Genomic DNA, 207,088 nt, shown 5'->3' with positions numbered 1-207,088 from the left:
TGCCGGGCGCGGGCCGCGCTGACGGCGCGCGCGGACGGGATGACCCTGCGCGACCTCATGGCGACGATGGCCGAGATGGGCCTGGCCCTGCGCGCCGCGCCCGTGGACGGCCCCGACCGACCACGGCCCGGCGCCCGACGCCGGGCCTCGACGGCACCTCCCCCAGTACGCCTTCGCCGTCGCGCACGAAAAGGGGCCAGACCAGGTCGTCGGCATGGAGGCGATCCTGGCGCACCAGCCCCCGCAGGGCGGCGGTGCGGCGCAGGCGGCGGGGACGCGACAGGGGCAGGGGGGCGGGGTGGTGGACGGCGGCCATGATGCACCTTTGCGACACTTGCCCGCCTGCGTGGCATGGACGCCCGTGTCCCGCAACCGCGCGCGCTTGCACGCCTGCGTCACGCTTGCCACACCCCCGGTCGGAGGGTCGGCGTGGACGCGTATTTCCTTGAAACCGCGATGGAGGTGATCGACCTCCGCTCGTTCTCGAACCTGTGGTTCTGGATCGCGCTGGGCACGGTCTGGTCGGCTGCGTCCTATCGCGCCGTCGGTGTGCCCGTGGACCTCCTGCGCCGCGCGCTGGATGGCGACGCGGTCGCTCTCCACGACACGGTCGTCCTGGCCGACGTCCACGCCCGCCGCATGATCCACATCGCCGACGCCTCGGGCCTGGCCCTGACCGCGATCGGGACCTTCGCGCTGACGGTGCTGCTGGTCCTGGCGCTGATCTACGGGGTCGAGTTCGCGCAGGCCGTGGCCCTCCTGGTCGTCCCCCTGGCGCTGGTCGGCGGACTGGCCTTGGCAACCGCCCGCCGCGTCGTCGTCACCCCGCCGGAAGACGTGGCGCCCCTGCTGATCCGCCACCGCCGCATCGTCCAGGCCCTGGGCTTCGTGTCCGTCTTCGCGACCTCCCTGTGGGGCATGTGGTCAAACCTGAACGCGAACGTCCTGGGCGTCTGACCGGGCGGACCGGCGGACACCGCCCCCCGATCGGAACGGTCGCATGTCACGCGACGTCGACCGGAGACGGTGCCTCTGCGTATGCACGGGGGGTGCACGGGGGGTGCCCCCCACCGCACGGGGCCCGTTGACACCCCACGCCACCCGGTTACGTCGCCGCCCATGCCGGACGATTCCTCCCTTTCCATCGCGCCTCTGCAGGCAGGCCACCTGCGGGCGGGCGGCGCCCCCGAAGGCTTCGACGCCGCCGTCCTCCTGCGCGAGTTGGAGCGTGGGCACCCGGTCGTCCACGTCGCCCGCGACGACAAGCGGTTGGAAGCGATGGCATCGGCCATCCGCTTCTTTTCCCCTGGAACCAACACGTTGCGCCTGCCGGCCTGGGACTGCCTGCCCTACGACCGGGTGTCGCCCGCCCCCGACATCAGCGCCGCGCGCATGGCCGCCCTGACCGCCCTGGCGCACGGCCTGTCGGGCCGACTGGTGGTGCTGACGACCCTGAACGCCTTGTCCCAGCGTATCCCCGCCCGAGCCACCCTGAAGGGCGCGGGCTTCGCCGCCCGGGTGGACGGGCGCATCGACGAGGACGCGCTGCGCAACTTCCTGGTCCGGATGGGTTTTTCCCAATCCCCCACCGTCACGGAACCCGGCGAATGGTCGCCCCGCGGAGGCATCATCGACATCTGGCCCCCCGGTCAGCCCCAACCCGTCCGCCTGGACCTGTTCGGCGACGTCCTGGACGGCCTGCGCCGGTTCGACCCCGCCACGCAGCGCACGGTCGAGACGCTGCAAGCCATCGAACTCGCGCCGGTATCCGAGGTCATACTCGATGGTCCGGCGATCACCCGCTTCCGACAGACCTATCGCGCGGAGTTCGGCGCCGCCGGCAGCGACGACCCCCTCTACGAAGCCGTCAGCGCGGGCCGCAAGGCGCAGGGCATGGAGCATTGGCTCTCGTTCTTCCACGAGAGGTTGGAAACGCTGGCCGACTATCTCCCCGACGCCGCCTTCGTCCTCGACGACGGCTCCATCGCCCGCCACGCGGAACGGTGGGACCGCATAAAGGACATGTACGACAATAGGTTGGACGCGATGAAGTCCCGCTCCCGCGTCGACGCGGTCTACAAGCCCGCCCCCCCGGGCGGCCTGTACCTGTCGCCTGACGCGCTGGCGCGGGCCCTGGACGGACGCCGGGTCCTGCACCTGTCCCCCTTCGCCGCTGCGCCCGGTCCGGGCGTCTTGGACTTCGGCGGCCGGGTCGGGCGGTCCTTCGCCCCCGAACGCCAGCGGTCCGACGTCAACCTGTTCGCCGAACTAGCCGACCACGTCGCCGACAAGCGCGACGGGGGCGGCGTCGTGATCGCCAGCTATTCGGCCGGCGCCCGCGAACGCCTGACCGGATTGCTGCAGGATCAGGACGTCCCCGGCCTGCGCGACGTCAGCCGCGCCGATCAAGTCGGCGCGGGCGAGCTGGGCTTGGCCGTATGGCCCCTGGACCGCGGGTTCGAAGGACCCTGGAACGGCACCCACCTTACCGTCGTGTCCGAGCAGGACGTGCTGGGCGAACGCCTGATCCGCACGAAGAAGAAGAAACGGCGGGCAGAGAACTTCCTGACGGAAGCGCAGGCCCTGTCGGTCGGCGACCTCGTGGTCCACGTCGATCACGGCGTCGGACGCTATCTGGGGTTGGAGACGATCACCGCCGCGGGCGCGCCCCACGAATGCATCGCGCTGGAATATGCGGGCGGCGACCGTCTGTTCCTGCCGGTCGAGAACATCGAGCTCCTGTCCCGCTACGGCCACGACGAAGGCCTGTTGGACAAGCTGGGCGGGGGTGCCTGGCAATCGCGCAAGGCCAAGCTGAAGGAACGCATCCGCCAGATCGCCGAACGGCTGATGCGGATCGCGGCCGAACGGGCGCTGCGCAAGGCCCCCATCCTCGAACCCCCCGCCGACATGTACGCCGCATTCGAGGCGCGCTTCCCCTACGAGGAGACGGACGACCAGCTCCAGGCGATCGAGGACGTGCGCGCGGACCTGGCATCGGGCAACCCGATGGACCGACTGGTCGTGGGCGACGTGGGCTTCGGCAAGACGGAAGTGGCGATGCGCGCCGCCTTCGTGGCCGCCGCCAGCGGCAAGCAGGTCGCGATGATCGCGCCCACGACGCTGCTGTCGCGCCAACACGCGGCGGGCTTCAAGGACCGCTTCCGGGGCTTCCCGCTGAACGTGCGCCAACTGTCCCGGTTCGTGTCGGCGAAGGCCGCCGCCGCGACGCGCGCGGGGATAGCGGATGGCACCGTGGACATCGCCATCGGCACCCACGCGCTGCTGGCGAAGAGCGTCAAGTTCCGCGACCTGGGCCTTCTGATCATCGACGAGGAACAGCGCTTCGGCGTGACCCACAAGGAACGCTTGAAGGAGCTGCGCTCCGACGTCCACGTCCTGACCCTGTCGGCCACGCCGATCCCCCGCACGCTGCAGATGTCGCTGACCGGCGTCCGCGACCTGTCCGTGATCGGCACGCCCCCCGTCGACCGCCTGTCGATCCGCACCTACGTGTCCGAGTTCGACGCCGTCACCATCCGCGAGGCCCTGCTGCGAGAGCATTTCCGCGGTGGGCAGTCCTTCGTCGTCGTGCCCAAGATCGCCGACCTGTCGGAGATGGAAGCCTTCCTGCGCGAGCAGGTCCCCGAAGTCACCTACGTCATCGCCCACGGGCAGCTGGCGGCGGGCGACCTGGACGAACGCATGAACGCCTTCTACGACGGCAAGTTCGACGTCCTGCTGTCCACCACGATCATCGAGTCGGGCATCGACATCCCCACCGCGAACACGATGGTCATCTGGCGGGCTGACATGTTCGGATTGGCGCAACTCTACCAGATCCGGGGCCGGGTGGGTCGCTCCAAAACGCGCGCCTATGCGTACCTCACCACGAAGCCGCGCGCAAAGCTGACGCCCGCCGCCGAGCGTCGTCTGAAGGCGCTGGGCAGCATCGACGCATTGGGGGCGGGCTTCAACATCGCCTCCCAAGATCTTGATATCCGTGGGGGCGGCAACATCATCGGCGAGGAACAGTCCGGCCAGATGAAGGAGGTCGGGTTCGAGCTTTACAACTCGATGCTGGAGGAGACGATCCAGAAACTGAAGGCCGGCGATGCGGGTCTGGCCGACGCGCTGTCCGACGAATGGTCGCCGCAGATCAGCCTCGACGTGCCCGTCCTGATCCCGGAGGATTACGTGGTCGACCTCGACGTCCGCCTGGGCCTCTACCGCCGCTTGTCGGGGCTGTCGACGAAGGTGGAGTTGGAAGGCTTCGCGGCCGAGCTGATCGACCGTTTCGGCCCCCTCCCGCGCGAGGTGAACGTCCTGCTGCGCGTCGTCCGCATCAAGGCGATGTGCAAGCGCGCCAACATCGAGAAGCTGAACGTCGGCGGAAAGGGGGCCACGATCGAGTTCCACGGCGGCACGTTCCCCAACCCCGCCGGGCTGGTCGACTACATCAAGGCCTGGAAGGGCGCGGCGCAGGTCAAGGGCGACAAGCTCGTGATCCGCGCGGACGCCACCGCCGAAGCCGATCGCATCAAGGGTGGCTTCGCCATCGCCAAGGACCTGGCCAAGGTGGCGGCAACCTAACGAGCGACTCTCGCCAAACGGTTGCAACGGTTTACCTCCCGATGACCTGAAGGGGACGGATCGCCATGTGGGCCACGATCGACGCGCGGGATGCGGTCTATACCATGGTGGGTCTGGGATTGATGGGCCTGACACTGCAGCCTGCGTTGGCGCGCTACCGAATCTTCAACCTGCCGCTCTTCTACGTCATCGCGGGGTTCGGCTTCACCGCCCTCGGCATCGCCCTGGTCAACCCGCTCGCCGGCGGGTTGCAGACGGCGGTGATCGAGCATGCGGCCGAGTTGATCGTCATCATCAGCCTGGCGGGGGCGGGGCTGGCCATCGACACTCCGATGTCGTGGCGCAACTGGAACCCGACCTGGCGGCTGCTGATGGTAGCCATGCCGCTGACCATCGTAGCCGTGGCCGTGCTGGGCCATTCCTGGCTGGGCATGGGCCTGCCCGCGGCCCTGCTGCTGGCCGCCGCCCTCGCGCCCACCGACCCCGTCCTGGCCCGCGACGTGCAGGTCGCCCCGCCCGGCCAGGACGAGGCGCCGAGCGAGTTGGCGCTGACGGCGGAGGCCGGGATGAACGACGGCCTGGCCTTTCCCTTCGTGTATCTCGCGATCCACGCCGCGACCTATGGGGTGGCGCAGGTGACGACGGGCGAGGCCTGGCTGTGGTCGTGGCTGTCCTTCGACCTGACATACCGCGTCGTGACGGGCGTGGTGATCGGCTACGCCGTGGGATGGGCGATCTCGTGGGTGATCTTCTCGCCCCTGGGGGATGGATCCAACGGGGCGTGGAACGCGGTGGTCGTGACGCTGGCCTCCACGTTGCTCAGCTATGGCATCACCGAGGGGGTGGATGGATACGGTTTCCTCGCGGTGTTCTTCGCGGCGCGGGCCGCTCGGACGCGGACCCGCGGCACCAACGACGAGGGCTACGAGAAGTTCGCGCACCACGGCGCCGAGCAGCTGGAGGCGATCCTCCTGGCGATCCTCCTGCTGTGGCTCGGCACCTTCGTCGGCATGGGGGCGCTGTCCGGCCTGCGGTGGGAGGAGGTCGCCTTCGCCCTCGCGCTGATCCTGCTGATCCGACCGCTGGCGGGCCTGGCGGCCATGCTGGGACACGAGTGCCGCCGGACCAGCCGCCAGAAGATCGCCTTTTTCGGGATCCGGGGCATGGGGTCGGTGTTCTACATCGCCTACGCGCAGAACCACGCGCAGTTCGGGGACATCGACGCGGTTTGGCGAGTCGCCACGGTCACGATCATCCTGTCCATCCTGATCCATGGCTATGCTGCGAACTATTGGCTGGGCGGCGACGATCAACTCGGCGAGGTCCACCCCCAGGGATCGCCCGAACGCGCCGAGTGAGGATCCGCACGATCCAGGTCGCGAACGTGCCGCAGGGGTGCTAGCCGCCGCGTCATGGCCGCCCCCGTCCTCACCACCCGCGCCTGGTTCGAACTGCTGCTCCTGTCGGCCATCTGGGGCGGCAGCTTCCTCGCGATCCGCACCGCGCTGGACGAAATCCCGTTCGTCACCTCCGTCGCGTGGCGGGTCGGCCTGGCGGCGCTGGTCCTTTGGGCGGTCGTGGTCGTCCGCAACCTGTCGGTGCCGCACGATCCGCGCGTATGGGGGGCGCTGTTGGTGATGGGGCTGCTGAACAACGTGCTGCCCTTCGGGCTGATGGCCTGGGGGCAGCTTTTCATCGAGACGGGGCTGACCTCGATCCTGAATGCGGCGACGGCCATCTTCGGGGTGCTCGTGGCGGCCCTGCTCCTGCCCGACGAACGGCTGACGCCCAAGCGCGCGGTCGGGGTGGCGCTGGGCTTCGCGGGCGTCGTGACCGCCATCGGGCCCGGCGCGTTGCTGGACGTCGACCCGCGGTCCTTGGCGCAGCTGGCGGTGCTGGCGGGCACGGTGAGCTATGCGTTCGCCGGGGTGTGGGCGCGCACCCGCCTGAGCGGCCTGTCCCCCGTCGTGTCGGCGGCGGGCATGCTGACCGGATCGTCCCTGGTCGCGATCCCCGCGGCGCTGTGGATCGATGGCGCGGTCTGGCCCCGCCAGCCGGACACCTGGGCGGCGGTCGCGTACTATGCCGTGATCGCCACGGCCTTCGCCTATCTGCTGTACTTCCGAATCCTGCGGGTGGCGGGGTCCGGCAACCTGATGCTGTGCACGCTGCTGGTGGCGCCGGTCGCCATCGTGCTGGGGGCGTGGGCACGCGACGAGGCGCTGGGCGCGAACGCCTTCGCGGGGTTTGCCCTGTTGGCCTTGGGCCTGATCGTGCTGGACGGCCGCGCCTGGGCGCGATTGACCGCCTGGGCCCGCCCGGCTAGCGGACGGGGATGATCTACGACGGCCCCCGCGCCTGGCGGCAGGCGAACTCGCGACGCGTGACGTTCTTCGGCATGTCGGGCCTGGGCAAGACCCATGTGTGCCGGATGCTGCGCGGGCAGGGGCCGTGGTTCCACTACTCAGTCGATTACCGGATCGGCACGGCCTATATGGGCGAGCACATCGCCGACGAGCTGAAGCGCGCGGCGATGACCGTTCCCTATCTGGCGAAGCTGCTACGGTCCGACAGCATCTGGATCGGCTCGAACATGACGTTCGAGAACCTGGAGCCTCTGTCCGCCTATCTGGGGCAGCCCGGCAATCCCGACCGGGGCGGCCTGCCCCTGGACGAGTACGAGCGCCGCCAGGAGCTGCACCGCCGGGCGGAGGTCAACGCGCTGATCGATACCCCGCACTTCATCGAGCGCGCGGTGGACCTGTATGGCTACGATCACTTCGCCTGCGACACCGGCGGCTCCACCTGCGAGGTTGTGGATCCCGACGACCCCCGGGACCCCGCCCTTCGCGCCCTGGCCGACAATACGCTTCTCGTGTGGATCGAAGGGGCGCCCGACCACACCCAGACCCTGATCGACCGCTTCGCGGCGGCGCCCAAGCCCATGTGCTACCGGCCGGAGTTCCTGATGGCGCAGTGGACGGCCTTCACCGCCGCCCATGGCGACGACGTCGTGCCCGACGACTTCGCGCGCCATGCCTATGCGGCAGCCATCGCGGAACGCCAGCCGCGCTATGCGGCCATCGCGCGCAACTGGGGCGTGACGGTTCCGGCGGCCGACGTGGCCCTCGCCCGGGATGCCACGGACGTGATCGCCATGGTCGAGGACGCCCTTGGCAGGCACGCCGCCGCCGCATAGGTCCGGACGCCGCCGCTATCGCCACCGCCATCGGACCCGTCCCCATGCCGATCACGCTGCCCCGCGACCTGCCCGCCTATCGCGTCCTGTCGGACGAGGGCGTGATGGTCATGGGCGTGGACGCCGCGACGCGCCAGGACATCCGCCCGCTGCGCATCGCGCTGTTGAACCTGATGCCGATGAAGATCGCGACGGAAACGCAGTTCGCCCGCCTGATCGGCGCCACGCCGCTCCAGATCGACTTGACGCTGGTGCGCATGACGGAGCACGTGTCGCGCCACACCGCGCCCGAGCACATGGAAGCGTTCTATCGCTCCTTCCAGGACGTGAAGGGTGAGCGCTTCGACGGCCTAATCGTCACCGGCGCCCCCATCGAACACCTTCCCTTCGCCGACGTGACGTACTGGGACGAGCTGACGGAGGTGATGGACTGGACGCAGACCAACGTTCATCGGACCTTCGGCGTCTGCTGGGGCGCGATGGCGATGGCCTGGCACTTCCACGGCGTGCCCAAGCACATGCTGCCGGCCAAGGCGTTCGGCTGCTACCGCGTCACGGTCGAACGTCCCGCGTCCCCCTATCTGCGGGGCTTCAGCGACGATTGCGTGATCCCGGTCTCCCGCTGGACCGAGACGCGCCGCGACGAGCTGGAGGACGCGGGCATGGAGGTGCTGCTGGCTTCCGACCGCACCGGTCCCTGCCTGGTGGAGGATGCGGCCCGGCGGTGCCTGCACATCTTCAACCACTTCGAGTACGACAGCGACACCCTGGCGCGCGAATACGCCCGCGACGTCGCCGAAGGGGCGCCGGTGGATCCCCCGCTGGGCTACTTTCCCGGCGACGACCCGGCGAAAGCGCCGCTGAACCGCTGGCGCAGCCATGCGCATCTGCTGTTCGGGAACTGGATCAACCAGATCTACCAGACGACGCCGTTCGACCTGGACCGGATCGGGCGGGTGCAGGAATGACGTCGCGTGCTAGGTTCCCGGCCAACCAGCGGAGGACGACCTCATGACCAAACCGTTCGACGGCGCCATCAGCCGCTATGCCGAGGAGGGAGCCCCGGAAGACGTCCGCGCGGCCGTGACCTCCGTCGGCAGGAGGGAGGTCGTGACCGACGGCTATCCCTACGACAAGTGGATGAAGAAGTCCGATTACGAGGATCAGCTCGACGCCCTGCAGATCGAATTGGTGAAGTGCCAGGACTGGATCGACCGGTCCGGCGCACGGGTCGCCGTCGTCTTCGAGGGACGCGATGCGGCCGGCAAGGGCAGCGCGATCCGGCGCCTGACGGCAAACCTGTCCTCCCGCAGGGCCAAGCACGTCGCCCTGTCCGCGCCGACCGAGACGGAAGCCGGGCAATGGTACTTCCAGCGCTACGTCGCGCATCTGCCCACCGCGGGGCAGATGACGATCTTCGATCGGTCCTGGTACAACCGCGCCGTGGTCGAGAAGGTGTTCGGCTTCTGCACCGACGCGGAACGGGATGCGTTCTTCGACCAGCTGCCGGCGTTCGAGAAGCTGATCACCGACGACGGCATCGTCTTGGTGAAGCTGTGGCTGAACGTCGGCCGGGTGGAGCAGTTGCGCCGCATGCTCGCGCGCGAGGGCGATCCACTGAAGCGGTGGAAGCTGTCGCGCATCGACGTGGACGGTTTGCCGAAGTGGGACGATTACACCGTTGCCATCGGCGAGACTCTCGACCGGGCCGACTTCGACTTCGCCCCCTGGACAGTGGTGCGGTCGGACGACAAGCGGCGCGCGCGCCTGAACGCCATCCGCAGCGTCCTGGTGCGCCTGCCCTACGACGGACGGGATGACGGCGCGCTGCGGATCGACGATGCGATCGCGGGTGGGACGGGGCTTTGGCTCGAAGGTGCCTAAGCGCGGCTACCATCATGGCAACCTGAAGCAGGCGTTGGTCGAGGCCGCCCTCGGGCTGATCGAGGCGAAGGGTCCGACCGGCTTCACCTTGTCGGAGGCCGCGCGGGAGGCGGGCGTGACGCCCCCCGCCGTGTATCGCCACTTCGAGGGACGCGAGGATCTGATCGTCGAATGCGCCGTGCAGGGTCATGGCATCTTCGCCGACCTGATGGAACATGCCTACCGCGACGGCCAGCCCTCCGCCCTGGCCGCGTTCGAGGCGACGGGCCGCGCCTATCTGGCCTTCGCCCGCCGCTTTCCCGGCCATTACATGGCGATGTTCGAATCGGGCCTGGCCCGCGGCCAGACACCGGAACTGTCGCGCGCGTCCAGCCGCTCCGCCGCCGTGCTGGACCGCGCCGCCGGTGCGCTGGCCGAACGCATACCCGCGGACCGCCGGCCCCCGCCGTCGATGTTCTCGGCCCACATCTGGGCGATGTCCCACGGCGTGGTGGAGCTGTTCGCGCGCAACCCCACCGGCGCCAACGTCCCCTTTCCGCCTGAGGATCTGCTGGAGGCCGGGATCGGCATATACCTCCGCGGGCTGGGGCTGGTCACCCCGGACGAGGTGGACGCGGCGGAATAGGGGGTCGGGACGTCCGGGCCACCGTTTGCACCCGCCGCACCCTGCGGCTACGCCTCCGCCCGGACATCACCGCATCACGGAGCCGCGCCATGACCACCCCCCTCCGCCTCGGGATCGCGGGGCTCGGCACCGTCGGCGCGGGCGTCGTGAAGATCGTGCAGGGGCAGGCGGACCTGCTGGAAGCCCGCTGCGGACGACCCATCCGGATCGCCGCCGTCGGTGCGCGCACCCGCAACCGCGACCGCGGCGTGGATCTGTCGCCCTATGGGTGGGAGGACGACCCCGTCGCACTGGCGAAACGGGACGACGTCGACGTCTATGTCGAACTGATGGGCGGGTCGGACGGGCCGGCCAAAGCGTCCGTCGAAGCCGCGCTCGCGGCGGGCAAGGCTGTGGTGACGGCGAACAAGGCCATGCTGGCCCTGCATGGTCAGGCCCTGGCAGAAGCCGCAGATGCCGCAGGCGTCCCCTTGCGGTTCGAGGCCGCGGTCGCGGGCGGCATCCCCTGCGTGAAGGCGTTGCTGGAAGGGTTGGCCGGCAACCGCGTGACCCGGGTGATGGGCGTGATGAACGGCACCTGCAACTATATCCTGACCCGGATGGAGGGGGCCGGCCTGCCCTATGACGACGTGTTCCGCGAGGCGTTGGACCTGGGCTACCTGGAGGCAGACCCGACGCTCGACGTGGGCGGGATCGACGCGGGCCACAAGCTGGCGATCCTGTCGGCCATCGCCTTCGGGCAGCGCGTCGACTTCGAGGGCGTCACCCTGCAGGGGATCGAGCGGGTCAGCATCGACGACATCCGCCGCGCGGGCGACATGGGGTATCGCATCAAGCTGCTGGGCGTCGCCCAGGCGGGAGCGAACGGGGTGGAGCAGTCGATGCGGCCGACCTTGGTTCCCGCCGACAGTCCATTGGGTCAGCTGGAGGGGGCGACCAACATGGTCGTCATCGAAGGCGACGCGGTGGGCCAGATCGTCCTGCGCGGCGCGGGCGCGGGCGAGGGGCCGACCGCGTCCGCCGTGATGGGCGACGTCTGCGACATCGCGCGAGGCTGCGCCGTCCCCGTCTTCGGCGTACCGGCCCAGACGTTGGCCCCCGCCAGACGCGCCGCCACCGCCAGCCCGCATGCCCATTACCTACGCCTGTCCCTACGCGACGAGCCGGGCGCCCTGGCGCGTGTCGCCACCATCCTGGGCGAGCACGGCATCAGCATCGACCGGATGCGCCAGTATGACCACGATGGGGGGGACGCGCCGGTCCTGATCGTCACCCACCCCTGCCGCCCCGCCGAACTCGACGCCGCGCTGGGCCGGATCGGCGACGTCCCCTTCGTTGCCGGAACGCCCGTCGCCCTGCAGATCCAGGGGGTCTGACTGCCATGCCCGAACGTCCGCCCAAGCCCCCCGTGATCCCCTACGTCCCCGCGCGGGACCGTTACGACCGGATGGTCTATCGCCGCTGCGGCCGGTCGGGGCTGAAGCTGCCCGCGATCGCGCTGGGGCTGTGGCACAATTTCGGCCACGACACGCCGCATGAGACCAAGCGCGATCTGTGCCGGGCCGCGTTCGACCACGGCATCACCCATTTCGACCTGGCCAACAACTACGGCCCGCCGCCCGGGTCGGCGGAGGAGGCGTTCGGCGAGGTCCTGCGCGCCGACTTCCGCGGGTATCGGGACGAACTGATCGTATCCTCCAAGGCGGGCTACGCGATGTGGCCCGGTCCCTATGGCGAATACGGCAGCCGCAAGTCGCTGATCGCCAGTTGCGACCAGTCGCTGAAGCGGATGGGCTTGGACTACGTCGACATATTCTACTCCCACCGCTTCGATCCCGACACGCCCCTGGAGGAAACGATGTCCGCGCTGGATCATATCGTCCGGTCCGGCCGGGCGCTCTATGCCGGGATCAGCAGCTACAATTCGGACCGCACCCGGCAGGCCGCCGCCATCCTGCGCGACCTGGGCACGCCCTGCCTGATCCATCAGCCGAGCTACAACCTGCTGAACCGCTGGGTCGAGGACGATGGCCTGCTGGACACCCTGGCCGACGAGGGGATCGGGTCCATCGCCTTCACGCCGCTGGCGCAGGGGATCCTGACGGGGCGCTACCTCGCCGGCGTCCCGGACGAGGGCCGCGTGACGCAGGGCAAATCGCTGGACCCCGGCATGGTGACGCCGCGGGTGGTCGAATCGCTGAACGCGCTGAACGACATCGCTGCCGCCCGTGGTCAGACCCTGGCACAGATGGCGCTGGCATGGGTCCTGCGCGGTGGTCGCGTGACGACCGCGCTGATCGGCGCGTCGAAGGTTTCCCAGATCGAGGACTGCGCGGGCGCGGTCGCGAATCTGGACTTTTCCGCGGACGAACTGGCGCGCATCGACGCGGTGTCCGGCGAAGCGGACCTGAACCTTTGGGCCAAGTCGTCCGAGACGGATTGATGTTCAGTCACGTCACCTTGGGAACCGACGATCTGGATCGGGCTCGAGCCTTCTACGACGCCGTCCTGGCCCGGTTGGGACTGGAACTCGCCCCGTCGGAGCCGGGCGCCTTCGCCGCCTGGAAGGGCGGGGACGGGGTAGCGCGCTTCTACGTCGTCCGCCCTCGGAACGGTGCCGCGGCGTCGGTCGGCAACGGCGTCACGGTCGCCTTCGAGGCGCCGGACCGTGCCGCGGTCGATGCCGGGCATGCGGCGGGCCTGTCGCAGGGCGGCTCGGACGAAGGCGCCCCCGGCCTGCGTCCGATCTATCACCCCGACTTCTACGGCGCCTATCTGCGCGATCCGGACGGCAACAAGATCGCCCTGGTCTGCCACGCGCCGCCGGCGGCGATTGCGCAACCATAGGGTTCCGCCAACGTCGCGCGCGGGGTAAGCCCCGACCGACATCCAAGGAGCCCGCATCCCATGGCCAAGACCGATTTCAACGACCGCATGCTGTCCCTGGGCTTGGCCCGCGTGTCGGAGGCCGCGTCGCTGGCCTCCGCCGCGTGGATCGGGCGGGGGGACGAGAAGGCCGCCGACCAAGCCGCGGTCAATGCCATGCGCGAGCAGCTCAACATGCTCGACATCCGCGGCACCGTCGTCATCGGCGAGGGCGAGCGGGACGAGGCGCCCATGCTCTACATCGGCGAGGAGGTCGGGTCGGGGCAGGGGCCGGAGGTCGACATCGCGCTCGACCCGCTCGAAGGCACGACCCTGACGGCCAAGGACATGCCCAACGCGCTGTGCGTCATCGCCATGGCGCCGCGTGGCACGCTGCTGCATGCGCCCGACGTTTACATGGACAAGCTTGCGATCGGCCCGGGCTACCGCGACGGCGTGGTCACGATGGACATGACGCCGGCCGAGCGGGTCAATGCGCTCGCCGCCGCGAAGGGGGCCAGCACGCACGACATCACGGTCTGCGTCCTGGAACGTCCCCGGCACGAGGATCTGATCGCGGAGCTGCGCACCACCGACTGCGCCATCCGCCTGATCACCGACGGCGACGTGGCCGGCGTGATCCACTGCGCGGAGGCCGAAAAGACGGGCATCGACATGTACATGGGGTCGGGTGGCGCACCTGAAGGGGTGCTGGCCGCCGCGGCGCTGAAGTGCATGGGCGGACAGATGTACGGCCGCCTGACCTTCCGCAACGACGACGAGCGCGGGCGCGCGAAGAAGGCAGGCATCACCAACCTCGACCGCGTCTATACCCGCGACGACATGGTGACGTCCGATGTGATCTTCGCGGCCACGGGCGTCACAGATGGGTCCATCCTCGACGGCATCAAGCGTGAGGTTGGATACCTGACGGCCGAAACCGTGCTGATGCGCTCCAAGACGGGCAGCGTCCGGCGCATGACGTATCGCAACCCGACCTGATCTTGACTCACTTGATAGGGCTCCCGAAGAAGATCAGGGTCCCGCCAGGTGCCCGCACGATCAGTTCGCGCTGACCGTAGGGCTGATCGCGTGGGCCATTGGCGACATCGTCGGCGCAGGAATTCAGGAATGGGCGCAGTGCGACATGCAATTGGTCCACGTCCGCAACGTCGACATAGACGATCGCCTGGGCCATCGCGGCCGTCGCAGTGGCCGACGAATCAGCCAGCAGCCGGATCGCGCCGCCATCACAGCGCAAGAAGGCGTAATCGGGGTCGCAGCCGCGGAACGTGCATTCGAAGCCGAGCCCTTCGAAGAACGCGATGCCCTCACCCAAGTCGGGGACCGTGACGAACGGCGTGATCTGGTGGACGTTTAGCATGGGAGCGTCTCCGGACTTGCGGGTGGTATGGGTGGCAACCTATATCGCCCTGCCGCGACGGGACAGTTAGGGGAGGGCGCCATGGCGGGCCACAGCAAATGGGCGAACATCCAGCATCGCAAGGGCCGCCAGGACAAGCTGCGGGCGAAGATCTTCAGCCGGTTGTCGAAGGAGATCACCGTCGCCGCCAAGATGGGCGATCCCGACCCGGACAAGAACCCACGCCTGCGCCTCGCCGTGAAGGAGGCCAAGTCCAACTCGATGCCCAAGGACAACATCGAGCGGGCCATCGCGAAGGCGTCCGGAGGCGACGCCGAGAACTACGACGAGATCCGCTACGAAGGCTACGGTCCCGGCGGCGTCGCGATCATCGTCGAGACGATGACCGACAACAAGAACCGCACCGCCAGCACCGTCCGCAGCACGTTCTCGAAGAACGGGGGCAACCTGGGTGAGACGGGCAGCGTCGGCTTTATGTTCGACCGCAAGGGACAGGTTGTCTATCCGGCAGACGTAGGCGACGAGGACACGGTGATGCTGGCTGCCATCGAGGCAGGCGCGGAGGACGTGGAATCCGACGACGGATCCCACGTGATCTGGTGCGCGGACAGCGATCTGAACGCCGTCAGCACCGCACTGGAAGCCGAATTGGGCGAAAGCGAAGCCACCAAGCTGGTCTGGCGCCCGACCACGACGACCGAATTGGACCTCGATGGCATGCAGGGCCTGATGCGCCTGATCGAGGCGTTGGAGGACGACGACGACGTCCAAGCCGTTACCGCCAACTTCGAAGCGTCCGACGAGGTGATGGCCCAACTGGGGGACGCCTGACGCACCGCGACCCAACGGCGGATGGAACCCCCCGTCCACCGGTCCCGTTGCCCAGGGTAACGGAAGGATGCGTCCATGGCGATCTATGACACGATGGACGGAACCGGGCGGCCGGACGATCCCGGCGCGGAGCGACCCACCTTCCTGCGCCTCCTGGCCACCTTGGCTTTGGGCGGCTGCGCGATCCTCGCCATCAGCATCCTGATCGCGGATTTCGCGGTGCCGAACCATGATTGGGTCGCGGACACGATCAGCGACCTGGGGGCGGGCAAGCGCGAATGGATCGTCGACATCGGCATCTATTCGTTCTCGGCGGCCTTGATCGCCTGCGCGGTGGGATCGGCGCACAGTCATCTGGGCGGCAAGGCCTGGTCGCTCGGCATCTTCGGTTTGATCCTCGCCGGGTTAATCGTGTTCCTGGTGGGCGCACGCAACGAATACGGTGACGCGGACAAGGACGGCGCGGTGATCCATGGGCAGTTGGTATGGGCCCTGGGCGTGCTGTTCGCGGTCGTCCCTTGGGCCATGTCCTATGGGGCGGGCACCGAGTCGAACGCCGCCAAGTGGGCCTGCCGCGTCGTGACGATCCTGTGGATCCCCGCCGCGCCCGCCTTCATGCTGATCGTGCCCGATGCGTGGGACGGTCTCTATGAACGCGGGCTGGGCCTGCTGATCTTCGCCTTCGTCGGCGCCATGGCCTACGTCCTGCTTAGTCGGGCCCGGGGGGTGGAGCGGATGCGGAACGGATGACGGCCCTCACGATGGTCTGACGACGACGTGAGGCAGGTGTGACCCCACGGGGCCCGACGGTTCGTTAACCGGTTCCTGCCGTCCGCGAGGGGCGGCGGATCAACAGGATGACGGACCATGAGATTGACCATTACCGCGGCCCTGATCGCCGCGACCACCCTTGCCGCGGGGGCGACCGATGCCCGCACCGTGCGCGTCGAGTTCACCAACGATCAGACGGCAGCCGGATTCTTCTTCACCCCGCTCTTCAGCGCGTTCCACGACGGGACCTTCGACAACTTCACCGTCGGGGAGGCTGCCGGCGCGGGCGTCGAGTTGATCGCGGAGGACGGCGTCAACGGCGCGAATGCCGGGCTGAACGTCACGCGCGGTCAGGCCGAGAACGTCCGCGACGCGGGCGGGCAAGCGATCACGACGGCGGCCCCAGGCGGGTTCGGGGGCGCGCCGGTGATCGACCCGGGCGAGTCGGTCGCGTTCGAAATCGAGCTGGACGCGGGCAACGACTGGTTCTCGTTCCTCACGATGGTGATCCCGTCGAACGACGTGTTCATCGGTAACGACGATTCGATGGCATACCGGCTGTACGACGCGACCGGAACCTTCGTCTTCGGAGACCCGATCCAGGTCTTCGCGTCGAACGCGTACGACGCCGGCACGGAACGCAACGGGACGCCGGACGCAACCAACGATGCGGCCTTCACGCCTGGCTTCCAGCCCCTCGCGGGCGACGGGGAAAACGGTGTCGTGACGGCCCTGCGGAACCTGTCCTTCCTCGACGGCTTCCCGCGTGTCGGTGGGCTGGGCCCGGTGACGGGACCGACGGACGGCGACGTCCTTCTAGCGACCATCAGCATCTCGGAGGTCCCGCCCATCCCGTTGCCGGCGGGCGCGCCGCTGCTGCTGGCGGGGCTCGGTACCCTCGCGGTGATGCGACGCAGGCGGGGCTGACCGCCGCAAAGGCGCAACCGCGCTTGCGCCCGTGAGGCGCGGGGGGTCAGGGTCCGGGCGATGGACCACGCCGCCCCGCGCCCCCTGGAAGGCATCGCCTGGATGGTCGCCACGGGGGTATGCTTCGTCGCGGTGACCGTGGTGGTCAAGTTCTCCGCCCAGGACCTGCCCGCCGCGCAGGCCGGGTTCCTTCGCTATCTGCTGGGGCTCGTCTTTCTGCTGCCCGTGGCGCGGACGCTTCTGTCGGCCCGGCTGGTGCGACGCGACTGGGTGCTGTTCGGGGCACGGGGCACGGTGCATGCGCTAGGGGTGGCATTATGGTTCTATGCCATGACGCGCCTTCCCATCGCCGAGGTGACGGCGATGAACTACCTGGCACCCGTCTACGTGACCCTGGGGGCGGCGCTGTTCCTGGGCGAGCGTCTGGCGCTGCGCCGAGTCCTCGCGATCGCGGCGGCCCTGCTGGGGGCCTTCGTGATCCTGCGCCCGGGCTTCCGCGAGGTATCCGCCGCGCACGGTGCCATGGTCCTGACGGCAATGTTCTTCGGGGCGTCCTACCTGTTGACGAAGCGGCTGTCGGACGACCACGGGGCGCCGATGATCGTGGCGATGCTGTCGATTACCGTCACGATCGCCCTGGCTCCGCTGGCCGCGCTCGATTGGGTGCGCCCGACCCCCGTCGATCTGGCTTGGATGTTCCTCGTCGCGGTCTTCGCCACGGCGGGTCACTACGCCATGGCACGCGCGTTCCGGGTCGCTCCGGTCATGGTCACGCAACCGGTGACGTTCCTGCAGCTAGTTTGGGCCGTCCTGCTGGGTTGGGCCATCTTCGCGGAGCCCCCGGACGTCTGGGTCGTCCTGGGCGGCGCGATCATCCTGTCCGCGGTCAGCTTCATCGCCTGGCGCGAAGCCGTGGCCAAACGACGGGCCGTCAGCCCGCCTCCACCCGATCCTTGAACCGTTCGAAAAAAGCGTCGGCCATCTTGGCGGCGAAGCTGTCGACCACCCGGCTCCCCAGTTGCGCGATCTTGCCGCCGACCTTCGCGTTCACCGCATAGGACAGTTCCGTGCCATCGGGCACGTCCGTCAGGACGACGTCGGCATGGCCCTTCGCGAAGCCCGCCACGCCCCCCTTGCCCGCGCCGGACAAGCGATAGCGTTCGAGCGGGATCGCGTCCTCCACCGTCACCTCGCCCTTGAACGTGGCCGAGACGGGGCCGACCTTCTGCTTCACGGTCGCCTGGAAGCCATCCTCAGCGGAACCGGTCAGGTCCGTGCAACCTGGGATGCAGTCACGCAGGACGTCGGGATCGTTCAGCGCCGCCCAAACGGTTTCACGCGGCGCGGCGATGGTGCGGTTGCCGGTCAGTTCCATGTCGTCCTCCCCCGTCGTCGACCGCGTCAGCCTGTCACGCCACGCCCCGCGCCGCCAGCGTCCGATTGCGCCGGATCGTCAGCGCGATGGCCACGACGCTGGCCGCGCCCGAAGTCAGCATCAGCGCCACCAGCGTGATCTCGCCACCGCCGTGTTCCAGCACCCAGCCCGCCAGGACGGACAGGGCCGCACCGCCGCCGATCATCATCGCGCCGCCCAGGCCGCTTGCCGTGCCCGCCAGATGGGGGCGCACCGACAGCATGCCCGCCGTGGCGTTCGGGATGACCATGCCGTTGCCCAGCCCCAGGAACGTCATGAACCCGAAGAACACCCAAGGCCCTTCCGCCCCCGCTAGAAGCATCATCATCAACGCGGCGAGACCCGACGCCTGCAACAGGGCGCCGGCCAGGACCATGCGGTCCACGCCGAACGTGGTCGAGAACCGCCCGGAGATCCCGTTGCCCGCGAAGTAGCCCAGCGCGGGGGCCCCGAAGAACAGACCCAACTCCGCCGCGGTCAGGCCATGGATCTGACGGCCCACGAAGGGCGCCCCACCGAGATAGGCGAAGAACGATCCAGACGCGAACGCGGCGGCCGCACAGTACCCCCAGAACCGCGGCGAGGTCAGCAACTCGGGATACTGCCGCGTCTGCGCGCGGAACGACCCGCCCGCCTGGGGCGCCGTCTCGCCCAGGTCCAGATAGGCCAGCGCCCACAGCGCGCCGCCCGCCCCCAAGAGCAGCCAGAAGTTCGACTGCCATCCGAAGGACGTCTCCAACGCCCCGCCGATGGCGGGCCCGACCATGGGTACGACCGACATTCCCATCGTGACGTAGCCCAGCATGCTGGCAGCCTTGTCCTGCGGGTACAGGTCGCGCACAACCGCACGCGACAGGACCATCGCCGTGACGATGGCCGCCTGCGCCAGCCGGAAGAACAGGAACGTCTCGACGTCGGGAGCCAGCAGGCAACCGACGGTCGCCACCATGAAGAGCGTGATCCCCCACAGGATCACGGGACGCCGGCCGTATCGGTCCGACAGGGGCCCAACGACCAATTGCAGGCAGGCGTTCATCGCGAGGTATCCGCCGACGGCCAGTTGTATCGTGGCATAGTCCGTGGCGAACCAGTCGGCCATCGCGGGCAGGCTGGGAAGGAAGACGTTCATGGCAAGCGTCGACACGCCCACCAGCGCCACCAGCGTCAAGATATGCGGCGGCGACCGCCGTGCGGTCGGGGTGTGGGATTGAACGGCCATGGGTGGCATCTACGCCGTGGCGACCGTCCGATCCAATGCCGCCGGCGCACAGGCGCTTGTGCATCGGCGGGTGACGCGCGTTCCGGCCGGGTGGCTGTCGTGGGTTTCGTCTGGCGCGGCGGGGCCCGCGCACGCTAGGGATGCGGCGACGCGACGGGGAGGGCACGTATGAAGGACGTCTTGGCTGAGCTGGAACGCCGCCGCGACCAGGCCCGCGGGGGCGGGGGCGAGCGCCGGGTGGGCGCGCAGCACGCGAAGGGTAAGCTGACCGCGCGCGAACGCATCGACCTGTTGCTGGACGCGGACAGCTTCGAGGAGTTCGACATGTTCGTGGCCCACCGCGCGGTGGACTTCGGCATGGCCGACGAGCGTCCCGCGGGCGATGGCGTCGTCACGGGCTGGGGCACGATCAACGGGCGGCTGGTCTATGTCTTCAGTCAGGACTTCACCGTCTTCGGCGGATCCCTGTCGGAAACGCACGCGCAGAAGATCTGCAAGATCCAGGACATGGCGCTGCAGAACGGCGCCCCCGTGATCGGGCTGAACGATTCCGGTGGCGCGCGCATCCAGGAAGGGGTCGCGTCGCTGGCGGGCTATGCGGAGGTGTTCCAGCGCAACGTGGACGCTTCCGGCGTCGTCCCGCAGATCAGCGTCATCATGGGTCCCTGCGCGGGGGGCGCGGTATATTCCCCCGCGATGACGGACTTCATCTTCATGGTGGACGGCACGTCCTACATGTTCGTGACCGGTCCCGACGTGGTGAAGACCGTTACCAACGAAGTCGTGACCGCGGAGGAACTGGGCGGTGCGGCTACGCATACCAGGCGATCGGGCGTAGCGGACGGGGCCTTCGCCAACGATGTCGAGGCCCTGGCCGAGATCCGCCGCCTGTTCGACTTCCTTCCCCTGAACAACCGCGACGGCGTGCCGACCCGACCCTTCTTCGATGATCCCGATCGGGTGGAGCCCGCGCTCGACACGCTGATCCCGGGCAACCCCAACCAGCCCTACGACATCAAGGAGCTGATCCGGCGTCTGGCGGACGAGGGGGACTTCTACGAGATCAAGCCAGACTTCGCCGGCAACATGGTGACGGGCTTCCTGCGCTTGGAAGGGCGGACGGTGGGCGTGGTCGCCAACCAACCCATGGTGCTGGCAGGTGTGCTGGACATCGACAGCAGCCGGAAGGGAGCGCGGTTCGTACGATTCTGCGACGCCTTCGACATCCCGATCCTGACGCTCGTCGACGTCCCCGGCTTCCTGCCTGGCACCGCGCAGGAATACGGCGGCGTCATCAGCCACGGGGCGAAACTGCTCTTCGCCTATGGCCAGGCGACGGTTCCCAAGGTGACGGTCATCACCCGCAAGGCGTATGGCGGGGCCTACGACGTGATGTCGTCCAAGCATCTGAAAGGCGATTTCAACTATGCTTGGGCCAGTGCCGAGATCGCCGTGATGGGGGCCAAGGGCGCAGTGGAAATCCTGTATCGCGGCGAAGCGGGCGACCCGGATAAGATCGCGGCACGGACCAGGGAATACGAGGACCGCTTCGCGAACCCGTTCGTCGCGGCCGAGAAGGGGTTCGTTGACGAGGTGATCCTGCCCCGCAACACCCGCAGGCGGGTGGCCCGGGCCTTCGCGTCCCTGCGCCGCAAGCGGCAGGATCGGCCCTGGCGCAAGCACGACACCATGCCGTTGTGACGGGCCCCGGCCGGATCTTCGCCCTGTGCTGCCTGCTGGCCGGACCGGCATCGGCGGAGACGCTGCCGTCTGGTCAGGCTGCGGTGCTTTGGCAGATCCTGTGGGAGCGGGGCGGTGGGGACATGCCCCAGGCCGTCCTGCGCTTCATCGCCCCCGGCGTCGCGGGGGTCGATCCGGACGATGTGCAGGCGGACCTGGCTTGGCTGTGCGACACCCACGGCGTTCCGGTGGCAGGCCTTCCCAACGCCCCGACCGGGGGTATCGTCGTCACCCTGATGGACCGCCCGGTTCCGCGCGGCACGACGGACCCTCAGGCCATCCAGTTCTTCGGGGCCTTCACGGTGGAGGAGGGGCGTTGCACGGAGGACGCGCTGTAAAGCGGCAAACCCGCCCTGGCGATGGATCGAGGCGGGGATTCGTGCTGATACGATCTGGAGGATCGCACAACTCGGAACCGTCGCGATTCGTGCAACTGGAGACTTCCATGCCCAAGATGCTCAAAGCCTTCGCCGTGCTCGGCGTCACCGTGATCCTGGCCGCCTGTGCGTCGGACAACGACGATGACATCGTCATCGTCGACCCGATCACGGTCGATCCGGTCACGACGAAGTTCTGATCGCTCCGGGACCGGCGGCGGCGATCGCACCGCCGGTCCCGCCATCCGACGGCGCCCGCATCCATGTTGAAGCATCGCGGCTTTCCCGGGCGACTGTCTGGAACCGACTTCCAGTTCACGATCCGACGCGCGAATCCCCGGGGCGTCACGCCCTTGAAGGCGCGGGAACGGCACCGCGACCGGAAACCCGCCGACCGGACGGCCGATGCGGCATTCCTTTCCGCCCTGTGGACCCATTTCGGCGACGCTCCATTCGCGCGGGGTAACCTCGATGCCGGACGCCTGTCGTGGCTGCTTGGCCGTGAGGTCGTGTTCGTCGAGGACGATCCCGACCCGGCCAGCTATGACACGCTTCTTCGTATCGATGCCGTGGCGGCGCGCCGTGGCTTCCCCGACCTGTTCGACGATGACACCACCGCGAGGGCGCCGGACTTGAGCTAGCCCGAATGCCCGAACCGATGTCTGGCACCTTTCCGCCGATCCGGCGCGGCAGGTGGCGGGGGCATGCCGAACCCGTGTCGTCCCCTCGATTTCTGCTGTGCGCACAGTCTGCGATGCGGCAGATCCGGGTCAGCCCCGACCTGTTGGTTGCGGCGATTGTGGAACCGTACCCCTTCCCCTGCCGGGCGGCGGGGCACCCCGTCGGGTGCTTCGTCGTCCGGTTTTTTATCGGGACGTCGAGGGCCCACCGAACGCGACGGCATCATCCGCGCTTGCCTTGGGCAATCGAATAGCCGACCCCTGTGGCATCCGGCGTGCCACCGCCGCCATTAGCAGAGGACATCGACATGACCCGCATCGCGTTCCTGGCCGTCGGCCTGATCCTTTCCCTATCGGCCTGCGTGACCGACAGCGACGTGCGTAACGGCGTCGGCGGCGCACTGGTCGGATGCGCGGTGGGCGAGGTCGTGGACGACGCCTGTGCGGAGGGTGCGGTGATCGGCGGAACCGGCGCGGTCGTTGCTGGCCGCACGCTGTAAGGCGCAAAGGCCGAAGCGAGGGCCGGGGCCGTATCGGGCCCCTGGACGACGGACCCGGCGCAAGACCGGGCGTGGGGGATGCGTATGTTCGGTAAGATACTGATCGCCAATCGGGGCGAGATCGCCTGCCGCGTCATCAAGACGGCGCGTCGCATGGGGATCGCCACCGTGGCGGTCTATTCGGATGCCGACGCGAACGCGCTGCACGTGTCCATGGCCGACGAGGCGGTGCATATCGGCCCGCCCCCGGCGGCCGAATCCTATATCGTCATCGATAAGGTGATGGATGCGATCCAGTCCACCGGCGCGCAGGCCGTGCATCCGGGCTACGGCTTCCTGTCCGAGAACCCCAAGTTCGCGCAGGCCTTGGAGGCCGAGGGCATCGCCTTCATCGGCCCGCCCGTGGGCGCCATCGAGGCCATGGGTGACAAGATCACGTCGAAGAAGATCGCGGCCGAGGCGGGCGTCAGCACCGTTCCCGGCCATATGGGTCTGATCGAGGATGCCGAGGAGGCGGTGAAGATCAGCCGCGAGATCGGCTATCCCGTCATGCTCAAGGCTTCCGCCGGCGGCGGCGGTAAGGGAATGCGGATCGCCTGGGACGACGACGACGCTCGCGAGGGGTTCCAGGCGTCGAAGAACGAGGCCAAGGCGTCCTTCGGCGATGACCGCATGTTCATCGAGAAATTCGTCACCCAGCCCCGCCATATCGAGATCCAGATCCTGTGCGACCGGCACGGCAACGGCATCTACCTGGGTGAGCGGGAATGCTCGATCCAGCGTCGCAATCAGAAGGTGGTGGAGGAGGCGCCGTCGCCTTTCCTCGACGAAGGCACGCGGAGGGCCATGGGCGAGCAGGCCGTGGCGTTGGCGAAGGCCGTGGGCTATGCCTCCGCCGGCACGGTCGAGTTCATCGTGGATGGCGACCGCAACTTCTACTTCCTCGAGATGAACACGCGGCTGCAGGTCGAACACCCCGTGACGGAGTTGATCACCGGCGTGGACCTGGTCGAGCAGATGATCCGAATCGCGAACGGCGAAACGCTGCCCTTGACGCAGGACGACGTGCGGCTGGACGGCTGGGCGATCGAATCGCGCCTGTACGCCGAGGATCCCTACCGCAACTTCTTGCCGTCGATCGGTCGGCTGACGCGGTATCGACCCCCGGCGGAAACGAATGCCTATGCCCCCGGCACGTTCGCCTCCGAGGCCGGTGACACCGTGATCCGCAACGACACCGGCGTGTTCGAGGGGGGCGAGATCAGCATGTTCTACGACCCCATGATCGCAAAGCTCTGCACCTGGGCGCCGACCCGCATCGCGGCGATCGACGCGATGTCGGATGCGCTCGACCGGTTCGAAGTGGAAGGCATCGGCCACAACCTGCCCTTCCTGTCCACGGTCATGGATCATCCGAAGTTCCGGTCGGGCGACATTACCACCGCCTTCATCGCGGATGAGTTTCCGAACGGCTTCGACGGGTCGGTCCTGCCGGTGGACGTCCTATCTCGTATCGCCGCCGCCGCCGCCGCCATGCACCGCGTGGCGGAGATCCGGCGCACCCGCGTATCCGGTCGGATGGACAATCACGAACGCGTGGTGGGCGACGATTGGGTCGTCGGCATCCGGGGCCATGACACGGAAGCTGAATTGGCTTGCCACATCGCCGCGGACCCGGGCGGGGCCACGGTCACGGTCGATGGCACCGCACATCGTGTGGAGAGCGGTTGGACCCCCGGCGACACGCTCGCGATCCTGTCCGTGGACGGATCAGACATCGCCATGAAGGTCGACAAGGTCACCCACGGGTTTCGCATCCGCCACCGGGGCGCGGACCTTTCGGTCCTGGTCCTCAGCCCGCGCCAAGCGGAACTGACGAAGCTGATGCCGGTGAAGGTCGAGGCCGACACGTCGAAGCTGCTGCTGTGCCCGATGCCGGGCTTGATGGTCCGCGTCGACGTGTCCGAGGGCGAAAGGGTCGAAGCCGGGCAGACGCTGGCCGTGATCGAGGCCATGAAGATGGAGAACGTCCTGCGCGCCGAACGCGCGGGCACCGTATCGAAGGTCAACGCGGCGCCGGGCGACAGCCTCGCCGTCGACGAGGTGATCCTGGAGTTCGAATGAGCACGATGGACGGCCTGCTCGACGCACGGGTGCTGCAAGCCCTAATCGCAGGCACGGTCGTAGCATTGGGGTGGGTATTCAACGGTCGACAGAACCGCCGTCAGGCGGAGAACCTAAGGGCCGAACGGCTGCGCGACGCGCATCGTGCCTTGTTCGCCGAGATCCGCAATGCCTGTTCCGACTTCTGGGCCAACGGGGAGGCGGACCAACTCGACGAGCAATTGCTGGCCAAGCTTGATGCCGATCCCGATTTCACTCCGTTCTTCCCACGGGAGGTCCATGACCGCGTCTTCCAGGCGCTGCTGCCGCAGATCGACATCCTGCCGCGTCAGACGATCGACGCGATAGTGGCGTTCTATGCCACGGTGGGGTCCATCGCCGCCTTGGTCGAGGATATGCGGGGCGAGCAGTTCGCGACCTTGGACGTCGAACGCCGGAAGGCCGTGTATCGCAGCTATCATGAGATGCGCAGGCGAGCCTTCGCGATCGGCCAGCGGGCGATGAAACTGATCGACGCCTATGCCGACGGGGGGCCGGACGCCGCGCGACGATTGCTCCAACGAATGAAGCAGCGCTGATACGGTCCGCCCACGCGGGCGGTCGTCAGTACCAGGGCTTCGGTCCGCTCCGACCCGGAAGGTCTGGAAACGGCGACAAGGGGACGTCGGGATCGCGTTCCATAGGGAGACACCTCCATATCCCCAAGATATGAAGGCGCAGGCCACATCAGACAAGGGCATAGCCATGCGAACGATGCCGATAGCGAGAACATAGCAAGAACGTTTGCGTAACGCAAGACCCAATCAGCCGCCTTCGCGCATCTCCCGTTGGCGGACCGGCATCTTGTCGATCGATCGGGAAAGCTCTCGGACCGTCCACGGCAGCGGCTTTCGCAGCTCGACCTCGCCATCCTTGCCCATCAGGACCAGCATGAAGGACCGCGGACGCAGGCGCAGGCGGATATCGGATCGGGCCAGAGGATCCGTATCGGTCAGGATCACCACGTCCCGCTCGATCAGGCGATCGCCGTCCTGCGCCAGTTCCTCCATCTGCTCGATGAAGGCGGGGTCGTTCGGCGAGTTGGCGAAGACGATCACGGGGCGGGCGGCATAGACGAACTCATCGAGGTTCACCTCCGCGGCGTCGAACACGGTGAGCGGCTCCGCCTGCCATCGGGCCAGGGGCGTCGTGTCGTGGCCGGCTGCCAAGGCCGCCATGACGGGCAGGGCGGCCATCGCCAGAACGGCAGTCAATCGTGTGCGCATGCGGGTCCTCGATGGTCTCGGAATGGATATAGGTCGCGGGTGGGGCTGCGCGAAGGGTCCGCGGCGACGTGCCTCCGGGTTAATCTGACGGCAACGATGCCGGTGCGATCGTGGCGGCGATGCAGATCATCCTGAACCTCGGCGCGCATTTGTGCATGGCGCCCGCCCTGCACCGGGCATTCGCCCGGGATCGTCCGGCCTTGCTCGCGGCGGGCGTCCACGTCTGGACCCATGCGCAGACCCGCGGGGGCACGCTCGATGGGGTGACAGGACCTCAGGGCATTCGCACCCTGCGCAGACTGCACAAGACCGCTCGCACCCGTGCCCGGGTCGCCCTGCGATGCGAGGCGGCGGCCCGCGCGGGCGCCCGCCGGCTGATCGTCTCGGACCCGGATCTCCTCGGACCCCTTTCGGAAGGGGCGGGGCAGGGGATCCTCTACGGTGCCGCGGGGGAGCGGCTGGACCGTCTGCGGCTGGCCATTCCCGATCCTGACGTCATCCACTTGGCGATCCGTCCGCTTCCCGATTGGTGGGAGGCGGCAGAAGATCGGCTCGCCGACCGCGCCATTCCCCGCAGCGGAATGCGCGGCCGCCCCGATCGGGGGTGGCGGCACCTGATCGGGGAAGTGTCACGGGCGTTTCCCGACGCCCGCATCGACGTCTGGACGCAGGGGGGCGACCCCCGATCGGCCGCGGCCGCGTTTCAGCGCATGACGGGGTTGGCCCCGTCGGCCGGGAGCGGTCTGGCGGGCGGGGTCGCCGAACCGCCATCGTCTGCCGACCGATTGCCCCCGACGCCGCCCTGGGCCACAAGGACATGGCACGGCATACTGGCCCGTGCCGACGCCGAGGATGCGGCCTGGCTGCATCACGGCGCGGGCGCGTTGATCACGTGCCGCGACCGCGCGGGCCGCATTTCGTCCGCGCCGCTGCAGGGGGATGAGCGGGATGGCAGACGGCGACCGGCATGATCCGAAGGCAGCTTGGCGCGTAATCGCGGAACGGGAATTGCGCGGCCGTTCTCCCGACGACCTGATCTGGCGAACGCTTGAGGGGATCGACGTCCGTCCCCTCTATACCGCGGACGACCTCGACGGATTGGACCATCTGGGCGGCATTCCAGGACAGGCCCCGTTCGTCCGCGGGCCCAAGGCCACGATGTACGCCGGCCGTCCCTGGACGATCCGGCAATATGCGGGCTTCTCCACGGCGGAGGAGTCGAACGCCTTCTACCGGCGGGCGCTGGCCGCCGGGCAGCAGGGCGTCTCTGTGGCCTTCGACCTGGCCACCCATCGCGGCTACGACAGCGATCACCCGCGCGTGGAGGGCGACGTCGGCAAGGCGGGCGTCGCCATCGACAGCGTGGAGGACATGAAGATCCTCTTCGACGGCATCCCGCTGGACCAAGTGTCGGTCTCGATGACCATGAACGGTGCGGTGATCCCGGTACTGGCCAGCTTCATCGTCGCGGGCGGAGAACAGGGCGCGGACCGGGCGGCCCTCTCGGGGACCATCCAGAACGACATCCTGAAAGAGTTCATGGTCCGCAACACCTACATCTATCCGCCCGAGCCCTCGATGCGGATCGTGGCGGACATCATCGAATACACGGCCGAACACATGCCGCGGTTCAACTCCATCTCTATCTCGGGCTACCACATGCAGGAGGCAGGGGCCGATCTGGTGCAGGAGCTGGCCTTCACGCTGGCCGACGGGCGGGAATACGTGCGCGCCGCGATCGCGCGGGGCATGGACGTGGACCGGTTCGCGGGGCGCCTGTCGTTCTTCTTCGCCATCGGGATGAACGTCTTCATGGAGGCCGCCAAGCTGCGCGCAGCCCGGCTGCTGTGGCACCGCATCATGGCGGAGTTCGAGCCGAGGGACCCGAAGTCGTCCATGCTGCGCACGCACTGCCAGACGTCCGGCGTCAGCCTGCAGGAGCAGGATCCCTACAACAACGTCGTCCGCACGGCCTACGAGGCCCTGGCTGCGGTGTTGGGCGGTACCCAGTCCCTGCACACCAACAGCTTCGACGAGGCGATCGCGCTGCCGACGGAGACGTCGAGCCGAATTGCGCGGAATACGCAGTTGATCCTGCAGCACGAGACCGGCGTGACGAACGTCGTGGATCCCCTGGCCGGCAGCTACTACGTCGAGTCCCTGACTGCCGAGCTGGCCGACAAGGCCTGGGCCCTGATCGAGGAGGTCGAGGCGATGGGCGGCATGACGCAGGCCGTCGCCAGCGGGATGCCCAAGCTGCGGATCGAGGAGTCGGCAGCCCGGCGACAGGCCGCCATCGACCGGGGCGAGGATGTCATCGTCGGCGTCAACAGGTACCGCCGCGAGGTGGAGGACGAACTCGACATCCTGTCCATCGACAACGAAGACGTCCGCCGTCGGCAAGTGGAACGGTTGAACCGCATCCGCGCCGAGCGGGACGATGCGGTCGTCGAGGCCGCGCTCGACGCGCTGACCGAAGGCGCGAAGGGGGACGGCAACCTGCTGGCGCTGGCCGTGGACGCCGCCCGCGCGCGCGCCAGCGTGGGGGAGATCAGCGATGCGATGGAAGCCGCGTTCGGCCGCCATCGGGCGGAGGTGAAGACCTTGGCGGGTGTGTACGGCAAGGCCTACGACGGGGACGACGGGTTCGCCGCGATCCAAGCGGACGTGGAGGCGTTCGCCGAGGAGGAGGGCCGCCGCCCCCGCATGATGGTCGTCAAGATGGGTCAGGACGGCCACGACCGTGGCGCCAAGGTCATCGCCACGGCCTTCGCGGATATCGGCTTCGACGTGGACGTCGGCCCCTTGTTCCAGACGCCCGAGGAAGCCGCGCAGGACGCCATCGACAACGACGTTCACGTCGTCGGCATATCCAGCCAGGCGGCGGGGCACCGGACGCTGGCGCCGAAGCTGATCGCGGCCTTGCGCGAAGCGGGTGCAGGCGAGATCCTGGTCGTCTGCGGCGGCGTCATCCCGGCACAGGATTATGCGTTCCTGAAGGAGGCCGGCGTTGCCGCCATCTTCGGACCAGGGACGAACATCCCCGATGCTGCGCGCGAAGTGCTGTCGCTGATCCGCGCCGCGTGGAACTGACCCCCCGTTGCGGCGTCGCCGTCGGCATAGCGAACGGGTCCGGGGCTTCCGCCCCCCTGCCGACCCTTCCGCCGACAGACCTCGTGTCGCGGGGGGTGGCTGTGGTCGGGGGCGCAGGGTAACAGCGCCCCGGTTCTGCCGGAGGGGACGATGCCGCAATTCCTGACGACCGATGCGCCCGACTTCTCCGCGCGCTTCGACGCCGTGCTGTCCGCGAAGCGGGAGGACGCACAGGACGTGAACGACGCGGTGGCCGACATCATCGCGTCCGTCCGCGCGGAAGGCGACGCCGCAGTGATCGCATTGACCGAACGGTTCGACCGCCAGTCCCTGACCCCCGACACACTGCGGGTCACCGATACGGAGATCGACGCCGCCGTGGCGGAGGTTCCCGATGCCGATCTGAACGCCCTGCGCCTCGCCGCCGATCGGATTCGGGCCTACCACGAACGGCAGCTACCCACGGACGCGGATTGGACGGACAACGAAGGCGTCAGGCTGGGATGGCGCTGGACGCCCGTGGACGCGGCCGGCCTCTACGTCCCTGGCGGGCTGGCCAGCTATCCGTCCTCCGTCCTCATGAATGCGGTCACGGCGCGCACGGCGGGGGTGCAACGGTTGGCGATGTGCGTGCCGACCCCGGGCGGCGTGCTGAACCCCCTCGTCCTCGCGGCGGCCCGACTGGCCGGCGTGGACGAGGTGTATCGCATCGGTGGTGCGCAGGCTGTGGCGGCGATGGCCTACGGCACCGACACGATCCCGCCCGTGGACGTCATCACCGGGCCCGGCAACGCCTATGTGGCGGCGGCCAAGCGGCAGGTCTTCGGGCGGGTAGGCATCGACATGATCGCGGGCCCGTCCGAGGTACTGATCATCGCAGACGGCGACAACGATCCGGACTGGCTGGCCTTGGACCTGATGGCGCAGGCCGAGCACGACGCGAGCGCGCAGAGCATCTTGATCACGGACGATTCCGCCCTGGGGGAAGCGGTCGCGCGGGCGGTCGAGGACCGGCTGAGGATCATGGAGCGGTCCGAGATAGCAGGCGCGTCCTGGCGGGACTTCGGGGCGATCGTCACCGTCCGGGACATGGACGAGGCCACGACGCTCGCGAACCGGATCGCGGCCGAGCACCTGGAACTGGCGGTCGCCGATCCGCGGGCACTGGCCGCCAGGATCCGCCATGCCGGCGCGATCTTCCTCGGTCGCTGGACGCCGGAGGCGGCCGGCGACTACGTGGCAGGCCCGAACCACGTCCTGCCGACCTCTCGATCGGCGCGGTTCAGCAGCGGCCTGTCCGTGATGGACTTCCTGAAGCGCACCACGCTGACGGAGATGACGCCCGACGCCCTGGCCGCTATCGGCCCGGCCGCCGTGACCCTTGCCCGGTCCGAAGGATTGGAGGCGCATGGACTGTCGGTGCAAAGCCGCCTGCGCGCGGTCAACCGTGCCGGGGGGTCGTGACGGGCGCCTCACCCGAGCGATATACGCGGCAGGGCACGGACATGGCGGTCCAGGATCATGAAGGCGCTTGACGAACACGCCCCCCATCGGATCTCGTTGCACAGGCTTTGGTACGAGTGGCCCATCGCGGCCACCCTCCTTGCCGGCATCGCGTTGGGCACGACGATCTATGGACTGACCACCCTCATGGGGTCGGGCGACGGCATCCTCGCCCCCTGGCGAGCCGGCTTGTTGACGTCGGCTGCGTTCCTGTTGCTGTCGGACTGTCATGCGTCCGCATCGCTCCTGTGGGCCCGCACGGGGCGCACGATGCACCGGGTGTTGGTCGCGTACACGAATGCGGTCTGGTGGTTCGTGGTGATGATCCTGGCTATGGGCGCGATGGGCGACTCGGTCCCGCCGTGGATCTGGTTGGGCGGCGCGATCCTCTTTGGCGTGATGATGTTCGCAACGGGTAAACCCCCCACCGGTGCCGCCCGCACCCGTCTCGACCGTCAGTTTCGGCCCGACGCGTCGGGTCGCTTCGCGATTTGGGCCGCGTTCGTCATGCCCCTGCTCGGGATCGGTCTGTTTCTATGGGATCGCACGGTCGATCCGAGGACAGGGTCGAATTGGATCGCCTTGGTCCTGCTGCCGTTCCTTGCACCGGTGCTGACGCCGGTGTCGGATAGGCTGGCGGTCCGATTGGCGGGTGCGGGCGCCCTGGTGCTGGCCATCGTCCTTTGATCCATTGCCCCCTGTGTGGGGCTGGGGCAGAGGTGACTCAATGAGCCGCATCACCTCCATCGAGATCGACGATACCGACCTGCCCGTCCCCACCCCCGAGATCGCGCAAGAACGCGCCGTCGCAGTCTTCGATCTGTTGGAGGATAACAGCTTTGCCATCCTGCGCGACGGGGCCCCCGCCGGTCCCTATGCATTGCATCTGGGAATCCGCGATCGGCGCCTCGCGATGGATTTGACCACGGAGGGTGGCACGCCCGCGGGCGAACTCCACCTGAGCCTCGGGCCGTTCCGACAGGTCGTGAAGGATTACTGGCAGATCTGCGAAGCCTATTTCGACGCTGTGAAGAAGCTCCCCCCCAGCCAGATCGAGGCGATCGACATGGCGCGACGCGGCATCCACAACGAGGGCGCTCGCATCCTGCAGGAGCGCCTGGAGGGAAAGGCGGCCGTCGATACCGACACGGCCCGCCGTCTGTTCACCTTGATCTGCGTCCTGCATTTCGGCGGATGAGCCATGCCCCCGACATGCCGCAGGCCGTGCTGTTCTGCTGCGACCACAACGCGGTTCGCTCGCCCATGGCCGAGGGGCTGATGAAGCAACTTCACGGGCACGCCGTCTATGTTCAATCGGCTGGCGTCATGAACGACCTCGAGATCGACGGCTTCGCCATCGCCGTTTGTGCCGAGGTCGGGGTGGAGCTGTCGCGCCATCGCACTAGGTCCTTCGAGGAGATGCGTGACTGGGGCGATGACCTGGAACAGTTCGACCTGATCGTCGCGTTATCCCCCGCAAGCCAGCGACAGGCGCAGGAAATGGCGCGTCACGCCCATATCGACGTGGAATACTGGCCGATCATGGATCCGACCGGCCTCGGCCACGGGCGGGAGGACAAGTTGGCCGCATATCGCCAATCGCGCGACCAGATCGCCAGCAGGCTGAGGGACCGGTTCCCAATATGACCCCTGACGACGACGCAGTCGCGCAACTGGCGCAAGCCTGGGCTTCCGGCGACGGAGATGGAGTGATCGACAGTGTCACCCCCGACGTGGTTCACAACGTCAGTCAAGGCCGCACGCAAGTCGGTGTCGAGCGGTTGGCCGACTACCTGCGCGATCTGGCCCGCACCCGCCGGGAGAGGTGGAAAGACGTGGTGATCTTGGATGGTCCTCCGGGCCGCCATGCGATCGAATTCACGATCTACGGATCCTACCTCCGATCGATACACGGCCTGCCGGTGGCCAACGGTCAGAGCTATGTCCTGCCGGCAGGGATGTTCCTTACGGCACGCGATGGCCTTGTCGGCCGCATCTCGATGTTTTGGAATCAGGCCGAGTGGCTACGACAGATCACCGGTGAGGTTCGGGTTACCCAGACCGATGGCGGGCGGTGACGCGCGGCCACTTGAAACCGCGTACGTTTCCGACCATATCGCCGCATCCATTGCCTGAGAACGGAGAGAACATGGCCAAGGAAGAGATGCTCGAATTCCCAGGCGTGGTGAAGGAGCTTTTGCCCAACGCGACGTTCCGGGTCGAGCTCGAGAATGGCCATGAGATCATCGCCCACACCGCGGGCAAGATGCGCAAGAACCGCATCCGCGTGCTGGCGGGCGACAAGGTCCAAGTCGAGATGACGCCCTACGACCTTTCCAAGGGACGGATCAATTACCGTTTCAAGTGACGTCGTGCCACGGCTGATCCTCGGGTCGGGCAGCCCGCGCCGCCTGGACCTGCTGGCGCAGATCGGCCTGACGCCCGATGCCGTTCGCCCCCCCGACATCGACGAGACGCCCGCGAAGGCCGAACTGCCGCGTCACTATTGCGCCCGGATCGCATCGGCCAAGTTGGACGCGGTCCGAGCGGATCCCGACGATGTGGTCCTGTGCGCGGACACGACCGTCGCCCTGGGGCGTCGCATCCTGGGCAAGGCGGCCGATGCGGCCGACGCGCGCGCGATGCTGCGGCGGCTATCGGGGCGCCGTCACAGGGTCCTGACCGCTGTGGGGGTGCGTCGCGGGGACCGGCGGTGGGACCGGTTGGTCATATCGAGCGTCAAGATGAAGGTCCTGTCCGACGCGGAGGTCGACGGCTACGTCGCGACGGGGGACTGGGAGGGCAAGGCGGGGGCCTACGGGATCCAGGGACCGGCGGGTGCCCTGGTGGCTTGGATGGAGGGGTCGTTCACCGGCGTGGTCGGCTTGCCCCTGCACGAGACGGCCAATCTGCTGCAGGCCGCGGGTCTGCCGGTGTGGCGGTGAAGGGCACGCTGATCGTCCTTGGACGGGTAGCGGACCGGCCCGCCGCGGCCCTGATCCGCGAGGGCGTGCTCGACGACCTGCTGATCGACGGACCCGATGCCGAGATCGGCCCCGGCGCGGTCTTCCGCGGCATCTGCGACCGGCCCGCCAAAGGGCAGGGCGGTGTGTTTCTGCGCTTGGGCGGGGGGCGCACCGGCTATCTCCGGGGGGTGAAGGGGATCGCGCCGGGCGATGCGCTTCTGGTCCAGGCGACCGGTTTTGCGGAGGATGGGAAGGCCGTTCCGCTGTCGGCACGCCCCCTGTTCAAGTCGCGCTTCTGCATCGTTACCCCAGGTGCGCCGGGTCTGAACGTCGCACGGTCCATCCGCGACGACGAACTGCGCGACGTGTTGCTGGAGGCCGCGCATGACGCCCTGCCGGCGGAGCGCGGGCAGGCTGGCCTGATCCTGCGGTCTGCCTGCGCGGCGGCCGATCACGAGGCGGTGTCGGACGACGTCGCGGCGACGTGGGACCTGGCCATGCGGGTGACGGGCGATGCCGGAGGCGAGCCCGAACTGCTGCTGGCGGCACCCGATGCGCACGAGCTGGCCTGGCGGGATTGGCCGGTCGCAGCCGACGTGTCCCACGACTGGGCGGTCGCCGTCGATCTGATCCCCGACGTCTTCGCGGCCCGTCAGTCCGTCGGTGGGGCGACCCTCTTCGTGGAACCCACCCGCGCGCTGGTCGCCGTGGACGTCAACACCGCCGACCTGGGCGCGGCGGGTGGGCTGAAGGCGAACATCGCAGCGGTGCGCGGGTTGCCGCGGTTGTTGCGGGTCCGGGGATTGGGGGGGCAGATCGTCATCGATCCCGCACCGATGCCCAAGAAGGATCGCCGCACGCTCGAATCCGCGTTGAAGGCGGCCTTCCGCACCGATCCCGTCGACACCACGTTCGTCGGTTGGACGCCCCTGGGCCACGTGGAGCTGACCCGCAAGCGGGAGCGTCGTCCCCTGGAGGAGCCGACATGACCTGTCCCATCTGCAATGCCGAAACCGCGAAGGCGTATCGCCCCTTCTGCTCGCGCCGGTGCGCCGACGTCGATCTGGGGCGCTGGATAACGGGCGGCTATGCCGTGCCGTCCACCGACCCCGCTGATGCGGAGGAAGCGGCGGACGCGCTGGAGCGCGAAACGGAACGGCCGGATCGACCGAACTGACGACGCGCCGTGGGTACGTGCGACCCGCTGTCGCCTAGCTCACGCTCCGCAACGCCGTGTCGTTCTCCGGACCGACCGCATTCGCGTCGATGAAATCCAGAACCAGCGGGCGGATGTTGTTGCGCCAGGAGCGGCCGGCGAAGATGCCGTAATGTCCGGCTTCGGGTTCCAGATGCGCGGCCTTCTTTTCGTCGGGAAGGCCCGTCAACAGACGCAGGGCGGCGACGCATTGCCCCGGTGCGCTGATGTCGTCCTGCCCGCCTTCGACCGTCTTGACCGCCACGGAGGTGATCTTGTCCAGGTCGACGGGGTGGCCGCCCACCGTGAAGCGGTTCCGCGCGACCTCCAGGCCCTTGAAGATCCGCTCGACGGTCGAAAGGTAGAACTCCGCCGGCATGTCCATGACGGCCAGATACTCGTCGTAGAACCGATTGTGCTTGTCGTGGTCGCTGGCGGAGCCGTCGGCGACGCGCAGGACTTGGTTCCACATCGCGGTGCCATGCGTTTCCGCGTTCATGGACATGAACGATGCGAGCTGCAGAAGACCCGGATACACCATGCGTCCGGCGCCCGCGTACTGAAAGCCGACCCGCTGGATCATCGACTGCTCCAACTGGCCCATGGTCACGCGGCGCCCGAAATCGGTCACCTCCGTCCGGGCGGCGTCGGGGTCCACGGGGCCACCGATCAGCGTCAGGCTGCGTGGCTGCGCGGCTTGGTCCTGTTCGGCCAGCAAGGCGGTCGCGGCCAACGCAAGGGGCGCGGGTTGGCACACCGCGACGACATGCAGGTCCGGCCCCAATCGGCGCATGAAGTCCGTTAGGTAAAGGGTATAATCCTCGACATCGAACTTGCCCTTGCTGACCGGAATGTCGCGCGCGTTGTGCCAGTCGGTCACCCAGACATCCGCGTCGGGCAGCAACGAGTTGACGGTCGACCGGCACAGGGTCGCGTAATGCCCCGACATCGGCGCGATCAGCAGGATGCGCCGCGCCATCGGCGCGCGTCCCGCGACGTCGAAGCGGATCAGGTCGCCGAAGGGACGGGACAGTTCGGACTGCACGGTAACCACGGCCTCCGTCCCATCGGAGCCAAGGATGGGGGGCAGGTTCCAGCCGGGCTTCACGACCATGCGCTGGAAGGTCCGCTCCGTCACTTCGCCCCAGGCGGCCATCAGTCGGAAAGCGGGATGGGGGGCCAGCGCGGTGGCGGGGTAGGATCCGAAGGTCCGCGCCGTCGCGCCGAGCCACGCATTCGTATTGCGCGCCGATTCCATCAGGTCGTAGGCCATCATGAAGCGCATCGGTTCGTCCTTTCCGTCGCGGGCGGGCCGCGGACTGTCATGCCGGTGGAGGCCAACGCGGAAACGTGCGCGCGTCCTTGCAGCGGAGCAAAAGACGGGGCACCCGCGTTGGTACCGATCCACGGCTCGTATGCAGTTGCAGCATAAACGGCGGAAGGCAAGGAATGACCGATACGGCGAAGGACGACGTGACCCCCGATGCGCAGGGCGCACACCCCCCGGAGGCCTTCGCCAGGCTGAACCGCAACCTCGCCCGGATGGACGAGTTGACCAAGCGTCTGGTCACCGCGCTGGCGCAGCGGCGGGGGGCGGACCATGCGTTGCAGGGGCCGGGGCCCGAGTTGTACGCGAAGGCGATGGCGGCGTATTGGGCCGAACTGGCCTCCAACCCCGCCAAGATCATCGAGAAGCAGGTCGGCTATTGGGGCCAGGCGCTGAAGCACGCGGTCGCGGCGCAGCAGGCGATGCTGCAGGGCGGGGCGGCGGACGACGATCTGCCGGGCGACAAGCGGTTCCGGGACCCGCTGTGGCGGGACCATCCGTGGTATTCGTACCTCCGACAGCAGTACCAGGTGGGCGCGCAGGCGATCCACGACACCGTGGTGGACCTGGACGGCTTGTCCGCCGCGGACCGGAAGCGGGTGGAGTTCTTCAGTCAGCAGATCCTCGACCTGTTCGCGCCGACGAACTTCTTAGCCACGAACCCGGAGGCCATGAAGCGCGCGGTCGAGACGGAGGGCGAGAGTTTGGTCAAGGGCTTGGAGAACCTCGTGCGCGACATCGAGGCGAACCATGGCGACTGGCTGGTGACCCTGTCCGACCCTGACGCGTTCACGCTGGGGGAGAACATCGCCACGACCCTGGGCAGCGTCGTGTTCCGCAACAGGATGTTCGAGTTGATTCAGTACGCGCCGGCGACGGACGAGGTCCACCGGACGCCCCTTCTGCTGTTCCCCCCTTGGATCAACAAGTTCTACATCCTGGACCTGAAGCCCCAGAACAGCCTGATCAAATGGATCGTCGACCAAGGCTATACGCTGTTCGTCGTATCCTGGGCCAACCCTGACGAGAGCTTCGCCGACGTGACCTTGGACGACTACGTCACAGAAGGGTATCTGGAGGCGATGCGCGTGGTGAAGGACGTCACGCGGGAGAAGCACGTCAACGCGATCGGTTATTGCATCGCGGGGACGACCTTGGCCGCGACGCTGGCACTGCTGGCGCGTCGGGGCGACGACACGGTCCGGTCGGCGACGTTCTTCACAACGATTACCGACTTCGCCGATCCGGGGGAACTGGGCGTCTTCCTCGACGACGACTTCGTGTCCGGCATCGAGCGGGAAAGCGCGCGGAAGGGATATCTGGACCGGTTCTTCATGGGGCGGACCTTCAGCTACCTCCGGTCCAACGACTTGGTATATGGACCGGCGATCAGGTCCTACATGCTGGGCGACGCCCCGCCGGCCTTCGACCTGCTGCACTGGAACGGCGACGGGACCAACCTGCCGGGCCCGATGGTCACGAAGTACCTGCGGGACCTGTGCATGGGCAATGACTTGGCCATGGATGGCTTGGACCTGGCGGGCGAGGCGGGGCTGACCTTGGACGAGGTGCGCGTGCCGCTGATGGCCATCGCGTGCGAGACGGATCACATCGCGCATTGGAAGGGGTCCTTTGCGGGGGTTGCGCGGATGGGGGCGGAGGACAAGACGTTCGTCTTATCCGAAAGCGGACACATCGCGGGCATCGTGAACCCGCCTTCGAAGAAGAAGTACGGGCACTACACCCGCGACGGAGCCGTGGAAGGCGAACCGGACGAGTGGCGGGCGGCGGCGGCCTTCACCGAAGGGTCGTGGTGGCCCCGCTGGGAAGGCTGGCTGCGGAAGCGGTCTGGGGCGAAGGTCGCGGCGCGGGTGCCCGGTTCGAAACGATATCCGATCCTCGACTCCGCACCGGGAACCTATGTCCGTCGGCCCGAAGGGGGCTGACTACCCTGACGAAACTGCCCAGCCCCTAACGACTGATCGACAATCGATTTTCGATGCTGCAGTGCAGAAAGTCCTTGCTATGCCGCAGCGCAGCATCTATGTGTTTCTCATCCGCAGATATGGCGGCCAGAACGCTCCGTGGCGAGCGTCCGGCATAGAACAGGAGATGACCGATGAACAAGACGCAGGATTTCACGAAGTACATGACTGACATGATGGGCATGATGCCGGTCGACACGGCCGCCATGTCCGAGGCGTTCAAGGCGCAAGCCGCCTTCGCCGAGAAGCTGGGCCAGATCGCCCTGCAGGGCGCCGAGCAGTCGGCCGAGATCAGCCATAAGTGGACGCGCGAGACGCTCGAGAAGATGGCCCCCGTCGCCACGGTCAAGGACGACGCCTCCGATTATGCCAAGGCGATGACCGACTTCGCGTCGGCCTATGCCGAAGTGTCGGCCGAGAACATGGCCGCCTTCGCCGAGGTCGCGAAGAAGGTCCAGATGGAGACGATGGACGTCATGATGGCGGCCGGCAAGGAAGCGCAGGAAGACGCCTCCGTCGCCGTCAAGCAGGCGACCGCCCAGGCCACGACGGCCACGAAGCGCGCCGCCGTTCCCGCGAAGTAACGGTCGCATCGCTGGAATCGGAAGTTCGGTATTACGGTTCACGAGTTATTCGGGGCGGGTCCATCGCGGGCCCGCCCTTCTTCGTTCCCGGGGCGGGGTCGATCGCCAACAATTGCCGTTCCTGCTCGGGCGACAGCCCACAGCTCAGGGGGACGTTCCTGCGCGCGCGGTCCCAGCTTAACAGGGCCTCCAGCGTCCGTTCGAGCGGGCGCAGGGCCAACCCCCCTGCCATCGCCTTCGTCGTGTCGACGTCCATGAAGCAGCGGAAGTCTGGATCCGGCGGGGACATCAGGGGCATGTCCGTCCATGGCTCCACCCCTGCCGCGGTGATGGCATCTGGCGCGAGCCAGTGGAATCCATGTCGATGACCGACCGTGTCCGCGACCGCGTGCAGCACGTCGGCGAGGGGGGTCGCGGGACCGGTCACGTTCCATGTTCCATTCCGCCCTTCCGCCGCCAGGCGCAGGGCGAAGTTGGCCACGTCCCGGACGTCGATCATTTGCGCGACGCCGGCTGTCGGGGCTGGCACCGGACCGCCCTCCACCGCGGCCCTGTCCAGGCGGCGCACCCACCACGTCAGGCGGTTCGTGTAATCGCCCACGCCCACCAGCAGCCCGACCCGCAGGATCGTCGCGCGATCCCCCAGCCTGTCCAGCGCAGCGATCTCGCAGGCGCGCTTGAGCGGGCCGTAGGACGCGCCATAGGCGAAGGCGGAGGCTCGTTCGCCCGCCGGGACGGCGGCGGCCAGCGCCAGATCGGCGTCGGTGGCCGCCGCGACGGCCTCGTCCTCCCGCCGGGGGGTGGCGAAGGTGCCGTAGGTCGATATCGAGGAGACCAGGACGTAGCGGGCCGGCGGGGCGGGCAGGGCGTCGAGCAGACGCTCCACCATGTCGGGCGCATAGGCACAGGTGTCGAACACCCAATCGAACGCTGCCCCCGACAGCGCGGATAGGTCCGCGTCCCGGTCGCCCCGAATCGCCCGCATCCCCGCCGGCAGGCCCTGCGGGTCGCGGCGGCGCGACAGCACGGTGGTGTCGTGACCCGCTTCCGCCAGGGCGGCGGCGATCGCGCCGCCCAGGAACCCCGTTCCACCCACCACCAGACATCGCATCGTTCTGGCCTCCCAGGTCGTTCGTCGACCACCTTGCGCCGATCCCGCACTGTCCACCAGCGCGGTTAAGCGTTGCGCGCGGGGCCATCCGGAGTATCGTTCCACGACCGACCGAAAGGGACGACCTTGGCCGACGACACCAAACCGTTGCTGATAAAACGTTACGCGAGCCGGCGCCTCTACAACACGGAGACCAGCGACTACGTGACGCTGGAGGACATCGCCGGGTTCATCCGGGCGGGACGCGAGGTGCAGATCGTGGACCTGAAGTCGGGGGACGACCTGACGCGGTCCTATCTGCTGCAGATCATCGCGGAGCACGAGAGCAAGGGGGAATCGGTCCTGCCTTTGGCGGTGCTGACCGACCTGGTGCGGTCTTATACCGGAACGGCTCAGTCCGTGGTCCCCGACTTCCTGGCCGCGTCGTTCGAGATGCTGCGGTCGGGTCAGTCGCAGATGATGGAGAACATGGCCGTGATGAATCCGATGACGCAGATGCCCGGGTTCCGGGCCATGCGCGAGCAGCAGGCGGCGTTCTTCAAGGCGATGACGGGCGGCATGGCGGGCGGGTGGCCGGGTGGACTGGCCCCCGACGACGCCCCCGCCCCCCCTGCGGTGCCGGAGAAGGACGCATCGGGCGAGGAGCTGGACGCCATCCGCAAGCAGTTGGCGGACATGCAAACGCTGCTCGCGAAGATGAACAAGTCGTAAACGCGCGCTACGTCACAGGACTCCGTTCGGTGGGATTCCGCGGTCTCGGCGCGGATGGTTCGGTCAGGCGGTCAATCCGTCGAACACCTGGTCGAGAGCGGCTTTCAGCTTCGTGAACATCTCGTCCATCTCCGCGTCGGTCATCACGAAGGTCGGGCAGAGCACGATCGCCTGACCCAGCGGACGGCAGATCAGGCCGTGGTCGGTACAGGTATTGGCGATGCGTTCGGACACGGACAGGTGCCCGTCCCATGGCGTCTTGGTCGCCTTGTCCTTCACGGCCTCTAGAGCGCCCATGAGGCCGACGCCGCGCCATTCGCCGATATGCGGATGATCGGCCAGATCCTTCAGCCCCTGTTGGAAGCGGGGCGTCAGCGCGCGGACCCGGTCGATCAGCGGGTCGGGGCCCGTCAGGATGACCTCCGCCGCCTTGAGGGCAACGGCACAGCCGACGGGGTGGCCGGACGCGGTGAAGCCGTGGGGGAACTCCTCGATCGCGTCGGTGGCGCGCTGGAGGCGGTCCGCCAACTCGTCACCCAGGATGACCGCACCCATCGGAAAATAGCCGGCCGTCATGGCCTTGGACGCCACGATGGCGTCGGGCACGAAGCCGTATTCCTCGCAGCCCCAAACGTTGCCGGTGCGGCCGAACCCGCAGATGACCTCGTCCGATACCACCGGGATGCCGTGCCGGCGCAGGACGGGCAGCATCGCGTCGAAGTAGCCGTCCACGGGCGGGATGACGCCGCCAGCGCCCATGACGGGTTCGGCGAAGAATCCCGCAATGGTGTCAACCCCTTCTAGGGCGATCATGGCTTCGAGTTCGTCCACGAGGCGGGCCAGGAAGTCGGCTTCGGATTCCCCGTCGCGGCCTTCGCGCCAGTAATGCGGACAGGTCAGATGCAGGAAGCCCGGCAAGGGGAGGCCGAAGACGGCGTTGTAGGGCTTGCCCGTCATCGACGCGCTGACCGCAGTGACGCCGTGATAGGCGTTCGTGCGGGTTATCACCTTGCGTTTGTTGGGATTTCCCTCGGCGGCGTGGAGCAACCACAGCATCTTGACCATCGTGTCGTTCGCCTCTGACCCGGAGTTCGTGTAGAACACGCGACCGTCGTCGTAGGGGGACAGGTCGACCAGGGTCTCGGATAGCTGCACGGTCGTGTCGGCCATGCGTCCGAAGAAGGCGTGGTAGCCCGGGAAGCGGGCGTACTGGTCCTGCGCGGCCTTGGTCAAACCGGGATGGTCGAAGCCCGCGACCATGTTCCAAAGCCCTGAATTCCCATCGAGATACCGATTTCCGTCCGTGTCGTAGACGTGGCTGCCCTGGCCGTGGGTCAGGACGATGGCGCCGCGGTCGCGGATGCTGGGCAGGTCGGTGAAGCCGAAGAAGCTGGTGCCCTTGGCACGGGCGTCCCAGGAGTTGGGCAGGGTCGTGTCTGGCATGATGGGGCCTCCGTTCGCGGTAGCGATAAGGCACTTTCCGACGGACGCAATGGGGTGAAAACCGGCGTACACCCCCCGTACACCCCCCGTGCACCCCCCGTACATACGAAATGGCTGACAGGGACCGCGCGTTGCGCCGGGGTTGCGTCGTGGCAGCGTTCCGTGCGGGGGGTGCGTCCGACGGATCCCGAGACGGCGATTGCCTCGTCGCGTGGCTCGTCGTGGGCCCGCACCAGGGTCTGCCAGTTCACGGACCGCTGGAGAACCTAACGCTCCAGCATCACCGTCACGGGGCCGTCGTTCGTCAGGGTCACGGCCATGTCGGCGCCGAAGCGGCCGGTTTCCACGGAGACGCCATGGTCCCGCAACGCGGCGACGAACCGGTCGTAGAGACGCTCGCCATCAGGCGGGCCCAGCGCGGCGGAGAAGCCGGGGCGGTTGCCGCGCGACGTGTCGGCGGCGAGGGTGAACTGGCTGACCACCAACGCACCGCCCCCGGTGTCGAGGAGCGACCGGTTCATGCGGTCGTCGTCGTCGCGGAAGACGCGCAGCCGGGCCACGCGCGCGGCGAGGTCGTCGGCGTTCCGCTGGACGTCGCCGCGCATCGCGCAGACCAACACCAGCAGTCCGGGCCCGGTGGCGCCGACCACCGCGCCACCGATGGCGACTTCCGCCGCCGTCACGCGCTGGACCAGCGCCCTCAAACGATCTCGGCCCGGGTGGGCGGGTTGGCGCCCGCGCGGGACACGGTGATCGCCGCGGCCCGCGCGCCGAGCTCCAGGGCCAGGCGCAGGACGTCGTCATCGGGGACGTCGCGGTGCAGGGCGCCCGCTTCGTGCAGGCCCGCGAGGAAGCCGCCGTTGAACGTGTCGCCCGCGCCGACGGTATCGACCACCGTGACCGCGACGGCGGGGACGTGGACCCGTCCGCGCGCCGTGTGCGCGGTGACGCCATCCGCGCCGTGCGTGGTGCAGACGACCGACGCGCCCCGGTCCAGGACGTCGGCAGCGGACAGGCCTAACCAGGCCGCGTCGTCGTCGGACATCTTCACCATCGCCGCGCGCGACATCAGCCGGTCGAGCCGTGCACGGTACGCCGCCTCGTCGGCCACGAAGCCCGCGCGGATGTTTGTGTCGAGGTAGAGCGGCAGGCCGGGGTTGGCATCGGCCAGCGCCTCGTAGGCGGTGGCGCAGGGTTCGACCGCCAGGCTGATGCAGCCGAGGAACAGCGCGGTCACGTCGTCCATCGGGGGCGCGTCCGCGATGTCCACGGTCCGGGCGGCCGTGTTCTCGTCGTAGAAGGCGTATTCGGCCTGGCCGTCGGTCAGCGTGACGAAGGCCAGGGTCGTGGGCCGGTCGGACCGGTGCGTGCGATCCGCGACCCCGTCCGCCGTGAGGGCCGCGTGCAGGCGCTGGCCGAAGAGGTCCGTGGACAGGCCCGTGAACATCGCCGTGGGCGCGCCCAAGCGCGCGCAGGCGCGCGCGGTGTTGAAGACGGACCCCCCGACCACGGGCAGGAAGGCCGACCCTTCGGGCGTGTCGCGGGGCAGCATGTCGATCAGGGCTTCGCCGGCGCAGAGGATCATGGGGGTCTCGGTCCGTGACTTCGATCGGCATGCGGGTGCCATCGGATCGCGTGCGTGGCAAGGGCGGGGCTGACCGGCACGTGATCGGCGCGGGTCTTCCACCGCGGCGTCCGGTCCCCATCTTCGAAGGGTCGTCATCAAGGAGCCCGCCCCATGCCGCAGACCCGCCGATCCGTCCTGTCCGGCGCCGCCGCAGCGTCCATCCTGCCGCTGTTGCCCGTCCGGGCACAGGGGGCGGGGTGGGACGCCGTGGCGGCGCGGGCGCGTGCCCTGGAGCAACTGCACGCGATGGTCGTCCTGCGGGACGGGGCCGAGGTCGTGGCGATGGCGCCGCGCGGACCGGGCCTGGATAGGATCGCCAACGTCAAGTCGGTGTCCAAGACGCTGCTGGCCCTGATGACGGGTGTCGCGATCGAGCGGGGGCATCTGCCGGGCCCCGACGCGCGGGTGCTGCCGCTGCTGGGGCGGCCGGCCACGGGGGACGCGCGCGACGACCTGACGGTGGGCCACCTGCTGTCGATGCAGACGGGCCTCGCGTCCACGTCGGGGCCGAACTACGGCGCGTGGGTCTCGTCGCGCGACTGGGTCGACTACGTGCTCGACGCGGACCCGGCGGGGCGGCCCGGCGGGCGGTTCATCTATTCCACGGGGGGGTGGCACGTGCTGGGCGCGGTGCTGGCGCGCGCCACGGGGCGGGACCTGCACGCGCTGGCGCGGGACTGGCTGGCCCGGCCCCTGGGGATCGAGATCCCGCGCTGGGACCGCGACCCGCAGGGCCTGTACCTGGGGGGCAACCAGATGGGACTGACGCCGCGCGGCCTGGTCCGCGTGGCCGAGATGGTCCGGCGGGGCGGGGTCTGGAACGGCACGGCGGTCGTGCCGAGGGACTGGATCGCGACGTCGTGGATCCGCCGCGCGCGGTCGCCCTGGTCGGGGGACGGATACGGGTACGGCTGGTTCCTGACCCGGCTGGCGGGGCGGGACGCGTATTACGGGCGCGGCTATGGCGGGCAGGTGATGGCGGTGGTCCCGGACCTCGCGCTGTCGCTGGCGATCACGTCGGACCCCAACCGGCCCGCGCGGTCGGACGGGCATTTCGGGGATCTGGCGCAACTGATGGACGATGCGGCGCGGGTGGCGGCGGGAACGGGGTAAGGGCGCCCCGATCGCATCGCGGATCGCGGGCGATGACATTCCGGTCGTTCTGCGCTACGTCCGGCACGAGTGATGGAGTCGGCATGGACAGAGAGACGCGCGAGTATCTGGAAGGCATGGAAGCCCGCATCGACAAGCAGTTCGAGCGGGTCGCGGCGCAGTTCCAGGAAATAACCGATTACGTCGATGGACGCTTCGCCAGAATCGACCGTCGGTTCGACGGTGTGGATCGTCGCCTGGATGCGTTGGTTCAGCGCAACGAGGATACCGAATCGAATCTGGACGCAGCCACGGAATTGTCCCGTGCGGGCGAGTTCGCCATCCGCCGGACGAGCGAGCTGGCGCGGCGCGTGGCTCGGGTCGAGGAAGCGATCGCGGAGTTGCGCAGCGGGGAGTAGGCTCCGGTCCCGGCGGGGCGTCCCGGCCCCGGTCTGATCGGCTTAGGTTACGGGAGGTTTCTGCGCGGGGCTGGGGCGACCGGCGTCAGTCGTCCAGCCAGGACGGTGCGTTCGCCGGACCGAGCCCGCCGACGTCGCGGACGACGATCCGGTCGCCCCCCGGCACCCCGAACCCGCCGCCCGCCCCGCCGATGTCGAACCCGCCCTGCGCGCCTGCGTAGAGGAACGCGGCGATGCCCGCCAGGATCAACGCGGCGATCACGGCGAAGGCGATCTTCCACGCGGAATAGGGGCGTTCGCCCTGGACCCGCCCCGTCTGGCCGTTGACGACGAAGCGGAAGGACCGCCCGCGATACTTGTAGGCCGCGATCCAGATCGGCAGCAGGATGTGCTTGAAGGTGACGTCCGACATGCGGGTCTGCATGCCGGTGATCTGCTGCTGGTCGCCGCCGATGTCCATGCGCACGTCGCGGGTGATGACCTCGCGCATCTTCTGCTTCGCCTCCTCCAACCCGTCGGAAAGCTCGACGCGATAGGCTTCGGCCCGGAAGCCCGCCAGGTATTGCGGCGCGTACGGGGTCAGGCCGGACAGGTCCCAGGGTTGCAGCGCGTCGGTGTGGGACTTGGGCAGGCTGGGCGAGGCCAGGATCAGCACGTCGTCGAAGAAGCGCCGCACGCGGCCCCGACGCGGGGTCCAGCGGATCTTGGGCACCTGCACCGTGACGGGCTTGCCGTCGCGGATCACGGTCTGCGTCACGAAGTAGGTGTCGCCGCGCATCCCCGTATAGGCCGTGTCGGTCTGGGCGTCAAAGGTCCAGAACGGGACGTACATCCCCTTCAGCCGCCCGCCATCGCGGACGTACTTCGTCAGGCCGTTGGGGGCGAACCACAGGCTGCCCAGCCACCGCTTCATCGCGTCCTTCGCCTGCGCCTGCTCCAACTGGAACGGCACCAGGCCCGCGGGCTTGATGTGGCGGTCGGTGCCGGTGTCTGTGACGACCAGCGTGGCGCAGAACGGGCATTCGGCGGCGTGGATGGCGGGATCGAACTCGAACCGGGCGCCGCAATTGGGGCAGTCGGCGACGCGCGTCTCCTCCTGCGGGGCGGTGCCGGCGTCCAGCCCCCGGGCGATGGCGATCTCGGCGATGGCGTCCGTGCGGGGGGTCAGCGGCTCCAGGTGGCCGCAATGGTCGCAGACGAGGCGGTCGTCGCCCGGATCGAAGCGCATGTCCCCGCCGCAGGTGTCGCAGGGGAAGCGATGTTCCTGCGTCGTCGGCACCTCCGGCGGGCGGGGGGCGTCGGGCGCGCGCGGGACGTCGGGGATGTTCGTCATAGCAGCCGATGTAGGGCGCGGGGCGCCATGATCCGCAAGGCGTTGTCGCGCAGGCGCAGGTGCCGCCAGATGTGGAACGAGGCGTGCCCCGCGGCGACGACGCCCAGGGCGTAGAACTCGACCGTATGGACGAAGCCGACCCAGTCGTTCGCCGTGGGAAGCCCCAGGGGCGGGGCGATGGGGACGACCGTTCCGGCGAAGAGCAAGCGCGAGGACGTCAGGCCGAGCAGGAACCCGGTCAGCGCGACGCCGAACAGCCCCCAGATCAGGGTCAGGTGCAGGGGACGGTGCACCCGCCGCGCCCAGCCCCGCAGCTTGGGCCCCGGGCGGGAGGCGAGGCCCCGCCACAGCAGGTCGCCCGTCCACACGAGCGCCATGGTGACGAAGATCAGGCCGAACACGGAATGCAGGTCGATCCAGAACCGCCCCCATCCCGCGACCATGGGGGGCGTGACGATCAGGAACCAGACGAAGAAGGGGACCATCGTCCAGTGAAGGACCTTCAGGTAGGTGCGGCGGGTGGGCAGGTATTGGCGCATCGGCGGGAGGCTACGACAGGAGGGGCGGGAGGGGAACCGAACGGGTCATGCGGCCAGGAGCCGTCCCAAGGCGCGGTCCGAGGATCCTGTCCGCGGAAGGTCCTTCGGTCGAGCCCGAAACCACCGTGTTTCGCAGGGTCCGCTACGCCCCCGGTGGCGGGGGCGGGGGCATGACGGTGAAGAGCTGGGCGAGCTCCTGGACGTCCTCCGCCTTCATCCAGCCGTCCTGGCCCTGCGTCCAGACGTAGGTTTCGCGGGTCACCTCGCCATCGGACACCATGCGGCCGAGGCGGGCCTTGCTGAACGGGCCCTTCGTCGCGCCGTTCTCGGCCACGTGCCAGACGTGTTCCACGGGCGGCGGCGGGGGCGCGACGGGGGCGGCCTGCGCCTGCGGACGCTGGCCCCAGGGACCGGCGGCCATCTGTCCGGCCATGCCCATGCCCATCCCCATGCCGATGCCCGCGCCCATCGTGCTGTTGGGGGTGCGGGCGGCGTCCTGCATCGCTTCGGCGGCGGCGAAATCGCGGTACTTGTTCAGGTCGCCCAGCACGCCCATCGAGGTGCGCTTGTCCAGCGCCTCCTCCACCGCGGGGGGGAGGGACACGTTCTCGAAGTACAGTTCGGGGACGGCGAGCCCGTATTCCGCGACGGTGGCTGTGATCTGCTCGGCCACGATGCGGCCCAATTCGTCGGTGTTGGCTGCCATGTCGAGGACCGGGATACGGCTGCCGGCCAGCGCGCGGCTGGCGGCCTGCACGATCAGGTTGCGGATCTGGAATTGGATCTCGTCCTGGCGGAAGTCGCCGTCGGTGCCCACGATCTCCTGCAGGAAGAGGGCGGGGTCGGCGACCTTGAGCGCATAGGTGCCGTAGGCGCGCAGGCGGACGGGGCCGAATTCGGGGTCGCGCAGGGTGACGGGGTTCTTGGTGCCCCATTTCAGGTCGGTGAAGCGGCGGGTCGCGACGTAGTAGATCTCCGACTTGAACGGGCTGCGGAACCCGTGGTCCCAATGCTGCAGCGTCGTCATGATCGGCATGTTGTTCGTTTCGAGCATATAGAGGCCCGGCATGAACACGTCGGCCAGCTGCCCCTCGTGGACGAACACGGCGGCCTGCCCTTCGCGCACGGTCAGCTTGGCGCCGTACTTGATCTCGTGCCCATGGCGTTCGAACCGGTGCACCAGCGTGTCGCGGCTGTCGTTCGTCCATTCGATGACGTCGATGAACTGGCCTTTGATGAAGTTCATGATGGGCATCGGCGTCTCTCGGTGGCTTGGTCGGCCTACGATAGGTGGTGCCTCGGGGGATCCGTGGCAACCCGCTTCGCGCGCGGCGCCGCGTTTCGGCGATCGGCGACCGTCGGTGCGACGGCGAAGGCGAGCAGGAGGAGCGAAGCGGTGAACTCGATCGTCTCCTCGATCACGAGACCGCGCCGGTAGCCGAACTCCAGTCCTGGGATCTTCAGGTCGATGACGATCGCCGCCGTCACGAGCGGGACCGATCCGACGAACAAGACGGCCCCGGGCGGGCGGGGCCGGCGCATGACGAGGACACAGCTCGTCAACAGAACGATGCAGCCGAAACCGACACCTGCCAGCAGGATGGAGGGATCGTCGTCCGTCGCGCGATCCAGGAGTCGACGCGCGACCTTGAACAGGTCGTGGACCGCATCGACGTGCACGTCCGCCACCCGGGGCGGGGTGAAGCCGAAGATGCGTTCCCCGAAGCTGACCTCGCTCAGGAACGCAAGCAGGCCTGCAGCTGTGGCCGCCGTGTACCAGAGGGTCCAGCGTCGTTCCCGGTACGCGCGTATCGAGACGACGATCGCTGCCAGCAGGAAGACGATCGCCCCTCCCATCTCGACGGGGCCATCTTCGCCGAAGAGAACCTCCACCCCCGCCGGAAAGACCAGCGGTGACAGGACGAGAACGGCGGAGACGGCGGCGACGATCGCGATGCACCTCGAGACGTATCGGTTGCCGAGCGTCCTCGAAATAGCCATCCGACGGGCGTATACGATCGACCGACCCGACGCAAATCACGCCGTGCGCGTCTGTTTCACACCGGCCCCTGTCCCACCAGTTCCGCGGCGATCCGACGGATCAGGGGGCGGGCTTCCTCCGCCGTCATGCCGGGGCGGAGGCGGGGGTCGTAGAGCATGCGCAGCAGGAGCTCGTCGTGGCGGGTCAGGAGCGCGAACTCGTCGTCGTCGTTGAAGATCGACGGGCGCGCGGCGGGGCTGTCGTTCGCGAGGCCCAGGCCCTGCGCCAGTTCCTCGTGGTAGCAGGCCAGCCGCATGAGGTCGGGATGCTCCGCCCGGATCAGCGCGATGGCCGAAACGTAGGCATCGGGGCGCCCGGCGGTGGAGGACGCATAGACCGCGCAATAGGTGGATGGCCCGAAGGACGTGATCTCGCGGACGATGTCGCGGCCGAGACCCGGTTCGACCCGCGCGATCTTGGGGCCGAGGGCACGCTGCTCGTCGATGGAGGCGACGAAGACGTGATAGTTGCCGCCGCCTTCGACCAGGGCGATGGGATGCCCGGTCGCACGGCGCAGGCGATCGAGATAGGCGCCCAGTCGTGCCGTGTCGGCACGGCGCATCACGGGGTCCACGGATGCCCCGAAGTGGAGCTGCACGCGCACGGGACCCTGCCAGCGGCGCAGGCTGGCGCGCGATTGCTGCGCGACGTAGCGCCCGCCGACCAGGGTGTATTCGCTGAAGAGGGCGACACGTTCGAAGTCGCGTGCGAGGCGGTCGGGGCCGAAGGGCGCGTCGGCGGGCTCGCGGTCCCGTCGCAGGAGGCCCTGTCGCAACAAGCGCGCTTCCGTGGTGCGGTAGAACGCGGCCAGGCGCACGCTTTCGGCGGACGGCGCCGCCAGGGGCGGCGGCGCGGGCCGTGCGACCACGGGGCGCGGTGGCGGCGGGTCCGACGGCGGCGGGGGCGCGACGACGGGTTGGCACGCCGCCACGCCCAGGGCGGCCAGGGCCAGGGCGGCGGCGCGGATCACGCGGGGGGGACCGACGTCGCGGCGTTGTCGCCCGTGCCGTCGCGACGGGCCCGCGCGGCGGCGAGCGTGTCACGAAGCTCCGCCTCCATCTTTTGGAGCTCGACTTCCGCGGCGGCGCGCTTGGCCTTGCCCTCGTCGGCGATCTGGAGGGATTCGTTGATCGTCGCGACCAGCTCGTCGTTCGCCTGGCGCACCGCCTCGATGTCGAAGACGCCGCGCTCCATCTCGGCGCGGATGACCTTGTTGGATTCGCGCAGATTCTTGGCATTGGAGGTCAGAAGCTCGTTGGTCAGGTCCGACGCCTCCTTCACGGCGTTCGCGGCCTCGCGTGAACGTTGGATCGTAACCGCCTGGGCCAACTGGGTTTCCCAAAGCGGCACGGTGTTGACCAGCGTGCTGTTGATCTTCGTGACCAGGGACTTGTCGTTCTCCTGCACCAGGCGGATGGAGGGCAGCGACTGCATGGTCACCTGGCGCGTCAGCTTCAGGTCATGGACGCGGCGTTCCAGGTCGTCGCGTGCCGCTCGCAAGTCGCGAAGCTCCTGCGACCGGATCATCTTGTCGTCCTCCGGCGCGGCCTCGACGTCCGCTTCCTTCGCGGGGATCGTCGTCGCGTCCAGTTCCGCCAGCTTGGCCTCGCCCGCGGCAATGTAGAGACCCAGCTCCCCATAGAAGGTCAGCGTCTTCTCGTAGAGCTTATCGAGCGACTTGATGTCCTTGAGGAGCGTATGCTCGTGGCGCAGCAACTCGTCGGTGATGCGGTCGATCTGCTCCTGCACGTCTTCGTAGCGAGACAGAAACTTGGCGAAGGGCGCGGTCCGGCCCATCAGCTTCTCCCACCAGGACAGCTTCCGGCGGGTGTCCAGCTCCGTGATGCTGAAGCCGCGGATCGTGGTGACGATATCGCGCAGGGAATCGCCCGCGGGGCCCACGTCCTTCGACTTCACGTCCTGCAGCATCGCCTGGCTGATCTGCTGCAGCTCAGCCTGCGCGGCCGATCCAAAGGCGATGATGGACTGGCTGTTCGACAGGTCGATCTCGTCCATGCGGCGGCGGATCGCGTCCTGCGTTTCCGGTTTCGCCTGCTGCAATGGTACGACGTCCGCCTCCGGGGCGGGGACCGGCAGTGGCGCGGCCACCCGGCTCAACTCGTCCGTCAGGGCCTTGGCCTGTGCGCGGGTCTGGTCTTCCATCTCAGGTCTCTCCCGTTGGCAGGCCGTCGCGTCGCAGACGGTCCCGCAGGACTTCGATCTCGACGTCCAACGCGGTCCGGTCGGAGATCAACAGCGTTTCGCGCTTCGATTCCATGCCGCGGCGCAGGTCGTCCACGAAGTCCAAGTAGTCCGCCTTCGCGGTGTCGTCGTTCGTCGCCGCGTGGAAGTCGGCGAACTTGACCGTCGCGTCGCGCGCGCCGTCCAAATAGACACCCAGGTACTTCCGCGCGGCGGTCAGGTCGCGGGGGTCGTCCTCCACAGTGCGAAACAACGATTCGACGGTCACGGCCAAGCGGTCCACCGCCGCGATGGCCTGCCGGTCGCGGGTGCGGGCAACCGCGTCGCGCATGGCGGCGAGCGTGCGCTCCGCATCCTCGATCGTGCGGGCCACGCGGTCCGACTGGAACCGGTCAATCCCTTCCATGCCCTTGTCGGACATCGGGTCTAGGCCGAAGGCCGCGAGGTGCAGCGCCGACGCGACGGCGCCGAACACCACGCCCGACGGGATGCCGGCCAGACCGTCGAGCGACATCAGCCCCGCGCCCGCACCCACCGTCAGGGCGCCGAAGATCTTGCGGGGTATCGCGGGGCGACGGGCGACCTTGCGCGCGGCCCAGGCAGCCTGCGCCTTCAGCCCCTCCCGCGTCAGCACGGCGCCTCCGAAGGCCAGGCCCGCGCCGCCCAGATGGGTGGCAAGCTCGGTGGCGCCCCCGCCCAGGAACGCGAAGGGCACGCCCAGGACGGCGGCGGCCATCAGCAGACTGACGCGCGCGCGGCCGGGCAGCGGCCCGCGCAGTTCGGGCGTCGGGGATGCGGATGCGCCGGTGCCGCGACCGGCCTGCGGGGAAAAGGCGCCGCCATAGCGTTGGGCCATCAGAACGGACCCCCGCCCAGGATGCCGGTCGCGGTCAGGCCGACCAGCACGGCCAGCGCGGCGAAGGCCACCTTCTGCAGACCCGTCATCGGCACGTCGTTCGCATCCCTTCCTCAGACCCATCCTAACCTAGGGATCGGGTGATGGTTGCACCAGTGCCGTGCGACAGGGCGAACGGGTCCAGCGGACCTGTGCGCGCCTTCGATCAGCGACGTTCGAACAGGTTGGCGTTGCCCTTCGCGTCCGCACCGCCGTCCTGCCGCAGATCGGCGTGGAGCGCGCGGCCCGCACGGACCCCGGGGCGTGCGGCCATGACGTCGAGCCACCGGGCAAGGTTCGGCTTGTCGTCGAGGGTCTGCCGCTGCCCTTCCCAGAGCGAGGCCCAGGGCCAGACCGAGAAGTCCGCTATGGTCGGCTCGTCCGTGGCGACGAAGGTGTGACGTTCCAGTTGACGGTCGAGCACGCCGTAGAGGCGCGCGACCTCCCCCCGATAGCGGTCCTTCGCGTAGGGGATGTCCTGGGGCGGGTCCATCGCGGGCGCGTACTTCAGGAAGTGGTGCGCTTGGCCTGCCATGGGACCGACGCCGCCCATCTGCCACATCAGCCACTGGTCCACGGCGATCCGCTCGCGTTCGGTGCGCCCGCCGAACGTGCCGGTCTTGCGCGCCAAGTATTGCAGGATCGCGCCGGATTCGAAGATCGCGATGGGGTGGCCGTCGGGGCCCTCGGGATCGACGATGGCCGGCATCCGTCCGTTTGGAGACAGCTTCAGGTATTCGGGCTTGCGCTGATCGCCTTCGCGGATGTTCACGAGGTGGACGTCGTAGGGCAGGCCCATCTCCTCCAGGGCGATGGAGACCTTCCAGCCGTTGGGCGTGGGCCAGAAGTGCAGGTCGATGGGGACGGTCATGGGCGGGCCTTTCGGATCGGTGCGTCGGAACGGTCGCGCAGCGCCCGCGCGCCCGCAAGCCCCGCCGCCTTGACCCATCGTCGCGCGACCGCTAGCGGATGGGCCGGAGGGGATTTGTCGTCCGGCTTGCGGCCCTCGTGAAACATACCGCTAAAGAGGTTCGGGGCCGCCACGCATGCGGCCCGGCCACTCCCGGAGATGTGAGAGCAGGCTTTAGGAGGCCGCGATGAAGGACACCCAGGATCCCCGCACCCTGTCGGCGCGCACCCGCGCCGTGCATGCCGGCACCCGCCGGTCGCAATACGGCGAGGTGTCGGAGGCGATGTTCCTGACGCAGGGCTTTGTGTACGACACCGCCGAGATCGCGGAGGCGCGGTTCCAGAAGGCGGGCCCGGACGAGTTCATCTATGCCCGCTACGGCAATCCGACGGTCGCGATGTTCGAGGATCGCATCGCGTCCCTGGAAGGTACGGAGGACGCGTTCGCCACCGCGAGCGGCATGGCCGCGGTCAACGGCGCGCTGACGTCCATGTTGCGAGCGGGGGACCACGTGGTGTCGGCCCGCGCGCTGTTCGGGTCGTGCCTGTACATCCTGGAGGACGTGCTGCCCCGCTATGGCGTGGCGGTGGACTTCGTGGACGGGACCGACCTGGACGCCTGGAACGGGGCCATCCGTCCCGACACGAAGGCGGTCTTCTTCGAGAGCGTCAGCAACCCGGCGCTGGAAGTGGTGGACGTCGCGGGCGTGGCCGACCTGGCCCACGCGGTGGGCGCCATGGTGATCGTGGACAACGTCTTCGCTACGCCGACCTTCAGCCAAGCGGTGGATCTGGGGGCGGACGTCGTCGTGTATTCGACGACGAAGCACGTGGACGGGCAGGGGCGCTGCCTGGGCGGCGTGATCTGCGGGACGCGCGACTTCGTGCGGGGCGTGGCGGAACCGTACCTGAAGCATACCGGCGGGGCGATGTCGCCGTTCAACGCCTGGGTCATGCTGAAGGGGCTGGAGCACATGGACCTGCGGGTGAACGCGCAGGCTGACACCGCCCTTCACCTGGCCCGATCGCTGGAAGGGCACCCCGCGCTGGCCCGCGTGATCCATCCCCACCTGCCGACGCACCCGCAATCGGCGCTGGCGCAGGCGCAGATGGCCAAGGGGGGCACGGTGCTGTCGCTGGACCTCCGGGGGGGCAAGGAGGCGGCGTTCCGGTTCCTGAACGCGCTGCGGATCGTGGTGATCTCGAACAACCTGGGCGATGCGAAGTCGATCGTCACCCATCCCGCCACCACGACGCATCAGCGCCTGTCCGACGAGACGAAGGCGATTCTGGGCATCACGCCGGGTCTGGTGCGCCTGTCCTGCGGGTTGGAGGATGCGGGCGACCTGCTGGCCGACGTCATGGGCGCGCTGGACGCTGCCGGCGCGGCGTGACCCCGGAGGCGGTCCCCGGCGGCGGTCGCGGATTGCCTCCCGGGGGCGGCCGGTCGCTTTCCGGCTTCTGATCGTGGCGCGTCCCCCCTATATTGCCGGCGACGCCGCGGAAGGGGCGGGGGTTCCCTCGTGTCGCGGCGCCGAACGGGAGGGACCCGAATGACCGTGCACGCTTCCGGCCTGGACCGTGACCCGACGCTCGCCGACGCCCAGGCGGCGATGGACGTCCTGCGCCGCTATCGCGCCCGGGCGGGCGCCGCGGCGGCGCCGGCGCCCGACCTCTATCCCGACCTGGCAGCGTCCTACGATGCGGGGCACGTGGCGGACGCGGCCTATCGCGCGACGCTGCCCGATCTGCAGAACGCCCCGGCGGCGACCATCCGGGGGACGGACCGGCGCATCCAGCACGTCGGCGTCGCGGGGTTCCGCACCCCCCTGACCCTGCCGTTGCGGGCGGGACCGCGCCCCGTGGACGCCCACGTCTCCGGCACCGTATCGCTGGAGGCCGGGACCAAGGGCATCAACATGAGCCGGATCCTGCGGACGTTCCAGGCCGGTCCCGGCATCCTGGACTTCGCTTCGGTGGAGGGGGTCCTTCGGGCCTATCTCGCCGATCTGGCGGCGGTGGATGCCCGCCTGCTGATCCGCTTCCAGGTGCCCCTGCCGGTGTCTGCGCTGCGGTCCGGCCTGACGGGCTGGCAGTACTACGACGCGGCGCTGGAGGTCGTGCGGGACGGGGGCGCGCGCCACCGCGTCCTGCACCTGGATTACGTGTACGCGTCGACATGCCCCTGTTCGCTGGAATTGTCGGAGCACGCGCGGCGCACCCGCGGTGTCCTGGCCACGCCGCATTCCCAGCGTTCGGTCGCCCGCCTGTCGCTGCAGGTGACGGGTGCCGTCGGGGTGGAGGACGTGATCGAGATGTGCCGCGCGCAGGTCCCCACCGAAACGCAGGTCATGGTCAAGCGCGAGGACGAGCAGGCCTTCGCCGAGCTCAACGCGGCCAACCCGATCTTCGTCGAGGACGCGGTGCGCCTGTTCGCGCAGGGGCTGGACGGGATGGAGGGGGTCGGCGACTTCCGCGTCGTCGCCAGCCACCAGGAAAGCCTGCACAGCCACGACGCGGTGTCGGTGCTGACGTCGGGCGCGCTGTTCGAGGCCCCGACGCTGGAGCCGGGGCTGTTCGGGACGCTGGTCCACGGGGGCTGATGGGCGACCCCGGGCGCGTGCCCGACCCCGTCGGCAGCCTTCGGCCGATCGCGTCGATCCCCTCGATCTTCGCCGGTTCTGCGTTGCCCGCCACGTGGCCGGGCGTGTCGCCGTCGCCGTCCGTCCGCCCCGCCGCGGCCCCCGGGGCCCCTCGTTAACCCCCGCTTAACCCCTTTTCTCTGGTCGGACGAATCGGCTTGCGCTAAGGTCGTCCCCGCAGCCCGGATCAACCGGGCGCGGGCAGTATGCAGGCGGACACATGACCGAGATCGCGCATGGCACGGTCGCGCCCCTCCCGGGCGAGGCCATCCTGTCGCGCTGGTGGCGCACGGTGGACAAGGTGACCCTCGGGTGCCTTCTGACGCTGTTCGCCGTCGGCATCCTCCTGGGCCTCGCGGCCTCGGTCCCCCTGGCCGAACGGAACGGCCTGCGGCCCTTCCACTACGTCGAGCGGCAACTGGTGTTCGGGGTGATGGCCTTTGCCGTCATGGCCGTGGCCAGCGCGATGTCGCCCACCGCGATCCGCCGGTTGGGCGTGTTGGGCTTCGTTGGCGCCTTCGTCGCGGTCGCGCTGTTGCCGGTGCTGGGAACGGATTTCGGCAAGGGGGCGGTTCGGTGGTACTCGCTGGGCTTCGCCTCGTTGCAACCGTCGGAGTTCCTGAAGCCCGTCTTCGTCATCCTGACCGCCTGGCTGATGGCCGCCAGCCACGCGCCGCACGGGCCGCCGGGCAAGACGATCTCGGCGGCCATCACGGTGGTCATCCTGGCGTTCCTGGCCCTGCAGCCCGATTTCGGGCAGGCGATGCTGACGCTGGTGGCGTGGTCGTCGATCTATTTCGTGGCGGGCGCGCCGATCGCGTTGCTGACGGGCGTGGTCGCCGCCGTGGTCCTGGTCGGGCTGTTCGCCTATCACAACTCAGAGCACTTCGCGCGACGCATCGACGGGTTCCTGAACCCGGAGATCGATCCAAGGACGCAGCTCGGCTATGCCACCGACGCCATCCGCGAGGGCGGCATCTTCGGGACCGGCGTGAACGAGGGGCAGGTGAAGTGGAACCTGCCCGACGCGCATACCGACTTCATCGTCGCCGTCGCGGCGGAGGAGTACGGTCTGGTCATGGTGCTGTTCATCACCGCGCTGTTCGCCACGGTGACCCTGCGCTGCCTGATGCGACTGACGCGGGAGCGGGACCTGTTCTGTCGGCTGGCCGGCACCGGGCTGACGGTTCTGTTCGCGGCGCAGGCCTTCGTGAACCTGGGCGTCGCCGTGCGCCTGCTGCCCGCGAAGGGCATGACGCTGCCCTTCGTCAGCTATGGCGGGTCGTCGCTGGTGGCGATGGGTGCGTTGACGGGGATGCTGCTGGCGTTCACCCGGACGCGGCCACAGAACGATATCGGCGATCACCTCCTGCGGGGGGCGCGGTGACGGCCCGGGGGCATCTGGTCATCGCGGCGGGCGGCACGGGGGGGCACATGTTCCCCGCTCAGTCCCTGGCGGAGGTCATGCTGGACCGGGGCTGGTCGGTCGCGCTGTCCACCGATGCCCGCGGCGCGCGCTATGCGGGCGGGTTCCCAGACGTCGTGCCGGTCGAGGTCGTGTCCTCGGCCACGCCGGCGCGCGGGGGCGCGGCGGGTCGGTTGGCGGCCCCTCTCCGCATCGGGGCGGGCGTGGCGGCTGCGTGGACGCGGTTCCGGCGGGATCGGCCCGGCGTGGTCGTGGGCTTCGGCGGATATCCCGCCATCCCCGCATTGAGCGCCGCGGCGGCGATGAAGCTGCCGCGTCTGATTCACGAACAGAACGGGGTCCTGGGTCGGGTGAACCAGCTGTTCGCGCGGCGCGTGCATGCGGTCGCCTGCGGCACCTGGCCGGCCGACCTGCCCGGCGGCGTCGAGGGCGTCCATACCGGCAACCCCGTCCGCGGCGCCGTCCTGGACCGTGCGGGCGCGCCGTACATCCCGCCCGGGGACTATCCGATGTCGGTGCTGGTGCTGGGCGGATCGCAGGGCGCGCGCATCCTGTCGGACGTCGTGCCCGCCGCCCTGGCCGCCCTGCCGGACGCGATGCGCACGCATCTGCGCGTGTCCCACCAGGCCCGATCCGAGGACGTGGACCGCGTAGTCGCGGCCTACGATGCGGCCGGGATCGCGGCCGACATCCAGACCTTCTTCGAGGACGTGCCCAACCGCATGGCCGACGCGCAACTGGTGATCGCCCGGTCGGGGGCCAGCACGGTGGCCGATATCGGCGTGATCGGGCGGCCTTCGATCCTGGTGCCGTTGGCATCCGCCATCCGGGACGAGCAGACGGCCAACGCCCGCGCGCTGGTCGATGCGGGTGCCGCGATCCTGCTGCCTGAAAGCAAGCTGACCCCGGACAGCCTGGCCCAGCAGGTCGAGTTGATCCTGTCGAACGAGCAGGGCGCGCAGCAGATGGCTCGCGCGGCCCTGTCGACCGCTATACCGGACGCCGCCGATCGGCTGGCGGACCTTGTGCAATCCATCGCCACCACCCATGGGAGAACGCCATGAACGCGACGAAGCTGCCCAACCAGACCGGACCGATCCACTTCGTGGGCATCGGCGGCATCGGCATGTCCGGCATCGCCGAGGTGCTGATGTCCCAGGGCTTCGTCGTGCAGGGATCGGATGCGAAGGCCAGCGACATTACCCGTCGGTTGGAGACGCTGGGTGCGCGGGTCTTCATCGGGCAACGCGCGCACAACCTGGAAGGGGCGGAGGTCGTCGTCATCTCGTCGGCGATCAAGCCGGGCAACCCGGAGCTGGACGCGGCGCGGGCCCGGGGCCTGCCGGTCGTGCGCCGGGCCGAGATGCTGGCCGAACTGATGCGATTGAAGTCGAACATCGCGGTCGCGGGCACGCACGGCAAGACGACCACCACGACGATGGTCGCGGCCCTGCTGGACGCGGCGGAGGAGGATCCCACCGTCGTGAACGGAGGCATCATCCACGCCTACGGCTCCAACGCCAGGCAGGGGCAGGGCGAGTGGATGGTGGTGGAGGCCGACGAGAGCGACGGCACCTTCAACCGGCTGCCCGCGACGATGGCGATCGTGACGAACATCGACCCGGAGCATATGGAGCATTGGGGCACGATCGAGCGGCTGCGCCAGGGCTTCACCGACTTCGTGTCGAACATTCCGTTCTACGGCGTGGCGATCTGCTGCACCGATCATCCGGAGGTACGCGCCCTCGTCGGCCGGATCACGGACCGCAAGGTCGTGACCTTCGGGTTCAACGCGCAGGCCGACATCCGTGCGCTGAACCTGCGCTACGAGGCCGGGGTCGCGCATTTCGACGTGGCCCTCCAGGCGGAGGATCAGATGATCGAAGGGTGCCGCCTGCCGATGCCGGGGGACCACAACGTCAGCAACGCGCTGGCCGCCGTCGCGGTGGCCCGCGAGCTCGGCGTGCCGAAGGACGTGATCCGCGACGGGCTGGCGTCGTTCGGGGGCGTGAACCGCCGCTTCACGAGGGTCGGCGACTGGCACGGCGTGCCGATCATCGACGATTACGGACACCACCCGGTCGAGATCGCGGCCGTGCTGCGGGCCGCACGTCAGGCCATCGGGGACGAGGGCCGCGTGATAGCGGTCCACCAACCCCACCGCTATTCCCGGTTGCACGACCTGTTCGACGACTTCTGCGGCTGCTTCACGGATGCCGACGTGGTGGGCATCGCCGACGTCTATGCGGCGGGCGAGGATGTGATCGAGGGGGCGACCCGCGACGACCTGGTCGCGGGTCTGATCCGTACGGGCCACCGCCACGCCCGCGCCGTGGTGGACGAAGCGGATTTGGAGCGTCTGGTCCGCGAGCAGGCCCGACCAGGTGACATCGTCGTCTGCCTGGGCGCAGGCACGATCAGCGCCTGGGCGCGCGCCCTGCCCGAACGGCTGAATGGCATGGCGGCGTGACCGCCTTGCTGGACATGCCCCCGGTTCGCGGAACGCTGACCCGCGACCGGCCGCTGGACGGGCTGACGTGGCTCCGCGTGGGCGGCCCGGCCGACTGGCTGTTCCAACCGGCAGACGAGGCGGACCTGGCCGCGTTCCTGCGGGATCTGCCTGCGGGCGTGGCGGTCTTTCCGATGGGCGTGGGGTCCAACCTGATCGTGCGCGACGGGGGCATCCGCGGCGTCGTCGTTCGTTTGGGACGGGCCTTCGCGTCCTATGCCCGCGACGGCCACACGGTCACCGCGGGTGCAGCGATGCTGGATGCGCATCTCGCGCGGAGGGCCGCCACCGACGGGCTTGACCTGACCTTCCTGCGGACCATCCCGGGCAGCATCGGGGGTGCGGTCGCCATGAACGCCGGATGCTATGGCACGTATGTCGCGGACCATCTGGTCGAGGTGCGTGCCGTGACGCGCGGGGGCGGCGTCGTGACGATCCCGGCGGGGGACCTGGCGCTGGCCTATCGCAGCAGCGGACTGGATCCCGAAACGTTGATCGTCGCGGCCACGTTCGACGCACCGGGCGGCGAACCGGCCGAACTGGCGGCGCGGATGGACGAGCAGCTCGCCCGCCGGGATGCGACGCAGCCGACGAAGGACCGCAGCGCCGGCAGCACGTTCCGCAACCCCGCGGGGTTCAGCAGCACGGGCCGGGCGGACGACGTCCACGACCTGAAGGCGTGGAAGGTGATCGACGATGCCGGCCTGCGGGGTCACGTGCGGGGCGGGGCGGTCATGTCGCCCAAGCACCCCAACTTCCTGGTCAACCGGGGCGGCGCGACCGCCGCGGACCTTGAGGAACTGGGCGAGGAGGTCCGCGAAAGGGTCTTCCGCCACAGCGGGATACGATTAGACTGGGAAGTGAAGCGGGTCGGAGAACCGGTGGGGCCCCGAACGTCCGGCGACGAGACCGGGCGGGGCTGAGGCGGTAACGGCGAGGGCGCGGCACAAGCGTCCCGCATAGGGCAGTGGGTACGGGCATGTCTGAGGGGCAACCCAAGCACGTCGTCGTCCTGATGGGCGGCCGATCGGCCGAGCGCGAGGTTTCGCTCTCGACAGGGCGTGGCTGCGCCGTGGCGCTGCGGGGCGAGGGGTTCGACGTGACGGAACTGGATGCCGGCGCCGATCTGCCCGCGCGCCTGATCGACCTGGCGCCCGACGTGGTCTTCAACGCGCTGCACGGGCCGTTCGGCGAGGACGGGCGCGTCCAGGGACTGATGGATTGGCTCGGGCTGCGCTATACCCATTCCGGGGTGTTGGCCTCCGCGCTGGCGATCGACAAGACGCGCACGAAGGACCTGTTCCGCGCGCAGGGGATACCGGTTCCAGATGGCGTCATCGTTCCGAAGGCACGGGCCGCCGCGTTGCACGTGATGCCCCCCCCCTATGTCGTGAAGCCCAACGACGAAGGGTCGTCCGTGGGCGTCTATATCGTGCCCCAGGGCGCAAACCGCCCGCCCGCCCTGGGCGACGACATGCCCGACACGGTCATGGTCGAAGCCTATGTTCCCGGGCGCGAGCTGACCTGCACGGTGCTGGGCGATGTGGCGCTGGCCGTGACCGAGATCGTGACGGACGGCTGGTACGACTACGACGCGAAGTACGCGCCGGGCGGATCGCGTCACGTGATCCCCGCCGCCATCCCCGATGAGGTTACACAGGCCTGCCGCGACCTCGCACGCCGCGCCCACGACGCGCTGGGCTGCCGTTCGCTCAGCCGGACCGATTTTCGCTGGGACGAGGGCGGGCAAGGGCTGCTGGTGCTGGAAACGAACACCCAGCCCGGCATGACGCCGACCTCGCTGACGCCCGAGGCCGCGGCCGAGGCGGGAATCCCGTTCGGGGCATTGTGCCGCAGATTGGTGGAGGATGCATGGATCCGGTGACACGCAGGGCCGACCCGGCCCCCTCGGTGCTGTCCTACAGATTGAATCGCCTGTGGCTGCGGCGCGGGATTCGCTTGGCCGTGCTGCGCGGGCTGCCCCTGGCGGCCGCGCTCGCCGCCGGTCTGGTCTGGGCGTCCGATCCCGACCGTCGCGCGGCTATGACACAGTCGGCGCAGACCGTCGCGGAGGCGATCCGCGGCCGTCCGGAGTTCGCCGTCACGCAATTGCGGGTGGAGGGGGCCGACGGATCGCTGCGGACTGCGATCGCGCAGGTCGCCGACCTGCGCTTCCCGGTCAGCCGTTTCGACCTGGACCTGCCGGCCCTGGTCGCGCGGTTGGAGGCGCTCGACCCGGTCCATTCGGCGGAGGCGATGCTCCGCACCGGCGGCGTTCTGTTGGTCCGCGTGGCGGAGCGCCGTGCCGTGGTCGCCCACCTCGAGGCGGGCACCGTCACGGCGCGTGATGCGACCGGTCATCGCGTCGCCACCCTGGACGACGTGGCGAAGGCGGGCGCGTTGCCGCTGATCGCGGGTCCGGGTGCGCAGGACGCGGTTGGCCAGGCGCTGGCGCTGACGCGCGCCGCTGCGCCGCTGGAGGATGACCTCGTGGGCCTCGTCCGGGTCGGCAAGCGGCGCTGGGACCTCGTGCTGTCGGACGACCGCCGCATCCTGCTGCCGGAGGCCGCGCCGGTCCAAGCCCTCGACCGAGCGCTGGCGATGCATGCGGCCAAGGACGTGCTATCGCGCGACGTGGCCGTGCTGGACATGCGGCTGCGCGGACGCCCCGTCCTTCGGCTGTCGGCGCGCGCTCTCGATGAGCTGCACCGCCTGCGCGCCGGCGGCCCCGAAACACAGATCGCGGAGACGACCCGATGAGCCGATTGTTCCAGGCCCAGCGCGCCATGCGCCGCAAGCGGCAGGCCGCCCTCGCCCGCGGGGTGGTGGCGATCCTCGACGTGGGGACGTTCAACACCACGTGCCTGGTCCTGCGGTTCGAGCAGAACACGCCGACGGGCGAGGGGGTGGGCCAGATGGCGGGCCAGTCCAACGTCCGAGTCATCGGCGCGGCCACCACGCAGGCCCGGGGCATGCGTTTGGGCGAGGTCGACACCATGCCGGAGGTCGAGCGCGCGATCCGCACCGTCGTCCAGGCTGCACAGAAAATGGCGGGCCTGCGCGTGGACCACGTCATCGCCAGCTTCTCCGGCGGCCGGCCCGAGAGCATCGCCCTGCAGGGCGAGGCGTCACTGCGCGACGGACCCTGCGACGTCCACGACGTCGCCCACGTCCTCGCCTCCATCGACACGCCCGACCTGGGCGAGGGGCGCGAGGCGATGCATGCCCAGCCCGTCAACTTCGGGATCGACCACCGGACGCAGCTGCGCGATCCCCGCGGTCAGACCGGCGAGGCGCTGTCCGCAGACCTGCATCTGCTGTCGGTCGATGCCCATGCGATCGAGAACCTGCTGACCTGCCTGCATCGCTGCGACCTCGAATGCGCGGGATTGGCCAGCGCGCCCTATGCCGCTGCCACGGCCGTGCTGGTGGAGGACGAGAAGGAACTGGGCGCTGCATGCATCGACATGGGCGCGGGCACCACGGGCGTCACGATCTTCGCGCGGCGGCACATGATCTATTCCTCGACCGTGCGGATGGGGGGCGACCACGTCACCGCCGACATCAGCCAGGGCTTGCGCGTGCCCCACGACGTGGCGGAGCGGATCAAGTGCCGCTTCGGCGGCGTCCATGCCACGGGGCAGGACGACCGCGAGCGCATCGCCCTGGAGGCCGAGACGGGCGATTGGCACCATGACCGCCGTTCGGTCACGCGGACCGAGCTGATCGGCATCGTCCGTCCGCGCCTGGAGGAGGTGCTGGAGGCTGCCCGCATCCGGCTGGACGAGGCCGGGTTCGACCACCTGCCGGGACAGCGCATCGTGCTGACGGGCGGGGCCAGCCACATCCCGGGCCTGGACGGGCTCGCCACGCGGATCCTGGGGAACCAAGTCCGCCTCGGCCGTCCGATGCGCGTGCAGGGCCTGCCCGAGATGGCGAAGGGGCCGTCCTTCGCGGCCTGCGTCGGCTTGTGCATGCACGCCGCGGCCCCCCAGGACGAGTTCTGGGACTTCGACGCCGTCGGTCCGCGCGACGCGGGCCGTCCCGTGAAGCGGGCGTTGCGCTGGTTCGCGGAGAATTGGTGACGATTTGATCGGATGGCGATCGCCCCTGGCAGGTCCCTGCCGATGGGGCGGCTACCATATGGTAGCCATTCTTTTGAGTGGGATGCGTGGCGAACTTGATGCGAGGACGTCAGTGCGACGGGGCCGGATCGTTAACCCTTTGGCAAGGCCTGCGACTTTCGTGCCGGAGTTGGCCGGTCCGATTCGTTTTTTCGCGTGACGGGCGGGAAACCATTCGTTAGGCCTGTACCCCAAGAACAACGCGCAAAGCGGTAACGGGCCTCAAGGCAGGGCCAAAGCACAGGTGGACGAGCAGATGACATTGAACCTGACGATGCCGGGCGGTGGGCCCGATAACGACCTGCGTCCGCGGATCACCGTGTTCGGTGTGGGCGGGGCGGGCGGCAACGCCGTCGACAACATGATCGAGAAGGATCTCGACGGGGTCGACTTCGTGGTCGCCAACACGGACGCGCAGGCTCTGACGCAGTCCAAGTCGCAGACCCGGGTGCAACTCGGCATGCGCGTCACCGAAGGGTTGGGCGCGGGCGCGCGTCCCTCCGTCGGGGCATCGGCCGCGGAGGAGACGATCGAGGAGATCGTCGACCGTCTGGCGGGTGCGCACATGTGCTTCATCACCGCCGGCATGGGCGGTGGCACCGGCACGGGCGCCGCGCCGATCATCGCGCAGGCCGCGCGTGAACTGGGCATCCTGACGGTAGGCGTCGTGACCAAGCCCTTCGCCTTCGAGGGATCGAAGCGCATGCGCCAGGCCGAGGAGGGCGTGGAGGCGCTGCAGAAGGTCGTCGACACCCTCATCATCATTCCGAACCAGAACCTGTTCCGGCTCGCCAACGAGAAGACTACCTTCACCGAAGCGTTCAGCATGGCCGACGACGTGCTGTACCAGGGCGTGAAGGGCGTCACCGACCTGATGGTCCGGCCCGGCATGATCAACCTCGACTTCGCCGACGTCCGTTCGGTGATGGACGAGATGGGCAAGGCCATGATGGGGACCGGCGAGGCATCCGGCGAGGATCGCGCCCAGGTCGCCGCCGAGAAGGCCATCGCCAATCCGCTGCTCGACGAGTTGTCGCTGAAGGGCGCGAAGGGCGTCCTGATCAACATCACCGGTGGCTATGACCTGACCCTGTTCGAGATGGACGAGGCAGCCAACGTCATCCGCGAGCAGGTGGACGAGGACGCGAACATCATCGTCGGCTCGACGCTGGATCCCGACATGGACGGCGCCATGCGCGTCTCGGTCGTCGCGACCGGCATCGACGCATCCGTCGCCGTGCAGGACACGCCCGCCCCGCGCCGTCGCCTGACGGAGGCCACCGCGCCCGCCGCGACCCAGCAGGCCGCCGCGGCCCGCGTGGCGCCCGAGGCCGTCCCCGCTCCCGTCGAGATGCCCGCCGCGGTGGACACGCAGGCCCCGGTCACGCCAATCGCGGAAGCGCGTCCCGACGCGCCCCAGTCCCCCGCCGAGCCGTCCTTCTTCGATGCCCGCGATGTCCACGCGGTGGAGGAGCAGTCCGCCGCCGACGCGTTCTTCGGTCGCGCTGCGCGCCGGCCGGCCGCGGACGACCTGCCGCCCCCGGCCTATGCGCCGGCAGCCCGGGCGCCCGCCCCGGCGCCGGAACCGATCCGGCCCAGCTTCGGTGCCCAGCGCGGCGGGGCCCAACCCTCGCCGGAAGTCATGGACCGCCTGCGTGCCGCCGTGCGCAAGAACGGCCCGGACGACGGAGGTCAGGCCGACCGTCCCGACAGCGCGCGGTTCGGCATCGGGTCGCTGATAAACCGCATGACCGGAACCCCCGAAGGTGCGGCCCCTGCACGGCACGAGCCGTCCGCGGCGCCCCGGGCCGCCGCCCCCGCCCCGGAGGAGGAGCGGATCGAGATCCCCGCGTTCCTGCGCCGCCAGGCCAACTGATCGAACGACACGCCGGGGTGCCCTGCCCCCCGGATCGCGGCGGCCCCCCGGGGCCGCCGCAATGCGTTTCCGGTAACACTTTCGACGCCCTCGTCGGGTGGGTTTCGCTGCGACCCGGGACGCAAACCCCTTCCGCCAATGGAGAAACTGGCTCCGCGTGATCGTCGGTCGTTCCTTTCCCGCCGATCGGTGGCGGGTCTGTTGCAGATCGTAACGGTGGTTGATTTGTCGGTCGCCCCCGCGGTCCGTATCTATCGTCCACGGAAGGGCGCGCAGAATGCCCACCGGATCGAGCGGTTAGGGGCATCCGATGCAGAAGACGATCAAGACGGCGATCCACCTCGGGGGCGTCGGCCTCCATTCCGGCGAGGCCGCGCGCCTGTCGATCCATCCGGCCGGCATCCACCACGGCATTTGGTTCCGCCGATCCGATGTGGACGGCAACAACATGATCCCCGCGCGCCACGATGCGGTCGAACTCTCGCCGTTGTGCACGCTGCTGGTGAACGAGGCGGGCGTTTCGGTGTCGACGGTCGAGCACCTGATGGCCGCGCTGTGCGGTTGCGGCATCACGAACGCCATCGTCGACGTCGACGGGCCGGAGGTTCCGATCCTGGACGGGTCGGCAGCGAAGTTCGTCCGTGCCATCCTGGATGCGGGCATCCGCAGGCAGGCTGCCCCCGTACATGCGATCGAGGTCCTGCGCCGCATCGCCGTCCGGCACGGCGATGCCTATGCCGAACTGACGCCGGCGGGCGAGTTGGAGATCGATTTCGACATCGCCTTCCCAGACGCGGCGATCGGACACCAGCACAAGACCCTGCGCCTGTCGAACGGCACCTTCGCGCGCGAACTGGCCGATAGCCGTACCTTCTGCCGTCAGTCGGACGTCGACGCGATGCGTGCGGCCGGCAAGGCGCTGGGCGGGTCGCTGGACAACGCGGTGGTGGTCGACGGTGATCGGGTCGTGAACCCCGGTGGTCTGCGCCACTCCGACGAGGCGGTGCGCCACAAGATGCTGGATGCCCTGGGGGATCTCGCCCTGGCCGGCGCCCCGATCCTTGGTCGCTATTCCGGGATCCGGGCGGGACATGCGATGACGAACCGCCTGCTGCATGCCTTGTTCGCCGACCCGCTCGGCTATCGTATCCGCACGCTGTCCGCGGCGGAGGCGCGGGTTCTTCCCGGCGCCGGGATCGAGCACGACCGCTTCGCGCACTTCTGACGCGCGGGTGACGCGTGCGCTTCACACCCGGTGGACCGCGGGTTATGGTCTGCGGCGACGGGCGGACAGCGCGGACGAGGGGTCGATGAACGAGAACTGGCTTCGATGGACGCGGGGCGCGGGTCTCGTGGCGATGGCAGTCGCGGCGGCGGCTTGCAGCCGGGACGAGGCCATCGACTTGGAGAACACCGCGCCTGAAGCTATCTATCAGCAGGCCGAGGCGGAACTGGCCAACAACGACCCTGACGATGCGGCGCTACTGTTCGCCGAGGTCGAACGGCTCTATCCCTATTCGGAATGGGCGAAGCGCGCGCTGATCATGCAGGCGTTCTCCTATCACCAAGATCGAGACTACGAGAACGCCCGTGGCGCCGCGCAGCGGTTCATCGACTTCTATCCGGGTGACGAGGATGCGGCCTATGCGCAGTACCTGCTTGCGCTGTCCTACTACGACCAGATCGATCAGGTGGGCCGTGACCAGGGCCTGACCTTCCAGGCTCTGCAATCGCTGCGAACGGTGATCGAACGGTATCCCGATACGGAATATTCGCGGTCGAGCATCCTGAAGTTCGATCTGGCCTTCGACCACCTGGCGGCGAAGGAGATGGAGATCGGGCGCTATTACCTGAAGCGCGGGCATCATTCCGCCGCGATCAACCGGTTCCGCGCGGTGGTGGAGGAGTTCCAGACCACCACGCACACGCCGGAGGCCCTGCTGCGGCTGGTCGAGGCGTATCTCGCCCTGGGGCTGACGCAGGAAGCGCAGACCGCGGGTGCGATCCTGGGATACAACTTCCAGGGCTCGCCCTTCTACGATGACGCCTTCGCGCAGCTGACGGGTCGTGGCCTCGCCCCGGAGGCGGCGGGACGGTCCTGGCTTCGCTCCGTCTATGATCGGACGATCCGCGGCCGCTGGCTCTGACGGCGATCGGCGCGACCGCGCCCCTCGCCAAGGGGCATGGGGCGGATTAACTGTTCCGTCATGCTCCGCAGCCTCGACATAAGCGACATGCTGATCATCGACCGCCTGTCGCTGGACCTCGGCGGCGGGCTGAACGTGCTGACCGGCGAGACGGGGGCGGGAAAGTCGATCCTGCTCGATTCGTTGGGTTTCGTGCTGGGCTGGCGGGGCCGGGCGGCCCTTGTCCGATCTGGCGCGGCGCAGGGGCAGGTCACCGCGACCTTCGATCTGCCCGACGGTCATCCCGCCCACGCCGTCTTGTCCGATGCGGGCATCGAGGCCGAAGATGGGGAGTTGCTGCTGCGGCGAGTGAACACCGCCGATGGACGCAAGACGGCTTGGGTGAACGGCACACGCGTATCCGGCGATACGTTGCGGGCCCTGTCCGACACGTTGCTGGAACTGCACGGTCAGCACGATGATCGTGGCCTCCTCGACCCGCGGGGCCATCGCGCGCTGTTGGACGCGTTCGTGGGCGCGGGGCCCGCGGCGGCGAAGGTCCGGGCGACGTGGCGGGCCGTGGCGGCGGCCCGGTCCGATCTGACACAGGCCCGCGAGGCGATCGAAGCCCTGCGTGCGGAGGAGGAGTACCTTCGGCACAACACCGCGGAATTGGAGGAACTGGATCCACAGCCGGGGGAGGATGCGACCCTGGATGCCGAGCGTCGTCGGATGCAGGGTGCGGAACGAGTCCGCCATGACGTGGCCCGTGCGTTGGAGGGTTTGGGGCCCTCCGGAGCCGAGGCCGCGATGACGGACGCCGCCCGGTGGCTGGAAGGCGCGCGCGATGGTGCGGGCGAGGTCCTGGATGCGCCGTTGGCCGCCCTGGACCGTGCGCTGGCCGAACTGTCGGAGGCCCAGGCCGGGGTGGAGGACGCGCTCGATGCGTTGGACTTCGACCCGTCGGAACTGGAACGGACGGAGGAACGGCTGTTCGCGCTGCGCGGCTTGGCCCGGAAGCATGGCGTCGTCCCCGACGACCTGTCCGCATTCGCCGTCGATCTACGGGACCGGCTGGACAAGCTGGACGGATCGGCGCGGGGATTGTCCGATCTCGAGGCCGCGCTGACCGCCGCGCAGGCCGACTACGACGTGGCGGCGGCCAAGCTGTCGGAGTTGCGACGCGAGGGGGCGGCACGGCTGGACGTCGCGATGGCAGGCGAGCTGGCCCCCCTGAAGATGGAACGCGCCGTCTTCACGACCCTGGTGGAGCCCGCCGATCCCGGCCCGGAAGGGACGGAAACGGTCACGTTCCAAGTCGCCACGAATCCGGGCGCGCCGTCGGGTCCGTTGTCGAAGATCGCGTCGGGGGGCGAGTTGTCGCGCTTCCTGCTAGCCCTGAAGGTTTGCCTGACGGGCGGGGACCGTGCGCGGACCCTGATCTTCGACGAGATCGACCGAGGCGTGGGCGGAGCCACGGCCGACGCGGTGGGGCGCCGCCTGAAGGCGCTGGCCGACGGAGGGCAGGTGCTTGTCGTCACCCACTCGCCGCAGGTCGCCGCCCTGGGGGCGCATCACTGGCGGGTCGAGAAGCGGGTGGAGGGTGAGATCACGCTGAGTCGCGTGGTGCCCGTCGCGCGACGCGACCGCATCGACGAGATCGCGCGCATGCTGTCGGGTGACAGCGTCACCGATGCCGCACGCGCCGCGGCGGAGGCGTTGCTGGACGCCGCTTGAGGGCGACGGGCCGGCCCCCTAGGCTTCCCCCGTGTCCGATGGCGTCCAACCCCGCACCGCACTGATTCCCGCCCGCCTGCGGGCGGCCTGGGACCTGGTGCGGGACCGTGGGCCGAACCAAGTCCAGTTTTGGTTGATCGCCTTGGGGATCGGCATCGCCAGCGGATATGTCGCCGTGGGGTTCATGACGGCCATCCGCACGCTTCAGACGTTCCTGTACGGGACGGAAGATCCCCGCAACCTGCACAGCTTCGCCGCCACCTTGCCTTGGTGGTGGATCCTTCTGTTGCCCGCCATCGGGGGCCTCGTCGTCGGGTTCGTCCTGAATCGTTTCACCCCCGATGGACGGGTTCGCGGCGTCGCAGAGGTGATCGAGGGGGCCGCGCTGCGGGAGGGGCGGGTCGAGCAGCGCGCGGGCCTCGCGTCCATCGCGGCATCGCTGATAACCCTGTCTTCGGGTGGTTCGTCCGGGCGGGAGGGGCCGGTCGTCCATATGACCGGTCTGATCGCGGGCTGGGTGTCGAACCGCATCAACGCCGATGGCGTGACGGGGCGCGAGATCCTGGGCTGCGCCGTTGCCGCCGCGGTGGCGGCCAGCTTTAACGCGCCCTTGGCCGGAGCGTTGTTCGCCCTGGAGGTGGTGCTTCGACATTTCGCGGTACACGCATTGGCCCCGATCACGATCGCCGCCGCCTCGGGGTCGGTCATCAGCCGGGTGCATTTCGGCGACGTGACCGAATTCACGCTGCCCGAACCGGGGGCGCTGGCCTTCTATGCCGAATTGCCGGCCTTCGTTCTGCTGGGCCTGACCTGCGGACTGGTCGCGGTGGCACTGATGCGGTCGATCTTCCTGGTGGAAGACGTGGCGACCGCGATGCAATCGCGGTTCGACATTCCCGCCGTGCTGCGACCCGCGCTGTCGGGCCTGCTCCTCGGGGGCATGGCGATCTGGTTTCCGCACATTATCGGGGTCGGGTACGAAACGACCTCCGATGCGCTGTCCGGGGATCTGCTGTGGCACGAGGCAATCGTCTTCGCCGTGCTGAAGGTCGCGGCCGTGTCGATCACGATGGGGGGGCGCATGGGTGGCGGCGTCTTCTCGCCCGCATTGATGGTGGGAGCGTTGACGGGGCTGGCCTTCGGCGGCGTGGCGACGGCCCTCCTGCCGGAGATCTCGGGTGCGGAGACGCTATACGCGCTGGCGGGGATGGGCGCCGTGGCCGCGGGCGTGCTCGGTGCGCCGATCTCAACGACGCTGATCGTGTTCGAGTTGACGGGGGACTGGCAGACCGGGCTGGCGGTGATGGTGACCGTGTCGATCGCATCTGCCCTCGCGTCGCGCTTGGTGGATCGATCGTTCTTCCTGACCCAGTTGGAGCGGCGCGGCGTGCATCTGGCTGCCGGACCGCAACGCTACCTGCTGTCGACGATTCGGGTGTCGTCGATCATGCGCGCGCCGGAACACCCGCGATCCCCCGCGGCGGACGCGATCCGCCGCGCCTTGAACGACGGGCGGTTCGTGGCACCGAGCGACACCCTGGAGAAGGCGATGCCGATGTTCGAGCAGGGCGGCGTCGAGTTCGTGACCGTCGCCCGTTTGAAGGACGAGGCCGCCCCGGAGATCGTCGGCGTCGTGCTTCACGTCGATGCCCTGCGCGTGTTCAGTCGTGCCCTTGCGGAAACGGCGGCAGAGGAACACGCCTGACGGAACCCGGCACATCCGCCGAGTGGTCGGACCCTTGGCGCTGGGCATGGCGTGTCCGGCTGATATCGCAGCACCCGCCTCGCGCTTCCAAGCCATCGCGCCTCGGAGTGTCGATCTCATGCCCGGCAGCGCGTGGTCGGTTGCCTTCCGCGGTCCGGCGAGCGCGAGCGGTATGGAACGCACCTAGCGGAACGGCACATCATTCGTTGAAGGCGTCCGATCGGTCCAACCACGCCCCCGGCTCCGTCCAGCCTCGTTCCACCGCATCCAGGCGAGCGGCGCGGGGTGGGTGCGTTTCGGACCCGCGAACGGCGAAGTCCCGCCAAAGCTCCTGTGCCTGGGGCAAGCGCGCGCCCATGCGTCGCAGGACTGCACCGGCGCGGGCATCCGCGAACAGTTCGGCGGCGTGGCCCCTGCGGACCGGCCCCCGGGTATCGCCCGCGACATGATGGCCGATCTCGTGCGCGACCACCGCGATCAACGGCCATCGGTCGCCTTCGGGGCGGGTCAGCATCCCCTGCACCCAGAGCGGGTTGAACCCGATCCACGCGGCGTCGTCCCGACGATAGGCGACGGCGTTCGTGACCCAGGTCTTCGCTTCCAATCGGACGGGTTCGTCCATCGGCATGACGGTCAGCACGGCATCGGCGACGGCGCGGACGTCCGCCTCGATCCGGGTCAACTCCCCCTGCGCGATCAATTGCGCCGAGGCGGCGGTGCCCGAACCCGCGACGAGGACGACCAGGATCAGCGCCCGCAGGCCCGTCACCCCGGTCGCGTCGCGTTCCGGACACCGGCCAGCGCAGCCTGCAGCGTGTCGCGGAGGGCGCGACGCTCCTCCGGTGTCAGGAACGCGCCGATCTCGACGGGGCGGGGCCCACCCTGCAGTGTGAGGTAGTCTTCCACTGGGCCGTCCTCGTGCGACATCTCCACCCGGACCCAGTAGGGATTGGCACGCCAATCCCGGATCCGACCGTCGGGGTCCCTCCGCGTCAGATGCGCCTCGCGCGGGGTCAGTTCGAACGTCTCCTCGATCGAACGGTCGCGCCAAGACCGCTTCAGTCCCAGCCACAACAGTCCCAACGTGCCGATCGCGAAGGGCAGGATCCCCCACAACGCCGCGGTGCCGATCAACCCCAGCAAGGGAATGCACAGCATCGCGAAGCTGACGCCGATCATGCCGACGAAGCCTTCCGGCGTCAGGCTGGAATGGGGCCAAAGACGGATGGTCAGACGGTCGTCCGTCCCGCCTGACGAAAAGGCCCCGGGCGATGCCGGGGCCTGGTCTGGTTCGATGATCCGAAAGGGCATCGGACCTATCGTCGGGCCCCGTCCACGGCCGCGCTAGCCGGGGCGTCCGCATGGGGATGCCTATCCCAGATCTCCTTGGTGGGGAGCTGCTCGAACGTGTGCTCGGGCGGCGGGTTCGGCAGGATCCATTCCAGCGTATCAGCGTGCTCGCCCCAATAGGCCGGCTCCGACACCTTGCGCCCGAACCACACGGTGTAGGCGACGATCCCGATGAAGAACAGGAACGAGGCGAAGGACAGGAACGCACCCCAGGACGATACGTAATGCCACAGCGCGAAGGCATCCGGATAGTCGATGTAGCGGCGCGGCATGCCCTGACGGCCCAGGAAGTGCTGGGGGAAGAAGGTCAGGTTTGCGCCAATAAAGAACACCCAGAAGTGCACCTTGCCGGCCCATTCGGGATACTGTCGCCCCGACATCTTGCCGATCCAATAGTAGATGCCCGCGAAGATGCCGAACACGGCGCCCAGCGACATCACGTAGTGGAAGTGCGCGACCACATAGTACGTGTCGTGATACGCCCGGTCGATGCCGGCCTGAGACAACACGATGCCGGTCACGCCGCCCAGGGTGAACAGGAAGATGAACCCCATGGCGAACAGCATGGGCGTCTTGAACTCGATCGAGCCGCCCCACATCGTCGCGATCCACGAGAAGATCTTCACCCCCGTCGGCACCGCGATGATCATGGTCGCCACCATGAAGTAGGCCTGCTGCGTCAGCGACATGCCCACAGTGTACATGTGGTGCGCCCAGACCACGAACCCCAGGCCGCCGATCGCGACCATGGCGTAGACCATCGGCAGGTAGCCGAAGATCGGCTTCTTGGAGAACGTGCTGACCACGTGGCTGATGATGCCGAAGGCGGGAAGGATGACGATGTAGACCTCCGGATGGCCGAAGAACCATAGGATGTGCTGGTACAGCACCGGGTCGCCGCCACCCGCCGGGTCGAAGAAGGTCGTCCCGAAGTTGCGGTCCGTCAGCAGCATGGTGATCGCGCCGGCCAGCACGGGCAGGGCCAGCAGGATCAGCCAGGCGGTCACGAAGATCGACCACGCGAACAACGGCACCTTGTGCAGCGTCATGCCCGGCGCACGCATGTTCAGGAACGTCGTGATGATGTTGATCGCGCCCAGGATCGACGACGCGCCCGACACGTGGACCGCGAAGATCGCGATGTCGGTCGAGAAGCCGGCCTCCGTCGTGGACAGGGGCGGATACAGGACCCAACCGATGCCCGACCCGTTCTGTCCGTTGCCGCCTGGCACGAACAACGACAGGACCGCGAGCGCGGTGCCGGCCGCGAACAGCCAGAAGGACAGATTGTTCAGCCGCGGGAACGCCATGTCCGGCGCGCCGATATGCAGCGGCATGAAGTAGTTGCCGAATCCGCCGAACAGCGCGGGGATGACGATGAAGAACATCATCGTGATGCCGTGACCCGTGATCAGCACGTTCCACAGATGGCCGTTGGGCGTACATTCCCCTGCGGCGGCAGCCGTCAGGCGCGCGCCTTCCATGCACATGTACTGCACGCCCGGATCCATCAATTCCAAGCGCATGTAGACGGTCATCGCGACGCTGATGAAGCCCGCGAACCCCGACACCAGCAGGTACAGGATCCCGATGTCCTTGTGGTTCGTGGACATGAACCACCGGGTGAAGAAGCCGGGCTTCTCATGATGGTCGTGGCCCGTGATGGCGGCGTCAGCCATGCGGTCGCTCCGTCGTGGTTGGTCTGGTGGCGGTGAGACGCAAACGCACCCCTCCCGGTTGCGGGGGTTCTAGCGGGGCCGCCCGGGCAGGGCAACGCGCGGCGGGCGGGAAAATCGTCGCAGTCAGAGGGTAGTGCGGCGCAGCGGCTCCAACGCGCGGGCCTCCGCCGGAATGCGCACGAGGGCGAGGAACGCTAGGTTCGCGACACCGAACACCACGGCGATCCAGGGCAATCCCAGGACCATGGGCGCGACCACCATCTCGGCACAGACGACGGCATAGTTGGGGTGGCGCATGAACCGGAACGGCCCCTGGCGCACGACCCCCGCGCCGGGGTTTGCGGGCACGATGATTCGTGTGGTCCAGCGCGGCCCGAGCGTCGCCAGGACCCAGATGCGCAAGCCCTGCAACACGACGAAGGCGGCCAGCCATCCCAGATGGATGGGCGCGTTCCAACCCCAGATGCCCATCGCCCCGATCCACGCCGTGTGGAGCGCCACGACCACGGGGTAGTGACCGGCCCCATGCTCGACCGCGCCCGTGGCCATCAGGCGCGCGGTGTTGCGCCTGGCGAGGAACAGTTCGCCCAACCGTTGCAGCACGAGGAACGCCAGGAATGCCGCCGCCGCCATCACGCCGCGAATTCCACGGGCGTGAACGCGGCGGAGAAGCCCGGACCGAGGGCGGTCGTCATGCAACGCCCCGTCACGCCCGTCCGACGGGCCGCGTCCAGCACGAACAGGACGGTGGGCGCGGACATGTTGCCATGGCGGCGCAGAACGTCGCGTTCCAGGTCCAGTGCCCCCTGTCCGAGTTCCAGGGCCGTCTCCAGCGCGGCGATCACCTTCGCGCCGCCGGGGTGACAGATCAAACGGTCGACATCGTCGCGCTTCCGCCCCATCGCGGCGAAGGCGGCATCGCGGGCGTCCGCCATGTGGCGGGCGGCGAAATCGGGGATCGACCGATCGAAGATGACGCCCAGCCCCTCGTCGTCGACGTCCCAACCCATGATGTCGAGCGTGTCGGACCACCGATGCTGCGCGCCGGGGGCGCAGGTCATCGCACCGTCGCCGGTGGTCAGGCAGGCCGCCGCCGCGCCGTCGCCGAACAGCACCGTCGCGATGATGTCGGCCTTCTGCAAGCGGTCGGTCCGGAACGAGGTCGTGCAGGCCTCCACCACGACCAGCAGGACCTTGCTCCCGGGCGCGCCGCGCGCCAACTGGGCCGCGATCGACAAGCCGGACGCACCGCCCGCGCAGCCCAGGCCGAAGACCGGCACGCGCAGGACGTCGGCACGCAGGCCCAACTCGTCGGCGGCCACCGCTTCGAGGGTGGGGGTGGCGATGCCCGTGGAGCTGACGGTCACGACGACGTCCACGTCCGATCCATGCCAGCCGGCCTCGTCCAGGGCCCGGGTCGCGGCGGCCCGGAACAGGGCCAGGCAGCCGTCGTGCCATGCCCGGTTGCGTTCGGCCCATCCTACGCTGCGATCGTTGAACCATTCGAACGGCACGACCGATTGCCGCCGTTCGATCCCGGCGGAAGCGAAGGTGGACAGCAAGCGCGCGAACTGCGGATAGCGAGGGCCCAATACCTCCTGCGCGCGGCGGCCGACGATGTCCTGCGGCAGGTCGTACGGCGCGGTCTGGGTGGAAAGGCCCCGGATGGCCACGGGTCGCTCCATGTCTGCCCCCCGGACGCTGGACGATGCGAGTGGATACGGCACATGGGCCGGCGGAGGGGCGGATCAAGCCGATCGGGGGGTATGCGACCGTTACGTCAGCCGGGGCGGAACGGGGATGTCCGCTTCAGGGCGGCATCCAGATCGTCCATCGTCACGGGCAGGCCCAGATCGACCAGCGACGTGACGCCGTGCCCCGTGATCCCGCAGGGGACGATGCCGTCGAAGTGGGACAGATCCGGTTCGACGTTAATCGAAAGGCCGTGAAAGCTGACCCAGCGGCGCAGGCGGATGCCGATGGCGGCGATCTTGTCCTCCCGCGGGGTGCCGTCGGGCAGGGGGGGCTTGTCGGGGCGGGTCACCCAGACGCCAACGCGACCGTCGCGCACGACCCCACGGACGCCGAACTCGGCCAGGGCGTCGATCACCCATCCCTCCAATGTCTGCACGAAGGCGCGGACGTCACGACCTCGGAGGCCAACGTCCAGCATCGCATAGACGACCCGCTGTCCCGGACCGTGATACGTGTACTGGCCTCCCCGGCGGGCCTGGTGGACCGGGAAGCGATCGGGGTCGCGCAGGTCCGCCACGTTCGCCGACGTGCCGGCGGTGTACATCGGCGGATGTTCCAACAGCCAGACGGCTTCACCGGCCGTGCCGTCCAGGATGCCCGCCACCCGCGCCTCCATCTCCGCCAGGGCGGTGGCATAGGCGACTGGCGCGGTCGACGTGATCCATTCCAGTGCCGCAATGGCGCGGGGGGCGGCGTTCATGGGGCTAGGCTTGGGCACCCAGGGCGCGGAAATCAAGACGTGACGCGGTGGTTCCTAGGACAGGTCTGGCCGTTGCCCGTAAGCCCTGTCCCCGTATGGGAGTAACGGATCCTCGGCACCCAGGTCGCTCGAACGCTCCGCCGCACCCATCGCGCTCCGGATCGCCCGCGGGTTGGGCCATAGATCGACGTTTCACCCTTGAGCAGGACCCGACCCCCGGATACAGGGAGCGGGCCTTCGGTTACGCGGTCGTGGCGGAATTGGTAGACGCGCAGCGTTGAGGTCGCTGTGGGGTAACACCCGTGGGGGTTCGAGTCCCCCCGACCGCACCAGGGTCCCTGCCATGCCCGAGATGGACGGCCGATCGGCCGTCATCGAAGCGTGTCATCCCGAACAGCACGCGGACCGTTTCGGGGCAGGGGCGTTCGCGGCCTTGCAGGTCGCGCGCAGCGGTTGCAGGTGCATCGTCCATCCATCGACATCACGCATGAGCGCGACCCCATATCGCATCACCCCCCGCGTACCATGTTCGACCACGAGGGGCGCTTCCGCCAGGGCCGGCATCCGGTCGACGGCTTCCGCCACGATGCCCGATAGCTTGGCGGCCGTCATGGGATCGCCGCCGCAGCCGTCGAGGATTTCGACCACCGCCTCCTCCCAATGGTGCAGGCCCCGACCGCAATCGAGGGAAGCATAGCGCGCCAGCTTGACCTCGGTCACGTGATAGCCTGCCCGCAAGGCGTGCCCGTCGACCACGATGCGGACCGGGAGGGCAGGTGCGCCAGTCAGGGCCGCGATCAATTCGACCGGGGTGATCATGTCGCGTCCTCCCGCACGAGTGACACGCCCCGGCAGCATTCCGCGGTCAGGTAGGCCAACGCACCCTTCAGTACGGCGAAATCGGCGCGATTGACCGTCGTCCTGCCATGACCCTCCTGCAGGACGAGCCCGGCCTCCGTCAGCTTGCGGAGGTGATGCGCGAGGGTCGACGGGGGCAGTCCGACATGCTGCGCGATGGCACCCACCGTCAGGCCGTCGCATCCGGCGCGGACCAGGAGGCGGAAGATGGAAAGGCGCGCTTCGTGCCCCAGGGCCGTCAAAGCGCGCGCGACGAGGGCTGGATCGAACATACACGACTAGAAGTCTAGTTTTGTCGTCGAGTCAATCGCCGTTGTCATGTCGGATGCGGGAGCCGTCGCCAGCCGGGGCGGTTCCGGGTCAGGTCGATCGTGCCGTGGCGATCGGGCACGAGGGACAGCGTGGCGTCGCGCAGCACCTCGATTCCCTCCTCGGCGTTCTTGGGAAGGGCGCCGCCGTCGAGGGGGCGGCCGAAGATCACGTGATAGGGCTGCACGTCCTTGTTCAACGTCTCGTGGAACAGGGTGATGTCGCGAAGGGTGGGGTGGAACGCGTCGAACGCGTAGAACATCGCCGAGTTGCGTGCGCGGATGTGGACCGGCACCACGGGCAGGGCGTTCTTGCGCGCGATCATCGCAGCGGACGCCATCCAGGGGCGTTCGTGCAGTCGCAGGCCGCGTCGCTTGGCCAAGCGGCCCGCGGGGAAGATCACGCCCAGCCGCCGCGCGTCGAGGGCCCGCCGCGTGGCCTGCATCGTTTCGCGAGTCTTGGATACGCTGCGGCGGTCCGCGCGCCATTCGACGGGGACCACGATGTCGGCGAACTGCGGCAGAACGCGCAGGATGTCGCTGTTGGCGTAGTAGAACGGATCCGGGCGCAGGCGGGTCAGGATATCGTGCAGGACGATCCCATCGGCGATGCCGGTCGGGTGGTTCGCCACGATCAGGGCGGGCCCCGACGCGGGAACGTGATCCAGCCCGTCGAAGGTCACGCGCCGTGCGATGCGCCGCGCAAGGTCAGCCATGATGGCGGGCACGTCCTGATCGACGTAATGGGTCCCGATCTCGACCGACCGTTCGTAGGCCAGCATGCGGCCCAGGACGATCCAGGCGGCGCGGGCGGTCAGGGTGGGCCGGAACAGCCAGGGCGCGCGTTCGGCGATCAGCGGGTCGAGTCGGTCGCGCATGTCGCCTTTCCATGGCTGCGCGGCACGATGCTGCTGCGGGGGCCGCCGGTGATGCATCTATGGGCAAGCAGCGAACGGTTCCACCGGAATCTGATCGGGGGCGCCCGTGCGCCATCGTCCGCGCGGGGTTCGCACCCGACACGGCGGGTGCTAGCTGCACGGCCAAAGGAGCCTGCCCGATGCGCGACGCCACCCCTGCCCAGACGAAGACCCATCTGAAGGACTACGCCACCGTCCCGGTCACGGTCACGCATGTCGATCTGGCCTTCCGCCTGGACCCGCAGGCCACCCGCGTCAGGGCCACCCTGACCTGCCGGCGGCAGGGTCCGGGGCCGATGGTGCTGGACGGGGAGGGGCTGCGCACGCTGTCGGTCGAACTGGACGGGATGCGCCTGCCGCACGACGACCTGATCGACGGCGATCGCATGACGATCGCGGATGCACCCGACGGTTTCGTCCTGCGCACGGAGGTCGAGATCGCGCCTGACCGCAACACCGCGCTGTCGGGCCTGTACATGTCGAACGGCATGTACTGCACCCAATGCGAAGCCGAGGGGTTCCGTCGCATCACCTGGATGCTGGACCGACCGGACGTGATGGCGACCTACGACGTGGCGATCGACGCGGATCTGCCGGTGCTGTTGTCCAACGGGGACGAGGGCGCACGGGGGCGGTGGCACGACCCGTGTCCCAAGCCGACCTATCTGTTCGCGCTGGTGGCGGGGAACCTGGTCGCCGCGTCCGACCGGTTCACGACGATGGAGGGGCGGGACGTCGCGCTGAACCTGTGGGTCCGTCCGGGGGACGATGGGCGGACGGCATACGCACTGGACGCCCTGAAGCGGAGCATGGCCTGGGACGAGCGGGTCTATGGGCGGGCCTACGACCTGTCGGTGTTTAACGTGGTCGCGGTGGACGACTTCAACATGGGCGCGATGGAGAACAAGGGGCTGAACGTCTTCAACAGCCGCTACGTCCTGGCCAGCCCGGACACGGCGACCGATGCGGATTACGCCAACATCGAACGGATCGTGGCGCACGAATACTTCCACAACTGGACGGGTAACCGGATCACCTGCCGGGACTGGTTCCAGCTGTGCCTGAAGGAGGGGCTGACGGTGTTCCGCGACCAGTCGTTCATGGCTGACATGCGTTCGGAGGCCGTGCAGCGGATCGGGGACGTCCTGGCGCTGCGGGCCCGGCAATTCCGAGAGGATGCGGGGCCGCTGGCGCACCCGGTGCGACCGGAATCGTTCATCGAGATCAACAACTTCTATACCGCCACCATCTACGAGAAGGGGGCGGAGCTGATCCGGATGCTGCGCTCGATCGTGGGGCCGGACGGGTACGACCTAGGCGTTCAGCTCTACTTCGAGCGGCACGACGGCACGGCGGCCACGATTGAGGATTGGCTGCACTGCTTCGAGGAGGCGTGCGCCACGGATCTGTCGCAGTTCAAGCTGTGGTATTCTCAGGCCGGGACGCCCACCGTCACGATCCGGCAGGACTGGGCGGACGGGGACTATACCCTGACGCTGCGCCAGCACGTGCCCGACACGCCAGGGCAGACCGGAAAATCTCCGATGCCGATCCCGTTGGCCTTCGGCCTGTTGGGAGCGGACGGCACCGAGATCGCGGCGACGCGCCTGCACGTTCTGGACGTGCCGGAGGCCGTGCTTCGGTTCCAGACCCCGGAGCGGCCAGTCCTGTCAATGCTGCGCGGCTTCAGTGCGCCCGTGCATCTGGACATCGACCTGACGGAAGGGGACCGACTGACTCTGCTGGCCCACGACACGGACCCTTTCGTCCGTTGGGAGGCCGGGCGGATGCTGGCGAAGGACCGCCTGATGCGCATGGTCCGCGACCGGACCGCGCCCGGTGCCGCTTGGCTGGACGCGGTGCATGCCCTGGCCACCGACGAGACCACCGATCCGGCGTTCCGTTCCTTGGCGTTGGGCCTGCCGTCGGAGGACGATCTGGCCGGATCGCTGCACGATGCGGGCGTGGTTCCGGATCCGGCGATCATTTACGCCGCGCGGGAGGATGCGCATGCCGCCCTGGCGCGACGGCTGGCGGACGACCTGCCGCGCCTGCGGGCGGGGGTGGCCACGCCCGGACCCTATGTCCCGGAGGCCGCGGATGCCGGGAAGCGCGCCCTGGCGGCGACCCTTCTGCGGTTGCAGACGCGCCTGGACGACGGGAACGCGGCACGCGGCGCGTACGCGGCGGCGGACAACATGACCGACCGGATGGCCGCCTTCGCGTGCCTGCTGGAGGCGGGCGACGACGACGTCGCGGCGGCGTTCGAGGAGGATTGGAAGCACGACCGTCTGGTCATGGACAAGTGGTTCGCCGCCCGCGTGTCCCATGCCCCACCCGCGCGGGCGGTCGACGTCGCGGACCTGCTGACGCGGCATCCCGACTTCGACCCGTCGAACCCGAACCGCTTCCGCGCGGTGATCGGGGGCCTGGTCGGGGGCAATCCCGCCGGCTTCCACGACGCTTCGGGGCGCGGATACGACTTCGTGGCGGACTGGCTGATCCAGATGGATCGGTCGAACCCCCAGACGGCCGCGCGCATGTCCGCCGCGTTCGAGACGTGGCGGCGGTACGACGCGGATCGCCAGGCGTTGATGCGCGCCGCGCTGGGGCGGATGCGGGATCGCGCCACGAGCCGCGACACGGCGGAGATGGTCGGACGGATGCTGGAATAGCGGCGTCGGCCCATGCTGCGGTGCGGCGAAGAGATCGTCGTTCGGGGTCGATCGGGGGGCTCCGTAAGCAGGAGTCTGACCGGGAGCGTCGTGGCACGCAAGTCGGGTTCCGGGCCATGGGAACAAGGACCGGGCGAGTGCTTCCCGAACGGGTCGGGCGTGGCGGGGCGTGCGAAAAGGGCGGGGCGGACGGGGTCTGCTGCGCGTCTGCCCTGCGTCTGCTCCGCGTCGGACACCGTCGCGGCGATGCGATCGCCGTCCGTGGGGGAGATAAGTGGTGCCCGGGGGCGGAATCGAACCACCGACACGCGGATTTTCAATCCGCTGCTCTACCCCTGAGCTACCCGGGCACGGGTTCGACGGGCCAACGCCCGTCCGGGGTGCGGGTGCATTAGGTCAGGTCGCCGACGGGTGCAAGGGTGGCGCGCGCATCGCGGCTGCGATCGACATGCAGCGTGTCCAGCCCGTGGAAGTGATAAACGTCGGCGTAGCTCGTGCGCGTGGAGATCGTCAGGTCGGGGCAGCGACGGACGAGAGCGTCCAGGCCCACACGGATCTCCATCCGCGCCAGGGCAGCGCCGAGGCAGAAGTGGATGCCGCCGCCGAACCCCAAATGCGCGGGCGCGTCGGGAAAGCGGTCGGGGCGAAGGGTCGCCGGATCGGGATAGACCGCGGGGTCGCGGTTCGCGGCGCCCAGCAGCAGGCCGACCTGATCGCCCCGCGCGAAGCGATGGCCGAAGACCTCCACGTCCTCGGTAGCGTAACGCGTGAACATGTGGAGGGGCGGGTCGATGCGCATTACCTCCTCGACCAGGGGGGCGTCGATCGGGCGTCCCAACAGCCCGGTGCGGTGCAGGGCCAGGGTCGCGTTGCCGAGCGTGTGGACGGTCGCCTCGTGCCCCGCGTTCAGCAGGAGGATGCAGGTCGCCACCGTTTCGGGCCTGGTCAGGACGCCGTCGGCTTCCACCTCCAGCAGGCGCGTCAGCAGATCGTCGGCGGGGGCCGTGCGCTTGGCCGCGATCACCCGCTCGAGATAGTCCGCGAACTCGGCCGCCGCCGCGGCGGCCCCGCGTTCCGCCTCCACCGTGCGGGCGGCCATGTACATGCGGACCATGTCGTTGGACCAGCGCAGGAGGTCGGGGCCGTCGTCCTCCGGCACGCCGAGCAGGCGGGCGATGACGCGGACGGGCAGGGGGCGGGCGAAGGCGTCGAGCAGGTCGAACGGACCGGACGGGAACGCGTCGATCAACGCGTCGGCCAGGGCGGCGATCTCGGGTTCCAGTCGCGCGATGCGGGCGGAGGTGAAGGCGCGGAGCACTTGGGCCCGCAGGCGGGTATGCGCGGGTGGTTCGAGTTGCAGCAGCGAGTGATCCTCGACCGACCAAAAGGCGCGCTGGTGGTCCGGCCGGTCGGGGGGGAACGGATCCTCGCGCCCGAAGCGCTTGTCGCGGAGCAGGGCGGCCACGGTCGCATGGCCCGCCGCAACGGGCATCCCGTAATCCGACCAGAACGCCAGATCCCCGGCCACCCGGAGGCGATCGTAGAAGGGATAGGGGTCCTGGACGAAGGCGGGATCGGTCGGGGACTGGTCGAAGGCCCGCACGGTCAGGCGGCGGCCAGCGCCCGGACGATGGGCAGGAAGTCGTCCGCCGTAAGGCTGGCGCCGCCCACGAGGGCGCCGTCCACGTTGGTCAACGCGAACAGTTCCGCCGCATTAGATGCTTTTACGGAGCCGCCGTACAGCAGCGCCATGTCGGCCCCGTCGGGGACGACGTCCACGATCCAGCCGCGCAGGGCGTCGTGGACCTCCGCCACCTGGTCGGGCGAGGCGACCTTTCCCGTGCCGATGGCCCAGACGGGTTCGTAGGCGATCACGGTGTTGCCCGCATGGGCCCCGTCGGGAAGCGAGCCGTTCAGCTGCGCTTCGAGGATGGCGAGGGTGTCGCCGGCCTCGCGCTGGTCGAGCGTTTCGCCGATGCACAGGATGGCGGTCAGCCCGGCATCGTGCGCCGCCCGGGCCTGTGCGGCGACGTCCGCGTCGGATTCGCCGTGGTCGGCGCGGCGCTCGGAATGGCCCACGATGCAATAGGACGCGCCGGCATCCGCCAGCATCGCGGCGGACAGGTCGCCCGTATGCGCCCCCTTCGCCGCCGGATGGCAGGTCTGGCCGCCGGTCGCCAGGCCGGACAGGTCCGACGCCACCGCCAGCAGCGTCGCGGGGGGGCACAGGACGGCGTGGACCCCGTCCGTCGCGCCGGCCGCGATGGCGCGCGCCTGTTCCAGATCGGCGCGCAAGCCGTTCATCTTCCAGTTCCCGGCGGCGATCTTGCGTGGCATGGCGTCCCTTCCCGTCGTTCGCGACGGGCTTAGCACATCACGACGGGGTGCCCAGGCTTTCGTCGAACTTGATCGACTCCCCGCAGCCGCAGGCGTCCACCACGTTCGGGTTGCGGAACTTGAACCCCGATTCGAGCAGCGACGTCTCGTAGTCGATCTGCGTGCCGAACAGGAACATCTGCGCCATGGGGGCGATCAGGACGCGCGCTTCGCCCACCTCCACGACCTCGTCGTGGGGCTGGGCTTCGGGGACGTAGTCCATGGTGTATTCCATTCCCGCGCAGCCGCCCTTCTTCACGCCCAGACGCAGGCCATAGGCATCCGACCGGCGCATCAGCCGAGTGATCTGCGCGGCGGCGGCGTCGGTGACGGTCACGGGGGGCTGGCCGGGTATGGCGAACATGGGCGCGCTCCTTCGGTTCCCTACCTAGGGTCGGGCGGCCTCGCGCTCAAGCGGCTTCGGCGGCGGCGGGATCGGGGAAGATGCGCGCGTCGCCGTCGCCCTCCATGTCCGCGAGGCGGCCGATCAGGCGCTCGCGCACCGCGCACGACACCGCCCAGGAGTTGTTCGGGTCCGTGCACGGCACGTAGAACCAGACGTCGATCCCGAACACGTCCTGCCCGGTCACGTCCATCTTGACCGAGTCGAAGTCACCGAAGAACTCGGCGTGATCTTCGTCCTCCGACACCTCCCGCGCGACGTCGACGAAGGCGTCGCGCACGGCGTCGAGGTCGATGGCGGGGCGCAGCTTGAACTTGAGGATGCGCAGCATGGACGGATCCTCGATCGACCAGTTCTCGAACGGCTCGGAGATGAACTCCTCCACCGGGACGATCAGCCGGGTGCTGTCCCAGTTGCGCAGCTGCACGTAGGTCATCTGGATGCGCTCCACGTAGCACAGCTCACCCTTGTACATGATCCGGTCGCCGACGCGGGCGGACTGGTTCATCGCGATCTGCAGGCTGGCGATGATGTTGCCCAGGACGCGGCGGGCGGCGAAGCCCAGGATGATGGTCAGCGCGCTGGCGGAGGCCAGGATCGACAGGCCCACGCCGCGGAACACGTCGGCCGTGGACAGCACGATGCCCGCGCCGATCAGGAACACGAGGATCGTCAGGATGCGCCGGGTCGCGTTGATCTTCGTGGCCGTCGAGCGCGCCTCCTGCTGCTCGGCCACGGTCAGGTCGATGTCGTCGCCCGGCGATACGAGGTTGTCGAGCACCGCGTCGAGAACGCCGATCACGACCATAAGCGTCGCGGTCACGTAGCCGATCGCGATCAGGGGCGACAGGACCGTGTCGATCTGGCCCGAGAAGACGAAGAGCTGCCGGGACACGACCGCGACCAGGGTGGTGACGGCGGCGATCACCGCGGGCCATTTCAACGCATGCGTGACGCCGCGCACCATGCCGTTGTCGGAGGACGTCCGGATCCAGGCGAACAGGCGGGCCGTGAACCAACCCAGCACCCCCGCGATGACCACCAGGAGCGGCAGGCCGATCCATTCCCACCACATCAGGCTGGCCGGCCCCTGCGCGAGCAGGATCGCGGGAAGCTTCGATTCGAACGCGGATGGCCCGTAGGCGCGGTACATGGCGGGGATGTCGGCCACCGTTTCGCGGGGGAAGACCCAGACGGGGTCCGCGTCCTCGCCCGGCTTGACGCGGTTCAGCCGGATCGCACCGGGCACGGGGTCGAGATCGAGCTCGCGGATGAGGAACGAGCGCCGCGGATCGCCCGCCGTCGCCTGCGATTGGCCGCCGAGGGGCTGGAGCCCGTCGGGGCGGTCGTTCAGGCTGGACCAGTCGAGGACGGCCTTCCGTTCTATCACCGAATGAAGCTGCGCGGCCAGGATCGGCCCTTCCCCCGCCTGCGCGGCGTCGTCGAGATCCGACAGGTCGAGCGCGTGGGCCGCATCGTCCCAGCGCCCTTCGTCCGCCGCAACGAGGAAGCTTTCCAGGGTGCTGCGCGGGGTGCGCAGGTCCATCGCGTCCGGGCGTTCGCCCAGGCCGCCGTTCAGCCCGTCGATGTCGAAGAACGGGTCCTGCGCCGTGGCGGGCAGGGCGACCATGGCGAGGAGGACGAAGACGAACGCGCGGATGTATCGGGTCATGTCGGCCCAACGTCAGATCGTCGCACCCCGTTCCCCCCCGGGGGGGGAACGGCCCGGTCCGCGTGATCGGCCTTACATGAAGCCCAGTTCCAGCCGTGCCTCGTCGGACATCATCTCCATCCCCCAGGGGGGGTCCCAGGTCAGATCGACGTCGACGGACTTGACGCCCGGCAGGGGTTCGACCGCGTCGGCGACCCAGCCCGGCATCTCGCCCGCGACCGGGCAGCCGGGGGCGGTCAGCGTCATGACGATGCCGACCTCGTTCTCAGGCGAGATGTCGATCGTGTAGATCAGGCCGAGGTCGTAGATGTTGACCGGGATCTCCGGGTCGAAGACCGAGCGGCAGGCATCGACCACCTGCTCGTGCAGCGGGTGGTCGGTGGTGGAGGGCCGGATCAGGGGCGCCCCTTCGAGCGGGGCGTCGGTGCCGTGGTCGTCCATGGGAGGGGGTTCCTTCGCGCCGGTATCCGACCGTGAAGGTAAGGATTGCGGCGGCGGCCGTCCAGGGCCGCCGCCGCGTCGCGATCAGAAGCGGTAGTTCAGATTGACGCCGACGGTGGTCGCGTCGCCGTCGATCTGCGTGTCGCCGAAGTCCTCGAACTCGTGGTACAGCACTTCCCCGCCGAGGGAGATGTTGTTCGTCACGAACCGCTCCACGCCCAGGCCTACGAAGTAGCCGTCCGCGTCGCCGATGTTGTCCGTGTCGGCCTTCGCGTAGCCGCCGGTCCCGTAGAGCAGCGTGCGGTCGAGGGCATAGCCCAGGCGCAGGCCCGCGCGCAGGACGCTGTCGATATCGGCGCCGGCATCGGTGCCGTCGCTCAGATCGAGGCCGATATCCGTGCCGTCGTACTGCAGCAGACCGCCGATCACCGTGTTGCCGATCTGGTAGTCGTAGCCGGCGCGCAGACCGAGGAAGCCGCCGTCGCCGTCGATCGAGGAGCTGTCATCGTCGTCGTCGTCGTCATCATCATCGTCGTCGTCGTCCGTGGCGCCGTCGTTGGCGTTGACGTCCAGATAGCCGCCCTGGAGGCCGATGTAGCCGCCGGTCCAGCTGAAGGCCGGCGCGGGCGCCAAGGGGGCCAGCACGGGCTGGACGACCACGGGCTCGACGTTCCCGGCGGTGGCGGTGCCGGCGACCAGCGCGGCAACGGGCAGGGCGATGAATGCAGTACGAAGCATGTTCGGTGTCCTTCTATATCACTCGCGGACGGAGCGTTCGGCCCCGTTCCGCCCCGACCTGTCGTTCCGTCCTCCGGGATGCAAGTGCCGGGACCGTCACGAACCGTTGCAGGCGGTAACCTTACCGGCACCTTCTTGCCGGTCCCGAATCCGTTCCCCGGTCCGGGGGACCGTTGCCAGCGCGGGGCGCAACCGATACCGCGCGGCCGTGACCGACCGTTTCGCCTTTACCCTCCATGCCACGGACGGTTCCGCCCGCACGGGCACGATCCGGACGACGCGGGGCGACATACGTACGCCGGCCTTCATGCCCGTCGGCACCGCCGCCACGGTCAAGGCGATGCTGCCGGAATCGGTGCGCGCCACGGGCGCGGACGTGCTTCTGGGCAACACCTATCACCTGATGCTGCGTCCCACGGCGGAACGCGTCGCCCGGCTGGGCGGGCTGCACCGGTTCATGAACTGGGACGGCCCGATCCTCACGGATTCGGGCGGGTTCCAGGTGATGTCCCTGGCAGGGCTGCGCAAGCTGACCGAGGAGGGCGTGACGTTCCGGTCCCACATCGACGGGGCCCGCCACCGCCTGACCCCGGAGCGCAGCATGGAGATCCAGAGGCTGCTGGGGTCGGACATCGTCATGGCGTTCGACGAATGCCCGTCGCTGCCCGCGGACCGCACGCGCATCGCGGACAGCATGCGGCTGTCGATGCGCTGGGCCCAGCGGTCGCGCGACGCGTTCGGCGACCGGCCTGGCCACGCCCTGTTCGGGATCCAGCAGGGCGGGTTGGAGCCGGACCTGCGCGCGGAATCGGCGGAAGCCCTCCGCGCGATCGGGTTCGACGGCTATGCCGTGGGCGGGCTCGCGGTGGGCGAGGGTCAGGAGGCGATGTTCGGATGCCTCGACCATGCCCCGGATCAGCTGCCGGTGGATCGGCCGCGCTATCTGATGGGGGTGGGCAAGCCGGACGACATCGTCGGCGCGGTCATGCGCGGCATCGACATGATGGACTGCGTCCTGCCTTCGCGGTCCGGCCGCACGGGGCAGGCGTTCACGCGCCACGGGGTCGTCAACATCCGCAACGCCCGGCACGCCGACGATCCGCGCCCGCTCGACGAGGCATGCGACTGTCCCGCCTGCCGCGGCTATTCGCGCGCCTATCTGCATCACGTCGTCCGCTCCCGGGAGATCGTGGGGTCCATGCTGATGACGTGGCACAACCTCCACTACTATCAGTGGATCATGGATGGGATGCGCGACGCGATCGCCGCGGGGACGTTCGCCGCCTGGGAGGCCGACTTCCACGCCACCCGCGCGGCGGGGGACATCGCGCCACTGTGAGCCGGCCCCGCGCGATCCCCCCCATTGCATGCGCCCGCGCGTCCGCACAGTATCGTCCCCGGCCATCCGGTCGCGTGCATTGATACGCAGGCGCGCCGTTCCCAGATGACGGTGAACGGAGGGTCCAAGACGCCGCCATAACGGGGCACAGGACCTTTGCGAAAGGGACGAGAGACATGACGAGCACCATTCACCCCGTTCTGCCGCTTCGCGACATCGTGGTCTTCCCGCACATGATCGTGCCCCTGTTCGTGGGGCGCGAGAAGTCGGTCCGCGCGCTCGAGGAGGTGATGCAGGACGACAAGCAGATCCTGTTGTCCAGCCAGATCGATCCGTCGGTCGACGAGCCGGACTCCGACGGCATCTACCGCATCGGAGTCGTAGCGAACGTCCTGCAGCTGCTGAAGCTGCCCGACGGCACCGTGAAGGTGCTGGTCGAGGGGCGCGGTCGCGTGAAGATCACCCGGTTCCTGGACAACGACACGTTCTTCGAGGCCGAGGCGTCCCCCCTGTCCGAGCAGACGGGCGACAAGGCGACCGTGGACGCGCTGATGCGATCGGTCGCGGAGGAGTTCGAGCGCTACGCCAAGGTGAAGAAGAACATCCCGGAGGAAGCGCTCGGCACCGTGTCCGAGGCGCAGGACCCGGCGAAGCTGGTCGACCTGGTGTCCGGGCATCTGGGCGTCGAGGTCGCGCAGAAGCAGGAACTGCTGGAGATGCTGACCATCTCGGAGCGGTTGGAGAAGGTCTATGGCCTGATGCAGGGGGAGATGTCCGTCCTGCAGGTCGAGAAGCGGATCAAGTCGCGCGTGAAGTCCCAGATGGAGCGCACGCAGCGCGAATATTATCTGAACGAGCAGATGAAGGCGATCCAGAAGGAGCTGGGCGACAACGAGGAGGGCCAGAACGAGGTCGCCGAGCTGGAGCAGCGGATCGAGGAGACGAAGCTGTCCAAGGAGGCCCGCGAAAAGGCCGAGGGCGAGCTGAAGAAGCTGAAGAACATGTCGCCCATGTCAGCCGAGGCGACGGTGGTGCGGAACTACCTCGACTGGATGCTGTCGATCCCGTGGGGCACGAAGTCCCGCGTCAAGAAGGACGTGAAGAAGGCGCAGGAGGTCCTCGACAAGGATCACTACGGCCTCGAGAAGGTGAAGGAGCGGATCGTGGAGTACCTGGCCGTGCAGGCCCGGTCCTCGAAGCTGAAGGGTCCGATCCTGTGCTTGGTCGGCCCCCCGGGCGTGGGCAAGACGTCGCTGGGCAAGTCGGTCGCCCGCGCCACGGGGCGCGAGTTCATCCGCATCAGCCTAGGCGGCGTGCGCGACGAATCCGAGATCCGCGGTCACCGCCGCACGTATATCGGGTCGATGCCTGGCAAGATCATTCAGGCCCTGAAGAAGGCCAAGACCACCAACCCGCTGATCCTGCTCGACGAGATCGACAAGATGGGTCAGGACTTCCGGGGCGACCCGGCGTCGGCGATGCTGGAGGTGCTGGATCCGGAACAGAACGGCACGTTCGTCGACCACTACCTCGAGGTGGAGTACGACCTGTCGAACGTGATGTTTCTGACCACGTCCAACAGCTACAACATGCCGGGTCCCCTGATGGACCGGATGGAGATCATTCCCCTCGCCGGCTATACCGAGGACGAGAAGGTCGAGATCGCGAAGCGTCACCTGCTGCCCAAGCAGATCAAGAACCACGGACTGAAGAAGGCGGAGTTCACGCTGGATGATAGCGCCCTGCAGGAGATGGTGCGCACCTATACGCGCGAGGCCGGCGTCCGGAACCTGGAGCGCGAGATCGCGAAGGTGGCGCGCAAGGCCGTGACGAAGATCGTCCGCAAGGACGTCGACAGCGTCACCGTCGATGCGGAGAACCTGGACGACTATCTGGGCGTCAAGAAGTACCGGTACGGCCTGGCCGAGAAGGAAGACCAGATCGGCGTGGTGACGGGGCTGGCCTATACCTCCGTGGGTGGGGACCTGTTGCAGATCGAGGCGCTCCGCCTGCCGGGCAAGGGTCGCATGAAGACGACCGGCAAGCTCGGCGACGTGATGAAGGAATCGATCGACGCCGCCAGCAGCTACGTGCGGTCGATCGCGCCGGAGATCGGGGTGAAGCCACCGCGCTTCGACACGATGGACATCCACGTCCACGTGCCGGACGGGGCGACGCCCAAGGACGGGCCGTCGGCGGGTTTGGCGATGGTGACGTCGATCGTGTCGTCGCTGACGCAGATCCCCGTCCGCAAGGACATCGCCATGACGGGCGAGGTCTCGCTGCGCGGAAATGCAATGCCGATCGGCGGCTTGAAGGAGAAGCTGTTGGCGGCCCTGCGAGGTGGCATCACGAAGGTGCTGATCCCGCAGGAGAACGTGAAGGACCTGACGGAGATCCCGGACAACGTGAAGGACGGATTGGACATCGTCCCCGTCGAACACGTCCGGGAGGTCCTGCGGCACGCCTTGATCCGCCAGCCCGAGCCCATCGAATGGGACGAGGCCGCCGAGGAGGCCGCCGCGCTGGCGGCCCGGCGGAACGACACCGCCGCGGGCGCGACCGCGCACTGATTGGTCGTAGGCAGTCGAACGACGAAGGGCCCCGCTTCTGCGGGGCCCTTCGCGTTTCCGGTCCGTCTCGTCAGCTTCGGGCGCCGCGGCGCAGGGCGACCAGGGTGCCCAGGCCGCCGATCAGCAGCAGCACGCCGGCGGGCAGGGGCACGGGTGACACCAGGTCCGGTGCGGCCAGGTCCGCCGTCGCGCCGCGGAACTTCCAGGCATCGTCGGTATCGGTGGTGGCCACGCCGAACACCCGGCCGCGGATGGCGTCCGCGAAGCTGAAGCGTCCAGCGCCGTTCGCCGTCTTGCCGATGGTCAGGGCCTGGGTGATCTGCGTCCACCCCGCGTCGCCCCGGGTCCACAGCGAGAACTGATCGCGCGTGTCCTCGACGTAGTGGAAGTCGAGGGCCTGAAGCTCGACCGTCGTGCCGAAGGTGAGGATCGCCATCTCGTTCGGACCCCAGCCGTCGAACGTATGCTGCTCGCGGTAGAACGCCTTCAGGCCGAGCCCGTTGCCCCAACGCTGGATGTTCGCGTCCGACCCCGTAGCGCAGCCCGTGGTGGCGCAGCGACGCCCGGATGCGTCGAGGGTGATGCCGCCCGCGCTGGTCGAGATGGTCGGCGCGCTCAGGCGGGACTGGCCCGTGAAGTCGAAGGTCAGCGCCTGCGCGGCCGGCGCGGCCAGCAGCAGCGTGGCGGCGGCGGCGGATCGTAGGATAGTCTTGAACATGGCGGACACCCGAACTCTGGAACTCGAAGGATGGACCCCGTCCGAGGCCCTGCCCGAGAGCGGTCATCGCCATCGGGATCGGTTGTCATATAGAAAATTAGATCCGTTCGCGGCAGGGGCATACCGAACGACAGGCTGTTGCCGATAAGGAAACCCTGGACCGTCAGGCGTCCGCTGCCGGCCCAGCCGATGCGATCTGGGCCGCGAGGTCGTCGATGATCTTGACCCACGTCTCCGGCGGCTGGGCCCCCGCGACGACCGCCCTGTTCGCGATCACGAAGGTGGGCACGCCCGTCACCCCGCGGCCGCGCGTATGCGCATCGCGCGCCTTCACGTCGTCGGCGTCGGCATCCCCAGCCAGCAGCCGTTCGGTCATCGCGCGATCCATGCCCGCTTCCGTCGCCACGTCGGCCAGGACGGACGGATCGCCGATGTCCCGGGCGTGGACGAAGTAGGTCTCGAAGAGCTTGTGGACCACGGCCGTCTGCCGTCCTTCCAGCCCTGCCCAATGGATCAATCGATGCGCGTCCACCGTGTTCGGCGTGCGGGAGATGCCGTCGAAGTCGATGGCCAGTCCGGCGGCGGCGGCCGCCTGCCGCACAGGGGCATAGGCTGCTGTGGCTCCCTCCGCGCCGCCGAACTTGGTCCGGAGATAGGTCTGACGCTCCATCCCCTCCGGCGGCATGTCGGGGTTTAACTGGAACGGGTGCCATTCCAGGACGAACGCGTGGGCTGGCCGTTCCTCCAACGCGCGGAACAGGTGGGTCTTGCCGATGTAGCACCACGGGCAGATCGGGTCCGATACGATGTCGAGCTTGAGCATGGATCCATCCGTTCCGGCCACACCATCGGGCTAGCGCTTCGCCGCCGCCGGGGGAAGGCCGCCCTTGCAAGCCATTCTGAATTCATGTCATTCGCAGCCGAGGGCGCGGGGGTAGTGTCATGAAGGAGCAGAACCGGGAGGCGGACGCCGCGACGTTCCTCGATCGTCTCGTGGCCGAGACCGATTGGCAGGCGATCGCACCCGCCGCCGCGGGGATCGGGCGCTTCGTCTATGACCCCCGGACAGAGATGGCGCAGATGGACGCCACGATGCGGCGCCTGACCGGCATGCTCGATCGGGTCGGTGCGTTTCCGGCCGCGGACTATTTCACGCGTATCCACTCGGACGACCGCGACGCCGTGGGCGACCAGCTGGCGCTGACGGTGCGCGAAGGCACGCCCTTCCATGCGGAGTACCGGTTCGAGCGCTCGCCGGGCGAGGTCGTCTGGTTGAGCGGGCAGGGCCGGATGACGGACACGTCGGACGGCCGGTCGGTGCTGGTCGGCGCACTCTACGACATCACGACGCTACGGTCGGCGCGGGAACGGGCCGTGCTGCTGTCCGAGGAGATGGCGCACCGCATGAAGAACGTCTTCGCCCTGGTGCAGGGGATGTTCAACATGGCCGCCCGGTCGTCCGGCACGAAGGAGGAGCTGGTCGAAGCCTATACCGGCCGGCTGCAGGCCCTGGCCCAGGTGAACGCCATGACCTTCGCCAGCCCGGACAGGTCCGTGCGCGTAACCGATCTGGTGTCCCAGACGCTCGGTCCCCTCGTGGCGGCGAAGCGCATCGATGCGGCGATCGACGACGTCGCGGTGAACGGCGCGGCGGCGCAGACGGTCGTCCTCGTGCTCAACGAACTGTTGACGAATGCGGTCAAGTACGGGGCCCTGCGCGACGATGCCGGATCGGTCGCCCTGTCGATCGTGGTCGTGGATGGCGGCTTCACCTTGACGTGGGACGAACACGCCACGCCCCCCATCACCCCGCCCACGAAGAAGAACGGGTTCGGCATGCGGGTCCTGAACTCGATGACGTCAGCGACGTTCAGCGGCCGTCCCAGCTTCGAGTGGCGGGAGCGTGGGCTGCTGTTCTCCTGCCATTGGGACATGCCGACGTTCGGGCCCGACCCCCGCATCGGGGCGTCGGCCGTCCCCACCGGCACGGTCTGAGGGTCATCCCAGGCGGGGTCTGCCGCGCATCAATGGCATCAGGGCGCCCATGTCGGGGCCGTCCGACCGCCCGGTCAGGGCATGGCGCAACGGCTTGAACAGGGTTTTGCCCTTCCGGCCCGTCGCGTCCTTCACCGCGCCGGTCCAGGCCGACCACGTGTCCTGCGTCCAGGGTTGCGGCGGCAGAAGGTCCAGCGCCGTGCGGACGAAGTCGCGATCCTCCGCCGGGACATCGGGTTCGGCGCCGTCACGCAGCAAGCTCCACCACCCCGCGATGTCCGCGCGCGTGCGGACGTTGTCGCGGATCACGGACCAGAACCGGTCTGCATCCTCCGCGGGCACGCCTGCGGCGGCGACGTCGTCGCGCACGGCATTCAAGGGCAGGGATTGAAGGACGTTGCCCGACAGGGGCAGGAGGTCGGCGGGGTCGAACTTCGTCGGGGCGGCGCCGAACTGCGACAGATCGAAGGCCCGGGCCAGGTCCTGCGGGGTGTCCCGAAGCTCGACCGGCTGGGACGAGCCCAGGCGCGCCATCAGCGACAGGACGGCCATGGGCTCGATCCCCTGCTCGCGCAGGTCGTGCAGCGACAGGCTGCCCAGCCGCTTGGACAGCCCCTCGCCCCCGGGCCCGGTCAGAAGCGAGTGATGCGCGAAGCGGGGATGGGCGTGGCCCAGGGCCGCCATGATCTGGATCTGCGTGGCCGTGTTGGTCACGTGGTCGGACCCCCGCACGACGTCCGTGATGCCCATGTCGGTGTCGTCCACGACGCTCGCGATGGTATAGAGCACCTGTCCGTCCGCGCGGATCAGCACCGGGTCGGACACGCTGGCGGCGTCGATGGACAGGGGGCCAAGGATCCCGTCGTCCCATTCGATGCGCTCGCGGTCCAGGCGGAACCGCCACACGCCGGGGCCACGCTCGTCGCGCAGGGCGGCGCGCTGGGCGTCGGTCAGGTCCAGCGCGGCGCGGTCATAGACGGGCGGACGGCCCATGTTCAGCTGCTTCTTGCGCTTCAGGTCCAGCTCGGTCGGCGTTTCCCACGCCTCGTACAGGCGGTCCTTCGCGCGCAGGTCGTCGGCGGCCTGGGCGTAGAGGTCGAGGCGCCGGGATTGCCGCTCCTCCCGGTCCCAGGTCAGGCCCAGCCATTCCAGGTCTGCGCGGATGCCGTCCACGTATTCCTCGCGCGAGCGTTCGGCATCGGTGTCGTCGATCCGCAGGATGAAGGTGCCGCCCGCCTTGCGCGCGATCATCCAATTCATCAGGGCGGCCCGCATGTTTCCGATGTGCAGGCGGCCGGTGGGGGACGGGGCGAAGCGTGTGACGGTCATGCGCGGCCCCATGCCAGCGGGGGGGGCGATAGTCCAGCCTGACGCAACCGTGACCTCGCCCCCAGGCCCGCGCGGGATAGGTGAGGGGCAGGACATCGAAACGGAGAGACCTTCCATGACCGACCTGACACGCCGCGCGGCGCTGACCGCCGCCGCCGCCATGCCCGCCGCCGCGGCCCTGGCGCCCGCCGCCGCCCGCGCCGATGGCCACGACGGGCCCGCCCCGCAGTTCCGCAGCTTCGCGATCGGGGACATGGACGTCTCCGTGCTCCTGGCGGGGCAGTCGGTGCGTGAGGGCGACATGCAGGAGATCTTCGGCATGAACGTCGAAGCCGATCGCTTCGCGGACGTCAGCCGGGAGGCCTTCATCCCGACGGACGCGGCCCTGTTCGTGTTCCAGCCCACCGTCGTGCGGACGGGGGGCGACGTCATCCTGTTCGACACCGGGCTGAACGCCGACGGCATCACAAACGTGCTGGAGGCGGCGGGCGTGGCGCCCGGCGACGTGACCCATCTGGTCATCACGCACATGCATGGCGACCATATCGGCGGGTTGACCCGCGACGGCAGCCCGACCTTCGCCAACGCCCAGCACATCACCGGCGAGGTCGAGATGAACGCGTGGGCCGAGAACCCCAACGAGCAGTTCACGAACGTCGTGGCCCCCTTGCGCGACCAGTTCGAGCTGATCGCCGACGGGGCGGAGATCGCGCCGGGCGTGACGGCCACGGCGATGTTCGGGCACACGCCGGGGCACATGGGATACCGGCTGTCGTCGGGCGACGACCAGCTGATCCTGGCCGCCGACATGACCAACCATTACGTCTGGTCGCTGGCGCATCCCGATTGGGAGGTGCGGTTCGACATGGACAAGGAGGCTGCGGCCGCGACGCGCCGCCGGATCCTCGACATGGTGGCCACCGACCGCATCCCGATGGTCGGCTATCACATGCCGCATCCGGGCGTGGGCTTCGTCGAGGCGAACGGCGACGGGTTCCGCTGGGTGCCCGAAAGCTATCAGTTCGCGCTGTGACGGGTCGCGCGCCGCCGTCCTAGGCTTGGGCGTCCGCGCGGTGGAAGGGAGAACGGCGCGCCCCGATCGGGGCGCGCCGGACATCGAGCGGTCGGGTCGGCCCGGTATCCCGTCGCCCCCGCATCGGTGCAAGGCCGGGTTCGGACGGCACGGGGTCGTGGCGTCCCGGGTGGCGCTGTAGGGCGGTCGCAACCTCGAACCCGGAAGGACGCCCCATGGCCATGAGCATGACGCGATCGGCCATCGTGCTGGGGCTGCTGGTCACGGCGGGCCCGTTGGCCATCGACATGTACCTGCCCGCGATGCCCACCATCGCGGACGACCTGTCGACGACCACCGAGGGCGTGCAGGCGACGCTGATCGCCTATTTCACGGTCTTCGGGCTGGCGCAGATGGTGTACGGGCCCTGGTCGGACGCCGTCGGGCGCCGGCGGCCCCTGATGGTGGGGCTGGGCATCTTCGCGCTGGGCAGCCTCGGCAGCGCCGTGGCGACGGAGGTGGGCACGCTGATCGCGGCGCGGGCGGTGCAGGCGGCGGGGGCCGCGTCCCTGATGGTGGTGCCGCGCGCGGTGATCCGCGACATGCATACCGGGCCGCAGGCGACGCGCCTGATGGCGTTGATCATGCTGGTGATCTCGGTCTCGCCGATGCTGGCGCCCCTTATCGGATCGGGGCTGATCGCGTTGGGCGACTGGCGCCTGATCTTCTGGGCCTTGGCGGCCGTCGCGGTGGCGGACCTGGCCCTGGTGACCTTCGCCCTGCCGGAAACGATGGCCCGTCGCGTGCCGGTCGACCTGCGCGCGATGTGGGCGGGGGCCAGGGTGCTGCTGACGGACCGCACCTTCATGGCGCTGACCTTCGTGGGCGGGTTCGGGATGGCGTCGTTCTTCGTGTTCCTGGCATCGGCGGCTTTCGTCTATGTCGAGCAGTTCGGCCTGACGCCGACGGGGTTCAGCCTAGCCTTCGCGATCAACGCCCTGGGCTTCTTCGCGGCCAGCCAGCTGGCCGCGCCGCTGGGGATGCGGGTGGGCATGGCGCGCATGGTGCTGGTGGCGACGTTGGGCTTCGCCGCGATGGCGGTGCTGACCTTCGGGGCGGTGCTGGTCTTCGGCGCGAGCCTGCCGCTGGTGGTGGGCGGTCTGTTCCTGGCGAACGCGTTCCTGGGGCTGGTGGTGCCCAGCACGATGGTCATGGCCTTGGACCCGCATGGCGAGATCGCAGGCCTCGCGTCCTCGCTGGGCGGAACGCTGCAGATGGTCGCCGGGGGTGCGGCGGTGGCGGCGTCGGCACCCTTCTTCGACGGCACGGCGACGCCGATGCTGGCGGCCATCGCGCTGTGCGGCGTGGCGGCGAGTGCGCTGGCCCTGGTCGCGGCGCGGCCGGTGCCGGCGGTGGCGTGAGGCCCGCATCCTGCGGGGGTGACGAAAATTTTCTCTGGCGACGGGTCGGCGTTCCAGGGGCGGGGACCCGGGGTGTTTCATCGAGCGCGGCCCCGGGTCAAGTTCCGGGGCGCGCGCGCCTGTGCGGTCTCAGGTCAGTTCGCGCACGGCGGAAAGGGCCCCGGCGACCACGTCGCGTTCGGCCTGGCGGGCGGCGAGGTTCGCCTTCGTTTCCTCCACCACCTCCGGCGGGGCGGAGGCGGCGAAGTTGGGGTTGCTCGCGCGGCCCGACAAGCCCTTGATCTCCTTGTCGAGTTTCCCCAGCGCCTTGTCCAACCGCTTGGCTTCCGCGGCCGCGTCGATGACGCCTTCCAACGGCATGGCGTAGCGGGACGCGCCGACGGTGACGGTCGCGCTGCCCTTGGGTGCCGCGTCGGCGTCGGTGACGCCGTCGATCCGCGCAAGCCGCTGAATCAACTCGCTGTTGCCGTCGTAGGCCGCCTTGCCGGAGTCGCCTTCGGCCAAGCGCAGGACGGGGATGGAGTGGCCCGCGGGGACGCCCATCTGGGCGCGGGCGGAGCGGATGGATTCGATGAAGGCGATGACCCAGCGGATCTCGGTTTCGGCTGCCTCGTCAACGGCTTGCGCGGGGTCGAGGTCTTCAGGCCAGGCGCCATGGACCAGCATCCCTTCGTGGCCGGTGACCGACCACAGCTCTTCGGTCAGGAAGGGCATGAACGGGTGCAGCATCGTGGTGCAGGCGTCGAGGACCCAGGCCATCGTCGCTTGGGTTTCCGCCTTGGAATCAGTGTCTTCGCCCTGGAGGATCGGCTTCGACAGCTCGACGTACCAGTCGCAGACGACGTTCCAGACGAGCTTGTAGAGCGCGCCCGCGGCGTCGTCGAAGCGGTAGGCGTCGAGGGCCACATCGACCTCGGCCCGGGTGCGCGCGACCTCGCCCACGATCCAGCGATTGAGTGTCTGCTGCGCGTCTGCTGCGCGTCTGCCCTGCGTCTGCCCGACCTGCCCATGGGTCGCGCCGTTCATCTCCGCAAAGCGGGTGGCGTTCCACAGCTTGGTGCCGAAGTTGCGATAGCCCTTGATCCGGTCGGTCGACAGTTTCAGGTCCCGTCCCATCGCCGCCATGGAGGCCAGGGTGAAGCGGACGGCGTCGGCGCCGTATTCATCTATCAGATCCAACGGATCCAACACGTTGCCCAGCGACTTCGACATCTTCTTGCCCTTCTCGTCGCGGACGAGGGCGTGGACATAGACGTCGCGGAAGGGCACGCGGTCCTTCAGGGGGAGCATGTCGGGCAGCACGGCGGTCTGCATCATCATCATCCGGGCGACCCAGAAGAACAGGATGTCGAAGCCCGTGACGAGGACGGAGGTGGGGAAGTAGCGTTCGAGTTCCGGGGTATCGTCGGGCCAGCCGAGGGTACCGAGGGGCCAGAGTCCGGAGGAGAACCAGGTGTCTAGGACGTCGGGATCTTGAGCTAGCTTCACTGTAAGGGTTTGATCGCCCGTTTTACGGTCATTCTGAATACGGAAGCCGCCGCTACTTAGCTGTTGGAAAGCGTCGATCGCTTGCAGCCCCTCGGCTCCTTCTATTCCAAGCGATTGCATCCATTCAATCTGGTCGCGCTGTTCTCCAACACTTTCAATTGTATCTTCATCGGCTTCTAAAACGCACAGCGAACAATGGCCGCCCGCTGCCGTCTTCTTTTTCAAACGATCCTCTAGCTGGGATCTGTAGAATTGGTCAGCCTGCTCCGCCGCGTCGGCATACGTAGGAGCGCAAAACGTCGTGCGTTCGGTAGACCCAGCTCCAGTCAAGAGCTTTAGCGGGGGCCCATACCAAACCGGGATCCTGTGCCCCCACCAGAGCTGGCGGCTGATGCACCACGGCTCGATGTTGCGGAGCCATTGGAAATAGACCTTCCTGTCGGCCTCCGGCAGGATGCGGACGGTGCCGTCCTCGACCGCTTCGATGGCGGGGCCGACGATGGCGTCGGTGTCGACGAACCATTGGTCGGTCAGCATGGGTTCGATGACGGCGCCGGAGCGGTCGCCGTGGGGCTGCTGGATCTGCTTGGGCTCGACCAGGGGGACGAGGGCATCCGCGTCGGTGCGCAGGGCGTCGGCGCCTTCCTCGGGGGCGAGGGGAGGTACCCCCCGGACTTGATCCGGGGCCCCGCTGTTCTTGGCCGAACCGTTCTGTTCTGCAACCTCGGGGTCCCGGCTCTTCGGCCGGGATGCGGCGCCCAGCCGCGGATCCGTGGGCGGGACCATCACGGCCAGCCCTTCGGCGGTGATGTCGGCGACGACGCGGGCGCGGGCGTCCAGGCGGTCGAGGCCGCGGTATTCGTCGGGGACGAGGTTGATCGCGTCGACCTCCGCCTCCGACATCTCTGTGCCCTCGCGCAGCGCCTTCGCCTTCGCGGCGGCGTCCGCATAGGGTTCGCCGTCGGCGCGCATCGCGGCCTTCGTGTCCATCAGCCGGTAGAGCGGGATGCCCCCCCGCTTGGCGACGTCGTAGTCGTTGAAGTCGTGCGCGCCCGTGATCTTCACCGCGCCGGAGCCGAAGGTGGGATCGGGGTATTCGTCGGTGACGATGGGGATCAGGCGGCGGTGCTCCTTCGGGCCCACGGGGATCTCGCACAGCTTTCCGACGATGGGGGCATAGCGTTCGTCCGACGGGTGAACCGCGACGGCCCCGTCGCCCAGCATGGTTTCCGGGCGCGTGGTAGCGATGGCGATGTAGTCGCGGGTTTCGCGGAACAGTTCCGCCCCGTCCTCGTCTCGTTCGACGTATTCGTAGGTGGCGCCGTCGGCCAAGGGGTACTTGAAGTGCCACATATGGCCCGCGACGTCGCGGTTCTCGACCTCCAGGTTCGAGATCGCGGTCTCGAACCGGGGGTCCCAGTTCACCAGGCGCTTGCCGCGATAGATCAGGCCCTTCTCGTACATCTCCACGAAGACCTTGATGACTGCGTCGTGGAAGTTCTGTTGCGTGGGGTCGGGGTCGCCGGGTGCGCCGCCCATGGTGAACGCCTCCCGCTCCCAGTCGCAGGACGCGCCCAGGCGTTGCAGCTGACCGATGATGGTGCCGCGGGACTTCGCCTTCTGCTGCCACACGCGGTCGAGGAAGGCGTCGCGCCCCATCTCCTGCCGGGTGGGTTCGCCGTTCGCGGACATGTCGCGTTCGGTGACCATCTGGGTCGCGATGCCGGCATGGTCCGTGCCCGGCTGCCACAGCGTGTCGTGGCCCCGCATCCGGTGCCAGCGGGTCAGGACGTCCTGAAGCGTGTTGTTGAACGCGTGGCCCATGTGCAGGCTGCCGGTGACGTTGGGCGGCGGGATGACGATGGAGAAGGCGGGCGCGCCCGGCTTCGCGTTGGCGCCCGCGCAAAAGTATCCGCCCTCGATCCAATCGCGGCTGATCCGGGGCTCGGCGGCGGCGGCGTCGAACGTCTTTTCCATCGGCATGGCGGGGCCCTTCGCGTTTGGCCCGCGCGGGTTAGCGAATGGGTGGGGGGAAGGGAAGTGGTGCCGTCGTCCGTCATCCCCGGGTTCGACCCAAGGCGCTTGGTCGGTCCCCATCGCGTTTGCCGCGGGAGGTTCCCGGATCGGGTCCGGGGATGACCCGGTGCATCGTCGCGGCCGCGCGTGCTACGCCGCGCCCATGCCCATGCGCATCACCGTCCGCCGCAGGAGGGGCAGGTCGTGCAGGGTGCGGATGCCGGGGCCGCGCAGGAAGGCCAGGGGGCCGGACCCCGCGATGGAGGTGCGGTTCAGCAGGTCGATGCCCAGGAGGCGTGCGACGATGTCGGGATGCCGCTGGCGGGCATAGGCCTGCAGGTAGGGGCGCGTGCCGATGGCGTCGCGATCCGCCAGCGCCAGGTCGCGCAAGACGCGGATGTCGGCCAGCGACGTGTTCAGGCCCTGCGCGCCAATGGGAGGCATGGCATGCGCGGCCTCCGCCGCCAGCGCGGTGCGGCGGGCGGTGATGGCGGTCGCGCCGGTGGTGGATATCGGCCAGGCGACGGGTCGAGTCAGGACCCGCAGCGCGCCGTTGGCGCCGGCCGAGCGTTCGGTGGCCCGGGCGGACAGGGCGTCGTCGTCCATCCCCATCCGTTCGCGCTGGACCGCCGCCGCGTCCATCCAGACCACGGAGGAGCGGTGGGTCCCGTCGGGCAGGTCCGGCATGGGGACCAGCGTGAAGGGGCCGCCCGTGTCGTGCACTTCGGTCGAGACGTCGCCGTGGGGGGCGTCGTGGGCCACGGTGAAGACGAGGGCCGTCTGGTCGTAGGTGACGCGCCGCGCGCCGATGCCGGCGGCGCGGCGCACGGCGCTGTCGCGTCCGTCGCAGCCCAGGACCAGGCGCGTGCGGATGCGCTCGCCCCCGTCGCTGCGGACGATGGCATGGGCGTCGCGGGCCAGCATGTCGGCGAAGCCCGTCGACCAGCGCAGGTCGACCGTGTCCAGCGCCGCGGCGCGGTCCAGCAGAGCGCGCCTGATCGCGGCGTTCGCGACGTTCCAGCCGAAGGGACCGTCCGTGACGTCGCCGGACGCGAAGTCGCGGGTGACGGGCGGGTCGGCGCGGGCATCCACCATGCGCATGACGCACAGGGGGGTGGCGTCGGTCGCCATCCCGTCCCAGGCGCCCGCCCGGTCCAGGAGGTCGCGGCCCGGCTGCAGGATGGCCGCCGTGCGGTTGTCGTCCTCGGGCACGGTGCCGGGGCCGGGATCGAGCAGGGTGACGGCGATGCCCTCGGCCCCCAGCGCGCAGGCGGCCGCGAGGCCCGCGGGCCCGCCGCCCACGACGACGATGTCGGTGTCGGTTGTCATGGGGAACAGGTAGGGTGCCGGGGCGGGCGGGGCCAGTGCGGCGTCAGGTCCCCACGATATCCCGCAGGAAGGCGGTCAGGTCCGGGGCGTGATGATCGACGTGGCTTCCGGCGTCCGGATGGGCCGACACGTGGACCGTTCGCAGCCCCATCGCATGGGGCACGCGGAGGTTGCGGGCCGTGTCCTCGAACATGGCGGCGCGGCGTGGGTCGAGCCCGTCGATGCGGAACACGCGGCCGTAGGCGGCGGCGTCGGGCTTGGGGTGCCAGTCCGCCGTCTCGACCCCGTGGACGGCGTCCCACAGGCCGTCGAGGCCCCGGGCGGCGAGGACGTTGCGGGCATAGGGGATCGTGCCGTTCGTATAGACCACGCGCCGGCCCGGTAGGTCGGCCAGCGCGGCGGCCAGGGCGGGGTCGGGGTCGAGCACGCCGAAGTCGATTTCGTGGACGTCCTCGGCGAACGGTTCGGGGTCGATGCCGTGATCGCGCATCAGGCCCGCCAGCGTGGTCCCGTGGCGTTCCCACCACCCGCGGCGCAGGCGATCCGCCTCCCTCGCGTCGACGCCGAGGAAGTTGGTGATCCAGGCGGTCATGCGTTCCTCGATCTGGGGGAAGAGGGGGCTGCCGGCGGGGTACAGCGTCTCGTCCAGGTCGAAGACCCAGGTGGTCACGTGGGCGAAGTCGGGATGCATGGCCGCGCGCTAGCCCCCGCGAGGTTGCGCGGCAAGGGGGCGGGACGGTATGCCGTCGGCGACGACGACCCTGGGGGAGGGGCCCGATGAACCAGATCCCGCCGCGCGACGCCTATGCCCGGATCCTGGACGCGATCGACCACGGCGCGTTCCGCCCCGGCGACCGGCTGGTCGAATCGGAGCTGGCCGAACGGCTCCAGATGTCGCGCACCCCCATCCGGGAGGCCCTGCAACGCCTGGAGACGCAGGCCTTGCTGGTGCGCGATGGGCGGTCGCTGATCGTGGCGTCGCTGTCGCACGACGAGATGGCGGAGCTTTACGTCGTGCGCGCCGAGTTGGAGGCCCTGGCCGCGAAGCTGGCCGCCCGGCACGCCGCCCCGGAGGAGGTGTCCGTGCTGTCGGAGATGGTGGCCGAGGACCGCGCGCTGCTGGGCGACGCGGCCGCCCTGGCGCGCGCGAACCGGCGGTTCCACGGGCAGATCCACCGCGCGTCGCGCAACGGGCATCTGGTGCGGCAGTTGCAGATGGTGCGTCGGTCGATGGCGCTGATGGCGACCACGTCGCTGGCCGTGCCGGGCCGGGGCGAGACGGCCCTGGCGGAGCACGACCGCATCGTCGCCGCGATCCGGGACCGCGACGAGGACGCCGCCGCCCTGGCCATGCGCGACCATCTGAGCCGCGCCTTCGCCGTGCGCCTGCGCCGCGAGGCCGAAATCGGCTGACCGACCCTTCAGGCCTTCTTCGCGTCGTCCATGGCGGCCACGAAGTCGTCGAACAGATAGGCGCTGTCGTGGGGCCCGGGGCTGGCTTCGGGGTGGTACTGCACGCTGAAGACGGGGCGCCCCGATAGGCGGATGCCGCAGTTCGACCCGTCGAACAGCGATACGTGCGTTTCCTCCACGCCCGGGGGCAGGGTCTGCACGTCCACGGTGAAGCCGTGGTTCATCGACGTGATCTCGACCCGCCCGTCCAGGCGCCGCTTCACGGGGTGGTTCGCGCCGTGGTGGCCGTGGTTCATCTTCACGGTCCGGGCGCCCAGCGCCATGGCCAGCATCTGATGGCCCAGGCAGATCCCGAACGTGGGCAGGCCCGTGTCCACGACGTCCCGGATCGCGGGCACGGCGTATTCGCCCGTGGCCGCGGGGTCGCCGGGGCCGTTCGACAGGAACAGGCCGTCGGGGTCGAGCGCGAGCACGTCCTCCGCCGTGGCGGTCGCGGGCAGGACGGTGACGTCGCAGCCGACATGGGCCAGGCTGCGCAGGATGTTGCGCTTGGCGCCGTAGTCGATGGCCACCACCTTGTGGCGCGGCGCGTCCTGCGTGCCGTGCCCGTCGGGCCAGGCCCATTTGGTTTCCGTCCAGCGATAGGATTGCGCCGTCGTCACGTCCTTCGCCAGGTCCTGCCCCAGGAGGCCGGGGAAGGCGCGGGCCTGCGCCACCAGTCCTTCGATGTCGAAGTCGCCCGACGGGTCGTGGCAGAGCGCCACGTGCGGCGCGCCCTGCTGACGGATCGCCCGGGTCAGGCGCCGGGTGTCGACCCCGCCGATGCCGATGCGCCCGCGCCGGGCCAGCCAGTCGGCCAGGTCCCCCTGGGCGCGCCAGTTCGACGGCTCGGTCGGGTCCCACTTGACGACCACCCCGCTGGCGACCGGTTCCGCCGTCTCGTCGTCGTCGGCGTTGATGCCGGTGTTGCCGATATGCGGGAAGGTGAAGGTCACGATCTGGCCCGCATAGGACGGGTCGGTCATGATCTCCTGGTAGCCGGTCATCGCGGTGTTGAAGCACAGCTCGGCCGTGGCGGTGCCGGTCGCGCCGAACCCGTGTCCGCGGAACAGCGTGCCGTCGGCCAGGGCCAAGCAGGCGGTGGGCTTCGGCATCGCGGCGCTCCCCTAGGTCGTGGTGACGGAATCCGCGTCGCGGTATCGGGACGGGCCGGGGGCGTCAAGGCGCGCGGGAGGCGTTGAAGCCCGTCCCGCTTGGGATTAGGTGGCCCCCTGACTTGGGAACGGGGTGGACCGGATGGACCTGCGGGAACGGTTGCAGGCGGCGCTGAAGGCCGCGATGCGCGAAAAGGACGCCGTGCGGCTGGGCACGCTGCGGCTGATCAACGCCGCGCTGAAGGATCGCGACATCGCCCTGCGCGCGGAGGGCCGGGAGGTCGGCGATGCGGAGGCGACGGCGATCCTGTCGAAGATGGTCAAGCAGCGGCAGGAGAGCGCCCGCGCCTACGAGGAGGGCGGGCGGCTGGAGCTGGCCGAGAAGGAACGCGCCGAGATCGCGGTGGTCGAGGAGTTCCTTCCGCGGCAGCTGACCGAGGCCGAGGTGGAGGCCGCGATCGACGCCGCCATCGCGGAAACGGGCGCCACGACCATCCGCGACATGGGCCGTGTCATGGGCCACCTGAAGGCGAAGCACGCGGGGCAGATGGACTTCGGCGCGGCCGGATCGGCGATCAAGTCGCGGTTGGGGTGATGCGCCCGCGCGCCGTCACCCTGCGCGGGCGGGGGATGGACTGTCCGCGTCGGGTCTGATGATCCGGACGGTGAGGGGAGGCCCCCGGGGCGGGCCCGGGGATGTCCCGCTCGAGTCCGCGAGGCCGCGCTACAGCTCCTCCACCGTGGCCTTGCCCCCGTCGAACGCCAGATGGCCCGCGACGGGCTGAGCGTCGTCCTTGTCCGGCGCCTCGTAGGACCAGGCGATGTCCGCGATGCGCTGGGCCGGGCCGACGTAGTCGTAGTAGCTGGCCACACCCTTGTGGGGGCAGGTGGTGGTCTTGTCGGAGCGTTCCAGCAGCGCCATGGCCACGTCCTCGGGCGGGAAGTACACGACCGGGGCGTACGATCCTTCGTGCAGCATCTTGGCCGCCCGGCTTTCGACCAGGACGCCGTCCGGCGTGCGGACCGTCCAGACGCCGCCCGCATCCGTGATCTCGATATGGGCAATGGTGCTTCCCCCTGTGCCGTGTCCCGTGTTCAGTCGTCCAGCGGCGTGCACATGGCGCGCAGCCAGCGCAGGGGGGCACCGTCCACGCGCGGGCCGACGCGGTCAAGCACCTGGGCGTGGTATGCGTCGATCCAGTCGCGTTCGTCGCGCGACAGCAGCGCCGTCACGATCAGGCGGCGGTCGATGGGCACGTAGGTCAGCGTGTCGAACCCCATCATGTCGCGGGCGTCCCCATCGGGCGGCGGAGCCATCGGCTGCACGACGACGAGGTTCTCGATCCGGATGCCGTATTCGTCCGTGCGGTAGTATCCGGGCTCGTTCGACACGATCATGCCGGGCCGCAGGGGCACCGTGCTCGCGCGCGACAGGCGCTGCGGGCCTTCGTGCACGCCGAGATAGACGCCGACCCCGTGACCCGTGCCGTGGTCGTAGTCGCGGTGCTCCGCCCAAAGCGGCGCGCGGGCCAGGGCGTCGAGGTGGCACCCCGCGACCCCCTTGGGGAAGCGTGCGCGGCTGATCGCGACCATGCCCTGCAAGACGCGGGTGAAGGCGTGGCGGATGCCGTGCGGCGGATCGCCCAGGGGAACGGTTCGGGTGATGTCGGTGGTGCCGTCCAGGTACTGTCCCCCCGAATCGACCAGCAGCACGGTGTCGGCGTCCAACGTCCGGTTCGTCGTCTCGGTCACGCGGTAATGGACGATCGCGCCGTGCGGGCCGCTGCCGCAGATCGTGTCGAAGGACAGGTCGCGCAAGGCGTTCGTGTCGCGGCGGAACCCTTCCAGGGCGCGCACGACGTCGATCTCGGTCGTGTCGGGAGTCCGTTCGGTGTCGAGCCAGTGCAAGAACCGCACCATCGCCGCGCCGTCGCGGAGATGCGCCTCGCGCGTCGCGTCCAGTTCGGCGTCGGTCTTGCACGCCTTGGGCAGGGCGCAGGGGTCGGGGGCGTGGATGACGGCCGTGTCGCCCAAGGCGGTCGCGACGGCATGGGGCGCGGTGGCGGGATCGACCAGGACGGGGCCGTCCAAAGCGGAGAGCGCGGGGAGGAAGGCGTCCCAGTCGTGCAGGGCGATGGCGGGGTCGGGGCCCAGATCGTCGAATTTCCCGGGGTCGGTGAACAGGTCGACCCGGGCGTCGTCGTGGATCACGGCGAAGCACTGCACAACCGGATAGCGGGGCAGGTCCGTTCCGCGGATGTTCAGGAGCCAGCAGATGCCGTCGGGCAGGGTCAGCACCGCGGCCGTGGCGCCGGCGTCGCGGATCGCCCCGGCGATCTCGGCGCGCTTCGTCTCGTCCCCCTTGCCCGCCAGTTCCACGGGCCAGGCGGTGGCGGTTCCGGCGGGCCGGTCGGGCCGGTCGGTCCAGATGTCGGGGATGCCGTTGCCGTCCGTCACGACCTCCACCCCGTTCAGCTTTCGCAGGGCCGCGACCTGATCGATCGTGTGGAGCATGGGATCGAGGCCCAAGCGCCCCCGGGGCAGAGCGTCCTTCAACCAATCCGTCAGCGACGTGGCGGGCCAGTCGACGTACTCGAAGATCGCCGCATCCGATTGCTGGCGGACCTGCAGGGTATAGCGCCCGTCCGTGAACAGCGCCGCGCGTTCGGCCATGACCACGGCGAAGCCCGCCGAACCCGTGAACCCCGTCGCCCAGGCCAGTTGCTCGTCCCGGGCGGCCACGTACTCCCCCTGATGCGCGTCGGCGCGGGGGATCAGGATGGCGTCCAGGTCGCGGTCCGCCATCCAACCGCGCAGGGCGGCGATGCGGTCGGCCGACGCGGCGGGATCGGTGGGGGTGTCGAAGGTCTGGAACATGGGCTTCCTTTTCCGGTCGGTCGGCCCGCTGCGGGAGGTGCCGGGATCGCGTCCGGCGATCACGGCCGGGCGTGGGCCGATCCCTCAGGACGCGCGGCGCATCCCCATGACGCGCGCGCGGGCGCGCGGATCGCTGTCGAAGAGGGCCGCGAGTTGTTCCGTCATGGCGCCCGCCAGCTGTTCCACGTCGGTGATCGTCACCGCACGGTCGTAATAGCGCGTGACGTCGTGCCCGATGCCGATGGCGAGAAGCTCGACCGCCTTGCGGCGTTCCACCATGGCGATGACGTCGCGGAGGTGCTTTTCGAGATAGTTCGCGGGGTTCACGGACAGCGTGCTGTCGTCCACCGGCGCGCCGTCGGAGATGACCATCAGGATCTTGCGCGCTTCCGGCCGGTTCACCATGCGGCGGTGCGCCCATTCCAGCGCCTCGCCGTCGATGTTCTCCTTCAGGAGGCCTTCCTTCATCATCAGGCCGAGGTTCGGACGAACGCGCCGCCATGGCGCGTCCGCGGACTTGTAGATGATGTGGCGCAGGTCGTTCAGCCGGCCGGGGGCGGCGGGGCGCCCGGCCTTCAGCCAGGCCTCGCGCGCCTGTCCACCCTTCCACGCCCGGGTGGTAAAGCCCAGGATCTCGACCTTGACGCCGCAACGCTCCAACGTGCGGGCCAGCACGTCGGCGCAGATCGCGGCGATGCTGATCGGACGGCCCCGCATGGAGCCCGAATTATCGAGAAGAAGTGTGACCACGGTGTCCCGGAACTCCGTGTCGCGTTCCATCTTGAATGACAGGGGCGTGGTCGGGTTGGCGACCACGCGCGCCAGGCGTCCGGCGTCGAGCAGCCCTTCCTCGAGGTCGAACTCCCACGATCGGTTCTGCTGCGCTTGGAGACGTCGCTGGAGCCGGTTCGCCAACCGGCTGACGGCACCCTTCAAGGGATCGAGCTGCTGGTCGAGATATGCCCGCAGGCGTTCCAGCTCCGCCGGTTCGGCCAGGTCGGCGGCGTCCACGATCTCGTCGTGGGCATCCTCGAACACCTCGTAGTCGGGATCGGCCTCGCTGACGGGGTTGGGGGGCGGCAGCTCGGTCGCCTGTTCGGCGTCCGGGACGTCCGCTTCCTCCGCGCCTTCCTGATCGGCCATGTCGTCCATCGACACTTCCGCCTGGGACGGATCCTGCTGATCCTCCTGGCTGGATTCGGGAGAGGCTTCGGCCTCCTCCTGGTCGTCGTCGTCGCCCGTGGAATCTGGTTCTTCGTCCTCCTCCTCCGGCTGGCCTTCGTCCTGCGCGTCGTCGTCGTCGCGGTCGGGGTCGTCGCCCAACTGGTCGCCGTATCCCAGGTCGTCGATGAGTTGCCGCGCGAGCCGCGCGAAGGCCTGCTGGTCGTGCAGGATGTCGTCCAGGGACGCGCCCTTGTCGCCCGTGGCGCCGTCGATGAAGTCGGACCATAGGTCGAGCACGTTCTGCGCCGCCTGGGGCAGGGGGCGGCCCGTGGCGCGCTGGCGGATCCAGTATCCGGCCGCGGCGGCCAGGGGGGCTTGCGCCTTCTCCGTGATCTCGCCGTATCCCCGGCGGGTGGCATCGGCGCCGATCTTCGCGTCGATGTTGCCGGCCGTGCCGGGCATGGCGCGGGCACCCATGGCTTCGCAGCGCGCGGTCTCCATCGCGTCGTAGAGCTCGCGCGCCATGTTGCCCTGGGGCAGGTAGCGGGCGTTGACGCCGCTGTCGTGGTGGCGATGGCGCAGGGCGAAGGCGTCCGCCGTGCCGCGGGCGAGCAGCACCTCGTCGCGGGTCATGCGGCGCGTGACCTGCGGCAGCCGCACGCTGTCGTTCGTCCGGCCCGGGGGGTCGACGCTGAAGCTGACCCCGAGTTCGGCGTCGTCGGCGAGGACCTTCGTGGCCTCGGCCAGGGCCTTCTTGAACGGGTCGGCCGGATTGTCGGGCGGCTTGCTCATGCCCCGCACCCATACGCGATCCGGGGGCGGGCGCAATGCGGGCCGAAAGGGGGATTGCAACCCTTTGGGAATCCTCCGGGTTCAAGGGGTATCGGCATGTCCGACCGAAACACGGGAGAGGTTCGACCATGATGACACGTATCGCCACCTTGCTGTCCGCCACCGCGCTGACCTTCGCCGCCCCGGCCTTCGCGCAGAATGCGGGGACCGGGTTGCAGTCGAACGAAGGGACCTGGGGCGACGTCAGCCGCCCGAACGTCCGCATCATCCAGACGGACGGTCGCGGCGCGGTCACGTTCGACAGCCATGCCGACGGATCGGACGGCCTGCCTGCGCGCACCGCCGCCGCGATCGCGGAGTCCGATGATCCGGTGCGCGACGCGCAGGCGCAGGTCGGCGCGGACGGCGTCAGCGGCCCGAAGGTCGTCACGCCCGACGCGGCGCAGCGCGCCGATGCGGATGCGAGCGCGCTGGGGGACGGGGTCGCGACCGAGCTGCGCGCGGACGATGCCGCGACGTTGCAGGCGGGATCCACGAACGACGCCACCACGGTCCACCGGGCACAGGAGGCGCAGGCCGCCACCCTGGACGACGACCGCGACGCCGCCCGCATCGTCCCCGATGCTTCCGGCACGGCGAACGCCTCCGCCACGTCGGACGACGACCGCACCACGCCCCTGGGCGACGGACCGGACCTGCAGGCCGACACGACAATCGCAGGCGATGACCGGCAGTTCGAGCAGGGCACGGACCGCGCGATGGACATGGCCACGATCGGCGGCACGGGCGGAGACGCGATGATGCCGGGATCCGACGGGACGATCACCACCTCGTCGGGCTTCCAGTTCGACGTGGAGGAGTTCGCCCGCGAGATGTTCGAGCAGGGATACCGCCAGGGCTATGTGAGCGGAATGACCCAGATGCGCGCCGCCGCGGCCCGGCAGATGATGGGCGAACGCCGGCAGTTCGATCAGTTCCGCCAGCAGGCGAACGCGCAGGCGCAGCAGCAGCGCGCCCTGCAGGACGGCCAGCGTCAGCAGCCGCGCGCCACGATGCAGCGCCGCCCCGACGGATCGACGGTGATCCTGCTGCCGCAGGGGCTGTCGGCGGAGCAGTTCATCCGCCAGATGAACGCACGCTGATCATGCGAAGGGCGGCCGTTGGGGCCGCCCTTTCCCATCGCGTCGTCCGGGCCTAGCCCAGCGACGCGCTGGCCGCGCTTTCCGGCAACTCCTCATCGAAACAGCGCTGATAGAACTCGGCCACCGTTTCGCGCTCCAACTCGTCGCACTTGTTCAGGAAGGTCAGGCGGAAGGCATAGCCGACGTCGCCGAAGATGCGGGTGTTCTGCGCCCAAGCGATCACCGTGCGAGGCGACATCACGGTCGACAGGTCGCCCGCCATGAACGCCGTGCGCGTCAGGTCCGCGACGGTCACCATCTGCTGCACCGTCCGGCGGCCCGCGTCGTCGGACCAGTCCGGGTTCTTCGCCAGGACGATGTCGACTTCCGCCTGGTGCGGCAGGTAGTTGAGCGTGGCGACCAGGGACCAGCGGTCCATCTGCGCCTGGTTGATCTGCTGCGTGCCGTGATACAGACCCGTCGTGTCGCCCAGGCCGACGGTGTTCGCCGTCGCGAACAGGCGGAAGGACGGGTGCGGCGTGATGATCGCGTTCTGATCCATCAGGGTCAGCTTGCCGTCGTATTCCAGGACCCGTTGGATAACGAACATCACGTCGGCGCGTCCGGCGTCGTATTCGTCGAAGACGATGGCCACGGGGTTGCGCAGCGCCCAGGGCAGGATCCCCTCGTGGAACTCGGTGACCTGGACGCCGTCCTTCAGCTTGATCGCGTCCTTGCCGATCAGGTCGATCCGGCTGATGTGGCTGTCGAGGTTCACCCGGACGCATGGCCAGTTCAGGCGCGCGGCGACCTGCTCGATATGGGTAGACTTGCCGGTGCCGTGATAGCCTTGGATCATGACGCGACGGTTCCAGCCGAACCCCGCCAGGATCGCGAGCGTCGTGTCTGGGTCGAAGCGGTAGGTGGGGTCGATGGCGGGCGTGCGTTCCGCCGGCTCGGCGAAGCCCTTGACGACCATGTCGCTGTCGATCCCGAAGGCATCGCGCACGGCGATGTCGTGGTTCGGTTGCGCATCCGGTGCCATGCTTCCGTCGGCCATGTATCCGTCCTTCCGTGGATCCCGGGCGGCAATGCAACATCCCGTTCCGCGCGGCAAGGGGCGCGGGGGCGCCGTTTCGCCGCGACGGAGCCGCCCCCGCCGGCCCGCAATCACTTGAAGTTGCGGCTGTCCTTGATCTGATCCCAGGCCCAGACGACTTCGGCCAACTGCTCCTCCTGCGACCGGTCGCCGCCGTTCATGTCGGGATGCAGGACCTTAATCAGCTTCTTGTACGCCTTGCGGATGTCGGCCTTGGCGGTGTCGTCGCGGACCTCCAGGATCGCGATGGCGCGTTTCTCGGTCGGGGGCAGGCGACGGCCCGTGCGGGCGCGACCGGGGTTCTGTGTCGCGTTACCGCCCAGGACCTGATGCGCGTCCTCGATTCCCAGGCGGGCCCAGGCCCGTTGTTCGACGGACTTGCGGAACGGCTGCGTCGGACCTTGGTCGTCGTTGATCTTCTGCGCGAGTTCGGCCTCCGTTGCACCGTCGAAGAAGTTCCACTTCAGGTTGTACTCGCGCACGTGATCCTTGCAGAACCAGAAGTAGTCGTCGCTGGTGTCCCGGCTCTTGGGCGCGCGGTACTGTCCGGGTTCCTGGCAGCCCTCGTGCTCGCATACGCGGGTCGACGTCTCGAACGCGCCGGACATGCCCCGGCGGCCGCGGGTGCCGCCCTTCTTCTTGGCGCTCGACACACGCATGTCGAAGCCGAACGGATCGCTCTTGCTCATGGGGCCCCCTTCCGGTCGCAGGGCGCACAGTCTAGTCATGGGGGCCGGATAGGGAAGAGGCGGGGGCGGATTTTCATGGAACTGGCGGCGACGATCCGCGACCGGCTGGAGGACGCCTTCGCCGTCGACACCCTGGAGGTCGTGAACGAGAGCGCGCACCACGCGGGCCATGCCGGCGACGACGGGTCGGGGCAGAGCCATTGGCGCGTGGTGCTGCGGTCGGTCGACTTCGCGGGCGTGGGGCGGGTGCAACGGCACCGGATGGTCCACGCCGCGCTGGGCGACGTGGTCCCGCGCATTCACGCGTTGGCATTGGATCTCGACGCGCCCGGCTGACGGACGCGGCCATCAGGGATCCGGCGCGATCCGACTTCGGCGCAGGTATGCCTTCACGGCCTCCGCGCTCCATCCCGCGTCCCGGTATTCCGACAGGGCCCGCGCGTCGTCCCGTTTGGCCAGGCGCTTGCCGGTCGCATCCCGGACGAGGTCGTGATGGTGGTAAGCCGGCGTCGGCAGACCGAGCAGCCGCTGCAGCAGGACGTGGATCGGCGTCGCGTCGGCCAGATCCTCGCCCCGCGTGACCAGGCCGATGTCTTGCGCCGCATCGTCCACGACGACGCCCAGGTGATAGCTGGTCCCGAAGTCGCGGCGTGCCACGACGACGTCCCCCACGGCATCGCGGTAGGTGTCGGCGCCCATCGCATGCGGCCCCAGCCGTTCGTCGTTCCAGGCCAAAGGTTCGGTGACGGCAGCGGCATCCAAGCGCAGCGCCAGGTCGCGGGGGCGCGGCCCCGCACGTGACCGTGCGCGGCACGTCCCGGGATAGATCACCCCGTCGGGGCCGTGCACCGGGACGCCTTCCTGTGGGGCGCCGAGAGCGTCGCGGATGTCCCGGCGGTTGCAGGTGCAGGGATAGAGGACGCCCGAGGCCCACAAGCGGTCGAGGGCATCGGCATGGGCGCTGAGCCGTTCGGACTGCCGCATGGGGGGCGGGACCACCTCCAGTCCCAGCCAATCCAGATCACGGTGGATCGCATCCTCCCACCGGGGCTTCGACCGCTGCGGGTCGATATCCTCAATCCGCAGGTGCATGGCGCCGTGGTCCGACGCCACCATGGCGGCCCAGGCATGGCCCAGATGCAGCGGCCCGGTAGGGGAGGGGGCGAAGCGGGTGCGCGTCACTCCGCCGCCAGGGGGGCGGCCGTGCCTTCCAGCCATCCCGACCAATCCGCCTTCGCGCGGTCGGTGTACATCTTGTACCGCACCGCCCGGCCGCGGCGGCCGCCTCTGGCATCGACCGGGGGAAACAGGCCGAAGTTCACGTTCATCGGCTGGAACGTCCTGGCATCCGCGCCGCCGGTGATGTGCATCAGCAGCGCGCCCATCGCCGTCGTCTGCGGTACGGGCGGCAGCGCGGTCCCGGTCATCTCCGCCGCGGCCATGCGTCCGGCCAGAAGACCCATGGCGGCGGATTCGACGTACCCTTCCACCCCGGTGATCTGCCCGGCGAAGCGGATGTTCGGACGGCTCCGGAGGCGCATCCGGTCGTCCAACAGCGTCGGCGAGTTGATGAACGTGTTCCGGTGGATCCCGCCTAGCCGGGCGAAGCGCGCGTCCTCGAGCCCCGGGATCATGCGGAGCACCGCAGCCTGCGCGCCGTACTTCATCTTCGTTTGGAAACCGACGATGTTGTAGAGCGTGCCCAGCGCGTTGTCCCGCCGCAACTGCACGACCGCGTGGGGCTTCGCATCGGGAGCGTGAGGGTTCGTCAGGCCCACGGGCTTCATCGGGCCATGCCGCAGCGTCTCGCGCCCCCTCGCAGCCATGACCTCGATGGGCAGGCACCCGTCGAAGAACGGTGTCGCGCCGGTGGCGGAGCCCTCCTCGCCGTCCTTGAAGGCGGCGGTGTCGGCATCCAGCATCGCATCGATGAACGCCTCGTAGGTGTCGCGGTCCATCGGGCAGTTGATATAGGCCGTCCGCTCCTCCTCCGTCTCGCCCTTGTCGTACCGGGACTGACGCCAGGCTGCGGACATGTCGATGCTGTCGGCGTGGACGATGGGCGCGATGGCGTCGAAGAACGCCAGGTGATCCTGTCCCGCCTCCGCCGCGATGGAAGCCGCCAAGGCGGTGCCGGTCAGGGGACCGGTGGCTATGATCCAATGGCCGTCGCGGGGCAGGGCGGTGACCTCGCCCTCCACCACCTCGATCAACGGCTCGTCCCGGATCGCCTGCGTCACGGCCGCGGAGAAGGCGTCGCGGTCCACCGCCAGCGCACCGCCGGCGGGCAGGCGATGGCGTTCGGCCATAGCCATCAGCAGGCTGCCCGCGGCCCGCATCTCCCAATGAAGTAGGCCCACCGCGTTTCGTTCGTCGTCGTCGGACCGGAACGAGTTCGAGCAGACCATCTCGGCCAGGTCGCCGGTCCGATGCGCGAAGGTCGCGACCGCTGGTCGCATCTCGTGCAGACGGACGCGCAGGCCCGCCCGGGCGGCCTGCCACGCGGCTTCGGACCCAGCCATGCCTCCGCCGACGATGTTCAGGATATCGGTCATGCCGGGGACATAGGGGCCGGATCGCCCCGGCGGAAGGCGAAACGAAGAAGGCCGCCCGGATGGGGCGGCCATGACCTTGCACGAAGGCGTGCGGAACGCTCGGAAATGACGATGCCGATCAATCGGCCCAATGCGGCGACGGTGGCAGTCGGGACCCCGGGGACAGGTGCCTGTCGCGATGTCGTATGGATAGGGGCGACCGATCGGTCCACGATACCCGCAAGTGCGCAAACCCCAGTTCGCGCGATGCGGGCAACGGAAGTTAGTTCGCCGCCTTGCACAGCCAGTCCACGACGGACCGCAACGTGGCGTCCCCGTGCCGCGTCTCATGGTAGGTGATCCAAAGTTCCCCGGGCAGCGCGTTCTCGCCCAAGTCGGCCAGGACCAATCCGTCGCCCTCCCGTATCATGAAGTCCGGCAGAAGGGCCGGCATCCCCGTCTCCCGCGCCGTCTGATACGCCATGGGCATCTCCTCCACCCGGAACCGGGGTTGGTCGGAGGCGCCCTTGTGGATCCTGCGAAGGTAGTCGCTGTCGGGATAGCGCTGCGACAGACCGATCCAGTTGTGGTCCAGGGGGCGATCGTCACGGTGGTACACCCGCAGGGCGTAGTCGCGGAACTTTCGTGCCTTGAGCCGCCCGCCTTCCGGACGGCCGACGCGGATCTGGATGTCCGCCTCGCCCAGGCCCTGCGCGAAGACCTTGTCCGTCAGGGTCAGCATGACTTGTGGGAGATAATTCACCAGCGCGTTCAAGCGGGGCAGCAAATAATGTTCGTGGACCGCGGGCGGGGCCGCGAGTTCCAAGGGCACCTGCGCTTCCTGATCGTCCGCGTGGAGCCCCGACAGCGTTCCGCGCAACCGCTGATCGAGATCCTCGGCCAGGGCACCCAAACGCTCCGCCGCCTCCGTGGGTACGAAGTTCTGGCCGCGCTTCTCGAACAAGGGTGTCTCCAACGTCTGGCTCATGCGTTCGAGCCGGCGCGATACGGTAGCGACGTTGGTGTTCAGGTATCGGGCAGCGGCGGACATGGTTCCATGCCGCATCATCGCCAACACGAATTTGAGGTCGTCCCAGTTGTCCATCGCGACACCGCTAGGCCCCCCAACCCAGAAGACCGGCGCCTTTCATGCTATCAAACCCGCATTTGCGCGGTCTGGGACCAATACGAACGACGGCGCCGCGTTGGCAAGGGGAATGCTACCCCAAGTTGTCCCCTTCCATCGGCAGCTCGTCCTGCTGATCCGCGACGCGGGCCACGGACACCACCCGTTCACCACCCCGCGTCTGGAAGACCCGAACGCCCCCCGCGACCCGCGACCGGAAGCTGATCCCGTCGACGGGACAGCGAATCGATTGGCCCGTCGAGGTGGCCAGCATGATCTGGTCGTCCGCCTCCACCGGGAAGGCGGCGACGATCGGACCGCCGCGCATCGCCCGATCCATCGCCGCGACGCCCATGCCGCCCCGTCCCCGCAGGGGGTAGTCGTGGCTGGACGACGTCTTGCCGGCCCCGTTCTCGGTGATCGTCACGATCAGATCCTCGGCCGCCGACATCTCCGAGTAGCGTTCCATCGAGAAGTCGCTGCGGGCTTCGGCTCCATCCTCGTCGTCCGCGACCGCATCGACGTCGTCGGCCAGGCCCGCCATCGCGCGGCGCATCTTCAGATAGGCCGCGCGCTCGTCCGGAGCCGCTTCGAAACGGCGGATGACGGCCATGGACACGACGGCATCGTCCTCGCCCAACCGGATGCCGCGCACGCCAACCGATGCCCGGCTGTTGAACACGCGCACGTCCGTGGCCCTGAAGCGGATGGCCCGGCCGGACCGGGTGAACAGCATGACGTCGTCGTCGTTCGACGCGATGCGCGCGTCTATCATGCGCCACCCCTCGGTCTCGCCCTCGAACTTCATGGCTATCTTGCCGTTGCGCATGACGTTCGCGAAGTCCGACAGCGCGTTGCGCCGCACCGTGCCGTGGTCGGTGGCGAACACGACCTGCAGGTCGCCCCAATCCGCCTCGTCCCGGTCGACCGGCATGACGGCGGCGATGCCGGTGCCCACCTTGATGGGCAGCAGATTGACGAGCGCCTTTCCCTTCGCCGTTCGGCCCCCTTGCGGCAGGCGCCAGGTCTTCAGCTTGTAGACCATCCCGTCGGTCGTGAAGAACAGCAGCGGCGTGTGCGTGTTCGCCACGAAGAGGGTCGTAACCACGTCCTCCTCCTTCGTGGCCATGCCAGCGGTCCCCTTGCCACCACGTTTCTGCGCGCGGTACTCGGCCAGGGGGGTGCGCTTCGCGTAGCCGGAGGCGGTGATCGTGACGACCACGTCCTCCCGCTCGATCAGGTCCTCGTCTTCCATGTCGCCGGACCATTCCGTGATCTCGGTCCGGCGGGGGACGCCGTGACGGTCGCGGACCTCGCGCAGTTCGTCGGCGATGATGTCCAGGATGCGGCGGCGGCTGGACAGGATGTCGAGGAAGTCCTTGATCCGCGCGGCCAGCTCCTCGAGCTCGTCGGTCACTTCCTTCACGCCGAGTTGGGTCAACCGCTGGAGGCGAAGCTCCAGTATCGACTTCACCTGGACGTCCGACAGGTTGTAGGTGCCGTCGTCGTTCATCGTATGGGTCGGATCGTCGATCAGGCGGATGTAGGGCGCGATCTCCTCGGCGGGCCACCGTCGCTCCATCAGCTTCACCCTCGCCTCGGCCGCGTCGGCCGACGACCGGATGGTCGCCACCACCTCGTCGACGTTGCTGACGGCGACGGCCAGGCCGCACAGGACATGGCTCCGCTCGCGCGCCTTGTTCAACTCGAACGCGGTACGGCGGGCGACGACCTCCTCCCGGAAGGCCAAGAAGTTCGTCAGGAAGGCCCGCAGCGTCAACTGCTCCGGACGTCCGCCGTTCAAGGCAAGCATGTTGCAGGGGAACGACGTCTGCATCGTCGTGAAGCGGAACAGCTGGTTGAGCACGACGTCCGGCGTCGCGTCGCGCTTGAGGTCGATCACGACCCGGATGCCCACGCGGTCCGATTCGTCGGCGACCCCGGCGATCCCCTCGATCCGCTTCTCCTTCGCGGCCTCGGCGATCTTCTCGACCATCATGGCCTTGTTCACCTGGTACGGCACCTCGTCCACGACGATGGCCGCGCGGTTGTTGCCGCGTTCCTCCACATGTGTCTTCGCACGGACGATCACGCTGCCGCGCCCCTCGATGTACGCCTTGCGGATTCCGGACCGTCCGAGGATCAAAGCGCCGGTCGGGAAATCGGGACCGGGTACGATCTCGTTCAATTGCTCCGACGTCAGGTCGGGGTCCTCGATCAGTGCGAGGGTCGCATCCACGACCTCGCCCAGGTTGTGGGGCGGGATGTTCGTGGCCATGCCCACCGCGATGCCGCCCGCACCGTTCACCAGCATGTTGGGGAAGCGCGCGGGCAGAACGGTGGGTTCGGGGTCCTTGCCGTCGTAGTTCGGCTGGAAATCGACCGTATCCTGACCGATGTCGGCCAGGAGCGACTGCGCCGGACGCGCCATCCGCACTTCCGTGTACCGCATGGCCGCCGGATTGTCGCCGTCCATGGACCCGAAGTTGCCTTGGCCGTCCAGCAGCGGCAACGACATAGAGAAGTCCTGCGCCATCCGTACCAGCGCGTCGTAGATCGCGCCGTCGCCATGGGGGTGGTACTTGCCCATCACGTCGCCCACAGGGCGGGCGGACTTGCGGTACGACTTGTCGTGCGTGTTGTTCGTTTCATGCATCGAGTAGAGGATGCGGCGGTGAACGGGCTTCAGCCCGTCGCGAAGGTCGGGGATCGCACGGCTGATGATGACCGACATCGCATAGTCGATGAACGAGGTCCGCATCTCGTCCACGATGCTGACCTGCGGCCCTTCGTGCGGCATCACCGCGCGTGGGGAATCGTCCGTCGTCCCGTCGCCGTCGTTCATTCCGTACTCTCCGTAATGCCCCGATCCAGTGCCATACATATAGGCGATGTGCGACGTATCAGCAACGCATCCCCCGGTCGTTTCGCGGGCGTGGGGTGGGTTTTCGACGACGGAATCATTGACCGTTAACGCAAACGCCTCAGGGTCGAGTGATCGGACACAGGAGGCATGCGATGGACTCGACGACCCGCTCTGAGACGGAGCTGATGCTGAAGGGCTATGGGCTCACCACGGCCGAGATGTTCTATCACATGCCGGACCATCCGCACGTGCTGAACACCTTCGTCTGGCAGGATTACGACCTGGCCCCCGATCACCCCCGACTGTTCCGTTTCGTGGAGTACTGGCAGGAACAGATCGACGGCGCGCTCCATTCGATCCGGTTCAGTCATCGCAAGCGGATCGCGACCGGCGAGTGGCGGAACGTGGTGGGCGAGTTCACCCTGCACTGAGGCGCATGCGGGCACCTCGGGTCACCGCGATCGTCCAGATCGCGGCCAGACCCAGCGACAACACGCCGTTCCACCCCGCCATCGTCAGGCCGAGCTGCCACACGATGTCGTCGCACATCACGACCGTGTCGCTGACCTCGGTGGACAGGAGGGCGTCGGCCGACAGGTCGGACAAGCTTCCCCCTCCGCTGCAGGACGACGGACCCGGCCACCAGCCCTGTTCCACCCCGGCGTGATAGAACCCGATGCCGAACGTCGTCAGAGCCGCCAGCGCACCCAACCCCGCCGCGATGCGTGGCGCCGGACCGGCCAGTGCGATGACACCCAGGACGATGGCCACCGCATGGGGCCAGCGCTGCCACAGGCACATCGTGCAGGGCGCGTAGCCCGCCAACTGGAAGAGGTACGCACCCCCCAGCAAGGCGACGTGGCCCCCGGTCGCGAGGACGATCCAACGCGTCATAGCAGGCCCAAGGCCATGAAGCCGCCGAAGAACGCGACCAGACCCAATGTGAAGACCAGGCCCAGGCGCCGTTCGATGAATTCGCGCACGGGGTCGCCGAAACGCCACAGCAATGCCGCGACGAGGAAGAAGCGAAGGCCGCGCGCGACGACCGCCGACAGGAGAAAGGGCAGGAGCGGGAACGCGACGAGTCCCGACATGATCGTGACCACCTTGAACGGGAACGGGGTCACGCCTGCGGCCAGCACGACCCAGATGCCCCATTCGGCGTAGAGGGCCTGGAAATCCGCGAACCCGGCCTCCTTGCCCAGGGCCGCTAGGATCGGGGCCCCCACCGCCTCGTACGCGAAGAAGCCGATCGCATAGCCCAGGGCCGCGCCCGCCACGCTGGCCGCGGTGCACACCCCCGCGATCAACCAGGCGCGCGACGGACGTGCCAGGACCATCGGGATCAGCAGGACATCGGGCGGGATCGGGAAGAACGACGATTCCATGAAGCTGACCGCCGCCAGCACCCACAGCGCATAGGGATGGGCGGCCCACGCGATGGTCCAGTCGTAGAGGCGGCGGATCATGCGCGCTGCGGTCCCACGGAACCCAGGGCGGGTCAAGCGCGCTGACGCCGAGCACGAACGGGGACGGAGCAGCTCATGCGCTGGAGAGGTCGGCGCGGCAGCGCCAACATCGAGGATCGCCGCGGTCAGGGCGGCCGCATCGTTCGGAGGGGCAGACGCGGCGCGGCACGGGCCGGCGGGATCGGTGGGTTCGGTCTGATCGCGATCCTCGTCGTCGGCTGGGTCCTGGGCATCGACGTCCGACCCTTCCTGGGCCTCGTGGGCGGTGACGGATACGTGCAGACTCAGTCCGCTCCGACAGGGACAGGCCCGGCAACACAGGCCGATCGGGAGATGGGGCAGTTCGTATCCGTCGTCCTGGCCGATACGGAGGCGGTCTGGTCCGGCATCTTCCGCGAACAGTTGGGCGCGTCTTACGTTCCCGTGACGCTGGTGCTGTTCGATGGCGTCACGCCGTCCCCGTGCGGGAACGCATCGGGTGCCACGGGCCCGTTCTATTGCCCGGCGGACAAGAAGGCGTACTTGGATACCGCGTTCTTCACGACCCTCGAACGCCAGATGGGAGCGGGCGGCGACTTCGCCGCCGCCTACGTCGTTGCGCACGAGGTCGCCCATTACGTCCAGGACGAGTTGGGCATCCTGGAACAGGCCAACCGGATCCGCGCTCAGGCGCCGGAGGCGGAGGCGAACGCGGTCTCCGTCCGGATCGAACTGCAGGCGGACTGCTATTCCGGGATCTGGGCCCGTCTGGCGGACGAGCGCTTCGACATACTGGAACGCGGCGACATCCAGGAGGCGATAAACGCGGCCCATCGCATCGGGGACGATTACCTCCAACGGCGGGCCGGCCGGGTGCCCGCCCCCCATACGTTCACGCATGGCACGTCCGAGCAGCGCGCGCGTTGGTTCGATACGGGCTACCGCTCCGCAGATCTGACCGCTTGCGACACGTTCTCGGCCACGCGGCTGTGATTGACGCCGGGGGCCGTCCTCAGTAAGCGGTCGGGCAGGGGCCCGTGTGGCGGAATTGGTAGACGCAGCGGATTCAAAATCCGCCGCCGCGAGGCTTGCCGGTTCGAGTCCGGCCACGGGTACCAGACCCCCGAAAACAGTTGTGCCCATCGCACGTTGATCGTTTGTGCCCGTGGTCGGGCGTGCTACATCGCCCCAACACGACGTCTTGGGAGGCACGATGCGCCGCTGGCACTTCTATATCATGGGACTGGTCTCGCTGGTCTGGGGGATCGTGTCGATGATCGAGTACGTCCTCGTGAGCTATGGGCTCGAATGGGGCTGGCTCGCGCATTATCCGCAGGCGCAGATCGAATGGCTGGAATCCCTGCCGCCCTGGGTCCATGGGGTCTGGGCGATCCATGCGACCCTGGCCCTCGTCGGGGCGCTGTGCCTGTTGGCGAGCGTGCGCGCATCGGTCTGGATGTTCGGTCTGTCGTTCCTGACGTTCATCGTCCTCGTCGTCTGGGCGCATGGCTTCGCGGCGCCACCGGTCTGGGCGCTCACGGATGCGACGCTGGCGGCAGCGGTCTCGTTCCTCCTGATCGCCTTGTCGGGCCTGATCTGGATCTATGCGCGGTCGGAGAAGAGGTCCGGCGCGTTGTAACGACCTCGACGCGCTGCTAGGGGCATCCGACGGAAACGGTCGGAATAACCGGTGACGCCCCCAGCCCTTCAGATCAACGGTTTGACCCGGCGGATCGATGGCGTGCCCGTCGTGGACGCCATCGACCTCGAGGTGCAGTCCGGCGCCGTGACCTGCCTCCTTGGCCCCTCGGGCTGCGGCAAGTCGACGACCCTTCGTCTGATCGCGGGCGTCGATCGGCCCGATGCGGGTCGGGTCCGACTCGGTGGACGAACCGTCAGCGACGGCCGCACCTTCCTGCCGCCGGAGGCGCGAGGCGTGGGACTTATGTTCCAGGACTTCGCGTTGTTCCCGCACCTGTCCACGGCCCGCAACGTGGGCTTTGGACTGACGGCCCGGGACCCTGCCAGGATCGTCGACCTCCTCGATCGGGTCGGCCTCGCACGTCATGCCGATCGATACCCTCACGAGTTGTCAGGGGGTGAACAGCAACGCGTGGCCCTGGCCCGTGCGCTGGCTCCGTCGCCCCGCGTCCTGTTGATGGACGAACCGTTCTCGGGCTTGGACAACCGCCTGCGCGACGGCATCCGCGATGCCACGCTGGCCCTGTTGAAGGAGGAGGGCACCGCGGTCTTGCTGGTCACGCACGAACCGGACGAGGCGATGCGCATGGCCGACGAGATCGCATTGATGCGAAGCGGGCGGATCGTGCAGCGCGCGGCCCCCTACAACATCTACAACCAGCCGACCGACCTGGAGGCGGCGGCGTTCTTCAGTGACGTCAACGTATTGCCCGGAACGGTTCGCGGTGCGTTGACCGACACGCCCTTCGGACGGTTCCTGGCGCCGGGCCTTCCGGACGGTACGGAGGTGGACATCGTGTTCCGCCCCCAGCATGTTCGCATCGACTTCGATCGTCAGGGTGCCGGGCCTCGTCCGACGCCGAGCGACGGGACGCCGGCACGCGCCCGGGTCATCCGTTCGCGGTTCCTGGGGAAGGAGAGCTTGGTCGAGTTCCGCACCGATATCGACGCCCGTGCCGTTACCGCGACCGTGCCGGCCGTCTTCCTGCCGAAGCCCGGCACGGCTCTGTGGCTGTCGATTCGGCGGGACCGTTGCTTCGTGTTCAGGCGGCGGGGCAGGGCGGCGCACGTTACGTGAGCCCCCGTGCCCCGATACGTTTCCAGACCCTGGCACGGGTCGCTACGCGTCAGCGCCCCCAGGCGCGGACCTGACCGCAATCGACATGCGTGAAGTTGGAACCGGTGTACTTGCCGACCCCGCCCGCGGCGCAGGACGCTGCCGCGCGTGCGACCTGACGGACCGATCGCGACGGCAGCCGAAGGTCCGCGGCCTTGCCCTGCATGTGAAGCGAATTCCGAGCGACGCCGCGCCCCTTGCTTCGCAGCATCTGGTTCGTCGCAGGCGAACGGTAGCCCGACAGGAGCAGGAACGGTTCCGTCGCATCCACGAGCCGGTGGGTCGCGGCGATGATGTCGATGGTCCGGTTGTCGATGCCCTTGACCTCGTTCCGGCGCCAATCGCGGAAGAAGAAGTTCGTCTCCTTCAACGCTTCGCCGATGTATTTGCCTTCGATCCAGTAGATCGTCTTCATCGTCTCGCCCGTGCGGGCGTTGTTCATGTAGAGGGTTCGGACGTCGCCGGCCCCCCGCAGGAACCCCGCCGCCTTCGAGAACGTCGGCGCCGCACACACCGCAGTCGCGGCGAAGGCCCCAAGTAATCCGCGCCGCGTAAGCAAAGCGCCGGACGCACCGGTGTCGTCTGTCATCGTCACGTATGCCCCATTATCTTCGGCCGTCTACGCGGCCTGCTGTGTCCACATCCCCATGTGACGGTAACCATGATGCACATCCCGGCGATTCGGGCAATGCGCGTCGGGAGATACCGTTTTGCGGGAACCTCGCATGTCGGCAGTGTCGTGCTTGCTGCCGGCTTAACCCTGTTGCCCATTTGCCTAGGTCAAGTGGATTAACCAAACGTGAATGGACAGATGAGAGGACGGAACGCACGCTGTATCGGTTGCCTTCCAGGAAGTTTCGATGATCAAAAGCCTTGCCCTGACTGCCGTCCTGCTCATTGCCTCGCTGCCCGGATCCGCGACGGCGAACACGGAGTTCACCTTCACGCCGCGCCAGCATGCGGTGGCGATCGCCTCCGCCGATGACCCGGCGATGGCCGCGTTCTATCGCGACCGCGACTTCGCCCCTTTGTGGTTCGGGCCCGGTGCGGGGGAGCGTCGGGCCGCGTTCCTGTCCGTCCTGGAACGTGCCGGCGATCACGGCCTTCCGGCGGATCGCTACGATGCCGCAGCCCTGCGTGCCGCGTTCCGGGACGTCAGGTCCGGTACCGACCTCGGCCGCCTCGACGTCCGATTGACGGGTTCGTTGTTGCAGTACGCACGTGACGTGGGCTCCGGAGTGCTGGATCCGAAGCGGGTCGATCCCACCATCGTGGTCGAGGTGCCCACGCGTGATCTGACAAGCGACCTGCATGCCTTCGCGACCGGCGATCCCCATGCCGTCCTGCGCAGCTTCCAGCCCGCGACCCGGGCCTATACGGCTTTATTGCGCGAGAAGATGCGGTTGGATGGCGTCGCGCGGGCGGGGGGCTGGGGCCCCCCGGTGCCGGCGGGCAAGCTGCGGCCGGGAGATACGGGTGGTGCCGTGGTGGCACTGCGGGATCGACTGCACGCGATGGGCTATCTGGGCCGTACCATCACGGCAGAATACGACACGGCGATGGAGCGCGCCGTGGAACGCTTCCAGGCGGATCATGGGCTGACGGCCGATGGCATCGCGGGTCAGGGCACCATCGATGCGATCAACGTCCCCCTGGAGGATCGCCTCGCGCAGGTGATCCTGAACCTCGAACGGCAGAGATGGATGAACAAGCCGTTGGAACGACGCCACGTGCTGGTCAACATCGCCGAGCAGCACGCCTATGTGGTCGACGACGGGATCGTCACCTTCGACACGGTCGTCGTCGTCGGCAAAGAGAGCGCGGATCGCCGCACGCCCGAGTTCAGCGATACCATGACCCACATGGTGGTGAACCCATCCTGGTACGTGCCCCGTTCCATCGCCACGAAGGAGTACCTTCCCGCGCTGAAGCGCGGGGGCGCGCGCCATCTGGAGGTGTACTCGTCGAAGGGTCGCGTGAACCGCGGCGCCGTGAACTTCGCTGCCTACACCGCGCGCACGTTCCCCTTCAGCCTGCGCCAGCCGCCCGGGCCGAAGAATGCGCTGGGGCAGGTCAAGTTCATGTTCCCCAACAAGTACAACATCTATCTCCACGACACGCCGTCGAAGTCTCTGTTCGCGCGCGACGTCCGCACCTTCAGCCACGGCTGCGTCCGCGTCGCCCGTCCGGCGGAGCTGGCGGCCCACCTTCTGGCCCCCCAGGAAGCCGACCCGCGGAACGCTTTCGACCGCATCCGCGCGACCGGGGCGGAACGGCGCGTCGACCTGGACACCCCGGTCGGTGTGCACCTCGTCTATTGGTCGGCCTGGGTCACGCCGGACGGGCGCGCGAACTACCGGGGCGACCCCTATGGAAGGGACCGGGCGGTGATGTCCGCCTTGCGGGCGGCCGGGGTGGACCTGACGCCGGGCCGGAGCTAACCCACCGGCCTGAAGGCCGCATCCGGGGGTTGCATGTTCACGCTGTCGCAGATCGCCGCCGCCCTGGGCCGGCCCGTTCTGGGCGACGGCGCCATCCCGGTTGCTCGCGCGGCCGAACCCAGCAGCGCGGGATCAGACGACTTGGCGCTGGCGATGTCCCCGGCCTATGGCGACGCGCTGCGGGCGGGGGCCGCACGGGCCGCCATCCTTTGGGACGGGGCGGATTGGCGATCCTTCGGCTTGGCCGGTGCCATCACCGTGCCACGCGCGCGGCTGGCGATGGCGACGATCACCGCCGCGCTCGATCCCGGACCGGGCTGGGCGCGCCGGGTGGGCGTCCATCACACCGCCATCCTCGGCGCTGACGTAACGTTGGGCGATGGCGTCGTTGTTGGGCCCGGCGCGGTCGTGGGCGACGGCGTGCGCATCGGTTCGAATGGCCGCATCGGTCCGATGGTCTTCGTGGGCGACGGTGCCGTAATCGGCGACGATGCGCTGATCCACGCCCGCGCCTTCGTAGGTGATCGTGTTCGAATAGGACATCGCGTCACCTGTCAGGCGGGCGCCGTGATCGGAAGCGATGGGTTCAGCTTCGTCACCCCGGAGGAGTCGGGCATCGAACGCGCGCGCCGAACTCTGGGCGATCAGGGGGACATCCGGCCCCAGGCCTGGACCCGCATTCATTCCTTGGGCGCCGTCGAAATCGGGGACGACGTCGAGATCGGGGCCGGCGCCACCATCGATCGAGGCACCGTGGCCGATACCGTGATCGGGACCGGGACGAAGTTGGACAATCAGGTCCACGTCGGACACAACGTGCGCGTCGGTCGCGACTGCTTGCTGTGCGGACAGGTGGGCATCGCCGGCAGCGCCGTGATCGGCGACCGTGTCGTCTTGGGCGGTCAGGTCGGGGTGAGCGACAACATCACGGTGGGGGACGACGTCGTGGCGGGTGGTGGCACAGGCATCCTGTCGCGCGTTGCCCCGGGCAAAGTCCTGCTCGGGTATCCGGCGACGGACATGGACAAGCAGATCGAACTGACACGCGCGGTGCGCCGGCTGCCGCGCCTGGCCAAGCAGGTGGCGGCGCTTCGCGATGTCGTCATGGGGTCCGGGCAGGGGACTGGTCATGACACCTGACATGATCCGTCCCCGCATCCACGCGATCCTGGCCGAACAGGCCATGATCCCGGTCGAAGAGGTCACGGACCGTCAGTCGCTCGCGGATCTGGGCATCGATTCGATGGGCGTCGTGGAGGCGATCTTCGCCATAGAGGAGGCATTCGACATCGCGGTCCCGTTCAACGCCAACGAACCGCAGGCCAGCACCTTCGACATCTCGTCCGTCGGGGCCATCGTCGCGGCCGTCGCCGAGCTGCACACGCAGCAACACCAGTGACGCGCCGCGTCGTCATCACCGGGGCCGGCACGATCAACGCGATGGGCGCCGACGTCCCCGCCACCCTCGCCGGCATGCGCGCCGGACGCAGCGCCATCGGACCACTCGACATTCGCGACGTCGACCGGTTGACGATCCGCATCGGCGCGCAGGTGCAGGGCTATGTCGAGACGGAACGCTTCAGCCGACAGCAGATCACGCTCCTGGACCGCTATGCACAATTCGCCCTGATCGCGGCTCGGGAGGCTCTGGATCAGTCTGGGGTCTCGCTTTCCGGAGAGGCGGCCCTGCGGGCCGGCGTGATCCTCGGGACGAGCGGCGGGGGGTTGGGGACGCAGGACGACAACTATCGCGCCGTGTACGAGGATGGGAAGAACCGCGTCCATCCCTTCGTCGTCCCCAAATTGATGAACAATGCGGCGGCCGCGCATCTTTCGATGGAGTACGGCCTCCAGGGGCCGTCCTTCACCGTCGCCACCGCATGCGCCTCGTCCAATCATGCGATCGGGCAGGCTGCCCAGTTCATCCGTGCCGGGCTGGCCGACGTCATGCTCACCGGCGGCGCGGAGGCGATGCTGTGCTTCGGCGGCGTCAAGGCGTGGGAGGGGCTCCGCGTGATGTCGAACGATACCTGCCGTCCCTTCTGCGCGACCCGATCCGGAATGGTCCAGGGCGAGGGGGCGGGTATCTTCGTCTTGGAAGCCTATGATCAAGCGCGCGCGCGGGGGGCCGAGATACTGGCGGAACTGGCAGGCTGCGCGATGACGTCGGATGCCAGCGATATCGTCATGCCGTCACGGGAAGGGGCCGAACGCGCGATGCGCGGCGCGCTGCGCGATGCTGGACTGGATCGATTGGATATCGGGTACATCAACGCGCACGGCACCGGGACGGCAGCGAACGACAGAACGGAATGCGCCGCCATCGGCCAGGTCTTCGGCCCGCTCGCGAATGGGCTTCCGATATCGTCCACGAAGGCGATGCACGGTCATTGCATCGGCGCGACAGGCGCCATCGAACTCCTGGCCTGCATCATGGCGTTGCGCGATGGCGTCGTCGCCCCGACCGTCAATTGGCGGGAATCCGACCCGGAATGTATGCTGGACGTCGTGCCGAACGAGGCGCGGGACGTCACCGTGACCGCCTGTCTATCGAACGCGTTCGCGTTTGGCGGCATGAACGCCGTCCTGGCCCTGAAGGCCGCGTGACCCGTCGCGCATTGGCCGCGACGGGTCGCCGTTCCGTCACTCCGTCACTTCGACCGCCGCGATGCCAGCGGTGAAGCCACGCAGCGACATGTCCATCTGCGCGGGCTGGTCCGGCGCGAGGGCGGGGACGACCGTGATCTGCGCCATCGCGCCACGGCGGAACCGGTTCATGTCGTCCTGCGTGAAGCCGAGCCGTGCGTAGCAGCCGCCTTCGTCGCAGAAGGCGAACGGATACCGGCGGGCCTGTCCGCCATCGACCGATACGGTGACTTGCGCTGTCAGCAGCGTGCGCAGCGGCGTCAGTACGGTCGCGCCCCCTGCAAGCTCGCCCCCATCGGGAAGATCAAAGAAATTGACGTCCGCGGTCGGATTGCCGTTCGCATCCTCGAGCCGCTGATACAGCTGGCACGGGTCGGGTTGACCCTCGGGCGCCTGCAGACAGCGCACCTCCCAATCGCCATGCTCCTCCCTGACGTAGATCTCCTCGGTCGAAGGTTGCGCGGCCGGGGGCTCCGTGGTCTCGCCGGTGGCCAGCGCGCCGCCGGGGGCAGGCGCGTCCGTCCCCTGCGGAGCGGGTGCGTCCACCGCGGGCGCCTCTGGGGGACTGTCGGTCGCATCCGTGTCCTGCGCCACCACGCCCATCGGGGCAGCGGACAGGATCAGCGCCGCCAGGAGGGTGAGGGTTCTCGTCATCTTGTCCTCCGTTGGATTCTGCCGTGCCGCCTAGCACGAGCGCAGCCCGGATGCAGGTCCAAAACGACACGGCCGGAATGGCCTGAGCACAATAGAAAAAGGGCCCGAAGCCAGGCCCTTTCCCTTCGTCTTTATCTCCCCGCCGGACTGGCCGACTTATTGTGGTGGGGACATTACTCACCGGACCCCCGCCGTCAACGCAAAACAGTGGCCCGCCATCCTATGTTGTGGCACCCCACCCTGGCAGGCCGATCAGGGGGCGGACATGGATGACGACGCGATCTTCGTGGGCGGCGGGGGGAACGGCTACGCAATGCCCCAGACGCTGCGGTTGGATCAGGCGAACCGCCACGGTCTGATCGCCGGCGCGACGGGAACGGGCAAGACCGTGACCCTGCAAATCCTCGCGCAGGGTTTCAGCGATGCGGGGGTTCCGGTCTTCCTGTCGGACGTGAAAGGCGACCTCGCCGGACTGGCCATGCCGGGCGACGCGTCGCACAAGTTGCACGTGGCCTTCATAGATCGTGCCGGGACCATCGGTCTCGACCTGGATTACCGTGCTGCGCCGGTCACGTTCTGGGACCTATGGGGTGAACGGGGTCATCCCGTCCGGACCACCGTGACCGAGATGGGGCCCCTGCTCCTGTCTCGTCTCCTGGATTTGACGGACGCGCAAGAAGGGGTCCTGAATGTCGCGTTCCGCGTCTCCGACGAGGAGGGGCTGGCGCTGCTGGACCTAAAGGACCTACAGGCCATGCTCAGCTTCGTGGGTCAGGAGCGTAAGGCTCTGTCCCTGCGGTACGGTAACGTGTCGACCGCGTCGGTCGGTGCGATCCAGCGGGCGCTCCTGGTGTTGGAAGGTCAGGGCGGCGACCGCCTGTTCGGGGAGCCTGCCCTGGATCTGGACGACCTGATGACAATAGGCGCCGACGGGCGCGGGCAGGTCAACGTCCTGGCGGCCGACAGGTTGATGGGGTCTCCGCGTCTCTATGCCACGTTTCTGCTGTGGCTGCTGTCCGAGCTGTTCGAGACCTTGCCGGAGGTCGGCGATCCGGATCGGCCGAAGCTGGTCTTCTTCTTCGACGAGGCTCACCTGTTGTTCGATGGCGCCCCTCGGGCGCTTATCGACAAAGTCGAACAGGTCGCACGACTGATCCGGTCGAAGGGGGTCGGCGTCTATTTCGTCACGCAAAATCCCGACGACGTGCCCGAGGACATCCTCGGCCAGTTGGGCAACCGCGTGCAACATGCCCTGCGCGCCTTCACCGCCCGCGATCGCCGGGCGTTGCGCCAAGCGGCGGAGACGTATCGCGACAATCCAGCCTTCGACATCGAGGATGCGATCCGCGAGGTCGGGGTGGGCGAGGCCGTGACGTCGTTCCTTGAGCGCAAGGGTGTACCCGGTGTGGCCCAGCGCACGTTGATCCGCCCCCCATCGTCCCGATTGGGACCGATCACGGAGGGGGAGCGGCAGGCCGTCATCCGATCCTCGCCCGTGGCGGGCAAGTACGATGACGCGATAGACCGCCTCAGTGCCTTCGAGGCGCTGCAGAAGCGGGCTGAAGACGGGGCCATTCAGGCGGAACGTGCCGAGGCGGAGGAGGTGCGGGCAGAGGCAGCGGAGCGGGAGTACCGGACGGGGCGCCGCTATTCCGGTGCCAAGGTCGGTCGTTCTACGTCACGCGCGCGAACCCATCGGGGCGACGGCATCGGCACGGCTTTCGCCAAGTCGATGGCCCGCTCGATGGGTACGCGGGCTGGGAGGGCGATCGTCCGTGGCGTCCTCGGCGGATTGTTCAAAGGACGCTAGACGCGGTCATTCCCATTCGATCGTGCCCGGCGGCTTCGACGTGATGTCATAGGTCACGCGGTTGATGCCCGGTACTTCGTTTATGATGCGCGTCGCGGTCTCGCCCAGGAACGCATGCTCGAACGGATAGTAGTCCGCCGTCATGCCATCGACGGACGTGACTGCCCGCAGCGCGCAGGCATAGTCGTACGTACGCCCGTCGCCCATGACGCCCACGGTCCGCACGGGCAGCAATGCGACGAAGGCCTGCCATATGTCGTCGTAGAGGCCATGGCGCCGAATTTGATCGATGAAGATCGCGTCGGCCCGTCGAAGGATGGCGAGCTTCTCGCGCGTGATCTCACCCAGGCAGCGAATCGCCAGGCCGGGTCCGGGGAAAGGGTGGCGTCCGATGAAGCTCGGCGGCAAGCCCAGTTCGCGCCCAAGGGCGCGGACTTCGTCCTTGAACAGTTCCCGCAACGGCTCCACCAGGGTCAGGCCCATCTCCTGAGGCAGGCCGCCGACGTTGTGGTGGGACTTGATCGTGACGGACGGACCGCCGGAGAAGCTGACGGATTCGATGACGTCGGGGTACAGCGTGCCCTGCGCCAAGAAGGCCGCACCCTCGATCCCGTCGGCGTGCTTCTGGAACACGTCGATGAACAGGCGCCCGATGATCTTGCGCTTGGTTTCCGGGTCCGACTGCCCTTCCAACGCATCGAGGAACAGGTCCTGTTCCTGTGCGTGGACGACGTGAAGGTTCATGTTGTCGCGGAACATGCTAACAACCTCCGCCGCCTCGTCCTGACGCAGGAGGCCATGATCGACGAAGACGCAGGTCAACTGATCGCCCACCGCCTCGTGGATCAGCGCGGCCGCCACGGAGGAATCGACACCGCCCGAGAGAGCGCAGATGACCTTGGCATCCCCCACCTGTGCGCGGATCGCCTCCACAGCCTGTTCGCGGTAGGCCCCCATCGTCCAATCGCCGGCGAAGCCCGCCAAACGTACGAAATTCTCGTATAACCGCACGCCTTTGGGGGTGTGATGCACTTCCGGGTGGAACTGCACCGCGTAGAAGCGACGATGCGGATCGGCGGTGATGGCGAAGGGCGCGCCGGGCGACGTGCCGAACACCTCGAACCCGGGCGCCAGTTCGGCCACGTGGTCGCCATGCGACATCCAGACCTGTTCTCGCCCGGTGCCGTCCGGTCCGTCGAACCATCCCTGCAGCAGATCGAGTTGCCCCTGCGGACTGACGAAGGCACGTCCGAATTCGGCCGTGCCCTCGCCTCGGGTGACGCGTCCCCCCAGCATCTGCTGCATCACCTGCTGACCATAGCAGATCCCGAGCACCGGTACGCCGAGATCGAAGATCTCGTCCGGCGGTCGAGGGGAGCCCCGATTCGGCACGGAGGCCGGTCCACCCGATAGGATCACCGCCTTCGGACCGAAATCCTGCAGGAACGCAGGCGTTACCCTCTGAAACGGATGTATCTCGCAATAGACCGACAACTCCCGCAGACGACGGGCGATCAGTTGCGTGACCTGACTGCCGAAATCGACGATCAGGAGGCGTTCGTGATGATCGGCGGGATCGGGGAGCCTGGCCATGGGCAGCCGTTAGGCGGGCGGTTCGCGGGACGCAAGTGTCGCATCCGGGCGCGCCTTCGCCGTTCCGGTGCCGCGGGCTCCCGCGGGGCATGCCTAAGGTTCGGTCCACCGGGCAGAGATGGGGACGGACGGATGACGGACATGGCACGCAGACGGCGCGGCGGGGGCGGTGCGGCGCGGCGTGCCGAACGCGGAACCCTCGACATCGAGACGGCCGCAACCATCACGCGCCGCATCCCGAATTTCGACATCCTCGATGACGAAGCCCTGTCCGTCATCGAAGACCAGGCCGAGACGCTGCTGGCCGAGATCGGCGTTGCCTTCGTCGAGAATCCGACTGCCCTGCAGCGCTGGCGGGACGCGGGCGCGGAGATCGAGGGTGAACTGGTCCGGATCCCGCACGGCTTGGCACGGACGCTGTGTGGAACCGCCCCATCGAGCTTCACCCAGATCGCGAGGAATCCCGACCGGTCCGTCGAGATCGGAGGCCGAAACCTCGTCCTGGCGCCGGTCTATGGACCTCCCTTCGTGCGCGACGGCGATGGCCGACGGTATGCGACGATGGCGGACTTCCGGAAGTTCGTGAAGCTCGGACACATGTCGAAGTGGCTGCACCATTCCGGCGGCACGGTCTGCGAGCCGACCGACATCCCGGTCGCCGAACGTCATCTCGACATGCTGATGGCTCACGCGATGCTGACGGACAAACCATTCATGGGATCCGTGACCGACCCGTCCCGCGCAGCCGATTCCGTGTGTTTCGTGGACGCACTGTTCGGCGGCTTGGACGATCGGACCGCGCTTATCAATCTGATCAACATCAATTCCCCCCTGACCTTCGACGCGACCATGATGGGGGCCTTGGAGGTATACGCGGCGGCCAACCAGGCCTGCATCGTGTCACCCTTCATCGTCGGCGGGGCGATGGCCCCGGTTACGGTATCCGGAACGCTGGTGCAGGTCCTCGCCGAGGTGATGGCAGGCATAGCATACAGCCAGTTGGTGCGTCCGGGGGCGCCTGTCGTGTTTGGAGCCTTCGTTACCAGCATCGACATGGGATCGGGCGCCCCCACCTTCGGAACGCCCGAGGCCGCGATGATCACCTATGGCGCCGGCCAGTTGGCCCGGCGGCTGAACCTTCCGTATCGGTCCGGCGGGTCCTTCTGCGGATCGAAGCTGCCGGACGCGCAGGCCGCCTACGAGACGGCGAACTCGCTGAATGCCGGCCTCCTGGGTGGCGTCAACTTCATGCTACACGCGTGCGGTTGGCTCGAAGGGGGCCTCGTCGCTGACTTCGAGAAGTTCGTTATGGATGCCGACCAACTCGGCATACTGCACCGCCTGGCCGCCGGCGCCGCGCCGGACCCGGATGCGTTGGACGCCGTGAGGGAAGTCGGCCCCGGAGGGCATTATCTCGGCGCCGTCCACACGCAGGCGCGTTTCAAGACGGCGTTCTGGCGGTCGGACCTTCTGGACTACAAGCCATACGAGACATGGGCCGAGGAGGGTGCACGCGACACCCGTGCCCTGGCATGCCGACGGGTCGAGAAACTTCTGGAAGCCTACGCCGCGCCGCCCATCGACGACGCCACCCGCGGTGCGTTGGACGAGTTCGTCACCAGACGCAGGGCCGATCTCGCGGCCGCGGCGGCCTGATCCGATCCGCGTTCCACGGCCCGACGGGACGTCCGCTGCGGGAGGGTCGGGGCGGAACGGCGTTCTGCGTTGAAGGCATGGGCTTCCGCCATCAGGGCCGCCAGTATGTCGACGTGGCGGGCGAGCGAGTAGCTACGGCCGTCGCCGATCCGCCGACGTTCCAGATCCGCTTCGATCGGGATCAACTTCTGAAGGGCCGCGGTCGGCGTAGCGGGGATCGCCACACGCAGCATGCGGCGCAAGTCGCGGCGGCGCTGGTATTCCGCCATCGCGATGGTCGCGGCCCGCACGAGCAACTTGGGACGGTTCAGCGTGGCGATGGAATGGGCGATGGTGTCGGTGGCAATGGGCATGTTCGGCTCCGGGGGCACTTGCGTTTCGTCTGGCCCGACATTGGCCGACCCTGACCGTGCGTTGCGGAAACCCGCGTTCCGCCGTTCGCCCCCCTCCAGGAATTTACCTAATGGAAACACCTTCCTAACCGGAGCGTTCCTTTAACGTTCTGGTAACCAATCCGGGTTGTTGATCGGTCCGTTATCCACAACGCCGGAATCACCGCCGATGCATGCCGCCCCGAGAGATCGGATCGAACCGGACCTCCCCGCTTGGTTACCACCGATCGTGCTGACCTATCTCGATCACACGTGTTCGGGACGTCCCCTGCGCCAGGTGGCCGCGGCAAGGGGATGCGCCCCATCGACCATCCTACGACAGGTGCGGCGCATCGAGGCTCGGCGAGACGATCCTTTGATCGACGACGCGATGGAGCGGTTCGCCACTCTGTTCACCATATCCAGCACGACCGAGGGGTCCCACCATATGTCAGCCGTACCCAAGCAATACCCCGTCGTCGACGATGATACCGTGGCCCGGGAGGGGCGCCGTATCCTGCGCCGCCTTTGCGAGGGAGATTCGTTCCTCGCGGTAGGTCAGGGGATGCCCCAGGCGGTCGTCCTGAAAGGCGAGACGGATCCCCGTCCGATCGCGAAGCTCCCGCGAGAGGTGGCGCAAGCGTTCGTCTTGCAAGATTGGGTGTCATGCTTCCGCTCCGGCCGGATCACGCGATATCGTATCACCGACGCGGGACGGGCGGCACTTCGACGGCTGCTGAACGAGAAGCACGACCGCAGGGTGGCGGCTCGAGGTGATGCGGCCTCGCCGAGCCCCTTCCTGCAGCAGGAGGCCGACGTCATTCCGTTGCCCGTCCGCGATGCGGAGGGCGGAACCCGGACCTTGACCGTGAACTTGGCGGAATCTCCGCTCGCTGTCTTGGCGCGTCGTCGTGATCGAGGTGGTGCCCCGTTCCTTTCCGACATGCTGGTGACGGCGGGCGAACTGCTGCGGGAAGATTTTGAGCAAGCGCAGCTCGGTCCGAGGATCGGTCAGAACTGGGAACGGTTCATGACCGCCGGTCTGGACGCATCACCCGCCGAGGATGGAGAAGTTCCAGCCCATGATGCCGCGCGCGACCGGGTGGGTACTGCGTTGGCTGCCCTCGGGCCCGGGTTGGGCGATGTCGCGCTGCGGGTATGCTGCTACCTCGAAGGTCTCGAGACGGCGGAGAAGCGCATGGGTTGGGCCGCGCGATCGGGCAAGATCGTGTTGCGGATCGCGCTTCAGCGCCTGCATCAGCACTATACCGCGCAGAACCGTCTCTGATCCGATCCCGGATGGTCGTTGCGCCGCCGCCTGCGCCGCCCCGAATGGGGCGGCGCAAAGCATTCGTCAGCCCCGATCTTCAACCTCGACGTAATCGCGCTTCGTCTCGCCGGTGTACAACTGACGGGGCCGCCCGATCTTCAGCGATGGATCGGACAATTGCTCCTTCCATTGGCTGATCCAGCCCACCGTGCGCGACAGTGCGAAGATTGGCGTGAACATGGATGTCGGAAAACCCATCGCCTCCAGGATGATGCCGGAATAGAAGTCGACGTTCGGGAACAGCTTCTTGTCGCGGAAGTACGGATCTTCCAACGCCTGCCGCTCCAGCTCCTTGGCGACCTGCAGGGTCGGGTTGTCCTCCACCCCGAGCAGTTCCAGAACCTCGTCGGCGGATTCCTTCATCACCGTCGCGCGCGGGTCGTGGTTCTTGTAGACCCTGTGTCCGAACCCCATCAGCCGGAACGGATCGTCCTTATCCTTCGCCCGACCGATGAATTCCGGAATGCGGTCCGCAGTTCCGATCTCGCGCAGCATCTCCAGGCAAGCTTGGTTCGCCCCGCCGTGGGCGGGACCCCAAAGGCAGGCGATCCCGGCGGCGATGCAGGCGAACGGGTTCGCCCCAGAGGAGGATGCCAGCCGCACGGTCGATGTCGACGCGTTCTGCTCGTGATCGGCATGCAGGGTGAAGATGCGATCCATCGCGCGGGCCAGGATCGGATCGACCACGTAGTCCTGCGCCGGCACGCTGAAGCACATGTTCAGGAAGTTCGCGGCATAGCCTAGATCGTTGCGAGGATACACGAAGGGCTGACCGATCGAGTACTTGTAGGCCATGGCCGCGATGGTCGGCATCTTGGCGATCATACGGATCGACGCGACCTCGCGTTGCCAGGGATCGGTGATGTCCGTGCTGTCGTGGTAGAAGGCCGACATCGCGCCGACCATGCCGTTCATGATCGCCATCGGGTGCGCGTCGCGACGGAACCCGCGGGTGAAGTTGTACATCTGCTCATGGAGCATGGTGTGCATCGTCACCCGCTCCTCGAAGTCTTCCAGTTCCGGCCCCGAGGGAAGTTCACCATAGAGAAGCAGATAGCATACTTCCAGGTAGTGAGACTTTCCGGCCAACTGCTCGATCGGATAGCCGCGGTGCAGCAGAACACCCTCGTCCCCGTCGATATACGTGATCGAGGACTCACAGGCCGCCGTCGACGTGAAGCCGGGATCGTAAGTGAACGCCCCCGACTGCCCATAAAGCTTGCGGATGTCGATGACGTCCGGCCCCGTCGAGCCCGACAGGATCGGCATTTCGAACGTCTGATCGTCTATCGTGACCGTCGCGGTCTTCGGCTTCGCGCTGTCCAGCATGGCGTTCTCCGGTCTATCGTCACGCGAACGTCACCGCGCAACCAGTTGATCTTGCGACGATACGAGCCTCGACGCGTGAAACTATGCTGCATCGTCCAGTCGTGCCACGGTTTCCTCGCGACCCAGGATCAGCATCATGTCGAAGACGCTGGGGGTGGTGGTCCGTCCGGCCAGCGCGGCACGCATGGGTGCCGCGATCTTGCCCAAACCGACCCCGTGATCGGCTGCCACCGAACCGACGGCCCCCTCTAGCGCGTCACGCGTCCAAGTAGCATTTTGCAGGTGCGGCGTCAATTCGCGGAGCATCGCCCTTCCGTCGTCGGTCAGGGCCTTCGCAGCCTTGTCATCGGGTCGGATGGGGCGGTTCTGCAGGACGAAACGGGACCGTTCCACGACCTCTGGCAGGGTGCGGGCGGCATCCTTGACCGAGGGCACCGCACGTCGCAGCGCAACAGCATCCGGAAGGGGCGAACCGCTCCGCCGGGCCCAATCGAGGACGGCGGCAACGACGTCATCGTTGAGCATCGCCCCTATGTGCTGACCCGAGAGGTTCTCGAGCTTCTTCATGTCCAAGCGGGCGGGGGCGCGCCCGATCCCGTCGAGGTCGAACCAGGCGCGGGCCTGTTCGTCGGTGAAGTACTCGTCGTCGCCATGCGACCAGCCCAATCGTGCGAGGTAGTTGCGCATCGCTCGGGCGGGGTAGCCCATCGCCGCATACTCCCCCACCCCCGTCGCACCATGTCGCTTCGATAGCTTCTTGCCATCAGCCCCGTGTATTAGTGGAATGTGCGCCCACACGGGAAGGTCCCACCCCATCGCATCGTAGATCTGGGCCTGCCGGGCCGCGTTGTTCAAGTGGTCGTCGCCCCGGATCACATGGGTCACCCCCATGTCCCGGTCGTCCACGACCACGGCCAGCATATAGGTCGGCGTTCCGTCGGATCGCAGTAGCACCATGTCGTCCAACTGATCGTTCCGGACCGTCACCATTCCCTGCACGGCGTCCTGGATCGATGTCACGCCATCGCGGGGGGCCCTCAAACGGATCACGAACGGCGCTTCGAGATGATCCGACGGGTCCGCGTCCCGCCAGGGCGAACGATACAGCGTCGATGTACCGGCCGCCCGCGCCGCGTCGCGGAAAGCTGCGATATCGCCTTGCGACGCGAAGCACTTGTAGGCCGTGCCATTCGCCATCATCGCATGCGCGACCTCCGCGTGGCGGTCGGCGCGGGCGAACTGACTGACCGCTTCCCCGTCCCAATCCAAACCGAGCCACTTCAAACCGTCCAGGATCGCGTCGGTCGCCTCCGGGGTGGACCGGGTCCGATCCGTGTCTTCGATCCTCAACAGGAAGGTGCCCCCCCGCCCACGTGCGTACAGCCAGTTGAAGAGAGCCGTGCGGGCCGTTCCGATGTGCATGTCCCCCGTGGGGGAGGGGGCGATGCGCGTAACGATGGGCCGGTCCGTCATGGAACCTCCGCTGGCAGGTCGGAAGGGTGGAAACGCGGTCTTAATGGTCGGACCGCCAGGGTTCCCCGCGTTCTATGGATCGCCAGTCCGGGATACAAGCGAGGGAACCAACGTGACGAGGCAAGGGGAGCAGTGCGCGCCTAACCCGGCTGCACTCGGCATCGCGGATCGGTTGATCGAGCGCCTACAGGATCTGCGGGGTCGACGCCTGTGCTGGGGGGCCTTGTGCTTCGGTGGCGGTGTCGGCACGTATTATGGCCTGCCGGCGGAGCCGACCGCACCACTCCGGCTCGCGGTCGTTCTTGGGGCCGCGCTGTGCATCTTGCTCGGCTGGATGGCCCGTCGCGGTTTCGGCCTCCCGTTCCTCTTCATGGCATCGTTCCTCTGTGGTTTGGCAATCGCCCAACTGCGCACGGATATGGTCGCGGCCCCGGTGCTCGGGTTCCGGTACTATGGTCCGGTGGAGGGGCGGGTGGTCGGCATCGACACCTCGGCCTCCGGTTCGGTACGGCTGACCTTGGACCGCGTGCGGTTGGATCGCATTGCGCCCGGCCGGGTCCCGGGACGTGTCCGGATATCGCTGACGGAGCCCGGCCCTTGGTTGGAGCCACGCCTCGGACTTCGAGTGATGACCACCGCCTTCTTGTCTCCCCCCTCCGGACCTGCGGAGCCCGGTGGCTTCGACTTCGGACGCCACGCCTGGTTCCAGGGCATCGGCGCGGTCGGGTATGGTCGTGTGCCCTTGCTGCTCGCAGATACCGCACCGGGGCCTCCACGGTACGTGGACGCGGCGCGCATGGCCATCGCCGGCGGGCTGCGGGATGCGATGCCGGGGCGGACCGGGCAGGTGGCGGCAGCCATCGTCGTCGGTGATCGATCGGGCCTCGATCCGACGGACACCCAAGCGCTTCGGGATTCGAACCTCGCGCATCTGCTGGCGATATCGGGACTCCACATGGGGCTGCTCGTCGGGACGGTCCTGGGCGTGGTCAGGCTCGGGCTTGCCGCCGTTCCGCCCGTGGTGCTCCGGGTGGATGCCAAGGCCGTGGCCGCCATCGCGGCACTGCCATTCGTCTTCGCCTATCTGGCCCTGTCGGGTGGCGGCGTCGCCACGCAGCGGGCAGCCGTCATGGCGGTGGTGATGTTGGGTGCGGTCATCTTGAACCGTAGGGCCTTGTCGATGCGTTCGGTCGCACTGGCCGCCTTGATCGTCCTCGTCCTGCGCCCGGAAGCGCTGGTCGGGCCCGGCTTCCAGATGTCCTTTGCCGCAACGGGGGCACTGGTATTGGCCTTCGGGGCGCTGTCGCGGCGTGGCGGGGGATGGACGCGGGGTTTGAGGGGCTGGGTGATGGCCTTGGTCCTGTCCTCCTTCGTGGCTGGCTTGGCGACGGCGCCGTTCGCGGCCGCCCACTTCAACCGGATCGGCGTGTACGGCCTGGCGGCAAACCTTTTGGCCGTACCCGCGATGGGATCGCTGGTGATGCCGGCCCTCCTGCTCGGGATGGTCCTGTGGCCGATCGGCCTTCAGGCATGGCCCTTCGCGGCCGCGGGTTGGGGGATCGAATGGATACTCGCCGTCGCGCATTGGGTCGCCGCGTTGGACGGTGCCGTTCAAGGCGTCGTCTCGCCATCCCCCTGGGTCCTTCCCCTGTTGGGTCTGGGCTTCGGGGCGTTGGCGTGCTCGCGCGGGGGATGGGGGCGTCCGGCTGGCGGCGTTCTGCTGGCCCATGCTTTCGCGATCTGGATACTGACGGAGCGTCCCGCGGTCCTCGTCGCCGAATCCGGGCGATTGGCCGGGGTGATGACGCCGCAGGGACGCGCATTGTCCCACGCCACGGGGGAAGGGTTCGTGGCGGGCATCTGGACCGAGAACGACGGCGATCCGACGACGCAGGCGATCGCTGCCGCGCGTCCCGTGCCGCTCTCGCATCCCGGTCTGCCACCGATCGTCGTGGCACGTGGGAAGCGCGCTTTGGCGGAGGCGCTGGATGGTTGCGGACGGGGCATTTGGATCGTCACCGACGTTCCATTGGACGAGCGTCCCACCACCGACTGCGTAGTCCTGGGGCCCGAAGACATGCGCCGTACGGGTTCTTTAGCCCTATGGCCCGGCGAAGCGGGACCGATCTTGGTCGCGGCGAAGGATATCCGAGGGAGCCGCCCCTGGTCGGATGGCGGACGTTGACGGGCGGACAGGATGACCGGATGCGAGCTAGGTACCGGTGCCGTCGCGTCCAAGGGGAACGCTCGTCCGGTTGATGAATAGTTGAGAGGTCAATACGCAGCAGACCCACGGATAGTGCAGGGCGATCCGTCGGGGGTGGTCCGTGGGGTACGTCGTGACGAAACAGACATGCTCGATAGAATACCGTAATCGACGAAATTCGATCGCCCCTTTGAGGCAGGGCCGGATTGTACGAATTTACGCGTGAGCGGGCCGTCCATCAGCAGCGCCCGCTCGCTCGGTGAGGCCCCCGCGCAATCCATCCGAAACTGGTGCAGCCGGAGGGGCAGGTGGCCCTGGAGCGAACATTAGGTGAGCAATGATAATGGGTGTCTAGGAACGAAAGACCGGACGAACCGCCGGCTCACGTATCCATCCATCAGTTGGCGCCTATGTAACCTTTGACGATCGCCACGCATGCTGTGCATCAACGGACAATGCAGATACCTAACAGGACGATCCGACGATCGCCCCAGTGGGACAGATGATCTCTGATACCGTTACAAACGTCACCGGCTCGTCCCGATCCGTAAGGTCCTCGTATTCCGGTGACGGCGGAACTATAAGATTCACAGAACCGTACGACAGACCATCGCCGCAGCCCCGTGGGTTCGGATCGCTAAATTTGGAATGCCGATCGACGCGTCGGCGAAGACCTAGTTCCGTAACCTAAATTGTGACCGCATCTCGCTCCCACAACGTTCGATGATCCTGCATTCGCAACAAGACCGATCGCGAGATACGGCGACGGCCCCTCAATAGGTACGGATCAAGCCAACCAAACGTCCCTGGACGTTGACCTTACCCTCCGGCAACAGACGCGTCTCGTAAGCGCTGTTGGCCGCTTCCAGCGCAATCATGCCGCCTTGACGGCGGAACCGCTTCAAGGTTGCTTCCTGGCCTTCCACCAGCGCGACGACGATGTCGCCGTTGTCAGCCGCGTCCTGCTCGCGGATCACGACCACGTCGCCATCGTTGATCCCGGCCTCAATCATCGAATCGCCGCGAACCTCGAGGGCATAATGCGTGCCACCGCTGGTCAGCATCTGCCCGGGAACCGCGACATGACCGTTCACCTCCGTAATGGCTTCGATCGGAACACCGGCCGCGATCCGGCCCATGACCGGCAACTCGGTCGCGTCGATCCGCACGGGGCGCTGTCCGGACGGTGCCTGCCGACGTGCCGGAGCATCCCCCTCGATCACCCTCGGCTGGAACCCGGCGGGCTTCGCATCCTCGGGCAGCCGGACCACTTCGATCGCGCGGGCACGATGCGCGAGACGGCGAATGAACCCCCGCTCCTCCAATGCCGTAATCAAGCGATGAATGCCGGACTTGGACCGGAGATCCAGCGCGTCCTTCATCTCCTCGAACGAGGGAGGGACGCCATCGCGCTGCACGCGCTTATGGATGAACACCAACAGGTCCTTCTGCTTGCGCGTCAACATTCCAGTGTCGTCCCCGGTCATTCCGATGCACTTTCGTTCTAGGAAAGTTCTCGTTTCGTGTCAAACGTCGGATCGGAGCGGGATCACCTCGACGCGTTCGCCCTTGACGATGGGTGTGGCATGCGGCGCGCGTCGTATCAGGACATCGGCGTCGGCCAGGACGGACAGCAATGCGCTGTCCTGTCGATCCATGGCGATGACGTTGGCTTCCTGGTCGATGCGTCCACGCATATAGTGTTCCCGCGGCCCGTTCGCCGCGATGGGCCCCCCCGAGATCGCGGGCACCAGCCTCGGTCCGGGAACCGCTCCGGCAAAGGCGCGCATCACCGGCAGCACGAAGACATGGGCGCATACCATCGAGGATACTGGATTCCCGGGCAGCCCGATCACCACCATCCCGTCCAGTCGCCCGGCAAGCAAGGGTTTGCCCGGGCGCATCCGGACCTTGTGGAACGACGGGACCATGCCGGCCGTCCGTAGCGCCGGCGCGACGAGATCATGATCGCCCACCGATGCGCCGCCCGTCGTGATCAGCAGATCCGCACCCCGGGCCAGCGCGACCGCGTCCGACAGCGAAGCGGGATCGTCGCGCGCGATGGGCAGGAGGCGGACATCGGCTCCGACCTGATCGAGCAGCGCCACCAGACCAGCCCCGTTCGAGGCGTAGATCGAACCCTCCCCAAGTGCTGTGCCCGGCCAGGTCAGTTCGTCCCCCGTCATCAGGACCGCGACGTGCGGGCGTCGGCGGACCGGGGCCATGGCGCATCCCATCGCGGCGAGCAGGGCGACTCGGGCGGGGGTCAGGACCGTCCCGGCCGGAACGACATAGTGTGATGGGAAGTCCGCTCCCGCGGGCCGGACATGCGCGTCAGGGGCCGTGCGCTCCGCCGAACGGATGGTGTCGCCGTCCCGGACGGCATCTTCCTGTATCACGACGCGGTCTGTGCCGGAGGGAAGGGGCGCCCCCGTGAAGATGCGCACCGCCTGGCCCGGTTCGACCGCCCCTTGGAACGGATGCCCCGCGCCGGCCTCACCGACGACGGTTAACAGGTCACCAGGCGCGAACGCCCCGGTCGCATAGCCGTCCATGGCGGACATCGCGACGGGCGGCTGCGCGCGATGGGCCGCTACGTCTTCGGCGAGGATGCGATGACCGGCGCGGTGCAGGGGAACGCGTTCGGAGGGCAATGTGGAGGCTAGGGCGATCAGACGGGCCTGTGCCTCGGCGACGTCGATCAAGACGCGGTCCAGTCGCTTGATGCGCCACCCGTTTTCGACAGGAGCCGTATAGAACCGATCGTCATGTCCTTCTGAACCGCCTTCAACATGTCGTAGACGGTCAGGCAGGCTACCGTTGCGGCGGTCAACGCCTCCATCTCGACGCCGGTGCGACCGGTCGTGGCCACGGTGGCGGTGACGCGAAGGCCGGGTATGGCGTCGTCGGGATCGACGGCGATGGCCGCACGAGACAGGGGCAGGGGGTGGCAGAGCGGGATCAGGTCGGACGTCCGCTTGGCGGCCATGATGCCCGCCAATCGGGCCACGCCGGCGACGTCGCCCTTCCGGGCCGTGCCATCCATCACGATGGCCAGCGTCGCGGGTGCCATCCGCACGACCCCTTCCGCCACGGCCACGCGGTCGGTCGGGGGTTTCGCGCTCACGTCGACCATGTGGGCCGCGCCCGCCGCGTCGAAATGGGTCAGGCGGTCCGTCACGCGCTTCGGGCCAGGGGAGCCGCCAGCAAGGCGGTGGTCGCGGCTGTCACGTCCGCCTGCCGCATCAGGCTTTCGCCGATCAGGAAGCTGCGAGCGCCGTCGCGGGCCATGTCGGCCAGATCGGCCGGGGAGGCCAGTCCGGACTCGGCCACCAGCACGCGACCGGGGGGCACGTATGCCGACAGGTCCCGGGTCACCTGCAGATCGGTCACGAAGGTGTTCAGATTGCGGTTGTTCACCCCCAGCAGAGCGACGTCGAGTTCGGCCGCCCGGTCGAGCTCCCGGCGATCGTGGACCTCCACCAGGGCATCCATGCCCCAGGACCGGGCCGCATCCGCCAACTCCGCGGCCTGCGCGTCCGACAAGGTCGCCATGATGATCAGGATGCAGTCGGCACCCAAAGCCCGGCTTTCCGCGACCTGCCATGGATCGTAGAGGAAGTCCTTCCGCAGAACCGGCAGGTTCACCGCCCCTCGTGCCGCGACCAGGAAGTCGTCGTGTCCCTGGAAGCTCGGGGCATCCGTCAGGACGGACAAGCACGACGCCCCTCCATCGGCATAGGCACGGGCCAGGGCGGGGGGGTCGAAGTCCGCGCGGATCAGCCCCTTGGACGGACTGGCTTTCTTGATCTCGGCGATGAGGCCGTAACCGGTCGCCTCTGCAGCGTGCAGGGCGGCGGCGAAGGGGCGGACCGAACCGGCTTCGCGTGCCGCGGCCTCGACCCGCGCCAAGGGACGGGCGGCCTTGCGCGCAGCGATGTCCTCCAGCTTGTAGGCCTTGATGCGGTCCAGGATCGTCGCCGTCATGCCGCGTCCTCCCGGGTCAGGGATACCAGGTGCGATAGTCTTTCCTTCGCTGCACCGCCGTCGATGGACGATGCCGCCCTCTCCACGCCGTCGGGCAGATCGCCCGATGCGCCCGCGATGACCAGCGCCGCCGCGGCGTTCAGGAGGACCGCGTCGCGATAGGCCCCGCCCTCGCCGTCGAGGAGGGCCCGCAGCGCCGCGGCGTTGGCTTCGGGGGCGCCGCCAGCGACGGCGTCGAACGGATGCTCCGGCAGGCCTGCGTCGGCCGGGGTCACGGTACGGCGCTCGATGGTGCCGCCCGTCAGCACCACCACGTCCGTGGGGCCCGCAATGGACAGCTCGTCAGTCCCGTCGAAGCCGTGGACCAGCCATGCATCGGTCGATCCCAGGTCCCGCAGCACCCGTGCCATAGGCTCCAGCAGCGCGGGGTCGTAGGCACCCGTCAATTGCCGTCGCACGCCCGCGGGATTCGTCAGGGGCCCCAGGACGTTGAAGACCGTCCGCGTGCCCAGCTCCTGCCGGACGGGCATGACATGGCGAACGCTGGGATGATGCATCGGGGCCATCATGAAGCAGAGCCCGACCTCCGCCAGGGCGCGGGTGGCGGTGGCCGCATCCCGCATCACCTCCACCCCGAGCTGCCCCAGCACGTCCGCCGCGCCTGATAGGGAGGACAGGTTGCGGTTCCCATGCTTGGCGACCGGCACGCCCGCGCCGGCGACGACCAGGGCGGCGGCGGTCGAGATGTTCAAGGTTCCGCGTCCGTCGCCCCCCGTGCCGACGATGTCCATCGCATTCACGGGCGCGTCCACCCGGACCATTCGAGCACGCATGGCGCCTGCCGCCGCGGCGATCTCGTCCACCGTCTCGCCCCGGGTGCGCATCGCCATCAGCAGCCCCGCGATCTGCGCCGGCGTGGCCGCCCCGTCGAAGAACGCGGCGAAGGCGGCCTCGGCCTGGGAACGCGTCAACGGACCGTCCGCCGCGGCGGCGATGATCGGCTTGAGGTCGGTCATGCGGGTTCGGGCACGGTGGCGAGGAAATTGGCGATCAGGGCGTGGCCGTGCTCCGACGCGATGCTTTCGGGATGGAACTGCACGCCGTGGATGGGATGGTCCCGGTGACGCAATCCCATGACCGTGCCATCCGCCAGATTTGCGTTCACCACGAGGGTATCGGGCAGGGTATCGCGATCGACGACCAAGGAATGGTACCGCGTGCCTGCGAACTCCGCGGGCAGATCCGCGAACACGCCGGTGCCGTCGTTGCGTATCCGTCCAACCTTTCCGTGGACGATCTCGCCCGCCCGGACCACGCGGCCTCCAAAGGCCTGCCCGATGGACTGGTGGCCCAGGCAGACCCCTAGAAGGGGGATCCCCGCATCGGCACAGGCATGGACCATCGGCAGGCAGATGCCCGCGCGATCGGGATCGCATGGCCCAGGGCTCAGCAGAACGGCGGAGGGGCGCAGCGCCATCGCAGCCTGGACGTCCAGCTCGTCGTTGCGGACGACCTTCACGGTCGCACCCCGCTCCGCCACGTAATGTACGAGGTTCCAGGTAAAGCTGTCGTAGTTGTCGATCAGCAGCAGCACGCCCGTCCCCCTCCCGATGCGCCGGCAGGGGTTCACCCGTGCGGCAAGGCGGCTATACAGATGCCGGGGGCGGCGATCCGGGTCAACCCGGACGCGTAGGCGGCATCGTGCAGCCTTCGCGGGACATGGGGGGCGGCAGCCATGGACGACTTCGCGAAGGGGCTCGGCGCAGGCACGGCATTCGGTGTGGTCGTTCTGGCGCTCGTATCGCTTTCTGGACCCGCGCCGGGCGCTTTCGGTTCGACCGGGACGCCTGTCGGCGCGGATACGGACGTGTCACCCCCTGCGGGAAGTCAGTTCGCCCGCCCGGCGGAGGATCGCGCGATCCGGACGACGCCCACGGCGGATGCGCCACCCCCGCGACGATCCGTCGGAATCGTGATGCCCGAAGTGCCGGACGCGCCGGCGCCGCCCGTGGAAGGGTCCGCGTCCCGCCCCGCGATCGCCGATCTGCGGCCCGATGCGGTGGTCCCGCCCACGCCCGACGCGCCGAGGGTAAGGACCCAGCCTGCCGCGAGCCAGATGGCGACGGCGGTCGCGGACATCCTGCAGCCCGGAATTGTGCCGCAGGTCCCCGATCTGACCGCCGCGCGTGAACCTGCGACGGAGACGGTGGGCCGTCCCCTCGTCGGGGCCGCACGCGCTCCTCGGGAGATGCGGCCGACCGCTTCGACGATCGCGACGGCACCGATCGCGCCGGATGCGGCAGCGCCGGGTCCCGCACCGGCTCCGATGGCGGCGATGGCACGTCCGACCGCGCCCGCCGCATCCGTCGATCGCCCCGAGACACGGTCGTCGGAGCCGACGCCGCAGTTGGACGTCGCCCAAGTCGTCGCGCCGCCAACATCACCCGTGACGCCCGAACGGGGCGGCGGCGTCGGATCCGACGTGGTGGTCGCGCGACCAGTCGCCGGGTCGTTGCCGGGTCCGGCCACGGTGCGTGCCCCGCAAGCGCCGTCGTCCGATCGACCCGCCGGTCGGTCGCTGGAAGCGCCGCAGATCGCGGTTGCGGACCTTGCGTCGCCGTCCAAACCCCACGGGACCCCGTTCGAGATCGCACGGGCAGACGAACCCGTACCGGACGATCGGATGGCCGTGGTACTGGTTCCACCATCGGAGGTCGTCGATCCGCCCGCGCGCGAACGAACCGCACGACCCTCGGAGCCTGCAGGTCGACCCCTGATGCCCCGACGCATCGTGCTCGACTCCGAGCGAGCGGCGAACGGTCCTGCTGCGGCCGGGGGGGACGATCCCGAAATCGATCCAGGGCCTTCGCTGTCGATCGTCCTCGTGGACGATGGGATGTCCGCGTTGCCGGAAGGCTTCGACCTTCCCGTCACGCTGGCCGTCGATCCGACGGCCCCGGGCGCGACGGAACGCATCGCCGGCCACCGCGCCGCCGGGCGGGAGGTCGTCCTCCTGGCCGCGTTCCTGCCCTTGGATGCCGCCCCCGCGACAGTGGAGGCCGCGGTGACGGATGCGCTGACGTCCGGAACGGGAAGCGTGGCGGTCATCGACACGCCGGACCGGCGTCTCGGCCGCAGCCGAGCGGCCATTCCCGCACTGGCAGAGGCGGGTCTGGGGATCGTGGCGCGACCCGAATCTCTGACTGCGTTGGGGCAGGCCCGGCGTAACGGCGTGCCGGCGGTGGCGTTGGGGCGGATGCTGGAAGGCGATCCTGCCGCCCTATCGCGTGGCCTGGATCGCGCGGGATTCGAGGCGACCCGCGATGGCCAGGCTACGGTGATGGCCGATCTGACCCCCGACATGCTGCGGGTCCTGCGTCGATGGACCGGCGGACGACGCGCCGATCGGGTCGATCTGGTTCCGCTCTCGAAAATGCTGGGCGGAGGGGATTGACGTGCCGCGACCGTCGCTACGCGCATCGGCGAAGGGTCCATCAAGTGCCGGCGTCGACCCGTTCCACCAATTCAAGGACGCGCGGTCCGATGGCATCGACGATGACGCGTACGCCTTCCGCGTTGGGGTGGATGCCATCGTTCTGCAGATAGCGTGCGCGCGCCGTGCCGATGTCGAGTTCCTCGGTCAGCGGGCCTAGGAAGCTGACCTCGTGCAGGGCATCGAACTCCGCCGCCAGATCGACGTACATCGCGTCGAACGCTCGCTGGAACTGCGGGCCGTAATTCCCCGGCGCCTGCAGCCCGATCAACAAGACGGGCAACCCCTCCGCCTCCATCCGCTCCAGGATGCCGCGTAGGTTGGCCCGGCTGGTCGCAGGATCCAATCCGCGCAGCAGGTCGTTCCCGCCCAGCGCGACGATGGCGGCGTCTACCGGTTCAGCCAGCGCCCAGTCGAGGCGGGCCAGGCCCCCCGCCGTCGTATCCCCGGACACGCCCGCGTTCACGATCTCGACGGACGCACCGTTCGCGTTCGCCCAGGCCTCCAGCACGGGCACGAAGCCCCGCGCTTCCGGCAGGCCATAGCCGGCGGTCAGCGAGTCCCCCAGCGCCAGGACGCGGACGTCCTGCGCAACGGCGGGCATCGCCAACAGCACGACGGCGCCTGCCGCGGCCGCCAGGTTGCGGACCGTCCCCCCCGCCCCATATGCCAAGGACCCGACCCATGACCGGAGCCCCCCCATGGTTTTGACGCTGCGCGACGTATCCCTGTCTCTCATGGGCAATGCGGGACCGGTGGACATCCTGCACGACATCACGCTCGACGTCGCGGTGAAGGAAACGTTGGGATTGGTGGGACCTTCGGGCAGCGGCAAGTCGTCTCTCCTCATGCTGATGGGCGGGTTGGAACGCGCCACGGGCGGCAGCGTCGACGCGCTGGGCCACGACCTCACGGCCATGGACGAGGACGCGCTCGCTCGCTTCCGCCGTGAGCATATGGGGGTGGTGTTCCAATCCTTCCACCTGATCCCCACCATGACGGCGTTGGAGAACGTCGCGACGCCCTTGGAGTTGGCGGGTGCCCGCGACGCCTTCGATCGGGCGGCGGCGGAGCTCGACGCCGTGGGCCTGGGTCATAGGACCGATCACTATCCGAGTCAGATGTCGGGCGGTGAGCAGCAGCGGGTCGCCTTGGCCCGCGCTGCGGCGCCACGACCCGACATCCTTCTGGCGGACGAGCCCACCGGCAACCTCGACGCCGCCACGGGCGGACAGATCATGGATCTGCTGTTCGGCCTGCGCGACCGTCACGGCGCGACCTTGATCCTGGTCACGCACAGCCGTGAACTGGCGGAGCGATGCGATCGCACGATCCGCTTAGTGGACGGTCGTCTGGACGCCGGCCACGGTGACTTGCGCGTCACGGATGCGGCCGCGACGGGCCAGGCCCATCCGGCCGTGGACGCGGCGGAATGACCTGGGTCCGTGATGCCGCGCGCATCGCCAAGCGCGAATTGCGGGGCGGTTTGGCGGGGTTCCGTATCTTCCTCGCCTGTCTGGCGCTGGGCGTCGCCGCCATCGCCGCGGTGGGTTCGGTCCGCGTATCGATCACGGAGGGTCTTCAGCGCGAGGGTCGGACGATCCTGGGTGGCGATGCGGAGGTGCAGTTCGAGTATCGGTTCGCGGACGCGGAGGAGCGTGCCATCCTGGCTTCGGTCTTCACCGGGGTATCCGAGATCGTCGACTTCAGGTCGATGGTCGCCACCGGCGACGGGTTGGAGGCCGAGCGTGCCCTGACGCAGGTGAAGGCTGTCGACCAAACGTATCCCCTGGTGGGTCAGGTCGAACTCGACCCCCCCATCCCGCTATCCGAAGCCCTGGCGGGCGACCGCCTCGTCATCCACCCCATCCTGGCCGATCGGCTGGGCCTGTCGGTCGGCGATCCCCTCTGGCTGGGCGCGAAGCGGTTCGAGATTGGCGCGCTGATCCTGCGCGAGCCTGACGTCAGTGCGCAGGGCTTCGGTCTGGGGCCGCGCACGATGGTGCGGACCGCGGCGTTGGACGGAACGGGCCTGCTCGCGCCCGGCAGCCTGTTCGACACGGAATACCGCCTTACGCTTCCGGAAGGCACCACCGACGAGACGCTCGACGCCGCCCGCGCGGTGATCGAGCCGGAGTTGGAAGGCACCACCGCGCGCTGGCGCGACCGGCGCAACGCGTCGCCCCAGATCGAGCGGTTCGTGGATCGGATCGGTTCGTTCCTCGTCCTCGTGGGCTTGGCGGGCCTCGCGGTCGGTGGGGTCGGCGTGTCCGCCGCAGTGCGCGCGTATCTCGATCGGAAGATACCCGTCATCGCCACGCTCAAGACGTTGGGGGCTGAGGGTCGGACCATCTTCGCCGCCTATCTGATCCAGATCGCCGTGCTGGCCGCGCTGGGCATCGTCATCGGGGTGGTGCTGGGTACGCTGATCCCGCTCGCGGCCTATCCGTTCATTCAGGCGCAACTGCCCGTGCCAGTCGAACTGGGACTCCATGCCGCACCGCTAGCGGAGGCCGCGCTCTATGGTGCGCTGACGGCGCTCCTGTTCACGCTCTGGCCGCTAGCGCGAACCGAACGCGTGCGCGCGGCCAGCCTGTTCCGGGACGCCAGCGGTCCGATCCGCGTCCTGCCGCGGATCCGCTACATCGTTGCCCTGGCCGTCCTCGCCGCGCTGCTTGTGGGGCTGTCGGCCTGGCTGTCGGGCATTCCGACGCTGGCCCTCGCATCCGCTGGGGGCATCGCGGTGGCGCTGGCCATCCTGATCGCCGCGGCTTGGGGGGTCCGACGTCTGTGCCGTCGCTTGGCGACGACACGCTGGGCCCGCGGCAAGCCCGCGCTTCGAACAGCGTTGGGCAGTATCGGCGGCCCGGGGGGCGAGGCGACGGCCGTGGTCCTGTCGCTGGGTCTGGGCCTGACCGTGCTCGCCTCCGTCGGACAGATCGATGCAAACATGCGGGCGGCCATCGACCGCGACCTGCCGCAGATCGCGCCGAGCTACTTCTTCATCGATATCCAGCCCGATCAGATCGACCGCTTCCGCGAAACCGTGATCTCCGACCCGGAGGTGACGCGCGTGGACACCGCGCCGATGCTGGGCGGGGTGGTCCGATCGCTGGCGGACCGAAGCGCGGAGACATACGACCACTGGGTCACGCGCGGCGACCGGCGCGTCAGCTATGCCGATGCGATGCCCGCGGGCACGCGCTTGACCGCAGGCGAATGGTGGCCCTCGGACTACGACGGCCCGCCCCAGGTCAGCTTCGCGCAGGAGGAGGCCGACGAACTGGGGCTGGCCCTGGGCGACGAGGTCACGCTGTCGATCCTTGGCCGCGACCTGACCGCGACGATCACGTCGTTCCGGGAGGTCGACTTCGCGTCCGGCGGCATCGGCTTCGTGATGGTGTTCGACGCGAACGCCCTGCGGGGGGCGCCGCATACGTGGTTGGCCACCGTCTACGCCTCGCCGGAGGCGGAGGGACGCATCTTGCGTCAGGTCGCCGTCGATGCGCCCAACGTGACCGCGATCCGCGTCCGCGACGCGATCGCGCTGGTGACCGAGGCGCTGGGCGCGCTCGCGGCCGCGACGTCCTGGGGCGCGGGGGCCACCCTTCTGACCGGCTTCGTCGTCCTGATCGGGGCGGCCGCGGCGGGGGAGCGCGCCCGCGTGTTCGAGGCGGCGGTGTTGAAGACGGTGGGTGCCACCCGATCGACGATCCTGTCGTCGTTCGCCTTGCGATCCGCGCTGTTGGGCGCGGCGGCGGGTGTCGTCGCCATCGCGGGCGGTGCCATCGCCGGATGGGCGGTGATGACGTTCGTGATGGAGGCGCCATTCACGTTCGAGCCCCTTTCGGCCATCGTCATCGTCCTGGGCGGCGCCTCGGCGACCCTTCTGGCGGGGCTGGCCTTTGCCTGGCGGCCCCTGGCGGCGCGGCCGGCCCAGGTGCTGCGGGGGCGGGACTAACCGCCACGTCGACATGCAAAGGGCGGCCCCTTCCAGGGCCGCCCCATTCTCGGTCAAGTTACTGAACCGAGTCCGATCCGATCTTCCGATGGATCAGGCGTCGATCTCGCGGTTGAAGAACCCGTCCTCGCCCATGTCGCGGTCGAGGATCATGCTTTCTTCCTCGTTCAGGTCGCCCGAACGATCGGTATCGTAGCTGTTGAACAGGGCCGTGTTGTACTCGTCCTCGTTCAGCATGCCATCGCCATCGGCGTCTGCGTCACCGAAGGCACCCATCTCGAAGCCCTCGTCACGGTACTCGCCGATATCGGCGAAGCCAGCGTCGTATTCCTGCTGTGACAGCATCGCGTCGCCATCGGTGTCGTAGCGGCCGAACGTGCCGGCCTCGGTGAAGCCGACGTTGTACTCGTCCTGCGACAGCAGCCCGTCGGTGTTGGTATCCATCTGGGGCGTCATCATCTGCGCGGCGGCGGGCATGGCCAGCATCGCGGCAGCGGCGAAGATCATCGGAGCTTTCATCGTTCTTTCTCCCAATCGGTGTTTCGAGCGACCCATCCGTGGATCGCCTTACATACACACAATTCCGATGGGGGAGGGCGTTGTTCCCTACGTCGAACGTTAACATTTCCTATCGGCAAACGTTAGCGCATGGTTCTGCTAGGTGGGCTTCCCTGCCGCCGTATCCGATGCCCGTCGCTGCCGTGCACGCACGCGTGCGACCTTCTGAAGGTCCTCCGCCTCGTCGTGCTCGTCCACGATCTCCACGCCCAGCAGCGTCTCCAAGATGTCCTCCATACTGACCAAACCTGCCGTGCCGCCATATTCGTCTTGGACCAGCGCCAGATGAGTTCCGTCCTCCTGAAGCCGGTCGAACAGCGTGTCCAGATCGACCCCCTCGGCCACGCGCGGCAGGTTGCGCACGAACTCGATGACCCGCCGGTCCCCTTCGCCGCGAAGCGCCGCCCTCAACAACTCGCGCACCAGGACGAAGCCCTGCACGTCGTCGATGTCGTCGCCGATCACGGGAAGGCGGCTGAAGGGAAACGTTTCCCGCGTCGCCAGGGCATCGGCAACGGTCAAGTCGCCGGGCACGTGATCGATCACCGTGCGGGGGGTCATCACCTCCGTCACGGGGGTTTCAGGCAGGCGGAACAGGTTCGACACGATGCGCCCCTCGTCCTCCTCGACCACGCCGAGGCGTTGGCCCGCGGTCGTCATCGCGGTGATCTCGTCGCGACTGACCTCGTCGCCCCCGCCGCCACGCGTCAGCAGGCGCGTCAACCATTGCGACATCCACACCAGGGGAAGCTGCGCCCAGATCAGCCATGGCAGGACCTGAACCGCGAACGGCGCGAGGCCACGCCAATAGGTCGCCCCCAGCGTCTTCGGCACGATTTCCGACAGGACCAGGATGCCGAGCGTCAGAACGGCCGAGAATATGCCGACCCCCGCATCGTCGAACACCACCGCCGCCTGCGCGCCGGCGCCCGTCGCGCCGACCGTGTGGGCGATCGTGTTCAGCGACAGGATCGCGGCGAGTGGCCGCTCGATGTCAGTGCGCAGCGCCCGCAGCTTCCCGGCCAAGGCGGGGCGTTCGACCTCCGCCCCCTCCACGAAGGACGGCGTGATCGAAAGCAGCACCGCCTCAAGGATCGAACACAGGAACGACACCCCGATAGCGAGGACGACGAAAAGGATCAGAAGGGTCATGCGGCGACTTTCGCGAGAAGGAACGCAACGAAGGCTAGGGCGGAGCGAGCCCGATGCGAATCCGGCTGCGGTAGGGGCGGGGCCTTACTTCGCGATGTCGGGCAGCTCGATCCGCGCGACCTGCTCGGCTATGGGCTCCACCTGCAGGGGGTGGACCTCCGCGGCGTGGCGGTCCGGCTCGCCCAGGTCCTGCCACCGCCGGTTCTTGTAGATCTCCAGCGCCGAGAACGTGGCCTTGTACCCCATCTTGTCCGACCCCGGCACCCAATAGCCCAGATAGACGTAGGGCAAGGCGGCCTCGCGCGTGATGCCGACATGGTCGAGGATGATGTACGTCCCCAGCGACCGAGCGGCATGGTCGGGGTCGTAGAACGAATAGACCATCGAAAGCCCGTCATCCAGGACGTCGGTCAGGGCCACCCCGACCAGGCGCGGCCCATGGACATCCGCGTCGTCCCAATACTCGATCACGCGGGTGCGGATCGGCGTCTCCTCGACCATCGCCGCGAACTCGAACACGTCCATATCGGCCATGCCGCCATCGGCGTGCCGCACGCTCAGGTACCGGCGGAACAGGGCATACTGCTCCTCCGTGGCCCAGGGCGAGGATACCTCGCGGCGCAGGTCGGCGTTCCTGGCGATCAGACGCCGCTGCGTCCGGTTGGGCCGGAAGTCCGCGATCCGGATCCGCGCCGACAGGCAGGCGGAGCAGTTGGCACAGGACGGACGGTACAGGACGTTCTGCGACCGGCGGAACCCCTGCTTGGACAGCTTGTCGTTCAATTCGTTCGCGCCGAGCCCCTGAAGCGCCGTGAACAGCTTGCGCTCGCGCCGACCGTCCAGATACGGACAGGTCTGCGGCGCGGTCACATAGAACTGCGGCGTCAGCGGCAGGGAATGGCGCATGGCGTGGATGTCTCTCGTCTCGTCCCCAGCACAGATTTGGGAAAGCCGACCGGATCCGTCAACGAAAAACCGCGCGGCGGTGGGCCGCGCGGTCGCAGGGTCGCAATGGGAAGGGGTCAGTCGGGACGGTTGATGGCCGCCGTTCCCAGGACAAGGTCCGTCAGCCCCTGCCGCCGGTCCGTCACCAGCATCGCCACGGCGGAGGCCAGCGCCGGCAGGACCATGAACAGGATGCTGGCATAGTATCCGGCCACATGCAGGACAGCGTGCAACCCGTCGAACCGTTCGCCCCGGCCGTCGCGCAGCTCGATCCCCATCAGACGCATGCCCCACGTCGCGGACCGGCCGCTCAGCGTGGCCACGCGATACAAGACACCGATCGCCAGGCTGAACAGCGGCCAAAGGAAGAAGCCCACCGTCAGGGTGAGGATGCCGACGGCGAAGGTCATGGCGGTAATCAACGCCACGTCGATCACCCAGGCAATCGCCCGCTTGGCGACGATCCCGTCGTAGAATTCCGGTCGCCGCTCCGGGCAGGGCAGGCCATCGGTGTGGGTCATGAACGTCATCGTGCCGGTGCCTTTCTGGCGGAGGGTAGGGGAGGGACCGGCGAAATGGGTTCGCCGGTCCGATCGATCAAGCGTCAGCGCGGGCCTCGGCGTCGGGGACGTCCCGCTTCGACCGCTCGTCCATGAACTGATCGAACTCGGACTTGTCCTTCGCGTCGCGAAGTCGCTGCAGGAACTCCTCGAAGGCACGCTGCTCGTCCTCGAGCCGACGCAGGGTGTCGTCGCGATAGGCGTCGAAGGCGGTGTTTCCCGTGCCGCCGAAGCGACGCATCGGACGTCGCTGCATCCGGGACGAACGGCCCATCGCCCACTTGCCCGTCATCGTCATGTACAGGACGAGCGCAAGCCCGATGGGCCAGAACGCGATGAAGCCCGCGACCATCGCGGTGATCCAGGCCTTGCGGCCATGACCGTCCAGCCAAGCCTCGGCTCGGACGAACGGGTTGCCGGTGCGTCCGGCGAAGGCGGGGGCGGTCTGCATCATGATCTCTCCATGTTCCATTCGGATGATGTGAAGCGTCTTCACATGATGCAGATGGGGATACCTCCGGCCGGTGCAAGAGTTACGGACGAAAAATGTGACGACGGTTCACATCGGGGTCCCACGCAGTTGCCCGCGACCGGCAAACACCGTCGGGGTAAATGATCGACGAGGCCCAGGGCGCGATCCGCTTGGCCTACCGATGAGACGTTGGTGACGGGTTCTCGCGAGCGCCATCCGTACGGATGTATGAGGCCCAGCTGAGCCACCGGATCGGCGGAACGATCGCAAAACGCCGCACCTAGAGGAGGTCAGCGTCTGACGATCCACCCGCCGCCGAATACGCGGCTTCCCTGGGGGGCATAGAAGACGCACGCTTGACCCGGACTGACCCCCTCTTCCGGAACGGCCAGTTCGACCGTCGCGCTGGTGGGCCCGGTCGGCCGGACGACGGCTTCCACCGGGGGCTTGGTGGACCGGACCTTCACGCCCAGGGTCCAGGCGTCGCGCGACGCGAACGGCGCATCGCCGAGCCAGTTCACCTCCGCCACGGTAACGATCCGCGTCGCCAGCTCCGATTTCGGGCCGACCACCACCCGCCGGGTGTCCGCCTCCAGCCGCACGACATAGAGCGGGTCGGCCAACCCGCCGATCCCCAGCCCGCGGCGCTGTCCGATCGTGTACCGGATCACCCCGTCGTGCCGGCCCAGCACCCGCCCGTCCACGTGAACGATCTTGCCCGGCTCGCCCGCACCGGGGCGCAGCTTCTCGATCACCGCGGCATAGTCCCCGTTCGGCACGAAGCAGATGTCCTGGCTGTCGGGCTTGTCCACGACCGGCAGCCCGTGCTTCGCCGCCAGCGCGCGGGTCTGCGCCTTCGTCTCCAGATGGCCGAGGGGAAAGCGCAGATAATCTAACTGTTCCGCCGTGGTCGAGAACAGGAAGTACGACTGGTCGCGCACGGGATCGGTGGCCCGGTGCAGTTCGGGGCCGAACGGGCCCGCTTCGCGCCGGATGTAATGCCCCGTCGCCATGCAATCGGCGTCCAGGTCCTTCGCGGTCTCCAACAGGTCCCGGAACTTCACCCGCTCGTTGCAGCGGATGCAGGGAACCGGCGTGGCCCCGCCCAGATAGCTGTCCGCGAACTCGTCGATCACGGCCTCCCGGAAGGCGTTCTCGTAGTCGAGGACATAGTGCGGAAAGCCCATCGCCTCCGCGACGCGCCTGGCATCGTGGATGTCCCGGCCCGCGCAGCAGGCGCCCTTCTTCGCGAGCGCCGCGCCGTGATCGTACAGTTGCAGCGTCACGCCGACGACGTCGTACCCCTCGGACGCAAGCTCGGCGGCGACCACGGAACTGTCGACCCCGCCGGACATCGCGACCACCACGCGGGTGTCGGCCGGCGCCTTCGCGAAACCCAGCGAGTTGGTTCGGGCATCCAGCGGCATCGCGCAATTCCTCGAAAAAACAGGGGGCAGATATAGGAAAATGCCCGACATTCTCAACCCTGGCCTTCACCTCCGCTTAACGCCGCGACGCCCAAGCATTCGGCGTGTCACGAATGGAGTGGACCATGTTTTTGAAGAAGGGCTCTGGGCCGCGCGTGGTGACGCTGCCGGACGGGACGCAGATGACCCGCGCCGACCTCCCCCCCGTCGGAACGACCCGCTGGGTCGCCCGTAGGAAGGCCGCCGTCGTCCGAGGGGTCGAATCGGGCCTGATCTCGATCGACGAGGCCATCGATCGCTACGGTCTGTCGGCGGAGGAATACGGCTCCTGGGTCGATCTGGCGGGAACGCACGGCCTCGAAGCCCTCAAGACGACGCGCCTTCAACAATATCGGGGTGCCTAAACGTCGCAAACGGGCAAGGGCGACTTGTCAAAGCGACAAAACAAACCCAGGGTAACTCCGTGTTAACCATTGGACGGTTAAGCAACGGGAAAGACATAGCGTTAACCCTGAGGTGCCGACATGCGGATCCTGCTCGTAGAAGACGATCCCAACACGTCCAAGAGCATCGAGATGATGCTCGGCAACGCGAACCTGAACGTCTATTGCACCGACATGGGCGAAGAGGGCATCGACCTCGCGAAGCTGTACGACTACGACCTGATCCTTCTCGATCTCGACCTGCCCGACATCACCGGCCACGACGTCCTGAAGACGCTGCGCCTTGCGCGGATCGACACCCCCATCCTGATCCTGACCGGCGACGACGAGACGGCGACGAAGATCAAGGGCTTCGGCGGCGGCGCCGACGACTACATGACCAAGCCGTTCCATCGCGACGAGTTGATCGCCCGCATCCACGCCATCGTGCGGCGCTCCAAGGGACATTCGCAGTCGGTGATCGTGACGGGACAGGTATCCGTGAACCTGGACGCCAAGTCGGTGGAGGTGGACGGCAAGGCGGTCCACCTGACCGGGAAGGAGTACCAGATGCTGGAGCTCCTCAGCCTGCGGAAGGGGACGACCCTGACGAAGGAGATGTTCCTCAACCACCTCTACGGCGGGATGGACGAGCCGGAGTTGAAGATCATCGACGTCTTCATCTGCAAGCTGCGCAAGAAGCTGGCGGAGGCCACGGGCGGCGAAACCAACATCGAGACGGTCTGGGGTCGCGGCTACGTGCTGCGCGATCCCGCCGCGGACCAGGCGAAGAAGTCCGCCCAGGCCAGCGACCTGCTCAGCGCGTAACGACATCATCCCCACCTCGGATGGAAGACGGCGAAGGGCCGCATCTTCGGATGCGGCCCTTCCTCCGCTCGGGCTGGCGCGGGGGGAATCGGTGGAAGCCGGCGGCCCGTGGACCTAAACCCTCCCCATGGACGATCATGCCGCCACGCCGCCCGATGACCTGACCCCCCACGACGCCGCCGCCGAACTGGCGCGTCTGGCTACGCTTCTGGACCGGGCCAACGCCGCCTACCATACCGACGACGCGCCGCTCCTGTCGGACGCCGCCTATGATGAGGCTAAGCGCCGCAACGCCGCGATCGAAGACCGCTTCCCCGATCTGAAGCGCGACGATTCCCCGTCCGACCAGATCGGTGCCGCGCCGGCGGAACGGTTCGGGAAGATCGTGCATGCCCGCGCGATGCTGTCGCTGGGCAACGCCTTCGACGCGGACGACGTGGCGGAGTTCGATGCCCGCATCCGCCGCTATCTGGGATTGGGCCTCGACGCCGCCGTCGCCTATACCGCCGAGCCGAAGATCGACGGCCTTTCGCTGACGCTGCGCTACGAGGGGGGCCAACTCGTCCATGCCGCGACGCGCGGAAACGGTCGCGTCGGCGAGGACGTGACCCGCAACGCCCTGACGGTGGACGACATCCCCCGCGACGTGACGGGTGCCCCCGACATCCTGGAGGTTCGGGGCGAAATCTACATGTCGCATGCCGACTTCACGGCGCTGAACGAACGCGCCGCCGCCGAAGGGGGCAAGGTCTTCGCCAACCCCCGAAACGCTGCCGCCGGATCGTTGCGCCAGCTGGACCCGGCCATCACGGCCACCCGTCCCTTGCGCTTCTTCGCCTATGCCTGGGGCGAACTGTCCGCCCCCCTGAGCGACACGCAGTCCGGCGCGCTGGACCGGTTGGCCGCGATGGGCTTCGTCGTCAACGACCGCACCCGGCGCTGCGCCGACGTGGCCGCGATGCTGGCGACCTACGACGCCATCGCCCGCGACCGGGCGGACCTGGGCTACGATATCGACGGCGTCGTCTACAAGGTCGACCGCCTCGATTGGCAGGAGCGCCTGGGCTTCCGGTCCACCACCCCACGCTGGGCCGTCGCCCACAAGTTCCCCGCCCAGACCGCCTGGACCCGCCTGCTGGGGATCGACATCAATGTCGGGCGCACGGGCGCCCTGTCCCCCATCGCCCGGTTGGAGCCTGTGACGGTGGGCGGCGTCGTGGTCAGCAACGCCACGCTGCACAACGAGGACTACGTGGCGGGGCGCGATGCGAACGGCGGCGCCATCCGCGGCGGGCGCGACCTGCGCGTGGGCGACCGGGTCGAGATCTATCGCGCGGGCGACGTCATCCCGAAGGTCCGCGACGTGGATCCCGGCGCCCGCCCGGACGGGGCCGAACCCTATGTCTTCCCCGAGGCCTGCCCCGAATGCGGCAGCCCCGCCACCCGCGAACCGGGCGAAAGCGTGCGCCGCTGCACCGGGGGCCTGATCTGCCCGGCGCAGAGGGTCGCCCGTTTGAAGCACTTCGTCAGCCGTTCCGCGCTCGACATCGAGGGCATCGGCGACAAGGAGGTGGAGCGGTTCCACGACCTGGGCTGGGTGCGCGAGCCGGCCGACATCTTCACGCTGCGGGCCCGCCACGGCACCGGCCTGCAAACGGTGGCGGGCCTGGAAGGCTGGGGCGAGACGTCGGCCGCGAACCTCTTCGCGGGGATCGAGGCCGCCAGGTCGCAACCCCTGGCCCGCGTGCTGTTCGCCCTGGGCATCCGCCATCTGGGTGAGGTCGCGGGGCAGGTGCTGGCCCGCCACTACCGCGACTGGGACGCCTTCGCCGCCGCGGTGGACGGGGCCGCGCCCGCGGCCGACCGCCACCGCGCCGCGGCCACGGCCACCCTCGCCGAGCGGCAGGCCGCGAAGGACGAAGGACGCCGCGCGCGCATCGCGCCCGTGGTCGAACGGGCCTGGGACGGGGTGGAACGGGAGGCCAGGGCCGCCTGGGACGAACTGGTCGGTATCGACGGTATAGGCGCGGTCCTGGCCCTCGCCATATGCGATGCGCTCGCCGCGCCCCGCGAACGCGCGGCCATCGATGCCGTCGTGGCGCAGCTCGACATCGCGCCGCCAGAAGCCGTGGCCGCCGAAAGCCCCGTAGCGGGCAAGACCGTGGTCTTCACCGGCACGCTCGAACGCATGACCCGGGCGGAGGCCAAGGCCCGCGCGGAATCGCTCGGCGCCAAGGTGTCCGGCTCCGTGTCCGGCAAGACGGATCTGCTGGTCGCGGGGCCGGGCGCGGGGTCCAAGGCTGACAAGGCCGCGGCCCTGGGCGTGACCGTCCTGGACGAGGATGCCTGGCTCGCGATGATTGGCGGCTGACCGGCATGGCGGGCCGCCCCGAACGCCTGTTCAAGCTGTTCGGCAGCCTCGATTCGCTGCCGGGCGTCGGACCGAAGACGGCGAAGCTGATGGCGAACCTGCGCATCGCCACCCCCCGCGACATGGTGCTGACCCTGCCGGAACGCGGCATCGACCGACGCCCCGTCGCGTCCATCCGCGACGTCCCGTTGCCGGGCCTGGCGACGGTCCCAGTGACGATCCGGTCGCACCGTCCAGCCGGATCGTCCCGCGCCCCCCACCGGGTGGAGGTCGAGGACGCAAGGACCACCTTCCAACTCGTCTACTTCCGCGCCCGCGCGGACACGCTGGAGCGGTCGCTTCCGGTCGGCGAACGCCGCATCGTGTCGGGCCGCGTCGAACTCTACGACGGGGTGGGGCAGATGCCGCATCCCGATCACGTGCTGGCCCTCGACGACCCCCTGCCGCCGTTCGAGCCCGTCTATCCGCTGACCGCGGGCCTGTCGGGGCGCGTGATGCGCCGCGCCGCCGCGGGAGCCATCGACCTGGTGCCGGACTTCGCCGAATGGGCCGACGGCGCGCTCGTGGCCGAACGCGGGTGGCCGCCGTTCCGCGACGCCTTGGCCATCGCGCACAACCCCCAGGGTGCCGCCGACATCGCCGCCACGGCGCCCGCCCGGCAGCGGCTCGCCTATGACGAGCTGTTCGCCCATCAGATCACGATGGGGCTGGCCCGCCTGGCGGACCGCGCGCGTCCGGGCCGGGCGACCGAAGGCGACGGCCGGCACCTGAAGTGCATGTTCGATGGCCTGGGCTTCACGCCCACCGATGCCCAGATCCGCGCGATGGAGGAGATCGCGGGGGACATGGCCAAGCCCCGGCGGATGAACCGCCTGCTGCAGGGCGATGTCGGGTCCGGCAAGACCATCGTGGCGCTGGCCGCGCTCCTGAACGCCGTGGAGGCCGGGGGGCAGGGCGTCCTGATGGCGCCGACGGAGATCCTGGCCCGGCAGCACCTGAGCGGGCTGCGGCCGTTGGCCGAGCTCGCCGGCGTGGTGGTCGAAGGGCTGACGGGCCGTGACAAGGGGCGCGAGCGCGAAGGCAAGCTGGACGCGCTGGCCGCCGGCGACATCCACATCCTGGTCGGAACCCATGCCGTGTTCCAGCGCGACGTCCGGTTCCGCGACCTCCGCCTGGCCGTGATCGACGAGCAGCACCGCTTCGGGGTGCGCCAGCGCAAGATGCTGGGCGACAAGGCGCAGGACACCGATGTCCTCGTGATGACCGCGACGCCGATCCCCCGGTCCCTCGCCCTGACGCAGTTCGGCGACATGGAGATCTCGGTCCTGGACGAGAAGCCGCCCGGCCGCACGCCCATCAAGACCGCCACCATGTCCACCGGCCGCATGGAGGAGGTGATGACCCACCTCCGCGATGCCGTGGCCGAGGGGCGGCAAGTGTATTGGGTCTGTCCCCTCGTGGAGGATGCGGAAACCTCCGACCTTCCGTCCGCGCAGACGCGCTTCGACGATCTGTCGGCCCGGTTCGCGCCCGGACAGGTGGGACTGGTGCATGGCCAGATGCCCACCGTGATGAAGGACGCCGCGATGGCCCGCTTCGTGTCGGGCGACACGCGCATCCTCGTCGCGACCACGGTGATCGAGGTCGGCGTCGACGTGCCCGCTGCCAGCATCATGGTGATCGAACGCGCGGACACGTTCGGATTGGCCCAACTGCATCAGTTGCGCGGCCGGGTGGGGCGGGGCGCCACCGCCTCCACCTGCCTGCTCCTGTTCGAGCCCCCGCTGGGCGAGACCGCGAAGGCGCGGCTTCAGATCCTGCGCGAATCGGAGGACGGCTTCCGCATCGCGGAGGAGGACCTGCGCCTCCGCGGGGCCGGCGACGTCATCGGCACCGCGCAGTCCGGCCTCCCCCGCTTCCGCATCGCGGATTTGGAACGACAGGCCGCGCTGATGGAAACGGCGCAAAGCGATGCGCGGACTCTGCTGCATGCGGATCCGAAGCTCGACGGCGCCCGGGGCAGGGCGGTCCGCGACCTTCTATGGCTGCTCGAACAGGAAAGGGCGCTTGAACTGCTTGCCGTAGGGTAACTTTAGCCCCGTTGGAAACCGAAGCCATTGAATACCCGTCATCCAATCGTTCGATCCAGGGCCTGAAACCTGAACATCCCCCCCGATGTTCGCAGAAAGTTCTTTACCAAAGCGTTCCTTCGTGCGAACAAAGTGGCAACTGGAACGAAGGGGGAACTTAGATGGCCACGCTGATCCGCGCCTCTGCCACGTACCTTCCGCGCGACCGTCGCGCGATGATTGCCGACTATGCCGGCGGCGTTTGGCTCGCGGCCGTGATGGTCGGTCTGCTCCACCTGCCCGGATTGCTCTGACCGGGCGTTCCTCACGCGATACTGCCTGCATCGCAACCGCCCCGTCCCGTGGATGCCCCCGCGGCGACCGGGTCGCGATGTTCACTTCGGCCGCCGCTCCCGCCCCACGGGACGGCGGCCTTTTTCTGTCCGACGTCGGGATCCCGGGGCCGACGGACCCATTGGTCCGACCTCGGCACCGTCTTGTCTCACGGACGTCCCCTTCGCTTCCCGGAAGCATCCGCGCAGTTCCAAAGGCCGCGAACGCTTTCGTAACCGATCCGATCGCTTCTCCGGGCGCCTTCCAATCACTCGGCATCCGCCTCACGCCAGATGCTGCCCGCCATTGATCGGTATCTCGGCCCCGTTCACATAGGACGCGCCCCGCGAGGCCAGGAACAGCACCACGTCCGCCACTTCGCGCGGATCACCCAGCCGGCGCATCGGCACGTCGCGCGCCACCATCGCATCCGTCCCCGGCGACAGGATCGACGTCCCGATTTCGCCGGGCGAGACCGCGTTCACCCGCACCCCCCGGGGGCCCAGTTCGTGTGCCAATTCGCGCGTCAACGCGGACAATCCGGCCTTCGACACCGCATAGGCGGCGCCTGCGAACGGATGGACCTGGCTGGCCGCGATCGACGACACCGTGACGATCGACCCGCCGGCGAGGGTCAGCGGGTCCAGCAGTGCCCGGGTCAGGATCAGCGGTGCGACCGTGTTGACCATCTGCACGTGGCGGAACGTGTCCGCGTCGGTGTCCATCGCCCCCAACCGTCCGCCATCGGTCGCCTTGGGCGACACGCCGGCGTTGTGGACCAGCGCGTCGAGGCCCCGGTCCGCCAAACGGTCGCGGATCGTGCCGGCGGCGCGCTGGATCGATCCTTCGTCGGACAGGTCGGTCTCGACGTGCCGCACGATGCCTTCCGCCCAGGGGCAGACCGTGCTGAACGGCGTGCGGGCCAGGGTCAGCACGTCCCAGCCCTCCTCGTGGAACCGCTTCACGATCGCATGCCCGATGCCCCGGCTGGCCCCCGTGACCGCGACGATGGGACGGGCCGAGGGCTGGAACGTGTCGATCAACGCTTCGCCGCCTCGCGCGCCAGCGCCTCGATCCCGGCCCAATCGCCGGCGGCCATCCTGTCCTTCGGGGCCACCCACGACCCGCCCACGCAGACGACGTTGGGCAACGCCAGGTAATCCCCCTTGTTCGCGGGCGACACGCCGCCCGTTGGACAGAACGCGACCTGAGGGATGGGCGCGCCGATGGCCTTCAGCGCCGGCGCGCCGCCCGACGCCTCGGCGGGGAAGAACTTCAGCATGTCCCAGCCCTTCTCCAGCAGCGCCATCGCCTCCGTCGCCGTCGCGGCGCCCGCCAGGATCGGCAGGTCCTCGTCCACGCAGGCCTGCAACAGGGCGTCGGTGGCCCCGGGCGATACGCCGAACCCCGCGCCCGCCGCCTTGGCGGCCTTCACGTCGGCGGGCGTCAGCAGCGTGCCCGCGCCGACGATCCCGCCGGGCACGTCGGCCATCGCGCGGATGCACTCCAGCGCGGCGGGCGTCCGCAGCGTCACCTCCAGGGCGGGCAGTCCGCCCGCCACCAGCGCCTCGGCCAGGGGCCGCGCGGTGGCCGCGTCGTCCAGCACCAGCACCGGCACGACGGGCGCCCGGGCGCAAAGGTCGCGGTTGGCGCGCGATTGATCCTGCGGAGTCATAATGGTCCCTCCCGTCAGACGACCACGGCCGCGCCGGTGTCGGACCCGCCGACATTGGCGCGGAAGGCCGCGAACATCTCGCGCCCCAGGCCGAACGCGTTGCTGTCCGGATCGAAGGGGGCTGGCTCGCGGTCGGCCACGCCGGGGGTCAGCACATCCAGCCGCCCCGCCGTCGCGTCGACCCGGACGACATCGCCGTCCCGCAGACGTCCGATCAGCCCGCCGGCCGCGGCCTCGGGCGCCACGTGGATCGCGGCGGGCACCTTGCCCGACGCCCCCGACATGCGCCCGTCGGTGACGAGCGCGACCCGGTGACCCCGTTGCAGCAGCACCGACAGAACCGGCGTCAGGCCGTGCAGTTCGGGCATCCCGTTCGCGCGCGGTCCCTGATGCCGGACGACCACCACGACGTCGCGGTTCAGCGCGCCCGCCTTGAACGCGTCCTTCACCGCCTGCTGCCCCTCGAACACGGCCGCCGGGGCCTCGATGACGTGAAGCGACGGATCCACGGCGGAGACCTTCATCACCCCCAGGCCCAGATCCCCCCGCAGCTCCTTCAGGCCGCCGGTCGCCTGGAACGGATCGGCGGGGGTGCGCAGGATCTTGTCGTTCAGGCTGTCGCGCGGGCCGGGGTGCCAGGACAGGTCGTCCCCATCCAGCTTCGGCTCGGTGGCATAGGCCGACAGGCCGCCGCCCGCGGCGGTCTTGACGTCGTCGTGCAGCAGCCCCGCCTCCAACAGGCGCCCGATCATGTAGGGAAGGCCGCCCGCCGCGTGGAAGTGGTTCACGTCCGCCAGCCCGTTGGGATAGACGCGCGCCATCAGGGGCGTGACGTCCGACACCGCGTCGAAATCCTCGCAGGTCAGATGCACGCCCGCCGCGCGCGCCATCGCGATCAGGTGCAGCACCAGGTTCGTGGACCCGCCCGTCGCCATCAGGCCGACCAGTCCGTTCACGAAGGCGCGCTCGTCCAGCACGTCGCAGACGGGGGTATAATCGTTGCCAAGCGCGGTGATCTGCGTCGCCCGCACTGTGGCCGCATCGGTCAGGGCGTCGCGCAGGGGCGTGCCGGGGTTCACGAAGGACGCGCCGGGCAGGTGCAGGCCCATGAACTCCATCAACATCTGGTTGCTGTTCGCGGTGCCATAGAACGTGCAGGTCCCCGGACCGTGATACGACGCCATCTCCGCGGCCATCAGACCCTTGCGGTCGATCTTGCCTTCGGCGAACTCGCGCCGGACGCGCGCCTTCTCGTCGTTGGGCAGGCCGGACGTCATCGGCCCCGCTGGCACGAAGATGCCGGGCAGATAGCCGAAGGTCGCCGCCGCGATCACCAGGCCCGGCACGATCTTGTCGCAGATTCCCAGATACAGCGCGGCATCGAACGTGTTGTGCGACAGCGCCACGCCGGCCGACAGCGCGATCACGTCGCGGCTGAACAGAGACAGCTCCATCCCCACCTGGCCCTGCGTGACCCCGTCGCACATCGCCGGCACGCCACCCGCCACCTGGCACGTCGCGCCCACACGCCCCGCCGCCGCCTTGATCCGCGTCGGATAGTCGTAATACGGCGCATGGGCCGACAGCATGTCGTTGTAGGCCGTCACGATCCCGATATTGGGCACCCGGTCAGCCGTCAGGTCGTCCTTCTGCCCCTCCATCGCGGCATAGGCATGGGCCTGGTTGCCGCAATCCAGATGCGCCCGCCGCGGCCCCTGCTCGGCCTGCGCGCGCATCCGACGCAGATACCGGTCGCGCCCCTCGTGCGAGCGTTCGCGGATGCGGTCGGTGATCTCGTCCAGTCGGCTGTCGAGCGGCATGGTCGTCCCCCTGTTCCTGCGACGGCCCAATGCCTTGATAGCGCTAACGGTTCAAGGGCGCGCCGGTTCCGGGGCCATCAGCTCCACCTCCGTGCCATCGCGGACGGCGGTGAAGAAGCAGGTCCGCCGGTTCGTGTGGCAGGCCGGGCCCGATTGCGTCACCCGCAGCAGCAGGCAGTCCCGGTCGCAGTCGATGCGCAGGTCGACCAGCGCCTGCGCGTGGCCCGACGTCTCGCCCTTGATCCAGAACGCCTGGCGCGACCGCGACCAGTACGTGACCCGGCCCGTCGCCAGCGTCATCGCCACCGCGTCCGCGTTCATCCACGCCATCATCAGCACCTCGCCCGTCGCGTCGTCCTGCGCCACCGCGGGGATCAGCCCGTTGGCATCGTAACGCAGGCTCGCGGGGTCGAAGGTCATGGCGTTGCATCCCGTGGTCCGGCGGTTAGGTACCCCATGCCACGGGCGAAGGGAACGCGGGATGTCGGACGACCTCATCAAGCTCTATTCCGGGCGGATCCTGGCGCTGGCCGCCGACATGCCCGCGACCGATCCGATCGACGCGCCGATGGCCACGGGCAAGGTGCGCGCGCCGCTCTGCGGGTCGGTCGTGTCGGTGTCCCTCGACGTGGACGACGCGGGGCGCATCGCGCGCTACGCCCAGGACGTGAAGGCCTGCGCACTGGGGCAGGCCGCGGCCTCCGTCACGGGGCGGGCGCTGCCGGGCTGCGACGCGGCGCAGGTCGCCGCCGCCCGCGACGAGCTCGCAGCGATGCTGACCGCGGACGGCCCTCCGCCCAGGGCGCCCTTCGACGGGCTGGCCGTGCTTCAGCCCGCGCGCGACTACCGCAACCGTCACGCGTCGATCCTCCTGTCGCTCGACGCCACGCTCGACGCGCTCCGGTCCCTGGACGCGGTACGATTAACCCCGGGGTAACGCCCGCGCGCTAGGCCGCTCCCGTCGACAGGGAGACAACGATGACGGCCATGCGCAAGCCCGATGCCATGCAGGCGCCGGCATCCGGCGACACCCACGTCGCCGACGACATCGTGCCCCTGGGCTACGAGATCGTGGACCTCGCGGGATTCCTCGACGGGATCGAGGCGGCGGCCAACCGCAACCTCGACCAGTTGGGCCCCCTGCGCAGCGGCGTCGGCGCCATCGAGGCGACGACCATTTCGCTCTCCGGCGGGTTCGCCGACCTCCAGGACACGGCGGCGCGCACGGAACGCGGCGCCCGCGACCGTCTGGACGTCATCACCGAGAACGCCGCCCGCCTGCGCCGCCTCGCCGATTGGGGCACCCATATCGGCACCCGCGCCGGCGAGTTGGAGCTGGTCCTGGCCGAGATCGTGAAGGGCAAGGACCAGATCGCCCGCATCGCGCGCCAGGTGAACATCCTCGCCGTCAACGCCAGCATCGAGGCCGCGCGCGCCGGCGAGGCCGGCCGCGGCTTCGCCGTCGTGGCGGAGGCCGTGGGCGACCTGTCGCGCCAGACCGCCGCCGCGACGGGCGAGATCGGCAAGGGGATCGAGGCGCTGGGCCAGTGGACCAGCACGCTGCGCACCGATTCCGAACGCCTGTCCCCCGACTTCGAACAGGGGCTGCACGTCGCCGAAGGCAACCTCGACGCGATCACCGCCATAGCCGACGGGATGGGCGACGCGCTGGCCCGCATCGAAGGGCTGCAGGGTGTCGTATCGGAACTGCGGGAGGCCGGGGACGCCCTGCGCCCCGTCACCGCGGAGGTCGAATCGGTGGCCCGCACCACCGCCGGAGGCGTCCACGAGGCGCGCGTCCGCTCGCAGCGCATGATGGACGCCTGTGAAGTCTTGGTGCAGCGCACCACCCGCATCGGGGACGGCAGCGGGCAGGACCGCTTCATCGCCTTCGTCGACACGATGGCCCACAGGGTCGCCGACATCTTCGAGACCGGCCTCGAACGCGGCGAGATCACGGAGGCCGCGCTCTTCTCGACCGACTACGACCCGATCGAGGGGTCGGACCCGCCCCAGCACATGACCCCCTTCACGCCCTTCACCGACCGCCGCGTGGCCGAGCTGATCGAGACGGCGTTCGACTTCGACCCCGCCGTCCTCTTCTGCGCGCCGGCCAACCGCGACGGATACATCGGCACACACAACGCGCGCTTCTCGAAGCCGCAGGGCGACGATCCGGCCTGGAACATGGCCCATTCGCGCAATCGCCGCATCTTCGACGATCGCGTCGGCCTGTCGGCGGGACGCAACACCGATCCGTTCCTCATGCAGTTCTACCGCCGCGACCTCGGCGCCGAAGGGTTCGTGATGATGACCGACCTGTCCGTCCCCGTCACCGTGCGCGGCCGCCATTGGGGCTGCGTGCGCATGGGCTACCGCGCCGGCAAGGCCGTGCCGGGCCGGTCGCGCTAGCCCGACGCCACGGCTCCCGCGCCCGCGCGCATCAGATTCTCGACCACCTCCGCCACGCACATCACGTCGTCTCGCGTGCAGTCCCACGACCCCACGCTGACGCGGATCACCAGCCGCCCGTCGTGCCGCGTCTGCGTCAGGTACACCCGCCCGTCCGCGTTGATCGCCTGGACCAGCGCCTCCGTGGCGTCGTCGCCCTCCGCGCAGGCGAACGAGAACAGCGCCAACCGTGGCTCCGACGCGATCACCAGTCCATCCACGTCGCGCAGCCGCTCGCACAGCGCCTCGGCCCAGTCCACATGGTCGCGGATCCGCGACCGGATCCCGTCCAGGCCATAGGCCCGCAGAACGAACCACAGCTTCAGCGCCCGGAACCGGCGGCCCAGCGGCACCGTCCATTCGTTGAAGTTGACGACGTCCTCGCCCTCCAGCGTGCGCAGGTAATCGGGGCGCAGGCCCAGCGTGTTCACCTGATCGGTGGGATCGCGCATGAACTGCACCGCGCAGTCGAACTGCGCCCCCATCCACTTGTGCGGGTTCAACACGATGCTCTCGCAGCCCGCCGCCCCGTCCCATAGGTCCCGGAACTCGGGGCACACCATCGCCGACCCCGCCCAGGCGGCGTCCAGATGCGTGGGCAGCCCGTCGCAACGGGGCAGGCATTCCCCGATCGCGTCGAACGCGCCGACCCCCGTGCCGCCCGCGCAGAACACCACGCCGGCGGGCACGTGTCCCGCCGCCCGGTCCGCCGCGATGGCCGCCCCAAGCGCGTCCGGGTCCATCGACAGGTCGGCTCGCGTGGGGATCTTGATCAGGTTCGCCTGCCCGATCCCCGCCAGCCGCACCGCCTTGTCCACGCTCGAATGCGTATGCGCGCTGGCATAGATCCGCAGGAGCGGCGCCCCCGACAGCCCGTCGGTCAGCCCCGCGAAGCCCAGCGCGCGCTCGCGCATCGTCAGTACGGCCGAAAGCGTCGCGGTCGTGGCCGAATCGTGGATCGTCCCCGTCATCCCGTCCGGCAGGCCCAGCGCGCCGCGCAGCCAGATCATCATCCCCTGTTCCAGCTCCGTTGCGGCGGGCGAGGTCTGCCACAGCATTCCTTGCGCGGCGATCCCCGCCACCAGTTGCTCCGCCAGCATCGACGCGGGCGAGGCGTTGGCGGGGAAGTACGCGAAGAAGCGCGGATGCTGCCAATGCGTCAGCGCGCCGGGGATCAGCCGCTCGAAATCAGCGAAGATGGCGTCCGGATCCTCCGGCGCGTCCGGCGCGGCCGGGGGCAGGGCGGCCAGCAGGTCGCCCGGTCGGATCCGCGCCCGGACGGGCCTGTCCCGCAGGCCCGCGTGATAGTCGCGGATCCACGCCGCCGCGCGCGCCGACCAGGCGGGCAGGTCGTCATGCGTCCTCATGCGTCCGCCCCCTGGGCCAGCATCGCATCCACGTCGCCCCCCGCGATGCCCCCCAAGCCGCCGAAGTCGCCCCCCAGCATCGCGCCGCCCGCGTCCCGGACCACGCGATGCGTCGCCCGCGCCAGCGCCGCGCCCACGGACACCCGTGCCACGCCCAGCGCCGCGAAGTCCGCCAGCGAAAGGGTCGCCAACGGCCCCACCGCGAGGGCGTTCACCGGCGCGTCCACCGCCTCCACGATCCGCCGCAGGTCGTCCGCCGACCCCGGGACCGGGCAGTACAGCACGTCCGCCCCCGCCTCGCGGAAGGCCCGCAGCCGCGCGATCGCCTCGTCCAGGTCGTAGCGCCCATGCATCACGCCGTCGGCCCGCGCGCACAGGACGAAGTCGCGTGCCGCACCCCGCGCCGCCACCGCCGCCGCCTCGATCCGCGCCGCGGCCGCCCGCGCGCCGTATGGGCTTCCGTCGCCAGCCACGTCCTCGATGCAGCAGCCCGCCAGCCCCGCCAGGGCCGCTTCGGTCACCGTGTCGGCGCAATCGGCGGGCTCGGGGCCGTACCCGTCCTCTAGGTCGCCGTGGACCGGCACCGCCACGTTCGCGACCAGGTCCGCCCCGTGGGCGATGGCCTCCGCCCGCCCGATCCGCGTGTCGGGCACCCCCCGCGTGAACGCGAACCCCGCGGACGACGTGGCCACCGCCTTCGCCCCCATCGCCGCCATCATCCGCGCGCTGCCCACGTCCCAGACGTTGGCCAGCACGAACGGGTCCCCGGGCCGGTGCAGGTCGCGAAAGGTGGTCATGGCGGGCGCTCCTCGTTGATCCGCCGGGACCCTAGGATGCCCGCTTGCGAACGTCAGCCCGGATCGTGCTCCCGCAAGCGGCGACACCGCCCCGTTGCGCCGGGTCATCCTCGGGCTTGACCCGAGGACCTCCCATCCCTCGCGCGACTCCCCGGAGAACCTCGGATCGAGTCCGAGGACGCCGCCGCTTACTCATCCACTCCGACGAACACCCCCACGCTTGCCGCCCCGCACCCCCCATGCTACCGCATCCCCCATGGCGCGCATCTGCATCATCTGCATCCCGCTCGCCCGCTGACGGAACACCGCGGCGGGCCCCAGGGCCGCGCCTGACGATCCGGCCCCACCCGCCACGACAGGAAGGGACCGGCCATGGCGATCCGGCTTCGCAACTCCCTGACCCGCAAGGTCGAACCCTTCGCGCCCGCGGACCCGGAGAACGTGCGCCTCTACCTGTGCGGGCCCACCGTCTACGACCGTGCGCATCTGGGGAACGCCCGCAACGTCGTCGTCTTCGACGTCCTGACCCGCCTGCTGCGGCACGATTACGGCGCGGACCACGTCACGTATGTCCGCAACGTCACCGACGTGGACGACAAGATCAACGCGCGCGCCCGCGCCACCGGCCGCCCCATCCGCGACGTCACCGACGAGACGCTGGAATGGTATCACGACGACATGGCCGCCCTGGGCAACGCCCCCCCCGACGTCGAGCCCCGCGCCACCGACCACATCGACGCGATGCAGGCGATGATCGCCAAGCTGGTCGCCGATGGTCACGCCTATGCGGCCGACGGCCACGTCCTCTTCTCCGTCGCCACCGACCCGGAATACGGCAGCCTGTCGGGCCGTTCCGTGGACGACATGATCGCGGGCAGTCGGGTGGAGGTCGCCCCCTACAAGCGCGACCCCATGGACTTCGTTCTGTGGAAGCCGTCCGACGCGGACACGCCGGGCTGGGACTGGGCCGGTCCGGGGATCGAAGGGATCGGCCGGGGCCGGCCGGGCTGGCACATCGAATGCTCCGCCATGGCCCGCCGCATCCTGGGCGACACGGTCGACATCCACGGCGGCGGCAACGACCTGCTGTTCCCGCACCACGAGAACGAGGCCGCGCAGTCCCGCTGCGCCCACCCGGGCGAGCCCTTCGCGCGCCTGTGGCTGCACAACGAGATGCTGCTCGTCGAAGGGCGCAAGATGTCCAAGTCGCTGGGCAACTTCTTCACCATTCGGGACCTCCTCGACCGGGGCATTCCGGGCGAGGTCGTCCGCTACGTCTTCCTCCAGACCCATTACAGCAAGCCGATGGACTGGACGGACGACAAGGCCCGCGCGGCGGACGCGACGCTGCGCAGTTGGCGCGCCCTGGCCCAACCCGGCGGGACCCCGGACCCGGCCGTGCTGACCGCCCTGCGCGACGACCTCAACACGCCGCAGGTCATGACCGAGTTGCACCGCCTGGCGAAGATGGGCGATGGCGCGACGCTTGCCGCGTCCGCCGCGATGGTGGGGCTGCTGACCGACGAACTGGCCGGCTGGGACGCCCCCGCCGTCGACCTTTCGCCGTGGGAGGCCAAGCTGACGGCTGCCCGCGCCGACGCCATGGCCCGCCGCGACTTCGCCGCGCTCGACGCGATGAAGGCCGCGCTGACCGCGGCCGGCGTCCAGGTCCAGATGTCCCGCGACGACGTCACCCTCACCCCGGGCCCGGACTTCGACCCCACGGCCCTGGAGGGCGCGGAATGAATCCACCACCCCCCGCACGGAACGCCGCCGGGACGCAAGACCGGCGCAGAGCGCGGTGCCGGTGTGCCGAAACGTATGCACGGGGGGTGTACGGGGGGTGTACGGGGGGTGTACGGCGATTTTCGGGCTCCGGGGGCCGCCTGTGACCGAACGCCTCACCATTTACGATACCACGCTTCGCGACGGCCAGCAGACGCAGGGCGTGCAGTTCACGGCGGCCGAGAAGCACGGGATCGCGGCGATGCTCGACACCCTGGGCGTCGACCACATCGAAGGCGGATGGCCCGGCGCGAACCCCACGGACAGCGAGTTTTTCGCAAGCCCGCCAAGGACTTCCGCCACGTTGGTTGCGTTCGGCATGACGAAGCGCGCGGGCCGGTCCGCATCCAACGACGACGTCCTGGCCGCCGTCCTAGACGCCGGCACCCCGTCCGTCTGCCTGGTCGGCAAGGCCCATATCCGCCACGTCGAAACCGCGCTGAGCATCACGCCTGCGGAGAACCTCGAAAACATAGAGCGATCCATCGCCCACGTCGTCGCCCAAGGCCGCGAAGCCATCTTCGACGCCGAGCATTTCTTCGATGGATATCAGGCGGATAGCACGCATGCCGTCGCCGCCGTGGAAGCCGCGCTCGACGCCGGCGCCCGCTGGGCCGTGCTGTGCGACACCAACGGCGGCACCATGCCCGCCCGCATCGGCGACGTCGTGAACGCCTTGATATCCAGGGGCATTCCCGGCGACCGCCTGGGCATCCACACCCACGACGACACGGGCCAGGCCGTCGCCGGAACGCTCGCCGCCATCGACGCGGGCGCCCGCCATCTGCAGGGAACGCTGAACGGTCTGGGCGAGCGTTGCGGCAACGCCAACCTCGTGACGCTGATCCCGACGCTCGTGTCGAAACCCTATTGGAACGAACGGTTTGCGACCGGAACCTCACCCGATGCCCTGCGCGGCATCCTCAAGGTCAGCCGCCGCCTGGACGAGATCCTGAACCGCGTTCCCCGGCGGGAGGCGGCCTATGTCGGCGCCTCCGCCTTCGCCCACAAGGCCGGCCTCCACGCCAGCGCGGTGCTCAAGGATCCGGGACTCTACGAACACGTCACGCCCGAAACCGTGGGCAACGCCCGCATCGTTCCGATGTCCAACCAGGCCGGATTGTCGAACCTTCGCGCGCGTCTTGCGGATGCGGGGTTGACCGGAACCGACGCTCAACTCCAGAAGCTGCTCGGACGCGTGAAGGACCGCGAGGACGCGGGTTATACCTACGACGGCGCGCAGGCGTCGTTCGAGAACCTCGCCCGCCGTCACCTGGACGCGATGCCGTCCTTCTTCGAGGTGAAGCGCTATCGCGTCACCGTCGAGCGTCGCAAGAACCGCCGGGACGCGATGGTCAGCCTGTCGGAGGCCGTGGTCGTCGTGAAGCTCGACGGCGAGAAGCGCATGTCCGTGTCCGACAGCATGGAAGCGGGCGCCGATGCCGGTCCCGTCAATGCGCTGTCGAAGGCGCTGACCAAGGATCTGGGGCGGTATCAACCGCTCATCGCGGACATGCGGCTGACCGATTTCCGCGTGCGCATCATGCAGGGCGGCACGGAGGCCGTGACGCGGGTCATCATCGACCACGAGGACGCCGCCGGAAACCGCTGGTCCACCGTGGGCGTCAGCCCCAACATCGTCGATGCGTCCTTCGAGGCGCTGCTCGACGCGATCGAGTGGAAGCTCTGCCGCGACGCGGCTTCGGACACCGCCCGCGCCGATGGCTGATCCGTCGGACGACGACGTCGGCGCCTGCGCGGCCCTGGTCGCCCGCGGCGACCCGCCCCGCTTCCGCGCCGCGATGGCCGCACCGCTCGACGTCCGCCGCGTCCTGTTCCCGATCTACGCCTTCAACCTCGAAGTCGCCCGCGCGCCCTGGGTCGTGTCCGACCCGATGCTGGCCCGCATCCGCCTGCAATGGTGGCGCGACGTCCTGGCCGAGATCGCCGAAGGCCGCCCCGTCCGGCGGCACGAGGTCGCGACCCCCCTGGGCGCCGTCCTCGACGCCGACGCAGCCCGGGCGCTGGACGATCTGGTGGTGGTCCGCCACGACGATCTGGAGCGCGCCGCCCCGGCGGACGCGGACGCCGTGGTGGCCTATGCCGACGCGACGGCGGGCGCGCTGCTGCGCATGGCGGGGCGGCTGGCGGGCGGCACGGGGGACGACGCGCTGGGCCTGGCGGGGCGCGCGCAGGGCTTGGCCGGCTACCTGTCCGCCGTGCCGATCCTGCGCGACCGCGGCTTCGACCCGCTGCCCCCCGGCGACATGGATTTGACGACGAAGGCCCTCGCGGAACAGGGGCTCGACGCCGCCCGGCGGGCGAGGAGCCTGGACGCCGATGCCCGGTCCCGCGCGGTCATGCTTGTGCTGCCGGAGGCCGCGGCGACTCTCCGGGCGCTATCCAAGCACCCGGCCGCGCCGGTACCGTCCGAACCCCCGCTCCGCGCTCGCCTGTCCCTCGCCTGGCGCGCGGCGTCGGGCCGCCCCTGACCTTGGAGCGGCATACCAGGGTTCGACACGGGGACATTCACGCGGAAACGGCTTGACGTGAACCCATGCTCCCGCGGACACACCGCCGGAGCGCGATTCCTCAGGCCCGCTCCGTCCGAAGATAGCTGCGCATCCCGTAGATCAGCGGCGATCCCGTTTCCGACACGCGGACGGCACGGACGGCGCCGATCAGAACCAAGTGGGTGCCCACGGCGTCCGACGACTGCACCTCGCAGTCGAAGGCCGCCAGGCCCGCCAGGACGGGGGCGCCTGTCGCCATCACGTCCCAGATCAGGCCGGCGAACTTGTCCGCGACGCCCGCGCGTCCGGCGAAGCGGTCCGCCACGTCCTGCTGGTCGGACCCCAGGACGTTGATGGCGAAGCGCCCGTTCGCCAGGATGGGTTCCGCCGCCGCGGCGCCCCGGTTGACGCAGACCAGCATCGTCGGCGCGTCCCCGTCCGCCGACACGGACGTCATCGCCGACACCGTCAGCCCCGCACGTCCCGCTTCGCCGTCGGTCGTCACGACGCTGACGGTCGCGGCGCAACGGCTCATGGCGTGCACGAAGTCCTGGCGGAGGTCTGTCATGCGAGGGCACCTAACGCCTTGCGGGGGGGAGTCGACCCCCGCCATATGGGGCCGCAGGGGGAGGACCGCCATGGCATTGCTTCAGGACGCGCGCGACCAGGTCGACGGGGCCGTGACCGGTCCGGTCAAGGGCCTGCGGATGGAGAACGCCTTCGGCGGCGTGCCCAGCATGTTCCGCCGCCGGTATTCCAAGGACCTATCGGGCTTCGACGTCGCGATCACGGGCATCCCCTTCGATGGGGCGGTCACCCACCGCCCCGGCACCCGCTTCGGTCCCCGCGCCCTGCGCGAGGCCAGCGCCCTGCAGGTCTTCGATCCGCCCTGGGGCTGGGACGGCCTGTCGCCGTTGGAGGATCTGGCCATCGCCGATTACGGCGATTGCGGGTTCGACTATGCCCAGGTGGCCGACTTCCCCGGCGCCCTGCGCGATCACGTCCGCGGCATCCTGGGCCAGGGCGCGGCCTGCATCGCGATGGGGGGCGACCACTACGTCAGCTTCCCCATCCTCCAGGTCCATGCGGAGGTCCACGGCCCGCTGTCCCTGATCCAGTTCGACGCCCATTCGGACACGTGGCCCGACGACGACCTGACTCGGGTGGACCATGGGACCATGTTCTACAAGGCCGTGAAGGCGGGCGTGATCGACCCCGCCACGTCTGTGCAGGTCGGCATCCGCACGGTGAACGACGACCCCCAGGGCGTGCGCACGATCACCGCCCGCGACGTCCACGACACCGGCCCGGGTGCCGTCGCCGCTGCCATCCGGGAAACGGTGGGCGATCGCCCAGCCTACGTGACGTTCGACATCGACTGCCTCGATCCGGCCTTCGCGCCGGGCACGGGCACGCCCGTCTGGGGGGGCCTGTCGTCGGCCCAGGCGGCCGCGATTCTGCGCGACATCGCGGGCGTCAACATGGTGGGCGGCGACGTGGTCGAGGTCTCGCCCCCCTACGACACGACGGGGGCCACCGCGATCGCGGGCGCCCATGTCGTGATGGAGCTTCTGTGCCTGTGGGAATGGACCCGCCGATGAGGCGCGCGTTCCTCCGCGCGCTGTCCATCGCGGCGGGGGTCCTTCTGGCGGTCGTCGCCCTGGTGGCCTGCGCCGGGGTGGCGGTGACGACCGCGCCAGGCGACGGGTCCGACCCGGGCGCCACGTCCGCCCAGCAGGACGCGGCACGTGCCTATCTGGCCGCGTCGCTGACGCCCCTGCCGGACGACTGGCGGACGGATCGCTTCGACACGGCCCCCGGCATCGTCTTGGAAACGGGAGCCTTGCCCGCGCGCGGGACCCGCCGCGGCACAGTCGTCTTCGTTCCCGGCTACACCGCCCCGCTGGAGATGTACGCAGACGAGATGGTTCGCCTGGCCGACGCGGGTTGGGACGTCGCCGCGGTGTCCCAGCGGGGGCAGGGACGGTCGACCCGCACGGGTCCGGTCCCCGACATGGGTCACGTGACCGACTATGCGGACCTGACCGCCGATCTGGCGTCCTTCGTCGCGGCGCAGGCGGGACCGGTCGCGATCGTCGCCGTGTCGAAGGGCGGGCACGTCGCCCTGCGCACCGCGGCCGAACGCGCGCCCGACATCCTGGGCCTGGCCGCCATCGTGCCGATGGTCGAGATCCGGACCGATCCCTTCCCCGGTTGGATCGGCCGGACCCTGGCGGAAACGATGGTCCGGACCGGCCTGGGCGAACGCTACGCGCCCGGTCCAGGGTCGTGGGACCGGGCGGCCCTGTTCGACCCGGACGGCGGGTCGGACGAACCGACGCGATGCTCCGGCACGCCCGAGCGCGCACACATGCGCGACGCGCTCTTCACGCTCGATTCGAACCTGCGCGTCGACGCCCCGTCGATGGCCTGGGTGGCCGCGACCCTGCGGTCCCAGGACCGCCTGCGCGCCCTGGGTCCCGCGATCGCCGTGCCGACGCTGATGGTGACCGCGGGCCGCGACACGATCGTGCGCTCGGACGCCGCGGCGCGCCTGTGCGACGTAGCCCGCGATTGCCGACGCATCCACCTGCCCGACGCCATGCACTGCGCTCTGGAAGGCGACCGCGCCACGTCCGCGCGGATCATGGACGACGTGGTCGCGTTCCTGGACACGCTCGCGCCCTGATCGCGAACGCCCCCGGCCATGCGGCCGGGGGCCTCCCGTCGTTCGTCCCCGAGGCGGCGTCCTACCGCTTGCGGCGCGCCATCGCGCCCATGCCGGCCAAGCCGCCCAGCAACAGCAGGCCCGCCGCGGGAACGGGCACCGGCGAGACCGAAACCTCCGCGATGTCGAACCCGCCCGTCGTCTGCCCCTGCCTGGGGGTCGACGTGTCCGTGAAGCGCAGGACGTCGAACGTCCCCCCGAACGCGAACGAGAACGGGGTCTGCGACTGCGCGTTCGTGACCCGGGCCAACTCGGTGAACGTACCGTTCCGGCCGCCGAAGATGGTGGCCGATTCGGGACGCGCGTCGGCCGAGCCGAACGTGACCTCGATCACGGAGCCGGGTCCCGTGAACGGTTGCCCGAACACGAAGTCGACGGTCGATCCCAGGCCGATCTCGAAGAACGTGCTCGCGTCGCCGTCGAAGGCGTTGCCGATGATGTTGCGGCCGTTGTCGCTGCCGCGATTCGCGACCGCGTCGGGGTCGAACGTCGCGCCGATGGGCGTCAGCGTTGCGGCGGAGGCCGCGCCGGCCGTAAGCGCCGCGGCGAGGATGGTGGCTGTGAATGTCTTCATGGTCGAATGCTCCTAAAAGATGCAACGGTTTCGATACGAATACCTCATACGACCGGCGCGGGGGGAGGGCCGATCGTCGTCGGTGGTTAACGTCCCGGACCCTCGACAGCCCCAGGTTGTCTGCCTATCTGTCCGGGGCGACCATACGGATCTCTCCCATGCCCCGCGACCTCAAGATCCCCGAACAGCGCCATCCCGAGAAGGCCCGCCGCCCGGATCAGGTCCAGCCGAAGAAGCCGTCGTGGATCCGCGTGAAGGCCCCCGTCGGCGAAGGCTACAGGCAGACGGCGAAGATCATGCGGGACCACAAGCTGGTCACGGTCTGCGAGGAAGCGGGCTGCCCCAACGTGGGCGAATGCTGGAGCCAGGGCCACGCCACCATGATGATCATGGGCGAGGTGTGCACCCGCGCCTGCACCTTCTGCAACATCGCCACCGGCAAGCCGCCCGAGGCCCTGGACGTGTTCGAGCCGGGACGCGTGGCCGACGCCGTGGCGAAGCTGGGGCTCAATCACGTGGTCGTCACCTCCGTGGATCGCGACGACGTGGCCGACGGGGGGGCAGAGCACTTCGCCCAAACCATCCGCGCCATCCGCAAGCGCAGCCCCGCCACCACGATCGAGATCCTGACCCCCGACTTCATCCGCTGCGGTCCGGACGCGCTGGAAGTCGTCGTGGCCGCGCGACCGGACGTGTTCAACCACAACCTGGAAACGGTCCCGGGCCTCTATCCGGAGGTCCGTCCCGGCGCGCGCTACTTCCATTCCCTCCGCCTGCTGCAGCGCGTGAAGGAGATGGATCCCTCGATGTTCACCAAGTCCGGCATCATGGTCGGCCTGGGCGAGGACCGGCAATCGGTGCTGCAGGTCATGGACGACATGCGCGCCGCCGACATCGACTTCCTGACGATCGGCCAGTACCTGCAGCCCACGCCCAAGCATCACCGGGTCGACCGCTTCGTCACGCCGGACGAGTTCGCGGGGTACGAGCGTGCCGCCTGGGGCAAGGGCTTCCTGATGGTGTCGGCCACGCCCCTGACGCGCAGCAGCTATCACGCGGGGGACGACTTCGCGCGGCTGCGGGCCGAACGCGACAAGCGACTGGGCCTGGCCATCACGTGAGGGGCCTGCTGGCGCTGATGATCTCGCTGGCGGCGGGTTGCGCGATCGGCGTCGTCGCGGCCCCCTGGATCAGCCCCCCACCGGCCCCGCCCGCGCCCACGGTCGCCCCACGTGGCGACCTGGCCGGCGACGAGGCGGCCGCCATCGCGTTGTTCCAGGGTGCGCAGGCCTCCGTGGTCTTCATCGCGACCACGGCGCGGGGCATGGATATGTTCCGGCGCGGCATGGACATGCCGTCGGGCACCGGCTCCGGGTTCGTGTGGGGCGAAGGCTACGTCGTCACGAACGCCCACGTGGTCGAGAACGCGACGGGCGCGTCCGTCCGGCTGCCGGGCGGCCGCGCGGTCCGGGCGAGGCTGGTGGGAACGGACCGGCGCAACGACCTGGCCGTACTGCGCGTGCCGGGCATGGGGATGCGACCCCTGCCGTTGGGGACGAGCGCGGACCTGGCGGTCGGGCAGAACGTGTTCGCGATCGGCAACCCGTTCGGGTTGGACTTCACCCTGACGCGCGGCATCGTCAGCGCGCTCGACCGCGACCTTCCGGTGGACCGCGCGCTCACGATCCGGGGGCTGATCCAGACGGACGCCGCGATCAACCCGGGCAATTCCGGCGGGCCGCTGCTGGACAGCGCGGGACGGCTGATCGGGGTGAACACGGCGATCTTCTCGCCTTCGGGCGCGAATGCCGGGATCGGGTTCGCCGTCCCGGTCGACGTGGTCGCACGCGTCGTGCCCCAGCTGATCGCGCGCGGCACCTATGCCCCGCCCGCGCTGGGCATCAGCGGGGACGCGCGCGCCGACGCGCTGCTGCGCGCGAACGGACTGCCGCCGGGCGTGATGGTGTTGGAGGTCCTGCCCGGCGGTCCGGCCGCGCGGGCGGGGTTGGAACCGGCGCGCGTGACCGCCGACGGCATCGTCCCGGGCGACGTGATCGAGGCGCTGGACGGCACGCGCGTCGAACGGCTGGACGGCCTGCTGGCCGAGCTGGACCGCCACGCCGTCGGGGATAGGGTGACGTTGACGGTACGCCGGGGCGACGATCGCCGCGAGGTGGAGGTGACCCTGGCCGAAGGGGGCTGAGGGCGATCCGCTCAGACGCGCACGTGGGTCGGGGCATCCGCCATGGGGCCGGGACGCCCGGTCAGCCATCCCTGTGCGCATTCGACGCCCATCGCCTTCAGCACGGACCATTCGCCCCGCGTCTCGACCCCCTCCGCCGTGACCGTGGCCCGGGTCTCGCCGGCGAAGTGGACCAGCGCCGCCGCCATCGACCGCCGCGCGGCGTCCGTGTCGATGTGGCGGACCAGCGAGATGTCCAGCTTCAGGATGTCGGGACGCAGCTGCAACAACTGCTGCAGGCCGGCATAGCCCGCGCCGACGTCGTCCACGGCGATCTGGACCCCCATCGAGCGCAGCCCGGTGACCGCGCCCACGACCTTCGGGGCGTCCATGTCGACCTCGGCCTCCGTGATCTCCAGGGTGACGCGCGAGGGGCCGCATCGCCCGAACGCCTGCCGCAACCGTCCGCTCCCGATGGTGGAGGGCGAGGCGTTGACGGACAGGCGCTGTCCCGCATCCAAGTCAGGCACCGCGTCGAGCGCGCGGTCCAGGACGGCCAACTCCAGCTCGGCCACCATGCCGGCCCGCCTCGCGTCGTCGAACACCCCGCGAGGACCGCGATGCAATGGGCTGCGGAACCGGCTCAGCGCCTCGAACCCCGCCAGGGCGCCGTCGTTCATGCGATAGATCGGCTGGAACACCGTTTCGAAGCCGCTGCCGTCCAGGATGACGCGCGTGCGGTCCCGTGCTTCGCGCTTGTCGGCCCCCGCGGACAGTCGGTGGCGCACCTGCTCCGCGGCCAAGCCGGCGAACATGCGCATGACCTTCAGGTCCCGCTCGTTCAGCGATGGGTTCGGCGTCGGCGACAGGCAGCAGAACATGCCATAGGTGGTTCCGTCGGGCTTCTGGATCGGCAGGCTGACATGGCTGCCGATGGGGGCGTCCTTCGTGATCGGAAGGCTGCGGGCCAGCGGGATCGCCCCCGTGTCGGGGATCAGTTGCGGCAGGTCGCCCGACAGGATGTGCTTGCAATAGACGCTGTTGAGGTCCTTGCTGTCCCCCGGCTTGATCAGATGCGTCAGCCCCGGGGCACTGACGTTGCGGAACACCGTCTGGTCGCCGACGAATTCCGACAGGTACGCGATGGGCATGCCTAGGTGCTCCCGGACCGAATCGAGGGCCCGGTTGATGATCGCCTCGCCGTCCGCGTCGCCTTCGGCGGCCGCTCGTTTCGCCAGGTCTTCGATTCTCATTACGGATGATCCTCCGGGCCGACGGGTCCGGGGCTAGGCAACAAACGCTAAGAAATGGAAAAGGTGCGGCGCCAGGCGGCCCAGTCCTCCGGCGTGTCCAGGTCCACCAGTGCCGCGGTGCCGGGCAACCGGACGATGGCCCCGCCGTGCCGTGCCACGACGGCACGGGCGCCCCCATCGCCGGCCAGGGCGGACAGGTCCGGGAACAGGGACCGGTCGAACACGACCGGATGTCCCGGGCGTCCATCGGAGGTCGCCGCGCGCAGCACCGGGCCGTCACCGGTGCGCCAGGCCGCCGCGACGAGGCCGAGCGCGGTGGCGTCGATCTCCGGCATGTCCGCGAGATGCAGCATTGCGGCCTCCCCCCGGCACGCCGCGATGCCCGCGGCGATGGAGGCGGACATTCCGCCGTCCGCCACGTCCACGATCCGCGCGGGCGTGTCGGTCAGCCAGGACCGGCGGGTCCGGTCGGTCGCGGGCAAGACCACGATCACCTCCGCCACGGCCGCGCAGGCGGCCCGAACGGCACGAAGGATCAGAGGCGTGCCGCCCACGTCCTCCAGCAGCTTGTCGGCGCCGCGCATTCGCGACGACCGGCCCGCGGCCAGGATCACGATCGCGGGGTCTGGTCTGTCGGGCATGGAGGAACCGGCGGGGATCGTGGCGGAGAGGAAGGGATTCGAACCCTCGAGACGGTTTCCCGCCTACACACTTTCCAGGCGTGCGCCTTCGACCACTCGGCCACCTCTCCGCGGGCGGAGTTATAGGGCCGCGCGGCGGGACGCAAGCATCGGCTGGCGCGGACGTGACTTGCACGTGACGGTCCGCCATGGTGACCCGATCGACGATACCGACGAAGGCGATGCCCATGATCCGAACCCTGGCCTTGATGGTTGCCACGGCCCTGCCGGCCGCCGCGCAGGACGTGGCCGACATGATGCCCCGCGACGGTTGGGTGGTGACGCGGACGGCGATGCCGTTCGACGGGCTTGTCGCCGCAATCCGCGATGCGGCGGCGGCGAACGGCCTCGCGGTGGTGACGCAGGCGGGACCGACGGGGGCCGCGGCACGGCGCGGCATCGCCATACCGGGCAACCGCGTCCTGGGGCTGTTCAACAACGACTTGGCCGTCCGGCTGCTGCAGGCATCCACGCCCGCCATGTCGGAGGCGCCGATGCGGGTCTACGTCACGGAGAACGCGGACGGCACCGCGACGCTGTCCTATGAACCGCCATCCGTCGTGCTGGCACCCTATGCGTCCGACGCGTCCGACCCCGGGACCGTGCAGGCGATCGGAGCCGACCTCGACGCGGCCTTCACGGCGATCGCGGTGGAGGTGGCGCGATGACCCTGCGCGCCGCCGACGTCGTCGCCCGCCGCCTTCATGCCGCAGGGTGCCGCCGCGCCTATGGGATGCCGGGGGGCGAGGTGCTGACCGTCGTGGACGCCCTGGTCGGCGCGGGGATCGAATTCGTCCTGTGCCACCACGAGAACGCGGGCGGCTTCATGGGGGAAGGGGGCCACCACGTCGACGGCGCCCCCGCGATCCTGGTCGCGACCGTCGGGCCAGGTGCCATGAACGGGGTGAACGTCGTGGCCAACGCCGAGCAGGACCGCGTGCCGATGATCGTGCTGACCGGCTGCGTCGATGCCGGGGACGCGGAAACCTATACCCACCAGGTCCTCGACCACAGGGCCGTGTTCGCGCCCATCACGAAGGCGACCTTCACCCTCGACGCCGGGGCCGCCGCCGTCCAGGCCGACAAGGCGGTTCGCATCGCGCGGGCCGGGCGGGCGGGACCGGTCCTCATCGACGTGCCGATCTCCGTGGCGGACGCCCCCGCCCTCGACGCGCCCCCGCAGCCCGCGACCGCGCCGGGGGCCATCGGCGCGCAGGCCGTCGCGACCGCCCGCGAATGGCTGGCGGCGGCGGACCGTCCGATCATGCTCGCCGGCCTGGACGCGGTGCGGGACGATGCGGGCGCCGCCATCCTGGGGCTGTGCGAACGGCACGGCATTCCCTTGGTGACGACCTACAAGGCGAAGGGCATCGTGGACGAGGGGCATCCGCTGTGCCTGGGCGGCGCGGGGCTGTCGCCGTTGGCAGACGGGCATCTGCTGCCCCTGTTCGAACGCGCGGATCTGATACTGCTGGCCGGGTACGACCCGATCGAGATGCGGACCGGGTGGCGGAACGTCTGGGACGCGGATCGGCAGAACGTCCTCGACATCGTCCACGCGCCGAACGTCCACGGGATGCACCGCGCGACGATGGAGGTCGTGGCCCCCATCGACGACGCGCTGGATGCGCTGGGTGGGGTCGCGTCCCGCGCGGTCTGGGCGGACGACGCGCCCGCGCGCGTGCGGGATGCCCTGCGCGCCGCCTTTGCGTCCGAAACATGGGGACCCGGCGCGGTGATCGCCACGTGCCGCGGCGCATGCCCCCCCGGCACCATCGCCACGGTCGATTCGGGTGCGCACCGGATATTGCTGTCGCAGATGTGGACCTGCGACGGGCCGCGGACGCTGCTTCAGTCCTCCGGCCTGTGCACGATGGGCTGCGCGTTGCCACTTGCGGTCGGCGCGAAGCGCGCCGCCCCCCATCGCCCGGTCGTGGGCTTCATGGGCGATGCCGGCTTCCTGATGGTCGCGGGCGAGCTGGCCTCCGCCGCGGCGCTCGGACTGCCGGTCGTCTTCGTCGTCTTCGTCGACGAGAGCCTGGCGTTGATCGAGCTGAAGCAGCGGGGGCGGCAGATGCGGCAGGCCGGCGTGTCCTTCGCCAGCCACGGCTATGCGAAGATCGCCGAAGGGTTCGGCGGCCACGGGGTCACGGTTCGGGACGCGGACGCGCTGCGTGCCGCGATGGAGGCGGCGCTGGTGGCGGACCGCTTCACCCTGATCGCGGCCGAGATCGAGGCGGGGGCCTATGACGGACGCATCTGAACCGCACGGGCCGCTGCGCGGGGTCAACGTGCTGGACCTGTCCCGCATCCTGGCCGGGCCGACCTGCACGCAACTCCTGGGCGATCTGGGGGCGTCCGTCCTCAAGGTCGAGAACCCGGCCACGGGGGGCGACGACACGCGCCAATGGGGTCCGCCCTACGTGATGGACGGGGACGATCAAACGGACCTGTCTGCCTATTTCCTGTCTGCCAACCGCAACAAGCGGTCCGTTCCGATCAATATCGCGACCGGGGCGGGACAGGACGCGGTCCGGCATCTCGCCGCCCTGGCCGACGTGGTGGTCGAGAACTTCAAGCCGGGCGGCTTGGCGCGGTACGGGCTGGGATGGAACGACCTGCGCGGGGTCAACCCGGCGCTCGTCTATTGCTCCATCTCCGGGTTCGGTCAGACCGGGCCCAACGCGCACCGCCCCGGCTATGATCTGATGGCGCAGGGCTATGGCGGGATCATGTCCATCACGGGCGAACCGGACGGGGCACCGATGAAGGTCGGCGTCGGCATCGCGGACGTGATGTGCGGCATGTACGCCTGCGTGGGCATCCTCGCCGCGCTGCGCCACGCGGAGGCGACGGGGCAGGGACAGCAGATCGACGTGGCCCTGGTGGACAGCCAGATCGCCTGGACCATAAACGAGGGGGTGAACACGCGGCTGTCGGGTTGGGCGCCGCTCCGCCGCGGCAACGACCATCCGAACATCGTCCCCTACGGCGTCTATGCCACCGCCGACGGGCACGTCATCGTTGCGGTCGGAAACGACGGCCAGTTCCGCCGCTTCTGCCGCGTGATCGGAAAGGACGCGCTGCCGGACGATCCCCGCTTCGCGACGAACCCCTTGCGCATCCGGAACCGGTCCGCGTTGGCCGCGATCCTGGAGCCGGCCCTGGCCGCCATGACGACCGACGCCGTGTTGAGCGGCCTGGAAGGGGCCGGGGTGCCGGTCGGCCCCGTCCAGACCCTGCCGGAGGTGTTCGCCAGCCCCCAGGCCCGGGCACGCGGCATGGTCCTCGACATGGACACGCCCGGCGAGCGGGAGCCGCTGACCCTGCCGCTGATCGGCAATCCGCTGCACCTGTCCGCCACGCCCGTCACCTACCGTCATCCGCCCCCGCGTTTCGGGGCGGACGCGGACCGCCTCGACCGCGACGACCCGTTCGGCGACGATTGACGGCAGGCTTCCGCCGTGGGGGGTGCGCCGCGTCCGCGGACCCGCGCCAGGGCCACATGACGGAACCTCACCTTTGCGTCAGACCGCCCGCCGGGCCGTAGGCGGGGCGTGGAGGGTCCGTTAACACGGGGACGAAGGCGGAGCGTGTCCCCCGGTCCGCCGCACCGACCCGGAGCGATCCAGATGCGCCACGACGTCTTCGACCAGCCCGTCAGCCTTCCCGACGCCGCCGCGGCCGGCCATTGGAACGCGATGTGCCTGGCCTTCCTGGCCCACGGCGCGACGACGCCGAAGCATCTGGGACGCGTGCTGGACGCGGCCCCGGACCATGCGGGTGCCCATGCGGTGAAGGGCCTGTTCTATGCCCTGCTCGGGCGGCGCGAGTTGATGGCCGAGGCCCGGACCGCCCATCACCGCGCCCGTGCCCTGGGGGAGGCGGCGAACGGTCGCGAACGGGCCATCACGGCGGCGCTGGGTCACGTCCTGGCCGGCGAGATCGCCGCCGGCGTCGCGTCGTTGGAGGGCGTCCTGCGCCACGCGCCGGGCGATACGCTCGTGATGAAGCTCGGCCATGCGCTGCGCTTCGTGATCGGCGACGGCGCGGGCATGCGACGGTCGGTGGAACGGGTGATGCCCGCCCACGGAGCGGACCATGCCGGGCGCGGCTATCTGCTGGGGTGCCATGCCTTCGCCCTGGAGGAGACGGGCGACTACGCGGCCGCCCGATTGGCGGGCCGCGCCGCCCTGACCCTGGCGCCCGACGACGCTTGGGGCCTGCACGCGATCACCCATGTCCACGACATGACCGGCGACGCCGCGGGCGGGCTGGCTTGGCTGGAGGGGCGGGAGGACGCGTGGGCCCATTGCAACAACTTCCGCTTCCACGTCTGGTGGCACAAGGCCCTGATGCTGCTGGACCTGGGTCGTCTGGCGGAAGCGCTCGACCTTTACGACACGGCGGTTCGCGCGGAACGGACGGACGATTACCGCGACATCTCGAATGCGGCGTCGTTGCTGTCCCGCCTGCAGGGAGAAGGGGTCGATGTCGGCGACCGGTGGCGCGAGCTCGCCGACCTGTCGGAGGCGCGGACGGAAGACGGCTGCCTGATCTTCGCGGACCTCCACTACCTGTTGGCCCTGACGAACGACGGACGCGATGCCGCCGTGACCCACATGTTGGGCCGTTTGCACCGGGACGCGATGCGGTCGAGCAACCAGACGGAACGCCTGATGGCCGATCCCGGACTGTCCGCGGCCTCGGGCCTGGCCGCGTTCGGCGAAGGCGAATACGGCCGTGCCTTCGATCATCTGTCTGCCGCGCGTCCGCACATGCAGGGCGCGGGCGGCAGCCATGCGCAACGCGACGTGTTCGAGCGGCTGACCATCGATGCGGGGCTGCGCGCCGGACGACTGGATGCGGCGGCGGCCCTGCTGGGGGATCGGACCCGGCGGCGGGGTGGTCACGAGGACGGGTATGCCGCGGCGCGGCAGCGGATGATCGCGCAGGCGCGGCAAGCGTCTTGCGTTCTGGAGGTACGGGCCTAGAACCCCATGGGTTCGAGGGTCCGCCGCCAATGGTCTCCACCACGTCCCAGATGCCGGTGACCGCCACGGCGGCCGCGTCCCCCACGACCGCGACGGCGGGTGTGGCGTCCCGCGACCTGCGCCTGGACTTCTTCCGCGGCATCGCGATGTTCATCATCCTGCTGGCCCACACGCCGGGAAACGAATGGACGCGCTGGATCCCCGCGCGCTGGGGCTTCTCCGACGCGACGGAGATCTTCGTGTTCTGCTCGGGCATGGCATCGGCCATCGCCTTCGGGCGCAGCTTCGACCGGATGGGCTGGCTCATGGGGACCGCGCGCGTGGGCTTCCGCGTGTGGCAGATATACTGGGCGCATATCTGCCTGTTCCTGGCGATCCTGACGCTGGTGACCTTCTGGGACAGCACGGGCTGGCACCCGGACAAGTCCTATGTCGGCGGCCTGAACCTGTCGCGGGTGCTGTCGGACCCCGCCCCCCAGCTTCTGGGCCTGATGTCGCTGACCTACGTGCCGAACTACTTCGACATCCTGCCCATGTATATGGGCGTGCTCCTGATGATGCCGCTGGTGATCGTGCTGGGCCGCATCTCCGTGCCCCTTCTGGCGGCGACGTCTGTGACGGTCTGGCTGTTCGCGCAGGGCGCGCTGCTCGAATGGCTGGGCGTGCCGCACCTGCACCTGTCCCTGCCGGCGGAGCCCTGGTCCGACCGCCAGTGGTTCTTCAACCCCTTTGGCTGGCAGTTGATCTTCTTCACCGGCTTCGCCTTCATGAAGGGCTGGATTCCCGCACCGCCCGCGCGGGGCTGGCTGATCGGACTGGCCGCGGCGGTCGTGATCCTGTCCTTCCTCGGATCCAACATGGGGTTCCGGCTGTTCCAGAACGAATGGCTGCGTGATGCCTACATTGCCGCGACCGGTTGCACCGAGACCGGATGGGGCCGCTGCAACCCAGTCCTGGACTTCCGGGAAGCGAATCGCGGCTGGTTCGACAAATCCGACTTCGGCATCCTGCACTACGTCCATTTCCTTGCGCTGGCCTATCTGTGCTGGCTGGCTGCGGGCGACGGCGGGCGGCGGTTGGTCGCCGCCGGACACGGCATGGTCGCAAGCGGCTGGAATGGTCTGGTGCCCATCGTCCTTAAGGTCGGACAGCAATCGCTGGCCGTGTTCATCTTCTCGATGTTCCTGGCGCGCGTGAACGGATGGATCCTCGACGTGATCGGACGCAACGGCTTCACCTGGGCCCTGGTGAACCTGACTGGCTTCGGCCTTCTGGTGGCCTGCGCCTACGTCGCGGGCTGGTTCAAGTCCCAGCCCTGGCGCGCGAGGCGTCCGTGAACCGCCGGCGGTTCCTCCTCGCGACCACGGCCGTGGCGCTAACCGGCGCCGCACCCGGTCGTGCCGCGATGCCGCGCTTCCTGTCGTCGGAACCGTTCGGTCCGGACACGGTCCGCGACCTGGCCGCGATGTCGGCGGCGCGGCCGTTCCAGGACCGCCCGACGGTGCCGCAGGCATGGCGGGACCTCACCTATGACCAATACCGCAAGATCTGGTTCAACACGAACAAGGCGGTGTGGCAGGGCACGGACCTGCCCTTCCGGATGGACCTGTTCCATCCGGGCCTCTACTTCCCCCGCGCGGTGGAGGTGGACGTGGTGCGTGACGGCACCGCCCACAGGCTCGCCTTCGACTACGACCTGTTCGACAAGACGGACCGCGCGCCCGATCTGCCAATCGACGAGACCATGGGCTATTCCGGCCTTCGCCTGCGCACGGAGATGGGCGAGGCGGGCATCTTCCGCGAGTTCGCGGTCTTCCAGGGCGCCAGCTACTTCCGGGCGATCGGACGGGGCCTGACCTATGGGTTGTCGGCACGCGGTCTTGCATTGCGCACGGGCGACCCGGAGGGGGAGGAATTTCCCGACTTCGTCCGGTTCTGGGTGGAGGAGCCGCGGCCCGGCGACGCGACCGTGACGATGCACGCGCTGCTCGACGGGCCGTCCGTCGCGGGGGCGTTCCGCTTCGTGATCGGTTCGGGCGACGCCTGCGTCATGGACGTCGACGCGACCTTGTTCCCGCGTGTCGACCTCGACCATGTGGGCATCGCGCCGTTGACGTCCATGTTCCTCTACGATCAGACGAACCGCTGGCGGTTCCGGGACTTCCGCCCCGCCATACACGACAGCGACGGCCTCGCCATCTGGAACGGCGCGGGCGAGGCGTTGTGGCGTCCCCTGGCGAACCCCGTGACCCTTCAGGTCAGCAGCTTCGTGGACCGCGACCCCCGCGGCTTCGGCCTGATGCAGCGCGCCGACCGGCTGTCCGACTTCGCCGACCTGGAGGCGCTGTACCACGAACGCCCGTCGCTGTGGATAGAACCACGCGGAGACTGGGGCGACGGCGTCGTGCGCCTGGTCGAGATCCCGTCCGACCAGGAAATCTACGACAACGTCGTCGCCTATTGGCGTCCACGCGACCCGCTGGCGGCGGGGACGGAGCATCGGTTCTCCTATCGGATGACGTGGTTCGACGGGGGCCGGGCGGCCATGCCGCGCCCATCAGCCGTTTCGGCCGTTCTGGACACGCATATCGGGGACAACTTCGCGCGCGATGCCCTGGTCGCCGCCGTGGACTTCGCGGCTCATCCCGATCTGTCCGGCGATCTGGAGGACGTGACGATCTTCGTCGCGGGCAATCGCGGGGTGCCCACGTCGGGCGGCATCCTGCAACCGAACCCGGAGACTGGCGGCGCCCGTTTGACTTTCACCTTCGACCCGGAGGACCGCGACGGCGTCGAGTTGCGGGCGCAGTTGCTTCGGAACGGACGAACGCTGACCGAAGTGTGGCTGTATCGATGGACGCGGACGTGACCGTCGCCGGCGCGATGCCGCCGGAGGCGCCGCTGTCCCATCCGAGGCAGGATCTGCGCCGCGCCTTCGCCGATCGCGCGGCCCCCGGCGGTGGCGTGGACGCGGATGCGGCGCTTTGGCGGGCCTGGACGTTCACCCCCGCCGCCCTCGGCACCGGGCTGCTCCTGTGGGGATTCCTGTCGTGGTTCGCCACCGACGGGACGACCTGGGCCGAAGCCGCGCTGGCCGTGCTGATCGGTTTGGGGTTCTTCTGGATCGCGCTGACCTTCGTCACCGTCCTCGGCGGTGCGCTGTCCATGCAGCGCCGCACCATGGGGACGGAGGGGACCGTGCGCGGCCTCGACGTCGCCCTGCTGATCCCCGTCCACGAGGAAGCGCCCGCCGATGTCTTCGGCAATGCCGGCGCGATGTTGGAAGCCCTGGGGCGGCTGCCGCAACCCCATCGTTATACGCTCTATGTCCTGTCGGACACCCGCCGTGCGGACCTCGCCGTGCAGGAGAGGGCGGCGTTCGAAGCGCTTCGCACGCGCCTGCCGGACGCCCGGATCCATTATCGCAGACGTGCGGTGAACACCGACCGCAAGGTCGGTAACCTGTCGGACTGGGTCGCGCGCTGGGGTGGGGCGCACGACGCGATGCTCGTGCTGGACGCGGACAGCCTGATGGCGGCGCGCGCGGTGCGGGACTTGGCCGATGCCCTGTCGCGCGACCCGTCGGCGGGGTTGATCCAATCGTTCCCGCAACTGATCGGCGCCCGTACCTTGTTCGCCCGCGCGCAGCAGTTCAGCAACGCGATCTATGGTGCGGCCCTCGCGGAGGGATTGGCCCGCTGGACGGGGCGCGAGGGAAATTACTGGGGGCACAACGCCATCATCCGCACGCGGGCCTTCGCGACGAGCGCGGGCCTGCCGCACCTGCGCGGCGGCGGGCTGATCCTGTCCCACGACTTCGTGGAGGCGGGCCTCCTGCGGCGGGCCGGCTGGACCGTTCGCTTCCTGCCCCGCATCCGGGGCTCGTTCGAGGAAACGCCGCCGACGCTGATCGACCACTGCATCCGCGATCGCCGCTGGTGCCGCGGCAACCTTCAGCACCTGGGCCTTCTGGGCACGCGGGGCTTCCACGCCCTGTCGCGGTTCCACCTGTTCCACGGCGCGGTCGGCTACCTGCTGTCGCCGCTCTGGTTCGCGCTGCTCGTCCTGTGGACGCTGATCGGGGTCGACGCGGAGCGGTCGGTCATCAACTACTTCTCGCCCGACAACCCCCTGACCCCCAACTGGCCCGAGATGTCGCCGGTCGATCACGTGTGGCTGATGGCCGCCCTCTACGGCCTGCTCTTGGCGCCCAAGCTGATCGGCGCGGCCGCCCTGGTGGCGGCGGGGACGCCGGTGGCGCATCTGGGCGGATGGGGCCGGTTCGCCCGCTCGCTGTCCCTGGAGGTCGTGATCTCGGTCGCCTATGCGCCCATCCTGATGGTGCAGCAGACCATCGCCGTCCTGGCGACCGTCACGGGGCGGCGGCAGGACTGGACGCCGCAGGCCCGCGAGGGCGGTCGGCGGCCCCTGTGGGTCCTCCTGCGCTTCCATGCGCCCGAGACCGTGCTGGGCGTCCTTCTGTTCGGCGGCATGGCGGCGGGCTACGTGTCGCCCTGGCTGCTGCCCATCGCCGGAAGCCTGGCGATGGCGGTGCCGCTCTCGGCCCTGTCCGGTCAGGTCATGTCCGTGCTGCCCACCCCACAGGAGGTCCGCGTCCCCCTGGTCGCCAGCCGAGCCGCGCGGTGGCGGGCCGAGATGCGCGAGGCACTGGTACCGGGGCCGGCCAAGTGAATCCGTCCGACGCCGGGCAGACGCGCAGCAGACGCATAGCAGACACGTGCCGCCGGCCGGGTCGCGCCGCCGTCGCACGCCAGTCGCCCCCCCATCACACGCCCATCCGCCGCGCCCTCCGCGACCCGCTGCGCCTGCCCGTAAGGTCGTTTCCGACGCCGGATCGTCGGCCATGCACGGGGCTTGCACGCAACGCCGCTCGACGACACACTCATCCCCGACGGCACCCGCCTTCGGCACGCCCCACGAGATATTTTCGCCGCACCGCAGCGAGACCGCCGGCGGGACCGTCAGTCCGGGACCACCATCTCGAACCAGTCCAGCGCCATGTCGGCCCAGCCGGGCGGGATCCCATGGCCGCCGTCGTGAAGCGCGAATTCCAGCGCCGCGCCATCGCCGCAATCCCAGCGCCGGCGCTGATAGGTGTCGTCCCGAGCATAGCCGGACGGGTCGGGCCAGGCGCAGCCATTGGCTGCACGCCAGATAGCCAACCCCTCGAAGATGTCGCCCTGCAACCATTCGCCGTCCCGCAAGGGGCGTCCTTCGAGCGGCACCGTCGAATCGCGGAACCCGTGGGTGTGGAGCAGCTTGACCGGTCCCGCGCAGGAGGCCGGGTGGGGGCGCCAGAAGCCGCCCGCGACGGGGGCATAGGCGGGGAAGGCGCTCGGATCCGCGCAGGCGAGGTAGCTCACCATGAAGCCCCCCGCCGAGAAGCCGGCAAGCATCACCCGGCCCGGATCGACCCCGTGCCGGTCGGCGGCATCCGTCACGACCTGATCGAAGAACGCCCCCTCGTCGCGCGCGGCGGGGCGCTGGTCGGGGGGAAGGAACGCCCAGCTTCGGGGACCGCCCTCCGTCCGGGGCAGGCCATCGGGGGCGAGGACGGCATAGCCGCGGTCGGTGATCGCGCGCACGGTCCCGGACATTCCCAGCGTGCCGTTGCCCGAACCGCCGAAGCCGTGGAGGAACAGGATCGCGGAACGTCCGCCGGCCGGCGCGGCCCCATCCGGCACGGCGACGCGATAGGTGCCCAGATCCACGGCGCACGGATCCTCGCCCCGCGCGCAAGCGGATGCGGCGGTCGCGGAGAGCAGCAGGGAGACCAGTGCCGCGCGGATCACGGGCGCACCACGGGAAGGCCGCGCGCGACCCAGCCCGGTCCCGCCGCCGAGCCCAGCATGCCCTCGGGGACGTCGACGATCGCCGTGAACCCGGCCTCCGCCAGCCGCGCGCTCATGCGGTCCGACCGCACGCCCCGCGCGCAGATCAGGGCCACTGGCGCCGTCCGGTCGCCGCCCGTCAGGTCCAGCAGCGCTTCGGCGAAATCGTCGCGCCGCATGTCGATGCCGTGCCCGCCCTCCGGGATGCCGGTGCGGGCCCATTCGTCGGGGCGACGGATGTCGATCAGCGTGATCGTCCCAACCCGCGCGGCGTCCATCGCCTCCCGCGGCGTCATCGCACCGCCGTCGAACCGGTCGCGCGACCACGCGGCCCAGCCGGCCCCGCCCGCGAGGATCGCGGCGGCACCAGCGGTCAGAATCGCCCGGCGGGACGGATCGGGCAGGGGCATGGCGTCGTATCCTCCGGTGCACCCGCTGAGCGTAAGCCGCCGGGCGGGGCGGGCCAACTCAATTCCGGGTGAGGGTTCGGGTCCCCCGGCCCGCCACCGTCGCAGGCGTCACGATCGACCTTAGCGGGATCTTCACCTTTATGACCCAGCTACGTTTGGCGAACGTGGGGCGTGTGACATTTGCCGAACGATCTGAATTCATTCCGATCTCCCCTACCCGGTGGATGTGGCGGGACGTCCCGGTCCCGGCACGTCCGGCAGGACGAAGTGGTCGCTTGCGGCCCGGAGGTCGGGGAGCTTCGCGCGCTCCTGGGGTCGTGCGTGTCGATCTGCCTGTTCGATCGGGGCGCGCGGGTGGGCGGCATGACGCATACCGTACATGCCGATCTGACGCGGTTGGGGGCCGCCGTGCCGCTGAACGACTACGAGCGACTGTTCAACGCGCTGATGAAGCTGGGCGCCCAGCGAACGGGCCTGCGCGCGCACGTGGTCGGCGGGGCGCATGTGATCGCCGGACGGCGGAAGGTGGGGCACGATCTGGCGGACTATGTCCTGGCCGTCCTGCAGCGGGAGGGGATCCCGCTGGACACGACGGATGTCGGCGGCTTCACCGCCCGCCGTTGCCGGTTCGCGCCCGCGACCGGGACGTTGACGGTCGTTCCGGTCCGGTCCCTGCCCGACGAGGCGGACCGGCGTCCGACCCGGCCCATCATTCGCGGGGTGGAGCTGTTCTAACCCCGGCGCCTTGCGCGCCGCCCTTCGCTGGTCCTTAGTCCGGCTGGCCAGTACGCGAAGGGGAGGGCGCGCATGTTCGGAGCGATCGAGGGGACGGGGTTCGACGCCTTCGCGCCGGAGTTCGAGGGGCTGCTGATCGGACATGCCCGGGTCGAACGCCTGTGGACGGGCGCGCGCTGGTCGGAAGGCCCCGCCTGGTTCGCTGCGGGCCGATACCTGATCTGGTCCGACATTCCCAACGACCGGATGCTGCGCTGGGACGAGACGGACGGATCCGTCAGCACGTTCCGGCATCCGTCGCGGAACTCGAACGGGAACACGGTCGACCGGCAGGGGCGGCTGGTCACCTGCGAGCATCAGGCCCGCCGCGTCACCCGCACGGAGCACGACGGGTCCCTCACGGTCATCGCGGACCGCTACGACGGCAAGCGGCTGAACAGCCCCAACGACGTGGTGGTGAAGTCCGACGGGTCCATCTGGTTCACCGACCCGACCTATGGGATCCTGTTCGACTACGAAGGGGACCGGGCCGAACCCGAGCAGGACGCCTGCCGCGTGTACCGCGTCGATCCTGCCACGGGCGAGGTCACGGTGGCGGCCGACGATTACCTGAAGCCCAACGGGCTGGCCTTCTCGCCCGACGAGACGATCCTGTACATCGCCGATACGGGCGCCACGCACGAACCCGACGGCCCGCGCCACATCCGCCGTCATCGCGTGGGCGAAGACGGTCGCCTTTCGGGGGGCGAGGTGTTCGCCGAATGCAGCGCGGGGCTGTTCGACGGGTTCCGCTGCGATCGCGACGGTCGCATCTGGTCGTCGGCGCAGGACGGGGTGCATTGCCTGAACGGGGACGGCGAGCTGATCGGACGGATCCGCATCCCGGAGATCGTGGCCAACGTATGCTTCGGCGGGCCCAAGCTGAACCGCCTGTTCGTATGCGGGACGACGTCGCTGTACTCGGCGTTCCTGAACGTGAACGGCGCGGACCCTCTGGCGTGACGGACTATGTCGCCCCGACCCTGCGGCTGACGCATCGCGGCGCGATGGCGATGCTGGAGGCCGCGGTCGAGGCTGCGGACGCGATGGGTGTGCCGCAATGCGTGGTGGTGGTCGATGCCTCCGCCGTCGTGGTGGGGCAGGTGCGGATGGACGGGGCCAAGGTGCTTTCGATGGACAGCGCGCTGGCGAAGGCGCGTACCGCAGCGAGCATCGGCGCGCCGTCGGCGGAGGTGCCCGAGGCGGTCCGCCCCGCGATCGCCGCGGCGACCAGCGGCGCGGTGACGGGTCTGGCGGGGGGGTTGCCGATCCGGGTGGACGGCGTCCTGCTTGGCGGGATCGGCGTCGGATCGGGCGCGCCAGACGAGGACGTCGCCGTCGCCCGCGCGGCCCTGGCCGCCCTGGGGTAGCGGGCCGGCGGCGGAGCGACTAGATCGCGCGCCATGACCCGCCTCGCCCTTCAAGATCACGCCCGCCTGTCGGTGGCCCCGATGATGGACTGGACCGACCGTCACTGCCGAGCCTTCCATCGCGTGCTGTCGCGACAGGTGTTGCTGTACACCGAAATGGTGACGTCGGCGGCTTTGGTGCGGGGCGGCGCGAAGCATCTGTTGGGCTTCGACGCGGCGGAACATCCCGTCGCGTTGCAGTTGGGGGGGTCCGATCCGGCGGAGTTGGCGGAGGCCACCGCGATGGGGGTGGCCCAAGGCTATGCGGAGGTGAACCTGAACGTCGGCTGCCCGTCGGATCGCGTGCAGTCGGGCTGTTTCGGGGCGGTGCTGATGAAGGATCCCGCGCTGGTCGCGCACTGCGTGGAGGCGATGATCGATGCCACGGACGGGGTTCCGGTCACGGTCAAGTGCCGCATAGGGGTGGACGACCAGGTCCCGGGCGACGTGCTGCCGGACTTTCTGCGCCGGATGGGGGATGCGGGCGTGCGACGGGCCATCGTGCATGCGCGGATGGCGTGGCTGCAAGGCCTGTCGCCCAAGGAGAACCGCGACGTGCCGCCGCTCGATCACGGGCTGGTCCATGCGATGAAGGACCGGTTCCCCGATATGCACCTGTCGGTCAACGGCGGGATCGCGAGTTTGGACGCGGCCCTGTCCCACCTGCGCGCGGTGGACGGCGTGATGATCGGGCGGGCCGCCTATCACGATCCCGCGGGCATCCTGCTGCGCGCGGATTCGGCGATCTGGGGCGTGGAGGATTCGTGCGGCGACCCGGTCGCCGCGGCTTTGGCGATGGTTCCGCATATCGAGGGGCATCTGGCCCGTGGCGGCAGGCTGGCGCACGTGACCCGCCACATGATGGGCCTGTTCGCCGGACGGCCCGGCGCGCGGCATTGGCGGCGGGTCCTGTCGGAGCGGGCCAACCGACCCGGCGCCGGCGTGGAGGTCTTGCGGGACGCATTGGACGGGGTGGTGTCGGCCGCGGCTTAGCCGCTTGCGCCGTCGCGCCGCCTTGCCCGTCCGCCGCGTCGGACGGCGGGTTCCGCGACGCGACCGGGCAGGTCCGCCATCACCGCCCTGCGCGCGGCGGGGGTCATGCGGGACCAAGCGCCGATCTCGTCCATCGACCGCCGGCACCCGATACAGAGCCGGGTGGCCGGGTGGATCTGGCATAGCTTCACGCAGGGGCTGTCGACCTCGTCCCGGGACCAGACGTCGTCGATCATGCCTCGGCCCGGATCACGCGCAGGCGGTCCAGGGCCCCCTGCAGGATGTAGCCCGCGGCGACGGCGTCGATCACCTGCGCCCGGCGGCGGCGGGAGGTGTCGGCTTCCAGGAGCGCGCGCTCGGCGGCGACGGTGGACAGGCGTTCGTCCCAATACCCGATCGGCAGGGGGATGCGGTGGGACAGGTTGCGGGCGAAGGCGTGCGTCGACTGGATGCGCGGGCCTTCGCTGCCGTCCATGTTCAGGGGCAGGCCCAGCACGAGGCCGACGATGTCCCGGTCGTCGATCAGCGCCCGAAGGACGTCGGCGTCCGCCGTGAACTTGCGCCGACGAACGGTGGTGATCGGCGTGCCCACGCCACGCAGCCCGTCCGAGACGGCAACTCCGATCGTTTTGGTCCCCAGGTCCAGCCCCATCAGCGGGCCGGTCGGGGGCAGGGCGGCCGCGAAGGCGTCGAAGGCCGGGTGGATCATTCTCCCGCACCCGCCACGCCCGCCTGTTCGGCGGCGCGGAACAAGGTGTCCAGAGCGGCGGGGCTGTCGGCGAAGACGCGCCGTGCTTCGTCGTAGATAGCCAGCGCGGCGTTCGCGTTGCCCAGCACGCCATAGGACGTGATAAGCCGCGCCCAGTCCGACGGCGGGCCCCCTTCGGTCGCCAGACGCGCCGACAGGCCGTCGACCATGCCCGCGATCATGTCCATCCGCTCCTCCAGTCCCAGGTCGGACATGGCGTCGATGTCCTCCGCCGTGGGGCCGCGGGGGCGGGGCAGCTCGTCGAGGGGGGTGACGTCGCCGGCGAGGAAGGACACGCGCTCGATCTGATCGTAGATGGCGGGCAGCCAGGGGGCGTCGGGCTCGCTGTCGCCGATCAGGCGCCGCCAGAGGGGCCAAGCCAGGTCGGGCCGTCCGCCCTGCGCGTACATCAGCCCGACATAGTAGCGGGCGAGCCCCTCGCCGGGGTCGCGTTCCAAGGCCGCGGCCAGGGCGCGTTCCGCTTCGGGCGAGACGTAGCCCCCCGCCGCCAGGATCATCCCTTCGGCTAGCGCGGCGAAGTCCGCCGCGGTCGCGCCGTCGCCCTTGAGCGCGACGACCCGGTCCTGCGCACGCCAAGCGGCCTCGTGCTGGCCCAGCGCGGCTTCGAACCGGGCAGCCAGCGTCCAGCCCTCCAGGTCGTCGGGCCGCACGGCCAGCACCTCGCGCAGGCGCTCCACCATGGCGAGGGTCTGGGGGTCGGCGTCGTCGGGGACGGGCAGGTCGGGCACCTCCGCCTGGGCCACGGCCTGGCCCGGGCGGGCGGCGCGGGCGGCCTCGATCGCGTCGATGCGAGTGGCCAGGGGCATGTCGGGATAGCCGGGCGCCCCGATGGTCCAGTACGTGGCGCCCGCGACTGCCGCGACGCAGAACGCGGTCAGCAGGCCCGCCAGCGTCCGATTGCCACGGGTCCGCGCCGCGCCTGCGGCCGCGTTGCGGTCCGCCGCCAGCAGTCGGCGGGCCACCTCGATGCGCGCGGCCTCCGCCTCCGCGTCGGGCAGGGTGCCGCGGTCGCGGTCGCGGTCCAGCTCGCGCAGCTGGTCGCGGTATACATCGACGTCGGGCGCGTGCCCCGCGGGCGGGGTGCGCACGGCCTGCCACAACAGCGCGATGCAAGCCGCCGTCAGCGACGCCGCCACGATCCAGAACGCCATGCCGCCCCTCCCCGATGTCCGGCGCCCTCCCTATCAGACCGGGCGGCGGCCCCAACCCCCCCTTGCGAGGACGTGACCGTGCGGGCATCTATGCCGCCGGAGCCGGTGTCGGGAACGACCGTCGGCGTGCCGCTGCGGGCGCAACCGCGGGGCGGCCCGCCATGCCAGACGCGGCTCGACACGTTGGGAGAAGGGGCGACATGCGACGCCATTCCGTTTTCGCCATCGCGCGGGAAGCGATGCGCGACCATACCGGCTGGCCCCGGGCCTGGGCGCGGGTGGAGCCGCGCGACCGCTACGACGTGGTGATCGTCGGCGCGGGCGGGCACGGGCTGGCGACGGCGTATTACTTGGGGAAGAACCACGGGATCACGGACGTGGCCGTGGTCGAGAAGGGCTGGCTGGGCGGCGGCAACACCGGGCGGAACACGACGATCATCCGCTCGAACTATCTGCAGGACCCTTCGGCGGCGATCTACGAGAAGGCGCGCTCACTCTACGAGACGTTGAGCCAGGACTTGAACTACAACGTGATGTTCAGCCCCCGCGGCGTCCTGATGCTGGCGCAGACCCATCACGAGGTGCGCGGCTATCAGCGCACGGCCCACGCCAACGGGCTGCAAGGCGTGCGGACCGAGTGGATCGGGCCCGGGCGCGTCAAGGAGCTGTGCCCGATCATGAACATCGAAGGCCCCCGCTATCCGGTGCTCGGGGGGCTCTGGCAGTCGCGGGGCGGCACGGCGCGGCACGACGCGGTGGCCTGGGGCTATGCCCGGGCGTGCAGCGACATGGGCATGCACATCCTGCAGAGCACCGAGGTCACCGGCATCGAGACCGGTCCGGGCGGCGTCCAGGCGGTGAACACGACCCGCGGGCGGATCGCCTGTGGCAAGCTGGGGCTGGTCGCGGCCGGCCATTCGTCCGTGCTTGCGGACATGGCCGGCTTCCGGCTGCCGTTGGAATCTGTCCCGCTACAGGCGCTGGTCAGCGAGCCGATCAAGCCGTGCATGGACATCGTGGTGATGGCCAACACCGTGCACGGCTACCTGTCGCAGTCCGACAAGGGCGAGATGGTGATCGGCGGCGGCACGGACGGATATGCGGGATACACGCAACGCGGCAGCTTCCACCACGTGGAGGAGACGGTCCGTGCCCTGGTCGAGACGTTCCCCATCCTGTCGCGGTTGAAGATGCTGCGCCAATGGGGCGGTATCGTGGACGTGACCGGCGACCGATCCCCTATCCTGTCGAAGACGCCGGTCGACGGCGTGTTCATCAACTGCGGCTGGGGCACGGGCGGGTTCAAGGCGATCCCGGGCTCCGGCTTCGGGTTTGCGGAACTGATGGCGACGGGCGCATCGCCACTGTGCGCGGCCTTCGGATTGGACCGGTTCCGGGAAGGGCGGTTCATCGACGAGTCCGTCGCTGCGGGGGTCGCGCATTGATGACGTGTTCACGCATTGCCCAGAATGCGGCTAGGCGGAACGGTGTCTCCGTGCTACCCGTTACAGCATTGAAACGCTCCCTGGATTTCTCGCGATGCGCAAAGGTCATTCCCGTCCCCAAGGCCTCAACTTCCTGCTCGGCGGGTTCAGCGTGGCGGTGGTGGTCGTCCTCTATCTCGTCCTTGCCGGTCCGCTGGACCTGTCGCTCTATGGCGCGCCCCAGGTGCGCATCGACGCGCCCGCCGTCACCGTCACGAAATCTGCGCTGGCCAACTGACGCCCGCATCCGCATGGCGGTGACGCCATGCTGAGCCTGCACTGTCCTCATTGCGACCTGACCGTCGAGGAAACGGAGCTTTCGCCCGGCGGCGAGGCGCATCTGACGCGCCACGGTCCGGGCAGCGACGACGATTCCTTCGAGGAGTACCTATTCCTGCGTCCGAACCTCAAGGGGCCGACGCTGGAACGGTGGCGCCACGCCTATGGCTGCGGAAAGTGGTTCATCGCCGCCCGCGACACCGCGACGATGCAGGTCTTCGGCACCTATCCCGCGCAGCGCGGCGATTGCCCGCCGGAGATACGCGATCGGATGGAGGGCGCGACATGACCACCCGTCGGTTGGAGCGGGGCGGCCGACTGCTGAACCGCGCGCGGCCGCTGGGGATGCGGTTCGACGCCTATTACGTCCGCGCGTTCGAGGGGGACACGCTGGCCTCCGCCATTCTCGCGAACGGGCACCGGCTGCTGGGACGCAGCTTCAAGTACCACCGGCCCCGGTCCGTCGTAGCTTCCGGGCCGGAGGAGCCGAACGCGCTGCTCGGCGTGGGGGAGGGCGGGCGCTTCACGCCGAACGTCCGCGCGACGACGGAACCTGCCCGCGATCGGCTGGTCTGCCGATCGCAGAACGCCTGGCCGTCGCTGGACACGGATGTGGGCATCGTCAACGATTGGATGGCCAAGGGGCTGCCGGCAGGGTTCTACTACAAGACGTTCCTATCGCCGCGGCCGTTCTGGAAGCACGTGTTCGAGCCGTTCATCCGCCGCGCCGCCGGTCTTGGCGAAGCGCCGAGCGAACCGGACGCCGACACCTACGAGACGACGTATGCGTTCTGCGACACCCTGGTCGTGGGTGGCGGGATCGCGGGTCTGGCCGCGGCGAAGGACGCGGCCGATCGGGGCGACCGCGTGATCCTGGTGGAACAGAACGCGCATTGGGGCGGCCGCGCCCCGGTCGATGGCGACGTAGTCGAAGGGCAAGCCGCCGAGGATTGGGTCAGGGATGCACTTCGAACCCTCGATGCATCGGAAAACGTCACCTGCATTCCGTCCTGTCAGGCGGCCGGGGTCTATGACCACGGCTATGTGCTGCTGAACGAGCGTCTGGATGGCGACGGCCCGCGCGAACGGCTGTGGCGGGTGCGGGCGGGGCGCGTGGTCGTGGCCACCGGCGCGCTGGAGCGCCCCCTGTCGTTCGCGGGCAACGACGTTCCCGGCGTGATGCTCGCCTCCGCCGTGCGGGACTATGTCGTGAACTGGGGCGTGTCGCCGGGCGAGCGTACGGTGATCGTCACGAACAACGACGACGCGTATCGGACCGCGCTGACCCTTCTGAATGCGGGCCTGGAGGTCCGCGCCATCCTGGACGCCCGCCCGAAGGCGGATGGCGCACTGTCCCGCCGGGTGGCCGAGCGGGGCGTGGACATCCAGATGGGACGAGGCGTGGCGAAGGTCCTGGGCGGCAAGACCGTGACCGGCGTCGCGACCTGTGCGCAGTCGGGCGAGGGCGAGGTGCTGCAGACGATCGAGTGCGATGCGGTCGCCATGTCGGGCGGCTGGTCCCCCGTCGTGCATTTGTGGTCGCATTGCGGCGGCAAGCTGCAATGGGACGCGGGCCGTGCGATGTTCGTCCCAGACGCGGACCGCCCGCCCCTCGGCGCCGACGGGACAGGGTTCGTCACGACCACGGGTGCCGCTTCCGGCGACCTGACGCTCGCGGGGTTGGCGGTCGACGTCGCGCAGCATGCGACGGCCCCGATCCTGCCTGTCTGGCAGATGCCCGAAGGCGCCCCCCATGCGCTGCGGGCCAAGTCGTTCCTGGACTTCCAGAACGACGTGAAGGTCAGCGACGTCCGCCTCGCCGCCCAGGAGGGGTTCGAAAGCGTCGAGCATGCGAAGCGGTACACCACGCTCGGCATGGCGACCGATCAGGGCAAGTTGTCGAACATCAATGGCCTGGCGATCCTGTCGGACGCGCTGGGCCAGCCGATCCCGCAGACCGGGACGACGACGTTCCGGCCGCCCTGGACCCCCGTCACCCTGGGCGCCCTTGCGGGCGAGGCGGCGGGCGAACTGTTCCAGCCGCTGCGCAGGACGCCGATGCACGAACGCCACGAACAGGCAGGCGCCTTCTGGGAACCGGTGGGACGGTGGCGTCGGCCGTATTGCTTCCCACAGGGCAAGGAATCTCACGCCGATGCCGTGGCGCGCGAGATCGCGGCCACGCGGAACGGGGTAGGCATGCTCGACGCCTCCACCTTGGGCAAGCTGCGTGTCAGCGGGCCGGACGCGGGACGTTTCGTGGACATGCTCTATACCAACATGATGTCGAATCTGGGCGTCGGGCGCTGTCGCTATGGCCTGATGTGCGACGAGAACGGGTTCCTGATCGACGATGGCGTGGTCGCGCGCCTGTCCGACGACGTCTGGCTGTGCCACACCACCACGGGCGGGGCCGAGCGCATCCATGGATGGATGGAGGATTGGCTTCAGACCGAGTGGTTCGACTGGCAGGTGCACGTCGTCGACCTGACGGAGCAGTTTGCGCAGATCGCCGTGGTCGGACCGAAGGCCCGCACGGTGCTGGAACGGCTGGGCGGCATGGACGTGTCGCGGGACACGTTGCCGTTCATGCGATGGAGCGCGGGCACGTTGGCGGGCATTCCGGTGCGGGTGTTCCGCATCAGCTTCTCCGGCGAGCTGTCCTACGAGATCGCGGTCCCCGCGAACCACGGTCTCGAGCTGTGGGACGCGATCGCCGCGGCAGGCGCGGACCTGGGGATCACCCCCTATGGCACGGAGGCGCTGCACGTCATGCGGGCCGAGAAGGGGTTCGTGATGATTGGGGACGAGACCGATGGAACGATCATCCCGCAGGATTTGGGCCTGGACTGGGCGATCAGCAAGAAGAAGGACGACTTCCTTGGCAAGCGCGGTCAGCAGCGCACGCACATGACCGATCCGGACCGCTGGAAGCTGGTCGGCCTGCGCACGTTGGACGGGTCCGTCCTGCCCGATGGTGCCTATGCTTTGGACGAGGGTAGGAACGAGAACGGTCAGCGCAAGGTCCAGGGGCGGGTGACGTCGACCTATCGTTCGCCCACGCTGGGGCATGGGATCGCGATGGGTCTGGTGCGCCGCGGGCCCGATCGGATGGGGCAGGTGCTGTTCTTCACCGGATCGCGCGGCAAGACGATCGACGCGGAGATCGTGTCCCCCGTCTTCTACGACCCGGATGGGGAGAAGCAGGATGCCTGACGCCCGTGTCGAGCGCGTGACGGGCATGGGGATGCTGACCCTGCGCGGCGCGATGGACGTGCTGGGCCCCGCCCTGGGCGAGGTCTGCGCGCTGGCCGCGCCCGACCAGCGGATGTCGGAGGCGCAGGGCGGCCTTCGCGCCAACTGGATGTCCCCCGACGAGATCATGGTCGTGTGCCCGGTCGAGCGGACGGCGGACCTGGCGCACCGTCTGGAGGAACGCCTGACCGGCGCGTTCGCGACCGTGGTGGACGTATCCGATGCCCGTGCCGCGTTCGACGTGACCGGCTTGGACGCGGCGGGCGTGCTGACCAAGCTGATGCCGGTCGATTTCGCCCGGATGCAGCCCGCGGAGGTGCGGCGCACGCGCATGGCGCAGATCCCCGCCACGTGCTGGTGCGAGGGTCGTGGCTGGCGCGTCGTGTGCTTCCGATCGGTCGCTGCTTACGCCGATGCGTTGCTGCGCAACGCCGCCGCCTCCGCCGTGGCGGGGACATGACCGGGTGTTGACGGTCTGGGGTCGGGCGACGTCGTCCAACGTCCAGGCCGTGATGTGGGCCATCGCCGAACTCGGTCTGCCCGTCACGCGGCACGATGTCGGCGGGCGGCACGGCGGGACCGATACGCCCGAGTTCGTCGCGATGAACCCCAACCGGACCGTTCCGGTCCTGCGCGACGGCAACGTCACGCTGTGGGAATCGGCGGCGATCCTTCGCTACCTCGCGAACCGGCACGCGTTGGGGACGCCGTTCTGGCCGGGCGACTTGGGACGACGCAGCGACGTGGATCGGTGGGCCGAATGGGCCAAGGTCGAGGTGGCGCAGGCGTTCACGGTGCCGATCTTCTGGCGGGTCGTGCGCACCGCGCCGGCGGCGCGCGACTAGCCCGCCATCCGGGCGGCGATGGCGCGTCTGACCGGGTTGCTGCGCATCGCCGACGACCGTCTGTCCGATCGACCGTATCTGGCCGGCGACGCGCTGACCGTCGCGGACATCGTGCTGGGCCACGTCCTGTTCCGGTATCACGACATGGACATCGAGCGCCCCGATCTGCCGAACGTTGCCGCGTACTACCGCCGCTTAACCGAGCGTCCGGCCTATCGCGACCACGTGATGGTGTCCTACGACGAGTTGCGCGCCGTCTGACTGGCCCCCGGGATCGCACCGGGGGCTTGCGGCCCAGTGCTCTTGACGCCCCGGCCCCGGGCCCGACATGGAGGGTGGAACAGCCAAACGAACAGGAGCCTGCCATGGCCTTCGAGCTTCCCGACCTTCCGTACGCCCACGACGCGCTGGCCGACAAGGGCATGTCCCGCGAGACGCTGGAGTACCACCACGACCTCCACCACAAGGCCTATGTCGACAACGGCAACAAGGCGATCGCGGGCACCGAATGGGACGGGAAGTCGCTGGAGGAGATCGTGACGGGCACCTATCAGTCCGGCGCCGTGGCGCAGAACGGCATCTTCAACAACATCAGCCAATTGTGGAACCACAACCAGTTCTGGGAGATGATGGGTCCTGGCGACAGCGCGATGCCATCCGAACTGGAGTCCGCCTTGGCGGAGTCGTTCGGCAGCGTGGACGCGTTCAAGTCCGAATTCTCGGCCGCCGGCGCCGGGCAGTTCGGCTCCGGCTGGGCCTGGTTGGTGAAGGACGGCGACGGGTCGCTGAAGGTGACTAAGACCGAGAATGGTGTGAACCCACTCTGCTTCGGACAGACCGCGCTGTTGGGTTGCGACGTGTGGGAGCATTCCTACTACATCGACTTCCGCAACAAGCGGCCCGCCTATCTGACGAACTTCCTGGACAACTTGGTCGATTGGGAAAACGTGGCGTCCCGCATGTGACGCTGGGTATCCCCTGGCCGCGGCTGCGTCCGGGGGGCCGCGCCGTCGCGGCGGGCCTGCTGTTCGGGCTGACCGTGGTCGGACCGCTCTGGGCGCTGCTCGTCGAGCCCCGGCGCCTGCGGGTGCAGCGCTATGCCCTGACCCTGCCGCGATGGCCGCGGGGCCACGACGTCCGCGTCGCCGTCGTGGCGGACCTGCATGCCGGCGGCCCCCATATGGTCGCGGCGCGCATCCGACGCATCGTCGCGTTGACCAATGCGCAGGCCCCGGACGTCGTGCTGCTGT

Annotated in this window: 197 protein-coding genes, 4 tRNA genes and 1 riboswitch (1 of these 202 running past the window's edge); of the genes, 114 read left to right on the top strand and 87 right to left on the bottom strand. The window is 69.0% G+C overall.

Annotated features, from left to right (window positions below):
* Nucleotides 1–55: 55 nt before the first annotated feature.
* A complete protein-coding gene (locus tag P0084_RS02910; RefSeq protein ID WP_308915298.1) occupies nucleotides 56–316 on the bottom strand; it encodes a hypothetical protein in 261 nt (86 codons plus the stop codon).
* A gap of 113 nt (nucleotides 317–429) precedes the next feature.
* Between P0084_RS02910 and P0084_RS02905 the strand changes: the two genes are divergently transcribed.
* The 12 genes from P0084_RS02905 (at nucleotide 430) to glpX (ending at nucleotide 14,168) form a co-directional block, all read left to right on the top strand.
* On the top strand, nucleotides 430–957 hold the full coding sequence (locus P0084_RS02905; RefSeq protein ID WP_308915297.1) for a component of SufBCD complex: 528 nt from the start codon (nucleotides 430–432) through the stop codon (nucleotides 955–957).
* A gap of 162 nt (nucleotides 958–1,119) precedes the next feature.
* A complete protein-coding gene (mfd, locus tag P0084_RS02900) occupies nucleotides 1,120–4,593 on the top strand; it encodes a transcription-repair coupling factor (RefSeq protein WP_308915296.1) in 3,474 nt (1,157 codons plus the stop codon).
* A 65-nt stretch (nucleotides 4,594–4,658) separates the two neighbouring features.
* Nucleotides 4,659–5,951 (top strand): cation:proton antiporter domain-containing protein, encoded by a 1,293-nt coding sequence (locus P0084_RS02895; protein ID WP_308915295.1) that lies wholly within the window; start codon nucleotides 4,659–4,661, stop codon nucleotides 5,949–5,951.
* A gap of 54 nt (nucleotides 5,952–6,005) precedes the next feature.
* Nucleotides 6,006–6,932: a DMT family transporter gene (locus P0084_RS02890; RefSeq protein ID WP_308915294.1), complete on the top strand. Its 927-nt coding sequence runs from the start codon at nucleotides 6,006–6,008 to the stop codon at nucleotides 6,930–6,932.
* On the top strand, nucleotides 6,929–7,792 hold the full coding sequence (locus tag P0084_RS02885; protein WP_308915293.1) for an ATPase: 864 nt from the start codon (nucleotides 6,929–6,931) through the stop codon (nucleotides 7,790–7,792). The genes P0084_RS02890 and P0084_RS02885 overlap by 4 nt, the downstream gene beginning before the upstream one ends.
* A 44-nt stretch (nucleotides 7,793–7,836) precedes the next feature.
* Entirely contained in the window at nucleotides 7,837–8,760 is a 924-nt protein-coding gene (locus tag P0084_RS02880; RefSeq protein ID WP_308915292.1) for a homoserine O-succinyltransferase, read from the top strand.
* Between the two features lie 43 nt (nucleotides 8,761–8,803).
* Complete coding sequence (gene ppk2, locus P0084_RS02875) at nucleotides 8,804–9,676, top strand: polyphosphate kinase 2 (RefSeq protein WP_308915291.1); 873 nt, start codon at nucleotides 8,804–8,806, stop codon at nucleotides 9,674–9,676.
* Nucleotides 9,669–10,301: a TetR/AcrR family transcriptional regulator gene (locus P0084_RS02870; protein ID WP_308915290.1), complete on the top strand. Its 633-nt coding sequence runs from the start codon at nucleotides 9,669–9,671 to the stop codon at nucleotides 10,299–10,301. Before ppk2 ends, P0084_RS02870 begins: the two co-directional genes overlap by 8 nt.
* A gap of 89 nt (nucleotides 10,302–10,390) precedes the next feature.
* A complete protein-coding gene (locus tag P0084_RS02865; protein ID WP_308915289.1) occupies nucleotides 10,391–11,677 on the top strand; it encodes a homoserine dehydrogenase in 1,287 nt (428 codons plus the stop codon).
* A gap of 35 nt (nucleotides 11,678–11,712) precedes the next feature.
* Nucleotides 11,713–12,744 (top strand): L-glyceraldehyde 3-phosphate reductase, encoded by a 1,032-nt coding sequence (gene mgrA / locus P0084_RS02860; RefSeq protein ID WP_374213586.1) that lies wholly within the window; start codon nucleotides 11,713–11,715, stop codon nucleotides 12,742–12,744.
* The gene (locus tag P0084_RS02855; RefSeq protein ID WP_308915287.1) at nucleotides 12,744–13,148 is read left to right on the top strand and encodes a VOC family protein; all 405 of its coding nucleotides are present in this window, start codon (nucleotides 12,744–12,746) and stop codon (nucleotides 13,146–13,148) included. Before mgrA ends, P0084_RS02855 begins: the two co-directional genes overlap by 1 nt.
* Nucleotides 13,149–13,208: 60 nt before the next feature.
* Entirely contained in the window at nucleotides 13,209–14,168 is a 960-nt protein-coding gene (gene glpX, locus P0084_RS02850; protein WP_308915286.1) for a class II fructose-bisphosphatase, read from the top strand.
* A gap of 7 nt (nucleotides 14,169–14,175) precedes the next feature.
* Here glpX and P0084_RS02845 read toward each other — a convergent pair whose 3' ends face one another.
* Nucleotides 14,176–14,550 (bottom strand): VOC family protein, encoded by a 375-nt coding sequence (locus P0084_RS02845; RefSeq protein WP_308915285.1) that lies wholly within the window; start codon nucleotides 14,548–14,550, stop codon nucleotides 14,176–14,178.
* Between the two features lie 81 nt (nucleotides 14,551–14,631).
* Between P0084_RS02845 and P0084_RS02840 the strand changes: the two genes are divergently transcribed.
* The 4 genes from P0084_RS02840 (at nucleotide 14,632) to P0084_RS02825 (ending at nucleotide 18,036) form a co-directional block, all read left to right on the top strand.
* Nucleotides 14,632–15,381: a YebC/PmpR family DNA-binding transcriptional regulator gene (locus P0084_RS02840; protein WP_308915284.1), complete on the top strand. Its 750-nt coding sequence runs from the start codon at nucleotides 14,632–14,634 to the stop codon at nucleotides 15,379–15,381.
* A 75-nt stretch (nucleotides 15,382–15,456) separates the two neighbouring features.
* Entirely contained in the window at nucleotides 15,457–16,131 is a 675-nt protein-coding gene (locus P0084_RS02835) for a DUF998 domain-containing protein (RefSeq protein WP_308915283.1), read from the top strand.
* A gap of 117 nt (nucleotides 16,132–16,248) precedes the next feature.
* A complete protein-coding gene (locus P0084_RS02830) occupies nucleotides 16,249–17,079 on the top strand; it encodes a spondin domain-containing protein (protein ID WP_308915282.1) in 831 nt (276 codons plus the stop codon).
* Nucleotides 17,080–17,139: 60 nt separating this feature from the next.
* Nucleotides 17,140–18,036 carry a DMT family transporter gene (locus tag P0084_RS02825; protein WP_308915281.1) on the top strand — a complete coding sequence of 299 codons (897 nt, stop codon included), beginning with the start codon at nucleotides 17,140–17,142 and terminating at the stop codon, nucleotides 18,034–18,036.
* Here P0084_RS02825 and P0084_RS02820 read toward each other — a convergent pair.
* Both P0084_RS02820 and P0084_RS02815 read right to left on the bottom strand, forming a co-directional pair.
* Nucleotides 18,011–18,454, bottom strand: coding sequence for a CoxG family protein (locus P0084_RS02820; RefSeq protein WP_308915280.1), 444 nt, complete (start codon nucleotides 18,452–18,454; stop codon nucleotides 18,011–18,013). The genes P0084_RS02825 and P0084_RS02820 overlap by 26 nt on opposite strands.
* A 34-nt stretch (nucleotides 18,455–18,488) precedes the next feature.
* On the bottom strand, nucleotides 18,489–19,712 hold the full coding sequence (locus P0084_RS02815; RefSeq protein WP_308915279.1) for a multidrug effflux MFS transporter: 1,224 nt from the start codon (nucleotides 19,710–19,712) through the stop codon (nucleotides 18,489–18,491).
* Between the two features lie 168 nt (nucleotides 19,713–19,880).
* Between P0084_RS02815 and P0084_RS02810 the strand changes: the two genes are divergently transcribed.
* The 7 genes from P0084_RS02810 (at nucleotide 19,881) to P0084_RS02780 (ending at nucleotide 25,711) form a co-directional block, all read left to right on the top strand.
* On the top strand, nucleotides 19,881–21,413 hold the full coding sequence (locus P0084_RS02810; RefSeq protein ID WP_308915278.1) for an acyl-CoA carboxylase subunit beta: 1,533 nt from the start codon (nucleotides 19,881–19,883) through the stop codon (nucleotides 21,411–21,413).
* The gene (locus P0084_RS02805; protein WP_308915277.1) at nucleotides 21,410–21,790 is read left to right on the top strand and encodes a DUF6497 family protein; all 381 of its coding nucleotides are present in this window, start codon (nucleotides 21,410–21,412) and stop codon (nucleotides 21,788–21,790) included. Before P0084_RS02810 ends, P0084_RS02805 begins: the two co-directional genes overlap by 4 nt.
* A gap of 107 nt (nucleotides 21,791–21,897) precedes the next feature.
* Nucleotides 21,898–22,029, top strand: coding sequence for a hypothetical protein (locus P0084_RS02800; protein WP_308915276.1), 132 nt, complete (start codon nucleotides 21,898–21,900; stop codon nucleotides 22,027–22,029).
* Between the two features lie 63 nt (nucleotides 22,030–22,092).
* On the top strand, nucleotides 22,093–22,470 hold the full coding sequence (locus tag P0084_RS02795; RefSeq protein WP_308915275.1) for a hypothetical protein: 378 nt from the start codon (nucleotides 22,093–22,095) through the stop codon (nucleotides 22,468–22,470).
* Between the two features lie 347 nt (nucleotides 22,471–22,817).
* Complete coding sequence (locus P0084_RS02790) at nucleotides 22,818–23,009, top strand: hypothetical protein (protein WP_308915274.1); 192 nt, start codon at nucleotides 22,818–22,820, stop codon at nucleotides 23,007–23,009.
* 84 nt (nucleotides 23,010–23,093) lie between these two features.
* Complete coding sequence (locus P0084_RS02785; protein ID WP_308915273.1) at nucleotides 23,094–25,133, top strand: acetyl/propionyl/methylcrotonyl-CoA carboxylase subunit alpha; 2,040 nt, start codon at nucleotides 23,094–23,096, stop codon at nucleotides 25,131–25,133.
* Nucleotides 25,130–25,711 carry a hypothetical protein gene (locus tag P0084_RS02780; RefSeq protein WP_308915272.1) on the top strand — a complete coding sequence of 194 codons (582 nt, stop codon included), beginning with the start codon at nucleotides 25,130–25,132 and terminating at the stop codon, nucleotides 25,709–25,711. The genes P0084_RS02785 and P0084_RS02780 overlap by 4 nt, the downstream gene beginning before the upstream one ends.
* 225 nt (nucleotides 25,712–25,936) lie before the next feature.
* Here P0084_RS02780 and P0084_RS02775 read toward each other — a convergent pair whose 3' ends face one another.
* On the bottom strand, nucleotides 25,937–26,398 hold the full coding sequence (locus tag P0084_RS02775; RefSeq protein WP_308915271.1) for a DUF4174 domain-containing protein: 462 nt from the start codon (nucleotides 26,396–26,398) through the stop codon (nucleotides 25,937–25,939).
* Nucleotides 26,399–26,517: 119 nt separating this feature from the next.
* On the opposite strand from P0084_RS02775, the gene P0084_RS02770 reads away from it, so the two are divergent.
* The 11 genes from P0084_RS02770 to P0084_RS02720 all read left to right on the top strand — a co-directional run bounded on the left by P0084_RS02770 (nucleotide 26,518) and on the right by P0084_RS02720 (nucleotide 35,137).
* Complete coding sequence (locus P0084_RS02770; protein ID WP_308915270.1) at nucleotides 26,518–27,369, top strand: hypothetical protein; 852 nt, start codon at nucleotides 26,518–26,520, stop codon at nucleotides 27,367–27,369.
* A complete protein-coding gene (gene scpA / locus P0084_RS02765) occupies nucleotides 27,347–29,491 on the top strand; it encodes a methylmalonyl-CoA mutase (RefSeq protein ID WP_374213582.1) in 2,145 nt (714 codons plus the stop codon). Before P0084_RS02770 ends, scpA begins: the two co-directional genes overlap by 23 nt.
* Nucleotides 29,492–29,641: 150 nt before the next feature.
* Complete coding sequence (gene hisD / locus P0084_RS02760) at nucleotides 29,642–30,955, top strand: histidinol dehydrogenase (protein WP_308915268.1); 1,314 nt, start codon at nucleotides 29,642–29,644, stop codon at nucleotides 30,953–30,955.
* A 57-nt stretch (nucleotides 30,956–31,012) separates the two neighbouring features.
* Complete coding sequence (locus tag P0084_RS02755; RefSeq protein WP_308915267.1) at nucleotides 31,013–31,681, top strand: hypothetical protein; 669 nt, start codon at nucleotides 31,013–31,015, stop codon at nucleotides 31,679–31,681.
* 40 nt (nucleotides 31,682–31,721) lie between these two features.
* Nucleotides 31,722–32,192, top strand: a complete 471-nt coding sequence (locus tag P0084_RS02750) for a UPF0262 family protein (RefSeq protein WP_308915266.1) — start codon at nucleotides 31,722–31,724, stop codon at nucleotides 32,190–32,192.
* The gene (locus P0084_RS02745) at nucleotides 32,189–32,641 is read left to right on the top strand and encodes an arsenate-mycothiol transferase ArsC (protein ID WP_308915265.1); all 453 of its coding nucleotides are present in this window, start codon (nucleotides 32,189–32,191) and stop codon (nucleotides 32,639–32,641) included. The genes P0084_RS02750 and P0084_RS02745 overlap by 4 nt, the downstream gene beginning before the upstream one ends.
* Nucleotides 32,638–33,072, top strand: a complete 435-nt coding sequence (locus tag P0084_RS02740; protein WP_308915264.1) for a nuclear transport factor 2 family protein — start codon at nucleotides 32,638–32,640, stop codon at nucleotides 33,070–33,072. Before P0084_RS02745 ends, P0084_RS02740 begins: the two co-directional genes overlap by 4 nt.
* Before the next feature lie 71 nt (nucleotides 33,073–33,143).
* Complete coding sequence (infA, locus tag P0084_RS02735) at nucleotides 33,144–33,362, top strand: translation initiation factor IF-1 (RefSeq protein WP_055681185.1); 219 nt, start codon at nucleotides 33,144–33,146, stop codon at nucleotides 33,360–33,362.
* Nucleotides 33,363–33,366: 4 nt separating this feature from the next.
* Nucleotides 33,367–33,939 carry a Maf family protein gene (locus P0084_RS02730; RefSeq protein WP_308915263.1) on the top strand — a complete coding sequence of 191 codons (573 nt, stop codon included), beginning with the start codon at nucleotides 33,367–33,369 and terminating at the stop codon, nucleotides 33,937–33,939.
* Nucleotides 33,936–34,949 (top strand): ribonuclease E/G, encoded by a 1,014-nt coding sequence (locus P0084_RS02725; RefSeq protein ID WP_308915262.1) that lies wholly within the window; start codon nucleotides 33,936–33,938, stop codon nucleotides 34,947–34,949. Before P0084_RS02730 ends, P0084_RS02725 begins: the two co-directional genes overlap by 4 nt.
* Nucleotides 34,946–35,137, top strand: a complete 192-nt coding sequence (locus P0084_RS02720) for a DNA gyrase inhibitor YacG (RefSeq protein WP_308915261.1) — start codon at nucleotides 34,946–34,948, stop codon at nucleotides 35,135–35,137. Before P0084_RS02725 ends, P0084_RS02720 begins: the two co-directional genes overlap by 4 nt.
* Before the next feature lie 34 nt (nucleotides 35,138–35,171).
* Here P0084_RS02720 and phaZ read toward each other — a convergent pair whose 3' ends face one another.
* Entirely contained in the window at nucleotides 35,172–36,440 is a 1,269-nt protein-coding gene (phaZ, locus tag P0084_RS02715) for a polyhydroxyalkanoate depolymerase (protein ID WP_308915260.1), read from the bottom strand.
* A gap of 164 nt (nucleotides 36,441–36,604) precedes the next feature.
* On the opposite strand from phaZ, the gene phaC reads away from it, so the two are divergent.
* Together phaC and P0084_RS02705 are read left to right on the top strand one after the other, a co-directional pair.
* Nucleotides 36,605–38,428 (top strand): class I poly(R)-hydroxyalkanoic acid synthase, encoded by a 1,824-nt coding sequence (phaC, locus tag P0084_RS02710; RefSeq protein WP_374213581.1) that lies wholly within the window; start codon nucleotides 36,605–36,607, stop codon nucleotides 38,426–38,428.
* Nucleotides 38,429–38,601: 173 nt separating this feature from the next.
* Nucleotides 38,602–39,051: a Phasin gene (locus P0084_RS02705; protein ID WP_308915259.1), complete on the top strand. Its 450-nt coding sequence runs from the start codon at nucleotides 38,602–38,604 to the stop codon at nucleotides 39,049–39,051.
* A 31-nt stretch (nucleotides 39,052–39,082) separates the two neighbouring features.
* On the opposite strand, the gene P0084_RS02700 is transcribed toward P0084_RS02705, so the two are convergent.
* Complete coding sequence (locus tag P0084_RS02700) at nucleotides 39,083–40,162, bottom strand: NAD-dependent epimerase/dehydratase family protein (protein WP_308915258.1); 1,080 nt, start codon at nucleotides 40,160–40,162, stop codon at nucleotides 39,083–39,085.
* A gap of 126 nt (nucleotides 40,163–40,288) precedes the next feature.
* Here P0084_RS02700 and phaR point away from each other — a divergent pair, with 126 nt between their 5' ends.
* A complete protein-coding gene (gene phaR, locus P0084_RS02695; RefSeq protein WP_308915257.1) occupies nucleotides 40,289–40,873 on the top strand; it encodes a polyhydroxyalkanoate synthesis repressor PhaR in 585 nt (194 codons plus the stop codon).
* A 63-nt stretch (nucleotides 40,874–40,936) separates the two neighbouring features.
* Here phaR and P0084_RS02690 read toward each other — a convergent pair whose 3' ends face one another.
* The 3 genes from P0084_RS02690 to P0084_RS02680 form a co-directional block, all read right to left on the bottom strand.
* Nucleotides 40,937–42,316, bottom strand: coding sequence for an aminotransferase (locus P0084_RS02690; RefSeq protein ID WP_308915256.1), 1,380 nt, complete (start codon nucleotides 42,314–42,316; stop codon nucleotides 40,937–40,939).
* A gap of 266 nt (nucleotides 42,317–42,582) precedes the next feature.
* Nucleotides 42,583–43,020 (bottom strand): D-aminoacyl-tRNA deacylase, encoded by a 438-nt coding sequence (gene dtd / locus P0084_RS02685; RefSeq protein ID WP_308915255.1) that lies wholly within the window; start codon nucleotides 43,018–43,020, stop codon nucleotides 42,583–42,585.
* On the bottom strand, nucleotides 43,017–43,901 hold the full coding sequence (locus P0084_RS02680) for a carbohydrate kinase family protein (RefSeq protein ID WP_308915254.1): 885 nt from the start codon (nucleotides 43,899–43,901) through the stop codon (nucleotides 43,017–43,019). Before P0084_RS02680 ends, dtd begins: the two co-directional genes overlap by 4 nt.
* A 153-nt stretch (nucleotides 43,902–44,054) precedes the next feature.
* Here P0084_RS02680 and P0084_RS02675 point away from each other — a divergent pair, with 153 nt between their 5' ends.
* Together P0084_RS02675 and P0084_RS02670 are read left to right on the top strand one after the other, a co-directional pair.
* Complete coding sequence (locus P0084_RS02675; protein WP_308915253.1) at nucleotides 44,055–45,056, top strand: serine hydrolase domain-containing protein; 1,002 nt, start codon at nucleotides 44,055–44,057, stop codon at nucleotides 45,054–45,056.
* An 83-nt stretch (nucleotides 45,057–45,139) separates the two neighbouring features.
* Entirely contained in the window at nucleotides 45,140–45,454 is a 315-nt protein-coding gene (locus P0084_RS02670; RefSeq protein WP_308915252.1) for a hypothetical protein, read from the top strand.
* 85 nt (nucleotides 45,455–45,539) lie between these two features.
* Here the strand turns inward: P0084_RS02670 and P0084_RS02665 are convergent, their stop codons facing one another.
* The 8 genes from P0084_RS02665 to P0084_RS02630 all read right to left on the bottom strand — a co-directional run bounded on the left by P0084_RS02665 (nucleotide 45,540) and on the right by P0084_RS02630 (nucleotide 53,335).
* Nucleotides 45,540–46,787: a TFIIB-type zinc finger domain-containing protein gene (locus P0084_RS02665; protein ID WP_308915251.1), complete on the bottom strand. Its 1,248-nt coding sequence runs from the start codon at nucleotides 46,785–46,787 to the stop codon at nucleotides 45,540–45,542.
* Nucleotides 46,784–47,326 (bottom strand): cytochrome b/b6 domain-containing protein, encoded by a 543-nt coding sequence (locus P0084_RS02660; protein WP_308915250.1) that lies wholly within the window; start codon nucleotides 47,324–47,326, stop codon nucleotides 46,784–46,786. The genes P0084_RS02665 and P0084_RS02660 overlap by 4 nt, the downstream gene beginning before the upstream one ends.
* Nucleotides 47,327–47,468: 142 nt before the next feature.
* Nucleotides 47,469–48,581, bottom strand: a complete 1,113-nt coding sequence (locus tag P0084_RS02655) for an SPFH domain-containing protein (protein WP_308915249.1) — start codon at nucleotides 48,579–48,581, stop codon at nucleotides 47,469–47,471.
* A 26-nt stretch (nucleotides 48,582–48,607) separates the two neighbouring features.
* Nucleotides 48,608–49,327 carry a hypothetical protein gene (locus tag P0084_RS02650; RefSeq protein ID WP_308915248.1) on the bottom strand — a complete coding sequence of 240 codons (720 nt, stop codon included), beginning with the start codon at nucleotides 49,325–49,327 and terminating at the stop codon, nucleotides 48,608–48,610.
* Between the two features lie 56 nt (nucleotides 49,328–49,383).
* Complete coding sequence (locus tag P0084_RS02645) at nucleotides 49,384–50,337, bottom strand: DUF2927 domain-containing protein (protein WP_308915247.1); 954 nt, start codon at nucleotides 50,335–50,337, stop codon at nucleotides 49,384–49,386.
* A complete protein-coding gene (locus P0084_RS02640; RefSeq protein ID WP_308915246.1) occupies nucleotides 50,334–51,530 on the bottom strand; it encodes a toxic anion resistance protein in 1,197 nt (398 codons plus the stop codon). Before P0084_RS02640 ends, P0084_RS02645 begins: the two co-directional genes overlap by 4 nt.
* A gap of 1 nt (nucleotide 51,531) precedes the next feature.
* Entirely contained in the window at nucleotides 51,532–52,425 is an 894-nt protein-coding gene (locus tag P0084_RS02635) for a 5-bromo-4-chloroindolyl phosphate hydrolysis family protein (RefSeq protein ID WP_308915245.1), read from the bottom strand.
* A gap of 205 nt (nucleotides 52,426–52,630) precedes the next feature.
* Entirely contained in the window at nucleotides 52,631–53,335 is a 705-nt protein-coding gene (locus P0084_RS02630; RefSeq protein WP_308915244.1) for a glutathione S-transferase family protein, read from the bottom strand.
* A gap of 96 nt (nucleotides 53,336–53,431) precedes the next feature.
* Nucleotides 53,432–53,510, top strand: a riboswitch (SAM riboswitch).
* Between the two features lie 51 nt (nucleotides 53,511–53,561).
* Between P0084_RS02630 and metZ the strand changes: the two genes are divergently transcribed.
* The 14 genes from metZ (at nucleotide 53,562) to P0084_RS02560 (ending at nucleotide 71,518) form a co-directional block, all read left to right on the top strand.
* The gene (gene metZ / locus P0084_RS02625) at nucleotides 53,562–54,767 is read left to right on the top strand and encodes an O-succinylhomoserine sulfhydrylase (RefSeq protein ID WP_308915243.1); all 1,206 of its coding nucleotides are present in this window, start codon (nucleotides 53,562–53,564) and stop codon (nucleotides 54,765–54,767) included.
* Nucleotides 54,768–54,926: 159 nt separating this feature from the next.
* On the top strand, nucleotides 54,927–55,976 hold the full coding sequence (folE2, locus tag P0084_RS02620) for a GTP cyclohydrolase FolE2 (protein WP_308915242.1): 1,050 nt from the start codon (nucleotides 54,927–54,929) through the stop codon (nucleotides 55,974–55,976).
* A gap of 259 nt (nucleotides 55,977–56,235) precedes the next feature.
* Entirely contained in the window at nucleotides 56,236–57,402 is a 1,167-nt protein-coding gene (locus P0084_RS02615) for an FtsW/RodA/SpoVE family cell cycle protein (protein ID WP_308915241.1), read from the top strand.
* 47 nt (nucleotides 57,403–57,449) lie between these two features.
* Nucleotides 57,450–58,505, top strand: coding sequence for a UDP-N-acetylglucosamine--N-acetylmuramyl-(pentapeptide) pyrophosphoryl-undecaprenol N-acetylglucosamine transferase (locus P0084_RS02610; RefSeq protein WP_308915307.1), 1,056 nt, complete (start codon nucleotides 57,450–57,452; stop codon nucleotides 58,503–58,505).
* The gene (gene murC / locus P0084_RS02605; protein WP_308915240.1) at nucleotides 58,502–59,911 is read left to right on the top strand and encodes a UDP-N-acetylmuramate--L-alanine ligase; all 1,410 of its coding nucleotides are present in this window, start codon (nucleotides 58,502–58,504) and stop codon (nucleotides 59,909–59,911) included. The genes P0084_RS02610 and murC overlap by 4 nt, the downstream gene beginning before the upstream one ends.
* A gap of 14 nt (nucleotides 59,912–59,925) precedes the next feature.
* Nucleotides 59,926–60,873, top strand: coding sequence for a UDP-N-acetylmuramate dehydrogenase (murB, locus tag P0084_RS02600; protein WP_308915306.1), 948 nt, complete (start codon nucleotides 59,926–59,928; stop codon nucleotides 60,871–60,873).
* A 56-nt stretch (nucleotides 60,874–60,929) separates the two neighbouring features.
* A complete protein-coding gene (locus P0084_RS02595; RefSeq protein ID WP_308915239.1) occupies nucleotides 60,930–61,835 on the top strand; it encodes a D-alanine--D-alanine ligase in 906 nt (301 codons plus the stop codon).
* Complete coding sequence (locus P0084_RS02590; RefSeq protein ID WP_308915238.1) at nucleotides 61,832–62,710, top strand: cell division protein FtsQ/DivIB; 879 nt, start codon at nucleotides 61,832–61,834, stop codon at nucleotides 62,708–62,710. Before P0084_RS02595 ends, P0084_RS02590 begins: the two co-directional genes overlap by 4 nt.
* Nucleotides 62,707–64,035: a cell division protein FtsA gene (gene ftsA / locus P0084_RS02585; protein ID WP_308915237.1), complete on the top strand. Its 1,329-nt coding sequence runs from the start codon at nucleotides 62,707–62,709 to the stop codon at nucleotides 64,033–64,035. Before P0084_RS02590 ends, ftsA begins: the two co-directional genes overlap by 4 nt.
* Before the next feature lie 295 nt (nucleotides 64,036–64,330).
* The gene (ftsZ, locus tag P0084_RS02580) at nucleotides 64,331–65,950 is read left to right on the top strand and encodes a cell division protein FtsZ (protein ID WP_308915236.1); all 1,620 of its coding nucleotides are present in this window, start codon (nucleotides 64,331–64,333) and stop codon (nucleotides 65,948–65,950) included.
* A gap of 310 nt (nucleotides 65,951–66,260) precedes the next feature.
* Complete coding sequence (gene lpxC, locus P0084_RS02575) at nucleotides 66,261–67,175, top strand: UDP-3-O-acyl-N-acetylglucosamine deacetylase (protein WP_308915235.1); 915 nt, start codon at nucleotides 66,261–66,263, stop codon at nucleotides 67,173–67,175.
* A gap of 85 nt (nucleotides 67,176–67,260) precedes the next feature.
* Complete coding sequence (locus P0084_RS02570; RefSeq protein WP_308915234.1) at nucleotides 67,261–68,097, top strand: outer membrane protein assembly factor BamD; 837 nt, start codon at nucleotides 67,261–67,263, stop codon at nucleotides 68,095–68,097.
* A gap of 60 nt (nucleotides 68,098–68,157) precedes the next feature.
* Nucleotides 68,158–69,813, top strand: a complete 1,656-nt coding sequence (gene recN / locus P0084_RS02565) for a DNA repair protein RecN (RefSeq protein ID WP_308915233.1) — start codon at nucleotides 68,158–68,160, stop codon at nucleotides 69,811–69,813.
* A gap of 31 nt (nucleotides 69,814–69,844) precedes the next feature.
* Entirely contained in the window at nucleotides 69,845–71,518 is a 1,674-nt protein-coding gene (locus tag P0084_RS02560; RefSeq protein WP_308915232.1) for a chloride channel protein, read from the top strand.
* A 199-nt stretch (nucleotides 71,519–71,717) separates the two neighbouring features.
* Here P0084_RS02560 and P0084_RS02555 read toward each other — a convergent pair whose 3' ends face one another.
* From P0084_RS02555 to lipB, 6 genes are all read right to left on the bottom strand, one after another.
* A complete protein-coding gene (locus tag P0084_RS02555) occupies nucleotides 71,718–72,287 on the bottom strand; it encodes a M48 family metalloprotease (RefSeq protein WP_308915231.1) in 570 nt (189 codons plus the stop codon).
* Nucleotides 72,284–72,829 (bottom strand): DUF2244 domain-containing protein, encoded by a 546-nt coding sequence (locus P0084_RS02550; protein WP_308915230.1) that lies wholly within the window; start codon nucleotides 72,827–72,829, stop codon nucleotides 72,284–72,286. Before P0084_RS02550 ends, P0084_RS02555 begins: the two co-directional genes overlap by 4 nt.
* A gap of 5 nt (nucleotides 72,830–72,834) precedes the next feature.
* Entirely contained in the window at nucleotides 72,835–74,547 is a 1,713-nt protein-coding gene (locus P0084_RS02545) for a cytochrome c oxidase subunit I (protein WP_308915229.1), read from the bottom strand.
* Nucleotides 74,548–74,670: 123 nt separating this feature from the next.
* On the bottom strand, nucleotides 74,671–75,180 hold the full coding sequence (locus tag P0084_RS02540) for an isoprenylcysteine carboxyl methyltransferase family protein (protein WP_308915228.1): 510 nt from the start codon (nucleotides 75,178–75,180) through the stop codon (nucleotides 74,671–74,673).
* Entirely contained in the window at nucleotides 75,180–76,232 is a 1,053-nt protein-coding gene (locus tag P0084_RS02535; protein ID WP_308915227.1) for a type III polyketide synthase, read from the bottom strand. The genes P0084_RS02540 and P0084_RS02535 overlap by 1 nt, the downstream gene beginning before the upstream one ends.
* 95 nt (nucleotides 76,233–76,327) lie before the next feature.
* On the bottom strand, nucleotides 76,328–77,002 hold the full coding sequence (lipB, locus tag P0084_RS02530) for a lipoyl(octanoyl) transferase LipB (protein WP_308915226.1): 675 nt from the start codon (nucleotides 77,000–77,002) through the stop codon (nucleotides 76,328–76,330).
* A gap of 245 nt (nucleotides 77,003–77,247) precedes the next feature.
* Here lipB and P0084_RS02525 point away from each other — a divergent pair.
* Nucleotides 77,248–77,334, top strand: a tRNA-Leu gene (locus P0084_RS02525).
* Nucleotides 77,335–77,386: 52 nt separating this feature from the next.
* Here P0084_RS02525 and P0084_RS02520 read toward each other — a convergent pair.
* Genes P0084_RS02520 through P0084_RS02510 form a run of 3 tightly spaced genes read right to left on the bottom strand, consistent with a single transcriptional unit; the run spans nucleotide 77,387 to nucleotide 79,046 of the window.
* A complete protein-coding gene (locus P0084_RS02520) occupies nucleotides 77,387–77,821 on the bottom strand; it encodes a DUF6428 family protein (RefSeq protein WP_308915225.1) in 435 nt (144 codons plus the stop codon).
* The gene (locus tag P0084_RS02515; protein WP_308915224.1) at nucleotides 77,818–78,132 is read right to left on the bottom strand and encodes an ArsR/SmtB family transcription factor; all 315 of its coding nucleotides are present in this window, start codon (nucleotides 78,130–78,132) and stop codon (nucleotides 77,818–77,820) included. Before P0084_RS02515 ends, P0084_RS02520 begins: the two co-directional genes overlap by 4 nt.
* Before the next feature lie 44 nt (nucleotides 78,133–78,176).
* Nucleotides 78,177–79,046, bottom strand: coding sequence for a 1-acyl-sn-glycerol-3-phosphate acyltransferase (locus P0084_RS02510; RefSeq protein ID WP_308915223.1), 870 nt, complete (start codon nucleotides 79,044–79,046; stop codon nucleotides 78,177–78,179).
* Between the two features lie 179 nt (nucleotides 79,047–79,225).
* Here P0084_RS02510 and pepN point away from each other — a divergent pair, with 179 nt between their 5' ends.
* Nucleotides 79,226–81,760 carry an aminopeptidase N gene (gene pepN, locus P0084_RS02505; protein WP_308915222.1) on the top strand — a complete coding sequence of 845 codons (2,535 nt, stop codon included), beginning with the start codon at nucleotides 79,226–79,228 and terminating at the stop codon, nucleotides 81,758–81,760.
* Nucleotides 81,761–82,035: 275 nt separating this feature from the next.
* Here pepN and P0084_RS02500 read toward each other — a convergent pair.
* The 7 genes from P0084_RS02500 to P0084_RS02470 form a co-directional block, all read right to left on the bottom strand.
* Nucleotides 82,036–82,110: transfer RNA gene (locus tag P0084_RS02500), tRNA-Phe, on the bottom strand.
* 41 nt (nucleotides 82,111–82,151) lie between these two features.
* Nucleotides 82,152–83,363: a cytochrome P450 gene (locus P0084_RS02495; protein ID WP_308915221.1), complete on the bottom strand. Its 1,212-nt coding sequence runs from the start codon at nucleotides 83,361–83,363 to the stop codon at nucleotides 82,152–82,154.
* A 2-nt stretch (nucleotides 83,364–83,365) separates the two neighbouring features.
* Nucleotides 83,366–84,097: a triose-phosphate isomerase gene (gene tpiA, locus P0084_RS02490; protein ID WP_308915220.1), complete on the bottom strand. Its 732-nt coding sequence runs from the start codon at nucleotides 84,095–84,097 to the stop codon at nucleotides 83,366–83,368.
* A 37-nt stretch (nucleotides 84,098–84,134) separates the two neighbouring features.
* The gene (locus P0084_RS02485; RefSeq protein WP_308915219.1) at nucleotides 84,135–84,500 is read right to left on the bottom strand and encodes a HesB/IscA family protein; all 366 of its coding nucleotides are present in this window, start codon (nucleotides 84,498–84,500) and stop codon (nucleotides 84,135–84,137) included.
* A gap of 46 nt (nucleotides 84,501–84,546) precedes the next feature.
* Nucleotides 84,547–86,211 carry a mechanosensitive ion channel family protein gene (locus P0084_RS02480; RefSeq protein ID WP_308915218.1) on the bottom strand — a complete coding sequence of 555 codons (1,665 nt, stop codon included), beginning with the start codon at nucleotides 86,209–86,211 and terminating at the stop codon, nucleotides 84,547–84,549.
* 72 nt (nucleotides 86,212–86,283) lie between these two features.
* Entirely contained in the window at nucleotides 86,284–86,652 is a 369-nt protein-coding gene (locus P0084_RS02475) for an SUF system Fe-S cluster assembly protein (RefSeq protein ID WP_308915217.1), read from the bottom strand.
* 84 nt (nucleotides 86,653–86,736) lie between these two features.
* A complete protein-coding gene (locus tag P0084_RS02470; RefSeq protein ID WP_308915216.1) occupies nucleotides 86,737–87,390 on the bottom strand; it encodes an outer membrane protein in 654 nt (217 codons plus the stop codon).
* Between the two features lie 208 nt (nucleotides 87,391–87,598).
* Here P0084_RS02470 and tgt point away from each other — a divergent pair, with 208 nt between their 5' ends.
* A complete protein-coding gene (gene tgt / locus P0084_RS02465) occupies nucleotides 87,599–88,729 on the top strand; it encodes a tRNA guanosine(34) transglycosylase Tgt (RefSeq protein WP_308915215.1) in 1,131 nt (376 codons plus the stop codon).
* A gap of 176 nt (nucleotides 88,730–88,905) precedes the next feature.
* Entirely contained in the window at nucleotides 88,906–91,302 is a 2,397-nt protein-coding gene (lon, locus tag P0084_RS02460) for an endopeptidase La (RefSeq protein WP_308915214.1), read from the top strand.
* A gap of 70 nt (nucleotides 91,303–91,372) precedes the next feature.
* Here lon and P0084_RS02455 read toward each other — a convergent pair whose 3' ends face one another.
* Nucleotides 91,373–92,020 (bottom strand): VPLPA-CTERM sorting domain-containing protein, encoded by a 648-nt coding sequence (locus P0084_RS02455; protein WP_308915213.1) that lies wholly within the window; start codon nucleotides 92,018–92,020, stop codon nucleotides 91,373–91,375.
* A gap of 163 nt (nucleotides 92,021–92,183) precedes the next feature.
* Entirely contained in the window at nucleotides 92,184–92,843 is a 660-nt protein-coding gene (locus P0084_RS02450) for a DsbA family oxidoreductase (protein WP_308915212.1), read from the bottom strand.
* Between the two features lie 119 nt (nucleotides 92,844–92,962).
* On the opposite strand from P0084_RS02450, the gene P0084_RS02445 reads away from it, so the two are divergent.
* Nucleotides 92,963–94,015, top strand: a complete 1,053-nt coding sequence (locus P0084_RS02445) for a sensor histidine kinase (protein ID WP_308915211.1) — start codon at nucleotides 92,963–92,965, stop codon at nucleotides 94,013–94,015.
* 3 nt (nucleotides 94,016–94,018) lie between these two features.
* Here the strand turns inward: P0084_RS02445 and gltX (P0084_RS02440) are convergent, their stop codons facing one another.
* On the bottom strand, nucleotides 94,019–95,344 hold the full coding sequence (gltX, locus tag P0084_RS02440) for a glutamate--tRNA ligase (protein ID WP_308915210.1): 1,326 nt from the start codon (nucleotides 95,342–95,344) through the stop codon (nucleotides 94,019–94,021).
* 115 nt (nucleotides 95,345–95,459) lie between these two features.
* Here gltX (P0084_RS02440) and P0084_RS02435 point away from each other — a divergent pair, with 115 nt between their 5' ends.
* Both P0084_RS02435 and P0084_RS02430 read left to right on the top strand, forming a co-directional pair.
* Nucleotides 95,460–96,377, top strand: coding sequence for an MBL fold metallo-hydrolase (locus tag P0084_RS02435; RefSeq protein ID WP_308915209.1), 918 nt, complete (start codon nucleotides 95,460–95,462; stop codon nucleotides 96,375–96,377).
* Nucleotides 96,378–96,598: 221 nt separating this feature from the next.
* Entirely contained in the window at nucleotides 96,599–97,777 is a 1,179-nt protein-coding gene (locus P0084_RS02430; RefSeq protein WP_374213580.1) for a multidrug effflux MFS transporter, read from the top strand.
* Between the two features lie 129 nt (nucleotides 97,778–97,906).
* Here P0084_RS02430 and P0084_RS02425 read toward each other — a convergent pair whose 3' ends face one another.
* The 3 genes from P0084_RS02425 to P0084_RS02415 form a co-directional block, all read right to left on the bottom strand.
* Nucleotides 97,907–101,248: a valine--tRNA ligase gene (locus P0084_RS02425; RefSeq protein WP_308915207.1), complete on the bottom strand. Its 3,342-nt coding sequence runs from the start codon at nucleotides 101,246–101,248 to the stop codon at nucleotides 97,907–97,909.
* A gap of 183 nt (nucleotides 101,249–101,431) precedes the next feature.
* On the bottom strand, nucleotides 101,432–102,610 hold the full coding sequence (locus tag P0084_RS02420) for an FAD-dependent oxidoreductase (RefSeq protein WP_308915206.1): 1,179 nt from the start codon (nucleotides 102,608–102,610) through the stop codon (nucleotides 101,432–101,434).
* 43 nt (nucleotides 102,611–102,653) lie between these two features.
* Nucleotides 102,654–103,301 (bottom strand): pyrimidine 5'-nucleotidase, encoded by a 648-nt coding sequence (locus tag P0084_RS02415; protein ID WP_308915205.1) that lies wholly within the window; start codon nucleotides 103,299–103,301, stop codon nucleotides 102,654–102,656.
* A gap of 86 nt (nucleotides 103,302–103,387) precedes the next feature.
* Between P0084_RS02415 and P0084_RS02410 the strand changes: the two genes are divergently transcribed.
* Nucleotides 103,388–104,023: a GntR family transcriptional regulator gene (locus P0084_RS02410; RefSeq protein WP_308915204.1), complete on the top strand. Its 636-nt coding sequence runs from the start codon at nucleotides 103,388–103,390 to the stop codon at nucleotides 104,021–104,023.
* 8 nt (nucleotides 104,024–104,031) lie between these two features.
* Here P0084_RS02410 and carA read toward each other — a convergent pair whose 3' ends face one another.
* Complete coding sequence (carA, locus tag P0084_RS02405) at nucleotides 104,032–105,177, bottom strand: glutamine-hydrolyzing carbamoyl-phosphate synthase small subunit (protein WP_308915203.1); 1,146 nt, start codon at nucleotides 105,175–105,177, stop codon at nucleotides 104,032–104,034.
* A 142-nt stretch (nucleotides 105,178–105,319) separates the two neighbouring features.
* Between carA and P0084_RS02400 the strand changes: the two genes are divergently transcribed.
* Nucleotides 105,320–105,772, top strand: a complete 453-nt coding sequence (locus P0084_RS02400) for a GatB/YqeY domain-containing protein (protein ID WP_308915202.1) — start codon at nucleotides 105,320–105,322, stop codon at nucleotides 105,770–105,772.
* A gap of 129 nt (nucleotides 105,773–105,901) precedes the next feature.
* Here P0084_RS02400 and P0084_RS02395 read toward each other — a convergent pair whose 3' ends face one another.
* From P0084_RS02395 to cobT, 3 genes are all read right to left on the bottom strand, one after another.
* On the bottom strand, nucleotides 105,902–106,294 hold the full coding sequence (locus P0084_RS02395) for a DUF427 domain-containing protein (protein WP_308915201.1): 393 nt from the start codon (nucleotides 106,292–106,294) through the stop codon (nucleotides 105,902–105,904).
* Nucleotides 106,273–108,054 (bottom strand): aminopeptidase P family protein, encoded by a 1,782-nt coding sequence (locus P0084_RS02390; protein ID WP_308915200.1) that lies wholly within the window; start codon nucleotides 108,052–108,054, stop codon nucleotides 106,273–106,275. Before P0084_RS02390 ends, P0084_RS02395 begins: the two co-directional genes overlap by 22 nt.
* 84 nt (nucleotides 108,055–108,138) lie before the next feature.
* On the bottom strand, nucleotides 108,139–110,010 hold the full coding sequence (gene cobT / locus P0084_RS02385; protein WP_308915199.1) for a cobaltochelatase subunit CobT: 1,872 nt from the start codon (nucleotides 110,008–110,010) through the stop codon (nucleotides 108,139–108,141).
* A 128-nt stretch (nucleotides 110,011–110,138) separates the two neighbouring features.
* Between cobT and P0084_RS02380 the strand changes: the two genes are divergently transcribed.
* A complete protein-coding gene (locus P0084_RS02380) occupies nucleotides 110,139–111,152 on the top strand; it encodes a hypothetical protein (protein WP_308915198.1) in 1,014 nt (337 codons plus the stop codon).
* Between the two features lie 52 nt (nucleotides 111,153–111,204).
* Here the strand turns inward: P0084_RS02380 and cobS are convergent, their stop codons facing one another.
* Both cobS and P0084_RS02370 read right to left on the bottom strand, forming a co-directional pair.
* A complete protein-coding gene (gene cobS / locus P0084_RS02375) occupies nucleotides 111,205–112,191 on the bottom strand; it encodes a cobaltochelatase subunit CobS (protein WP_308915197.1) in 987 nt (328 codons plus the stop codon).
* Nucleotides 112,192–112,301: 110 nt separating this feature from the next.
* Nucleotides 112,302–112,919, bottom strand: coding sequence for a J domain-containing protein (locus tag P0084_RS02370; RefSeq protein ID WP_308915196.1), 618 nt, complete (start codon nucleotides 112,917–112,919; stop codon nucleotides 112,302–112,304).
* A 75-nt stretch (nucleotides 112,920–112,994) separates the two neighbouring features.
* Here P0084_RS02370 and P0084_RS02365 point away from each other — a divergent pair, with 75 nt between their 5' ends.
* The gene (locus tag P0084_RS02365; RefSeq protein ID WP_308915195.1) at nucleotides 112,995–113,255 is read left to right on the top strand and encodes a BolA family protein; all 261 of its coding nucleotides are present in this window, start codon (nucleotides 112,995–112,997) and stop codon (nucleotides 113,253–113,255) included.
* A gap of 12 nt (nucleotides 113,256–113,267) precedes the next feature.
* Here the strand turns inward: P0084_RS02365 and gluQRS are convergent, their stop codons facing one another.
* The 4 genes from gluQRS to gyrA form a co-directional block, all read right to left on the bottom strand.
* Complete coding sequence (gluQRS, locus tag P0084_RS02360; RefSeq protein ID WP_374213579.1) at nucleotides 113,268–114,137, bottom strand: tRNA glutamyl-Q(34) synthetase GluQRS; 870 nt, start codon at nucleotides 114,135–114,137, stop codon at nucleotides 113,268–113,270.
* On the bottom strand, nucleotides 114,098–115,474 hold the full coding sequence (gene trmFO / locus P0084_RS02355) for a methylenetetrahydrofolate--tRNA-(uracil(54)-C(5))-methyltransferase (FADH(2)-oxidizing) TrmFO (RefSeq protein WP_308915193.1): 1,377 nt from the start codon (nucleotides 115,472–115,474) through the stop codon (nucleotides 114,098–114,100). Before trmFO ends, gluQRS begins: the two co-directional genes overlap by 40 nt.
* 262 nt (nucleotides 115,475–115,736) lie before the next feature.
* Nucleotides 115,737–116,558, bottom strand: coding sequence for a LysR family transcriptional regulator (locus P0084_RS02350; RefSeq protein ID WP_308915192.1), 822 nt, complete (start codon nucleotides 116,556–116,558; stop codon nucleotides 115,737–115,739).
* Nucleotides 116,559–116,673: 115 nt separating this feature from the next.
* Entirely contained in the window at nucleotides 116,674–119,424 is a 2,751-nt protein-coding gene (gyrA, locus tag P0084_RS02345) for a DNA gyrase subunit A (RefSeq protein ID WP_308915191.1), read from the bottom strand.
* Nucleotides 119,425–119,597: 173 nt separating this feature from the next.
* Between gyrA and P0084_RS02340 the strand changes: the two genes are divergently transcribed.
* The gene (locus tag P0084_RS02340) at nucleotides 119,598–119,876 is read left to right on the top strand and encodes an usg protein (protein WP_308915190.1); all 279 of its coding nucleotides are present in this window, start codon (nucleotides 119,598–119,600) and stop codon (nucleotides 119,874–119,876) included.
* Here the strand turns inward: P0084_RS02340 and P0084_RS02335 are convergent.
* On the bottom strand, nucleotides 119,863–120,339 hold the full coding sequence (locus P0084_RS02335; protein ID WP_308915189.1) for a disulfide bond formation protein B: 477 nt from the start codon (nucleotides 120,337–120,339) through the stop codon (nucleotides 119,863–119,865). The genes P0084_RS02340 and P0084_RS02335 overlap by 14 nt on opposite strands.
* Nucleotides 120,336–120,914, bottom strand: a complete 579-nt coding sequence (locus tag P0084_RS02330) for a YqaA family protein (RefSeq protein ID WP_308915188.1) — start codon at nucleotides 120,912–120,914, stop codon at nucleotides 120,336–120,338. The genes P0084_RS02335 and P0084_RS02330 overlap by 4 nt, the downstream gene beginning before the upstream one ends.
* Before the next feature lie 75 nt (nucleotides 120,915–120,989).
* Here P0084_RS02330 and ypfJ point away from each other — a divergent pair, with 75 nt between their 5' ends.
* The 4 genes from ypfJ (at nucleotide 120,990) to P0084_RS02310 (ending at nucleotide 123,672) form a co-directional block, all read left to right on the top strand.
* Nucleotides 120,990–121,886 (top strand): KPN_02809 family neutral zinc metallopeptidase, encoded by an 897-nt coding sequence (gene ypfJ / locus P0084_RS02325; RefSeq protein WP_308915187.1) that lies wholly within the window; start codon nucleotides 120,990–120,992, stop codon nucleotides 121,884–121,886.
* Between the two features lie 40 nt (nucleotides 121,887–121,926).
* Nucleotides 121,927–122,011 (top strand) — tRNA-Leu (locus tag P0084_RS02320).
* A gap of 95 nt (nucleotides 122,012–122,106) precedes the next feature.
* Nucleotides 122,107–122,532, top strand: a complete 426-nt coding sequence (locus P0084_RS02315; RefSeq protein ID WP_308915186.1) for a hypothetical protein — start codon at nucleotides 122,107–122,109, stop codon at nucleotides 122,530–122,532.
* A gap of 51 nt (nucleotides 122,533–122,583) precedes the next feature.
* Nucleotides 122,584–123,672 carry an ABC transporter ATP-binding protein gene (locus P0084_RS02310; protein WP_308915185.1) on the top strand — a complete coding sequence of 363 codons (1,089 nt, stop codon included), beginning with the start codon at nucleotides 122,584–122,586 and terminating at the stop codon, nucleotides 123,670–123,672.
* A gap of 49 nt (nucleotides 123,673–123,721) precedes the next feature.
* On the opposite strand, the gene P0084_RS02305 is transcribed toward P0084_RS02310, so the two are convergent.
* The gene (locus P0084_RS02305) at nucleotides 123,722–124,300 is read right to left on the bottom strand and encodes a YcbK family protein (protein ID WP_308915184.1); all 579 of its coding nucleotides are present in this window, start codon (nucleotides 124,298–124,300) and stop codon (nucleotides 123,722–123,724) included.
* A gap of 271 nt (nucleotides 124,301–124,571) precedes the next feature.
* Between P0084_RS02305 and P0084_RS02300 the strand changes: the two genes are divergently transcribed.
* The 4 genes from P0084_RS02300 to P0084_RS02285 are packed head-to-tail and all read left to right on the top strand — an operon-like array spanning nucleotide 124,572 to nucleotide 128,759.
* Complete coding sequence (locus tag P0084_RS02300; RefSeq protein WP_308915183.1) at nucleotides 124,572–126,152, top strand: L,D-transpeptidase family protein; 1,581 nt, start codon at nucleotides 124,572–124,574, stop codon at nucleotides 126,150–126,152.
* A 33-nt stretch (nucleotides 126,153–126,185) separates the two neighbouring features.
* Nucleotides 126,186–127,292 carry a UDP-3-O-(3-hydroxymyristoyl)glucosamine N-acyltransferase gene (gene lpxD / locus P0084_RS02295; RefSeq protein WP_308915182.1) on the top strand — a complete coding sequence of 369 codons (1,107 nt, stop codon included), beginning with the start codon at nucleotides 126,186–126,188 and terminating at the stop codon, nucleotides 127,290–127,292.
* Nucleotides 127,282–127,551, top strand: a complete 270-nt coding sequence (locus P0084_RS02290) for an acyl carrier protein (protein ID WP_308915181.1) — start codon at nucleotides 127,282–127,284, stop codon at nucleotides 127,549–127,551. Before lpxD ends, P0084_RS02290 begins: the two co-directional genes overlap by 11 nt.
* Nucleotides 127,548–128,759, top strand: a complete 1,212-nt coding sequence (locus P0084_RS02285) for a beta-ketoacyl-[acyl-carrier-protein] synthase family protein (protein ID WP_308915180.1) — start codon at nucleotides 127,548–127,550, stop codon at nucleotides 128,757–128,759. The genes P0084_RS02290 and P0084_RS02285 overlap by 4 nt, the downstream gene beginning before the upstream one ends.
* Before the next feature lie 36 nt (nucleotides 128,760–128,795).
* Here the strand turns inward: P0084_RS02285 and P0084_RS02280 are convergent, their stop codons facing one another.
* Entirely contained in the window at nucleotides 128,796–129,452 is a 657-nt protein-coding gene (locus P0084_RS02280) for an invasion associated locus B family protein (protein ID WP_308915179.1), read from the bottom strand.
* Between the two features lie 265 nt (nucleotides 129,453–129,717).
* Here P0084_RS02280 and P0084_RS02275 point away from each other — a divergent pair, with 265 nt between their 5' ends.
* Nucleotides 129,718–131,262 (top strand): helicase HerA-like domain-containing protein, encoded by a 1,545-nt coding sequence (locus P0084_RS02275; protein WP_308915178.1) that lies wholly within the window; start codon nucleotides 129,718–129,720, stop codon nucleotides 131,260–131,262.
* Nucleotides 131,263–131,268: 6 nt separating this feature from the next.
* Here the strand turns inward: P0084_RS02275 and guaA are convergent, their stop codons facing one another.
* Nucleotides 131,269–132,855, bottom strand: a complete 1,587-nt coding sequence (gene guaA, locus P0084_RS02270; protein ID WP_308915177.1) for a glutamine-hydrolyzing GMP synthase — start codon at nucleotides 132,853–132,855, stop codon at nucleotides 131,269–131,271.
* Between the two features lie 132 nt (nucleotides 132,856–132,987).
* Here guaA and P0084_RS02265 point away from each other — a divergent pair, with 132 nt between their 5' ends.
* Nucleotides 132,988–134,511 (top strand): trimethylamine methyltransferase family protein, encoded by a 1,524-nt coding sequence (locus tag P0084_RS02265; RefSeq protein WP_308915176.1) that lies wholly within the window; start codon nucleotides 132,988–132,990, stop codon nucleotides 134,509–134,511.
* Here P0084_RS02265 and P0084_RS02260 read toward each other — a convergent pair.
* A complete protein-coding gene (locus P0084_RS02260; RefSeq protein ID WP_308915175.1) occupies nucleotides 134,418–134,864 on the bottom strand; it encodes a DUF6477 family protein in 447 nt (148 codons plus the stop codon). The genes P0084_RS02265 and P0084_RS02260 overlap by 94 nt on opposite strands.
* Nucleotides 134,865–135,132: 268 nt before the next feature.
* On the opposite strand from P0084_RS02260, the gene P0084_RS02255 reads away from it, so the two are divergent.
* A complete protein-coding gene (locus P0084_RS02255; RefSeq protein ID WP_308915174.1) occupies nucleotides 135,133–136,170 on the top strand; it encodes a DUF6456 domain-containing protein in 1,038 nt (345 codons plus the stop codon).
* Between the two features lie 66 nt (nucleotides 136,171–136,236).
* On the opposite strand, the gene gltA is transcribed toward P0084_RS02255, so the two are convergent.
* Complete coding sequence (gene gltA, locus P0084_RS02250; RefSeq protein ID WP_308915173.1) at nucleotides 136,237–137,541, bottom strand: citrate synthase; 1,305 nt, start codon at nucleotides 137,539–137,541, stop codon at nucleotides 136,237–136,239.
* Nucleotides 137,542–137,622: 81 nt separating this feature from the next.
* A complete protein-coding gene (gene gltX, locus P0084_RS02245; protein WP_308915172.1) occupies nucleotides 137,623–139,014 on the bottom strand; it encodes a glutamate--tRNA ligase in 1,392 nt (463 codons plus the stop codon).
* Between the two features lie 112 nt (nucleotides 139,015–139,126).
* On the opposite strand from gltX (P0084_RS02245), the gene P0084_RS02240 reads away from it, so the two are divergent.
* On the top strand, nucleotides 139,127–141,199 hold the full coding sequence (locus tag P0084_RS02240; protein WP_374213578.1) for a ComEC/Rec2 family competence protein: 2,073 nt from the start codon (nucleotides 139,127–139,129) through the stop codon (nucleotides 141,197–141,199).
* A gap of 794 nt (nucleotides 141,200–141,993) precedes the next feature.
* Here P0084_RS02240 and lexA read toward each other — a convergent pair.
* The 6 genes from lexA to P0084_RS02210 are packed head-to-tail and all read right to left on the bottom strand — an operon-like array spanning nucleotide 141,994 to nucleotide 146,801.
* Nucleotides 141,994–142,686 carry a transcriptional repressor LexA gene (gene lexA, locus P0084_RS02235; RefSeq protein ID WP_308915170.1) on the bottom strand — a complete coding sequence of 231 codons (693 nt, stop codon included), beginning with the start codon at nucleotides 142,684–142,686 and terminating at the stop codon, nucleotides 141,994–141,996.
* 60 nt (nucleotides 142,687–142,746) lie between these two features.
* Nucleotides 142,747–143,925 (bottom strand): molybdopterin molybdotransferase MoeA, encoded by a 1,179-nt coding sequence (locus tag P0084_RS02230; protein ID WP_308915169.1) that lies wholly within the window; start codon nucleotides 143,923–143,925, stop codon nucleotides 142,747–142,749.
* Complete coding sequence (gene moaC, locus P0084_RS02225) at nucleotides 143,922–144,401, bottom strand: cyclic pyranopterin monophosphate synthase MoaC (RefSeq protein WP_308915168.1); 480 nt, start codon at nucleotides 144,399–144,401, stop codon at nucleotides 143,922–143,924. Before moaC ends, P0084_RS02230 begins: the two co-directional genes overlap by 4 nt.
* Nucleotides 144,398–145,207 carry an indole-3-glycerol phosphate synthase TrpC gene (gene trpC, locus P0084_RS02220; protein ID WP_308915167.1) on the bottom strand — a complete coding sequence of 270 codons (810 nt, stop codon included), beginning with the start codon at nucleotides 145,205–145,207 and terminating at the stop codon, nucleotides 144,398–144,400. Before trpC ends, moaC begins: the two co-directional genes overlap by 4 nt.
* Nucleotides 145,204–146,223, bottom strand: a complete 1,020-nt coding sequence (gene trpD, locus P0084_RS02215; protein ID WP_308915166.1) for an anthranilate phosphoribosyltransferase — start codon at nucleotides 146,221–146,223, stop codon at nucleotides 145,204–145,206. The genes trpC and trpD overlap by 4 nt, the downstream gene beginning before the upstream one ends.
* Complete coding sequence (locus P0084_RS02210; RefSeq protein ID WP_308915165.1) at nucleotides 146,220–146,801, bottom strand: anthranilate synthase component II; 582 nt, start codon at nucleotides 146,799–146,801, stop codon at nucleotides 146,220–146,222. The genes trpD and P0084_RS02210 overlap by 4 nt, the downstream gene beginning before the upstream one ends.
* Nucleotides 146,802–147,983: 1,182 nt before the next feature.
* On the opposite strand from P0084_RS02210, the gene P0084_RS02205 reads away from it, so the two are divergent.
* Nucleotides 147,984–148,661 (top strand): divergent polysaccharide deacetylase family protein, encoded by a 678-nt coding sequence (locus tag P0084_RS02205; protein ID WP_308915164.1) that lies wholly within the window; start codon nucleotides 147,984–147,986, stop codon nucleotides 148,659–148,661.
* Between the two features lie 40 nt (nucleotides 148,662–148,701).
* Here P0084_RS02205 and P0084_RS02200 read toward each other — a convergent pair whose 3' ends face one another.
* On the bottom strand, nucleotides 148,702–149,403 hold the full coding sequence (locus P0084_RS02200) for an arylesterase (protein ID WP_308915163.1): 702 nt from the start codon (nucleotides 149,401–149,403) through the stop codon (nucleotides 148,702–148,704).
* On the opposite strand from P0084_RS02200, the gene P0084_RS02195 reads away from it, so the two are divergent.
* Nucleotides 149,402–150,136 carry an ABC transporter ATP-binding protein gene (locus P0084_RS02195; RefSeq protein WP_308915162.1) on the top strand — a complete coding sequence of 245 codons (735 nt, stop codon included), beginning with the start codon at nucleotides 149,402–149,404 and terminating at the stop codon, nucleotides 150,134–150,136. The genes P0084_RS02200 and P0084_RS02195 overlap by 2 nt on opposite strands.
* Nucleotides 150,133–152,661 carry an ABC transporter permease gene (locus P0084_RS02190; protein WP_308915161.1) on the top strand — a complete coding sequence of 843 codons (2,529 nt, stop codon included), beginning with the start codon at nucleotides 150,133–150,135 and terminating at the stop codon, nucleotides 152,659–152,661. The genes P0084_RS02195 and P0084_RS02190 overlap by 4 nt, the downstream gene beginning before the upstream one ends.
* A gap of 93 nt (nucleotides 152,662–152,754) precedes the next feature.
* Here P0084_RS02190 and P0084_RS02185 read toward each other — a convergent pair whose 3' ends face one another.
* The 6 genes from P0084_RS02185 to mnmA all read right to left on the bottom strand — a co-directional run bounded on the left by P0084_RS02185 (nucleotide 152,755) and on the right by mnmA (nucleotide 157,775).
* Nucleotides 152,755–153,168: an EF-hand domain-containing protein gene (locus P0084_RS02185; protein WP_308915160.1), complete on the bottom strand. Its 414-nt coding sequence runs from the start codon at nucleotides 153,166–153,168 to the stop codon at nucleotides 152,755–152,757.
* 150 nt (nucleotides 153,169–153,318) lie between these two features.
* The gene (locus tag P0084_RS02180) at nucleotides 153,319–154,371 is read right to left on the bottom strand and encodes a hemolysin family protein (protein WP_308915159.1); all 1,053 of its coding nucleotides are present in this window, start codon (nucleotides 154,369–154,371) and stop codon (nucleotides 153,319–153,321) included.
* A gap of 84 nt (nucleotides 154,372–154,455) precedes the next feature.
* Entirely contained in the window at nucleotides 154,456–155,277 is an 822-nt protein-coding gene (locus P0084_RS02175; RefSeq protein WP_308915158.1) for an arginyltransferase, read from the bottom strand.
* 116 nt (nucleotides 155,278–155,393) lie between these two features.
* Nucleotides 155,394–155,837, bottom strand: a complete 444-nt coding sequence (locus P0084_RS02170; protein ID WP_308915157.1) for an RDD family protein — start codon at nucleotides 155,835–155,837, stop codon at nucleotides 155,394–155,396.
* Between the two features lie 76 nt (nucleotides 155,838–155,913).
* Entirely contained in the window at nucleotides 155,914–156,330 is a 417-nt protein-coding gene (locus P0084_RS02165; RefSeq protein WP_308915156.1) for a DUF2852 domain-containing protein, read from the bottom strand.
* 308 nt (nucleotides 156,331–156,638) lie between these two features.
* Nucleotides 156,639–157,775 (bottom strand): tRNA 2-thiouridine(34) synthase MnmA, encoded by a 1,137-nt coding sequence (gene mnmA / locus P0084_RS02160; protein WP_308915155.1) that lies wholly within the window; start codon nucleotides 157,773–157,775, stop codon nucleotides 156,639–156,641.
* Between the two features lie 125 nt (nucleotides 157,776–157,900).
* Here mnmA and sciP point away from each other — a divergent pair, with 125 nt between their 5' ends.
* The 5 genes from sciP (at nucleotide 157,901) to P0084_RS02135 (ending at nucleotide 163,779) form a co-directional block, all read left to right on the top strand.
* Nucleotides 157,901–158,179 carry a CtrA inhibitor SciP gene (sciP, locus tag P0084_RS02155; protein WP_308915154.1) on the top strand — a complete coding sequence of 93 codons (279 nt, stop codon included), beginning with the start codon at nucleotides 157,901–157,903 and terminating at the stop codon, nucleotides 158,177–158,179.
* A 120-nt stretch (nucleotides 158,180–158,299) separates the two neighbouring features.
* Nucleotides 158,300–159,025 (top strand): response regulator transcription factor CtrA, encoded by a 726-nt coding sequence (gene ctrA, locus P0084_RS02150; protein WP_308915153.1) that lies wholly within the window; start codon nucleotides 158,300–158,302, stop codon nucleotides 159,023–159,025.
* 127 nt (nucleotides 159,026–159,152) lie between these two features.
* On the top strand, nucleotides 159,153–161,396 hold the full coding sequence (ligA, locus tag P0084_RS02145) for an NAD-dependent DNA ligase LigA (RefSeq protein WP_308915152.1): 2,244 nt from the start codon (nucleotides 159,153–159,155) through the stop codon (nucleotides 161,394–161,396).
* Between the two features lie 5 nt (nucleotides 161,397–161,401).
* Nucleotides 161,402–163,486 (top strand): ATP-dependent DNA helicase RecG, encoded by a 2,085-nt coding sequence (gene recG, locus P0084_RS02140; protein WP_308915151.1) that lies wholly within the window; start codon nucleotides 161,402–161,404, stop codon nucleotides 163,484–163,486.
* Nucleotides 163,487–163,647: 161 nt separating this feature from the next.
* Nucleotides 163,648–163,779 carry a hypothetical protein gene (locus P0084_RS02135; protein WP_308915150.1) on the top strand — a complete coding sequence of 44 codons (132 nt, stop codon included), beginning with the start codon at nucleotides 163,648–163,650 and terminating at the stop codon, nucleotides 163,777–163,779.
* A 303-nt stretch (nucleotides 163,780–164,082) separates the two neighbouring features.
* Here the strand turns inward: P0084_RS02135 and P0084_RS02130 are convergent, their stop codons facing one another.
* Genes P0084_RS02130 through hisI form a run of 4 tightly spaced genes read right to left on the bottom strand, consistent with a single transcriptional unit; the run spans nucleotide 164,083 to nucleotide 167,713 of the window.
* Complete coding sequence (locus tag P0084_RS02130; protein ID WP_374213577.1) at nucleotides 164,083–164,841, bottom strand: SDR family NAD(P)-dependent oxidoreductase; 759 nt, start codon at nucleotides 164,839–164,841, stop codon at nucleotides 164,083–164,085.
* A complete protein-coding gene (gene eda / locus P0084_RS02125) occupies nucleotides 164,838–165,473 on the bottom strand; it encodes a bifunctional 4-hydroxy-2-oxoglutarate aldolase/2-dehydro-3-deoxy-phosphogluconate aldolase (RefSeq protein WP_308915149.1) in 636 nt (211 codons plus the stop codon). The genes P0084_RS02130 and eda overlap by 4 nt, the downstream gene beginning before the upstream one ends.
* Nucleotides 165,474–165,487: 14 nt before the next feature.
* Complete coding sequence (edd, locus tag P0084_RS02120; RefSeq protein ID WP_308915148.1) at nucleotides 165,488–167,293, bottom strand: phosphogluconate dehydratase; 1,806 nt, start codon at nucleotides 167,291–167,293, stop codon at nucleotides 165,488–165,490.
* A gap of 51 nt (nucleotides 167,294–167,344) precedes the next feature.
* Nucleotides 167,345–167,713 (bottom strand): phosphoribosyl-AMP cyclohydrolase, encoded by a 369-nt coding sequence (gene hisI / locus P0084_RS02115; protein ID WP_308915147.1) that lies wholly within the window; start codon nucleotides 167,711–167,713, stop codon nucleotides 167,345–167,347.
* A gap of 61 nt (nucleotides 167,714–167,774) precedes the next feature.
* On the opposite strand from hisI, the gene P0084_RS02110 reads away from it, so the two are divergent.
* Together P0084_RS02110 and P0084_RS02105 are read left to right on the top strand one after the other, a co-directional pair.
* On the top strand, nucleotides 167,775–168,230 hold the full coding sequence (locus P0084_RS02110) for an iron-sulfur cluster assembly scaffold protein (protein WP_308915146.1): 456 nt from the start codon (nucleotides 167,775–167,777) through the stop codon (nucleotides 168,228–168,230).
* Between the two features lie 41 nt (nucleotides 168,231–168,271).
* Nucleotides 168,272–169,705, top strand: a complete 1,434-nt coding sequence (locus tag P0084_RS02105; protein ID WP_308915145.1) for a methyl-accepting chemotaxis protein — start codon at nucleotides 168,272–168,274, stop codon at nucleotides 169,703–169,705.
* Here the strand turns inward: P0084_RS02105 and P0084_RS02100 are convergent.
* Nucleotides 169,702–171,111 (bottom strand): pyridoxal phosphate-dependent decarboxylase family protein, encoded by a 1,410-nt coding sequence (locus tag P0084_RS02100; protein WP_308915144.1) that lies wholly within the window; start codon nucleotides 171,109–171,111, stop codon nucleotides 169,702–169,704. The genes P0084_RS02105 and P0084_RS02100 overlap by 4 nt on opposite strands.
* Nucleotides 171,108–171,908, bottom strand: a complete 801-nt coding sequence (locus P0084_RS02095) for an isocitrate lyase/PEP mutase family protein (protein WP_308915143.1) — start codon at nucleotides 171,906–171,908, stop codon at nucleotides 171,108–171,110. Before P0084_RS02095 ends, P0084_RS02100 begins: the two co-directional genes overlap by 4 nt.
* 372 nt (nucleotides 171,909–172,280) lie before the next feature.
* On the opposite strand from P0084_RS02095, the gene cysS reads away from it, so the two are divergent.
* The 3 genes from cysS to P0084_RS02080 all read left to right on the top strand — a co-directional run bounded on the left by cysS (nucleotide 172,281) and on the right by P0084_RS02080 (nucleotide 176,185).
* Nucleotides 172,281–173,654 (top strand): cysteine--tRNA ligase, encoded by a 1,374-nt coding sequence (gene cysS, locus P0084_RS02090; RefSeq protein ID WP_308915142.1) that lies wholly within the window; start codon nucleotides 172,281–172,283, stop codon nucleotides 173,652–173,654.
* A 142-nt stretch (nucleotides 173,655–173,796) separates the two neighbouring features.
* On the top strand, nucleotides 173,797–175,422 hold the full coding sequence (cimA, locus tag P0084_RS02085; protein WP_308915141.1) for a citramalate synthase: 1,626 nt from the start codon (nucleotides 173,797–173,799) through the stop codon (nucleotides 175,420–175,422).
* Nucleotides 175,415–176,185 (top strand): squalene/phytoene synthase family protein, encoded by a 771-nt coding sequence (locus P0084_RS02080; RefSeq protein ID WP_308915140.1) that lies wholly within the window; start codon nucleotides 175,415–175,417, stop codon nucleotides 176,183–176,185. The genes cimA and P0084_RS02080 overlap by 8 nt, the downstream gene beginning before the upstream one ends.
* A gap of 100 nt (nucleotides 176,186–176,285) precedes the next feature.
* Here the strand turns inward: P0084_RS02080 and P0084_RS02075 are convergent, their stop codons facing one another.
* A complete protein-coding gene (locus P0084_RS02075; RefSeq protein WP_308915139.1) occupies nucleotides 176,286–176,774 on the bottom strand; it encodes a flavin reductase family protein in 489 nt (162 codons plus the stop codon).
* Nucleotides 176,775–176,844: 70 nt separating this feature from the next.
* On the opposite strand from P0084_RS02075, the gene speB reads away from it, so the two are divergent.
* Nucleotides 176,845–177,807 carry an agmatinase gene (gene speB / locus P0084_RS02070; protein WP_308915138.1) on the top strand — a complete coding sequence of 321 codons (963 nt, stop codon included), beginning with the start codon at nucleotides 176,845–176,847 and terminating at the stop codon, nucleotides 177,805–177,807.
* Entirely contained in the window at nucleotides 177,804–178,895 is a 1,092-nt protein-coding gene (locus tag P0084_RS02065; RefSeq protein WP_308915137.1) for an alpha/beta fold hydrolase, read from the top strand. The genes speB and P0084_RS02065 overlap by 4 nt, the downstream gene beginning before the upstream one ends.
* Nucleotides 178,896–178,956: 61 nt before the next feature.
* On the opposite strand, the gene P0084_RS02060 is transcribed toward P0084_RS02065, so the two are convergent.
* Complete coding sequence (locus P0084_RS02060; RefSeq protein ID WP_308915136.1) at nucleotides 178,957–179,508, bottom strand: VPLPA-CTERM sorting domain-containing protein; 552 nt, start codon at nucleotides 179,506–179,508, stop codon at nucleotides 178,957–178,959.
* Between the two features lie 158 nt (nucleotides 179,509–179,666).
* On the opposite strand from P0084_RS02060, the gene lipA reads away from it, so the two are divergent.
* Together lipA and P0084_RS02050 are read left to right on the top strand one after the other, a co-directional pair.
* Nucleotides 179,667–180,629 (top strand): lipoyl synthase, encoded by a 963-nt coding sequence (gene lipA, locus P0084_RS02055; protein WP_308915135.1) that lies wholly within the window; start codon nucleotides 179,667–179,669, stop codon nucleotides 180,627–180,629.
* The gene (locus P0084_RS02050) at nucleotides 180,626–181,711 is read left to right on the top strand and encodes a trypsin-like peptidase domain-containing protein (RefSeq protein WP_308915134.1); all 1,086 of its coding nucleotides are present in this window, start codon (nucleotides 180,626–180,628) and stop codon (nucleotides 181,709–181,711) included. Before lipA ends, P0084_RS02050 begins: the two co-directional genes overlap by 4 nt.
* A gap of 11 nt (nucleotides 181,712–181,722) precedes the next feature.
* Here the strand turns inward: P0084_RS02050 and P0084_RS02045 are convergent, their stop codons facing one another.
* The 3 genes from P0084_RS02045 to P0084_RS02035 form a co-directional block, all read right to left on the bottom strand.
* Nucleotides 181,723–182,943, bottom strand: a complete 1,221-nt coding sequence (locus P0084_RS02045; protein ID WP_308915133.1) for a sensor domain-containing phosphodiesterase — start codon at nucleotides 182,941–182,943, stop codon at nucleotides 181,723–181,725.
* A gap of 47 nt (nucleotides 182,944–182,990) precedes the next feature.
* The gene (locus P0084_RS02040; RefSeq protein WP_308915132.1) at nucleotides 182,991–183,584 is read right to left on the bottom strand and encodes a nucleotidyltransferase family protein; all 594 of its coding nucleotides are present in this window, start codon (nucleotides 183,582–183,584) and stop codon (nucleotides 182,991–182,993) included.
* A gap of 20 nt (nucleotides 183,585–183,604) precedes the next feature.
* Nucleotides 183,605–183,694, bottom strand: a tRNA-Ser gene (locus tag P0084_RS02035).
* Between the two features lie 117 nt (nucleotides 183,695–183,811).
* Here P0084_RS02035 and P0084_RS02030 point away from each other — a divergent pair.
* The 7 genes from P0084_RS02030 to mdoH all read left to right on the top strand — a co-directional run bounded on the left by P0084_RS02030 (nucleotide 183,812) and on the right by mdoH (nucleotide 193,309).
* Nucleotides 183,812–184,291: a DUF302 domain-containing protein gene (locus P0084_RS02030; RefSeq protein WP_308915131.1), complete on the top strand. Its 480-nt coding sequence runs from the start codon at nucleotides 183,812–183,814 to the stop codon at nucleotides 184,289–184,291.
* A complete protein-coding gene (locus tag P0084_RS02025) occupies nucleotides 184,288–185,886 on the top strand; it encodes a thiamine pyrophosphate-binding protein (RefSeq protein WP_308915130.1) in 1,599 nt (532 codons plus the stop codon). Before P0084_RS02030 ends, P0084_RS02025 begins: the two co-directional genes overlap by 4 nt.
* The gene (locus tag P0084_RS02020; protein ID WP_308915129.1) at nucleotides 185,870–187,072 is read left to right on the top strand and encodes a CaiB/BaiF CoA transferase family protein; all 1,203 of its coding nucleotides are present in this window, start codon (nucleotides 185,870–185,872) and stop codon (nucleotides 187,070–187,072) included. Before P0084_RS02025 ends, P0084_RS02020 begins: the two co-directional genes overlap by 17 nt.
* A 183-nt stretch (nucleotides 187,073–187,255) precedes the next feature.
* Nucleotides 187,256–188,617 carry a tetratricopeptide repeat protein gene (locus P0084_RS02015; protein WP_308915128.1) on the top strand — a complete coding sequence of 454 codons (1,362 nt, stop codon included), beginning with the start codon at nucleotides 187,256–187,258 and terminating at the stop codon, nucleotides 188,615–188,617.
* 50 nt (nucleotides 188,618–188,667) lie between these two features.
* The gene (locus tag P0084_RS02010; RefSeq protein ID WP_308915127.1) at nucleotides 188,668–189,954 is read left to right on the top strand and encodes an OpgC family protein; all 1,287 of its coding nucleotides are present in this window, start codon (nucleotides 188,668–188,670) and stop codon (nucleotides 189,952–189,954) included.
* A complete protein-coding gene (locus tag P0084_RS02005; protein ID WP_308915126.1) occupies nucleotides 189,951–191,486 on the top strand; it encodes an OpgD/OpgG family glucan biosynthesis protein in 1,536 nt (511 codons plus the stop codon). Before P0084_RS02010 ends, P0084_RS02005 begins: the two co-directional genes overlap by 4 nt.
* The gene (gene mdoH / locus P0084_RS02000; RefSeq protein ID WP_308915125.1) at nucleotides 191,483–193,309 is read left to right on the top strand and encodes a glucans biosynthesis glucosyltransferase MdoH; all 1,827 of its coding nucleotides are present in this window, start codon (nucleotides 191,483–191,485) and stop codon (nucleotides 193,307–193,309) included. The genes P0084_RS02005 and mdoH overlap by 4 nt, the downstream gene beginning before the upstream one ends.
* Before the next feature lie 290 nt (nucleotides 193,310–193,599).
* Here the strand turns inward: mdoH and P0084_RS01995 are convergent, their stop codons facing one another.
* Both P0084_RS01995 and P0084_RS01990 read right to left on the bottom strand, forming a co-directional pair.
* Complete coding sequence (locus P0084_RS01995) at nucleotides 193,600–194,430, bottom strand: CE1 family esterase (RefSeq protein WP_308915124.1); 831 nt, start codon at nucleotides 194,428–194,430, stop codon at nucleotides 193,600–193,602.
* Nucleotides 194,427–194,879 carry a rhodanese-like domain-containing protein gene (locus P0084_RS01990; RefSeq protein ID WP_308915123.1) on the bottom strand — a complete coding sequence of 151 codons (453 nt, stop codon included), beginning with the start codon at nucleotides 194,877–194,879 and terminating at the stop codon, nucleotides 194,427–194,429. The genes P0084_RS01995 and P0084_RS01990 overlap by 4 nt, the downstream gene beginning before the upstream one ends.
* Before the next feature lie 363 nt (nucleotides 194,880–195,242).
* On the opposite strand from P0084_RS01990, the gene P0084_RS01985 reads away from it, so the two are divergent.
* The 4 genes from P0084_RS01985 to dusA all read left to right on the top strand — a co-directional run bounded on the left by P0084_RS01985 (nucleotide 195,243) and on the right by dusA (nucleotide 198,055).
* Nucleotides 195,243–195,614 (top strand): hypothetical protein, encoded by a 372-nt coding sequence (locus tag P0084_RS01985; RefSeq protein ID WP_308915122.1) that lies wholly within the window; start codon nucleotides 195,243–195,245, stop codon nucleotides 195,612–195,614.
* A 72-nt stretch (nucleotides 195,615–195,686) separates the two neighbouring features.
* Nucleotides 195,687–196,616: an SMP-30/gluconolactonase/LRE family protein gene (locus P0084_RS01980; RefSeq protein ID WP_308915121.1), complete on the top strand. Its 930-nt coding sequence runs from the start codon at nucleotides 195,687–195,689 to the stop codon at nucleotides 196,614–196,616.
* Nucleotides 196,613–197,023: a GlcG/HbpS family heme-binding protein gene (locus tag P0084_RS01975; protein WP_308915120.1), complete on the top strand. Its 411-nt coding sequence runs from the start codon at nucleotides 196,613–196,615 to the stop codon at nucleotides 197,021–197,023. The genes P0084_RS01980 and P0084_RS01975 overlap by 4 nt, the downstream gene beginning before the upstream one ends.
* A gap of 33 nt (nucleotides 197,024–197,056) precedes the next feature.
* Nucleotides 197,057–198,055 (top strand): tRNA dihydrouridine(20/20a) synthase DusA, encoded by a 999-nt coding sequence (dusA, locus tag P0084_RS01970; RefSeq protein WP_308915119.1) that lies wholly within the window; start codon nucleotides 197,057–197,059, stop codon nucleotides 198,053–198,055.
* On the opposite strand, the gene P0084_RS01965 is transcribed toward dusA, so the two are convergent.
* Genes P0084_RS01965 through ccmI form a run of 3 tightly spaced genes read right to left on the bottom strand, consistent with a single transcriptional unit; the run spans nucleotide 198,052 to nucleotide 199,975 of the window.
* Nucleotides 198,052–198,291: a DUF1289 domain-containing protein gene (locus P0084_RS01965; RefSeq protein ID WP_308915118.1), complete on the bottom strand. Its 240-nt coding sequence runs from the start codon at nucleotides 198,289–198,291 to the stop codon at nucleotides 198,052–198,054. The two genes, dusA and P0084_RS01965, sit on opposite strands and share 4 nt — an antisense overlap.
* Nucleotides 198,288–198,764, bottom strand: coding sequence for a Holliday junction resolvase RuvX (gene ruvX / locus P0084_RS01960; protein WP_308915117.1), 477 nt, complete (start codon nucleotides 198,762–198,764; stop codon nucleotides 198,288–198,290). The genes P0084_RS01965 and ruvX overlap by 4 nt, the downstream gene beginning before the upstream one ends.
* Entirely contained in the window at nucleotides 198,761–199,975 is a 1,215-nt protein-coding gene (ccmI, locus tag P0084_RS01955; RefSeq protein ID WP_308915116.1) for a c-type cytochrome biogenesis protein CcmI, read from the bottom strand. The genes ruvX and ccmI overlap by 4 nt, the downstream gene beginning before the upstream one ends.
* A gap of 200 nt (nucleotides 199,976–200,175) precedes the next feature.
* Between ccmI and P0084_RS01950 the strand changes: the two genes are divergently transcribed.
* From P0084_RS01950 to P0084_RS01910, 9 genes are all read left to right on the top strand, one after another.
* Nucleotides 200,176–201,420 (top strand): sarcosine oxidase subunit beta family protein, encoded by a 1,245-nt coding sequence (locus P0084_RS01950; RefSeq protein ID WP_308915115.1) that lies wholly within the window; start codon nucleotides 200,176–200,178, stop codon nucleotides 201,418–201,420.
* A gap of 94 nt (nucleotides 201,421–201,514) precedes the next feature.
* Nucleotides 201,515–201,697, top strand: a complete 183-nt coding sequence (locus P0084_RS01945; RefSeq protein WP_308915114.1) for a hypothetical protein — start codon at nucleotides 201,515–201,517, stop codon at nucleotides 201,695–201,697.
* Nucleotides 201,698–201,724: 27 nt separating this feature from the next.
* Nucleotides 201,725–202,027 carry a sarcosine oxidase subunit delta gene (locus tag P0084_RS01940; RefSeq protein WP_308915113.1) on the top strand — a complete coding sequence of 101 codons (303 nt, stop codon included), beginning with the start codon at nucleotides 201,725–201,727 and terminating at the stop codon, nucleotides 202,025–202,027.
* Nucleotides 202,024–204,954: a sarcosine oxidase subunit alpha family protein gene (locus P0084_RS01935; RefSeq protein WP_308915112.1), complete on the top strand. Its 2,931-nt coding sequence runs from the start codon at nucleotides 202,024–202,026 to the stop codon at nucleotides 204,952–204,954. Before P0084_RS01940 ends, P0084_RS01935 begins: the two co-directional genes overlap by 4 nt.
* Complete coding sequence (locus P0084_RS01930; RefSeq protein WP_308915111.1) at nucleotides 204,947–205,453, top strand: sarcosine oxidase subunit gamma; 507 nt, start codon at nucleotides 204,947–204,949, stop codon at nucleotides 205,451–205,453. The genes P0084_RS01935 and P0084_RS01930 overlap by 8 nt, the downstream gene beginning before the upstream one ends.
* Before the next feature lie 4 nt (nucleotides 205,454–205,457).
* Nucleotides 205,458–205,838: a glutathione S-transferase gene (locus tag P0084_RS01925; protein WP_308915110.1), complete on the top strand. Its 381-nt coding sequence runs from the start codon at nucleotides 205,458–205,460 to the stop codon at nucleotides 205,836–205,838.
* 6 nt (nucleotides 205,839–205,844) lie between these two features.
* The gene (locus P0084_RS01920; protein WP_308915304.1) at nucleotides 205,845–206,099 is read left to right on the top strand and encodes a glutathione S-transferase C-terminal domain-containing protein; all 255 of its coding nucleotides are present in this window, start codon (nucleotides 205,845–205,847) and stop codon (nucleotides 206,097–206,099) included.
* Nucleotides 206,100–206,203: 104 nt separating this feature from the next.
* Nucleotides 206,204–206,803 carry a superoxide dismutase gene (locus P0084_RS01915; protein ID WP_308915109.1) on the top strand — a complete coding sequence of 200 codons (600 nt, stop codon included), beginning with the start codon at nucleotides 206,204–206,206 and terminating at the stop codon, nucleotides 206,801–206,803.
* Nucleotides 206,800–207,088 carry the beginning of a metallophosphoesterase gene (locus P0084_RS01910; RefSeq protein WP_308915108.1) on the top strand. 647 nt of this gene lie beyond the right edge of the window, so only the first 289 of its 936 coding nucleotides appear in the window; it begins with the start codon at nucleotides 206,800–206,802; its stop codon lies beyond the right edge, outside the window. Before P0084_RS01915 ends, P0084_RS01910 begins: the two co-directional genes overlap by 4 nt.

This window comes from Jannaschia maritima (genome assembly GCF_030973515.1).
Taxonomy (GTDB): domain Bacteria; phylum Pseudomonadota; class Alphaproteobacteria; order Rhodobacterales; family Rhodobacteraceae; genus Jannaschia; species Jannaschia maritima.
Note: the sequence above shows the minus strand (reverse complement) of the source record. Positions and strands in the feature narration are given on the sequence as shown.

Excerpts from the sequence above, each read along its gene's own strand:
- P0084_RS02610 (WP_308915307.1), top strand. The coding sequence starts at position 57,450 with ATGTTCCCCGCTCAGTCCCTGGCGGAGGTCATGCTGGACCGGGGCTGG.
- P0084_RS02400 (WP_308915202.1), top strand. The coding sequence starts at position 105,320 with ATGGACCTGCGGGAACGGTTGCAGGCGGCGCTGAAGGCCGCGATGCGC.
- P0084_RS02640 (WP_308915246.1), bottom strand. The coding sequence starts at position 51,530 with ATGGAAGACCAGACCCGCGCACAGGCCAAGGCCCTGACGGACGAGTTG.
- P0084_RS02910 (WP_308915298.1), bottom strand. The coding sequence starts at position 316 with ATGGCCGCCGTCCACCACCCCGCCCCCCTGCCCCTGTCGCGTCCCCGC.
- P0084_RS02045 (WP_308915133.1), bottom strand. The coding sequence starts at position 182,943 with ATGAGAATCGAAGACCTGGCGAAACGAGCGGCCGCCGAAGGCGACGCG.
- P0084_RS02340 (WP_308915190.1), top strand. The coding sequence starts at position 119,598 with ATGGACTCGACGACCCGCTCTGAGACGGAGCTGATGCTGAAGGGCTAT.
- P0084_RS02630 (WP_308915244.1), bottom strand. The coding sequence starts at position 53,335 with ATGACCGTCCCCATCGACCTGCACTTCTGGCCCACGCCCAACGGCTGG.
- P0084_RS02820 (WP_308915280.1), bottom strand. The coding sequence starts at position 18,454 with ATGGAACTGACCGGCAACCGCACCATCGCCGCGCCGCGTGAAACCGTT.
- P0084_RS02895 (WP_308915295.1), top strand. The coding sequence starts at position 4,659 with ATGTGGGCCACGATCGACGCGCGGGATGCGGTCTATACCATGGTGGGT.
- ccmI (WP_308915116.1), bottom strand. The coding sequence starts at position 199,975 with ATGGCGTTCTGGATCGTGGCGGCGTCGCTGACGGCGGCTTGCATCGCG.
- P0084_RS02020 (WP_308915129.1), top strand. The coding sequence starts at position 185,870 with ATGACGGACGCATCTGAACCGCACGGGCCGCTGCGCGGGGTCAACGTG.
- P0084_RS02105 (WP_308915145.1), top strand. The coding sequence starts at position 168,272 with ATGACGGCCATGCGCAAGCCCGATGCCATGCAGGCGCCGGCATCCGGC.
- P0084_RS02855 (WP_308915287.1), top strand. The coding sequence starts at position 12,744 with ATGTTCAGTCACGTCACCTTGGGAACCGACGATCTGGATCGGGCTCGA.
- P0084_RS02595 (WP_308915239.1), top strand. The coding sequence starts at position 60,930 with ATGTCTGAGGGGCAACCCAAGCACGTCGTCGTCCTGATGGGCGGCCGA.
- P0084_RS02135 (WP_308915150.1), top strand. The coding sequence starts at position 163,648 with ATGGCCACGCTGATCCGCGCCTCTGCCACGTACCTTCCGCGCGACCGT.
- folE2 (WP_308915242.1), top strand. The coding sequence starts at position 54,927 with ATGACCGTGCACGCTTCCGGCCTGGACCGTGACCCGACGCTCGCCGAC.
- P0084_RS02335 (WP_308915189.1), bottom strand. The coding sequence starts at position 120,339 with ATGACGCGTTGGATCGTCCTCGCGACCGGGGGCCACGTCGCCTTGCTG.
- P0084_RS02205 (WP_308915164.1), top strand. The coding sequence starts at position 147,984 with ATGCCCCGACGCATCGTGCTCGACTCCGAGCGAGCGGCGAACGGTCCT.
- trpC (WP_308915167.1), bottom strand. The coding sequence starts at position 145,207 with ATGACGGCGACGATCCTGGACCGCATCAAGGCCTACAAGCTGGAGGAC.
- P0084_RS02745 (WP_308915265.1), top strand. The coding sequence starts at position 32,189 with ATGAGCCATGCCCCCGACATGCCGCAGGCCGTGCTGTTCTGCTGCGAC.
- P0084_RS02330 (WP_308915188.1), bottom strand. The coding sequence starts at position 120,914 with ATGATCCGCCGCCTCTACGACTGGACCATCGCGTGGGCCGCCCATCCC.
- gltX (WP_308915210.1), bottom strand. The coding sequence starts at position 95,344 with ATGACCGTCACACGCTTCGCCCCGTCCCCCACCGGCCGCCTGCACATC.
- P0084_RS02455 (WP_308915213.1), bottom strand. The coding sequence starts at position 92,020 with ATGTTCAAGACTATCCTACGATCCGCCGCCGCCGCCACGCTGCTGCTG.
- ftsZ (WP_308915236.1), top strand. The coding sequence starts at position 64,331 with ATGACATTGAACCTGACGATGCCGGGCGGTGGGCCCGATAACGACCTG.
- mnmA (WP_308915155.1), bottom strand. The coding sequence starts at position 157,775 with ATGCCGCTGGATGCCCGAACCAACTCGCTGGGTTTCGCGAAGGCGCCG.
- murB (WP_308915306.1), top strand. The coding sequence starts at position 59,926 with ATGCCCCCGGTTCGCGGAACGCTGACCCGCGACCGGCCGCTGGACGGG.
- ftsA (WP_308915237.1), top strand. The coding sequence starts at position 62,707 with ATGAGCCGATTGTTCCAGGCCCAGCGCGCCATGCGCCGCAAGCGGCAG.
- P0084_RS01965 (WP_308915118.1), bottom strand. The coding sequence starts at position 198,291 with ATGATCGACGACGTCTGGTCCCGGGACGAGGTCGACAGCCCCTGCGTG.
- recN (WP_308915233.1), top strand. The coding sequence starts at position 68,158 with ATGCTCCGCAGCCTCGACATAAGCGACATGCTGATCATCGACCGCCTG.
- P0084_RS02425 (WP_308915207.1), bottom strand. The coding sequence starts at position 101,248 with ATGCCGATGGAAAAGACGTTCGACGCCGCCGCCGCCGAGCCCCGGATC.
- P0084_RS01930 (WP_308915111.1), top strand. The coding sequence starts at position 204,947 with ATGCCTGACGCCCGTGTCGAGCGCGTGACGGGCATGGGGATGCTGACC.
- P0084_RS02290 (WP_308915181.1), top strand. The coding sequence starts at position 127,282 with ATGACACCTGACATGATCCGTCCCCGCATCCACGCGATCCTGGCCGAA.
- P0084_RS02800 (WP_308915276.1), top strand. The coding sequence starts at position 21,898 with ATGCCCAAGATGCTCAAAGCCTTCGCCGTGCTCGGCGTCACCGTGATC.
- P0084_RS02350 (WP_308915192.1), bottom strand. The coding sequence starts at position 116,558 with ATGGACAACTGGGACGACCTCAAATTCGTGTTGGCGATGATGCGGCAT.
- P0084_RS01985 (WP_308915122.1), top strand. The coding sequence starts at position 195,243 with ATGACGCATACCGTACATGCCGATCTGACGCGGTTGGGGGCCGCCGTG.
- P0084_RS02540 (WP_308915228.1), bottom strand. The coding sequence starts at position 75,180 with ATGGCGGCGGCGGCATTCCTGGCGTTCCTCGTGCTGCAACGGTTGGGC.
- P0084_RS02570 (WP_308915234.1), top strand. The coding sequence starts at position 67,261 with ATGAACGAGAACTGGCTTCGATGGACGCGGGGCGCGGGTCTCGTGGCG.
- P0084_RS02190 (WP_308915161.1), top strand. The coding sequence starts at position 150,133 with ATGACCTGGGTCCGTGATGCCGCGCGCATCGCCAAGCGCGAATTGCGG.
- P0084_RS02095 (WP_308915143.1), bottom strand. The coding sequence starts at position 171,908 with ATGACCACCTTTCGCGACCTGCACCGGCCCGGGGACCCGTTCGTGCTG.
- P0084_RS02410 (WP_308915204.1), top strand. The coding sequence starts at position 103,388 with ATGAACCAGATCCCGCCGCGCGACGCCTATGCCCGGATCCTGGACGCG.
- P0084_RS02030 (WP_308915131.1), top strand. The coding sequence starts at position 183,812 with ATGATCCGAACCCTGGCCTTGATGGTTGCCACGGCCCTGCCGGCCGCC.
- P0084_RS02180 (WP_308915159.1), bottom strand. The coding sequence starts at position 154,371 with ATGACCCTTCTGATCCTTTTCGTCGTCCTCGCTATCGGGGTGTCGTTC.
- P0084_RS02650 (WP_308915248.1), bottom strand. The coding sequence starts at position 49,327 with ATGGCTATTTCGAGGACGCTCGGCAACCGATACGTCTCGAGGTGCATC.
- ruvX (WP_308915117.1), bottom strand. The coding sequence starts at position 198,764 with ATGATCCACCCGGCCTTCGACGCCTTCGCGGCCGCCCTGCCCCCGACC.
- scpA (WP_374213582.1), top strand. The coding sequence starts at position 27,347 with ATGGCAGACGGCGACCGGCATGATCCGAAGGCAGCTTGGCGCGTAATC.
- P0084_RS02535 (WP_308915227.1), bottom strand. The coding sequence starts at position 76,232 with ATGGAGCGACCCGTGGCCATCCGGGGCCTTTCCACCCAGACCGCGCCG.
- P0084_RS02825 (WP_308915281.1), top strand. The coding sequence starts at position 17,140 with ATGGACCACGCCGCCCCGCGCCCCCTGGAAGGCATCGCCTGGATGGTC.
- sciP (WP_308915154.1), top strand. The coding sequence starts at position 157,901 with ATGTTTTTGAAGAAGGGCTCTGGGCCGCGCGTGGTGACGCTGCCGGAC.
- cysS (WP_308915142.1), top strand. The coding sequence starts at position 172,281 with ATGGCGATCCGGCTTCGCAACTCCCTGACCCGCAAGGTCGAACCCTTC.
- P0084_RS02835 (WP_308915283.1), top strand. The coding sequence starts at position 15,457 with ATGGCGATCTATGACACGATGGACGGAACCGGGCGGCCGGACGATCCC.
- P0084_RS02065 (WP_308915137.1), top strand. The coding sequence starts at position 177,804 with ATGAGGCGCGCGTTCCTCCGCGCGCTGTCCATCGCGGCGGGGGTCCTT.
- P0084_RS02885 (WP_308915293.1), top strand. The coding sequence starts at position 6,929 with ATGATCTACGACGGCCCCCGCGCCTGGCGGCAGGCGAACTCGCGACGC.
- P0084_RS02510 (WP_308915223.1), bottom strand. The coding sequence starts at position 79,046 with ATGCGCGACCGACTCGACCCGCTGATCGCCGAACGCGCGCCCTGGCTG.
- P0084_RS02485 (WP_308915219.1), bottom strand. The coding sequence starts at position 84,500 with ATGTTCGCCATACCCGGCCAGCCCCCCGTGACCGTCACCGACGCCGCC.
- edd (WP_308915148.1), bottom strand. The coding sequence starts at position 167,293 with ATGCCGCTCGACAGCCGACTGGACGAGATCACCGACCGCATCCGCGAA.
- ypfJ (WP_308915187.1), top strand. The coding sequence starts at position 120,990 with ATGCGCTGGAGAGGTCGGCGCGGCAGCGCCAACATCGAGGATCGCCGC.
- P0084_RS01990 (WP_308915123.1), bottom strand. The coding sequence starts at position 194,879 with ATGCCCCTGCCCGATCCGTCCCGCCGGGCGATTCTGACCGCTGGTGCC.
- trmFO (WP_308915193.1), bottom strand. The coding sequence starts at position 115,474 with ATGACCGATATCCTGAACATCGTCGGCGGAGGCATGGCTGGGTCCGAA.
- P0084_RS02550 (WP_308915230.1), bottom strand. The coding sequence starts at position 72,829 with ATGCCCTTTCGGATCATCGAACCAGACCAGGCCCCGGCATCGCCCGGG.
- P0084_RS02690 (WP_308915256.1), bottom strand. The coding sequence starts at position 42,316 with ATGCCAGACACGACCCTGCCCAACTCCTGGGACGCCCGTGCCAAGGGC.
- P0084_RS02665 (WP_308915251.1), bottom strand. The coding sequence starts at position 46,787 with ATGACGAACATCCCCGACGTCCCGCGCGCGCCCGACGCCCCCCGCCCG.
- P0084_RS02315 (WP_308915186.1), top strand. The coding sequence starts at position 122,107 with ATGCGCCGCTGGCACTTCTATATCATGGGACTGGTCTCGCTGGTCTGG.
- P0084_RS02260 (WP_308915175.1), bottom strand. The coding sequence starts at position 134,864 with ATGCCCATTGCCACCGACACCATCGCCCATTCCATCGCCACGCTGAAC.
- P0084_RS02705 (WP_308915259.1), top strand. The coding sequence starts at position 38,602 with ATGAACAAGACGCAGGATTTCACGAAGTACATGACTGACATGATGGGC.
- P0084_RS02790 (WP_308915274.1), top strand. The coding sequence starts at position 22,818 with ATGACCCGCATCGCGTTCCTGGCCGTCGGCCTGATCCTTTCCCTATCG.
- P0084_RS02880 (WP_308915292.1), top strand. The coding sequence starts at position 7,837 with ATGCCGATCACGCTGCCCCGCGACCTGCCCGCCTATCGCGTCCTGTCG.
- P0084_RS02660 (WP_308915250.1), bottom strand. The coding sequence starts at position 47,326 with ATGCGCCAATACCTGCCCACCCGCCGCACCTACCTGAAGGTCCTTCAC.
- P0084_RS02100 (WP_308915144.1), bottom strand. The coding sequence starts at position 171,111 with ATGAGGACGCATGACGACCTGCCCGCCTGGTCGGCGCGCGCGGCGGCG.
- P0084_RS02480 (WP_308915218.1), bottom strand. The coding sequence starts at position 86,211 with ATGACCCGATACATCCGCGCGTTCGTCTTCGTCCTCCTCGCCATGGTC.
- gltA (WP_308915173.1), bottom strand. The coding sequence starts at position 137,541 with ATGCTGGACAGCGCGAAGCCGAAGACCGCGACGGTCACGATAGACGAT.
- mfd (WP_308915296.1), top strand. The coding sequence starts at position 1,120 with ATGCCGGACGATTCCTCCCTTTCCATCGCGCCTCTGCAGGCAGGCCAC.
- ppk2 (WP_308915291.1), top strand. The coding sequence starts at position 8,804 with ATGACCAAACCGTTCGACGGCGCCATCAGCCGCTATGCCGAGGAGGGA.
- carA (WP_308915203.1), bottom strand. The coding sequence starts at position 105,177 with ATGCCGAAGCCCACCGCCTGCTTGGCCCTGGCCGACGGCACGCTGTTC.
- P0084_RS02675 (WP_308915253.1), top strand. The coding sequence starts at position 44,055 with ATGCCGCAGACCCGCCGATCCGTCCTGTCCGGCGCCGCCGCAGCGTCC.
- P0084_RS02785 (WP_308915273.1), top strand. The coding sequence starts at position 23,094 with ATGTTCGGTAAGATACTGATCGCCAATCGGGGCGAGATCGCCTGCCGC.
- P0084_RS02420 (WP_308915206.1), bottom strand. The coding sequence starts at position 102,610 with ATGACAACCGACACCGACATCGTCGTCGTGGGCGGCGGGCCCGCGGGC.
- P0084_RS02840 (WP_308915284.1), top strand. The coding sequence starts at position 14,632 with ATGGCGGGCCACAGCAAATGGGCGAACATCCAGCATCGCAAGGGCCGC.
- P0084_RS02680 (WP_308915254.1), bottom strand. The coding sequence starts at position 43,901 with ATGATCCTCTGCGCCGGCGAAGCCCTGATCGACATGCTGCCCCGCGAC.
- lexA (WP_308915170.1), bottom strand. The coding sequence starts at position 142,686 with ATGTTGACGCGCAAGCAGAAGGACCTGTTGGTGTTCATCCATAAGCGC.
- speB (WP_308915138.1), top strand. The coding sequence starts at position 176,845 with ATGGCATTGCTTCAGGACGCGCGCGACCAGGTCGACGGGGCCGTGACC.
- P0084_RS02545 (WP_308915229.1), bottom strand. The coding sequence starts at position 74,547 with ATGGCTGACGCCGCCATCACGGGCCACGACCATCATGAGAAGCCCGGC.
- P0084_RS02010 (WP_308915127.1), top strand. The coding sequence starts at position 188,668 with ATGCCGGTGACCGCCACGGCGGCCGCGTCCCCCACGACCGCGACGGCG.
- P0084_RS02075 (WP_308915139.1), bottom strand. The coding sequence starts at position 176,774 with ATGACAGACCTCCGCCAGGACTTCGTGCACGCCATGAGCCGTTGCGCC.
- P0084_RS01980 (WP_308915121.1), top strand. The coding sequence starts at position 195,687 with ATGTTCGGAGCGATCGAGGGGACGGGGTTCGACGCCTTCGCGCCGGAG.
- ligA (WP_308915152.1), top strand. The coding sequence starts at position 159,153 with ATGGACGATCATGCCGCCACGCCGCCCGATGACCTGACCCCCCACGAC.
- ctrA (WP_308915153.1), top strand. The coding sequence starts at position 158,300 with ATGCGGATCCTGCTCGTAGAAGACGATCCCAACACGTCCAAGAGCATC.
- P0084_RS02080 (WP_308915140.1), top strand. The coding sequence starts at position 175,415 with ATGGCTGATCCGTCGGACGACGACGTCGGCGCCTGCGCGGCCCTGGTC.
- P0084_RS02265 (WP_308915176.1), top strand. The coding sequence starts at position 132,988 with ATGACGGACATGGCACGCAGACGGCGCGGCGGGGGCGGTGCGGCGCGG.
- P0084_RS02390 (WP_308915200.1), bottom strand. The coding sequence starts at position 108,054 with ATGTTCCAGACCTTCGACACCCCCACCGATCCCGCCGCGTCGGCCGAC.
- lpxD (WP_308915182.1), top strand. The coding sequence starts at position 126,186 with ATGTTCACGCTGTCGCAGATCGCCGCCGCCCTGGGCCGGCCCGTTCTG.
- lon (WP_308915214.1), top strand. The coding sequence starts at position 88,906 with ATGACGAGCACCATTCACCCCGTTCTGCCGCTTCGCGACATCGTGGTC.
- P0084_RS02670 (WP_308915252.1), top strand. The coding sequence starts at position 45,140 with ATGGACAGAGAGACGCGCGAGTATCTGGAAGGCATGGAAGCCCGCATC.
- P0084_RS02475 (WP_308915217.1), bottom strand. The coding sequence starts at position 86,652 with ATGGACGACCACGGCACCGACGCCCCGCTCGAAGGGGCGCCCCTGATC.
- P0084_RS02810 (WP_308915278.1), top strand. The coding sequence starts at position 19,881 with ATGAAGGACGTCTTGGCTGAGCTGGAACGCCGCCGCGACCAGGCCCGC.
- P0084_RS02110 (WP_308915146.1), top strand. The coding sequence starts at position 167,775 with ATGTCGGACGACCTCATCAAGCTCTATTCCGGGCGGATCCTGGCGCTG.
- cobS (WP_308915197.1), bottom strand. The coding sequence starts at position 112,191 with ATGGCCGACGGAAGCATGGCACCGGATGCGCAACCGAACCACGACATC.
- P0084_RS02615 (WP_308915241.1), top strand. The coding sequence starts at position 56,236 with ATGACCGAGATCGCGCATGGCACGGTCGCGCCCCTCCCGGGCGAGGCC.
- gluQRS (WP_374213579.1), bottom strand. The coding sequence starts at position 114,137 with ATGGCTGGAAGGCACGGCCGCCCCCCTGGCGGCGGAGTGACGCGCACC.
- hisD (WP_308915268.1), top strand. The coding sequence starts at position 29,642 with ATGCCGCAATTCCTGACGACCGATGCGCCCGACTTCTCCGCGCGCTTC.
- P0084_RS02700 (WP_308915258.1), bottom strand. The coding sequence starts at position 40,162 with ATGCGATGTCTGGTGGTGGGTGGAACGGGGTTCCTGGGCGGCGCGATC.
- P0084_RS02780 (WP_308915272.1), top strand. The coding sequence starts at position 25,130 with ATGAGCACGATGGACGGCCTGCTCGACGCACGGGTGCTGCAAGCCCTA.
- P0084_RS02655 (WP_308915249.1), bottom strand. The coding sequence starts at position 48,581 with ATGCCCATCATGAACTTCATCAAAGGCCAGTTCATCGACGTCATCGAA.
- P0084_RS01940 (WP_308915113.1), top strand. The coding sequence starts at position 201,725 with ATGCTGAGCCTGCACTGTCCTCATTGCGACCTGACCGTCGAGGAAACG.
- P0084_RS01915 (WP_308915109.1), top strand. The coding sequence starts at position 206,204 with ATGGCCTTCGAGCTTCCCGACCTTCCGTACGCCCACGACGCGCTGGCC.
- pepN (WP_308915222.1), top strand. The coding sequence starts at position 79,226 with ATGCGCGACGCCACCCCTGCCCAGACGAAGACCCATCTGAAGGACTAC.
- P0084_RS02750 (WP_308915266.1), top strand. The coding sequence starts at position 31,722 with ATGAGCCGCATCACCTCCATCGAGATCGACGATACCGACCTGCCCGTC.
- P0084_RS02165 (WP_308915156.1), bottom strand. The coding sequence starts at position 156,330 with ATGATGCAGACCGCCCCCGCCTTCGCCGGACGCACCGGCAACCCGTTC.
- phaC (WP_374213581.1), top strand. The coding sequence starts at position 36,605 with ATGACCGATACGGCGAAGGACGACGTGACCCCCGATGCGCAGGGCGCA.
- murC (WP_308915240.1), top strand. The coding sequence starts at position 58,502 with ATGAACGCGACGAAGCTGCCCAACCAGACCGGACCGATCCACTTCGTG.
- P0084_RS02635 (WP_308915245.1), bottom strand. The coding sequence starts at position 52,425 with ATGGCCCAACGCTATGGCGGCGCCTTTTCCCCGCAGGCCGGTCGCGGC.
- P0084_RS02365 (WP_308915195.1), top strand. The coding sequence starts at position 112,995 with ATGGAACTGGCGGCGACGATCCGCGACCGGCTGGAGGACGCCTTCGCC.
- guaA (WP_308915177.1), bottom strand. The coding sequence starts at position 132,855 with ATGGCCAGGCTCCCCGATCCCGCCGATCATCACGAACGCCTCCTGATC.
- P0084_RS02275 (WP_308915178.1), top strand. The coding sequence starts at position 129,718 with ATGGATGACGACGCGATCTTCGTGGGCGGCGGGGGGAACGGCTACGCA.
- P0084_RS02435 (WP_308915209.1), top strand. The coding sequence starts at position 95,460 with ATGACCGACCTGACACGCCGCGCGGCGCTGACCGCCGCCGCCGCCATG.
- cobT (WP_308915199.1), bottom strand. The coding sequence starts at position 110,010 with ATGAGCAAGCCGCCCGACAATCCGGCCGACCCGTTCAAGAAGGCCCTG.
- glpX (WP_308915286.1), top strand. The coding sequence starts at position 13,209 with ATGGCCAAGACCGATTTCAACGACCGCATGCTGTCCCTGGGCTTGGCC.
- P0084_RS01945 (WP_308915114.1), top strand. The coding sequence starts at position 201,515 with ATGCGCAAAGGTCATTCCCGTCCCCAAGGCCTCAACTTCCTGCTCGGC.
- P0084_RS02200 (WP_308915163.1), bottom strand. The coding sequence starts at position 149,403 with ATGGGGGGGCTCCGGTCATGGGTCGGGTCCTTGGCATATGGGGCGGGG.
- P0084_RS01935 (WP_308915112.1), top strand. The coding sequence starts at position 202,024 with ATGACCACCCGTCGGTTGGAGCGGGGCGGCCGACTGCTGAACCGCGCG.
- P0084_RS02175 (WP_308915158.1), bottom strand. The coding sequence starts at position 155,277 with ATGCGCCATTCCCTGCCGCTGACGCCGCAGTTCTATGTGACCGCGCCG.
- P0084_RS02795 (WP_308915275.1), top strand. The coding sequence starts at position 22,093 with ATGTTGAAGCATCGCGGCTTTCCCGGGCGACTGTCTGGAACCGACTTC.
- P0084_RS02280 (WP_308915179.1), bottom strand. The coding sequence starts at position 129,452 with ATGACGAGAACCCTCACCCTCCTGGCGGCGCTGATCCTGTCCGCTGCC.
- P0084_RS02015 (WP_308915128.1), top strand. The coding sequence starts at position 187,256 with ATGCGCCACGACGTCTTCGACCAGCCCGTCAGCCTTCCCGACGCCGCC.
- P0084_RS02720 (WP_308915261.1), top strand. The coding sequence starts at position 34,946 with ATGACCTGTCCCATCTGCAATGCCGAAACCGCGAAGGCGTATCGCCCC.
- P0084_RS02445 (WP_308915211.1), top strand. The coding sequence starts at position 92,963 with ATGAAGGAGCAGAACCGGGAGGCGGACGCCGCGACGTTCCTCGATCGT.
- P0084_RS02830 (WP_308915282.1), top strand. The coding sequence starts at position 16,249 with ATGAGATTGACCATTACCGCGGCCCTGATCGCCGCGACCACCCTTGCC.
- gltX (WP_308915172.1), bottom strand. The coding sequence starts at position 139,014 with ATGACGGACCGGCCCATCGTTACGCGCATCGCCCCCTCCCCCACGGGG.
- P0084_RS02380 (WP_308915198.1), top strand. The coding sequence starts at position 110,139 with ATGATGACACGTATCGCCACCTTGCTGTCCGCCACCGCGCTGACCTTC.
- P0084_RS02300 (WP_308915183.1), top strand. The coding sequence starts at position 124,572 with ATGATCAAAAGCCTTGCCCTGACTGCCGTCCTGCTCATTGCCTCGCTG.
- P0084_RS02815 (WP_308915279.1), bottom strand. The coding sequence starts at position 19,712 with ATGGCCGTTCAATCCCACACCCCGACCGCACGGCGGTCGCCGCCGCAT.
- trpD (WP_308915166.1), bottom strand. The coding sequence starts at position 146,223 with ATGACCGACCTCAAGCCGATCATCGCCGCCGCGGCGGACGGTCCGTTG.
- hisI (WP_308915147.1), bottom strand. The coding sequence starts at position 167,713 with ATGACCTTCGACCCCGCGAGCCTGCGTTACGATGCCAACGGGCTGATC.
- P0084_RS02520 (WP_308915225.1), bottom strand. The coding sequence starts at position 77,821 with ATGATCACCCCGGTCGAATTGATCGCGGCCCTGACTGGCGCACCTGCC.
- P0084_RS02450 (WP_308915212.1), bottom strand. The coding sequence starts at position 92,843 with ATGCTCAAGCTCGACATCGTATCGGACCCGATCTGCCCGTGGTGCTAC.
- metZ (WP_308915243.1), top strand. The coding sequence starts at position 53,562 with ATGAAGGACACCCAGGATCCCCGCACCCTGTCGGCGCGCACCCGCGCC.
- P0084_RS02040 (WP_308915132.1), bottom strand. The coding sequence starts at position 183,584 with ATGCCCGACAGACCAGACCCCGCGATCGTGATCCTGGCCGCGGGCCGG.
- gyrA (WP_308915191.1), bottom strand. The coding sequence starts at position 119,424 with ATGAACGACGGCGACGGGACGACGGACGATTCCCCACGCGCGGTGATG.
- P0084_RS02305 (WP_308915184.1), bottom strand. The coding sequence starts at position 124,300 with ATGACAGACGACACCGGTGCGTCCGGCGCTTTGCTTACGCGGCGCGGA.
- P0084_RS02865 (WP_308915289.1), top strand. The coding sequence starts at position 10,391 with ATGACCACCCCCCTCCGCCTCGGGATCGCGGGGCTCGGCACCGTCGGC.
- phaZ (WP_308915260.1), bottom strand. The coding sequence starts at position 36,440 with ATGCGCTTCATGATGGCCTACGACCTGATGGAATCGGCGCGCAATACG.
- recG (WP_308915151.1), top strand. The coding sequence starts at position 161,402 with ATGGCGGGCCGCCCCGAACGCCTGTTCAAGCTGTTCGGCAGCCTCGAT.
- P0084_RS02195 (WP_308915162.1), top strand. The coding sequence starts at position 149,402 with ATGGTTTTGACGCTGCGCGACGTATCCCTGTCTCTCATGGGCAATGCG.
- P0084_RS02845 (WP_308915285.1), bottom strand. The coding sequence starts at position 14,550 with ATGCTAAACGTCCACCAGATCACGCCGTTCGTCACGGTCCCCGACTTG.
- P0084_RS02515 (WP_308915224.1), bottom strand. The coding sequence starts at position 78,132 with ATGTTCGATCCAGCCCTCGTCGCGCGCGCTTTGACGGCCCTGGGGCAC.
- P0084_RS02185 (WP_308915160.1), bottom strand. The coding sequence starts at position 153,168 with ATGATCTTCGCCGCTGCCGCGATGCTGGCCATGCCCGCCGCCGCGCAG.
- lipA (WP_308915135.1), top strand. The coding sequence starts at position 179,667 with ATGCCCCGCGACCTCAAGATCCCCGAACAGCGCCATCCCGAGAAGGCC.
- P0084_RS02770 (WP_308915270.1), top strand. The coding sequence starts at position 26,518 with ATGCAGATCATCCTGAACCTCGGCGCGCATTTGTGCATGGCGCCCGCC.
- lipB (WP_308915226.1), bottom strand. The coding sequence starts at position 77,002 with ATGAACGCCGCCCCCCGCGCCATTGCGGCACTGGAATGGATCACGTCG.
- P0084_RS02060 (WP_308915136.1), bottom strand. The coding sequence starts at position 179,508 with ATGAAGACATTCACAGCCACCATCCTCGCCGCGGCGCTTACGGCCGGC.
- infA (WP_055681185.1), top strand. The coding sequence starts at position 33,144 with ATGGCCAAGGAAGAGATGCTCGAATTCCCAGGCGTGGTGAAGGAGCTT.
- dusA (WP_308915119.1), top strand. The coding sequence starts at position 197,057 with ATGACCCGCCTCGCCCTTCAAGATCACGCCCGCCTGTCGGTGGCCCCG.
- P0084_RS02890 (WP_308915294.1), top strand. The coding sequence starts at position 6,006 with ATGGCCGCCCCCGTCCTCACCACCCGCGCCTGGTTCGAACTGCTGCTC.
- P0084_RS02740 (WP_308915264.1), top strand. The coding sequence starts at position 32,638 with ATGACCCCTGACGACGACGCAGTCGCGCAACTGGCGCAAGCCTGGGCT.
- P0084_RS02755 (WP_308915267.1), top strand. The coding sequence starts at position 31,013 with ATGAAGGCGCTTGACGAACACGCCCCCCATCGGATCTCGTTGCACAGG.
- P0084_RS02430 (WP_374213580.1), top strand. The coding sequence starts at position 96,599 with ATGAGCATGACGCGATCGGCCATCGTGCTGGGGCTGCTGGTCACGGCG.
- P0084_RS02775 (WP_308915271.1), bottom strand. The coding sequence starts at position 26,398 with ATGCGCACACGATTGACTGCCGTTCTGGCGATGGCCGCCCTGCCCGTC.
- P0084_RS02415 (WP_308915205.1), bottom strand. The coding sequence starts at position 103,301 with ATGCATCCCGACTTCGCCCACGTGACCACCTGGGTCTTCGACCTGGAC.
- P0084_RS02470 (WP_308915216.1), bottom strand. The coding sequence starts at position 87,390 with ATGCTTCGTACTGCATTCATCGCCCTGCCCGTTGCCGCGCTGGTCGCC.
- P0084_RS02025 (WP_308915130.1), top strand. The coding sequence starts at position 184,288 with ATGACCCTGCGCGCCGCCGACGTCGTCGCCCGCCGCCTTCATGCCGCA.
- P0084_RS01950 (WP_308915115.1), top strand. The coding sequence starts at position 200,176 with ATGCGACGCCATTCCGTTTTCGCCATCGCGCGGGAAGCGATGCGCGAC.
- eda (WP_308915149.1), bottom strand. The coding sequence starts at position 165,473 with ATGACTCCGCAGGATCAATCGCGCGCCAACCGCGACCTTTGCGCCCGG.
- lpxC (WP_308915235.1), top strand. The coding sequence starts at position 66,261 with ATGCAGAAGACGATCAAGACGGCGATCCACCTCGGGGGCGTCGGCCTC.
- P0084_RS02370 (WP_308915196.1), bottom strand. The coding sequence starts at position 112,919 with ATGAGCAAGAGCGATCCGTTCGGCTTCGACATGCGTGTGTCGAGCGCC.
- tpiA (WP_308915220.1), bottom strand. The coding sequence starts at position 84,097 with ATGCCACGCAAGATCGCCGCCGGGAACTGGAAGATGAACGGCTTGCGC.
- P0084_RS02170 (WP_308915157.1), bottom strand. The coding sequence starts at position 155,837 with ATGACCCACACCGATGGCCTGCCCTGCCCGGAGCGGCGACCGGAATTC.